General features: G+C 63.3%; 151 protein-coding genes, 2 tRNA genes, 2 pseudogenes, 2 CRISPR repeat arrays and 1 riboswitch. Of the genes and pseudogenes, 92 read left to right on the top strand and 63 right to left on the bottom strand.

Features of this window, described 5'->3' with window-relative positions:
- The 7 genes from THIDRDRAFT_RS26490 to THIDRDRAFT_RS05965 all read right to left on the bottom strand — a co-directional run.
- On the bottom strand, nucleotides 1-217 hold a 217-nt coding region (locus THIDRDRAFT_RS26490), incomplete at its 3' end, for a hypothetical protein (RefSeq protein WP_216725618.1).
- A 5-nt stretch (nucleotides 218-222) separates the two neighbouring features.
- Nucleotides 223-720: a hypothetical protein gene (locus THIDRDRAFT_RS26130; RefSeq protein WP_040844017.1), complete on the bottom strand. Its 498-nt coding sequence runs from the start codon at nucleotides 718-720 to the stop codon at nucleotides 223-225.
- A gap of 181 nt (nucleotides 721-901) precedes the next feature.
- Nucleotides 902-1222, bottom strand: a complete 321-nt coding sequence (locus THIDRDRAFT_RS05985; protein ID WP_007039914.1) for a hypothetical protein — start codon at nucleotides 1220-1222, stop codon at nucleotides 902-904.
- 134 nt (nucleotides 1223-1356) lie between these two features.
- The gene (locus THIDRDRAFT_RS05980) at nucleotides 1357-2196 is read right to left on the bottom strand and encodes a DUF7281 domain-containing protein (protein ID WP_173364679.1); all 840 of its coding nucleotides are present in this window, start codon (nucleotides 2194-2196) and stop codon (nucleotides 1357-1359) included.
- Entirely contained in the window at nucleotides 2184-3404 is a 1221-nt protein-coding gene (locus THIDRDRAFT_RS05975) for a hypothetical protein (protein WP_007039912.1), read from the bottom strand. Before THIDRDRAFT_RS05975 ends, THIDRDRAFT_RS05980 begins: the two co-directional genes overlap by 13 nt.
- On the bottom strand, nucleotides 3401-4042 hold the full coding sequence (locus tag THIDRDRAFT_RS05970) for a hypothetical protein (RefSeq protein ID WP_007039911.1): 642 nt from the start codon (nucleotides 4040-4042) through the stop codon (nucleotides 3401-3403). The genes THIDRDRAFT_RS05975 and THIDRDRAFT_RS05970 overlap by 4 nt, the downstream gene beginning before the upstream one ends.
- Nucleotides 4029-7727: an ATP-binding protein gene (locus THIDRDRAFT_RS05965; protein WP_007039910.1), complete on the bottom strand. Its 3699-nt coding sequence runs from the start codon at nucleotides 7725-7727 to the stop codon at nucleotides 4029-4031. The genes THIDRDRAFT_RS05970 and THIDRDRAFT_RS05965 overlap by 14 nt, the downstream gene beginning before the upstream one ends.
- A 184-nt stretch (nucleotides 7728-7911) precedes the next feature.
- Here THIDRDRAFT_RS05965 and THIDRDRAFT_RS05960 point away from each other — a divergent pair, with 184 nt between their 5' ends.
- Nucleotides 7912-9534: a sensor domain-containing diguanylate cyclase gene (locus THIDRDRAFT_RS05960; RefSeq protein ID WP_007039909.1), complete on the top strand. Its 1623-nt coding sequence runs from the start codon at nucleotides 7912-7914 to the stop codon at nucleotides 9532-9534.
- 55 nt (nucleotides 9535-9589) lie between these two features.
- On the opposite strand, the gene THIDRDRAFT_RS05955 is transcribed toward THIDRDRAFT_RS05960, so the two are convergent.
- Both THIDRDRAFT_RS05955 and THIDRDRAFT_RS05950 read right to left on the bottom strand, forming a co-directional pair.
- The gene (locus THIDRDRAFT_RS05955) at nucleotides 9590-10261 is read right to left on the bottom strand and encodes a MarC family protein (protein WP_007039908.1); all 672 of its coding nucleotides are present in this window, start codon (nucleotides 10259-10261) and stop codon (nucleotides 9590-9592) included.
- Between the two features lie 85 nt (nucleotides 10262-10346).
- The gene (locus THIDRDRAFT_RS05950) at nucleotides 10347-12245 is read right to left on the bottom strand and encodes a diguanylate cyclase (protein WP_050984652.1); all 1899 of its coding nucleotides are present in this window, start codon (nucleotides 12243-12245) and stop codon (nucleotides 10347-10349) included.
- A 422-nt stretch (nucleotides 12246-12667) separates the two neighbouring features.
- Between THIDRDRAFT_RS05950 and THIDRDRAFT_RS05945 the strand changes: the two genes are divergently transcribed.
- Nucleotides 12668-14752, top strand: coding sequence for a methyl-accepting chemotaxis protein (locus THIDRDRAFT_RS05945; protein ID WP_007039906.1), 2085 nt, complete (start codon nucleotides 12668-12670; stop codon nucleotides 14750-14752).
- An 80-nt stretch (nucleotides 14753-14832) separates the two neighbouring features.
- Nucleotides 14833-15651 carry a shikimate 5-dehydrogenase gene (locus THIDRDRAFT_RS05940; RefSeq protein WP_007039905.1) on the top strand — a complete coding sequence of 273 codons (819 nt, stop codon included), beginning with the start codon at nucleotides 14833-14835 and terminating at the stop codon, nucleotides 15649-15651.
- Nucleotides 15652-15832: 181 nt separating this feature from the next.
- Here THIDRDRAFT_RS05940 and zwf read toward each other — a convergent pair whose 3' ends face one another.
- Nucleotides 15833-17281: a glucose-6-phosphate dehydrogenase gene (gene zwf / locus THIDRDRAFT_RS05935; RefSeq protein ID WP_007039904.1), complete on the bottom strand. Its 1449-nt coding sequence runs from the start codon at nucleotides 17279-17281 to the stop codon at nucleotides 15833-15835.
- Between the two features lie 617 nt (nucleotides 17282-17898).
- Here zwf and THIDRDRAFT_RS05930 point away from each other — a divergent pair.
- Nucleotides 17899-19002: a tyrosine-type recombinase/integrase gene (locus THIDRDRAFT_RS05930; protein ID WP_007039902.1), complete on the top strand. Its 1104-nt coding sequence runs from the start codon at nucleotides 17899-17901 to the stop codon at nucleotides 19000-19002.
- A gap of 1148 nt (nucleotides 19003-20150) precedes the next feature.
- Here the strand turns inward: THIDRDRAFT_RS05930 and THIDRDRAFT_RS05920 are convergent.
- From THIDRDRAFT_RS05920 to THIDRDRAFT_RS05910, 3 genes are all read right to left on the bottom strand, one after another.
- Entirely contained in the window at nucleotides 20151-20852 is a 702-nt protein-coding gene (locus tag THIDRDRAFT_RS05920; RefSeq protein WP_007039900.1) for a class I SAM-dependent methyltransferase, read from the bottom strand.
- Nucleotides 20853-20963: 111 nt separating this feature from the next.
- On the bottom strand, nucleotides 20964-21293 hold the full coding sequence (locus THIDRDRAFT_RS27215; protein WP_007039899.1) for a WGR domain-containing protein: 330 nt from the start codon (nucleotides 21291-21293) through the stop codon (nucleotides 20964-20966).
- Between the two features lie 165 nt (nucleotides 21294-21458).
- The gene (locus THIDRDRAFT_RS05910; RefSeq protein WP_007039898.1) at nucleotides 21459-21755 is read right to left on the bottom strand and encodes a hypothetical protein; all 297 of its coding nucleotides are present in this window, start codon (nucleotides 21753-21755) and stop codon (nucleotides 21459-21461) included.
- A 141-nt stretch (nucleotides 21756-21896) separates the two neighbouring features.
- On the opposite strand from THIDRDRAFT_RS05910, the gene mobH reads away from it, so the two are divergent.
- The 28 genes from mobH to THIDRDRAFT_RS05765 all read left to right on the top strand — a co-directional run bounded on the left by mobH (nucleotide 21897) and on the right by THIDRDRAFT_RS05765 (nucleotide 54552).
- Nucleotides 21897-24050: a MobH family relaxase gene (gene mobH, locus THIDRDRAFT_RS05905; RefSeq protein ID WP_245535787.1), complete on the top strand. Its 2154-nt coding sequence runs from the start codon at nucleotides 21897-21899 to the stop codon at nucleotides 24048-24050.
- Nucleotides 24040-25872, top strand: a complete 1833-nt coding sequence (gene traD, locus THIDRDRAFT_RS05900) for a conjugative transfer system coupling protein TraD (RefSeq protein WP_040844014.1) — start codon at nucleotides 24040-24042, stop codon at nucleotides 25870-25872. Before mobH ends, traD begins: the two co-directional genes overlap by 11 nt.
- Nucleotide 25873: 1 nt before the next feature.
- Nucleotides 25874-26515, top strand: a complete 642-nt coding sequence (locus THIDRDRAFT_RS05895) for an IncC plasmid conjugative DNA transfer DtrJ family protein (RefSeq protein WP_040844012.1) — start codon at nucleotides 25874-25876, stop codon at nucleotides 26513-26515.
- Between the two features lie 173 nt (nucleotides 26516-26688).
- Complete coding sequence (gene traL, locus THIDRDRAFT_RS05890; protein ID WP_007039894.1) at nucleotides 26689-26970, top strand: type IV conjugative transfer system protein TraL; 282 nt, start codon at nucleotides 26689-26691, stop codon at nucleotides 26968-26970.
- Entirely contained in the window at nucleotides 26967-27647 is a 681-nt protein-coding gene (locus tag THIDRDRAFT_RS05885) for a TraE/TraK family type IV conjugative transfer system protein (protein ID WP_007039893.1), read from the top strand. The genes traL and THIDRDRAFT_RS05885 overlap by 4 nt, the downstream gene beginning before the upstream one ends.
- Before the next feature lie 41 nt (nucleotides 27648-27688).
- The gene (locus THIDRDRAFT_RS05880; protein WP_007039892.1) at nucleotides 27689-28681 is read left to right on the top strand and encodes a TraK domain-containing protein; all 993 of its coding nucleotides are present in this window, start codon (nucleotides 27689-27691) and stop codon (nucleotides 28679-28681) included.
- A complete protein-coding gene (locus THIDRDRAFT_RS05875) occupies nucleotides 28682-30001 on the top strand; it encodes a TraB/TrbI/VirB10 family type IV secretion system protein (RefSeq protein ID WP_007039891.1) in 1320 nt (439 codons plus the stop codon).
- 43 nt (nucleotides 30002-30044) lie between these two features.
- Nucleotides 30045-30818 carry a disulfide isomerase DsbC N-terminal domain-containing protein gene (locus THIDRDRAFT_RS05870; protein ID WP_007039890.1) on the top strand — a complete coding sequence of 258 codons (774 nt, stop codon included), beginning with the start codon at nucleotides 30045-30047 and terminating at the stop codon, nucleotides 30816-30818.
- A complete protein-coding gene (locus THIDRDRAFT_RS23625; protein ID WP_007039889.1) occupies nucleotides 30815-31483 on the top strand; it encodes a TraV family lipoprotein in 669 nt (222 codons plus the stop codon). Before THIDRDRAFT_RS05870 ends, THIDRDRAFT_RS23625 begins: the two co-directional genes overlap by 4 nt.
- On the top strand, nucleotides 31480-31806 hold the full coding sequence (gene traA, locus THIDRDRAFT_RS05860; protein WP_007039888.1) for a TraA family conjugative transfer protein: 327 nt from the start codon (nucleotides 31480-31482) through the stop codon (nucleotides 31804-31806). Before THIDRDRAFT_RS23625 ends, traA begins: the two co-directional genes overlap by 4 nt.
- A gap of 152 nt (nucleotides 31807-31958) precedes the next feature.
- Complete coding sequence (locus THIDRDRAFT_RS05855) at nucleotides 31959-32297, top strand: RRXRR domain-containing protein (protein WP_139058652.1); 339 nt, start codon at nucleotides 31959-31961, stop codon at nucleotides 32295-32297.
- Nucleotides 32294-34690 carry a type IV secretion system protein TraC gene (traC, locus tag THIDRDRAFT_RS05850; RefSeq protein WP_007039886.1) on the top strand — a complete coding sequence of 799 codons (2397 nt, stop codon included), beginning with the start codon at nucleotides 32294-32296 and terminating at the stop codon, nucleotides 34688-34690. The genes THIDRDRAFT_RS05855 and traC overlap by 4 nt, the downstream gene beginning before the upstream one ends.
- A complete protein-coding gene (locus THIDRDRAFT_RS05845) occupies nucleotides 34683-35030 on the top strand; it encodes a hypothetical protein (RefSeq protein ID WP_007039885.1) in 348 nt (115 codons plus the stop codon). Before traC ends, THIDRDRAFT_RS05845 begins: the two co-directional genes overlap by 8 nt.
- On the top strand, nucleotides 35017-35589 hold the full coding sequence (lepB, locus tag THIDRDRAFT_RS05840; RefSeq protein WP_007039884.1) for a signal peptidase I: 573 nt from the start codon (nucleotides 35017-35019) through the stop codon (nucleotides 35587-35589). The genes THIDRDRAFT_RS05845 and lepB overlap by 14 nt, the downstream gene beginning before the upstream one ends.
- A 7-nt stretch (nucleotides 35590-35596) precedes the next feature.
- Entirely contained in the window at nucleotides 35597-36784 is a 1188-nt protein-coding gene (locus THIDRDRAFT_RS05835) for a TrbC family F-type conjugative pilus assembly protein (protein WP_245535786.1), read from the top strand.
- 2 nt (nucleotides 36785-36786) lie between these two features.
- On the top strand, nucleotides 36787-37845 hold the full coding sequence (locus THIDRDRAFT_RS05830) for a TraU family protein (RefSeq protein ID WP_007039882.1): 1059 nt from the start codon (nucleotides 36787-36789) through the stop codon (nucleotides 37843-37845).
- 7 nt (nucleotides 37846-37852) lie between these two features.
- Nucleotides 37853-40198: a conjugal transfer protein TraN gene (gene traN / locus THIDRDRAFT_RS05825; RefSeq protein WP_007039881.1), complete on the top strand. Its 2346-nt coding sequence runs from the start codon at nucleotides 37853-37855 to the stop codon at nucleotides 40196-40198.
- Nucleotides 40199-40549: 351 nt separating this feature from the next.
- Nucleotides 40550-40924: a CRISPR direct-repeat array (repeat unit 37 nt; unit sequence GTTTCCAGCGTGTCTCTGCACGGCTGATTTCAATAGC).
- 179 nt (nucleotides 40925-41103) lie between these two features.
- Nucleotides 41104-41970 carry a reverse transcriptase domain-containing protein gene (locus THIDRDRAFT_RS05820; protein ID WP_007039880.1) on the top strand — a complete coding sequence of 289 codons (867 nt, stop codon included), beginning with the start codon at nucleotides 41104-41106 and terminating at the stop codon, nucleotides 41968-41970.
- Nucleotides 41967-42575 (top strand): CRISPR-associated endonuclease Cas2, encoded by a 609-nt coding sequence (locus THIDRDRAFT_RS05815; RefSeq protein ID WP_007039879.1) that lies wholly within the window; start codon nucleotides 41967-41969, stop codon nucleotides 42573-42575. The genes THIDRDRAFT_RS05820 and THIDRDRAFT_RS05815 overlap by 4 nt, the downstream gene beginning before the upstream one ends.
- Before the next feature lie 33 nt (nucleotides 42576-42608).
- Nucleotides 42609-43397 carry a CRISPR-associated endonuclease Cas1 gene (gene cas1, locus THIDRDRAFT_RS05810; RefSeq protein WP_139058648.1) on the top strand — a complete coding sequence of 263 codons (789 nt, stop codon included), beginning with the start codon at nucleotides 42609-42611 and terminating at the stop codon, nucleotides 43395-43397.
- A 142-nt stretch (nucleotides 43398-43539) separates the two neighbouring features.
- A complete protein-coding gene (locus THIDRDRAFT_RS05805; protein WP_007039876.1) occupies nucleotides 43540-44733 on the top strand; it encodes a DUF4407 domain-containing protein in 1194 nt (397 codons plus the stop codon).
- Nucleotides 44730-45380, top strand: a complete 651-nt coding sequence (locus THIDRDRAFT_RS05800; protein ID WP_007039875.1) for a hypothetical protein — start codon at nucleotides 44730-44732, stop codon at nucleotides 45378-45380. The genes THIDRDRAFT_RS05805 and THIDRDRAFT_RS05800 overlap by 4 nt, the downstream gene beginning before the upstream one ends.
- Nucleotides 45371-46018 (top strand): 4Fe-4S cluster-binding domain-containing protein, encoded by a 648-nt coding sequence (locus tag THIDRDRAFT_RS23620; protein WP_007039874.1) that lies wholly within the window; start codon nucleotides 45371-45373, stop codon nucleotides 46016-46018. The genes THIDRDRAFT_RS05800 and THIDRDRAFT_RS23620 overlap by 10 nt, the downstream gene beginning before the upstream one ends.
- Nucleotides 46015-47538 (top strand): protein kinase family protein, encoded by a 1524-nt coding sequence (locus THIDRDRAFT_RS05790; protein ID WP_007039873.1) that lies wholly within the window; start codon nucleotides 46015-46017, stop codon nucleotides 47536-47538. The genes THIDRDRAFT_RS23620 and THIDRDRAFT_RS05790 overlap by 4 nt, the downstream gene beginning before the upstream one ends.
- Nucleotides 47539-47635: 97 nt before the next feature.
- Entirely contained in the window at nucleotides 47636-49108 is a 1473-nt protein-coding gene (locus THIDRDRAFT_RS05785) for a hypothetical protein (protein WP_007039872.1), read from the top strand.
- Between the two features lie 14 nt (nucleotides 49109-49122).
- Nucleotides 49123-50958 (top strand): AAA family ATPase, encoded by a 1836-nt coding sequence (locus THIDRDRAFT_RS05780; RefSeq protein WP_007039871.1) that lies wholly within the window; start codon nucleotides 49123-49125, stop codon nucleotides 50956-50958.
- Between the two features lie 370 nt (nucleotides 50959-51328).
- A complete protein-coding gene (locus THIDRDRAFT_RS24415) occupies nucleotides 51329-53986 on the top strand; it encodes a WD40 repeat domain-containing protein (protein ID WP_007039869.1) in 2658 nt (885 codons plus the stop codon).
- A gap of 269 nt (nucleotides 53987-54255) precedes the next feature.
- Complete coding sequence (locus tag THIDRDRAFT_RS05765; protein WP_040844009.1) at nucleotides 54256-54552, top strand: hypothetical protein; 297 nt, start codon at nucleotides 54256-54258, stop codon at nucleotides 54550-54552.
- Nucleotides 54553-54623: 71 nt separating this feature from the next.
- Here the strand turns inward: THIDRDRAFT_RS05765 and THIDRDRAFT_RS05760 are convergent, their stop codons facing one another.
- The 9 genes from THIDRDRAFT_RS05760 to THIDRDRAFT_RS05720 are packed head-to-tail and all read right to left on the bottom strand — an operon-like array spanning nucleotide 54624 to nucleotide 69612.
- Nucleotides 54624-56828: a TIGR03986 family type III CRISPR-associated RAMP protein gene (locus THIDRDRAFT_RS05760; protein WP_007039868.1), complete on the bottom strand. Its 2205-nt coding sequence runs from the start codon at nucleotides 56826-56828 to the stop codon at nucleotides 54624-54626.
- Between the two features lies 1 nt (nucleotide 56829).
- Nucleotides 56830-57309 carry a hypothetical protein gene (locus tag THIDRDRAFT_RS05755; RefSeq protein WP_007039867.1) on the bottom strand — a complete coding sequence of 160 codons (480 nt, stop codon included), beginning with the start codon at nucleotides 57307-57309 and terminating at the stop codon, nucleotides 56830-56832.
- Nucleotides 57306-58673 carry an RAMP superfamily CRISPR-associated protein gene (locus tag THIDRDRAFT_RS05750; RefSeq protein WP_007039866.1) on the bottom strand — a complete coding sequence of 456 codons (1368 nt, stop codon included), beginning with the start codon at nucleotides 58671-58673 and terminating at the stop codon, nucleotides 57306-57308. The genes THIDRDRAFT_RS05755 and THIDRDRAFT_RS05750 overlap by 4 nt, the downstream gene beginning before the upstream one ends.
- The gene (locus THIDRDRAFT_RS05745; RefSeq protein ID WP_040844003.1) at nucleotides 58670-60673 is read right to left on the bottom strand and encodes an RAMP superfamily CRISPR-associated protein; all 2004 of its coding nucleotides are present in this window, start codon (nucleotides 60671-60673) and stop codon (nucleotides 58670-58672) included. Before THIDRDRAFT_RS05745 ends, THIDRDRAFT_RS05750 begins: the two co-directional genes overlap by 4 nt.
- Entirely contained in the window at nucleotides 60666-62261 is a 1596-nt protein-coding gene (locus THIDRDRAFT_RS26125; protein WP_007039864.1) for a Cas10/Cmr2 second palm domain-containing protein, read from the bottom strand. The genes THIDRDRAFT_RS05745 and THIDRDRAFT_RS26125 overlap by 8 nt, the downstream gene beginning before the upstream one ends.
- Before the next feature lie 6 nt (nucleotides 62262-62267).
- Entirely contained in the window at nucleotides 62268-63944 is a 1677-nt protein-coding gene (locus THIDRDRAFT_RS05735; RefSeq protein ID WP_007039863.1) for a hypothetical protein, read from the bottom strand.
- A gap of 26 nt (nucleotides 63945-63970) precedes the next feature.
- Nucleotides 63971-64867, bottom strand: a complete 897-nt coding sequence (locus THIDRDRAFT_RS05730; RefSeq protein ID WP_007039862.1) for a hypothetical protein — start codon at nucleotides 64865-64867, stop codon at nucleotides 63971-63973.
- Complete coding sequence (locus THIDRDRAFT_RS05725) at nucleotides 64857-66383, bottom strand: hypothetical protein (RefSeq protein ID WP_007039861.1); 1527 nt, start codon at nucleotides 66381-66383, stop codon at nucleotides 64857-64859. Before THIDRDRAFT_RS05725 ends, THIDRDRAFT_RS05730 begins: the two co-directional genes overlap by 11 nt.
- A 10-nt stretch (nucleotides 66384-66393) precedes the next feature.
- Nucleotides 66394-69612, bottom strand: coding sequence for a DNA-directed RNA polymerase (locus THIDRDRAFT_RS05720; RefSeq protein ID WP_007039860.1), 3219 nt, complete (start codon nucleotides 69610-69612; stop codon nucleotides 66394-66396).
- A gap of 479 nt (nucleotides 69613-70091) precedes the next feature.
- Between THIDRDRAFT_RS05720 and THIDRDRAFT_RS26120 the strand changes: the two genes are divergently transcribed.
- Together THIDRDRAFT_RS26120 and THIDRDRAFT_RS05715 are read left to right on the top strand one after the other, a co-directional pair.
- Entirely contained in the window at nucleotides 70092-70367 is a 276-nt protein-coding gene (locus THIDRDRAFT_RS26120) for a hypothetical protein (protein ID WP_007039859.1), read from the top strand.
- Nucleotides 70304-71305 carry an ISAzo13 family transposase gene (locus THIDRDRAFT_RS05715; RefSeq protein WP_083827436.1) on the top strand — a complete coding sequence of 334 codons (1002 nt, stop codon included), beginning with the start codon at nucleotides 70304-70306 and terminating at the stop codon, nucleotides 71303-71305. Before THIDRDRAFT_RS26120 ends, THIDRDRAFT_RS05715 begins: the two co-directional genes overlap by 64 nt.
- A 116-nt stretch (nucleotides 71306-71421) precedes the next feature.
- Here THIDRDRAFT_RS05715 and THIDRDRAFT_RS23610 read toward each other — a convergent pair whose 3' ends face one another.
- Nucleotides 71422-72324 carry a GGDEF domain-containing protein gene (locus THIDRDRAFT_RS23610; protein ID WP_007039857.1) on the bottom strand — a complete coding sequence of 301 codons (903 nt, stop codon included), beginning with the start codon at nucleotides 72322-72324 and terminating at the stop codon, nucleotides 71422-71424.
- Nucleotides 72325-72495: 171 nt separating this feature from the next.
- On the opposite strand from THIDRDRAFT_RS23610, the pseudogene THIDRDRAFT_RS27290 reads away from it, so the two are divergent.
- Nucleotides 72496-72883 (top strand): annotated as a pseudogene (locus THIDRDRAFT_RS27290) (IS1634 family transposase); the annotation flags it as partial.
- Here the strand turns inward: THIDRDRAFT_RS27290 and THIDRDRAFT_RS05700 are convergent.
- Nucleotides 72817-73200, bottom strand: coding sequence for a CIA30 family protein (locus THIDRDRAFT_RS05700; RefSeq protein WP_007039856.1), 384 nt, complete (start codon nucleotides 73198-73200; stop codon nucleotides 72817-72819). The pseudogene THIDRDRAFT_RS27290 and the gene THIDRDRAFT_RS05700 sit on opposite strands and share 67 nt — an antisense overlap.
- Before the next feature lie 290 nt (nucleotides 73201-73490).
- On the opposite strand from THIDRDRAFT_RS05700, the gene ssb reads away from it, so the two are divergent.
- The 6 genes from ssb (at nucleotide 73491) to THIDRDRAFT_RS05670 (ending at nucleotide 80425) form a co-directional block, all read left to right on the top strand.
- A complete protein-coding gene (ssb, locus tag THIDRDRAFT_RS05695; protein ID WP_007039855.1) occupies nucleotides 73491-73955 on the top strand; it encodes a single-stranded DNA-binding protein in 465 nt (154 codons plus the stop codon).
- Nucleotides 73956-74035: 80 nt separating this feature from the next.
- A complete protein-coding gene (gene bet / locus THIDRDRAFT_RS05690; RefSeq protein WP_007039854.1) occupies nucleotides 74036-74953 on the top strand; it encodes a phage recombination protein Bet in 918 nt (305 codons plus the stop codon).
- 87 nt (nucleotides 74954-75040) lie between these two features.
- Entirely contained in the window at nucleotides 75041-76153 is a 1113-nt protein-coding gene (locus THIDRDRAFT_RS05685) for a YqaJ viral recombinase family nuclease (RefSeq protein ID WP_007039853.1), read from the top strand.
- Nucleotides 76154-76412: 259 nt separating this feature from the next.
- The gene (locus THIDRDRAFT_RS05680; RefSeq protein ID WP_007039852.1) at nucleotides 76413-77366 is read left to right on the top strand and encodes an AAA family ATPase; all 954 of its coding nucleotides are present in this window, start codon (nucleotides 76413-76415) and stop codon (nucleotides 77364-77366) included.
- Between the two features lie 119 nt (nucleotides 77367-77485).
- Nucleotides 77486-78523 (top strand): DUF3150 domain-containing protein, encoded by a 1038-nt coding sequence (locus tag THIDRDRAFT_RS05675; RefSeq protein ID WP_007039851.1) that lies wholly within the window; start codon nucleotides 77486-77488, stop codon nucleotides 78521-78523.
- Between the two features lie 117 nt (nucleotides 78524-78640).
- Complete coding sequence (locus THIDRDRAFT_RS05670) at nucleotides 78641-80425, top strand: VWA domain-containing protein (protein ID WP_007039850.1); 1785 nt, start codon at nucleotides 78641-78643, stop codon at nucleotides 80423-80425.
- A 156-nt stretch (nucleotides 80426-80581) separates the two neighbouring features.
- On the opposite strand, the gene THIDRDRAFT_RS05665 is transcribed toward THIDRDRAFT_RS05670, so the two are convergent.
- From THIDRDRAFT_RS05665 to THIDRDRAFT_RS05655, 3 genes are read right to left on the bottom strand one after another with little or no spacing between them, the layout of a single operon-like run.
- On the bottom strand, nucleotides 80582-80845 hold the full coding sequence (locus THIDRDRAFT_RS05665; RefSeq protein WP_007039849.1) for a SemiSWEET transporter: 264 nt from the start codon (nucleotides 80843-80845) through the stop codon (nucleotides 80582-80584).
- Between the two features lie 47 nt (nucleotides 80846-80892).
- Entirely contained in the window at nucleotides 80893-81615 is a 723-nt protein-coding gene (locus tag THIDRDRAFT_RS05660) for a nucleotide-binding protein (RefSeq protein WP_007039848.1), read from the bottom strand.
- 50 nt (nucleotides 81616-81665) lie between these two features.
- The gene (locus THIDRDRAFT_RS05655; RefSeq protein ID WP_007039847.1) at nucleotides 81666-82037 is read right to left on the bottom strand and encodes a hypothetical protein; all 372 of its coding nucleotides are present in this window, start codon (nucleotides 82035-82037) and stop codon (nucleotides 81666-81668) included.
- A 712-nt stretch (nucleotides 82038-82749) separates the two neighbouring features.
- On the opposite strand from THIDRDRAFT_RS05655, the gene mobI reads away from it, so the two are divergent.
- The gene (gene mobI, locus THIDRDRAFT_RS05650; protein ID WP_007039846.1) at nucleotides 82750-83274 is read left to right on the top strand and encodes a conjugative transfer protein MobI(A/C); all 525 of its coding nucleotides are present in this window, start codon (nucleotides 82750-82752) and stop codon (nucleotides 83272-83274) included.
- A 266-nt stretch (nucleotides 83275-83540) separates the two neighbouring features.
- Nucleotides 83541-84575, top strand: a complete 1035-nt coding sequence (locus THIDRDRAFT_RS23605) for a nuclease-related domain-containing protein (RefSeq protein WP_007039845.1) — start codon at nucleotides 83541-83543, stop codon at nucleotides 84573-84575.
- 2 nt (nucleotides 84576-84577) lie between these two features.
- Here THIDRDRAFT_RS23605 and THIDRDRAFT_RS05640 read toward each other — a convergent pair whose 3' ends face one another.
- Nucleotides 84578-85648, bottom strand: a complete 1071-nt coding sequence (locus THIDRDRAFT_RS05640; protein ID WP_040843996.1) for a hypothetical protein — start codon at nucleotides 85646-85648, stop codon at nucleotides 84578-84580.
- 474 nt (nucleotides 85649-86122) lie between these two features.
- On the opposite strand from THIDRDRAFT_RS05640, the gene THIDRDRAFT_RS05635 reads away from it, so the two are divergent.
- The 14 genes from THIDRDRAFT_RS05635 to cmr6 all read left to right on the top strand — a co-directional run bounded on the left by THIDRDRAFT_RS05635 (nucleotide 86123) and on the right by cmr6 (nucleotide 104468).
- Nucleotides 86123-86818, top strand: a complete 696-nt coding sequence (locus THIDRDRAFT_RS05635; protein ID WP_245535785.1) for a DUF1845 domain-containing protein — start codon at nucleotides 86123-86125, stop codon at nucleotides 86816-86818.
- 171 nt (nucleotides 86819-86989) lie between these two features.
- Complete coding sequence (locus THIDRDRAFT_RS05630; RefSeq protein ID WP_007039842.1) at nucleotides 86990-87610, top strand: STY4526/YPO1902 family pathogenicity island replication protein; 621 nt, start codon at nucleotides 86990-86992, stop codon at nucleotides 87608-87610.
- A 130-nt stretch (nucleotides 87611-87740) separates the two neighbouring features.
- Complete coding sequence (locus THIDRDRAFT_RS05625) at nucleotides 87741-88763, top strand: conjugal transfer protein TraF (protein WP_007039841.1); 1023 nt, start codon at nucleotides 87741-87743, stop codon at nucleotides 88761-88763.
- Between the two features lie 8 nt (nucleotides 88764-88771).
- Nucleotides 88772-90220 (top strand): conjugal transfer protein TraH, encoded by a 1449-nt coding sequence (locus tag THIDRDRAFT_RS05620; RefSeq protein WP_007039840.1) that lies wholly within the window; start codon nucleotides 88772-88774, stop codon nucleotides 90218-90220.
- 96 nt (nucleotides 90221-90316) lie between these two features.
- Nucleotides 90317-94105, top strand: a complete 3789-nt coding sequence (locus THIDRDRAFT_RS05615; protein ID WP_007039839.1) for a conjugal transfer protein TraG N-terminal domain-containing protein — start codon at nucleotides 90317-90319, stop codon at nucleotides 94103-94105.
- Between the two features lie 110 nt (nucleotides 94106-94215).
- The gene (locus tag THIDRDRAFT_RS26485; RefSeq protein WP_007039838.1) at nucleotides 94216-94503 is read left to right on the top strand and encodes a hypothetical protein; all 288 of its coding nucleotides are present in this window, start codon (nucleotides 94216-94218) and stop codon (nucleotides 94501-94503) included.
- A 616-nt stretch (nucleotides 94504-95119) separates the two neighbouring features.
- Nucleotides 95120-96334 (top strand): CRISPR-associated ring nuclease Csm6, encoded by a 1215-nt coding sequence (gene csm6, locus THIDRDRAFT_RS05605; protein WP_342610817.1) that lies wholly within the window; start codon nucleotides 95120-95122, stop codon nucleotides 96332-96334.
- A gap of 12 nt (nucleotides 96335-96346) precedes the next feature.
- Complete coding sequence (csx2, locus tag THIDRDRAFT_RS05600) at nucleotides 96347-97564, top strand: TIGR02221 family CRISPR-associated protein (protein WP_007039836.1); 1218 nt, start codon at nucleotides 96347-96349, stop codon at nucleotides 97562-97564.
- 50 nt (nucleotides 97565-97614) lie between these two features.
- Nucleotides 97615-98805 (top strand): type III-B CRISPR module RAMP protein Cmr1, encoded by a 1191-nt coding sequence (gene cmr1, locus THIDRDRAFT_RS05595; RefSeq protein ID WP_007039835.1) that lies wholly within the window; start codon nucleotides 97615-97617, stop codon nucleotides 98803-98805.
- A complete protein-coding gene (cas10, locus tag THIDRDRAFT_RS05590) occupies nucleotides 98802-100748 on the top strand; it encodes a type III-B CRISPR-associated protein Cas10/Cmr2 (RefSeq protein ID WP_007039834.1) in 1947 nt (648 codons plus the stop codon). Before cmr1 ends, cas10 begins: the two co-directional genes overlap by 4 nt.
- Nucleotides 100745-101890 carry a type III-B CRISPR module-associated protein Cmr3 gene (gene cmr3, locus THIDRDRAFT_RS05585; protein ID WP_007039833.1) on the top strand — a complete coding sequence of 382 codons (1146 nt, stop codon included), beginning with the start codon at nucleotides 100745-100747 and terminating at the stop codon, nucleotides 101888-101890. The genes cas10 and cmr3 overlap by 4 nt, the downstream gene beginning before the upstream one ends.
- Entirely contained in the window at nucleotides 101887-102771 is an 885-nt protein-coding gene (gene cmr4, locus THIDRDRAFT_RS05580; RefSeq protein WP_007039832.1) for a type III-B CRISPR module RAMP protein Cmr4, read from the top strand. Before cmr3 ends, cmr4 begins: the two co-directional genes overlap by 4 nt.
- Nucleotides 102772-102774: 3 nt before the next feature.
- Nucleotides 102775-103317 carry a type III-B CRISPR module-associated protein Cmr5 gene (cmr5, locus tag THIDRDRAFT_RS05575; protein ID WP_007039831.1) on the top strand — a complete coding sequence of 181 codons (543 nt, stop codon included), beginning with the start codon at nucleotides 102775-102777 and terminating at the stop codon, nucleotides 103315-103317.
- On the top strand, nucleotides 103314-104468 hold the full coding sequence (gene cmr6 / locus THIDRDRAFT_RS05570; protein ID WP_007039830.1) for a type III-B CRISPR module RAMP protein Cmr6: 1155 nt from the start codon (nucleotides 103314-103316) through the stop codon (nucleotides 104466-104468). The genes cmr5 and cmr6 overlap by 4 nt, the downstream gene beginning before the upstream one ends.
- Nucleotides 104469-104524: 56 nt before the next feature.
- Here the strand turns inward: cmr6 and THIDRDRAFT_RS05565 are convergent, their stop codons facing one another.
- The 3 genes from THIDRDRAFT_RS05565 to THIDRDRAFT_RS26115 are packed head-to-tail and all read right to left on the bottom strand — an operon-like array spanning nucleotide 104525 to nucleotide 105439.
- Nucleotides 104525-104998 (bottom strand): GNAT family N-acetyltransferase, encoded by a 474-nt coding sequence (locus tag THIDRDRAFT_RS05565; RefSeq protein ID WP_007039829.1) that lies wholly within the window; start codon nucleotides 104996-104998, stop codon nucleotides 104525-104527.
- Entirely contained in the window at nucleotides 104967-105278 is a 312-nt protein-coding gene (locus THIDRDRAFT_RS05560) for a type II toxin-antitoxin system TacA family antitoxin (protein ID WP_007039828.1), read from the bottom strand. The genes THIDRDRAFT_RS05565 and THIDRDRAFT_RS05560 overlap by 32 nt, the downstream gene beginning before the upstream one ends.
- On the bottom strand, nucleotides 105275-105439 hold the full coding sequence (locus THIDRDRAFT_RS26115; protein WP_159105394.1) for a hypothetical protein: 165 nt from the start codon (nucleotides 105437-105439) through the stop codon (nucleotides 105275-105277). Before THIDRDRAFT_RS26115 ends, THIDRDRAFT_RS05560 begins: the two co-directional genes overlap by 4 nt.
- Before the next feature lie 69 nt (nucleotides 105440-105508).
- On the opposite strand from THIDRDRAFT_RS26115, the gene THIDRDRAFT_RS05555 reads away from it, so the two are divergent.
- From THIDRDRAFT_RS05555 to cas4, 10 genes are all read left to right on the top strand, one after another.
- Nucleotides 105509-105874 carry a hypothetical protein gene (locus THIDRDRAFT_RS05555; RefSeq protein WP_007039827.1) on the top strand — a complete coding sequence of 122 codons (366 nt, stop codon included), beginning with the start codon at nucleotides 105509-105511 and terminating at the stop codon, nucleotides 105872-105874.
- A complete protein-coding gene (csx16, locus tag THIDRDRAFT_RS05550; protein WP_007039826.1) occupies nucleotides 105871-106164 on the top strand; it encodes a CRISPR-associated protein Csx16 in 294 nt (97 codons plus the stop codon). The genes THIDRDRAFT_RS05555 and csx16 overlap by 4 nt, the downstream gene beginning before the upstream one ends.
- Nucleotides 106165-106242: 78 nt before the next feature.
- The gene (locus THIDRDRAFT_RS05545; protein WP_007039825.1) at nucleotides 106243-108024 is read left to right on the top strand and encodes a TM1802 family CRISPR-associated protein; all 1782 of its coding nucleotides are present in this window, start codon (nucleotides 106243-106245) and stop codon (nucleotides 108022-108024) included.
- A 96-nt stretch (nucleotides 108025-108120) separates the two neighbouring features.
- Nucleotides 108121-109107, top strand: a complete 987-nt coding sequence (gene cas7b / locus THIDRDRAFT_RS05540) for a type I-B CRISPR-associated protein Cas7/Csh2 (RefSeq protein WP_007039824.1) — start codon at nucleotides 108121-108123, stop codon at nucleotides 109105-109107.
- 2 nt (nucleotides 109108-109109) lie between these two features.
- Entirely contained in the window at nucleotides 109110-109826 is a 717-nt protein-coding gene (cas5b, locus tag THIDRDRAFT_RS05535) for a type I-B CRISPR-associated protein Cas5b (protein ID WP_007039823.1), read from the top strand.
- Nucleotides 109792-112257 (top strand): CRISPR-associated helicase/endonuclease Cas3, encoded by a 2466-nt coding sequence (locus tag THIDRDRAFT_RS05530; protein WP_007039822.1) that lies wholly within the window; start codon nucleotides 109792-109794, stop codon nucleotides 112255-112257. The genes cas5b and THIDRDRAFT_RS05530 overlap by 35 nt, the downstream gene beginning before the upstream one ends.
- Nucleotides 112245-112925 carry a CRISPR-associated endonuclease Cas6 gene (locus THIDRDRAFT_RS05525; RefSeq protein WP_007039821.1) on the top strand — a complete coding sequence of 227 codons (681 nt, stop codon included), beginning with the start codon at nucleotides 112245-112247 and terminating at the stop codon, nucleotides 112923-112925. The genes THIDRDRAFT_RS05530 and THIDRDRAFT_RS05525 overlap by 13 nt, the downstream gene beginning before the upstream one ends.
- A gap of 168 nt (nucleotides 112926-113093) precedes the next feature.
- Nucleotides 113094-114083 (top strand): CRISPR-associated endonuclease Cas1, encoded by a 990-nt coding sequence (gene cas1, locus THIDRDRAFT_RS05520; RefSeq protein ID WP_007039820.1) that lies wholly within the window; start codon nucleotides 113094-113096, stop codon nucleotides 114081-114083.
- Nucleotides 114070-114375: a CRISPR-associated endonuclease Cas2 gene (cas2, locus tag THIDRDRAFT_RS05515; protein ID WP_007039819.1), complete on the top strand. Its 306-nt coding sequence runs from the start codon at nucleotides 114070-114072 to the stop codon at nucleotides 114373-114375. The genes cas1 (THIDRDRAFT_RS05520) and cas2 overlap by 14 nt, the downstream gene beginning before the upstream one ends.
- Nucleotides 114372-114980 (top strand): CRISPR-associated protein Cas4, encoded by a 609-nt coding sequence (gene cas4 / locus THIDRDRAFT_RS05510; RefSeq protein WP_007039818.1) that lies wholly within the window; start codon nucleotides 114372-114374, stop codon nucleotides 114978-114980. The genes cas2 and cas4 overlap by 4 nt, the downstream gene beginning before the upstream one ends.
- 173 nt (nucleotides 114981-115153) lie before the next feature.
- Nucleotides 115154-121418: direct repeats of the CRISPR family, unit length 37 nt; unit sequence GCCGCAACGGCTAATCCAATAGAACAAGGATTGAAAC.
- 47 nt (nucleotides 121419-121465) lie between these two features.
- Here the strand turns inward: cas4 and THIDRDRAFT_RS27285 are convergent.
- The 9 genes from THIDRDRAFT_RS27285 to THIDRDRAFT_RS05470 form a co-directional block, all read right to left on the bottom strand.
- On the bottom strand, nucleotides 121466-121810 hold the full coding sequence (locus THIDRDRAFT_RS27285) for an ABC transporter permease (RefSeq protein ID WP_425358427.1): 345 nt from the start codon (nucleotides 121808-121810) through the stop codon (nucleotides 121466-121468).
- A 370-nt stretch (nucleotides 121811-122180) separates the two neighbouring features.
- Complete coding sequence (locus THIDRDRAFT_RS23600) at nucleotides 122181-124367, bottom strand: ATP-binding protein (protein WP_007039816.1); 2187 nt, start codon at nucleotides 124365-124367, stop codon at nucleotides 122181-122183.
- Between the two features lie 204 nt (nucleotides 124368-124571).
- The gene (locus tag THIDRDRAFT_RS05500; protein ID WP_007039815.1) at nucleotides 124572-124805 is read right to left on the bottom strand and encodes a hypothetical protein; all 234 of its coding nucleotides are present in this window, start codon (nucleotides 124803-124805) and stop codon (nucleotides 124572-124574) included.
- Nucleotides 124806-124920: 115 nt separating this feature from the next.
- Nucleotides 124921-125712, bottom strand: a complete 792-nt coding sequence (locus THIDRDRAFT_RS05495) for a hypothetical protein (RefSeq protein ID WP_007039814.1) — start codon at nucleotides 125710-125712, stop codon at nucleotides 124921-124923.
- 268 nt (nucleotides 125713-125980) lie between these two features.
- Nucleotides 125981-126056 (bottom strand) — tRNA-Phe (locus tag THIDRDRAFT_RS05490).
- Between the two features lie 104 nt (nucleotides 126057-126160).
- On the bottom strand, nucleotides 126161-126433 hold the full coding sequence (locus THIDRDRAFT_RS05485; RefSeq protein ID WP_007039813.1) for an oxidative damage protection protein: 273 nt from the start codon (nucleotides 126431-126433) through the stop codon (nucleotides 126161-126163).
- A 38-nt stretch (nucleotides 126434-126471) separates the two neighbouring features.
- Nucleotides 126472-127530 carry an A/G-specific adenine glycosylase gene (mutY, locus tag THIDRDRAFT_RS05480; protein WP_007039812.1) on the bottom strand — a complete coding sequence of 353 codons (1059 nt, stop codon included), beginning with the start codon at nucleotides 127528-127530 and terminating at the stop codon, nucleotides 126472-126474.
- Between the two features lie 50 nt (nucleotides 127531-127580).
- Nucleotides 127581-127654: transfer RNA gene (locus THIDRDRAFT_RS05475), tRNA-Gly, on the bottom strand.
- Between the two features lie 42 nt (nucleotides 127655-127696).
- Nucleotides 127697-129514 (bottom strand): AMP-dependent synthetase/ligase, encoded by a 1818-nt coding sequence (locus tag THIDRDRAFT_RS05470; protein ID WP_007039811.1) that lies wholly within the window; start codon nucleotides 129512-129514, stop codon nucleotides 127697-127699.
- Between the two features lie 264 nt (nucleotides 129515-129778).
- Between THIDRDRAFT_RS05470 and THIDRDRAFT_RS05465 the strand changes: the two genes are divergently transcribed.
- Nucleotides 129779-130879, top strand: a complete 1101-nt coding sequence (locus THIDRDRAFT_RS05465; RefSeq protein WP_007039810.1) for an efflux RND transporter periplasmic adaptor subunit — start codon at nucleotides 129779-129781, stop codon at nucleotides 130877-130879.
- On the top strand, nucleotides 130872-134105 hold the full coding sequence (locus THIDRDRAFT_RS05460; protein WP_007039809.1) for an efflux RND transporter permease subunit: 3234 nt from the start codon (nucleotides 130872-130874) through the stop codon (nucleotides 134103-134105). Before THIDRDRAFT_RS05465 ends, THIDRDRAFT_RS05460 begins: the two co-directional genes overlap by 8 nt.
- A 47-nt stretch (nucleotides 134106-134152) precedes the next feature.
- On the opposite strand, the gene THIDRDRAFT_RS25470 is transcribed toward THIDRDRAFT_RS05460, so the two are convergent.
- The 13 genes from THIDRDRAFT_RS25470 to THIDRDRAFT_RS05395 form a co-directional block, all read right to left on the bottom strand.
- Nucleotides 134153-134806 carry a hypothetical protein gene (locus tag THIDRDRAFT_RS25470; RefSeq protein WP_007039808.1) on the bottom strand — a complete coding sequence of 218 codons (654 nt, stop codon included), beginning with the start codon at nucleotides 134804-134806 and terminating at the stop codon, nucleotides 134153-134155.
- 98 nt (nucleotides 134807-134904) lie between these two features.
- A complete protein-coding gene (locus THIDRDRAFT_RS05450; RefSeq protein ID WP_007039807.1) occupies nucleotides 134905-135216 on the bottom strand; it encodes a type II toxin-antitoxin system RelE/ParE family toxin in 312 nt (103 codons plus the stop codon).
- A complete protein-coding gene (locus tag THIDRDRAFT_RS05445) occupies nucleotides 135201-135389 on the bottom strand; it encodes a hypothetical protein (protein WP_007039806.1) in 189 nt (62 codons plus the stop codon). Before THIDRDRAFT_RS05445 ends, THIDRDRAFT_RS05450 begins: the two co-directional genes overlap by 16 nt.
- Nucleotides 135390-135489: 100 nt before the next feature.
- On the bottom strand, nucleotides 135490-135744 hold the full coding sequence (moaD, locus tag THIDRDRAFT_RS05440) for a molybdopterin converting factor subunit 1 (RefSeq protein ID WP_007039805.1): 255 nt from the start codon (nucleotides 135742-135744) through the stop codon (nucleotides 135490-135492).
- A gap of 7 nt (nucleotides 135745-135751) precedes the next feature.
- Nucleotides 135752-137005 (bottom strand): molybdopterin molybdotransferase MoeA, encoded by a 1254-nt coding sequence (locus THIDRDRAFT_RS05435; RefSeq protein WP_007039804.1) that lies wholly within the window; start codon nucleotides 137003-137005, stop codon nucleotides 135752-135754.
- Nucleotides 137006-137015: 10 nt separating this feature from the next.
- The gene (gene moaB, locus THIDRDRAFT_RS05430) at nucleotides 137016-137546 is read right to left on the bottom strand and encodes a molybdenum cofactor biosynthesis protein B (protein ID WP_007039803.1); all 531 of its coding nucleotides are present in this window, start codon (nucleotides 137544-137546) and stop codon (nucleotides 137016-137018) included.
- 129 nt (nucleotides 137547-137675) lie between these two features.
- Nucleotides 137676-138047 (bottom strand): diacylglycerol kinase, encoded by a 372-nt coding sequence (locus tag THIDRDRAFT_RS05425; protein WP_007039802.1) that lies wholly within the window; start codon nucleotides 138045-138047, stop codon nucleotides 137676-137678.
- Nucleotides 138040-139509: an aminomethyl-transferring glycine dehydrogenase subunit GcvPB gene (gene gcvPB, locus THIDRDRAFT_RS05420; RefSeq protein ID WP_007039801.1), complete on the bottom strand. Its 1470-nt coding sequence runs from the start codon at nucleotides 139507-139509 to the stop codon at nucleotides 138040-138042. The genes THIDRDRAFT_RS05425 and gcvPB overlap by 8 nt, the downstream gene beginning before the upstream one ends.
- A 71-nt stretch (nucleotides 139510-139580) precedes the next feature.
- A complete protein-coding gene (gene tpx / locus THIDRDRAFT_RS05415) occupies nucleotides 139581-140078 on the bottom strand; it encodes a thiol peroxidase (protein ID WP_007039800.1) in 498 nt (165 codons plus the stop codon).
- Nucleotides 140079-140274: 196 nt separating this feature from the next.
- Nucleotides 140275-141642, bottom strand: a complete 1368-nt coding sequence (gcvPA, locus tag THIDRDRAFT_RS05410; protein WP_007039799.1) for an aminomethyl-transferring glycine dehydrogenase subunit GcvPA — start codon at nucleotides 141640-141642, stop codon at nucleotides 140275-140277.
- A 60-nt stretch (nucleotides 141643-141702) separates the two neighbouring features.
- Complete coding sequence (gcvH, locus tag THIDRDRAFT_RS05405; protein WP_007039798.1) at nucleotides 141703-142095, bottom strand: glycine cleavage system protein GcvH; 393 nt, start codon at nucleotides 142093-142095, stop codon at nucleotides 141703-141705.
- A gap of 87 nt (nucleotides 142096-142182) precedes the next feature.
- Complete coding sequence (gene gcvT, locus THIDRDRAFT_RS05400) at nucleotides 142183-143274, bottom strand: glycine cleavage system aminomethyltransferase GcvT (RefSeq protein ID WP_007039797.1); 1092 nt, start codon at nucleotides 143272-143274, stop codon at nucleotides 142183-142185.
- A gap of 201 nt (nucleotides 143275-143475) precedes the next feature.
- Nucleotides 143476-143567, bottom strand: a riboswitch (glycine riboswitch).
- Between the two features lie 61 nt (nucleotides 143568-143628).
- Nucleotides 143629-144192: a zinc ribbon-containing protein gene (locus THIDRDRAFT_RS05395; protein WP_007039796.1), complete on the bottom strand. Its 564-nt coding sequence runs from the start codon at nucleotides 144190-144192 to the stop codon at nucleotides 143629-143631.
- Between the two features lie 203 nt (nucleotides 144193-144395).
- Between THIDRDRAFT_RS05395 and leuS the strand changes: the two genes are divergently transcribed.
- From leuS to THIDRDRAFT_RS05355, 9 genes are all read left to right on the top strand, one after another.
- Complete coding sequence (gene leuS / locus THIDRDRAFT_RS05390; protein ID WP_007039795.1) at nucleotides 144396-146951, top strand: leucine--tRNA ligase; 2556 nt, start codon at nucleotides 144396-144398, stop codon at nucleotides 146949-146951.
- 15 nt (nucleotides 146952-146966) lie between these two features.
- Nucleotides 146967-147509 carry an LPS-assembly lipoprotein LptE gene (locus THIDRDRAFT_RS05385; RefSeq protein WP_007039794.1) on the top strand — a complete coding sequence of 181 codons (543 nt, stop codon included), beginning with the start codon at nucleotides 146967-146969 and terminating at the stop codon, nucleotides 147507-147509.
- Nucleotides 147510-147518: 9 nt separating this feature from the next.
- On the top strand, nucleotides 147519-148532 hold the full coding sequence (gene holA / locus THIDRDRAFT_RS05380; protein ID WP_007039793.1) for a DNA polymerase III subunit delta: 1014 nt from the start codon (nucleotides 147519-147521) through the stop codon (nucleotides 148530-148532).
- Between the two features lie 152 nt (nucleotides 148533-148684).
- Nucleotides 148685-149959, top strand: coding sequence for a glutamate-5-semialdehyde dehydrogenase (locus tag THIDRDRAFT_RS05375; RefSeq protein ID WP_040843988.1), 1275 nt, complete (start codon nucleotides 148685-148687; stop codon nucleotides 149957-149959).
- A 179-nt stretch (nucleotides 149960-150138) separates the two neighbouring features.
- The gene (locus THIDRDRAFT_RS05370) at nucleotides 150139-151596 is read left to right on the top strand and encodes an NAD(P)/FAD-dependent oxidoreductase (RefSeq protein WP_007039791.1); all 1458 of its coding nucleotides are present in this window, start codon (nucleotides 150139-150141) and stop codon (nucleotides 151594-151596) included.
- Between the two features lie 35 nt (nucleotides 151597-151631).
- Complete coding sequence (locus tag THIDRDRAFT_RS26355) at nucleotides 151632-151790, top strand: hypothetical protein (protein WP_007039790.1); 159 nt, start codon at nucleotides 151632-151634, stop codon at nucleotides 151788-151790.
- A gap of 332 nt (nucleotides 151791-152122) precedes the next feature.
- Complete coding sequence (nadD, locus tag THIDRDRAFT_RS05365; protein ID WP_007039789.1) at nucleotides 152123-152767, top strand: nicotinate-nucleotide adenylyltransferase; 645 nt, start codon at nucleotides 152123-152125, stop codon at nucleotides 152765-152767.
- A gap of 69 nt (nucleotides 152768-152836) precedes the next feature.
- Nucleotides 152837-153193: a ribosome silencing factor gene (gene rsfS / locus THIDRDRAFT_RS05360; protein ID WP_007039788.1), complete on the top strand. Its 357-nt coding sequence runs from the start codon at nucleotides 152837-152839 to the stop codon at nucleotides 153191-153193.
- Between the two features lie 4 nt (nucleotides 153194-153197).
- Nucleotides 153198-153755 carry a dihydrofolate reductase gene (locus THIDRDRAFT_RS05355; RefSeq protein ID WP_007039787.1) on the top strand — a complete coding sequence of 186 codons (558 nt, stop codon included), beginning with the start codon at nucleotides 153198-153200 and terminating at the stop codon, nucleotides 153753-153755.
- Between the two features lie 35 nt (nucleotides 153756-153790).
- Here THIDRDRAFT_RS05355 and THIDRDRAFT_RS05350 read toward each other — a convergent pair whose 3' ends face one another.
- Together THIDRDRAFT_RS05350 and apaG are read right to left on the bottom strand one after the other, a co-directional pair.
- Nucleotides 153791-154630: a symmetrical bis(5'-nucleosyl)-tetraphosphatase gene (locus THIDRDRAFT_RS05350; protein WP_007039786.1), complete on the bottom strand. Its 840-nt coding sequence runs from the start codon at nucleotides 154628-154630 to the stop codon at nucleotides 153791-153793.
- A gap of 74 nt (nucleotides 154631-154704) precedes the next feature.
- A complete protein-coding gene (gene apaG, locus THIDRDRAFT_RS05345; protein ID WP_007039785.1) occupies nucleotides 154705-155076 on the bottom strand; it encodes a Co2+/Mg2+ efflux protein ApaG in 372 nt (123 codons plus the stop codon).
- A gap of 414 nt (nucleotides 155077-155490) precedes the next feature.
- On the opposite strand from apaG, the gene THIDRDRAFT_RS05340 reads away from it, so the two are divergent.
- The 3 genes from THIDRDRAFT_RS05340 (at nucleotide 155491) to THIDRDRAFT_RS05330 (ending at nucleotide 164638) form a co-directional block, all read left to right on the top strand.
- Entirely contained in the window at nucleotides 155491-156468 is a 978-nt protein-coding gene (locus THIDRDRAFT_RS05340) for a Gfo/Idh/MocA family protein (RefSeq protein ID WP_007039784.1), read from the top strand.
- Nucleotides 156469-156719: 251 nt separating this feature from the next.
- Entirely contained in the window at nucleotides 156720-161084 is a 4365-nt protein-coding gene (locus tag THIDRDRAFT_RS05335; RefSeq protein WP_007039783.1) for a PAS domain S-box protein, read from the top strand.
- 131 nt (nucleotides 161085-161215) lie between these two features.
- On the top strand, nucleotides 161216-164638 hold the full coding sequence (locus THIDRDRAFT_RS05330) for a CHASE domain-containing protein (protein WP_007039782.1): 3423 nt from the start codon (nucleotides 161216-161218) through the stop codon (nucleotides 164636-164638).
- Between the two features lie 27 nt (nucleotides 164639-164665).
- Here the strand turns inward: THIDRDRAFT_RS05330 and THIDRDRAFT_RS23595 are convergent, their stop codons facing one another.
- From THIDRDRAFT_RS23595 to THIDRDRAFT_RS05310, 4 genes are all read right to left on the bottom strand, one after another.
- Nucleotides 164666-165391, bottom strand: a complete 726-nt coding sequence (locus THIDRDRAFT_RS23595) for a response regulator (RefSeq protein ID WP_007039781.1) — start codon at nucleotides 165389-165391, stop codon at nucleotides 164666-164668.
- 120 nt (nucleotides 165392-165511) lie between these two features.
- Complete coding sequence (pdxA, locus tag THIDRDRAFT_RS05320; protein ID WP_007039780.1) at nucleotides 165512-166504, bottom strand: 4-hydroxythreonine-4-phosphate dehydrogenase PdxA; 993 nt, start codon at nucleotides 166502-166504, stop codon at nucleotides 165512-165514.
- Nucleotides 166505-166524: 20 nt separating this feature from the next.
- Nucleotides 166525-167862, bottom strand: a complete 1338-nt coding sequence (locus THIDRDRAFT_RS05315) for a peptidylprolyl isomerase (protein WP_007039779.1) — start codon at nucleotides 167860-167862, stop codon at nucleotides 166525-166527.
- Nucleotides 167843-170497, bottom strand: coding sequence for an LPS-assembly protein LptD (locus THIDRDRAFT_RS05310; RefSeq protein ID WP_040843987.1), 2655 nt, complete (start codon nucleotides 170495-170497; stop codon nucleotides 167843-167845). The genes THIDRDRAFT_RS05315 and THIDRDRAFT_RS05310 overlap by 20 nt, the downstream gene beginning before the upstream one ends.
- A 206-nt stretch (nucleotides 170498-170703) precedes the next feature.
- Here THIDRDRAFT_RS05310 and THIDRDRAFT_RS05305 point away from each other — a divergent pair, with 206 nt between their 5' ends.
- The 6 genes from THIDRDRAFT_RS05305 to THIDRDRAFT_RS05280 all read left to right on the top strand — a co-directional run bounded on the left by THIDRDRAFT_RS05305 (nucleotide 170704) and on the right by THIDRDRAFT_RS05280 (nucleotide 178527).
- Nucleotides 170704-171681, top strand: a complete 978-nt coding sequence (locus THIDRDRAFT_RS05305; protein ID WP_007039777.1) for an aminoglycoside phosphotransferase family protein — start codon at nucleotides 170704-170706, stop codon at nucleotides 171679-171681.
- Nucleotides 171682-171884: 203 nt separating this feature from the next.
- Nucleotides 171885-174266, top strand: coding sequence for a DUF4214 domain-containing protein (locus THIDRDRAFT_RS23590; protein ID WP_007039776.1), 2382 nt, complete (start codon nucleotides 171885-171887; stop codon nucleotides 174264-174266).
- Between the two features lie 85 nt (nucleotides 174267-174351).
- Nucleotides 174352-175611: an ABC transporter substrate-binding protein gene (locus THIDRDRAFT_RS05295; protein ID WP_007039775.1), complete on the top strand. Its 1260-nt coding sequence runs from the start codon at nucleotides 174352-174354 to the stop codon at nucleotides 175609-175611.
- Nucleotides 175608-176489, top strand: a complete 882-nt coding sequence (locus tag THIDRDRAFT_RS05290; protein ID WP_007039774.1) for a carbohydrate ABC transporter permease — start codon at nucleotides 175608-175610, stop codon at nucleotides 176487-176489. The genes THIDRDRAFT_RS05295 and THIDRDRAFT_RS05290 overlap by 4 nt, the downstream gene beginning before the upstream one ends.
- A complete protein-coding gene (locus THIDRDRAFT_RS05285) occupies nucleotides 176486-177337 on the top strand; it encodes a carbohydrate ABC transporter permease (protein WP_007039773.1) in 852 nt (283 codons plus the stop codon). The genes THIDRDRAFT_RS05290 and THIDRDRAFT_RS05285 overlap by 4 nt, the downstream gene beginning before the upstream one ends.
- A gap of 41 nt (nucleotides 177338-177378) precedes the next feature.
- On the top strand, nucleotides 177379-178527 hold the full coding sequence (locus THIDRDRAFT_RS05280) for an ABC transporter ATP-binding protein (protein WP_007039772.1): 1149 nt from the start codon (nucleotides 177379-177381) through the stop codon (nucleotides 178525-178527).
- A gap of 58 nt (nucleotides 178528-178585) precedes the next feature.
- Here THIDRDRAFT_RS05280 and THIDRDRAFT_RS05275 read toward each other — a convergent pair whose 3' ends face one another.
- Nucleotides 178586-180568: a methyl-accepting chemotaxis protein gene (locus tag THIDRDRAFT_RS05275; protein WP_139058643.1), complete on the bottom strand. Its 1983-nt coding sequence runs from the start codon at nucleotides 180566-180568 to the stop codon at nucleotides 178586-178588.
- 439 nt (nucleotides 180569-181007) lie between these two features.
- Between THIDRDRAFT_RS05275 and THIDRDRAFT_RS23585 the strand changes: the two genes are divergently transcribed.
- Nucleotides 181008-181448 carry an ATP-binding cassette domain-containing protein gene (locus THIDRDRAFT_RS23585; protein WP_007039770.1) on the top strand — a complete coding sequence of 147 codons (441 nt, stop codon included), beginning with the start codon at nucleotides 181008-181010 and terminating at the stop codon, nucleotides 181446-181448.
- Nucleotides 181449-181470: 22 nt separating this feature from the next.
- Nucleotides 181471-182244, top strand: coding sequence for a sulfite exporter TauE/SafE family protein (locus tag THIDRDRAFT_RS05265; protein ID WP_007039769.1), 774 nt, complete (start codon nucleotides 181471-181473; stop codon nucleotides 182242-182244).
- A gap of 19 nt (nucleotides 182245-182263) precedes the next feature.
- On the opposite strand, the gene THIDRDRAFT_RS05260 is transcribed toward THIDRDRAFT_RS05265, so the two are convergent.
- The 3 genes from THIDRDRAFT_RS05260 to THIDRDRAFT_RS05250 are packed head-to-tail and all read right to left on the bottom strand — an operon-like array spanning nucleotide 182264 to nucleotide 185499.
- Nucleotides 182264-182464, bottom strand: coding sequence for a CopZ family metallochaperone (locus THIDRDRAFT_RS05260; protein WP_040843985.1), 201 nt, complete (start codon nucleotides 182462-182464; stop codon nucleotides 182264-182266).
- A gap of 54 nt (nucleotides 182465-182518) precedes the next feature.
- Nucleotides 182519-185092: a heavy metal translocating P-type ATPase gene (locus tag THIDRDRAFT_RS05255; RefSeq protein ID WP_007039767.1), complete on the bottom strand. Its 2574-nt coding sequence runs from the start codon at nucleotides 185090-185092 to the stop codon at nucleotides 182519-182521.
- Nucleotides 185089-185499 carry a heavy metal-responsive transcriptional regulator gene (locus THIDRDRAFT_RS05250; protein WP_007039766.1) on the bottom strand — a complete coding sequence of 137 codons (411 nt, stop codon included), beginning with the start codon at nucleotides 185497-185499 and terminating at the stop codon, nucleotides 185089-185091. The genes THIDRDRAFT_RS05255 and THIDRDRAFT_RS05250 overlap by 4 nt, the downstream gene beginning before the upstream one ends.
- A gap of 266 nt (nucleotides 185500-185765) precedes the next feature.
- Between THIDRDRAFT_RS05250 and THIDRDRAFT_RS05245 the strand changes: the two genes are divergently transcribed.
- From THIDRDRAFT_RS05245 to THIDRDRAFT_RS05230, 3 genes and pseudogenes are all read left to right on the top strand, one after another.
- Nucleotides 185766-186920 carry a cyclic nucleotide-binding domain-containing protein gene (locus THIDRDRAFT_RS05245; RefSeq protein ID WP_139058642.1) on the top strand — a complete coding sequence of 385 codons (1155 nt, stop codon included), beginning with the start codon at nucleotides 185766-185768 and terminating at the stop codon, nucleotides 186918-186920.
- A 50-nt stretch (nucleotides 186921-186970) separates the two neighbouring features.
- A pseudogene (locus THIDRDRAFT_RS24410) lies at nucleotides 186971-187547 on the top strand (IS5 family transposase); the annotation flags it as partial.
- A gap of 69 nt (nucleotides 187548-187616) precedes the next feature.
- Nucleotides 187617-187824: IS3 family transposase (locus THIDRDRAFT_RS05230; RefSeq protein ID WP_007039763.1), on the top strand; the 208-nt coding region annotated here is incomplete at its 3' end.

Genomic DNA, 187824 nt, shown 5'->3' with positions numbered 1-187824 from the left:
ATACGCTATCGCTATTCCGCCCTACGGTGCTCTTCGACCAGCGGCTGTTGGCCAGCCACGTCGCCGCGTAGGGCGCAATAGCGCAGCGTATTGCGCCGCATGCCTGCGCGACGAGATCGGTCAGATGCTCACCGATTGCGCCAGCCGTGCCTGCGACGATCAGTGTCGGGTGCTGGAGGTGCTCAGCGATCAGGGTCACTGCCGTCATCGCGAGCATTGAGTCTATGGCGTTCCGGTTTCCATTCGGCGGAATACGCTATCGCTATTCCACCCTACGGTGCTTTTCGACCAGCGGCGGCTGGCCAGCCGCGTCGCCGCGTAGGGCGCAATAGCGCAGCGTATTGCGCCGCATGCCTGCGCGACGAGATCGGTCAGATGCTCGCCGACTGCGCCAGCCGTGCCTGCGACGATCAGTGTCGGGTGCTGGAGGTGCTCAGCGACCACGGTCACTGCCGTCACTCGCGAGCATTGAGTCCATGGCGTTCCCGTCTCCATTCGGCGGAATACGCTATCGCTATTCCGCCCTACGGTGCTCTTCGACCAGCGGCTGTTGGCCAGCCACGTCGCCGCGTAGGGCGCAATAGCGCAGCGTATTGCGCCGCATGCCTGCGCGACGAGATCGGTCAGATGCTCGCCGACTGCGCCAGCCGTGCCTGCGACGATCAGTGTCGGGTGCTGGAGGTGCTCAGCGACCACGGTCACTGCCGTCATCGCGAGCATTGAGCCTATGGCGTTCCGGTTTCCATTCGGCGGAATACGCTATCGCTATTCCGCCCTACGGTGCTCTTCGACCAGCGGCAGCTGGCCAGCCGCGTCGCCGCGTAGGGCGCAATAGCGCAGCGTATTGCGCCGCATGCCTACCCGTTATGCCCGCGCGGTTTGGGTCGACCAGCGCGCGATATCACTCCACATCCAGATATTCACGCTCGATCGCGGTCTCGAATGCCTGTGTTGCCGAGACCAGTTCCTGATAGACCAGTCGCAAACCGGCGAGCCGTTTGATGTTTTCCGGGCTGGGGACTGCGTTGTCTGTGGATGCGCGGCCGATTTCATAAACGGCCCGCAGATAGTCGGCACGCGCCCGTGCCGTCATCTCCAGCATCGGCGTGAGGTCCGAAAGCCGAAGCTCCGGCAAGACCGGGTTGATGATCGCCCGGTTGACCTCCTTGATCTTCGCGTCGAGCGCCATGAGCAGGCGCCTGTTCTGAGTCTGATTGGTCATATCCGATTGCTCCTTTCCGGATGGTCGATGGTTGGTGAGGTGTTCTAATCCGTTCCTGTTCCGTGAAGGATTGAATGCGGGCGAGCGCCTTTTGGTCAATCGAATCTTTGGGCCTGGACGTGTCGGATTGTATTTCAACGTCGCATGTCGTTGCGCATCACGCGCCGCAACCGAGTCCCAAGCGCCAGCATGTGTTGCTGCTTGATGCTGAGCCCGTGGGTTTTCATGGTTTCCCAGAGGCTGCTCCAGTCACGCAGGTCGGCCCGATCGAGATGGGCCGTAGCTCGATGCTGGCGGTTGAAGTGCGCTCGGCTGCCCTTGTTCAGCAGTGCCTGGTCCAGATCGGGCACCAGTAGGGCATCGGCGCGGGGTAGGGTTTGGGCGATGAAGAGACCGGCTGGGTCCCAGTCGGGGAAGACGCTGATGGGGATGTGGGGCGATAGGCCGGCGAGCAGGCGGCGTGTGCCCCGCGCCAGTCCGCCATGTCCGCGATAGAGCACCAGTGCGTCGGCCAGTTCCGTCGGGCGCACGAAGGCATGCCAGTCGTCGAAGCTGTCGAGGTTTTCGATGACGAGTATCTGGGTGATGCCGTTGGGGTCGATGCTGTCCAGCGGGACGCGCAGACTCAATTCGGGCGCGAGTTCCGGCAGGGGCGGCGGCAGGCGTCCCTTGAGCAGGACGAATCTGGCGTCCGGACGCTCGGGGGCGATCTTTTCGTCGATGGCGCTGGCCGCGACCGTGCGTCGGTCCCCTTCGGGGATGCCCGCGAGTGGGTCGAAGCCCCAGGCGAGTTGCGCCTGTTCTCGCAGCAGGCGGCGTTGTTGGTCGTCGAAGCGCAGCTGCTTGCCATCGGGTTCGCCGAGCTCGAAGGCTTGGTGGATGCGTCTCCAGGTCGGCGACAGCGCTACAAAGTCGCGTCGGTCGCGCAGCAGATGATGGACCGCCAGCATGTGGGCGCGGCTCAGGTCAGCCATAGGTTCAGGTCGCGGATGATGAAGTTGCCGCTGTAGTGTGGATGGGGTTCGCCGATCAGGTCGAGCCTGAGCCGGTCCTTGTGCGACTGCGGTAGCCCTTCATAGTCGCCGATGACCTGATAGAGCCAGGACTCGGTGTCCCAGGGCAGGGACTCGCGTTGGTGGTATTCGAGCGCCGAGACTGGCTGGCCGCTGTCGATGATCGCGCAAAGATAGCTCGTGACCGCCTCGCGGATCGGGCTGGGACGGATCTCGATCGCCTCCGGTGTGCTCAGCGTCAGTGCTTCGGCGTCGGCGAGCGTCTGGGTGGGGCGTTCCGAGGGCTGGGCGGTTCGGACCCGTGCCAGGATTTCCAGCAGCTCGGGTTCCTGGGTGGCGTCGTGGACGTTCAGGGCGGCTGGTGCGAGCAGAGGGTCGGCGTGGTTGAAGAGCCTCGGGAGCTCCGATGCGCGGGTCTGGGGCTCGGCGCGGTAATCCGGGTACTGTTCCATGTGCAGCAGCCAGCCCTTGAGCAGGCGGGTGCGTCCCCGGATCTCGCGAAAGCGTCCGAGCAGTTCCAGCAGCCGGGCTTGGGCGATGCTCAATTCCTGGGTGCAGTCGCTGAGGGTGCGCTGCAGGTTGGTCACCAGGAGCTGGCGCAGCTCGCGCGACTCGCCGGCCAGTTCGGCCAGTTCCTCGAAGCGCACCAGTTCCAGTCCGTCGAGCAGGGCGCTCACCTGCGACTGGGCCAGCTCGTTCTCGCGGATCTTGGCGTTGAGTGTGCCGACGTAGCCGAATTCGTTGTTGATCCGGCCCCAGAGTACGCGGATGGCGTGCTGCAGGGTTTCGCCGAAGGCATAGAGATGGTCGCGCAGATCGGCGAGATAGACGTCGGCATCGGCATGACGGCCCTGGTGACGGGCCTCCTTGACGTGCTCGGCCAGCATGCGGAAGGTGGCCAGGGCGGAGGCGGTGTTGGCGTCGACCTGACGGTTGCGCGTATCGCGTAGGGCCTCCTCCAGGAGCGCACGCACGGCGCGGCGCAGATGCAAATCGGCGCCGGGCTCGGGGCGGTAGAGCACTCGGTCCTTGAGCAGGCGTTCGCGCACCGAGGCGTCCAGGAGATGCTCCGGCACCGAGCCTTGCAGATAGGCGTCCATGATGGTCTCGGCGTGGCGCCCGAGCCGTTTCAGAAAACGGATCCCGCTCTGGCGCAGCTCGTCGCTCACATCAGCTCTCCCTGGACGGCGCCTTCGGCGCGTTTTTCGAGCTCCAGTCCCTCGGCGGCATCGATGAAGCGGATGACCTCGTAGAGATAATCGATCTTGCCGGTGGCCAGATAGATCTGCTTGTCCGGGTTGGGCCGCACCAGATAGCCCAGCTCGGTCAGGCGTTTGAAGACCAGCTTGATCTGGGCGTCGACCGTCTCGCTCGCGGAGTTGAACAGCCGATAGCGGCTGATGCGTCCAAGCTGTTCGCGAAAGGCCGGGGTGTCCTCGATGAGGGTCTGCAATTCGCCGAGGCGCATGGGTGTGCCCTCGGTCGGCGGCGCATCCTGCCCGAGCGCCTCCTGCACCAGGATCAGCCAGTCGGCGAGCGGGGTCAGCGACTGGCAGATGTCGCGGAACTGCTGGCCGACCACGCGGCGTTCGTCTTCGCCCAGCTGGCAGTAGCCGCAGAAGAAGACCGCCTCCTCGCGCTCGCTGCCGAGCCCGACGACCAGCCGGTTGAGTTGTCCGAGATAGGCATCGACCTGTTCGCGGTTGCCCGCGACCTGGAGAAAACGCCAGCCGTCCTCGTCGGTGGTGCGGCAGATGAACGCACCGCGCAGCAGGCGCTCGATGACCTGGCCTTTAGTCGACAACATTGGCGCAAGCCTCCTGACCTTGATCCTGACGCTGCTGTAGCCGCGCGGCGATGGCGTCGATGCGGGGTTTGACGACCTGGAGCTGTCGCGTCTGTCGATCGACGATGTAACGGTTGGTGAAGAGTCCCAGCACCTCGGACTCGGGGTTGGGGAAGGCACCGAGGATGCGGATGGCGTTGGCGTCGCAGGCGTCGAAGATCTTCTTCACGTTCTGGTGGTGCAGGGTGCCCAGTTCGTCGATCGGCCAGTGGACGACCACCGACGCGTCGGCGCGCAGCAGCCGGGTGAAGGCGAGCAGGAACTTGCAGAGGATGAGATAGGCCATGCCGTGACTGGAGGACTCGTTGAGCTGGCGGTCGGTGCGGATCACCAGATCGCTGCGTCCTTCGCGCAGTCGCAGCTCGATTTCGAGCAGTCCGGCGACACCGCCGCTGGGGGCCGAGCGGCCGATGATCTCGAGCGCCTGGCGCATGCTGTTGACATAGTCCGCGTTCGGCAGGCCGTCGAAGCCGCTGTCGCGCCAGTCCTCGAAGGCGGTGATGAAGGCGCGCAGATCCGGCCAGAATTCGAGTTCGCTGATGCGCGAGCGGATCAGGACCGCCGAGTCTGAAACGCCGTCGAGCGAGAGATCCTCGGCCACTTCGCGCGTGATGCGCCTGCTTTGGTTCTCGATGCGCCGATCGATGTCGTCCAGCACCACGTAATAGTCCGCCAGATCCTTGCCGAAGATGCGTCCCTGTTCGCGCAGCCCTGTCAGTTTCTGCGGCACCAGTTCGTTGAGCAATTGGGCCAGCTGTTCGACCAGTCGGCGGTGATCCAGCGCCGGGGGCGACCCTGGCTCGCCGGGTAGACGGCAGTCGGCGCGGCTGCGTTCCCAGGTCTCGGCCAGGCTGGATCCGGCGTTGGCGGCGATTAGGCGATCGAAATGCTCGACCTGGTTTCGAACCTCGATGAGGAGCTGCTCGCGCCCTTGCAGCAGATCCTCGCCGAGACGCAGCCGTTCCCCCAGATCGCCGGCCGGTGGCGACTCCTCCGGCGGGAGCTTGAGCGCGTCGAGTCGGCGCCGCTGGCTTTTCAATCGGGTCAGACTCGCCTCGGTGGCCTCGGCCTGATCGTTGGCCCCTTTGAGCGCCGCTTGCAGCTCGGCGCGCGCGCGTTTAAAGGCCTCTTCCGCCGTGGCGAACTCCCGGTTGAGCCGGGCGGCGCGTCCGCGCTCCTCATCCAGCCGGGTCTGTAGCTCGGGTTTGCGACCCAGCCAAGTCCGTTGATACCAGTTGTCGTAATCCTGGATGTAGGCGCGGCGTCCCTCGGTGCGTTGGATGCGCTTTTCCAGGTCATCCATCTGCCGTTTGAGATCGGCGATCAGCGCATCGTCGACGCCTCGGGATTTCAGTTCGTTGCGATACCAGTGCTCGCAGGCGTCGAGTTCCTCCTTGGCCTTGCGCTTGCGTTCCTCGATCGCGCCCTGGTTTTGGGCGATTTCGGTATCGGTCCGGCCGATGACGTCCTGCCAGTGGGTCTTGAGCTCGCTCAGTGCCTCATGGTGACGGTCGCTCAGATCCGCCTCCCAGTGTTCTTGGTCCTTGGTCAGGCGTTGGAGGCGTGCGTCCAGGTCGCTCAGTGCCTTGCGGTCGTGAAGCTGGCGCTCGCGCAGCGCGGCCTCGAACCGGCCCTTGAGCGTGCGCCGTTCCTCTTTGAGCCGACTGAGGTCCTCGCGACGGGCGCGCCGCTCGCCTTGGGCCAGGGTCTGTTCGCGCTCGTGGGCGACGAGTGCCGTCTGGGTTTGGTCGAGTCGGGTTTCGGCCTCGCGCAGACGGTTGTCCACATCGTTCAGTGCGTCCTCGGCGTTCTGTAGATGCTGGCGTAGCGCCTGCTCCGAGACGGCGTGCGCCGGGGTGTCGATGGCCTTGAGGTCGAGCCGCAGTCCGCCGAAGCTGTCGGGATCGTCCTCGGTCGGCTGGGGTTTGAGGTCGGTGCGTTGCAGCAGGGCCGGGTCCAAGACCTTACCCAAGCAGGTTTCCCAGCCGGGGCGTTCGCGACGCAGGAATTCGAGCAGGCTGTGCTGGCCGGGATAGAGCAGACGCTGTGCGTCATCGACTGCGCCTTGGCGCTCCTCGCGCTGGCGTCGGATCTTGCGCAAGGCCGTGTCTGCGGCATCGCGCTGGCGCCGTTGCTCCTGATGCTGGGCGTCGAGCTGGGTCAGCCGGGTCTCGATCTCCTCGATCTCGGCGTCCGCCGTCTCCAGACGCTGGTCGAAGACGGCCAGCTCGTGGCGCTCCTCTTCGGTATGGGCGGCGTTTTCGAGGCGCGTCTTGAGGCGCTCGCGCTCTAGTTCGCAGTCGCTCTTGCGCTGGCGAAACTCGGCGAGCCCGACCTCCCGCTCGTTCCGCTGCTGTTCCCTCAGCGTATCGACCGCCGCGTTGTTCTGCTCCAATAGGCGCGCTTTTCCTTCCTTGAGGTCGTTGTCCCGTTGACGTAGCTCCTCAAGCTGGCGCTCGCGCCGCTGGCCGATTCGGTGTTGGCGCTCCAGATAGTCGCGCTCTACATCCTGGTGGGTATCGGTCAACAGGCGAAGACGTTCTTTGAGGCTTTCACGGTCCTCGCGCCAGTCGCCGAGCCGTTCCAGATCGGCCTTGATCTGTTCGATGTCGGCGTCGAGATAGGTCCGGTATTGCTGCTCGATCTGGTTCAGTTCCGTCTCGCAACGCTCGATCTCGCCCTTGCTGCTCGAACGCTCCCGATCGAATGCGTGGCTGTCGTTATCCCACGCCTGTTTCAGACGTTTCAGTGCCCGGTCGTTGTGCTCGACGCGGGCGCGGGCCTCCTCCAGGCGCTGCTGTTCGAGCGGCTCTTCGAGCCGATAGCTCTGTTTGAGTCCGCTCAGTCGCCGTTCGCGAACGAGCAGTTCCTGGTAGGCGCGTTCGAGCCGATCGAACTCCGGGCGCATGGCCTCGAAGCCTTGGATCAGGCGGCTTTCTCGAATCCAATCCTCCACCTGCTTGAGTTTGAGCTGGGAGGTGGGCGGACTGACGCCGTCCTCCTCCAGGATGGCGGCGATCATGGAGCGGACCGTCTCCATCTTGCCCTCGCGCGAATGTACCGCCCGCGCCAGTTTTTCGAGGTGTCGTAGCGACTGTCTAGGCTGGCACAGCGAATACTGGCGCCCGAGCGCGCGCAGCTCGCCGGCGTTGCTGCTTGTGGCGAACAGTGCGCGGTCGTTCTGTAGGATGGCGCGGTACTCGCGCGTGTTGAGCAGACGGGTCGTCGGGACACCGAGCTGACGCAGACGGAGACCCAGCTCTTTCATGCCGATGCAGGTCAGGCGATCGCCCTGTCGGGCGCGGCTGTAGTCGTCCAGGTCGAACGGGCGTTGTACCAAGCGGTAAACGACGCCCTTGCCGTCGGAGGCGGCGGCGAGCACCGCTTGGCAGATCTGCTCGTCCATGCGCTGGTATTCGTAGATGATGAAGCTCTGCTCGGTCGGCAGATACCAGCGCTCGAAGCTGTCGCGGGTGGCGGGCACGACGCGGCTTGGATACTCGCCGTAAAAGACCGGGACGAGCCGTTGCAATGTGGTCTTGCCGGAGGCGTTGGTGCCGCATATGTTGGTGTGGGCGTCGACCTTGAGTTCCACGACGCCTTGCAGGTGAGTATTGATGAGTAGGATACGATTCAGGCCGGGCATGCGGTTCCTTGCGCGAAGGGGAGGGATACGGACATCCAATTGTAACGGTTGGCGAGGTTCTGAGGGGGCGCGAGCCAAGGAGGCGCAGCGTGTGTTCTAGATATGTGTCGCTCGTGTCTGGGCGCCTTGATGTTCGGCTTCGAGCGCGACGTGCCATGCCGACGATTTCAGCGCGGGCAATGCAGTGAAACTCGATAATTTCAAGATCGTTCTCCGGTCGCTCAACCTCTTCTTTTTGATCTTTCTGATCATCGGCTCCGTGTTTTCCGGGCTTGGCGCGGCGTTTTATCGCGTCGAGGCGGAAACCTTTTTTACGTCAACGATCGCTCAGGAGCACTATCGCGTCGAGTTGATGAAAGGAATCACGGAGGGGGTGTTTGCCGAGGTGGTCAGCGATTTGTTTGTTCTGAGCAAACAGGACGAGCTCTCTCGCTATCTCAATCAGGGCGATCGCCAGGCGCTGTCGGTGCTCGCATCGGAATTTCTGGCGTTTGCGACATTGAAGGGCGTTTACGATCAGGTGCGTTTCCTGGACGCGACGGGTAAGGAGCTGGTGCGTGTCAATTTCAATGGGGGCGCAGCCGCTATCGTGCCGCCCGAGGAACTCCAAGACAAGGGCAAGCGCTACTACTTCACGGATACATTGGTGCTCAAGGCCGGCGAGGTGTTCGTGTCGCCGTTGGATCTCAACATCGAGCGAGGGGCGCTTGAGCGTCCATTGAAACCGATGATTCGGTTTGGTACCCCTATCGTCGATGCGTCGGGCGAGAAGCGAGGCATCGTCTTGCTCAACTATTTGGGCGACTTTTTGCTGGATCGATTGACGAGCGTGAGCGTTTCTGGGCTTGGTCGGGCCATGCTGTTGAATGCCGATGGCTATTGGCTGCTGAGTCCACGCAAGGAGGATGAATGGGGATTTATGATCGATGCCCGCGCCGAGCGCAGCTTCGCTCACGACTTCCCCGAGGAGTGGGCCGTCATACGCTCTCACGGTAAAGGGCAGCTGCAAACGGAGCACGGATTTTTCGCCTTCGAGACGATCGCTCCGCTTGCGCCGGAGTATCGTTCCAGTACCGGTGCGACAGTCGCGGAAAGCCCCAGCAAAGCACGGCTCGATCCGGAGGATTATGTGTGGTTCCTGATCTCCTACGTGCCGTCGGAGGTCGTGGAGGATCACGACCGACGTCTATTGATCCGCGTGTTTGTCTTCGGTTTCGGCCTGTTTGCAGTGATTTCGGTGGGGACTTGGTATCTGGCTGTGGCGGTCGTTCGGCGTCGAGTCTACGAGACGCAGTTACTGGAACTCGCCCATTACGATCGCTTGACCGGACTCCCTAACCGAACCCTGTTCTTCGATCGGATCGAGCAGATTCATGCCAACGCGGTTCGCTACGCGCGCAGCTATGGCCTGCTCTATCTCGACCTGGACGGGTTCAAGCAGGTCAACGACAGCCTGGGTCACCAGGCGGGCGATCGGCTGCTGGTACAGGTCTCCGAGCAGTTGCTGAAAGGGGTGCGCAAGGCGGATACGGTCTCGCGGCTTGGAGGGGACGAATTCGCGATCATCTTGTCCGATGTCTCCGATCCGCAGGGGGCGCGGCGCTTGGCCGAGAAGCTCCTGGGTTTGGTGTGCGAGATCCGGGAGCCGGCGCAAGCGGGTATTCCTTTCGGCATGAGCATCGGTATCGCCCTCTACCCGAACGACGCGACGTCCCCGCGCGAGTTGATCCTCCATGCCGATCAGGCGATGTATCGGGCCAAGAGACGCGGTAAGAATCAGTGCGAACTCTATAGCGAGCGAGTCTGACCGCGCGTTCGTCTCCGGATTGCGCCCTCGCTCCGTCCGGGCGACGGGATGCGCCTCAAGGCATCAGCGTTTTGGCCGCTCCGCCGAGTCCGTCGAGCAACATCTGGACGCCGATGACGGCGAGGATCAGCCCCATGATGCGGGTGACGACGTTGAGTCCGGCCTGGCCGAGGAAGCTGACGATGCGTTCGCCGAAGAGGAAGAAGAGCAGTGTGATGAAGCAGAGCAGGGCGAAGGCGAGGATGGTAACGATCATCTCGCCGAGGTTGCCGGTGGAGGCGAAGTTCATCGCGGTGGCGATGGTGCCGGGGCCGGCGAGGATGGGGATGGCGAGCGGTGAGATGGCGACGCTGAGCGCGGTCTCCAGGCTGTCGGCTTGGTCGGTCTCGGTCGGTTGATGCACGCTCGAGGGGGAGCCGTGCAGCATCTGGTAGCCGATGAGTGCGACCAGCACCCCGCCGGTGATGCGAAAGGCCGGCAATGTGATGCCGAAGAGCCCGAAGATGAGCTTGCCGAGCAGCACGAAGATCAAAATCAATAGGAAGGCGGCGAAGACGGATTTGATGGCGACGCGTCGGCGTACCTGCTTCGAGTCGTCGGCGGTGAGCCCGAGGAAGACCGCCGTGTTGGCGATGGGGTTCATGATGGCGAAGAAGGCCATGAACACCGAGGCCAGATGCCCCAGCATGTGGCGCAGCTCGGTGAGGTGTGGCGAGAGTGCATCCATTGTCGATCCCTTTCGTGGTTCGGCTGGACAGACATGATGCCATGCTCCGGGAGCGGGTGCTCGAACGCCGGCGGCTCGGCGCAGATCAGGCCGGCTTCTTCGACCGCTGGGCCTCATGACGCGGGCGATTGTCATTCGGTGAGGATGGGTGGCGCTCTGTCGCCTTCGAGTAGAGTTGGTAACCGCCGCCTCCGGCCCGCTTGGCGGAATACATCGACCAGTCCGCGTGTTGACGCAGCATCTTTGCGCTCTGTGCGTCCTCCGGGTAGAGCGCAATCCCGATGCTGGCCCCGACGGTAAGTTCCTGTTCTCCGATCTGGAAGGGGGCCGATAGGGCCGTTACCAGCTTTTCGGCGACCTGGATCGCACCCGCCGTGTCATACAGCCGTTCCAACAGCACCACGAACTCGTCCCCGCCGATGCGGGCGACCGTGTCGCAGGCCCTGATCGCGCCTTGGATGCGTCGCGCGACCTCCCGCAACACGGCGTCTCCGGCGGCATGGCCGTGCAGATCGTTGACCGGCTTGAAGCGGTCCAGGTCGATCAGCAGCAGGCCCACGCTCTGGCTGTCGCGCTGTGCGGCAGCCAGTGCATGCTCGGTTCGGTCGTCGAGGAGCAGTCGGTTGGCGAGCCCGGTCAGGGGATCCGAATGTGCCGCCTGGCGCAGCTGGCATTCGCTGTCACTCAGTCGCCGGTTGGCCTGGGCCAGTTCTTGGGTGCGTTCGGCAATGCGCTCCTCCAGTGTGCTCGCGGCCTGATCCAGGGTGTCGACCATCGCCTGGCGCGCGATCAGAGCCTCCATCTGCGCCTCCTCGCGCGCACGTCGTTCGCTATGGATGCGGTCGGCGAGGGCGAAGGACAGCAGCAGCATCTCCAGCGCCGACCCGATCTGTAGCATGTGGGCAGTGAAGGCGTTGGTCGGAACCCAGCCGAAATTGCGCATGGCGGCAAGCGCGGCCCCGAGCAAAAGGGCTGCCCAGGCCATGAGGAAAAAACGTGCGCCGCCGCGTCCCCGACGTAGTCCGATGACTCCGGCCGCGATGCCGATTAGACAGGCCGGCAGGCTGTTGATGGACAGGACCTTCGCGGCCAAGGCGGTTGGCGCTTCGTTGGTGAATAGGTCGTGGAAGACGATGTAGAGCAGATTGAAGGCGAATAGGGACAGGACGATAAGCAGTAGCCGATCCAGGCGCGGCATGATGCGTCTGGTGTCGAGAAAGCGGCGCACGAACCAGAGTCCGAAGAGTCCGGCGGCCGAGAAGCCGAAATCGGATGCGGCGATGTTCCAGTGTGCCCAACCGCTCCACAGGTACTGGCTGCCGATACCGGTGAGAGCGAGCTGGCCGCAGGCCATGCTGGCGACGAAGCACACATAGAGAAGATAGCTGGCCTCGTGCAGCGAGAGATAGAGCAGCAGGTTGTAGAGCAGCAGCGCGGCGAGCGCGCCGAAATAGAGCGATATGGCCCCGTAGCTGGAGGCCGTCTCAGCGGTGAAGGCCCTGGGCTGCCAGAGATGAAGCGGGATCGTGAGGCTGCCCGAGGAGCGGACTTGGAGATAGAAGTCGATGGGCTCCGCGCCGACCTCGATCGGCAGGACGAAGAAGCGGTGAGCGATTGGGCGTTGCTCGAAGGGATAGGCGTATCCCGTGATCGTTGGCGGACCTTCGGGACCGTAGAGTCGGATGTGGTTGAGCGAGAAATAGGCGATTTCGAGCCACCATTGCGCTGGCGTGCTGGAGGGGGACGCCAGTCTGAAGCGCAGCCAGTAGGTCGAATGCGAATAGCCGAAGTTGATTTCGCTACCACCGGGGACTGGGCGGAAAGCCGCCGCATGGGTGGCGTCTTGGACCTCTTCGAAGGTCAGGCGTCCGCTCGGATCCTCCAGATACTCGACGTGGGTCGCCAGATCGTAGCGCTCCTGGTGTGGGTCGAGCAGCAGCGTGGATTCGGATGGCCAGGCGCGCGCGCACGTCAGGCTCGTCAAGAGCCAGAGGAGCAGGAGTGTTGGGAGAGTCCAGTCGATGCGTGCGCGAGGTAGAGCAGGGGACCGGTTTCGGCTGTTCGGTGCCGAGTGATCTGGTATGACGAATTTCAGTGGAGCGTCTCTGTGTGAATCGTCGAGCGACATTGAAGCTGCGTCGACCTCTAATCTGGGTCCGATCGCGATCGGGTGAAATCCGAGTCGGACGGGGCGCACTGTTTATAGACCCTCTTCGCTGTCGGCGTCACCCTCTTATGCGCCGCACTTTGCCCGGTTGAGGCCGGATGTCGTCAAGCGGTTCCTCGTATGAACCCTGATGTGTTTAGAGGCAGGGCTTGATTGCAGGTTAAAAACCATCCACATCAGAGCTGGTTGAAATCATCCAGATCCCTCTGTCCGCGTCGATACCTCAGGAGTCCAGCCGTATGAATTTCAGGTCGATCCGTTTCAAAATCGCGCTCTGGTCTGGGCTTTCGTTGGCCGTGTTGAGCGCGGTACTGACGCTCAGTTCGGCCTGGTCCCTGAATCAGCAGGTCGAGCAAGAACGCCTAATCGCCTTCTCCAATGCCAAGGAACTGTTGTTGATTAGCGCTCAGGAGAAGGCGAAGGAGGTCGAGGAGGGGATTCGCCCGGCGTTTCAGACCGCGCGGGTCCTTGCTCAAACCCTGGCGACCCTGGTGGGCCAGCAAGGCGGTGCGCTCGACTCCACGGCGGCGGCGATCGATCGCGAGTCCGTTAACCGCATCCTCCAATCCATTCTGCGCGAGCATCCCGGTTTCCTCGCGCTCTACACTGCCTGGGAGCCCAACGCCTTCGACGGACGCGACGCAGAGTTCGTCGGCCAGACTGGCACCGATGCCAGTGGTCGGTTCATCCCTTATTGGAGTCTTGCCGCAGATGGGGCGCCCGTTCTTGAGCCGCTGGTGGACTATGAAACTCCGGGCGCTGGCGACTACTACCTGCTTCCTAAAAAGACCGGGGCGGAGCAGTTGATCAATCCCTACACCTATCCGGTTCAGGGGAAGGATATGCTGATTACCTCTCTGGTTGAACCGATCCTGATCGACGGGCGGTTTCAGGGTATCGCCGGCGTCGATCTGGCCCTTGGCCATTTGCAGCAGATGATCGACGAGGCCATCAGCAATTTTCGCGATGGCGTTGGCGGGCTTGCCATCATCGCGAACGACGGCACCATCGTTGCCGCCAGTGGTCGACCGCAGCTCATCGGCAAGCCGATCTCCGCGATGCATGAGGATTGGGAAGAGGACCTGAAGGCCATTCGGGATGCGAAGCCGGTCGTCGAGGAGGATGAGGGCAATCTCATGGCGGTGGTGCCGGTCCACTTCAGCGATTCCGCCCAGGTTTGGGGTGTCCAGCTCACGCTGCCGCTGAGTTGGGTTGAGGCTCAGGTGGACGAGGTGGCCGCTCAGGGGCGGCAGACCATTGCGTTGATGGTCGGTGTGGCTATCCTCGTTCTCGTCCTGGGCATGGGGCTCATGCTGGTTGTCGCAAGCTTCGTCGTACGCCCAATTCGCCGTCTCAGCCAGGCATTGCACGATATCTCCGAGGGAGAAGGCGATCTCACGCATGATCTCGATGATTCGGGTCGGGACGAGATTGCCGATCTGGCGCGTGCCTTCAACAGCTTCCAAGCCAAGTTGAGGGTACTGATTCGTCAACTCAGCGATGGTGGCGGGCAGGTTGCCGCGTCGGCCGACCAGCTCTCTGCGGCGAGCAACCGTGGCGCGGGGATCGTCAGCCGACAGCAGTTGGAGACGGATCAGGTGGCGACGGCCATGAACGAGATGACCGCGACCGTCGCGGAGGTCGCGCGTCATGCCGCCCAGGCGGCCGAGGCCACCCGTCAGGCCGATCAGCAGGCCGACTCGGGACGTGGCGCTGTCAGTCGCGCGGTGGAGACGATGCAGATGCTCTCTCAGCAAGTGCAGTCCGCGACCGACGCCATTGCTCGGGTGTCCGCTGATGCGGGTCAGATCACATCCATTCTCGACGTGATCGGTGGCATCGCCGATCAGACCAACCTTCTGGCCCTCAATGCGGCGATCGAGGCCGCGCGCGCCGGCGAGCAGGGACGGGGGTTTGCCGTCGTCGCCGACGAGGTTCGCACATTGGCGCAGCGCACGCAGAACTCGACGCGCGAGATCCAGGAGATGATCGATCGGCTTCAGGTCGGAACCCGGGGCGCGGTCGAGGTGATGGACGCCGGACGGGACAAGGCGCAAGGTGGCCTGAACGCCGTGGCCGAGGCTGCCGACGCGATCGAAACCATGGCCAGTTCGGTTGCCGCCATCAAGGACATGAACATCCAGATCGCCAGCGCCGCCGAGGAGCAGACCGCCGTTGCCGGAGAGATCGATCGTAACCTGAGTAACATCGCGCAGCTCGTCGACCAAGTCTCCTCCGATACCTCAGAGATCAGCGGTGCGGCCGAGATGCTCAAGCAACTCGCGAGCGATCAGAATGCCCGCGTCGGGCGCTTCAAGGTTTGACAGAGGCGCTTGCTCATTAGGCTCCTGCTTCGAGTCGATTTCGTCCTTGATTTACGCCGACCGAGAGGCTTGCCAAGACCATGTCGCAACAGATCAGCAAAGATACCCGCCTCTGTATCTCCCTGGCTGGGCGGCCGAGTAACATCGGAACCCGTTTCCACAATTTCCTCTACGAGGAACTGGGTCTCGACTTTGTCTACAAGGCCTTTACCACCAGCGATCTGGCTGCGGCCATTGCCGGTATCCGAGGGCTCGGTATCCGGGGCTGTGGGGTCTCGATGCCTTACAAGGAGGACTGCATCCCCTATCTGGATGTGTTGGATGCATCGGCAGAGACACTGCGTTCGGTCAATACCATCGTCAATGACGATGGTTGCCTGCGTGCTTACAACACCGATTACATCGCCGTCTCAACGCTGTTGGATCGGCACGGGGTGTCTCGCGATCTCTCGTTTGCCTTGCGCGGCAGTGGCGGGATGGCCAAGGCCGTGGCTGGCGCCTTGCACGACGGGGGCTTTCGTTCGGGCATCATCCTCGCCCGTAACGAGGTCACAGGCCGACAACTGGCGGAGACCTACGGATACGAGTGGCGGGCGCAGCTCGGCGAGATCCGGCCCGGCCTGCTGATCAATGTCACCCCCATCGGTATGGTCGGTGGTCCGGATGCGGAGACGCTTGCCTTCGATCCCGAGATCATCGACGGCGCGCAGACGGTCTTCGATGTGGTTGCCCTGCCGCCCGAGACCCCGCTGATCCGCTCCGCAAGGGAGCGGGCCAAGCCGGTCATCACGGGTGCCGAGGTGATCGCCCTGCAGGCCGCCGAGCAGTTCGCGCTCTATACCGGCGTGCGGCCGACCGAGGATCAGATCCGTCGGGCTTCGGAGTACGCGCGCGGCTGAAAGGCGAACGGGGCGTGTGGTCGGCGGAGTAGGGGCTCACGCTCTAATGCGTTTTTGCTTCGGCCGGCAACCGGAGTTCAGTCAATCGTCCCTGGAGCCGGGCTTGTGGCATCCCTGCCCATCTGGCAAGTCTGAATTCGCCAGCCGTTCCGGGAGTCCGCTCCGGGGACGGTGTCCAGCTTCAAGGTGAAGGCGCGTTCCCGCTTTTGGCATCCGCTGGACTGTTCGGCGCTTCGAGCGAGGGGTTATGCCAGCTCCCGTGTGTTCGGATCAGCTCGTCCGCCGCTGCCGGTCCCCATGTGCCGGGTTCGTAAGGCTGGGCCTTGGGGTGCATCTCCAGAACGGGATCGACCACACGCCAAGCAGCCTCGACCGCGTCCTCGCGCGTGAAGAGCGCGCCATTGCCGGCCATGGCGTCGCTGAGCAGACGTTCGTAGGGCATCTCCGCCCCGATCTGCTCCTCGGACAGATAGAGTTCGCGCTGGTCGCCGACAAACTCCTTGCCCGCGCGTTTGACGCGTGCCGCCAGCGCGACAGCAGAGTTGGGGGAGAGGCGGAAGCGCAGATAGTTGGCCCGGCCAGCTTCCGGCGCCGAGTCGTCGAAGAGGCGTTGCGGTGGCGGCTTCAGTTCCACCAGGATCTCGGCTGCCGTGGTGGCCAGACACTTGCCGGCGCGCAGATACCAGGGCACGCCCGCCCAGCGCCAGGAGTCGATGAACAACCGCAGGGCGCAGAAGGTCTCGACGTCCGAGTCGCTCGCCACGCAGGGTTCGTCCAGATAGCCGCGATATTGGCCGCGTACCATGTCGTTTGGATGCAGCGGGCGCATGGCCTGAAAGACCTTGGCCTTTTCGTTGTGGACGGCGCCGTATCCCTGATAGGCCGGTGGCTCCATCGCCAGCAGCGCGACGATCTGGAACAGATGATTTTGGATGACGTCGCGCAGGCAGCCGGCGCTTTCGTAAAAGGCGCCGCGACCCTTCACGCCGAAATCCTCCGACAGCGTGATCTGCACGCTGGAAATGCTGTTGCGATTCCAGATCGGTTCGAGAAAGGCGTTGGCAAAACGGAAATAGAGGATGTTCATGATCGCCTCTTTTCCGAGATAGTGGTCGATGCGAAAGATCGCATTTTCCGGGAACGCTGACAGGGCGATGCGGTTGAGTTCGCGCGCCGACGCCAGGTCGCGCCCGAACGGCTTCTCGACGATGAGTCGCGCCTGATCGGCCAGGCCCGTTTCGCCCAGTCCCTTGATGACCGTGCTGAAGAGCGCGGGCGGAATGGCCAGGTAATAGGCCGGATGCCGCGCCTCGCCGAGCGCCTGCTTGAGTTTCAGGAAGGTCTCTGGGTCGTGGTAATCACCGTCCACATAGCACAGCAGAGACAGCAGTTTGTCGAGGGCGGCGCGATCATCGGTCTTGCCGGCTTGCTCGATGCCATCCCTCGCATGCTCGCGCAGTTGGTCGAGGCCCCACCCAGAGGCGGCGACGCCGAGGACCGGTACATTGAGGGTGCCCCGGCTGGCCATGGCGTGAAGTGCCGGGAAAATCATCTTGTGCGCCAGGTCTCCGGTCGCCCCGAAGACAACCAGCGCATCCGCGTGCGCCGGGCGGTCATTGATCTCGTCCATTCAAATCTCCTCGTGGATGTCGGCGGGAAGAAAGGGGTCGATCTGCGGCAGATGGTTGGTTTGGATGCGAAGAGGGTGAGGTAAGTTCGTCTGGATGTATAGATGGAGTCGGCGATCCCGATCTCGATGCGCCATCCGTGCATATATCTGTTCGAAAAATAGCCCGGCCACGCTCTGCTTGACGTGAGGTCCACCGCGAGTCAGAGGTCCGTCGGATCGACGAGTAGGAGGCCCAATGATCATCGCATCGGTCGGGGGTGATCGATGGTATGGGCTGAGTGAGGTGCGCCAGGGACTGATCGAGGCGCTGCTGCGGAATACGAATGCGATGTCCAGACGCAAAAAGACGCGCTCAGAGGCGCGTCTTTTTGTTCGGTATTTGGTGCCCAGGGGCGGAATCGAACCACCGACACGCGGATTTTCAATCCGAAGGTCCCGTTTATAAAAGCTAGCTTAGAAAGACATTTTTACGCTTAGGGTACCAGCTAGGGTACCATTGCGTTGTCAGGCGCGATAACATTAAGCCATGCTCGACAGTGTCAGTTGACGCATAAATGAAACCCCGGAGGGCGGGCACCCAACGGGCTTCAGTTACCCACTGCTATTGGGGTAGCAGCATGGCAACGATCACCAAACTACAGCGTGCTTCCGGGACCGTCTACAAGGCCCGGGTCCGGCGCGCTGGCCAAAACGGCCAGATCTCCAAGACCTTTCCGACTCGCACAGCTGCTGAACGTTGGGCGCGTAAGATCGAGGGCGCAATCGTAGATGACAATGCTGGTTTGACCAGCGAGGGTCAGAAGCACACTCTGGGGGAGACCATCGCCCAGTACCGAGCAGACAAGCTGCCGAAGCTGCGTCCGTCGACTGCCCGCGCTTATGAGGACCACCTCGAATATTGGGAATCCAGCCTTGGGCATCTGCGCCTGAGCGAGATTACTCCGGCTAAGATCGCCGATCATCGGGACAAGCTTCAGGAGGGCAGGGCACCGGCGACGGTGTCACGCTATCTGGCCACCCTAGCTAGTGTTCTGACGTTTGCCAAGAAGAGTAAGCATTGGCTGAAGGACTCGCCGATGGATGCGGTTGAGAAGCCCATTGTTAGTAATGGGAAAACCCGTTTCCTGACGCAGGACGAGTTGAAGAGGCTTTTGGAGGCATGCAGGTCATCTGAGAGTCCGGATCTCTATTTGGCTGTCCTGATTTCGATCACTACGGGGGCGCGTCAGGGTGAGGTGTTCGGCCTTCGATGGTGCGATGTGGACCTTGTCAGCGGCGCGTTGTTCTTGCGCGTCGATAGTGAGACCCGCACCAAAGGGGGCGTTCGTCGTGTGGGGATCGCCTCGCAAGTGAGGCCGCTACTGGAGGAACGGCTGGAAGCTTTGAAGGCGAAGTGCAGGGGAGCAGATGGCGACGAGAAGGAGATGCCTGAGCGTGGTCTGGTTTTTCCGAGCCGGATAAGCACCAAGCAGCCCGTAGACCTCCGGACACCGTTTTGGACAGCGTTGAGGCGAGCCGGAATCGAGAATTTCAGATGGCATGATCTCAGGCATTCGGCTGCTTCCTTTATGGCTGCAAACGGTGCGAGCCTACTCGAAATCGGCACCGTCTTAGGGCACAAGTCCTCGAATACGACGAAGCGATATGCCCACCTCACCGAACAGGCGACAGACATCTTGGTTCAAAGTACTGCAGACAGAGTCCTCGGCGGCGCGTCGTAATCTTTATGCTGTGTTACCACAAACCAGTCCGCGGGCGAAAACCAGTTCAATCAAGATGGCGTTGCTGTGCTTGTTCTACCGGCATCGTTGAGCTCAGATCAGGGTCTTGAGTAGTCCCTCCGCGAACCTGAGCAGGCTTTCCTCAGATCGTCGAGATCCGTTGTTCGGCGTATGTTGGCATTGAGCGCATCCGAGCCGCAGGTGAACGAAACCACACGTTGCAGTGAGGTGAGTAGCAAGCAAGCCATTTGTGCGCTACCAATATCTATCGATTCGTGTGCGTGGCGGTGATGATTCCTGTGGGCAGCTGCCGAAGATGCCCTCGACCTCCTAATTTGCGCCGAAGATGCCTACCTCTCATAAGAGGGCATCTTCGGCGGTGAGGGCATCTTCGTGGGCGAAGGGGCATAGTCGTCTCGGCGTCAATAAGCCTAGGGAATACGAAACGTGCTCATGCGCACGATTACATGGCCAAGTTCGCATCACCTGATGGAGCAGATCTGGCTCTAACGGAGAGACCCGCTTTCAAGCTTCGATACCCGTGCTACGGTGCTCACAGATGGGCTGCCCAAGCGACTTCCGTGCGCGTCTGTCGCTTGCGGGGTCGGGCGTGAGCCGGAGACTTGTCGATCCAAGCACGGCCGTTACCAAATCCGCGCCTTCGAGATCGTGGACGCCTATGCATCCAGCCTCCGCGAGGAGCTCGGCGAGGCGGCGGTCTTCACCCGCCCGGCAACCCCCAGCGACTGGACTGTAGTGGTCAGGGGCTAGAGGGCGATCATGATCGCGCGCGCCGGCGTGGCACGCGTCAGGTCACCATGATCCAGGCCGAGCATCTGGCGGTGATCGGCGCCCTGCTGGGTTGTGTCGCACCTGCGCCCGAGATTTTGCGCCGCAATTTAGTGGTGTCCGGGATCAATCTGCTCGCACTCAAGGGCCGGCGCTTCCAGATCGGGGAGGCAGGCCGGCGAGGCTCGGTGACGCTTGCGTCCCATTATGTAGCGCTCTACATAATGGGACGACACGGACACAGCACGAGCCAACCCCCTGTCCGCTTTTCTGGGGCTGCGGGCTCATCGCCGAGGGTCGGTGGAAAGGTGCAAGGCTCGTCCCGTGTGGCTGGCGGGGCGCACTGGCGATGTCTCTGATCAGGGATGACGTTTGCGGAACCGGATGAAGAAGTTCTCGCGCAGCTCGAACGGCTCATCAATGAGGTCGAACCCGGCCTGCGTGACCTCGTTGATGACGGTGCGGCGATCAGCCCGGACATGTTCGAGGATCCAAGGCGCGCTGATGTCCGGTTCCCGTCGGTAGTCGATGATCGCGAGCACGCCTCCGGGTGCCAGTGCTTCGCGGATTGAGGCGAGCATTGCGTCTGGATACTCGAAGTGATGGTAGGTGTCGCACAGGAAGACCAGATCGACACTGGCGGGATCTAACGCGACGGTTGTCTGCTGGTTGACCACCGGCACCACATTCTCGAGTCCTTCGGCGCGTGCACGACGCCGAATCGAGTCGACGAAGGATTCCGAGACGTCCACCGCATAGACTCTTCCGCTCGGGCCCACCGCCTCGGCAAAGCGCAGTGTGAAGAGTCCAGTCCCGGCGCCGACATCGGCGATTCGCGTTCCGGGATGAATCTGAAGCGCCTGCAGGATCTCGCCGCGCCGGTCGAAGACCTCTCGACCGCTGCGCTCGAAGATGGATTCCCAGCGCTGGGGGTCGGCGCCATGGTAGTCAGCGTTGATCTCCGGTCCGACCGCCGGGGTCTCGGCGGCCAACAAGAGCGGAAGGACGAGCAGCAGAGCGACCGTCAGCGCTGGGCTGAGGATCAATCGGGCGATGGGCATCAGGCGTTCACCTCGTCTTCGGTCGACATCATCGAATGCTTGGCGTCGGTCAATCTCAGCGGTAGACCTCCGCGAGCAGCTCTGGGCAGAGCATCCAAACCAGCGTTTGCGTCACGCTCCAGGCCCGGCCTGTTTCAGAACATCGGTATCAGTGTGCCCCTGAGTGTTCAAGGGGCGGTCGGCATCGACCGCTTTAGAGGAGCCGTGATCGCCGCGCGTGGATTCCACCTGCCGTCGATAGCCGCGCTTTTGCCGCCGCCGGGCGATGTCCTCGACCTGCGCCAAGCCCTCCGCCTCGGACGCCACGCCGACCACCCGCAGGCGTCCGCGCCGTGAGCCGAGTGCGCCCCAGCAAAGCACCAGCGTCCAGTCACCGAGCAGGTCCTGAACCAGATCGACCAGGTAATAGCGATCCTTTTCCGCATGGATCCAGCGTTGCATGGCGTCCGCCCACCAGGAAACGATGGTCCAATGATGGCACAGGAACGGTTGATTGCAGGCTGGACCGTTTCAGGTTGAGGAGGACGTGTGTGCGGCGCAAAAAATCCCTGCCAGGGCGGCAGGGCAAGGACGGCCGAACAGGAACTGGAGCACGCGTCGTGGAGATCAGCCCGTGGGCGTGGGCAGCGGCCGGGATGGTGGCGTTGACTTAGCCATCGGACGTTGGCAGTGCACCTCACCGCCGTGTGTCAGACCGCAGACCTGCCCGTCGAGCGCTAGTGCATGTGTCCGACGCCCGGCGCGCCACGCGGCCCCGGCGAGCCTCGGCTCGGGTGCATGCGTGGCATACTGCGGCAACGGCATGCGGATCAGATGCGGGGTCGGTGGTGGCTGGATCGGCGGTGCGGCACAGCCGACCAGGCTGGCGAGCGCGGCGACGCTGAGCAAGGGATGCAGACGCATGGGGCAGGGACTCTGCGGATGACACTGTCTGCGATCCTAGTCCCCCGACCTCACCCGCAACAGTCGAAAACGGTCTCCCCGGCAAAGGACCGTTTCGACTGTCCTGGCGTGTGCACATCTGCTGTGATGCAGCCATCTCCGGTGACTGATCAACCGCTTCTCCCTACCGCAATGCCGACCTTGCTGACCCGCTGCCGTGCAGCCTGGAGCGCCTTTCGTGTCGGCGGATCTGCTATCGATCCGGAGGCGACTTCACCCGCGACAGCGCCGGTCCCCGAGTCCGATATCCCACGCTATCCGCCCTTTCTCCAGGGCCTGCCGGTGGCCAGCACCGCCCAGATCCTCGCCACCCAGTCCGAGCTGATCGCCAGTCTCCAGGAGGCGTTGGCGATGACCGATAGCGACTACCAGACGTTGGTACTGCCGCTCATCGAGCGCTATGCTGCCTTCGCCCATCTGCTCCCGGCTTCGGAAACCCATCACCATCGCGGCGCGGGCGGACTCTTCCGTCATGGTCTCGAAGTCGCCTTCCAGTGTGCCAGAGCGAGTCGGGGGCGCCTCTTCGCCGTCGACCGCCTGCCGCAGGAGCGGCGACGGCTCGAGCCGCGCTGGCAGCTCGCCGCCGCCGTCGTTGGACTGCTGCACGACGTTGGCAAGCCGGTCGCCGATCTCTTGGTGCTCGACCGTGAGGGCACGACCCGCTGGCAGCCGGTCGACGAGGCCATCCTCGACTGGGCGACCCAGCACGGCATCGACCGCTACTTCCTGCGCTGGAACGGCCAGCGGCTGCATCAGGGGCACGAGGTCTTCACCACCTCGGTGTTTCCGCAACTCATCACCCGCGAGCTGCGTCGCTGGTTAATGGATCCCGATCCCCTGGTCTGGTACAGCCTGGGCAGCGTGCTCGCGGGGCGTGACGACCAGGCGCTGCTCGCCCAGTTGATGCGCGAGGCCGATCGGATCAGCGTCGAGCAGGACCTGCGCGAGAACCGGCTCGACCCCGAAGCGCTCTCGCTCGGGGTGCCGATCGAGCGCTATCTGATCGACACCATGCGCGCTCTGCTGCGCGATGGAACCTGGGCAGTGAACAGTCCCGGCGCGCGGGTTTGGATCTTTCCTGACGGTGTCCACCTGGTCTGGCCCGAGAGTGCCCAGGACCTGGTGCAACGCTTGGCCGAGGCCCGGGTGCCCGGCATCCCACGCGATCCCGACACCCTGGCCGATCTGCTGCTGGAGCGGCAGCTCGCCATCCCCTGTCCGCTGGAGGGGAGCGAGCGTCCAGCGCGAACTTGGCGGCTCGCCCCGCAGGTTCTGACGCGTGATCAGCCTCAGTGGCTTAGCTTCCTGCGCCTGGCCGAGCCCGAGCTGCTGTTCTCGGGCGTGCTTCCACGCGCAACAGCGTTGATCGAGGAGTCCACCGCTTCAGCACCGGCAGCGCGCTCCGTACCGACCGAGCTGGTGACCGAGGAGGCGGAGGCGAGGGCGGTTGCGTCGCCAGTAGAGGCGGACGATACGGAGGCGATGCTCAAGGCGCCCCAGCCGCTGAAGGCGACGTCGAGCGCAGACATCGAGGCAGTGCCGGCGGCGGCGCCGGGGGGATCGTCGCGACCCGCTGCCGAGGCGGCGCGCGCCTGGCTCGAATCGCATCCGCCCGCTGGTTCCGCTCTGATCGCGCTCATGCGCCAGGTGGAGGAGGGGCGCCAACCACCCGAGGTACAGCCCCTCTGGATCGACGGACAGTGTTTTCTGCCCTATCCGCAGGCCTTCCTCGGGAGCGAGGACGATCCGGATCCGGAGCGGATCCTGGACGATCTCTGGGCGCGCGACTGGATCGCCCGCGATCCGCGTCGGCCGCTGGTGCGCGTGCGCGCCTTGGATGGCGTCAGCGGTGTCCTGCTCACCCCGGCCATCTCTGAACGGCTGCTGGCCTTGGGTGGCCCAATGATGTGCGTCTCCATGGCATCCAGTCGCCCAATGCCTGACCGCCAGGCAAGACCACCAGCGGCCAAGTCGACGGGGGTCGCGACGGTAAAGCCGCGCTCGCGTCCCAGTAAGCCACCGTCGAGCCGGAGCGGCGCGGCCGACTACGCCCTTACCCTGGAGCAGCGCCTTCTGGCCCGTGATCCCAGCCTCGGAGCGATCCAGGTGCACGAGAACGCCCTGTCGGTGGCGCTGCACGGTCCGGTTCTGGACGGCGCCAAGGCCGCCGGCATCGCCGAGGCGACGTTGCTCCGGGCGTTGCGTAAACGGCCTCGGGGACAGGTCGAGCAGGGACGTTTCATCCTTGGCCTATAGCCCACCCTGGCGACCCAACTTCGAGGGTGCGGCGTTGCTGACCTGGCTGGTGGTTGCGTTCGTCGCTGCTGTGCTCCAGAGCCGCTGGCCGCTGCATCAGTCACCCTTTCAGGCCCTCACGCTACTGGCCGTGGTCATGAGCCTGCGCTGGTTGCCCGCAGCACTGCGTCTGCGTCACAGCCATCGCCGGGCCAAGCTGGCGGGGCTGCCGCAACGCTTTCTCACCCCCGCCGAGCTGACCCGGCAGCGGCGCGCACGCCCCGGCGACCTCTGGCTCGGCTGGGGTTTCGACTGGAACAGTGAGCACGCCCAGCTCGCGCTCGATCTGATCCGTGCCGGTCCCCATCGACTGGTGCCGGGCGATGCGGAGACCCTCGGCGCCCACTGGCTCCACGGTCTGGCCGATCGGGAGACCCCGGTCTGGTTGCCGATCGCCCACAGCGCGGGCCACATGCTTATCGTCGGCACCACGGGCGCGGGCAAGACCCGCCTGCTCGATTTGCTCGTCACCCAGGCCGTGCGCCGGGGCGAGGCGGTTGTGATCCTCGATCCCAAGGGCGATCAAGAACTCCAGTCCTCGGCACGGCGCGCCTGTAGCGAGCAGCCGGGACGCTTTGTTAGCTTTCACCCCGCCTTTCCCGATCGCAGCCATCGCATCGATCCGCTCTACTCCTTCAACCGTGCGACCGAACTCGCGAGCCGCATCGCCGCCATCCTTCCCAGCGAGACCGGCAACGATCCCTTCAAGAACTTCTCCCAGATGGCCCTCTCGCACGTGATCGGCGGGGTGCTCGCTGCCGGGGAGCGACCGAGTCTCGTGATGCTGCGTCGCTATCTGGAGGGCGGGGTGGATGCCCTGGTCGAGCGTGTCTTGCGTGAATATCTGAAGACCCAGGTCCCGGGCTGGGATCCGGCGAGCAGCCGCTCGCTGACCAAGGCCAGCGACACCAATGCCCGGGCGCGCGCCCTGGTGCGGCTCTATCAGGAGCAGCTCCGGCCGACCAAACCCTCGACCGTCATCGACGGTTTGGTCTCGCTGTTCGAGCATGACAAGGTGCACTTCTCCAAGATGGTCGCGAGCCTCTTTCCGCTGCTCAACATGCTGACCGCCGGTGCCTTGGGTCCCTTGCTCTCGCCCGACAGTGACGACCCGAGCGATCCCCGTCCGATCACTGCCATGGCGCGGATCCTGGAACGCGGCCAGGTCGCCTACATCGGGCTGGATTCACTCTCCGACACCCTCGTCGGTTCGGCCATCGGCTCCATCCTCATCGCCGACCTCGCGGCCGTGGCCGGGGATCGCTACAACTACACCCCCAAACCGCCACCGGTGAACGTCTTCATCGACGAGGCCGCTGAGATCGTCAACGACCCACTGATCCAGCTCCTGAACAAAGGCCGGGGCGCGGGCCTGCGTCTCACCATCGCCACCCAGACCTTCGCCGACTTTTCGGCCCGCACCGGCAGCGAGGCCAAGGCCCGCCAACTGCTCGGCAACCTCAACACCCTGATCGCGCTGCGCGTGCTCGACGCCGAGACCCAGGAATACGTCACCGCGAGCCTGCCCAAGACCCGGCTCAAGACCCTGATGCGCACCCAGGCGACCTCGACCCAGCGTAACCCGCTGGAGCACGCCGGCAACGTCGGCGAGCGCCTGATGGAAGAGGAGGGTGAGCTGTTCCAGCCGGCGCTGCTGGGGATGCTGCCGAACCTGCACTACATCGCCCGTCTGGCCGGTGGGCGGATCGTCAAGGGGCGGCTGCCGATTCTGGGGGCACCGAACGCCCAGGGGCCAGCAGGCGCCACCCCGGGCCGCTCCTGAGATGTCCGAACCGTCCGACCAGGACGCCGCACCGATGCTCGCCCTCTTGCGATGGGTGCTGCTGCTCCTGGTGCTGGGAGCGCTCGGACTCGTCTGGCTCCCGCCCTCCTGGCCGGAGCGGGTCATGGCCGTCGAGCGTCACTGGTGCCTGAGCGGTCTCGGGGCGGTGACCGGCCCGGCGGTGCTCCAGCAGGCGGAGCGCTGGTCGGCTGAGTCAGACACTGACTACGCCAGCGAGACGACAGGATCTGCTTCGATAGACCTCGGATGGCTGATCGGTGTGGACGCTGCTTCCTGGGGCGCTGGCTGGGGCGCCGACCGTCTGGCGCTGCTCAGTGCGATGCGCGAGCTGCTCATCCTGCGCCTGGCCCTGCTCGCCGCCTGGGGGCCAGCCATGCTCATGCTCCTGGCCGCCGCCGTGTTCGACGGGCACTGGCGATGGCGCATCCGCCAGTGCGGCTTCGACTACCCGAGCCCCATCGGTCGGCGGGCGAGCGCGACCGGGGTGGTGCTGCTGATCCTCGTGCTGGTCCTAGAGCTTGTTCTTCCTGTCCCCTTGCATCCCGTTTTGTTGCCGATCGGTGTGGTGATGGCTGCCGCTCTCATTGCCACCGGCATCCAGCATCTGCCCAAGCAGCTATAGGGCCTGGATGGTCGATCAATAGGGTCTTGTCGTGTCGAGTGGTTCTTTCAAAAGCTGCTGATTCTCATCATAAACGGTCCTTGATCGGACGGACCGTAGTCGCCTGACAGCCCCCGACGATTCCGGCAAGGTAGCGCCATCCCACTCCGTTGATCCGTCTGTCAGGAGCCCCGATGGCTACGGTCGAGCTGCCGCGCCATGTCGACGATCCGCCCAATCTGCTGCTGTGGCGTATCGACGATCTGGTGCCCTTCTTCCTGATGCTGGTGATCGGCATCCTGGTCAATCAGACGACCCTCTTCATCCTGCTCGGTCTGCTGGTGACGCGCGGCTATGGCCGCTTCCGCGAGAGCCGTGCCGATGGTTTCGCGCTGCACGCCCTCTACTGGAGCGGGCTGATGCCGCTGCGTCATCGCACCACCCCCAATCCCTACATCCGCTGCTACCTGCCATGACCTTGGCCCGCTTTCGTCAGACCTGGCAGTGGCTGGTGGCGGAGAACCACTTCCATCGCGGCATCCTCATCGTCCTGCTGGGGACCAACCTGCTCACCCTGTTTGCACTCCTGCAGGCCGAGCGCACCGTGGTGCTGGTGCCGCCGATTCTGGAGCGCCAGGTCAATGTCGCCCGTGACAGTGCGAGCCAGGACGTGAAAGAGGCCTGGGCGCTGTTTGTCACGGAACTGCTTGGCAACGTCACGCCGAGCAATGCGCCCTATCTGCGCCAGACCCTGGAGCCCCTCTTGAGTCCCGCACTGCGCCGGGCCATCGCCGACAGCCTCGACGCCCAGGTCGAGGCCCTGCGCCGCGACCAGGTGAGCGTGCGCTTCGAGCCCAAGAGCATCCATTACGACGCCGTCCGCGATCGGGTCCTGATCAGCGGTAAGCAGATCAGCACCGGCCCGGCGGCAGCGCCGGTCACTCGCCCAAGGCTCTACGAGGTGCGGGTCACCTTCCGCAACTACCGCCCGACCATCACCCACCTTGATGCCTACCAGACGCTGCGCGAGCGTACGGCGGAGACGTCCGAGGGTGCGGTGTGGGAGGAGGGCGCCGCAGACCACACCGATTGGGTGCCGGACGCCACGCTGAGCAGTGCGTCGGCGTCATCCACCGCACCCGAAACCCCCTGACTCCAGGCCGCTCATCCGCCTGACTCACCGAGGATTGCCCGATGCATGGTCACTGTTTGCTTCGCCGTCGTCTGCATCCGCTCACCTGTGCGGTTGGCTTGATCCTGGCCGGGAGCGGATCCCTGGTCCTGGCCGACGAGGTTTCCGACCCGCTGTTAGCAGACGCCACCGAGGCCGTGATCGATGGAGGACAGGAGGCCGCGTCGTCCAGCGATGCGAGCCCGGACGCGACTGATCAGGATCCCGCAGCAGGGCGCAAAGAGGGTTCGCTCCTGACCCCACCAACCCACCTCGAAGTCGGCCCGGTGACCCTGAACGTCACCCCCGGTGTGAATGTCCTGGTCGAGATCGCCATCGATCAGCTCAACCGTATTCTCACCCCCTTTCCGAATCCGCAGGTGCGCACCGTCGCCGAGGCGAGCACCAGCGTCGACGGCTCGGCGGTCTATCTGGCGACGTCCAGCGAGGTGCCGATCACCCTCTTCATCAGCGATGCCTCGGATCCCAATCATGCCCTGTCGCTGACGCTCGCCCCACGGCGTATCCCACCACGCGAACTGCGCCTGGTGCTGTCCGATCCGTTGCCGCTTTCGGCGCAGATCTCGGCGCCAGTGACAACGCCAGAGGTGAGGACGAACGCCCCCGCCCCCGAATACGTGGAACGTCTCACCGAGGCCCTGCGCGCCCTGGCGCATGAGGAGCTTCCGGAGGGCTTTGGTCTGCGTCCGGCCCGTGCGGACGAATCGGTCGACTGTGGGCAAGCGGGGATCGTGACGCGTCCGGGGCAGGTCCTGGACGGTCAGGACCTACGGTTGGTCACGGTTTTGGCCAGCAACCACTCCGGCGCGCCTCTGGAGATCGAGGAGCGCGCCTGTCGTGCACTGAGCGGGTATGAGACCCTCGCGGTCGCCGCCTGGCCGTCGGTGTGGCTGGAGCCGGGCGAGACGGTCGAACTCTATCTGGTGGTGCGGATAACGCCGCCCGAGCGCGTCCATCCGCCGCGTCCGTCGTTGCTCGGCGCGGAGTCACGCTAGATGCCGCTCTCGATCGATTCTACCTGGGGGCGGCTGTCGCCCAATCTGCGCCGGGGTCTGGTGATCACCGGCGTGCTCGGGGGGATCGCCGCGATCCTGGTCCTGGCCTTCGGCCAACCCGAGCCGCGCGCGGTACGTGAGCAGCGGGCGCGTGAGCAGCTCACACGCACCCTATTGACCGATGTGGATCCACGCGCGCTCGGTATCGACGGCCTCGCGCGCCGGCTGGAACGGTTGGAGCAGCAACTCGCGGCCGCCACCGGGGCGATCGCCAGACAGGACGCCCGTGAGACGCATGCGGTCGATCGCGAGGTGGCCGCACTGCGCGAGGCCCAGGAGACACAGTTCCAGGATCTACAGCGACAGATTGCCGTGCTCAAGGCGGAAATGGCGGTCAGTCGGGCCGCATCCGCGACCAAGCCGCAGCGCCCTGAGCGAACCGAGACCGCCACCGAATCGCCGCCGTCGAGTCCGCCGGCTCTGGACGATCCGGCCCTCTTTGCCCCAGCGACCGATGGCACGGGTGGCCTGAAGGCGCTGACACCCAACCGTGCCTCCAGCCGGTCGCGGACGGCACCCCTGACGATCCGGGTCGTGGCTCAGGAGCCGCAAGCCAAGGATGAGACCGCTAAGGCTGCTATGGCGACGACGTCGGACCCCGCCACCGAGCAGGTCATGATCCCCGCCGGATCGATCCTGCGCGGCGTGCTGCTCTCCGGCATGGACGCCCCGACCGGGGTGCAGGCCCGGCGCGACCCCTATCCGGCCCTGGTGCGTCTCAAGCATGCGGCCATCCTGCCCAACCGCTTCCGCTCCGACGTGCGCGAGTGCTTCGTGCTGGTCGCCGGCTTCGGTGAACTCTCCAGCGAGCGCGCCTTCCTGCGCACCGAGACGGTGACCTGCGTGCGTCGCGACGGCGGCGTGATCGAGGTGCCGCTCGACGGCTATGCCGTCGGCGAAGACGGCAAGGTCGGGCTGCGCGGGCGTCTCGTGTCCAAGCAGGGTCAGGTCATCGCTCAGGCCCTGCAGGTCGCCTTCCTTGAGGGCGTGGCGCAGGTGTTCAACAAGACTCCGGTGTCGGTCCTCAGCACCCGCTCGGATGGACAGGTCCAGTACCAGGACCTGCTCTCCGGGGATTCGCTGCAGGCCGCCGCCGTCAGCGGCACCGGCAAGACCCTCGACCGGCTCGCCCAGTATTACCTCGACATGGCCGAGGAGATCTTTCCCGTGATCGAGATCGATGCCGGTCGACCCATCGAGCTGATCCTCAATCGCGGCGCAAGCCTGCAGCTGCGCGCCCCACGCGGCCGGCGGCGCTGATGCCGGTCACATCCCACCACGCCTGATTCAAGGAGCCGAAGCCATGTGTCTTCCCGATTCACCACCGACCACGACGCGGCGTCTGCTGCTGACCTTGACCCTGAGTCTGCCGCTGGGACCGGTTCTGGCCGAGTCCGCTCCAACCGATGCTCAACCCAGCGACCTCGCCAGCCTGATGCAGGGCATCGGCGGCATGCGTCGTCTGCCGGTGTCTGGGGTGCAGATGGTGCAGTCGGGCGAGCAGGTCTTCTTCGTCTCGGCCAACGGACGCTATGCCTTCCTCGGTCCCGGCTTCGATCTGTGGCACGGGATGCGCCTGACCTCGCTGGCCGAGGCCGAGCGGCTGATGCAGCGTATCGACCGCTCGCGTCTGAAGCTCGCCGGCGAGGATCTGGGTGCGCTCGACCTGGGAACGGGCGAGGCCGAGGTGCTGGTGTTCGTCGACCCGCGCTGTCCGCAGTGTGCGGCGCTGCTTGATCGTCTCAAGACAGTGCCGGAGGCCACCCTCAAGACCTATCGCTTCCGGCTCATCCCTCTGCCGGTGCTGAGCCAGGGTTCGCAACAGGAGGCGCTGGCACTCAACTGTCTGGCCGAGACCGATCGTCCTGGAGCATTGGCGGCGCTGCTGGAGCATCGCACCGATCGCCTACCAGCCGCGACTGGCAGCTGCGGCCAGGGGGCGATCCAGCGTGCCCTGGTGACGGCCCATCTGCTCGGCATCGAGCGCGTGCCATTCCTGATCGCCCCGGACGGACGGCTGCAGTCCGGGGCGCCAGCCGATCTGAGCGCCTGGCTTGCGGGGGAGGAGGGGGCATGAACAGGCGCTCTCTACTCCTACTGATCGGCGCGCTGCTCACCGCCAGCACGACCAGCGGCTGTGGCTCGCTCGCCTTGGGGAAAGGCCGCTTCAGCTGTCAGGGACACCCCAGTCATCCGATGTGCCTGCCGACCTCGTCGGTCTATGCGCTCACCGAATCGAGTGAGCCGATCCAGGGCTTGTCAGACGACGAGGGCAGGGAGACGGATTGGCAAGTACGATCCGACGCAAAGGCGGGTCGATCCGATCCCCTGGTGTCAGAACCCACCTCCCTCGACCGTTTCACCGGCGAGGCCGACTCCGAGCCCCGCGCGCGCTCCGACCACAAGGGTCAGACACCGCCCGATCTGGACCTGCCAGACCTGGATGCCCCTCCGCGTCTCGATGCCCCACTGGAGCCGCTGCCCTACCTCGCCGACGAGGACCTGCTGCTGCCGCGCTCCACCGATCCGCTCCCGTTGCGTCTGCCCGCTCAGGTGATGCGCATCTGGCTCGCGCCCTGGGAGGACGATCGCGGCGACCTGCACGCCAGCGGCTACGTCTACACCGAGATCGTGCCCCGCACCTGGACCCTGGCCGAGGGGCCGGCGCGCTTCTCCAACGCCCTGCTGCGTCCGCTGCAGAGCGCCGTTCGTTCCACCCCGACCCCACGGAGTCAACCATGAATCACATCACCAAAACCGCCGGCTGGATCCTGATCCTCGGCACTGCCTTCCTGCCACTGCTTGCGCTGGCTGGCACCGACAGCAGTCTCGACGGCAGCGAGTTCGAGGAGATCTACACCCTGCTGCAGGGCTGGATGACCGGCTTCCTCGGCAAGGTCATCGCCATCGCCTTCATCCTCGTCGGCCTGGTCGCCGGCGTCATGCGCCAGTCGATCATGGGCTTCGTGGTCGGCGTGGCCGCTGGGGTTGGCATGCTGGTCGCCCCCGGCGTGATCGACAACATGTACGGCGCGACCCTGCCGCTGGTGGTGGCCGTGCCTTGAGCCAGGTTTAGGCGTCGCACGCTCCTGTGACCATGCGTCACCGGCCTCCCAGGCCGAGACCGGGCCGGCAACGGCCCTCCCTCTTCGCGATGCCCGGTTGCCCGATCGGGCGTTGATAGCGAGTCGCGCTCATGCCGCATCGACACCACGTCATGCTCCGTCTTCGCCCCTTCACTGACCAGCGACACTATCTGTCGGTGCCGCGGGCGCTGTTCCAATCCTTCATCCGGTTGCCCGTCCAGGCCCGCGACCAGACGCTCGAGCGTGCGCTGGCCTCGGTTCAGGGACGTGCACGCGTGCTGGTGTGCGACGCCAACCGCGTCCTGCTCAATCCCTGCCATCCGGCGCGGGCGCGGCAGCTGATCCGCCGGGGTCAGGCGCATCTGGTGTCGGTTCAGCCGCCCGTACTCCAGCTCGTGCGGGCCGTCGCGTCCCCTCGGCCTGACGCTATGACGGATCCGGAAATGGATCGGGAGGACGCCGTCCAATGAAAGAACGTTACTTCCAGGGCGAGCGCGCCTCACAGCTCTTTTCGGTCCTGGCCTGTGAGCCCGAGCAGGGGATCTTTCTTCTGGACGATCAGAGCCTCGGCTTCGCCTGGCGCTGCGGGCCCATGGCCGGTGCCGACCCGGGCCAGGCCGACCGGCTCACCGCCTTCGTCAATCAGGAATGGCCCAAGGACACCCTGATCCAGGTGATGCTCTGGGCCTCGCCCGATATCGCCGGACCGCTGGCGGTGATGAATGCCTTGCGCACGGACCTGCGCCAACCCCTGCTGAGGCAAGCGACGGCCGAGCGCGCCGCCTTCTTGGAGACGGGCGTCACCACACCGCTGCTACGCCAGTCCGAGACCCGCGTGCGCGATGTTCAGGTGCTGGTGACCGTGAAGATCCCCCTGGCGGGTGCCTTGCCCACCACCCATGAGCATCAGGCGGCCGTCGATCTGCGCGCGAGCACCGAGCAGGTGCTGACGACCGTGGGGCTACAGCCGCGTGCGCTGAGTGCGGCCGATCATGTGCGGTTGATGAATACGCTGCTCAACTGGGGGCGCGAGGCGACCTGGCGCGAGCGGGTGCGCCCCGAGGTGGATCCGAGTCGGATCATTCGCGAGCAGTTCCTCGACAGCGATCAGGCGCTCACGGTCGACAGCCGGGGACTGACCCTTGGTGACTGCCGTATCCAGACCCTGTCGGTGAAGCGCTATCCGGACCGGCTGCCCTTTGGGCTGGCCGGAAGGTATCTCAGCGATCCCTTCTCCGGGACCCGCGGCATTCCCCACAACCTGCTGGTCTGTCTGAATCTGCACTTCCCCGAGCCCGAGGCAACCCGCGCGGTGCTGCAGGCGCAGAGCCAGTGGGCGACCAAGATGGCGGCGGGACCGGTCGCGATGTATCTGCCACGGCTCGGGGAGCGGGCACGGGGCTTTCGGGTGCTGTTCGAACGTCTTGATGCCGGGGACCGGCCGGTGCGCGCCTATCTGGGGTTGGTGTTGTTCTCCCATCGCGATGAGGCGACAGCCGCAGCCTCGAACCTGCGCACCTACTGGCGCGAGCTGGGCTTCCAGGTGGTGAGCGATCGCTTTTTCACCCTGCCGCTGTTCTTGAACTGTCTGCCCTTCGGCGTCGATCGCGGCGCCATTCGCGACATGCAGCGCTATCGCACCCTGTCCGCCACCCATGCGGTCAATCTAATGCCGGTGCATGGCGACTGGAAAGGGACCGGAACCCCGGTCTTCAACCTGATCAGTCGGGGCGGACAGCTGATGAATCTGTCGCTGTTCGACTCGGCCTCCAACTACAACGCCTGCATCGCCGCTCAGTCGGGCTCGGGCAAGTCGTTCCTGACCAACGAGCTGATCTCCACCACCCTGTCCGTCGGTGGGCGCTGCTGGGTGATCGACGTCGGACGCTCCTACGAGAAGCTGTGCGAGGCCCTCGAGGGTCAGTTCCTGGCCTTCACCCGGGATGCCTCGATCTGTCTCAATCCCTTCCAGCTGGTCCGGCACTGGGAGGAGGAGGCCGATATGATCGCCACCCTGCTGGCGACCATGCTCGCGCCCTCGGAGCCGCTGGGCGATTACCGGCTCTCCGGGCTCAAGCGCATCCTCAAGCAGGTCTGGGACGCGCGCGGGGACGAGATGACCATCGACGCGGTGGCCAAGGCCCTGTCCGCCGAGACGGACGATCGGGTCCGCGATCTGAGCACCCAGCTCTATCCCTTCACCAGCCAGGGCGAGTACGGACGCTTCTTCAACGGACCCAACAGCATCCAGTTCACCGCGCCCTTCGTCGTGCTCGAGCTCGAGGAGCTCAAGGGCCGCAAGCATCTCCAGCAGGTGGTGCTGCTGCAGCTGATCTATCAGATCCAGCAGGCCATGTATCTGGGCGAGCGCGAGCAGCCCAAGCTCGTCATCATCGACGAGGCATGGGATCTGCTCACGCAAGGCGATGTCGCCCGCTTCATCGAGACCGGCTACCGGCGCTTTCGCAAGTACCGTGGCGCGGCGGTGACCGTCACCCAGTCGCTTAACGACCTCTATGCCAATCCCACCGGACGGGCGATCGCCGAGAATTCGGCCCACACCTTCCTGCTCGCCCAGCCGGCGCAGGCGATCGATCAGCTGCGCGAGGCCAAGCGCCTGCCCTTGACCGAGGCGGGGGCGGAGCTTCTGAAGACCGTCCATACCCTGCCGGGCGCCTATTCCGAGATCATGGCGGTGTGCGACAGCGGAGCCGGGATCGGCCGGCTGGTGGTGGACCCCTTCCGCCAGTTGCTCTATTCGACCCATCCGCGCGACGTGGCGGCGCTCGATGTCTTGCGTCGTCAGGGGCTGTCGGTGAGCGAGGCGATTCTGCGGCTGCTGAAGGAGCGGGGGCATGGCTGAGATCCACGCTGCACCGCAGAGCATGTTCGAGCACCATGGCGGATCGTCGATCCTGCTCGCGCTTCTACTGTCGGCGGCTGTCACTGTTGCCGGGCTGGTTTGGATGCAGCGGCAGCTGGACATGACGCTCGCCGTGCGTCCGCCGATCGTGGTGCTCGACCTGACTGGTGCCGCGCGCGAATCCGATCCTGCACGGCTGAAGACACTCTTGGACGACTACCGCACGACCGCTGAGCGGCTGGCTGGTCAGGGGCTCCTGGTCCTGGACCGCCAGGCTGTCCTGGCAGCGCCGGCGGGTCTGATCCTGACGGAGCGGGAGGTGCGGCATGCGACGGATTGAGTCGCTCAATCGGAGACGGCGCGCACTCTTCGGGACGCGGGCCGCGCGTCTGCCGCTCCGGCGGCGCTCGCGGCGATTCCTCTGGCTGTGGTCTGTCCTGCTGCTCGTGCTCTTGGCCATCGCGTTCTACGGGAGTGCACGCTATCGCCTCGGCATCGACACCCAGGCACGGGTCAGTCTGGCCCCGTACCGGGTGTTCCTGGTCGATACCTGGCAGGGGCCGGAGGACATCGCTCAGGGCGATCTGGTGGCCTTTCGCGCCCAGGGTCTCGCGCCCTGGTTCCGGGACGGCCAACTGCTGATCAAACATGCGGCGGGAGTGCCGGGAGACTGGGTGACGGTCGATCCCGAGCACACCTGGATCAACGGGATGCGCATGGCTGACGGACTGGCCCTGGCGGCGACCCTGAAGCAGGACTCTGCCACCTTCATGCGCCACGAGCGGGTGCCGGTCGAGCATTTCTGGATGCTTGGCGAGACGGCGGACAGCTTTGACTCGCGTTATTGGGGCTTTCTGCCGCAGGCTCAGGTGGTGGGGAAGGCGTATGCGGTGTTCTGAATGCTTGATGACGGCATCGGTGCTGGGACTCGTCGTCGGCAGTGGGAGCGCGTTGGTTCTGGCGGACTCGGGCCTTCCAGAGCCCTCCCTGCGCGATGAGGCGGTGCGCGTCCAGGAGCAGGCGCTGAGGGCGCCGCGCCCGGCGTGGCTGACGGACCAGAAGGGGACGATCGCGGATTGGTCGCGACGGTTGGGCAACCTGGAGTCCGCCGCTCCGTCGTGGGTCATGCCTCTGGCTCCCGATGCATCGCCGACAGGGCAAAGCGACCGTGGGCTGACGCTCACCATTCTGGCCTCGCGTGCCTTGGGTGAGACTCAACTGCGCGAGCTGTTCGCGCAGGCGGCCGGACGGTCCGAGGTGCGGGTGGTCTTTCGGGGCGTGGCGCCCGGTGAATCGCTGGGTGCCTTCATTCGCCAGATCCATGGCCTTCTGCGTGAAGCGTGCAAGGACATCGACAGCGGATCCGTTCCGCGCGTGGAGATCGATCCGCGTCCTTTCCAGACTCCGCCGGTCGAATTGGCTCCAACGCTAATCGTGACCGATGGGGCGGGAGCAGAGGTCGCCCGCGTCAGCGGCATCAGTCGTCCGGACTGGATCCTTGAGCAGGTAGAGGAGGGCAGGCGCGGCGATTTGGGCGTGCGCGGACCCACCGTCGTCGTCAGCGAGCCGGATCTGATTGCTGAGCTGCAACGGCGTCTGTCCGGTATCGACTGGAGCGCCCAGCGCGAAGCAGCACTGGCGCGCTATTGGGAGCGGGCTGAGTTTGCCGAGCTACCGGTGGCGGATATGCCCCGTGAGCGACGTCTGAACCTGACCCTTGTCACTCAAGCCGATGTGACCCTCCCGGACGGGACCATCGCGATCCACGCAGGCGAGCGCGTCGATCCACTCGCCATCATGCCGTTCCGTCAGCGTCTCTTCATCTTTGATGCGACCGACCCACGTCAAGTGGCCGAGGTCGCGCGGCGTGGAGCGGCGAGTCGTGCCGATGGGCGGTTGCCGCTCTATCTGACGACCCGGCTGGATCGCGAGGCGGGGTGGGGTGGCTACCGTGACGTCCAGACGGCTTTGCAGGATCCGCTCTACCTTCTCACCCCGGATGTGCGGCGCCGCTTCCAGATCGAGCGAGTGCCCGCCGTGGTCGAGTCACGCGAGGGTGTCCTGGTGGTGTCGGAATGGCCGCCGGAGGGCTGAGGATGCGCAGAATGCTGCGCTGCCGCTTCCTTCAGGCCGCCGTGCTGGTTGGTTTACTGCTCGCGCTGGCCCTGACCGTGTGCGCCCAGGAGGAGGCCAGGCCGGGACTGAGCAACGCCGTCTGCCCCGATGCCGAGTTGCTCGGACCCAAGCTCATCACCGACATCTGCTGGAGCTGTCTCTTTCCGCTGCGCATCGCCGGGGTGCCGATCGGGGGAGGATCCGTGCCGAGCGGTGCCAGCGATCAAGCCCTCTGTGCCTGCACCGATCCGGCTGGGCTACCGAGTCCAGGTGTGGTGATCGGGATGTGGGAGCCGGCCCGCATTGTCGAGTTGGTCCGTGTACCGGGCTGCATGCCCTCGCTCGGCGGTGCCCGGCTCGATCTGGGCCGCTTTCGCACCCTGGGCACGCCTGGACAGGCCGAGTACGACGGCTCGGACAAGGCCTTCTACAACTATCACTACTACGCCTTCCCGGTCCTGGTGATCCTTGATCTGTTCTTCCCGGACCGCTGCAACGTCGATCACCTGACCGACTTCGACGTCCTCTATCTCTCCGAGCTGGATCCGACCTGGAACAACGACGAGTTGGCCTTCTTCACCAATCCCGAGGCCGCCTTCGTCGCCAATCCCATCGCCCAGGCCGCCTGTCTGGTCGATGCCGCCTCGGCGACCACGGTGCAGCAACCGCTCGACACCCTCTTCTGGTGTGCCGGTGCCTGGGGCGGGCTCTATCCCTTCACCGGACGCATTCCGACGCTCAACGGCCGTCCCTCTGAGATGAGCCTGGCGAGCGCGCGGGTGCTCGCGGCCCTGCACCGGCGTGGACTCGCCCGTCAGACGGTGGGCGATGCCGCCCTCTGTGAGGCCCCTTTCGCTCTCATGCTGCCCAAGACCCAGTACCGCCTCTCGCAGTTCTATCCGCTCCCCGAGGCCAACTCGAACCACGTCATCGGCGAGAGCGAGCTGCGCTGGGGCATGTGGCGCAACGTCCCTGGGGTCGGCGAGGACCACCTCTATCTGATCTGGCGCTGGCATGACTGTTGTCTCACCTGGCTCTGACCCTTCGATGCTGGGGCGGATTGGAGCTAGATCGCTCGTCTGGCTCCTGATCCTCTCGATCGCCTGGACCCCCTGGGCGCTGGTGTGGGGCGATGACCTGCGCCGGGCGCTCGACTTCGATCAGGCAGCCACCGATGGGCAGGATTTAGGAACCGCGCTCGGCAGCGATCCGAACCGCTTGGCTCCCTTCGATCAGCTTGCGGACTATCGGGTCTTCTTCCCAGGTGCCGAAGATGGCGACGTCAGCGACTGGAGCACGCTCTACGGCAATCCGGCAGCCTTGGAAGCAGCCGGTCTCCAGATCCAGCAGGACTTGGTCGACACGCACTATTTCGACTCATCCGCGACCGGTCAGGCGTACCAGACCCTCCTCGAACCGGTCGACCGCGACCGCAGCGACCTGAGCGCCGATCCGCTATGGGACTTCACCGACGCGACCGTCGGCACACTGGACGACTTCACCAAGACCTATGCCGACTGTACTTGGGACAATACCTTTCTCAGCCGTCCGCGCAGAGTGCATGTCCCCGAATACGAAGCCTGCCTGATCCCGGACAAGGATCAGCCAAAGCTCAGCTGCTCCGCCAGTCGGACGCTGGACGCGACGGTCTACTGGGACCCGGTGGAAGTCGGCATCGATCCCGAGACCGGCGAGCCGATCACTGAGCTGGTGCGTCGCGTCGAAAAGCGAGTGGATCTGTGGAGTTGGGAATCGGCCGCCTGCCTTGAAACGATCAGCGAACGGTTGATGGACGGCTTCTGCCGCAGTACCACGACCTGCAGCAGTAACCCGGATGCCGACTGCGTCCCGGTCTCCGGCGGTGAGCTATGCGGCGGCGAGCTGGTGTCACCACCCTATCTGGGCGAGACCGGCAACGAGCCCTGGGAGCAGTTCTCCGGCATCGGCGCCGCCTGCATGCAGGTCGGCGTCGCCCTCGACTGCACCAGCTTCAACGAAGGCCAGATGGATTGCTGGACCGATCCGGATGGGGTGCAGCACTGTCCCGAGAATCCTGGCGACCTGGACAACTGCGCGGTCCTCGACGTCAATCCCCAGTGCCGGCCGGTGAGCCGCCACTGTGCCGAGGAAGCCACTGGCCGATCCGGTGTCTGCTACGTCGACCAACTGGTCTACGACTGCGGCACCGATCAGGAGATCGCCGGCATCGAGCGCACCTCTGAGCTGGACTGCGGCGGTGAGATCCGCTGTCTGGGCGACGACTGTGTCGCGATCGAGCCTGAATCCTCGGACGACTTCGACGCGGCGGTGGCGGCGCTCAATGCCGCCGAGATGGTCTCGCTCGATGCCGACTGTACGACAGGAAGCTGCCAGGTTTTCAAGGGTGAGGCACTGGAGTGCAAGCGCGCGGTTGGCGGCATCGTCAACTGCTGCGAGCGCCCGAGCGGAATCTCCCTGGGACTCTATCTGCAGCTGATGTTCTCGGTGGCCAAGCTCGACAGCGTCACGATGTCGCTCATGAAAGCCGGCGTCTCCAATCCCGCCTTCGGCGCCTGGGAGACCCTGCGCTCCCCGCTGGTCGACACCTGTTCGGCGGTCAAGGACGCCTTCACCTCTGCCGTGAACAACATCACCGGCAATACCACCGCCGTGACCACGGAGGCCGCCAAGCAGGGGCTGATCGCGACCTTCAAGCAGCAGCTCCTCCAGCAGACGGTGCAGTGGACCGCCGAGGTCTTCGGCGCGCAGGCGGCCAATGCCCTCTTCGTCGATGCCGCGACCGGCGGGGCCGCCGTGGCGGCTGACGGCACGGTGGCCGCGAGCCTGGCACTCAATCCGGCGATCGCGGTCGTGCTCTACTGGGTGATGTGGGCCTATCTGATCTACACCATCGTGATGATCCTGATCCGCCTCATCTGGGAGTGCACCGAGGACGAGTTCACCCTCGGCGTGCAGCGCGAGCTGAGGTCTTGTCACCGGGTCGGCTCTTACTGCAAGAAGAATTTCTTCGGGGCCTGCATCGAGAGCCGCGACAGCTTCTGCTGCTTCAACTCACCGCTGTCGCGGATCTTGAATGAGCAGATCCGAGGCCAGGCCGGCATCGGCGGCTATGGGAGCGCCAAGCATCCCAACTGCACAGGGATTGCGGTCGAGACCCTGGCCCAGGTCGACTGGAGCCGGATCGATCTCTCCGAATGGCTGGCCATGCTGACCGCGTCGGATCTGATCTTGACCACCACCGGCCTCGACCTGGAGACGCTGACCGAAGGGCAGGGCAACCGCACCGCCGATCGGCTTGAGGATCTGCGCGAGGTTAAGACGGTGGGGGAGGCCAATCGCGAGGCTGAGGGGCAGGGGTGGGATGAGACGCTAATGGCGTTGCCGAGGCCGTAGACGTCACGGATGTTGCTCACCATGCGCATGGTTGGCAGGCAAGATGATTCGCACTATTTCGCGCGCGACCTCCAGATTGCGCCACAGGTTTTCCGCTTTGGCCAGTGCCCGCACGGTGTTGGTCGCCCCGCAGGAGAAAGCCGCCCCGCCTTTCGGTAAAGCGATAGATCAAATCTATCCCCTGGCCTGGCTCTAGGACCGTGGCTAGGGTGGAAATAGATGCGGGTTAGTTCATGGCCGATTTCCAGCTTCGGTAAGGGTGGTATCCATCGTGCGCGGCTGCGGCGGCGAGTTGGACGGCAAAGCGCAATTCGTGATGTTTCAATTTCGATTTTGGTGAATCCCGCCAAAGTTTCCAGCGTGTCTCTGCACGGCTGATTTCAATAGCTCTCAGAACTTTATTCTCTTGCCCCCGATCACGTTTCCAGCGTGTCTCTGCACGGCTGATTTCAATAGCGAGGTTGTGTTAATCCAAAAAGGATATCTTGTTTCCAGCGTGTCTCTGCACGGCTGATTTCAATAGCCGAGTCACCAGGTGGTGATTGCCACCTGGTGTTTCCAGCGTGTCTCTGCACGGCTGATTTCAATAGCAAGAATATATGTTAACGGTTCTGACACTGGCGTTTCCAGCGTGTCTCTGCACGGCTGATTTCAATAGCGAAATAAGAGAATTAAAAGGGAAATCCCTTGTTTCCAGCGTGTCTCTGCACGGCTGATTTCAATAGCCCCCTCGGCTCCGACAAAAACCTCTGTTCAAGCAACATCTTACTAACGTGCTGGCAGATCCGGGAACCACTGGAACATTGAGGCCAGCCACCCGCTCTACCAGTTTTCTGGTGAAAGTGGCTGGTTTTTGGTGAGTGACGAGGTGATATGCGGCTTGCGACATCAGTCAGGGGGCTCAAATGCTATCACTCCGCTCGACACTCTGCCAAAGCGACAATCTCGGCTTGGCCTTCGACCGTTACCGGCGCTATCGAGGTTTCTGGTCGCCAGGCGTGACCATGTATAGCGTCGCCAGGTCCCCCGTGGTCCCAATGCTGGAGCTGGCCGAGGAACTGCGCGCCGGCCGCTATCACCCGACTCCGCCTCAGGTGATCTCCATCGCCAAGGCGAACGGGGAGCGCCGCGAGCTGCGGGTGTTCGCGATTCGGGATCGCGTCGCTCAGCGTGCCCTGCTGCAGGTACTACAACGCCATACGGATCCGGCGATGTCGCCTTTCTCCTACGGCTACCGGCCTGGACGCAGTGTACAGGGTGCCCTGGCCCGGGTGCGTACTTTCCTGAGCAGCGGACTCTCCTGGGTGGTTGATGCCGACATCCAACGCTGTTTCGACTCCATTCCTCGACAACCCTTACTGGACGAGGTGATCCGACGGTGGGGGCGGACGGAGGCGGCCGACCTGGTCGCGGAATGGCTGGGCTGGGACACAGCAGCGCAGCGCGATGGGATCGGGATTCCCCAGGGTTCGGTGTTAGCACCCTGGCTGTGTAATGTCTATCTCTGGCGTCTCGACGACGCTATGCGCCAGGTGCATGGCGCCATGGTCCGCTTCGCCGATGATTTCGTGCTGCTGAGCACGAGCCGATCCGGGGCGGAAGCGCTACTCCGGCGCTGTGCCGCGGTGGTGGAGGGCATGCAGCTCCACCTTCATCCCCTGAAGACCTCCATCCTCGATGCGTCCAAACCGTTTCGGTTTTTGGGTCAATGGCTGAGCGTGCCGAGACTGTTGACTCAGGGAGCGGCGCAAGCCGGGGGGAGCCTACTATGAAATATGCCATCGTTGGGAGCCGGCCCGCCCGGCTCGTGGTGATCTCCTACGACATTACCATCCCAGGCCGCGCGCGCCGTGTCCGGGGTACGCTGGATTCGCTCCATCACGCGAAACAGTATTCCGTGTACGAGGCCATGCTGGGCGGCGGCGAGCAGCGCGGAGTGTTGGCGGAGATCGCGAGCTGCTGCGATTTCGCCTCGGATCTATTGGCCGCCTGGTGGCCGGTCGACGGGCTGCGCCTGGTCTGGCGCGAGGATCGGCTGCGGGTGGACGCGCGCGCTGGCGAGCCCTGCGGGGAGCCGGCTGTGCTGCGCTCGAACATCGGCAATTTCATGGTCTGCTACGACATGTCCGACGCCGATGCGTTGCGGGCGGTGGCCGGTATCGTGTCCGCCCGGACGGCCATGATCCAGCGGTCCGTTTACTGGCTGCGTGCTCCGGCGTCTGAGTTGACGTCGCTCCTCGCGCGCTGCGCGCCCTTGCTCGACCAGGACGACCGTCTGTGGGCCTATCCCCTGGGACGCAGCCGCGATCTGTGGCAAATCGGCGGCACGGGCAGTTCCCTGCTTCCGATCGCCAATCACCGATGGAGGTCATCATGAGCGCAAACCTGGCACTCGTCGTCGATCAGAGCGGTGCCACCCTCGAGAAGGGTACGCACGACACTTTGGTGCTGGTGCATGCCGACGGCCGGCGCGAACGCGTGCGGTCTGCCGCACCGGCATGTCGCCCTGCGCCATGAGCAGCATCTGACCTATGCCGACCCGCTGCGGCGGTTGGTGATGGCGCGCAGGGTGGTGTGGGCCAAGCTCGAGTCCATGGCGGAATTCGCACGGTCTCACGCCCCCGGCGCCGAATCCGAGTTCTACCAAGCCATGCAGTCAGCTGCGGAGGCCGGCGATGTGTCCACCTTGATGGGGGTGGAGGGGGCGGCCACCGTGAAGCACTTTGCGACGCTGGGATCGCTCTATGCCCGCACGTCCGGATTCGTCTTCGACAGACGCACGCGCCAGCCGCCGCTGGATGAGCCGAACGCCTTGATGTCGCTGGCCTATACGCTGGCGCAATCTCATGCGACCCAGCTCGCGCTGCGTGCGGGTCTCGATGTGCAGATCGGCTTCCTGCACGCGATTCAGAGGGACCGCGAGTCACTAGCCCTGGATCTCCTGGAGCCGGCGCGCGCGGAGCTGGACGCTTGGGTGCACGGCCTTCTGGCACGGCCGGCCAGGATCGAGCCGGCGATGTTCACACAGGGTCAGGACGGCTCGGTCACGCTGACGAAGGAGGGCCGAGGGCTCTTCTATCCCGCCTGGTACCGGGACGGCTATCGCATTGCGCTGCAGCCCATGCGCCAACTGCTGGCCGGGATGCTGGACGGCCTGCGCCGCGCCCGGTGCTCGGACGACGTGGTCGGATGCGACTGAGCGCGTCCATCCTCCAGCTAACCCCTACGAGCGTCTCGTCCGGACCCACACCGTTCACCGGATTTATGGTGAAAACCCACCTTTGTTCATCCGTGACCAGATGAACGACATCACATCAACCGACCGCTCAGGAGGCGTATCCATGATTACGAATGCCCGTGTGATCGAGACCCCGTGCACCGCCGCCGGCCTTGAGGGCCGGTCGCTCCTGGAGCGGCTCATGGCCGTCGGCACGATCGAGCGTGACATCATCGCTGGGAACCCCAAGCTGCGCCGCGAGATCGCTTTTCAGGCGTTGGCTCTCATTCTGTGCTCGATCTCACTGGGTTATGCCGTCTACAGGGTGGCGATCAGCCTGTTGGGGTTCCCGGTGTTCCATGCACTCCCTTTGGCCACGCTGGCCGCCATTGGCCTCTTCGCACTCGACCATCACTATCTCATCCAGGCCCGCGGGAACGGGGCGGATGACATCCGGCGGGCGATCTATCAGGTTCGCTTCGTCTCGATCGTCATCATCATGCTGAGCTTCAGCCTCATGACGACCGATACCTTCCATGCCGATATCGAGCGGATTCTCGCGGAGGCCAAGGAAGTGAGACGCGCCACGATGGAGCAATCGCCCCAGTACGCACTCGAACTCGGTGGTGCTCGGGAGGCCATGGTTCAGGCCACGGCGGCGATCGGCCGGGAAGAAGAGCTGCAGCTAAGGCTCCGAGCGTTGCAAGTGGAGCTTGGACGAGCCCTCCAGGACATGCAGGACGAGATCCAAGGCAATGAGACGGACGGCAAAATCCGCGTGGGAGGGTTCGGTCCAAGGGCGCGTGGGTTCAGGACAACGGCGGAACGGCTTGGACGCGAGATCGCGACCACCAAGGAGGAACTCGGCCGTATCGGTGATCCTCAAGACCGGTTGACCACAGCTAAACAGCGGCTCGCGACCGTCGAGCAGCGACTCCAGAACGAACTGAACATCGCCTATGGAGGCCGGTCACAGCGGCTGGAGGCAATGGGCATGCTGCTAAAGAGCAGTTCCAGTGCATGGATCGCTGTCACCTTCTGGATCCTGATCGGAACCCTGCCAGATCTGATGATGTTCGCTGCCCAGCGTCGGATGTTCAATCACGACCTCTTCGAGGCGATGCGCGCGGCCGAGCACGAGGATCTGCGGGCGGAAATCGACCGACTGCGGCGGATGCTCAGACAACGGCAAACTGACCGGCTCACGCCGATTGAGGTCAGCCTGACGGCCGCGCCGCTATCGGAGGCATCGGGCGATGCAGCCGAAACGCGTGCGCACAAGGCACAAGGTGCTGCACAGAATGGAGGCGCGACATGAGCGCGGACACAGGCAAACCGCAGCAGCCCGTCATCGAATATCTGCTGCAAGCGGCATACCGCGATCTCGAGACGCTCCGGGAGCGTCACCAGGCGCTCCTCCTCTGCGGAATCGGTGAGGAGCATCTGCCGGACGAGTTGAGCTTGATGGCGTTCGCGCTGCTCGGTGACTACGAGCGGGAGACGCTGCTCGCACCGCTGCGGGGCCACTGGACGGCACTCCAGTCGAAGGGGTTGGTTTCTGGTGCCATAGAGGCGGCCAGCACGGCCGAGCTGCGTCTATTCGCGCATGTCCGGGGGCACACCGAGCGGATCGGGCCGATCTGGCAGCAGCTCCGTGAGACCGAATCGGCGCCCGAGCCGCCGCTGGCGCTCTGGCGCTGCGTGCGCCGGGTTCGCGGACTTTGGGGTGAGCCGGCATGTCTGCACTTCTCGGCTAATGGCATGCGCCATCTTCTAATCGAACCGGATCCGGTTTTCGGTCTGCAGCCCGTCCTGATCGGTGCCGCCCCGGATGGCCGTCAAAGCGGCTCGCTTCAGTTTCCGATAGACCGGGGGGCGATCCAGATCTCGATGCTGCATCGCAGCGGAGCGGTCTATCGCCATCTGGTGGAAGCTATTGTCGAGGAGAGAATCCCATGCAACTGAGAGTGCATCAGGTCGCGTTCGGCCTCGGGAGCGGCGTGTTGGGTGCCAGTCCGAGGCGCATGGGTGTATGGACGCAGGGCTGCTCCTTGCGTAAGTGTCCAGGGTGCGCGTCCCGACAAACCTGGTCGTCCGAGGGAGGCAAGGCGCTCAGCGTCGAATCGCTGTTGCGTATGGCCCGCGCGCAGGGGCGCCCGCCGTCGGGACTGACGGTGAGCGGCGGCGAGCCGACTGATCAGGCGGCGGGTGTGACCGCACTGGTCGCGGGATTCCGCGCCGCCTTTCCGGGCAGTGAGGTGGTGCTCTATACCGGACTGCAGTGGCGGCCTCTGGTGGCGGGGTTCCCCATGCTTGTGGCGCTGCTCGATGTCGCGGTGGTTGGACCCTATGCCCGAACCCGCGAGGCGACGCCACTCGCCGGGTCGACCAATCAGGAGGTGCGGTTGCTGACGCCGCTCGCCCAACGGCTCTACCAAGGTTGGCGCGACTGGCCCCAGCACCGTGTGCAAGTCGGCCAGGTCGACTCGCAACGACTAGTGACCGTGGGCATTCCGCACACGCCGGATATGGCGCTGACCGCTCGCCGGCTCGGCGCGGTCGCAACGAGTTGGGATGACACTGAGGAGGGATATGGCTCATGAGCCAGCTACTGCGATGCCCGCTTTGCGGGTCAGGTTTCACCGATGAAGACTATTGCCCCCAACATGGCACACTGCTGGTCCCTGATCCGGATCACAGCGATGGCGATACGGCGATGGCGGGGGTGACCGCGACCGGGAAGACAACACCGGAGGAGGCACCGCGCGAGCGCACGCTCGCCGATTTCATGAGCCGGCTCGGATTACGTCGTATCTCCTACCAGACGGGGGCGGGTGACGCCGAACCCCATGAGCCGCAGGACGCGGTGGCCGAACTGCCAGACCCGCTGCCTGCAGCCATGCAGGAAGATGGCTGGCGGATCGACGGACCGGTGCGCAGTGGCGACGGCCTTGATGAGTGGACGGTCGCCAGGGACCAAGCGGACGGTCCGCCGCTGAGCGGTCACTACCGCCGATTCCGCACGGGCGCACTGACGCCGGATACGCTCTATCGTCGGCTTGCGGCCAATCCGGCGCCCCATCTGGCAAGGGTTTGGGGGTACGGCACGGTGGACGTGCGCGGAGCACGAGCAGACTTCGAGCTGACCGCTTTGCCCGGTGGAGGTCGTACACTGGTGCACTGGTGCGCGGATAGCACGGCTTCCGAGCAGCGTGCCTGGCATCTGTTGCCCCGGCTGGTCGAACTCCTGAGGGTGCTCGCGGGGGAGGGTCTCCAACCCCTAACGCTTGAACCGGCCCAACTGGTTCTGACCGATGACGACGACTTGTGGCTCTCGACCGCTGGGGCACTGGGGCAGGGCACAACGACGGCCGATTACCACCCGGAGTTCGAGCGCAGCGCCCTGCTGCCTCGGCGCTGGACGGCACCGGAGCTGGTGCAGCAGAACCTGCTCGGCACCAATGCTGCCATTTTCTCGCTCGGACAGATCCTGGCCCAGGCCGCGTGGGGCCAGCCGTGCGCGCACGCCGAGGTGCAGATCGGCGCAGTGCCGTTCCAGGCACTCTCCGATGCGCGTCTGGCCCATGTGCTGATGGGGTGCCTGTGGCCGCGCCCGGCCGAGCGCTGGGCGCTCCAGGATCTGATCCAGGCCGTCTGCGCCGACACCATCGCAGCGATGCCGGCGATTCCGCCCTGGGAGTCGCTCGCACCGGGCGCCTCGTCGACCGCGTTCAGTCTTGCCGGCACTGCGTTCTGGCGTCTGGAGAAACTGCTGGCAACCGCAGTGATGCCCAATCATTGGCGCGAGGCCACCACGCGGATCGGGGCGATTCTTGACTGGGCGGAGGGAACCGCCTGGGTCGGGCAGGCGCAACTGATGCGCTCCGCGCTCGCGCGAGGGTGCAGCACCGAATGGGTGCTGACCGCACTCGCGCAGACGGTTCTCCCCTCTGTGCCAACGACCTGGCGCGGACTCGACCTGTCCGACGCTGAAGCCTCACGCAGCCTGGCGGGCTTGGCCCAACGCGCACTGCGGAGGCATGAGGCCGACATGGAGACGATACGCGAGCTGTTCGAGGCGGACCTGCGCGGGGCTTTCGTCCCGGTGGCGCCGCCATCCTGATTTCCGGCCACGTATAGCCTTTTACCGCCCTTCCCCAATCCTCTGCCCCCTCAAGGGGGAGAGGGTCTCGCACCTATTGACCTTGCTGGAGACACCCATGTCGACGACCACAGTTTCTTTCCGTTCCACCACACGCGATGCGGATCTAGCGGCACTGCGCCGCCGCGAGGCGGAAGCGCGCCAGGCGGCACGCCAGGCACGCCGTCACGCACAGGAAGAGCGACGCCGTGAGGAGACGATGCGCCGTCGCATGGCTGCGGCAAGCCGGGCGATCAGCGAGCAGGAAACCCGTTTCCAGAACCTGGTCGAGAGGCTCGACGAGGCCGCGCACCGCCTGCCCGATCTGGCGCTCGCCACGCCGCGTCTGACGCCACTGAGCGATGCCACTGCACGGGATCCGGACCGGCTTGAGTCCTATGCGGACCGGTTGGCGACGGAGGTTGACGAGTGCGCGCAGGTGGTGGAGTCCGCCATCCGCGAGGCCGAGCGGCTGCTTGAACGCCGTCTGGAACGGGCTGCGGCGTGGCGGCGCGCCGCCGATCTGGAGCAGCAGATGGATCTGCTCCGGTCCCAGATCGAAGGGGCGGTCGCACGGATCCGGGTGGAGCCAGGACTGGCCGCGCCGCCGCAACGGCCACTCCCCGATGCAGAGTTGGAGACAGTACAGGCCTATGAGGCGACCCTGAAAGTCCTCCAAGATCAAGCTAGACGCCAGCTCGAACGCCTGCAAGCTCAGATTTCATCGCGTGAGACAGCCATTGTCCTGAGCGGCACGCCGACGCATGCGCGCACTGCGGAGCAGGCACTGACCGAGCACGCGGCCGAGGAGCACGCACGGACCGTTGCGGCGTTGCGCGCGCATCTGAATGCGGAGCTGGCGAGGGCCAGTCTGTCAGCACAGGACTTGCCTGACGCTATGCACGCGCAGCTCGATGCAGTGACCACGCAGACCTCCCACGTGGACTACCGCTCGAGCATCACGCGCTTGATCGCCCGCGAGCGTCAGCGCCGGGATGGGATCGCGCGGGCACTCGAGCTCATGCAGTCGGTTCCGGACCTGGCACACGACGACCCAGGACTCGGGCTACGCTGGACCAGCCTGGCGGCCCAGCTCCAGCGCATCGCGAGCGGATTGGAAGACTTCAGTCCCAGCGTCGAACGCGAGTCTGCGCAACTGCACGTGGACGCACGCCGGTTGGTCAACATGGCCTTCACCCGGACCGATTGGATCGAGGGGATGTGCGCGCAGGGCTTCGAAGTCTTGGAGCGCGAGGAAGGCGAAGGTCTCGTGGTGGTGGACCTCGACCATCCGGAGATCTGGCTGGAGGCGACCGAATACGAAACCGATCAAGGTGGATTCGCAGCCACGCTGGAGATCATGACTGATGCTGCGCCCAACTCTAGCGAGGACGGGGTCGTCACCAAAGATGTTTGCGCCCGGCTCGCACGCGCAGCCTCTTCCAAGACGCCGAACGTCGCCACCGAGTCCACGGTCATTGAGCGCGAGCGTCGCATTAAGCGAGCCCGACGCCCGGCCGTGGCCAGGAAGACCTTCACCCAATGCTCGTAAACAGGAGTGTCGTTATGTCGAATACCATGCAGCGACTCGATGAGGAACTCGGTGAGAACATTACCTTGGCTGCGCAGGTGGCGAGCTGCGTCGTGCTCGCGGGCCGCCGTCAGTTCGATCGCTTTCTGCTCTCGAATCCGGGCGGTGGGTCGCGCGTCCTGACCCTGGAGCGTCTCTGTCATGAGCAGACGGCGGCGTCGGCGACCTGGACCTATGATCCGGCGCGCAGGAGCGTGGCCCTGGCTCGGGCGAGTGCCGAGCTACACCAGGAATCGGCTTTACCAACGCGCGCCGGGCGAGACCAGACGCTTGGGGCAACCGAAGTGCTCGAATCCTTCGCCAGCCTGACGGCACCGGACCAGGGAGCACGTTTCGCCATGCTGGTCGACGCGGGACTCTTGCTCGAGGATGCGGCGACACCAAGGGACGGGGACTTCCGTCTCCTCCAGGCCATCGAGCGCTTTGCGCGCCTGACTGATCGGCAGCGGACCCTCTTCCTGCGGGTCGACCGCCCTACCGCCCTACCGAGTGCCGTTCTGGCGTCACCTCAGGTGCGGACAGTCCACATCCCCGCAGCCTCCCGCGACGTGCGTAACCTATATGCCCTGAAGCGCAGCCGGCCCTTGGCCGATCGTTGTGCCGTGAGCCCTGAGGCGGTTGCCCGCCTTCTCAGTGACGCGACGGAGGATTGGACCCTGGATCAGCTCGATGCCCTGGTGCAGACGGCCGAGCGTCAGGGGTGCGCGCGCATGCATGACATCGAGGAGCTGGCACGCGCGGTCCGCATCGGGACTACCCACAGCCCCTGGGCAGGGGAGCGCATTCACCATGCCGTCGCGCACGCCCGCGAGGACTTGACGCAACGGGTGCTGGGCCAGCCAAAGGCGGTCGAGACCGTAGTTTCGGCGCTGCGCAAGGCCGTAATCGGCCTGTCCGCTGCTCATCAGAGCGAAGGCTCACAGGCGCCGCGCGCGGTCTTCTTCTTCGCGGGACCGACGGGCACGGGTAAGACCGAGCTTGCGAAGGCGATCAGCGAGATCGTGTTCGGCCAGGAGCAGCTGCTGCGTTTTGACTGCGGCGAGCTACGTCAGGAGCATGCCGTGGCTCGGCTGATCGGCGCACCGCCAGGCTACGTGGGCTATGACCGCGGTGGTGAGCTCACCGAGGGGATCCGCGCCAAGCCGAACAGCGTGGTGCTCTTCGACGAGATCGAAAAGGCGCATCCACGGCTGCTCGACACCCTGCTCGGCGTCTTGGACGACGGCCGGCTCACCTCGGGGCAGGGCGAAACCAGCTACTTCGGCCAGGCTGTGCTCATCTTTACCTCGAACCTTGGCCTCTACGAGGAGATCGGCGACGGGAACGGCGGCTCGTCCCGCCGGGCGTGCTTCGACTACGAGACGCCGTTCGACACCATCGAGCACGGCGTGCGCGAGGCCATCCAGAGAACCTTCATCGCGGAGCTAGGCCGACCCGAGTTGCTGGGACGGCTCGGCGGCGCCGAGTCTATCGTCGTGTTTGACTATCTGCGTGACCTTGAGCGGGTGTGCCGCAAGTTCGTGGCCAATATCGCGAAAAGCTGCGAGCGCCTGCGGGACGTCGAGCTTGAGGTGGACGCTGAACTCATTACGCAGGTCGTACGTGCGACTCGTTCACGCCCCGAGGCACTGATTCTCGGTGGGCGTGGCCTGCGCCCAGAGCTCGATCGATGTCTGACCAATCCGCTCGCGGACTACCTCTTCGAGCACCCGCACACCCAGGGAAGCGTCCGCGTCTCGCTCGTGGCCGGCAAGCCGGTCTTCTCGGTCGGTGACGCAGCGTCCCACCAGGCCAAGTCCAAACACGACTGATCGAAAGGAGCCTGTATGACCGATGTCGATCTCGCTCAGGCGCTCGACCACGGCTTCGGCCCCCTCTGTCAGGATAGATGTCGCCCTGCACGAGTCCCGTCGGCGAGGGATCGACCCGACGGGTATCACGAGGGCAGACGCGACACTCCTTGTCTGGCCCTGGTGCGCCGCACCCTCTGGGCCGAAGACAATTACAGCGAGTCAATATCCGAGCCGGAAATGGTCCTAATTTCTGCCAAGCGTCTGGGTTGCTTGCTCGATCAACTCGCGGCGAGGGCCTAAATTGGCCAAAGTCGAGTTCTGTTTGAACTGCACGGATTTCCCTAAAGTGGACCCCATGTCCAGGAAACGACAAGAATGGGAGACTGAGATGAAAAAAGTGAGCGCTAATCTAATTGATGTCAACTGGAAGAGCTTGATGGGAAAGGCCCGCGACGACGCCCTGCGCTATCTCCCCAGCCATTTGCTCGCAGCCAAGCATTGGAATGTTCTGTTTGACCTACTCACCGATCCGAATTCTTATCTGCCAGCACGTATCGCACGCATCAAGAAGGGGGGCGATGCCAGCTGGCCATCGCTAATGGAGGATTATTGGCTGAGCCTCAATGGCTGGCCACTAGATCGAATCGAACAACGCCAAATGCTACAAGACGTGCATCGGGTGCTGTCGCGTGAAGAACATCGACTTATCGCTGGTGAGACATCGGTAAATCAAGTGCTCTATAATGGGCTGAGCGGCTTTTGGGATGAATATTCCGAACTTGGCAAAAAGCTGCGCCAAACAGCCGATGCCACAACCACGCCTTGGATTCGCCATCTCAAGCCGGTCACCGATCGTTCGCCACTTATTCGCACAATTAGTGGGTTGTTAGCTGATTTCAGCCCGGCAGCGGCGGATGGACGCTATTGGCTTGCGACAGGGAGTCGTGATGGAACGGCTTGCCTTTACAATCCAGATACTGGGGAATGCATCCATGTCTTAAAAGGGCATACTAATAAGATCACGAGCCTCGCATTTAGCTCCATGCATCCCTGGCTAGTCACTGGATCTACGGACGGCACCGCTCGCCTATGGAATACGGATTCCGGAGACTGCCTCCAGGTATTCACTGGCCATCATATGCAGGAGATTACAGCCATCGCCTTCTGTCCTGAATTGGACGCGGATAACCGCGCCTTGTTCGTCACAGGAGGGGGCGATGGTTGCGCCTGCCTTTGGGATCCGCAAAGAGGTTTGTTGCAGACTTTTACCAACCATGTTGAAAATGGGCGGGCGTACACAGCTGTAGCCCTGAGTCCGCCTGATTCCGAGGGTCGCTATTGGCTTGCGACTGGCGGGAAGGACAATACGACCTGCCTTTGGGATCTAGCCACAGGGCGTTGTCTACATGAATTTGCAGGCTATGGGCAAACCGTACATCTAGCCTTTAGCCCCAGAAACACCCAGGGCGATACCTGGCTCGCTGTTGGAGGTTATGGTGGCGTTCGCCTTTGGAATCCACGGACGGGGGATTTGATCAAAGATTTAGATTTTAAATTTTGTTTTGTAACGGGCCTCGCTTTCACACCGTTGGACGCGGATCAATGCACTTGGCTTATTACCGGAGATAGAGATGGCGGCATCCGACTCTGGAATCCACAAACAGGAGATTGTAAACAGGTAATCAGCAATTCCAGTCATGTCCAACCCTATACCGCCCCATCTTTCGCCTTCACAGCATTAGATGGGAAGAATGGCATTTGGCTCGCAGCGAAGATCAACGAAAATGCTTTCCTCTGGAATCTGCACACAGGAAATTGTTTATGTGAATTTCATGGACATGGTAATCAGATTACGAGTCTTAACTTCAGTCCGCCAGATGCCAAAAATCGCATTTTGATCGCCACGGCAAGCGAAGATCACACAGTCCGCATTTGGGATCCACACACTGAAATGTCCGCTCATAAAAGAGCGAATATGAGTCATGCCAGTGAAATCACGTCCTTTGTCTTCAGTCCACCGGACTCAGATGGATGCACATGGTTCTCGACGGGGAATCAGCTCTGGGATGCACGCACGGGAAAATGCGTTAAAAATTTGAGCAGTCATGAGCAGGCGATCACGGCTGTCGCCTTCAGCCCATCGGATGCAGAGGGAAAGATATGGCTTGCGACGGGCAGTGAAGATCGCACTACCAGGCTCTGGGATACACGCACGGGAGATTGTATCCAAACATTCAAGGGGCATAAGCAGGAGATCACGGCCGTCGCTTTCAGCCAACGGGATGCTAGTGGATCCTATTGGCTCGCGACTGCGAGTCGCGATGGCACTGCTCGACTCTGGGATCCTGTCTCCGGTGATTGCCTCCATATTTTCGGCGGGACAGAAAGCTCGGTCATTCCGATCACAACCCTTGCCTTTAGTCCACCTGACGCTGATGGAGGCTATTGGCTCGCAATTGGAGGTAAGGATGGTCGCTGCCCTTGGATCGGAGATCCTAGTACCGGAGAGTACCGGATGCTTGATCGCCATGACGGCGGCATCGATTGCCTCGTGTTCAGTAAAACTGATCGTGAAAGCCGTCTCTGGCTTGCGGCCTGGAGTGAAATAGGAACCGCCGGTCTTTGGGATATAAAAAGAGATAAATATGTAAATGTCTTCAGTGAAAGCGACGGTAAAATTCGGACCATTGCTTTCAGTCCACTGGATACAAAGGGAGAAACCTGGTTTGCTACGGGTAATTGGAATGGCATCGTTCGCATCTTTAATCTACGTATGTTGCGACAGAAGGCCGTCTTCGAAAATAGGCACGCTGAGTTCAGGTCGCTGCATTTTGACCCTAGCGGTCAAGTCCTCTGGCTGGTTTATACCGACGCCTTAGCGCGTTGGAATTGGCAGGCAAATGAACGTCCGTTGTTTATTGATCTTCCGAATCTACAGACAATCTGTCTGGATTCGGCGAACCCGAACGACATAATCGCAGCCTGTCTCGATCCAACTAACCATCGGCCGGTTTTTCATCCGTTACGCTTGGAGAACTTTCGATGAAGGCATATCCGTCCGCTCGATGGCATTACTCACATGGCAGCGAATTTATAAATTCATATATAACCGACTCTGGTTATTATGGGATTCTCCCAGTTAGCTAAGTGCTTGAATCTCGCTGGAGGTGGAAAATTATAGAGGGGCAGGACGCATGAACGTCAAAATTTAACCGCTAGCTAATTTTTTTGAGATTCGTAATTTTCTGGTCTTAAAAATTTCATGATCAGGAAAAATGGTCAAAGTCGAGCGAGGAAACACGCCGGCATCTTGGCGTGAAAACCCAGCGTCAATGGAACGACCTGGCCATTGCCCGGATCACGCCCGTGCTGCTGGCGCTGTTCTCGCTCGTGTCTGATGGTCTACCAGTGGCGCGAACGCTGGGACAGGCTGGCGCGCTCTCGCACCTGGTATCTCAAGCCGCATGCGACCTTCTCGGACTGCTAGGCCCTGGTGCGCCGCACTCTCTGGGCCTAAACAATTACAGCGAGTCAACATCCGAGCCGGAAATGGTCATAATTTCTGCCAAGCGCCTGGATCGCTTGTTCGATGAACTTGCGGCGACGGCCTAAATAGCCAAAGTCGAGGAAAAATGCACCCACACCTCATTTTAGTCGCATCCGTATCGAAACCCAGCGGACAGCTAGCGATTGATCTTGTTGGCTAATGCTGACCAATCAGGGGATTCCTGACGTCTCAGCTGACTGTATGCACGGCGCACAGCCGTATGCCAGGCATAGATCGTCTGCACCGTATTGCCATTCACTTTGGTCTTGTCAAGCGGATAGCCCAAACGTTGATCGGCGACCATCCGGTGCGCGTCAAGCCATTGCCGCACCAGATCATCGTCAAGTTTTCCCCTTAGCGCGCGGATCGCCTCGCTGAGAGTGTTGTCCAGGGCGGAATCGTCCAGAAACACGGTGTCTTTTTCTAAACGTACCCGCAGTGCCCGGCGGGTGATGCGCACACTGCCCATTCCCAGCGGTCGCCCCAGACCGAGCTTGTGGGCGTAGTCATCCGCCTTGCCCTCGGGCGCAAGCCTGTGAGGTTCCAGCACGGCGAACAGGGCGCCCAACTCCAAAGCTCGCAGCCGGGCGAAGCGAATGGTGAAGCGGAAGCTGGTTCCAGGCTGACAGATGAAGCGCGCAAGCGTGGCCTGATCGGAGTTGATGGTTTCGTCCGTATCGGCCTCGATGTCGGCTTTGTCCGTGCCTTTCTGATGCCGGTAGAATTTGCGTCCGGCCAGTTCGCCACCGGGATCACCTGGCAGATCGCCGTAAGTATTGAGCGGGTCCTTGGAATTCTTGGGCTGCTGAAGATAGAACTCCCAGGCCGATGGCTTGGGTTGGCCAAGGATCTTCAGCGGGATGCAATAGCCTTTTGCCGGATCCCCAAGAAAGCGAGGTTCGCTGTCGGTCACCGCATGATTGATGGCAATGCGTCCGGCTAGGCGCTCGAAGGCCCCTTGACCGATGCGGTTGGTCTTGTCATTGCGCGCATAACCGAACAGCAATCGCGCGCCAGTGAGACGCTGAGGCGCCACATCTATCGAACCTTTTGACTCAGGAGCTTGCTCCTCGGCGATCGGAGTCAGGCAAGCGCGAGGGTGGCCCTCTTGTAGGCGTATTGATGAAGTGTAGGCCCGGCGATAGCGGAAATGATGGCCGCAGGAAACAACCTGGGAATTCACGGAAACCTTCCCTTGTGAATCTGTTTTCAGCTCGACATAGATGAGCTGATCCGGCGAGAATTCGGCGTTGGCCTCGATACTGTTGGACACCTGTTTGGCATCGAATTTCAATGGATGACCGGCAAGATGGCCCTTTGTATGATCCGCAAGAACTTGTTTCTGGTCCCGCAGGTAGCACTGATACAGGTCTGCCTTGATTTCGATACGAAAATCCGCTTTGCGCGGAACCAAGGCTAGGCGATAGGTTCGCGTCGGCGGGGTGAAGGCATCCCCCAACAAACCCTGCCCGTCGATGCCACCCTTGTAATTCGCAAGGCGGTGATTGAACGAGTGCGAAGACATCATGTCAGGCATGATGCGATTTCTATCTTCTTTGATTCCGGACACTTCCCCCAAGACAACACCATCAACAGCGGCTTTACGAATCCGCTGTTCAGCATTCTGACGTACAAACAACGCCGCGCGCGCATTATCGAATATCTCGATTTCCCAACCGCCGTTTCGCTCAGCAATCACGAGCGCGGGCCGCACTACATAGCGCTCCTCGGTGCCATATTTATTGAAATCGAGATTCGGTCGATAGGTGAAATGACGCTCTCCAACCCTTTCCATCGGCGCAGAAGTCAAGGCGCCCAGACTCTGGCGAATCATGCCTTTCAGAGCTGTGCCCGCGATGACCACCCGTCCGTCGGTCAAGCGCAGCGGCTCCGCGATCTGCTTATCTTCTTTCAGTTCGTCAAATCCCCACTGCTGCAAGCGTTGCCGATCTGCTTGGCTGACCGCGTAACGCATATTGCCCGGCAGCAAGGGTGTCAGGGCTTCGAGTTCGCACAGAATCTCGCCGGACAGCAAATCACCGCCGCTAGAGCCGTCATGCAGGACCGGCGTATCGGCGACTGCCTGACGAGAATCAATAGGGATGAAACCATAGGGTAGCATGACGGCCTTCCGTCGGTTCAGCTCCACCTTGACGACACGCTCCCCGTCAACCTGGATACGCACAGCCAAGCCAATGGTCGGCTTGGAACCAATCCCCTTATGAACTAGATATTCCTGTGCAACCAGATTCTTCCCGTCTTGGCGTTTAGCAGAGAAAAAAAAGACTTTGCGTCCCTTCGCCGCGTTGGCAGTTCCTTCGATCTCGGTCTCGATCCACATCTCAAGCCACCCCAATCGTCAACCGCCACGCCACCAAACGTCCGCGCTCCCGGTATTCAATCGCGCGCAAGCCCTCGACTACCTCATGAGCAGAGAGTCCAAAACGCGCTAGATCACGACGGGTATGCACGGGGATTTCCGAGCGCATCGCCGGTAAGGTATCGTCATCTGCGGTGACTTCCTTGATGCACGTCCAGACACAGCCACCTTTCTCGCACGCGACGACATGCAGCACCGCCCTGGGCCAGAACAGCCGCGCCTCGACCAGCGGCAGATCCGCCGGCCAGGACGGCACGCCCTGAGCCAGTGGCACGAAATCACCATGCCGCCCGGTGCGGTTGACCAGATCGACATGCAGCGGATCCGGGTCGGCCCAGGCCAACAGCGGCGGCGCTTTGCCCGCCTGATCGGCGATGACCTCGGCAACGCTGCGCAAGTCTTTTTCGGTGTGCATGTGCAATGCACAGGTGTTGGCGATCATGCCACGCCCTCCTCGGCGTCGAAGCGGTCGATCTGCCACCGAAGCCAGCCATGCCCACGCCACTGGCCGCCGCCGATGCCAATCTGGCCATTCTGGGCCAGCTTGAACAGGCGCTTGACCGCCGCCAGCTCGTCTTGGCTCGCATCCTCGAGCACCATCTTCCAACGAAAACATCCCGTCATCACCGCCACGCGGTCGAACTTTCCCGAACCATATGTGCTGCCCGCGAACTCGTCCTCGGCATGATGCTGGAACCAGGCCAAGCGGAGTTCCTCGTCCAAATCGGGAAAGGCATCCCGAATCAGCAGTTTCGCGCTCTGCTTGGTGGTCCCGAACAGCGCACGAACCAGCGGTGGCCAGGTGTCCTCATCGATCTCACCCCTGGCACGCAGCAGCCGCGCCAGCGCGTGGCGCAACGACCCTCTCAGGCTGGAGCCTGGGATATAGGGCAACCGCTCAGCCGTATGCTCACCGCCCGATTGCTTGAAAGTGACAACCGTGAAATCGGGATCGAAAGCCCCGTCAGCGCCAGGATCAAGCATGCCGTCAGGTGCGAGAAAACGCTCGGTCCAAGACGCCGCCAGCTCATCACTGGCATGGCCGCCGATCGAAAGGCTATCCAGGCCCCATGCGCCACCAGTCTCGCCTTCTTTGCTCCAGGTAGGCTGGTACTCGCCGGCGCTCAGGGTGCCGCTGATTTCGCACCAGCGCGGAAATGGATCGCGTGTCGCCTCCACGGGTGACGCCAACGCCGAAAACTGTTCCTCGATATAGCGCGGATAACGATCGGCAGCACGCGCGCAGGGCCACTGCTCGGCCTGCTCGATGGTCAAGCGATATTCCTGGCACCCTTCCAGGCGCATCCAGCCCAGGCCGCGCGCCACCTCGCGTCCGAGCAGACAACGCCCGGCGGCCCAATGACTCAGCACCTGGCGTGCTAGATCGCCCGCACGCTCATCGCGATCCGTTTCCACTTCCAACAGAAATGGCCAGCGTGTACCGGGCGGCAGGGTCTCTAGGTCGAACAGCATGCCCGTCGCCGCCGCACCGGTACGAGCGTCGATGGCCACATGCTGACGAACGACGGGCGAAGGCGATGCGACCGGGTGACTGTTGAAACACCGCCAGACCGAAGGCTGACGCCCATTCTGGCTACCCGAAATGGTCGCGGGCACAGGCCGCATCCGGCGCAACGTAGCGATGAGCGCGCCCGCCAGCCCGGTGCCGCGTAATGTCGGACGGTTGCGCCCGTCCAGACAAAAGGGGCTATCCACGCTGGCCGTCGGATCATCGCTGCCGCCGATGCTCAGGAAGGATTCCTGCACCAGGGTACCGACGAAGAGGGTTCGATAGGGCTGGGTCATGACCGCGCCTCCTTCGCGTTCGGAACGCGCCATTGCACGAGATAGGCAATCAACTGGCGTTTTTCGTCCAGCGACCGACAGTCGCCCAGCGCCTCCCGCAGCGGCTGATGGGGAAAATTCTTCCAAGCCTTGCCACCTTGCGGACGGCGCTCAGATGCACGCGCGACCTCGCTCAACAGAAGCTCAAGCTGTGACTCCGTTTCCACCGCCGTGGCCTGCGAGCGCAGCCACTGCAACTGGCTCAGGCTCGGACCAGCCTTGTCGATCCGACTCGCCAGCTCCCGCGCCAGCGCCAGCAGCTCCTCGTTGGGACACGGCTCCGGCGCGTCCTTCTCGCCAGACGGCTTGCCCGACGTGTCTAACGCAATCGGCTGGAGTCCAATCCGAAAGCGCCCGTATCCCTCACCAACACGTTCGCCAAGGGAGCCGACCTCAAACAAGGCACGAGCCAATTCAGCGCTGTCGGTTCCGGTCATGCGCCAGCACGAACCGCGCCGCAGCGCTAAGGCCGGCGCGCGGGTCAAGCCGGTGACGGCGTTGAAGCCATGCACCGCTTCCGTCTCGACCACATCGGCATCAATCGTCCAGCCGCTCTTGCAATCGATCCCAACCAAGTGGCACAGATACTCCAAGCTGAGGTTGTCCAAAAACCCCAATCGATCTCCGCGCACGATGGCATCGCTCGTCAGGGTCAGGGTCCAGTCATCCCCAAGCCTTTGGGGTAAGGAGGACGGCGGCACGAGGCTCACTGACTCGACCCGCGCTGGCTGTCCGCCGCGCCCGATCGCCAGCCAATCTTCGCCGGAGATCAGTGGTGCGAAAGCAGCCAGAAAATCCTCCGCGACTTGCGCGTCGGCGCAGCGCAGCTCGGCCTGAAAACAGGTCTCCTCGGCGATCTCCTCCAGGCTGAAGAGCTGGGGATCCTTAGTCGAGCCCCGTTTCGGCGTGGCATTGCGCAACCGCACCTGCATTTGCGGCCTGTAGCGCTGCCAGTGCGCAACACCCACCGAGCGACATAGATACTCATGCGCGCCGGGGCGTTTGCGTTTTTCATCCGCTTCAGGCATTTCGCCTAGGGAATCGAACGCAGGCAATTCCGCCGTCTTAGCCCCCCACCACGGGACACCAGGATCACCTCCGTGCGGTTTATCGGTCAGAATCGACAACGGGATAGGGATCACCTGCTCGGCACCCTGGCAGCCCTCGGGCAAAGGCAGGGCATCGCCAACCGAAATCTGCTCGAACAAATGCACCCGATCCGCTCGGCCATGATGGATCGCCCAGGCCATGAGCGCGCCGCGCAAGGTCTGGCCGCGAACAAAGGAATGGCTGCGAATCAGGTTGCCCGGATGCCCGGTCGCCGGCAGGCAGAGCGGTTCCAGGTTCCACAGCACCAGTCGCAGACAGCGTCCGGCGTCAAGCCTTGGCGGCTGGCTCACCGCTGCCTTGCGAATTTGCCAATCGAGCTTCACCAGACCGCCGCCCCGATTGCGCTCGCCTCCGAAGCGATCGATCCGATTCAGGAGACGCTCCAGCAAGGGTACCAGCCCGGCATCCGCCAATCGCAACGTCGCCTCAAAGCGCGTTCCGGCCTTGACGTATTCAATGAAACGCAGCGTATCCGGCTTGGGGGCGCGGCCACCCTCGACACGCTGGGTCGACCCCCAAACCAGGGTCGCCTTGTCTTGCTCCGGAGATGCGAACAAGGAGGTCAAGCGCAGCGCACCCCGCCCACTTCCCTCGGTGCCGAGCAAGGCGCTCAGATCCTGCTGCGTCTGTTCATGTCCGGCATTCCTTTTCTCGTCGAGTTCGATGAGCGCCTCGCCCGCCTCACGCAGCAGCCCTTTGAGATGACTGGCACGAATCACCGGTTGGCGTCGGCGATCACGCTGCACCAAGGCATCGATATCACCGCCGCCGGTCCCCGAGCCAGTATGGAGATCTTCCAATGCCTCGACGCTGAGTTGGATAAACACTGGAGCGGTCGCGGTGTCACTCATGGTGTTGCTCCCCATCGTCCTTTCTCCCCAGATGACCGATCTCGCGCAGACCGATGATGTCGAGGGCGCGATTGAGATAGACGCGACTGCCATCGACGGGGACATCCGTCCACAGCTCATCCTTCTCCCAGCCCAGGCAAACGCGCGTCTCAGGTCGGAGCCGGGCAAAGGCCATCTCCGCCATCAAACGCCCCTGCTCGCAGGCAGCACGTAGTGCGCGCAACGGCGAGCGCGCCGCCTTGTCCTCGTCATTCGCGCCGTCGAGCGCTTGCGTGGCATCGAGCAATGCCTCCAGACCATTCGCGCCCAAGACGCGATAAGGCCGCCCCGTCAGCAATAAGGTCTCGGTCTGGCCACTGACCTGATACTGAATGCACTCGGTCTGGCGACGTGCCTCGGCAACCCCCTCGAACCAGGACTGAGTGACCACCTGCCAGTCGATGACCGAGGTTTTCTCGTGGTTCGGTAAGGCGCGATAGAGCCGCTTGGCGCTGGAGGCCAGGCTTTCGGCTAATTCGTGCAGCCGATGCAGCGGATAGCCTTTTTGCGCTATGGCAACGCCAATGGCCACGGTGAGCGGGTGTCCGTCGGCGAGTTCGTACCTGGATAGTTCCTCGGCATAGGCGCGGGCGAAATCGAGCGCCCGGTCGGCGCGACAGACCAGCAGCAGATCGTCGCCGCCGAGCATCAGGATCTCGTAGGGACGCACGCCGCCCGGCTGGGTGAAGGTCTTGCGCAGGGCATCAACAACGGCCCGTCGCACCGCGACGCGCATGCTATGGAAAAATGCCTCGCCATGAGCCTCGCGGGCCAGCAGATCATCGTCGGGCGCGTGTTTCTGTCGGTCCTTGTAGCGCTTGCCGATACCATTGCCGTCGGCATGAATCAGCGCTAGATAGCCGTCGGCGACGAGTTGCCCCAGGTCATCTGGATCTTGCCAATCCATCTCACGATCCGGGTAGAGAGCCGAGCGCAGAAGACCGATGATGTCGCGGGTTTGGCCATCGTAGAACTGCGTGCCCGCTTTCAATCGATACTGGACCGACCGCGCCTGCCAGCGCGTCTCGCCGTCGCGCGTTTCCTGGTCCGACGCCGGCCCCTGCCCGGTTTCCTGACACACCTGCAGCACAGGCAGATCCAAAAGCGCCGTTTCCTGCGGATCGCGCGACTGGCGCCGATGCTGACCCGGCTTGGGAAAGGGCTCGATTTGGGCGTCGTACGACACCCCTGGCAGCCGCTCGGCGAGCACCGCCTCGGCCTGCGCAAGGAAGCGCTCGGCCGCTGGCTCAGCGGCGAACAGCACGATGAAATGTCCGCCGTCGCGGGCCAGGATGCCCCGCCGATACAGCGCAGCGGGATCATCGTGGTCGTCGGGATCAATCACGTCACCATTCAATGGATCGTCACCGGAGTCAGGAACGATTCCCGTCGGCCAGGTGAGCTTGCATCCTTGCTCACCCAGCAGCGCCGGCAGTTCATGCCGCATGGCCTGCCCGATCAGGGCATTGGCGCCGAGCATAGCCTTGAGACGCGGCACCTCGAAGATGAAGGTCTGAACACGCTTGAGACTGATTTCGAGCTTGACCATTGGTCGCTATCCCTCGATGACCCGATTCAGGCTATCGTTCAGATAGCCATTCATGGCGACGCTCAGATCATCGGCGCCAAGCTTGGCAAAGAGCGCCTTGATCAAATCGGTGCCCAGAAAGTTCTCGCCGAAACGCCACCCGGGCGATGCAATCAAGCCACTGCTCTGCAGGCAGCCACCTATCTTGCTCACATCGATCGCCTGATCCGAGCCATGCGCCAGCAGATTTCGGTACTGTCGCGGATTGAGCCCCTCCCGCTCACGGTTGTAGGCAACACACACATCAATGAGCGCGAGCGCAGCGGATCGCTGCCCGCCTTCCGGTTCTACCAGCCACTTGGGCCACTCGAAAGTCAAGTTTCTCACCGAATACCGAGGATCGGATCCAAGACTCTTCTTGGGTATTTCAAGCAGCGGAGTTTGACGCGAAAACAACGCATGATCATTAGGGATCGCGCCTGTCAGGGATTCGTTCGCCCGATCCAGCGACACGCCAAGCGCCTGGATCCGCGCATCGCTGGCAATGAGGTTCCAGACAGCCGATTCGATGAAGGGACCAAGGCGCAGCAAGGCGCCGACGATATCGCCCATGCACAAGCGCATCTCGACCTGGCATGCGTGCAGGGCAAAAGGCGCAAGTGGCTGCCCCCCAAGACAGATCGCGCGGCCCGGAAACTCCAGCAAGGACCCCAAGCGCTCGCGGACCTCGGTCGCCCAAGGATGATCGCTCGACCGGCGCGCCAGCCCATAGGCGCCTGCATAGTCGCCTTGACGCAGAGCCTCGACGCAGTGGAAACGCAGGGTCTCGCGCTCGGCGACCCGCTCCGCATAGCTCAATGCCGAGGTGATGGCGTCGGCACCCCTTTCCGGCTGATCGAGCAGTTCGACGCTCCGATGACCGAAGCGAGTCGCGGGCACTCGCTCAATGAGCGGCTTGAGCAGCGGCATGCCGCCGCTGGTGGTCACGAGAATACGCGGCTCATCCCGCCCACCTCCGCTCCAGATGCGCAGCCCCTCGTTCAGGCGAGCGACAACTTGGCCCTGCGCCTCGGGATCCTCCATGGCCTCATGATCGACGAGAATGTCGATCCAGGTCGCGATGCCCGAGCCGAAAAACTCCGGGATCCGTCCCGTGCTGTCCAACCAGTTCAGCCCGAGACGTTCAGCCAGATAGCGCGAGACCAAAGGACCGGAGGCGATCGGCTCATCGCGCGACTCTCTGCCGAAATTCTCGACGCGCCGTGTGTTGAGCACCAACACCGAGACCGCGTGATCGGCGAAGATCTCGCGTGCCTTAGTCACCAGCGGCTCGATCTTCGGACAGTAAAGCGGCAGCGTCGAGGCTCGAGGGTTGGGGATCTCGTTGGTCTGCTCGTCGATGCGGAAGGCGTCGGGCCGATTAGCGCAGTGAACTGCGGCGGCAAAATCGCCAATCTCAGGCTTAACCATGAAGTCGAGGCGCAAATCACGCATCACCTCGCGACTGATCGGACGTGGCAATTCGGCATCGAAACGGATGCGCCCCTTGTCCAACAGGGCTAGCAGACCTTCATGTACCGTGCGGATGCCAGCACGCCCGCACTCGAAGCGATAGGGTCCGATCCAGCAACCGTATTTATCCTGAGTCCAAACTGGAAACTGCACATCGGTCACGCCAATCGAAATCAACCACAGCCAACGCATACCTGTCTCCAGCCACAACGGTTGATTCAATCCAACGGGGTCAGCTCGATAGCTCCAAACCCCTTGTCCGCGTTTTCACCGCCCCCGCCGAGCGCGATCAGACTCAGCCAGGGCAGCACGGCTGGCTTCACGCGCAGAATCGCGCGTCCGCTCCAGGTGAGCGCCGTAAAGCTCGCCCCGTTGCCCCGACTCGCCAATGTCAGCGGCTCAGGCTCGATCTCGGCGCTCTCGACGCTCAAGCCTCCTGACAGCAGCGCCTCGGCGACATGATGGGCCAGATGCGCGCTCAGACGCTGAACGCGCTCGTCATTGAGGCACAGAGGGGTCAGCTTGTGGGCGCGCAGGCGCATCGCCTTGCGCAACTCGTGGGCCAGGGTTTCGACATCCGGGGGAGCGTCGGCATCCGGCCGGCCCTTACCGACCAGCCAGGGCGTGACGAAGGTCAATTCCCAGCGGGTCGCATTCGTCAATTCCAGATCCGCCAGCGTCGCAACCGCCAACGGCACGGCTCCTTCCAAACTATGACGCTCACGCAGACAACGCGCCGCCCAGCCGATCGAGTCGCACGCCGCCGCGCCGAGCGCGATCAGATGCAGTTGCTCAAGTGCCGGGCGCCAACGCACGAAGAACGTGGCCATACGCCAGGACGGTGCGCCACCGCCGAGCTTCATCGGAAAAAGCGCATCGGCACGGCAGCGTCCGAGACGGGCACAGTCGCGCCCCTGCTCCGCGCAGCTCTCCAGCGTGGTCGCTGCGCAGTGCTCGCGCCAGGCGCGGGCGCGCAGGGTATCGCTGAGTGCGGCCAGTCCAACATGTGGTGGATAGGCCGTCACGGGATAGGCGAGCACCGCCGCCGGCAGGGCACGCCACAAGGCCGCCAAATCGCGCGCACCACGGATCTCTGGTGGGCGCTCAGTCGGCATGATCGGCGTCACGAAGACTGGGCCAGAGACGTGGATCCAATTCGATTTTGAGGAAATCCGACACGGTCGATTGACTGAGGCCGAGCAATTCCCCCACTTGTTTCTGACTGCGCCCTTCGGTCCGCGCTCGCCGCACAACCGCCGTGCGGATGGCATTGAGGACATCGTCGAGCCGATGCCCCTCCGGCCCGAAATCCATGCCGGCGGCCACCTGCCAGGCTTCATCGAGCAGACGCCGCGTATCGCGCAACTCGCGCGCTTGCAGATAGGCCTTGCGCTCGGGATGGGCGCTTGGACTGCGCGCGTTAGCGGTAGCCAGCAGTCCCTTGAGATCATGCAGATTGCGCGGGAAGACATCGGTCAAGAGATCATACTGAAGACGCTCCTTGAGCTTGCCGTCGAGGATGCCGAGTTGGCGCGCCAGCGACTCAGCCAACGCGACCACATCGGATCGCACGCTCAGCGCGGGCAAGTCAACAGACACGGCGCCGCGCAATCCATCACACGCCAGAGTGGCAAGCGCGCCAGCCGGCAAGCGGTCGGTACGCAGGGTCGCGGCGATCGCCAGATCGGAGCGTTCATCCGCCAGTTGGGCCAGCATTCGCAAGGCCGACTCCGGCCAGGCATCGAGCCAGCGGATCAGCAGGGTTGCCCCCTCCGGAAGTTCCGGGCAGTAGGCGAGATTGCTCCAGATCGCGAGCTGACTTGCTTTGTCCGCATGTTTCTCGGGATTGCTCACGCTGCCGGGAGTGCGCCACTCGGCAAACTGTTGACATGCGCGCCACTTGCCGCTGCCGGTCGGGCCGCAGATCAGCATCAGCACACGCTGAGGTTGCTTACGGTTGCTTGCGGCTTTGTACAGCGCGGCGTAGGCGCTTGCGGCCATTGTATCCTCCACCACGATCTCCTTGAGCAATCCCTTGCGCGCCGCATCAGACAGCGACCCCGGGCTTCGATACGCCACCCGCTCGCGCTCGCGTTTTCGGCGCAGCGCCAAGGCATAGGGCGGATGCAGCTCGCGCACACCCTGTTCGCGCGAGGTCTCGAACAGCCGTGCCTCGTCCAGGCGCAAACTTTGCGCGGCCAGCATCAGCGTCAAATGCATCGCCGGCGTCCCCGAGGTCACATGGAAGACGACTTCATCGGCGCAGTCCGGCTTCGAAGTCGGAATAGCCGCCCACACCTGTTCATAGAGCGCGGATAGATCGGTCGGACCTTTCAGGCTCACGGGATAGCGCTTCAATTCCATTCCGCTCAAACCAACTTCCGGCAACTGCTCGCGCAGTCGATCACAGAACTCGGCACGCTCATTGCATCCATCCGGATCGTCGTCGAACAGCACTAACACCGTGTTTTGCGCAGCAATGTGGCGTTTGCGCTGAAGTTCGGAATCGCGATCGAGCACCGCTTTCAACAGACGGCGGATCGGACTTAAATCGTCTCCTTTGGGCTGGAGAAAATCGAGGTCGGTCTTGCCGATGAAGGACAGGATCAACCGGGTCGGTTGGCGGGCCATGAGCGATCCATCAGGAGAAGAAATAGGGCGAGATGGCGCTTTCGCTCAAAGGCAGCGCAGCGGAAACGGGCGGCTCGGGCAGATCCGGCGACGGTGCGGGCGTTATCAAGGCCGTCGCCAGGTCCAGCAGCGACGCGAACAGGAAACGCTCAGACGACGGCAGGTCATCGCTGCGGATAGCGGCCAGCCATAAAAGCGCGTCCCGCGCTTCTTGCTTGCCTGAGTCTGCCTCATGCCTGAGATCGAGCTCGGTCTGTCCGCCCGGATATTTCAGCGCTGTGTTGACCTCGCCCCGACGCGGCAGCGTGCGCAACGCAACCGCCTTTTGCATCCAACTGTACCAGTCCGTCAGCGGCCCGGGCGGATCTCCGTTCTTATACGGCGCATAAAGCTCGGCAAAGGTTTGGCGCACCACCTGCGCCAGGGTCTCGGCCTGATTCGGATGGCACAGCAGACAGTCGTGAATACTGCCGATGTCATGCACCTCGCGCGCCTTGGCCTCCAGCAGCGTCAGCATCAGATGGGTCGCATCCAAACTGTGGATCAGATTGGGCAGCAGGGCGGCGCGTTGTTTTTGTGGATCGACCTCTTCGGTCAGACGCCGCACGTCGATCTTGACCGCCTGTCCGCCGATCCGGGCGCTGACGCTCGTTCTCGCGGATGCGAACTTGTTTTGAACCACCGGGAAACCGAGCGGCGTCAGCCAGATCAAAGGCAATCCCAGGCAGTCAGGCTTTTCTTCAAATTTTTCGGCCTCTTTTTTTTTGCACTGCGTCTTCGCGTCATCGATCTTTTTGCGCTGCTCCTTCGTCCATTGAGGAAACGAGACCGATTCGGCGACCTCTCCCAGCCAGTTGGAAAATTCGCCGATCCCGCGGTAGTTCCTATCGAGCGCGCCACGCAGCTGCTCGACCAAGACGCGCGCCACATAGGCGCCAAAGGTGCGCAGACGCTCCCACTCGGCGCGCTCCGGGGTCCAGGTTTCCTCGGTGTCCGGCTTGGCGCGCGTTTTCCTGGATCCCTTTCCCTTCCCCTTCGGTTCCGGCTTGCTGACACGAATCGAGATCGACGAGTGTTCGTCCTGCTTGGGAAACGCGGCCTGGCGTGCTTCGACGAATAAGCCCTTGGTACACTTTCGCACGAAATCCTTGCGCGCCGATGCGGCGTTTGTCCACTCAACCAACGCGGTGAGCTTGGATTCATCCGGTGGGCGCTCATCCCAAACCTCGATGAGCCTTTTCTCGATCGCCTCCAGCACCGCGCCCGCCTGGGCGCTGCGGCCGGCACCATAGGGGATGGTCATCACCACCCTTTTGGCTGTCTTGCGGTTGAGCCAGGCACCGGGGGCGGCGTCCGTCGCCAGCCAGGCATCGCCCCACTCCAGTCCATGACGATGGCGGGCCTGTCCCTTGGGGATGGGCAGGTGCCCCAGGGTCTTCAGTGCTGCCTCGGCCAATTCGCTGTAGATATCCGCCGGCAGATCATTGGCGCGCGGCAGCACGTTGACCGCCTCGGCGAGCTCCCGATTGCCGGTCAAGGCGGCGATGTGCTGGATGCCATTGCAGGTGCCGTCGATCTGCACCGGAAGATGGATGCGTGCGTCGGGATGCTGCTTCCATTGCCGGTAGGCCAGACAAAAGGCCAGAAACTGCATCGGCTTATCGGCCACGTCGCGCCAGAAGGGTTCGGCGAGCGGGTCGGCGGCGCTGGCGAGGATGGCGGCTTCATGGTCACGCGTCCAGCGTTCGCGCTCGTTCAGCGTCACAACCTGACGGTCGCTGATCCCGAGATCGGTCAGCAGGCGCGAACGCTCGACCAGATTGGCCCCGTGCCGACGCAGGGCATGCACGCCCGATTCATTGAGCACCTGACCCCGCGCAAACTCCAGTAAGCCCCGTTGCAGATCGCCGCCCTGCGGGGTGAGCCAAGAGGTCTGGGGATAGATCCGCCCACGATAGTCAGCCTTCCACGGCAGATAAAAGGTTGGTGGGTCGACCAGCGGATCGCTCGGACAGAGTTCGTCGAGCGCGCGGCTGGCGAGCGGATTGTCGAGAAACTCAGCGGGCCGCTCGAAGGTTTTGCGCGTGCCGTTGGCAGGGCGGGGGCGATAAAGATGGTCTTTGATCCAGTCCCGCAAGGATGCGTCATCGTCGTTCGCGGGGGGCGCGTTGACCAAGGCAATCAGCTGTTGCGTCCACTGCAACAGCGGGCGATTGATCCGCCAGTGAACGGCCTGCTGCACATTGATCGCCGCGACATAACGCTGAAAGTTCGGGGAGCGATGTTTCCGGCACTGGATGTCGCTATGGGCGTCGCGTAGAAATTTGTTGGTCTGACGATAGTCGATCAGATCGACACGGCTGCACAGGTCCGCTTCGTCGTCCGACGGACCCGGATCGTCGAGGTAGTAGGCTACTGGCTGCTTGAGCGGTTGCGGCGAGAAACTCAACGGCAGGGTTTTGAGCAGCCTCTCAATGCGTTTCGCGAATTCGGACTGGCTAATCTCGATGACTTTTAAGGTGTGGGGTTTGCCGCCGCTTTTGCGCGTTTCACCCGTGCTCACTTTGAACCAGTCGTCGAGGGTCGCCAGCAGCGTTTCGAGCAAAACGTGAGCAACGAGGCGCCAATCCACGTCCTCGGGGCGCTCGTCCTCCGACAGATCACGCTGCCACTTCCAGGTGACTTGACGCAGTTGATCGACCAGTGCGCCGACCGCCTGGGCGAATTCGACCGCCTGCGGTGCGGCAGAGGTCGCGGGAACGTCCGTCTCGTCGTCGTTACTTTCGTCATCGTCAGTCTCGCCCGAATCGGGATTCGGCTCATCGACCCATTGGCCGGCCAGGGTCGCGCACAGGGTATGCAGGGCGAAGCCGAAAAGTGCTTCGATACGCTCGGGAACTGGGGCTGGGGTATCCTGCGGTTCCGGTTCCAGGCCGCTATCGGGAGCCAGCTGTTCCGCGACCGCCGCCGGGGCGGTGGCTTCTTCTGGAAGCAACGCCTGCCACAGACGCTGCGCCGCCCGCCGCTCCTCGTTACTGATTGTAAATTCCGGTTTCAGCCTCGCGGCGAAGTCGGGCAACACACGCTCGTAAGCATCCTCGCCCTCGAACAAATGCCACTTGATGGCCTGCACCACGGCTCGCTGTAACGCACCTTGCCGCGCCTTCGACTCGCCAGGGTCCAGCGCACCGTACTGCAAGGCCGGCGAAATCCACACCGATAAAGCCACCTGCTTCCTCCCATTCCAAGACCATTGGCCGTGTTCCGTTCCAGAGCAGCGCCGAAGCGAGGCTAACACGCGGAATGGTATGGATCCATGGTCTTGATTTAAGGACGGAGAGAGGCGAGAACCTCGGGAAGGTTTTCAGCGTGTCTCTGCACGTAGGAATTGAATACCAAGTACTCTACTTTAAGGGCCTTGTTCCGTTTTCAGCGTGTCTCTGCACGTAGGAATTGAATACCACCACCAGTCGACAGACGAAAAACGCTTTCGTTGCTGTCGGTTGAAAGCGGCAGCCAGCTCGCCGGGGCGGAGCCCGCCCTATCGGCGAGCACCCACATTACCGAATTTCTGGTGAAAGGAGCCTATTTTCCGTTTTCCTGATTAAGATGGCTTGGCCTGCTTAGGAACTGTCCATCAATAGTTCCCCGATTTTTGCGTAGCCCGTATGCTTCGGAGCCAGTGACAAGCGGGCGGAGGAGATCTGGATGGCAGCGGTTGAGGTGGTGGTCGCGGAAGGGGTGGAAGGGCACGTCAAGTTGCTCTGCGAGCATCTCGACGAGAAACACCGGCGGTTGGTGGCCGGGTTGTTGTCCGAGGTCGTCGGTTATGGCGGCACCAAATGGGTGGCCACCGTCACCGGTTTGGATCCGAAGACTATCCGGCAGGGTCGTCTGGACTTGCAGCAGGGGCTGGCGGATTGCCCGCGCGGGCGGGTGCGCCGCGTCGGCGGCGGGCGTCGCCCCTTGAAAAAAGCGATCTGAGGCTGGAGTCCGACCTCCTCGCCCTGGTGGAAGCGGAGACGGGAGGGGATCCAGAGGGACGCGCCAAATACACCCGCAGCAGTCTGCGCACTCTCGCCAAACGGTTGGGTCGCGGGTGCGCCATGACCGTCGGGCGGTTGCTCGAAGCGCACGACTATTCCCTGAAAACCAACATCAAACGCCTGATTGGCAAGGTCCATCCGCAGCGGGATCGGCAGTATCGCTTCATCCAGCGCCTGAAGCGGCGGTTCGTGCGCCACGGGCAACCGGTCATCAGTGTGGATGCCAAGAAGTCCGAACTCATCGGGGACTTCAAGAACGCGGGAAGGCGCTACTGCCGCACAGCTGACGTGGTCAACACGTACGACTTCCCGAGCGAGGCCCAATGCCGGGCCACCCCCTACGGCGTCTACGACCAAGCGGCCAACCACGCCCTGGTCAGTGTCGGCACCCACGCCGTCACCGCCGAACTGGCCGTGAGCGCCATCCGCCGCTGGTGGGTGCAGGTCGGGCAGCGCCGTTACCCCCACGCCCACCATCTGCTGATCGAAGCCGATGCCGGTGGCTTTAATGGCTATCGCCCGCGCCTGTGGAAGCGCGCCTTACAGCAGTTGGCCAATGACACCGACCTGGCCATCACCGTCTGTCATTACCCCAGTGGGGCTTCCAAATGGAACCCGATCGAACATCGCTTGTTCAGCCAGATCAGTCGCAACTGGGCCGGGCATCCGCTGCGTACCCTGCCGATCATGCTGGGTTTCATCCGGGGAACGACCACGACCACGGGCTTGGCCGTCGAAGCCGTTCTCGACACGGCGGACTACCAAAAGGGCATCCAAGTGACGCCTCAGGAGATGGCGGCGCTGAACATCCGTCGGCGCCGTCTCTGCCCCGACCTGAACTACACCATCAGGCCCAACAAACCGGGAAATAGTTAGTGGACGGTTCCTTAGCTGGCAATCATTGTCGGTGCCCGCAAGCCTAAGGAGCTTGCCGGAGGACTGAGCTCGGATCCTGCGCTGTCGTACGAAGACCGGCCGACAGCGCCACCGACTCAAACCCTACCGAATCTCCTCCTGAGCCGGAGCCTGGGCCGGAGCCGGAGCCGGGGCCTGAGCCTGGGCCGGGCCGGAGCCGGAATCGACTCGGTGCGGTTCCTTCCCTCCGCTTTGGCTTTGTAGAGCGCCATATCGGCACTCTGAAGCAGCGCTGCGGGCTTGATGATCGCATTGGTGGGGCTCCAGGTGGTGGTGCCAATAGACAGCGTGATTTTCCCGTATGCGGACGGAGTACTCGCGATCTTTTCGCGGAGCTTCTCAGCGCAATCAAAACACTCATTATGTCCGGTCTGGGGCAACACCACAACGAACTCGTCGCCACCGTAGCGGCAGACCAGATCGCTCTGTCGGAAGGACTTCATGACAAGGTGTACCACGTGTAAAAGCACTGCATCTCCGGCAGCATGGCCATACGTATCATTGATTAGCTTGAACTTATCGAGATCGAAAAAGATAACAGAAAGCTGTTCGCCCTGCCGGGCCGCGCTCGCGACGAGACGCGAAAGGGCATCGTCAAGATAGCCTCGGTTTTTTAATCCGGTCAAGGCGTCGACGAAAGAGAGTGGGTATAGTGTGCGAACCTGCTGATGCAAGCTTTTTATCTGGGTATACTGATACACCGAGATGGCGACGGCCAACAAGATGGCGAGCGATCCGCAGTCGACCGACACCTCGAACCAAGGCAATAGGTTGTGCGCGTCCGCCATATCGACCAGCATCAGCAGCATCACCAGAGCGAAGCCTGCCAGGATCGCCTTCTGACCGCTGTTCGCGCGCGTCAGCGGATCGACAGCCAGGGCTGCGGACTGATGCACCGGTTTGGATGGGGTGGGCTCGGCATCGAACGCCCACATGCGACACCAGTAGGTGCTGAAAAAGTGTCTCAGTTCATCATTCATCGTCTGCTCCCTGTTTAGTAGGCCAGGCCACTTACCTGGATCACCTAGTCGCTGGTGAATTAACCGCCTCAGCTACCAAATTTTCGGTAGCAGCGGCTGGCGATGCCTGACCCGCCCCAGGGGCATGGGCGGTAGGGGTTTGGTGCGCCTTACTGCTAAAACGGCAATTGCGCGCGCAAGGAAGAAGGCATCAGCGCACACTTTGGCGAACGCTTCGAGGCTGGGCTGCAAGCGCTGGCTGACGGACTGAGTCGCCCCCGCACGACCAAAAAGATCGACACACTCCTGGGAGCGCATAGGGCGGCTGAAGGATAAAGATCCAGGGCGCGGGCCAGCACTATCACATTGGGATCGACCCCGATGCCAGTGGAGAGAAGGCGAAAGCTATCCGTTGGGAGCGTCGACCGATTGAGGGGACCATTGACACCCACCCCGGGGCCTACTGCCTATGCATCAATGGAATGACCTGGGACGGCGAGCAGCTGTGGGGACCTACATGATGCTCACTGACCTCGAGGCCGTGCTCCGCTCCTTCAAGTCAGCGCTGGGACTGCAGCCGGAAGGCGAGAGGGCTGAGCCTGCGTCCAGGTCCCGATACCAGCCCACTTCCGCGACGCAGACCTGTGCACGAAAGGCCCGTCCGATGGCGACCAGGCCGAGCTGCGTCAGCTGGTCCGTATCGAGCGGCGCGCTCAGTCGATTGGGGGTGAAGTGCTCGAAGGGTATCCGGATCTCCTGCCAGTCCGGACCAACGACGAAGGTCGCGCGATAGGCTTGCCAGGGCAGGGTGCAGTCCCGGCTCTTGAGATGCAGGTTGTAGTGCTCGCCATTGCCGCAGACGGGCGCTGTGCGCCCCTCCAAACCCAGAACGGTCACTGCTCGGAAGGACGGTTGATCGCTCGCCTGGGCGTCCTGCCTGTGCCAGAGTCACTCCAGGCGCGGTCTGTCCGTTGACGCTCGCCCATCGCGAGACCCACTGGCCAGACGGTCACACGCATTCTGACATGACCAACCTCACGGCTGGTCGTCCCATCGCTGGCGGAAGCGATCCACAAGACTCCGCGCATCACCGACCGGCCTTGTCCCGGTCATCCTCTACCGGGGAGCGGTCCGTTCCCCGTCCGGGGCCGGTCGTTTCTCCGTTCCATCGAACAGGAGCAGACGCCATGTCCCGAGGTATCAACAAGGTCCTGCTGATCGGCAACCTGGGTACGGACCCTGAGGTTCGAGTTCTGCCGAGCGGCGATTCCGTTGCCAACCTCTCGCTGGCCACCAGCGAGACCTGGACCGACAAGCCCTCCGGCGAGACCCGCGAGCGCACCGAATGGCATCGTATTGTCATCTTCGGCCGTCTGGCCGAGATCGCCGGACAGTACCTGCACAGCGGCTCCAGGGTCTATGTCGAAGGCAAGCTGCGCACGCGTCAATACCAGGCGCAGGACGGCAGCGAGCGCAGCACCACCGAGGTCGTCATCGATGCCGGCGGCACGCTGCTGATGCTCGACGGTCGGGCCGAATCCACGGCTCAGCCGACGCGTTCGTCACCTGCCAGCCGTCGTCGACAGACGCCACCGCGCGGTCGTGCCGGGCAGACACCCGCACCCGATATCGGCGACGCCATTGCGTTCTGAGGGTCGATCCCATCGATCCTTCACCCCACGGGGCATCCTTGCCCCCAGGGGCCTGGTACCCCCTTTGATTCGGAGGCACCATGAGCAAGTCCAATCCATCCCAGACCACCGTGCCCGCCTGCCGGCTGGCGATCCCCGCCCAGAGCCTCGCCGAGCTTGGCCTCGATCCCGCCACCTGGCAGGTCCTGGTCGAGTCCATCTTCCCCTCGGCCAAGACGGTCGAGGGCGTGCTGCTGGCGGTGCGCTACTGCCAGGCGCGCGGCCTGGACGTGATGAAACGCCCGGTCCATGTGGTCCCCATGTGGAATCGCACCCTCGCCCGCGAGGTCGAGACCGTCTGGCCCGGCATCGCCGAGGTCCAGACCACGGCGTCGCGCACCGGCCAATGGGCCGGCATGGATCCGGCGCGCTTCGGCCCCGAGGTCGAGCGCACCTTTGCCGGACGCGCCAAGAGCGACGAGGGCTGGCAGGAGCTGCAGGTTCAGGTCAGCTTTCCCGCCTGGTGCGAGGTCACCGTCTACCGCCTGGTGGGCGGTACGCGCTGTCCCTTTACCGAGACGGTGTTCTGGGAAGAGAGCTATGCCCGCATGGGCGGCGGCGAGGTACCCTCGGCCATGTGGGTCAAGCGCCCTCGCGGTCAGCTCTTGAAATGCGCCAAGGCGGCCAGCCTGCGCGCCGCCTTCCCCGAGGAAGCGGGCTACACCGCTGAGGAGATGGCCGGCAAGCCGATCGATGGCGACCTGGTCGTCATGGCAGAGACCGCGTCACCCACGGGGACGGCCACTTCGGATCGGGAGTCCGCTGCAGCGATCCCGACGCTCGATGAGGCGACCCAGACTCAGATCGAAGGGTTGATCCAGCGGGCCGCCAGGAGTCGCGCCTGGGCCTCGGCCCAGGATTACTTCAAGGGGCGCTTCCAGGGCGAGGTCCTCGCCTACGCCCTCGCTGAGCTCGACCGTGCCCAGCAGGAGACCCTGGCCCCGGCCGAGGCCGCCTGACCACCATCCGACCGGCATGTCCGGTCGACTTCCCCCCACGGGACACCGTTCCCGAGGGGGAGGGGTGTCCGCCCACCGGAGACTCCAATGCGCATCGTCGACCTCTCACAACGCAGCCCTGAGTGGCTCGCCTGGCGCGCCCAGGGTGTGACCGCCTCCGAGGCGGTCGTCATCCTGGGGCGTTCGCCCTACCAAACCCCGTGGCGTCTGTGGGCCGAGAAGACTGGGCTCTGTGCGCCTGCAGATCTGTCGCAGAACCCCTTCGTCCAGCGCGGCATCCAGTGCGAGGACAACGCCCGACGCGGCTTCGAGGAACGCCATCAGACCTGGCTGCTGCCAGTCTGCGCCGAGTCGGAGACCCATCCGCTCCTGCGCTGCTCCTTCGACGGGGTCACCGAGACCGGCGAACCGGTCGAACTCAAGGTTCCGGGCCAGAAGACCTGGGACGCGATCGCTCAACAGGGCACGGAGAGCCTGGCCTATGGGCTCTACTGGGTCCAGGTGCAGTTCCAGTGCTTTGTGGCCGAGGCCGAGCGCGGCTGGCTGGTGTTCGATCCGGTCAAGTCGAAGGTCAACCCGCTCGAATTCGAGATCCTCCGCGATACGGACTTCATCGAGCAGAAGCTGGTGCCGGTCTGTCTGCGCTTCGCCGAGATGATGGCAAGCGGACAGGCACCCACGCCCGATCCCGCGCGCGATTACTATGTCCCCCAAGGTGAGCAGCAAGCTGCCTGGCAACGCCATGCCCAAGCCTATCGCCGTGCTGAAGCCGAGGCGAGCCGGCTGGAACAGGCTCTCCAGGCGGTCAAGAGCCGACTGAGGGAGGCTCAGTCGGGCCTCGTCGACCTGATGGGCGACTACCTCCTGGCCGATCAGAATGGGGTGCAGGTGCTGCGCTACCGTCAACGCGGGAGCGTCGACTATGCCGCCCTCCTGACCGAGATCGCTCCCGACCTGGATGCCCAGGTCCTGGAGGTGCATCGACGTCCGAGCACGATGCGGGTCAAGGTGACTCTCAAGGACGATCCGGCCGCAGCGGAGGAGGGCGCCGACGCGGAACAGACGGTCGCAGTTGGGGAAGGCAATCCTTCGTCGCGAGCCAAGCGCCGGCGGCGTAAGGAACCCGAGCCAGCGGTTGACGCGGTTGATGCGACCGAGGGCAGCAGCGACGAGGGCGACATCATCTTCGGCTATTTCTGATGACCGACCTACCGAGTCGGGGATCCCCAGCGGGTCTCCGGCTCGTCGCTGTCCAGAAAGTCTGTCCCCTGACGTTCCACCGGGTCGTCACGGGAGAGACTTTCCGTGGTGACTCCTACAGAGCCACCACCCCATCGCCTGCGCGGGCGATCCATAAAAGCGCGCGCATCACCGCCCGGACCCGTTCCGGCTCACCACCACCCCGAGGGGAGATCCATCCCTCAGGGGGCGGCGTCTCTCCCTCATCCGGAGACGACGCATGACCAGCCAGCTGTTCAATGTCGCACAGGCCTTCGGCGTCAAGGCCCCCAAGGGGCTCAGCATCGAAGGCTTCGCGGATGCCAGCCATCCGCTCATCCCCCCGACGACGCCCTATGTGTTTCGTCAGGGGCTAGCCGGGATCATCGCCTTCCTGCGCGATCCTGCGGGCGATGCCTTTCTGCTCACCGGTCCCACCGGCAGCGGCAAGACATCGCTCGTCTGTCAGGTCGCCAACCGGCTCAACTGGCCGGTGCAATCCGTGACCTGTCATGGACGCATGGAGCTGGCCGACCTGGTCGGACAGTTCGTGCTCTGCGAGGGCTCGACCCGCTTCGTCCACGGCCCCCTGGCCGTGGCGCTGCGCGAGGGCCATCTGCTGCTCTTGAACGAGATCGACCTCATGGACCCGGCCGAACTCGCGGGGCTCAACGACGTGATCGAGGGCCATCCTCTGGTCATCCATCAGAACGGCGGTGAGGTTATCCGGCCGCACCCCAAGTTTCGGGTCTTCGCCACCGGCAACTCGGCCGGGGCGGGCGACACCACCGGACTTTACCAAGGGGTGTTGCGCCAGAACCTGGCCTTCCTCGATCGCTTCCGGGTGCTGCAAGTCGGCTACCTGGAGCCCGAGGTCGAGCTGGGTGTCTTGGAGCGCGCAGTGCCGAGTCTGCCCGCCGAGATCGGCGAGAAGCTGATCGCCGTGGCCAACGAGGTCCGTCGTTTGTTCATGGGCGAGGCCGACGCGGGAGCGGAACTGACGGTGACGCTCTCGACCCGCACCCTGGTGCGTTGGGCGCGGTTGGCGCTGACCTTCCGAGGTGCGCCCCAGCCGATTCGGTTCGCGCTGGAGCAGGCGCTCACCGCCCGGGCCGATCTCGAGCAACGCGAGGCCATCCATCGCATCGCCGCCGATGTGATGGGGGATCTGTGGAGCGGAGGCACTCCGGCATGAGCGGGACCTTCCGCAGGCGCTGATCCGCCTCTTCATTTCCTTAAATCAACACAGACCGCTGGGCGCCTGTCACTGCCCAGCCGGGTGGTGCGGGCGTTCTTGTGGTCCGGAGACGCCACATGACGACCGACACCAACCCCGTCATCACCCTCACCGAGGCCATGACGTTCATCTCGCTCTCGATCCCGATCTGGGGCGGGCGCAAGACGCTCCGGCCCGAGGACCTCGGGCTCGCCGATCAGGACATCCCCTCCGAGGAACTGGTCCACTGGGGCTCCAAGCGCATCTGTAATCCCGAGGCGCTGCGCGTGTTCCAGACCCTCAAGGGGCAGGCCGAGCGGGCCTGCCTCAAGGTCGGCACCCGCTTCCTCGGGGGCTTTCTGGTCCCCAACGATCAGGTCGCGGGCGTGAGTGTCGAACTGGATCGACTCAAGACGACCTTCGAGCAGGAGGTCCAGACCTTCCTCGCGGGTTACGACCACGAGATCGCCGACTGGATCGCTCGCCACCCGCACTGGGAGCGCCAACTGCGTGAGGCGGTGGAACCCGCAACCCGGGTCGCCACCCGCTTTGCCTTTCGCTACCGCCCGTTGGTCATCCGCCCGGCAGAGGCGCATCCAGGCACCCTGGCCGAGGACGCCGCCGAGCTTGGCGGATCAATCTTCCACGAGATCGCGCAGATCGCGCGGGATCTGGAGAAGAGCCTGGTCGGCCAGACGCAGATGAGCCAGCGCGCGCTGGGCACCTTTCGCCGGGTGCGCGACAAGCTCGCGGTGCTGTCCTTCGTGGACCCGCGCATCCCGCCGATGCTTGAGCCCCTGGAGGGGTATCTGCGCCGGGTGCCGCGCTCGGGTCCCATCACCGGGGCCTTGTTCCGTGAGGGTTTTGGGCTCTGGCTGCTGCTGCGCGATGAAGATCGCCTGGCGCGGCATGGGGCCGGGATCCTCGCGGGCGAGGCGGAAGACCTTCCGACTGAGCCGGCAGACGTCGAGCTGGCGGAGGTCGGTTCCGAGAGTCCGTCGTTGATCACGGTGCCGACACCGGAGGCGCGACCTTTGGCCAAATCACGCCAATCAGCCGATGCACACGCGGGCGCAACGCGCGCGGATGAGCCCACCGAATCCTCGGAGCTATTCGAGGAGGACTGCTTCTTCTAATCCATCAAACAGTCCTTCGGGCCATCCACCAACGGCCGGTCCTCGGATCGGCCTTTTCCCCACCGGGCTCGCCTTGCCCCAGTGGGGCAGGTGCGCCTCCCAGCATGGAGTCACACCATGACCACCAAGACTCTCAAGCACGCTATGCCGATCGTCGCGACCGCTCTGGGTCGCAAGTTCGGCGTCCAGGTCCAGGTCGGCGGCCAGCAGGCCGCGACCGATGGACAGACCATCTGGCTGCCGGATCTGCCGGCGGATTCCCGCCTGCGACCGGTCGCCTGGGGGCTGCTGGCCCACGAGGCGAGCCATGTCCGCCATACCGACATGGCGGTCTATCAAACGGCCGCGCGGCACTCACCGTTACGCCGTACGCTGCTGAACCTGCTGGAAGACATCCGCATCGAGCGGGCCATCCGTCGGGACTATCCCGGCACCGAGGCCACCCTGGCGCAGGTGATCGACTGGATGCTCGCGCAGGGTTATCTGGATCCACCACACCCCAACGAACATCCGGCCCAGATCCTCACGGCCGCGCTGCTGCTGATCCTGCGTCATCGGGTGCTGGGCCAGCAGGCGCTCACCCAACCGGCCCAGGAGGCCGAACGGGTGCTGCGCCAGACCTTTCCGCCCGCGCTGGTGCATCGGCTGTTCGGACTGATGACCGAGGTGCGGGCATTGGGCTCCACCGCCGAGGCCGTGGCTCTGGCCGAACGGATCCAACGGTTGTTGGACGAGGAGGCGCAGGCATCTCAGCCCGAGGCGACATCCGCATCAGACGCACCCGAGGAGACAGAGCACTGTGAGGATGAAGACGGCTCCGACACGTCAGCGGGTGAGGCGGATCCGGCCTCAGCAAACGAACAGACGGACGAAACCGACGGGCCGGACGCTGCCCACGAGGGGACCGATCAACCGGCTTCCGAGATCGGTGATGGCAGCGCTGAGCCTGAAGCGACGTCGGAATTGGATGGTCAAGCGGCCGATGCGCTGTCTGATGGTCAGGATCCAGCCTCGGACGATCTGCTCCAGCGTGTCCTCGCCGCTGGCGAGGGCGACCTGGGCGCTGATCTGTTCGCCAGCGTGCGTCAGGTGCTGACCACTCAGTCGGGAGATGGCGACTTCGGTCTGCCCACACTCCCGGTCCCTGAGGATCCGCCCTGTCATCCGCCGTTCGGCGAGGTGCTGCACCGTCAGGTGGAGGCCACTTCGAGGGCGCTGATCGCCCGGCTTCAAGGATTGGTGCAGTCGAGCCAGATGGATCGCCCCCACGCGGTCTGTCGCGGTCGCACGCTGGTTCCGACACGGCTGCATCGGGCTGGGGTCGGGGATGCCCGGCTCTTCGCCCGGCGACGCCCGCGCATCGCGCCCAATACGGCCTTCCATGTATTGGTGGACCTGTCGGGTTCGATGAACAACCAGACCTGCTCTGGACAGCGGGCCTTCCGGGTCGCACTGGAATCGGCCCTGGCTGTTGCTCTGGCTTTGGAGCGCATCCCCGGTGTCTCGGTGGCGGTCAGCGCCTTTCCGGGACTCGGGGGCGAGGACGCACGGATCACCCGGCTGGTCCAGCATGGACAGTCGATCCGTCAGCGCGCCGGGGCCTTCCAGCAAGGGCCACGCGGCGGCACACCACTCGCCCAGGCGCTCTGGTATGCCGCGACGGATCTGACCCTGCGCCCCGAGACCCGGCGCGTCATCCTGGTGATGACCGACGGGGTGCCCAACGACTGGGCGGCCACCGTCGAGATCCTCGGCCTCTGTGAGGCCAATGGCATCGAGCCGGTCGGCATCGGCATCGCCTGCGATGTCTCGGCGCTGTTCCGCGTTGGAACCCGTGTCGAGGAGGCCGGGGATCTGAAGCAGGCGCTGTTTGGTCTGGCCGAGCGGCTGCTGGTTGCCTGAGCTGTGTGCTGCCCGACGTCTGGCCGCCTCTTTGGTTGGTCGTTGGGCGGCCTGTTTTTAACACCCTTTTCGACTCACCGGCCGCCCGTTCCAGTTGCCTGGAGCGGGCGGTTTTTGTTTTGGGTAGAGCCAAGTCTCAGCGGTTGTCGGCGAGCCTCACGCGCGCCTGGATTCAGTGAGCTTGTAGGCCAGCACGACCAGGGCCAGCAGGAGCGTCACCCCGTTGGCAAGAATGATCGGCCAGGCGGTGAGTAGGAGGCCATAGAGCGCCCACATAGCCACACCCGCGCAGAAGAGCAGATACATCCCGAGCGAGATCGCCCGGGTGTCGCGGGTGCGCAGGATCTGCACGACCTGCGGCACAAACGCAGCGGTGGTGAGGAAGGTGGCCGCATAACCGAGCAGGTCGGGTGGTGACATCCGGGTGACCCTGGGGTGGAAAGGCGGGATTCTCGATGATCGATGGCTCAGGCGGTGGCAAAGATTGCGACCAACTGCGACCACAGCTCCTGCTTGACCTTCCGAAGCCGCATTCGCGGCATCAGTCCCAGCTGCGCGATGGCCTCCTCGAAGGTCCAGCGTTGCTTGAGCATCTGCTCGATGTCCTGGCCGAAGGTGTGGCTGGTGTAGCGGTGCAGGGTGATCCAGCCGATCACGCGCGCGGCGTGTAGCTCGAACAGCCCGAGTTCATGAATCGGCCGCTGGTGATGCTCCAAGGCGCCCAGATGGCCATTGAGCCAGACCAGGGTTGGCACCCGCGTTTCCTCAAGGATCAGCTTGGTGCTGCGAAGGGTCTCCAGGGTATCGGCGCCGCCGGCGATCACCGAGTTGATGACCACCCGTACACCCAGTCCCTCCAGCACCGCGAAGAGATCGTTTTCGACCGCATAGGCCATCAAGGGCTGAAAGCCATTGCTGCCGACGTCGACGACGAAGGGTGTGTCGGCTTGTGCCGAAGACACGCGTTCGACCAGTTGATCGAAGGCGCGTGGATTGACCACGTGCTCCTCGGCGAGTTGCAGATAGTCGCAGTGCAGCGGTTCATAGCGCAGCAGGGTCGGATTGGTGGCATCGGTGTCGATGCACTGTACCGGCTGGCCCGACTCCAGGAGGTACTGGGCCAGGATCGAGGACACATAGCTCTTGCCGACGCCGCCCTTGGCCTGCAGGGTGATGTAGAGAATGGACATAGTGAGTTTCCTTGACGCGAGAGATTGAAGAAGCGGCGTTGGCGCCGGGCCTAATGGATGTCTTCGTCATCCGCGAGCGGGTCCCAGCGCAAGGTGGGTGGCGGTGACGCCGGGTGTGCCGGTGTCGGCTGTCGCGCGCGAGCGGCGGGATCGGGTCCAGCTGTCAACGCTGACGGCGCTGTCCCGGGCTCCTGCGCGCGCAGTCGTGCCAGATAGCGACGGAACTGGCGCAGACTCATGGGCGGCGGATGACCGGCCGCCGCGAAGGCCCGGTAGAGATCGATTCCCGTATGTCCTGCGTTCAATGCCGCCAGAATCGCCGCAGCGTTGGCCTGGATGAAGGTTCGCGGGCGGGTCGGTCGACCGGCGGTCATCGCGGTGAGCTGCTTCAGGAGCTGCTCAGGGTTGGCAGAATCGGGCATGGCACTGTCTCGCGTGTCGCGTGCTGTCAGTGGTTGTCCCCCCTTGCTTCCTTGGCGACGGCAGGGTGTCTCCGGATGGACCGAACGGGGGCACCTCCGGTCCCCTGGGTGTCATAGCTCGTCTGTCGCTGACGGCGGCTGTCCCTCCCGCTCACTCTATGACACCGCTGGTCGCACGCGGGATGAGTCCCGATCTTAGGGGACCGTGCAACCCGCTGTCTGGCCGAAACGGTCCCTGCGCAGAGGCACCGTTAGGGCATGACAGAGGCTGGGTCGCTGGTTAGGCTGATGCACTCGATCAGCGGGGGATCCGCAGCGTGACAGGGGTGAAACCGCAGCCCAGCGCGGCAGGGGTGAAGCTGGGTGCGCGCCTGGTATGGCCAAGTTGCTGTTCGGATAGGCCTTTCTGGTGAGTGAAACCGCGTTGTCTCGCACAGTGGGTGAAACCACCCTGTCAGCTGTAAAGCAGCGTCGTGCTCATCAAGGATGCCAATGGGCGAAACAGCCGTCTCCAGCGGTCAGGGGTGAAACAGCAATGTTCGGGTTTTCCAGTAAATCGTTGTTGATAAAAGCGAAAATCGGAAGTGAAACCGAGCATGTGCAGTGGCCGAGGTGAAACCCGGTCACCCGCTGAAATGTGGCAAGGGGGTGAAACGAGGCCCGAGTTTCACCCAGGTAGGTGGGTGAAAACCGGGCTTGAGAGGCGAGGCTCATGTTCGAGCGCACGACAGACGAGACGTTCGACTGGGATCTGGATGACGGCGCCCAGCCGGAAGGTGGCAATCCCTTGGCGGCGGTCGAGTCGGCCTGCCTGGTGATCCTTGACCCGCTGCACGCCGAGGCGGTTCAGCTCGCGACCGGCTTCATGGAGGCCATGCTGCGGGCACGCGAGGCGCATCCCTATCGCGAGCGCGGCTCGATCGGGGTGCGGGTGCGCCGCTCACCCTCACCGCGCTCGGCGCCGGGCGTCTTCCTGATCGAATGGTTTCGGGTCCGAGGCCGGCACCGCACTGACTACATCGCCCGTGGGGCAGGGCACCGCTATACGCTGCGCGCCTTCGGGCGGATCGAGCCCTGGGAGCGGGAATTGATCGAGATCTACGAGCCGCGCTTCGCCGAGATTCGCGCCCTGCTGTACCAGATCGGGATCCTGCGACGGCAGGCACGACAATTGGCTGGGGCATTGGAGTGCTGGCAAGGTGCCGCCGGTGCGCCGAGTCTGACGGGCGGAGCGTGACGGCACGGCAGGCGGTCGTTCAACGCGACCGCGTCACGGTGGCCATATGCGTCACCGCCTCGCCGGTCGTCGAGTCCGCGCCCGTGTTGAGGGGCGCTCCCTCATGGCCACGGCGAATTGGAAAGACCAGGTGATTCCACCTCAGGGCGGCGGAGTGATGAAGGTCTCACTTCGGGTGCTGGTCCCTTTGCTAGGATCATCGGTCGGTCACGACCGGGCGTCGTGGAATCGCTCTCACGGTCCCTTCAAGAAGGAGCTCGCGCGTCATGGATGCTCAAAGTCTGTTCTCCCTGATCACGCTTGCGGCGGTTCGGCCGCTGGTGTGGCTGCTGCCAGTGGTGTTGGCCGTCCTGGCGCTGAAGCGCCTCATTCCCAGGATGCGGGGTGCGGCTGGCGAGGCGCGCATCGGACGGACATTGGGTCAGCTTTTTCCCGCCGTCCGGCATGATGTGATCCTGCCGGATGGGCGTGAAGGTTGGACGCAGATCGACCATCTGGCCCTAACGCCAGCAGGGCTGCTGGTGGTGGAATCGAAGAACTATCGGGGGCTGATCTTTGGGCGGAAGGGTGAGGCGACTTGGACGCAGGTCCTGGGGCGTCGGCGCCATCCGTTTCAGAATCCATTGCGCCAGAACTATGCTCACGTCCAGGCTGTCAATGCGCTCGGGCTGGGCGTCCCTGTGCTCGAGCGCGTGGTCTTTACGGATGCGGCGCGCTTCCCCAAGGGATTGCCGGAGGGCGTCTCACGCCTGGCCACCCTCGCCGAGGATCTCGAGCCCTGTCGTGAGGGTGTCGTGTCCGATGCCCTGCACCAGGCGTGGCAGCAGCTGGATGGGGCTATCCGCACCGACCGCGCCGCGCGGCGTGCGCACCGAGCGGGGCTGGAGCGGCGCTTCGGCGCGGACGACCGCCTATCTCCTGTGCTCTTGCTGTTGGCGGCCGCCGGAGTTCTGGTGGGTGGTCTATGGCTGACGGCGGGTCAGCTCGGACCGGAGGTTTCGGCCCTGCGTAGCCAGCCGCCGCTGATGCCTGCCCCGGCTTCGTCTGCATCGCGCCCGGCATCTGCCCTCTCCCCAACGAATGTTTCCCCGCCGCAGCTGAGTTCTCGGCCTCAGCAGCGCGGATCGACCGCACCCGTGGCCGCCACCGAGTCGCGGATCAGCCTCCAATGGACGGAGCGCGACGGGGGCTCGCGCGAGAGCGAGGACTGCAAGCTTGCGATCGCCGCTGTGCTGATGGCGAATACCCCCGAGCACCGCCATCGGCGGACACAGGCCTGCGGCAAGTCCGCGATGCCCTGAGTTCAGCGCAGAAATCGACCTTGACCCGTGCCGTGATCGAACGACCAGACGTGCTCGTTGGGCACATTCATGCAGCGGCCAACGATCCGACCCCAGAACTCGAGTCGCCCCGAGGCCAGACGGACCGCGCTGCGTCCCGGACCCTTCGCCCCACACAGCGGACAATCCGCCACATAACGCACCAGATGCAGCCGCGATGCGGTGAGCCCGGTCGGATCGAAGCGCCGCTCGATCACGGTGTCGCCGAACTCGCTGAGGGATTGCCACCAGATCGGCGCGCGTGCCAGATTGTTTTGCGCCAGGTCCAACCACCACCCCAGACTCAGGCGCAGGACCCCGAGCAGAAAGAGCGCCCGCAGCAGCGCCTGAACCGCGGCGCCGGCCGAGTCGCTGTGCAGCCCAAAATAGAAGGTCAGCAAGGCCAAGAGGACGACCAGCACCCCGATCCCGGTCAGCAGGGTGGCGATCACGCCTCCCAGTGGGCTGCGGGAGCGCAGTCCTGTCTCCGGGATCCAGCGCAGCAGGCGAGGCACCTGAAGCTCGACTGGGTAATACTGGATGCTGGATGCGTGCGAGACGGGATTGGCGTGAGCGGTCAATGCTTCGACGACACTCGGCGCCGGTCCCTCCATTGGCTCGAAGCGCAGGAAGTAGCGGATCGTGTTGCCCCGTCCTCCGCCCGCGCCGCTCTTGGCGATCTGTGGCCGCAGCCCGAGCGATTCATGGGCAAAGCGCCGTCGGACATGCTCCTGCCGTGGCTGCCAATAGCCCTCCTGCAAGGTGCGCCAATGGCTGTTGAGGCGTTGCCGTACATCGGCCTCGTCCAGATTGTTCCAGGGCGCCCCGAGCCTCTGCATCATGGCCGCAATCTTCATGACGCCCCAACCGTCCGACACCTGCTCCGGCGTGTCGCCTGTCAGGCGGCACAAGGCCCGTAGCAACAGGATGGGCAGCCGCGGCGAGCGCCCCTCCGGCCAGTCCTCCACCACGATCCGCTCCAGCACCTCGGCGGCGCGCGCCACCCGCGCTTGATCCGCCGCCGAATCGGTCTGTGTTTGATCAACCCATTTCAAAGGGTTCTCCTGCTGTTTCGCGTGCCTGTTTGGCCATGACAGTGGCGGGTGCCGCGACACGCCGGCCAAGGCGATGAAGGAACGCATTCTAAATCCGCCATCGCGCCTGGCCGAGCAGTCCGTCGGTCTTTACCGCACGAAAGGCGTGCCAGGTGCTGGCTTTCATTGGTATTGACGCATCAAGGTTCGGTCTTTCGTAGGAAGAAAACGGTCTATTCACGAATAACCGTTTTATGAAAAAAACGGTATCGAACGGATTAACCGTATTGACTTGAGCCGCAATGCGTTCGCGCTGCACCATGCGGCTCAGCGTGTGCGATGGCTCTCAATTCAGACGCTTGCTAAAGATGCGCAGGTTCTGTGACTGCAGTGAGCCAGGCTGCACTTGATTGGTCTGACTTAGCCGATCGCGACGTTCTTTTCGAATGAAACGACGAAGGCTCTATTCGAGCACGCAGCATGGGGATTCAATCCATGACAGAGGCGTTGACAGCCCCGACCGATTCCAACCCGACGGCGCCACCGGCGAGGACGCGTCCGTCACGGCCGCGCCAACCCTATCGCCACAGCCGCCCGGTCTTTGATCTGACCCTGCGGATTCAGAGCGAGTACGCCCGACGGCTGCTGCGCGATCGCGAATTCCGCCCGGCGATGCATGCCCTCTATGGCATCGAGGTGATCCTGCACCTGGTCGGCGACGATGACGATGCCGAGCAGGTTGAGGCACTGATCCGCGCGCGTCTCGAAGGCCTCGCCGACGAGTTGCAGCGCGAGATCGCCCGTCTGCAGGTCCTGCTCGCCGATCGCGGTCTGGACAAGACCCGCCCGCGCTATACCCATCCGATCACCGCGACCGTCCATATCGCCTCACCGGCGATTGCGCTCTACGCCAACCTCATCCAGGAGCTCGATCGCCTTTTGATGGGCCTCGACACCCTGTGGCTGTCCGGCCTGCTGCCGAGCAAGGAGCGCCTGGCCGTGGCCATCCGCTGGCGCAACCGCATCGGCGGGGCTGGGCAGGAATTCATCGGGCTGCATCGGCGTGCCTATGCCGCCGCCGAGCGGCGCGGCCAGCGCGCGGCGGTCGATGAGGCGGCGCGCGAGGTGGTGTCGGTCCCCGAGGATGCGTCGTCCGAGGAGGAGCCAGCCTCCCGCGACGCACAGGATTGAACGATGGGATGTCCCATCTGGCGCACGCGTGAAAGGTCCCCGGCACGTGCGCGTCGCCCACCGCTCTTCTGCGCATCGCCGGAGGAGAGACAGCGGGTGCTTGGGGGCGATTGCAGTCTGTTACGGCGTTGGCCGTGACGACGTCATGGAGCGAATGGAGTTCAGGTACCTATGAACACGCCGTGTCCCGCAGATGTGATTCTGCAGTTCGCCGTCGAACAGATCCACGAAGGGCATTTCGAGCGCGTGCTCGCGCTGGGGTTCAGCTGGGAGCTGATCCGCTTCCTCGAATCGCTCTCCGGACGGGATCTGCACGACCTCTTCAACGTCGCGGAGCATTTCATCGCGCTGCGCATCGACTTCGATCAGGCGCAGTCGCAGATCGCGATCCGGCGCGTGAGCGAGCAGCGGCGGCTGCGCCAGACCCAACAGGCGCTGCTGCGGGCCGGCGCACCGCGTCAGCTGATGATCGAGATCTATGGTTGGACCGCGACCTATTACTGTGAGCAGCGCAAATTCCTGGGCCTGGAGGACGATCTGCCGAAGGGCGGACGTCCGCGAACGCCAACCTCGGAGGAAGAGGATCAGATCCTGCTCTGCTGGGATCAGTACGCCGATCGGCCCTTGGGGGAGCGTTATCTGGAAACCGCGCAGGCGGTGCGGGTGAGCGTGCGACAGATCCGCAGGACGATCGAGCAGCGCGAGCGCCAGGCGGATGGGGCCGCGTCGCATCACCCACCGAAACAGGAGACGGTTCGGGTGTCTCGGCCGCAGGCGCGTGCGGCGCGGTAGTCGGGCGTGCCCTCCAGTGTCGCGACCGGTCGTTGGTTGGCCCTGGCGAGTCTCCTGCTTGGGGGATCGGTTCTCGACCATGGTGAGGGGCGGGTGACGGCGAAGGCTTCTCGCATGGGGTGGGGCGACCATGCGTCGAGGTGAGCGCGCCATCGGCGCTGTCTTGGTCTTGCTCATCGTCAGCGGTGCAGGACCGACACCCGCAGCCGAGGTGATCCGCTTCTACGAGCGGGGCGCCGAGGGCTGGTTCTGGTATGCCCCGGAGCCGCCGGTGACGCCGGAACCCGAGATGCAACCTGAGACAGAGCCGCCGCCGTCTGCGCCGGTGATGACCAATATTCCGCAGCCGGCGGAGAAGGACACCGCTTCGGAAACAGCGCCAACCGAGCCCGCGCCACTCTCCGCCGCTTGGTTGCGCGCCAATCTGGAGCACTATCAGCGCCAGGCGATCGACGACCCGACCCCGACCAAGGTCGCGCTCTATCTCTATCTGCAGCGCATCGCCCTCGACAAGGCGTCGCGCTTCACTGACGTCTATCAGCGCGTCGTCCAGAGTGATCCCTATCTCGACGAAACGACACGTCACCCGGTGGGCAACTACGCCAATCTGCTGAATCGCATCGCGGGCCAGCAGCGCGCAGCGGTGTTGAAGGACCTCGCGGGCGAGGCGGGGATCTGGTTCTTCTACCGCTCGGACTGTCCCTATTGCGCGGCCCAGGCACCGGTGCTGCACCTTCTCAGCGAGCAGACCGGCATTCGGGTGCAGGCGATCGCCCTCGACGGTCGGGCGCTTCCGAACGGGCGCTTTCCCCAGTTTGGCCGCGATACGGGACAGGCTGTCCGACTTGGCGTCATCTCCACACCGGCCTTGTTCCTGGTCCGTCCGCCCGACGGAATCGTGCCGATCGCCCAGGGGCTGCTGTCGCTGAGCGATCTGGAGCAGCGTCTGCTGCTCGCTGCCCGCGAGGCTGGTTGGATCGATGAGGCCGCCTATGCCCACACCAAGCCCCTGGTCGCTGACTTGAGTCTGGACTGGGGGCCGGAGACACCGCTCAGCGTCCCCGAGAATCCGGACGCCTTTCTTGAGCTGCTGCGCTCCCGCGTGGCGGGTGATGGGCTAATCGCCGCTCCCGAATTGCCCCCGACCGACTGAGGTTCGCCATGCCTGTCCGCTTGATCTGCCACCGTTGCTTGCTCTTCGTCGTGACGCTTGCGTTGGTTGTCAGCACCGCCGTCCAAGCCGACCTCGACGCCGAAATGGAGGCGATGTTCGGCACCCTGGTCAACGTGACCGATCCGACGGCGCACATGGGGCAACGGCGCGGTGTGCTCTCGGCCGGATCGGTGGTCGCGCGCAACCGCATCGTCGACACCAACCTGGTCTCCTTCGTCCCGCCCTCGTTTGAGGCTGGCTGCGGCGGCATCGATCTCTTCGGCGGCTCTTTCTCCTTCATCAACGTTGAGCAGTTCACCAACCTGCTGCGCGCGATTGCCTCCAATGCTGCGGGCTATGCCTTCCAGCTCGCGTTGACCACCATGGCCCCCTCCGCCGCCGAGATCATTGAGCAGCTGCAGAAGAAGGTGCAGCAGATGAACCAGCTCTTCGGCAGTTCCTGCCAACTCGCCCAAGGCATCGTCAACGACACCGCCTCGGCGCTCACCGGCAAGCGGGTGGGGGAGGCGAGTCTGATGGCCGATCTCTATGAGCTGGGGGACGTCTTCGAGAACCGCTCGACCGTCACTGGCAAGGGACCGCTCGAGACCGTCTATGAGCAAGTCCCGGCCGCAGCCGCCAAACAGTTCGAGGGAAACCTGGTCTGGAAGGCGCTCACCGACGCTGAGGTCGAGGGCTGGTATAGCCACGGTGACCAGGCGTTGCTCGAAGCGCTCATGAGTCTCACCGGTAGCCTCATCGTTGGCTCGGCGGACGGCGGGCTGAAGGACGCGCCCGGTGGTGGTGTGAACCTGCCGACCACCTTCCTGCCGCCGACCCTGACGGTGAGCGATCTCCTGTACGGCAGCGGGGAAGGGGAGACTCAACGGGTCGTGGTCTGGCGCTGTGCCTCGCTCTCCGAATGCCGCGATCCGACCAAGGCTGAGATCGCGCTAGAAGGGCTGGTCCCCCGCGTGCGTGCCCTTTTGGTTGGGGATGCCTCACGCGTCGGTCTGATCGACAAGTTCCGCCTCGGTGTCGAGGAGTTGAGCGCCGAGGAGAAGGGCTTCATGGAGCACGCGCCGCTTGGACTGGGCGGCGGGATCCGCACCCTGGCGCGTCTGGAGCCTGGCATGGCCCAGGGCTTCGCCGACCGTGCCGCGCCCATGCTCGCGGTCGAGATGCTCCAGACCCTGGTGCGCGACCTGCTGACCAGCGTGCGTCTGGCGACCGGCAGCCTGCAGCACACCCACACCACCCAACTGCTCCAGCACCTCGACGCCGTGCGCGCCGACATCTGGACCGAGTACAGCACGCTTTCCCAGCGCTACGGCAATCCCAACGAGCTGCTGGAGACCTACCGCAATCTGCTCGCTCAGTACAAGGCGCCGAGCTATCTGGATCTGATGCAGGCGGCGCCGGGTGAGACGTCGGCTGGGGCCGACGCCTCGCCCTGATCCCTCGCGGCCTGCACGCATCGAGCCCTCTTCTTTCCTCTCGTATGCCTGCGTCATCCCAACCCTGTCCACCTCAATCGTCTGGAGGCGCCTCGCATGTGGACCATCTATTCCATCGGTGATCCGGCGTTCCTGGAGCAGGTGCTCAATGCGGTGGCCATGCTATTCGGCGCCGACAGTTTCGTGCGCTTCGTCGGGATCGGCTTTCTGCTCGGGACCCTGATCATCGCCTTCCAGGGACTGCTGCAGGGCGCGCAGAGCATCCGCTTCCAGGGACTGCTGGTGTCCTTCGTGCTCTATTCGCTGCTGTTCGTGCCCAAGGTGTCGGTGACGATCGAGGGCGCCTATTCGGGCTCGGCGCGGGTGGTCGACAATGTCCCGCTGGGACCGGCGGTGGTGGGCTCGGCCGTGTCCAATCTGGGCTATGGGCTCACCCGGCTGTTCGAGCAGGCGTTCGCGACACCCTCCATGACCGAGCACGGCTTCGCCGATGCGCTGCAGGTGATGGCGACGGTGCGCAAGACGGCCTTGTCTCGCCTGACCACGGGAGAGGCCAACAGCCCGACGACGGGAGCGGATGTCGAACAGTCCTGGCTCAACTATGTGGCCGACTGCGTGCTCTATGCGGTCGACCGAAAGATCAATGGCACGACCATGGATACGGTGCTCCAGGCGACCACGCTGGACGAAGCCTTCCAGACGCCGATCGTGACCGGAACCACCAAGCTGATCCTCGGCGAGACACCCGAAGAGCTGACCTGTGTCGCTGCCTACGGGCGGCTCTCGGCCTATACCACGGCATCATTCCTGCCCAAGTTCAAGCAGGCGGTGGCCGCCAAGCTCGGAATCGACAGCGGCTCGGTCGATAGCCGGGTGCGCGCGGCGCTGACGACGCTGGCCCAGGACACGGTCGATGCCCAGCAGTACATGGTGATGACCGCGATCCTGCCGATGCTCGAGCGTGGGGTGATCCAGCACTACACCGACATCGGCCAATGGAATGCCGCCTTGCAGACCAGCCAGGCGATCCAGCAGCGCAACAGCCAGTGGGCGACCGAGCCCTCGCTGTTCGTGCGCATCATGCGCCCCATGATGACCTTCTTCGAGGGCTTCATCTTCGCCATTGGCCCCTTCATGGCCTTTGCCGTGGCGCTGGGACCCATCGGCATCGCCATGGTCGGGCGTTATCTGATTTTCGGGCTCTGGATCCAACTGTGGCTGCCGATCCTGGCGATCACCAACCTCTATCTGATCCTCGCCGCACAGCGGGCTTTCGAGGCCCTGTCGGATCAGGCCGGGGTGACCCTGCCGTCCTTCCGCGCGCTCTACGAGAGCGATCTGCTGCTGCAGGACTATCTGGCCACCGGCGGGATGCTGGTCGCTTCGACCCCGGCGATCAGCCTGATGCTGATCTACGGCAGCGCAATCACGGCGACCCACCTGGCGGGACGGCTGCAGAGCGGCGATCACGTCAACGAGAAGCTGACTTCGCCCGATGTCCTCCAGCCGCAGGCGGCCGGGACCGTTGGACCACTGCTCCAGCGCACCGCGCTCGGCGGCACCGTGGCCCCAGGCGCGGCGGGGCTGCTGTGGTCGTTCAACCTCGGACACTCGGCGCAGGCGACGCTGCGCTCGGCCGAGCAGAGCGCCGAGCAGGCGCAGGAGAGCTTTAGCTACTCGCTCAGTCAGTCGCTGGCGAGCTCGGCGGCGGCCAATCACCAGACCAGTTTGCAGTATGCGCTGGGGCAGCGGCTTAATGCTTCTTACAGTCGGGCGGATGCGGCTGTGTTGGCGGCGAGTGAAGATTTGACGGAGCGGTTCAGGAATTCGCATCTGTCGCACAATCAGATGGGAACGGTTCTCAGAGCAGCAATTGCGGTACCGAAGACGGCGAAAGGAATCGACCGCTTGGCGGGCGAGCTATCGACGCAGTACGGCCTCGACAGAGGCTTGGCCCAGGAGATGGCCCAGGCCGCTGTTCAAAAGGCTTCGACGGATCAACAGCTCCAGGCGCGTTTTGCGGAGGGACTCGCCTATGACATCCAACGGGGGCAGTCAGACAGCTACACCGAAGGGCTGAACCGTACTGAGTCGGCTCAGCTCGCGCAACAGGCTCAGGATTTGCTCACGACGTCCCGCTCCGTCGAGCGGGCCTCCCAATTCGCGCAGCAGTATGGGACCAGCGGAAGCTTCGGGGCGGTGGAGACCTCGGGTCTGCTTCTGGCACACCCAGCGCGCTATGAGCGCTTGGAACAGACTCTCGATCGCTTCGGGCTGGCGGGCGATACGGCCCACCAGGCTGACGCCCTCATGGCCAGTGGTGTCGTTGGCGACCGTCAGCAGGCTCGAGCCATTGCGGGTATGGGGCTGCTGCTCGGCTTCTATGGCGGAGCACGCGCCGATGCGATGACCACCGACGAGAAACGGCAGGCCGAGGCCACGGCCCAGTCGATCTACGCCGGACTGGTGGGTGTGCGCCGGCCTGAGGCCATTGACCCCGAGGGATCGGTTGGGCTCACGATGCAAGGACCCGTATTCGGTGGAGCGCAGGCCCGCGTCGCTGCTGTCGGAGTGCAGGATCCTGGGCAGGAGGTCATGAGCGGACTCACCACGCAGCGGGTCGCGGCCGATGGAACCATCAGGATGCTTGGGGAGGCGCCGGCCGCAGTTAAGCAATTCGCCAGTGGCGGCGCGGCGGCCGTCGCGCAGCAGCACCTTGCCAACATGAGCGCGATTCGCGCTGATGCGCATCAGCAGCTCGGGGAGGAGATCGCTTATCGGGTGTTCCTGCCGCGACCGGCGGCCGAGACCGTTCAGCGGGAGATGGGTGGGCTGTGGATCCGGGCGGCTGAGACGGGTGCTCTGGCGGTCGCGGGCGCCGAGGGAGTAGGCCAGCAGATCGCCGGCGCGGTTGGGGCCTTCGGGCAGACCCTGTCGAATGGGGGGAGCGTTGCCGAGGCGGTTGAGTCCGGTCGCGTCGCTGCGGGCAGTGCGGCGGGATGGAGCGCCGCGCGGGCGGCGATGATCGATACGCGCATGGCGCAGATCGAGGGCTATGGTCTGACGCCTGCCCAGGTCGCGTTCTATCGCGAGGCATCAGAGTCCAGCCTCTTTGCCTTCCCACCGGGCACCGAGCAGTTGGCCGAGCGTCAAGCCGTGATCGCCGAATCCGGCGCGTCGGGGGAGGCCATTGCAACCCTGATCGAGCGTGCCGTGGTCGGACGGGACGACACGGATTTGCGCCTCATTGGTCAGTACAATCAAAGCATGCCGATTGCCACAGTGGGTGAGTCTGCCGCGATCGGGACGCTCAGTCCGTCAAGTGCGCCTGGCCCTCTGCTGCACTCGAGTGTAACGGAGGGGCATCTGGGGCAACTGCTCGATCTGATCGCCGTCCCGGAGTCGCACGGCAACTACAACGCCTGGTACGACCACGTCGATCAGAATCAGGTCGATCTATCGACCCTGACCCTAAACGAGGTTCGCACGTTTCAACAGCAACTGCTCGATGCAGGGAACGGCGGGTCAGCGATCGGGCGTTATCAGTTCATCCCGTCGACACTCGAGGGTCTGACCGACCGGCTTGAGCTAACGGGGTCCGAGCAGTTCACGCCAGCCTTGCAAGATCGACTGGCGCTGGTGCTGGCCCGGGATGCCGGTGTCAATGACTGGATCGGTGGCGAGATGCCGACCGACACCTTTGCCTACAACCTGTCACGGATCTGGGCGGGTTTGCCGAAGGATGCGTCGAATCAGAGCTATCACCAGGGTACGGGTGACAATGCCGCGCGGATCGACTACACGACCGTTGTCCACCGTTTGGCCGCGATTCAGGGAGGTGAGTCGGCGGCCACCGCCGCCTCAGCACCGACGAGCGCGCCGTGAGTCGCGATGCTGGCTGGGCTTGTCCCAGGGTGCGTCGTGGCACGCCATTCTCGTTCGGGACTAGACTGCTTTCAGGCGCTGGATCGGATGCCTGTTTTGGAGGTAAAGCGATGTTTTCGATTCGTCATTGGAAGTGGTGGAATTGGCTGTTGGCGGCCATTCTGATGCCGCTGCTAGCCGGTGGGCTCGGGCTGACTATTTTCGTCGGACTTGCGGTCATTGCGCTGATCGCCCGGCTGCTTTTCGGTCCGGCGCCGCCGTGGGACCCGGAACTCGATGCGCCGCTGATCTCCCTTTCTGACAAAGAGCCTGATGATTACGAGTGGCACGAGTGGTATTGGATCAGCTCGAAGCGGATGCGTGGCTCGGTAGGGGCTGATTTCATCGACCATTTGTAGACGGGTTTTCAGTAGGCGAGTGCGTGATCCTGCATTGATGCTCCACCGACTCTACTCTGAGCGTGAGATCCATGTGGTCGAAGGCTTCCGTCACCGTATTCAAGTAGCTTGCGAGAAGTGCTGAAACGGGGTCCATGGGGTCAGTCTATCCTGATCTGCGCCGGGCGAGGTCTCTCGGCCCTAGCATGCCACAATGGCTAAACCTGTTGGTCAGTTCACAGAGCGAACGCGGCGCCAATGCGCGCGTCCGGCATGGCGAGTAGGGTCTTTGCATGTGTCTGCGGTCGGTCGCTCGCGTTGTCCAAGCGACCCACGGAGCCGAGGAGGGCGCTGATTGCCGCATGCCTGTTCTCAAGGGTGCTTGAGCGCCTACGCCCTGCCATTTAGGAGTGAAGGGGCCGTCACAGTGACCCGCAACGAGAGGCCCTATGTCTTCGACCAAGGGGTTGACCAAGTCGCCATGCGGCAAGATGCATGGATCTTCGTCACAAGCTTGTGATGACGGCGGTGGTCTGAAGCCTGTGCGAGGATACCGACACGCCGGCAACCAGATCGATCGGGACGCCATGAAGGATAAGGATGGCTCGACGCATAGAAGAAGCGCTCGAGATGCCAGATGCAAGGACATGACATGATGCAAGAACAGATTGAGCACAGAGCATCCGCAAACGAATCGTATTGTTACCCCCGTCGCATCTTGCTAGCCGTGACCGGTCTGTCGCCGCAAATCGTGACCGAGACCTTGTATGCCTTATGGCGCTCGAATCCCGGAACGCTGCCGACAGAGGTCCATTTGATCACAACGGCTACCGGTGCAGACCACGCCCGCCTGAATCTGCTATCTCCAGCCATCGGTTGGCTGGAAAGGTTGCGTCGTGAATATGACCTGCCGCCGATTCGCTTTGCCCCAAGTCACATTCATGTGATCCCTGGCCGCGATGGTGAACGGCTCGACGACATCCGCACTCCCGACGAAAATGTTTGCGCAGCCGACTTCATCACCGATCTGGTGCGGCGCTTGACGGCGCAAGAGGACAGTGCTCTGCATGTCTCGATCGCCGGCGGACGCAAGAGCATGGGCTATTTCGTTGGGTATGCGCTTTCGCTGTTCGGTCGTCCCCAGGACCGGCTTTCGCATGTACTGGTCTCAGCGCCCTTTGAGAGCCATCCTGAGTTCTATTACCCGACCCTAACGGAGCATCCGATCCATGTCGGGCCGGAAGGCAAGAAGATCGCCTACGACTGCCGGACGGCCAAGGTTGATCTGGCCTGGATCCCTTTTGTGCGACTGCGCTCAGCGCATCACCGCCCCCTCGTGGAGGGCAACGCACGCTTTTCAGACTGCGTGAGCGCGGTCCAGGAGGCGCTCGCCGAGCACGAACTGATCCTCGATCTGCAAGGCAAACGCATTTGCGCCGGAGGTCAGATCATCCGGCTTCCCCCAACCGAACTGGCCTTTCTCTCATGGTTTGCCCGACGCGCCCAGGCCGGTCTTCCACCGCTGCCCGGAATCACCTTCAAGGATCCGGAGGGACGTGGCGCTGACTATCGTGCCCAGTTCATCGCCGAGCTGGAACGTATCGATCCATTGCTCGACGAGGACAGTCGCACGCTCAGGGCCGCCGGATTACGCGACGGGATGCTGCCTGACTATTTCAACACCAAGAACAGCACGCTCAACCGAATGCTGAGGGACAAGGTGGGTGCGCTCGCGGCACGACCGTATCTCGTGCTCCAGGAGCCGGACGGGAGCGGCTACGCGTTAGCGTTGCCGCCCGAGGCGATTCGGTACGCACCATTGCCAACAGCAAAGCCACAGAGATCCCGATAGAGAGGACGCGCTATGACGAACAAGGCATTGATGACCTTGGTGAGTTTTCTCGGACGTGCTCGACAGGATTCCAAGACGGGTTATCGGACTGCCAATTACCGTTTTGCCAATGGAGCCATCCATTCGACACCTTTCTTTGGTCTGGCGTTACGCGAGGTGATTGCTCCGGCTCGGTTGGTGTTGCTGGGGACTGCGGGAAGCATGTGGGACGTTCTGATCGAGCAGTTCGCCACCGAGGGTGAAGATGAGGAGTTGAGGCTGAAATTGATCGAGGCCGCAACCGAGAACGCTGTCGATGGTTCGCTGCTCGATGCGGTCACACCCTTGGTCGAGCGTGCGCTGGGCGTTCCCTGTCTGCTGCGGCTCATCGATTACGGCCGCGATGCCGAAGGACAGGCGCGCATCCTCGACAGCATCGCCGAATCGGTTTCGGAAGGGCACGTCTCCATCGATCTGACGCATGGTTTCCGACATCTGGCAGCCATCGGCGCGCTGTCGGCGTTCTTTCTGGAGCGGGTGCGCGGTCTGACCATCGAGGGCATCTACTACGGTGCGCTCGACATGACCGAAAACGGAGAAACGCCGGTCTTGCGCCTTGATGGATTGCTGAACATCGAGCGTTGGCTTGATGCCCTGAGCCGCTTCGATCAGAACGGTGATTACGGTTTGTTCGCGCCGTTGCTGTGTGCCGACGGGGTCGCGCCCGACAAGGTGCAATGCCTGCTCGATGCAGCCTTCTTCGAGCGCACCCTCAATCTGAGCGACGCCCGCCGCCGCATTCTGACCTTCCTGCCAGTTCTTGGCGAACCGCTCACGGGCGTGTCGGCGCTGTTTCGATCTGCGCTCGCTAAACGCTTGGAATGGGTACGTGGCGCCGGACTCATGGCCTACCAGCGACGGCTCGCTGGCTTCTATCTACACCAAGGCGATTACGTGCGCGCCGCCATTCTAGGGTTCGAGGCCGTCATCACCCGTGAGTGCGACCGTCGCAAATATGGCACTCAGGATCATCGGAACGATCGCAAGCCCGCCGAAGAGGCTTTCGAGGCGGAGATACGGACTGGCGATCAGCCGCGCGCGGTGGGCGACGCCTATTGGATGCTCAAGAATCTGCGCAATGCCCTTGCGCACGGCAATCCATCGGCACTGGAGAAGGTGCGCCAAATCATCGCGAGCCCTGAGCGGCTGCCGGCGGAGCTGCAACGGGCGATGGATCGCGTCCTGAATTGACAATGCCTGGAAGGAGCCCTTCCTGTAACTGACGACATGGAGTATCCAACGTGCCTGAGACCCTGGAAGCAACCTACCGCATCGTCACCCCGATGTTCATCGGCGGAGCGGATCAGACGCCGAGCGATGGCATCCGTCCACCCGCGCTCAAGGGGGCGTTGCGGTTCTGGTGGCGGGCGTTGAATTGGGGGCGCTGTCTGCGCGAGGCGCGTGATGAGGCTGCTGCGTTGCGATTGCTCCATCAGGGCGAGGCGCGGCTGTTTGGTCTCGCCGCCGACGGTGAGGCAAGTGGACAGGGCTGCTGTCTGCTACGGGTCGATACCGAGGCGCGCACACTTAAAAAGGCAAGCCTGCCAAGCGCAAGCGCGGGCCATCAATACCTGCTCGGCCTGGGGCTGTATCACTTCAGGGACCAATATCTGCGTGAGGCCATTGCCCCCGGCGAGGTGCGCGTGACGCTGCGCTTTCGCCCTGGCACGACGACGGATCAGCGCCTGTCGGTCGCACAGGCGCTGATGGCGCTTGGATTGCTTGGGGGGCTTGGCAGTCGCGCCCGCAAAGGGTTTGGTGCGCTAGCGATTCAGACGCTCGCGGGCACTGAACTCGCCGTCCCGGCAACGGCCGACGAGCTGGCCGGGGCACTGGCCGATCTGAGCGCGGACCGGCTCGATTCACTCCCCCCATTTACGGCCTTTTCCCGGCACAGCCGGATCGATCTGCTGCCCGTCGCGCATCGAGATCCTTGGCGTTTACTTGGTGACATCGGCAACGAGATGCAGCGCTACCGCAGTTTTGGGCAGAACGGCAAAGTGGCTGGCCAACCTGCGGAGCGCAACTTTCCCGACGATCACGATCTTGCCTTGGCGGTCACGAATGGCGATCAGGTCGATTGTCACCCACGCCGGGCGGTGTTCGGTCTGCCGCACAACTATTTCTTCAGTTCCAGCAAGCAGAAAGCAGAGTTCAATGCGGTTGCCCCGAAACCCGGCGGCGGTTGGAGCGATCTGGGGTCACACAGGCGTGCCTCGCCCCTGTTCCTGCATCCGCATCAATTTCCGGACGGCTCGGTTGCCGGGCTGGTGACCCTGTTGCCAGCGCAATTTCTGCCCGAAGATTGGTCGATTGGCTTGAAAGCCAAGGGGCCGATGCGCCGTGTCGAAGCTGACCCCGACTGGGGTGTCTTGCATGCGTTCATGGATCGCTTTCGCGAGCGGCGCAACCTTCTGGAGGCTCGCTCATGAGCGACCAAACCTTCCACTTCACCCTTGGTCCCGTGCAGGGATTCGTGGCTCAAGCGCGGCGCACGCGCGATTTCTGGGCCGGTTCCTTTCTACTGTCCTGGCTGGCTGGAGCGGCCATGCTGGCAGTGAAACAACAAGGGGGCACCATTGACTTTCCGAGTCCAGATGACGGCTATCTCGGCTGGCTGACAGGCAAAGGATCGGGCGACACCCCACGCCAGGGCTGCATCCCCAACCGCTTCAAGGCGATTCAGTGCAAGGTTCCGGGTGATTTCGATCCTGTGCATATTGAGCAAAGCGTTCGCGACGCCTGGCGAGCGCTGGCCGAGTCGGTCTGGACACGAGATCTGCGGCCGCATGACCCTAGCGCGGACACGCGCGCGATCTGGGAGCGTCAGATCGACGGCTTTTGGGAGATCAGTTGGGCTTTGGGCGAGGACAACAGCCTGCTCGATCGGCGCAAGAATTGGCGCACGCACCTGCCGCCCGTTGAGGGTGGCGTGAAGTGCTCGATGATGGCCGGCTGGCAAGAGCTGTCTGGCGCCGTCGCTCCTGGCGATGCCTGTCTGAAGGACTTCTGGGAGGGACAGCGCAAACAATTTCCACGTGATTTCGATGAAGGCGAGCATCTTTGCGCCATCGCCTTCATCAAGCGCCGGTTCGTGGGGGCTTTCGCCAAGCTGAGCGCCACAATGCCCGACGGCTGGACCTTGCATGGCTGGCAACTCGATGGCCAGATGCCTTCAACGCTCGATTTGGCCGCCGCGCACTGGGTGGCCGGGCTGGATGGCGCCCGCTCCGAGGATCTGGAGACCCTGCGCGCGGCGACCGAAAACCTGCTCGATGGGTCCGATGGCGGCCTTCGCCTGCTGCGCTGCGTGCGCGAGACCCGAAGCGAGGTACTCACCCGGCTGCATTCCAGCGCGCTCTTCCCCCATGTGCTGGAGAACCGGGCACTCTGCCAGAATCGCGATAAGGTCAAAGAAGTACGCAAGGCGCTCAAGATCCTGGATTGTAAGACCCCACCCGCGCCCTTCTACGCCATCTTGCTGATGGACGGCGACAGCCTGGGCCAACTGCTGCAAACGGATCTGCAGGCGCCGCCCAAGATTTCGCGGGCGCTCAACGCCTTCACATCGGCGGTTCCCGAGCTGGTCGATCAGCACAACGGCTTTCTCATCTACGCCGGTGGTGACGACGTGCTGGCCCTGCTGCCGCTGGAGGATGCACTCGGCTGTGCCACAGCCATTCGCGCGGTCTACCTCGCGGCCTTCAAGGAAGCGTTTGGCAAGGAGGGCTGCTCGACCATCTCCGCCGCCGTCACCTTCGCTCACGTCAAGATCCCGCTGACGCGGCTACTGCGCGACAGCCATCATCTGCTCGACGACATCGCCAAGGACGCCACCGGTCGCGATGCCCTGGCGGTACGCGTGGTCAAGTCTAGCGGCGAGGCGCTGCAATGGGCGCGGCCTTGGCTCTGTGCGCTGAGCGTCGAGGCACCCGAGCAACTCACCATCACGCGCTTGGCCGAAAGGTTCGCGGCGGATGAGTCCGGTGAGGCGGCGGATTTCAGCAGCAAATTCTTCTATCGGATCCGCGAACGCTTCGCCTTTCTCAATCCGCCCAAGGGCCAACCGGATGCCGAAGCCATCTTCGACCTGGAGCAGGCTACGTCGCTGTTGGCCGTCGATTATCTGGCATCCGGTGTCAATCGAGGGCTCACTCTGAAGATCCAGGAGGCCGAAGCCTTGATCCGTCCCTTGCTGAAGCAGTGTTCCCCGGTCAGACGCTACACGTCAGATGAGGACAAACCACGGCGGGCTACGCAGGTCATGCCGATGGTTCCGCAAGCAGGCATCGAGTTCTACCAACAGCCACGCTTGGAGGCCGACGCCGCGCTGCTGGTGCGCTTCCTGGCGCAGAAAGGAAGGGAACGGTCATGACAGAGACGCTCTACTGGCGGTTCGACCCACTCGACACCTGGTTCTTCCGCGAGGCGCGTGGTTTCGAGACCAGCGGCCACAACGAGCTGAGCAGTCTGTTCCCGCCTCCGGCGCGCACGGTGGCCGGCGCCCTCCGGACCCTGATTGGCGAGCAGCAGCAGGTGGACTGGTCGCGTTTTCCCGAGGCAGACGCGTACGCCGAGCTGCGGGCTCTGATCGGGGATGGTGACAGCCTGGGCCAGCTCGAACTGACTGGCCCTTATCCCCTGTGGAATGGCGCACGGCTCTATCCCGTTCCCCAGCATCTGCTCGGCAAGGACGGCAAGTATCGCTTCTTGGAGCCCGGCGAGCCTGTGACCTGCGACCTAGGGCGGGTGACTCTGCCGCAGATTCGCGCCACGGCGGACGGGCCGCTCCTCGGTGCCAAGCCCCTGGAAGGTGGCTGGCTGGAGCGCGCGGACCTGCAACGGGTTCTTGCGGGCAAGGTGCCCGCGCGCGTGCTCTTCAATGACGACCTCTTCGACGAGGAACCTCGCTTGGGTATTGCCCGCGACAACGCGCGACGCACCGGTCGGGACGGTCTGCTGTATCAGACCCGCCATTTGCGCCCGCGAGCGGGGCTGGCCATCGGCGTCGGGTCACGCGGTCTGAGCGCCGACATGCTGTCCACGTCGGACGTGATCCGCTTCGGCGGCGAGGCGCGTCCCAGCGCGGTACGCCTGGTGGCGGAGCAACCGGTGGGGCCGGAGCCGCCGGTGGCACAAGGGAACCAGCTGGCGTTGATGCTGCTGACGCCCGCTGATTTCGACCGTGAGTGGCTGCCGCCCGGATTCATCCCGAGCGAGCGTGATGGATTAGGTGTCTGGCAGGGCAAAATTCGGGGTGTCTCCCTGACCTTGCGCTGTGCCGTCATCGGCAAAACCGCCCGTGAGGGGGGCTGGGATTTGGCCAACCAGCGCCCGCGTCCGGTGCGTAGTCTGGTTCCGGCCGGAAGCATCTATTTCTGCACCCTCGATGACGGGGTGGATGCCCGAGCTGCGGTCGAGGCGCTGCACGGACAGCATATCGGTCGCGATTCCGCCCTCGGGCGTGGGGAACTGGCCGTCGGACTCTGGCCAATCGAAGGAGACGAAAACGCATGAACACTTCAGCCCTACTCGGCCTGCTGGCCGAGACGTCCATTCACGCCGGCGCCGGACAGAGCGGCGGAGTCGTCGACCTGCCGATTCAGCGCGAGGCGCATACCGGTTGGCCCGTGGTCTACGGCTCGGCGGTCAAGGGCGCGCTGCGTGCCCTGGCCGAAGAGAACACAGAAAAGAACGCGCCATGGTTGACTGCCGTTTTCGGCCCCGAGACCAATAACGCCTCCGATCATGCCGGCGCCCTGCTTGTCGGTGACGCCCGCCTCTTGCTGCTGCCGGTGCGCTCACTGACCGGACACTTCAAATGGGTGACCTGTCCGGCGTTGCTGCGCCGCTTCGCCGCCGATGCCGCGCGGCTGGGATTGACTGCCTTCGATCTGCCGGCAGCGTTCGCGCGTCTCGACCGCCAAACCGTTCTGCTCCCCGAGCCGACGGGCGAATCGCTCTATCTGGAGGAATTTCGACTGCGTACCGAGCAAGCCGACTTCGAGACCATCATCCCTGTGTTGGCGAGCCTGATGGATCGCTTCGATGCCGAGACCGCCCTGCGCAAGCAACTGGCCCTGGTCGATGACGACCGCTTCAGCCATCTGGCCCAATTCGCCACGCCGGTCAATGCGCATGTCTGTATCGACAACAGGACCAAGACCGTCAAGCCCGGCGCGCTCTGGTACGAGGAGAGCCTGCCGCCCGACACCTTGCTCTATGTCGCCCTGCATGCCCAGGCGGCACGCCGGAAGGAAGCCGACAAGAGCGCCGCCGAGGTGCTCGCCCACGTGACCGGCGACCTGTTCGGCCAGCGGCCCTATCTACAGCTCGGCGGCAACGAGACCGTTGGCATGGGCTGGTGCAAGGTTAGTGTTCAGCACGGGGAGGGTTGAGGCATGGCCAAGAAGCACAAACCGGCAGGTCCACCCAAATACCGCAAGGACGCGCCCGCGACGCAGCCACCTGCGGCGGTCAGTGTCTCGCGTGATTTGCCCCCATCACCCTCGGCTCGCGAGGAGCCCCGCGATAGGGGAACGCCCGAGCAACAACGCGCGCGCTTCGCCTTGGACCGCATCAAGGCACTCGCCGAGGAATGGCGCAACGATCTCAAGACACAGAAGGAATTCAATAGCCACGCCAGCGCGATGCCCTTCATGATCCGCGCCAACGGATTGGGGCAGACTGCTGCTTTCTACCGGCGCAAAGGCACCGACCATGTCTATTACCGACTCTATGCGCTACTCGGTGACTGGTTGGCGCAAGCTGAGCGCCCCTTCGACGGTAAGCCCGATCTGCTCGCCGCCATCACCCAATCCGAACAGGACGCCTATCTGGCTGCTCAGATCGAGTCGCTGCTGTTTCTCGACTGGGTGAAGAAGCTGGCGAGTGCCTTCCTGGCGCGTGAGGATGAGGCCGATGAGGGGGGCGTTGCATCATGACCTTGCCACTCTATCTCGATAATCATCCAGCACCGAACGCCATGCCCGATGGTGGACATCGTGGACTCTGGTATGAACGTTTCTTCAATGCCTATGACGATCAGTGGCAGGTTCCAGCCGAGGGCAAGGCCCAATGGGTCAAGAGCAACGCCAAGCGTGCCGGGGACGGGCCGTCACTGGAAGAGGCCGTCCAACGTCAACTCGAACTCGTGACTACGCTCGGTGGTCGCGGCGCGGTCTTTGCCGCCGACTGGCACTTCGCCACCGGACTCGGTCTGCCTCATCCGGTCGAGAACGGCCTGGCCTGGCATCACACCCTCGGGGTGCCCTACCTGGCTGGCAGCGCGGTCAAGGGATTGGTGCGCGCCTGGGTTGAAGTCTGGGACGACTCACTCGACGACGAGCAGCGTCAGCAACGGCTCGCAACCTGGTTCGGCAGTCTCGATCAGGCCGGCGCCTTCCTCTTCTTCGATGCCTTGCCAATCGCACCGGTCAACCTGCGCGCCGATGTGATGACACCACACATGGGCAAGTGGTACGAACAGGGCGGTGAGATCCAGGACTGGCGCCATGAGCCGGACAAGGTTCCCGCCGACTGGCATGCCCCGGTGCCGGTGCCCTTCCTGGTCGCCAGCAAGCCTCAACTGCTGTTCGGCATTGCCCCACGTCATCCCGACTTGGCCAGTGAATTGGACGCCGTGTTCAAGGCGTTGAAACAGGCGCTGGACTGGCTCGGTGCTGGAGCCAAAACGGCGGTCGGCTATGGACAGATGCAAGAGAATGAGTCCGGTACTCGCCAGTTGTACAAGGATCAAGAACAGCGCGAGCAGAAGACAAGGGAGGCCGCTGAGACCAGGCGTCGAGAGGCTGAACGCCTGGCCGAGCGTGAACGTTTGGACCCTTTTGAGCGCACTTTGCTCGATCTGATCGACGCGCGCCCGGACAAGAACCAGAGCGAGATCGTCTATCTGATCGGCCAAGTGAAGAGTGGTCGCTGGCAGGGCGAAGAGCGGCAGCGTGTCGCACACTGGCTGGAAGCACGGATGAAGGCAACGAAAGGACAATGGAAACCGCAATCACAGGCCAAGAAGCCCGACAAGGATCGCGACTACCAGAACACCTTGCTCGTGCTGCAGTGGCTCAAGGGTTGATGAAAGCTTGCGTGCGTCCCTCCAGACGCAGCGAAACCAGAAACCCAGGGCTGTGCTCAACCGACCGGCAGGAACAATTTCAAGGGATCATCGAGAAATGGGAGGGCGCCATAGCGCCGATAGAACCCGACAGCCTGGTCATCGATGGCATCGATGAAGAGTCCGACCACGCCTGCATGAGCGCGAATGGCATGGACGCGCTCGATCGCGTTCATCAACAACAGCTCGCCGAGACCCTTGGCCTGATGCTGGTGACCTACGGCCAAACGCCCGAGCCGGACGCCCGGAATGATGCGAGGCAACCGTTTGGAATGGCTTTCAGGCAAGACAGCGGTATCGACTTCGGTGAGCGTCAGGGCGTAATAGCCCAGGATCGCCGAGGGGGCCTGCTCCTGAACGGCCACAAAGGTCTTGGACAAGCCCTTGTTCTGATGTTGGCGCGCAACCTTGGCCAGCCAGTCATTGAGTTCGACCCGCCCGCAGTCGAAGCCGCGCCGATCATGGCTGCCAGTCAAAGGCTGAATCAGCATCACGTTTCAGTCCTTGATAACGCGTCTGAGCGTCGGTGAGCGCCTGATTGGGTGGCGGTGGATTTTCCAGCAGTTCCAGCAAACGCTCGGCATCGCGGCGGGACAGTTGCAGCCGTTGCTCGCGCTCGATGACGGACCGGGCCTCTTTGAGCGCGGCCTGCACGAGGAATTGATTGAGCGTTGCTCCGGTGAGATCGGCCGCCTGATGCAGTGTGCGCAAAACCTCGGGCGGCACGCGCGCGCCAATGCGCGATTGTCGGTTTGGCTCGTGGGAAATCATGGGGAAGGACCCTGTTTGACCAGTATGGAGAGAACAATAGCACTGGCGCCAAAATGGCGCCACGAATCAGGCAAACCTGTGAAGCCGATCGGTGCCTCGAAGCTCGCAAGCTTGCGAATCCTGACCGCAAAGCCAATCGCCTGTTCAATACGTCCAGCCAACAGGTTCTCCCAGGCCCCGGCCTCTGACGAGACCGGCCGCCCATCACTCGATTGCAAGGAGACGCATCCATGTTGAACGTGCGCGATGTCATCAACGAGCACAACTGTCTGACCTCCGTGTCTGCCGCCTACAACCTGATGCAGGGACAGCTCCCGCATCCCTACCTCGTCAAGGGGCAATACTTCGACGTCTCGCTCAACGGCAAGTCCAACGACAAGCACCACCTCTCGTTCGAACAGTTCGTCGAGTTGCTGGCGAATCCGTCGCTCCATCCTTCGGCGCGCGTGCGCTGCAAGCCCAACCGCTCGGGCACTTCGCCCAACGGGCGGCGCAAGCTCTCCGAGCTCGACTGGTCGGTGCTACGCGCGCGCCTGATCGAGGCGGGCGTGCTCAGCGTGAGTGGTTTGCTTCGCGCGTCGCTCACGTCGGCATGAGCCTCTACTTCGTCACCCGCCACCCCGGCGCCCGCGACTGGGCCGCCGAGGAAGGGCTGGCGGTCGACCGCATCCTCGATCATCTCGACCCGGCGATCATCCAGCCGGGCGACATCCTGGTCGGCTCGTTGCCGGTGAACCTGGCCGCGACGGTCTGCGCGCGCGGCGGTCGCTATCTGCATCTCTCGCTCGACCTGCCGCCCGAATTGCGCGGGTTGGAGCTGAGCGCTGGGCAGATGCGTGACTGCGGGGCTCGGGTTGAGGAATACCAGGTGCGACGCATCGGGTGATCGCAAGCTTGCGAACGGAGACCCGAGCGCGCGAGGCGAGGATCATTGTCGCGGACCGATTGAAGGAGTCGAAGACGCATGTTTCAACGTTTACACGAGCTCAGCCAATGCCTGCCGGAGCGGGAGGCTTGGGAACGGCTGAACGAGGGAATGCCCGCCAACTATGACCGCGGCCTGGCACTCTGTTTCGCTGCTGGCGGCGAATGGTGCGGTGTGCGCACCTACAACGGCAATCAAGGGGTGCTCTATCGCTCGGGACCGCCCAATGGCACGGATTTCACGCCCTGCTGCAAGTTCTCCGGTCCGGATTCGGTCAAGACCCTGGCGCGGCTATCGCGCGCGGTCATGCAGCTCGCTGCGGCCGAGGAGATCGACGCCCAGCGGCGTGATTGGCTCGCGGCGACGCTCGCGACGTTCGAGCGCGAGCAGGAGACGATCCTCGATGCCGTCCGCCAGGCCCGGGTGGCCGCTGGTGTCGATGACAAGGAGCACCGCGCCTACGTTTACTGGGCCGACGAGCAGATGCAGCCCGTGCATGGCTGGCCAGCGATCCGTGACCTGTTGGTACATCAAGTGGTCGAAAGATTTGCCGACAAGGGCGGCTCGCGCGAGGCGGGAGCTTGCGCCGTCTGCGGACGCGAGGACACGGCAGTCTACGGCAACTACGCGGTGCTTGCCTGCTACAACCTCAACAACCCCGGCAGCATCGCCGGCGGCTTCCGAGCCAACGCCGCGCATCGCAATTTCCCGGTCTGCGGCGACTGCGCCCTGGCCATTGCCGACACCTTCACCTTTGCCGAGACCTATCTCACCAGCAGCATGGCCGGACAGACCTATCTGGTCCTGCCCTACAGCAATGCACCCGAGGTGCGCGAGGAGCTGCGCGAGCGGCTCGGCCGGCGCCCGCAGCGTTACAGCCTAGGCAAGGCGCGTGACCTGATCGCCGACGAATTGGCGCTGACCGACGAATTCGCCGGCTACGGCGACCAGCTTGCCCTGGCCCTGGTCTTCTTCAAGCAACAGAACGCCGCCTGGCGTGTGCAAGCCGAGGTCCAGCAGTTGCTTCCGAGCCGCCTGCAGGTGCTCCATGCGGCTGGCCAAGACATCGCCCGCGCGCCCGATCTCATCAGCCTGAGCAGGGGCGAGGATCAGCCGGTGCGCATCACGGCCATGACATTCAAGCAGTTCAGCAGCGCGAGCGACAAGCCGAGCGAGGAGACCCTACGCGATTGGCTGACGGCGCTGTTCGCCGGCAAGCCAATCGACCAGCGCCATTTCCTGCATGCCCTGGTCGCCAAGCTGATCGCGACCGGCCGCAGCAATGCCAACCTGCTGCACTGGACGACACGCCAGGCGTGGGGATTCTATCGCTATGCCAGCCGTGTCCGGCTCATCGTTCCCGACCCCATGGAGGAGCACGCTCTCATGTCCGACACCATTCCGGAGAGTCCATATGGACGCTATGTGCGCGAGCACGCCGATTTCTTCCGCCGCCCCGAGCTGGTGGTTGCCTTTTTGACCGGCTGTTATGCCGCGACGGTGGCCTCGGTGCAGTACAAAGAGCGTCAGGCTGCACCCTTCGCCAAGAAGTTCATCGGCCGTCTGCTCACTCGTCAGCATCTGCAGCGGCTCTATCGCGAGGGTCACGGCAAGCTCGCCCAGTACGGCAAGCTTGGCTATGTGATCACCGGGCTCGATCCCGATCTGGCCAACGCCTGGGTGGTCTGTGCCGATGACTGGGCCGTCAGCGACGAGGAGGCCACCTTCGCGTTCACCATCGGCTACAGCCTCGCCTATCGGATCGGTCAGTTGGAGCGGGTAGTTGACGGCGAGACCGAAATCGAGACGTTGGATGGTTAAGGCGTTGGTGTGAGGGCACACACCTCGCCACAACCAACAGCGCCAAGCTTTGCCGACCCCATCAACTATTCCATCTGGTCAAGGAGACCAAAGACTATGTCCGTGATCACCAACCGTTACGAAATCCTCTTCCTCTACGAGGCCAAGGACTGCAACCCCAATGGCGATCCGCTCGATGAGAATCGGCCCCGCACCGATCCCGAGACCGGCGAGGCGACGGTCAGCGACGTGCGCATCAAGCGCACCGTGCGTGACTATTTCCTGAGCCTGGAGCCGGATGTCGAGAAACGTCTGGCCGCCGGGCGCGAGGTACTGATCCGCGATACGCTCAAGGCCGATGGCCACCTGGCCGAGGGAAAGGACCGCGCGGAGCAGTTCCTGGGCGAGGCAGCGAAGGGCAAGAAAGGCGAGGCCAAGCGCCAGGCCCTGCAGGACGCCGCCCTTGGCGGCTGCATCGACGCGCGCCTGTTCGGCGCGACCCTGCCGCTCGGTCCGAAGGAGCCCTCGCTGCAGCTGACCGGCCCGGCTCAGTTCTCGGCCTTCAACCGCTCGCTGCACCGTGTCAGCCCGACCCTGGTCCAGCAGACCGCCGCCTATGCCGGCAGCGCCTCGGCCAATCAGAAGTCCTTCGCCGAGCGTTGGCTGCTCCCCTACGCCTTGATCGCCGCCTACGGCGTCGTCAACGAGACCGCCGCGCGCACCACCGGCCTAACCGAGACCGACCTCAACCTCCTGCTCGAAGGGCTGTGGCGCGGAACCGCCGCGCTCAACACGCACTCCAAGCTCGGCCATGACCCGCTGCTGCTGGTGGCGGCCCAGTATCAGCCCGGCTACCGTCTGGGTGCCCTGCCGCGGCGCCTCGCCCTGAGCGAAAAGACCGGCGAGGACACCGCGCTGCGCTCAACCCGCGACTTCCAGTTGGACGTCGGCGAGCTGCTCGCCGCCTGGTGCGACTATCCGGCGCTGACCGAGCTGCGGGTGATGCAGGACCCGCGTCTGCGCTGCCGGTCCGGCGCCCAGAGCGGCCTGCTCGCTGAGCTGGCCGGGCAAGCGGGGCTCAAGGTCACGGCGCTGGATCTCTAACCATGCGCACCCTGGTCTTCGACATCTGCGGCGAGTACGGGCTGTTCAAGAAGCCCTATTCGCCCATGAGTCCGGTGAGCTACCCACTGCCGCCGCCACCGGCGGTGCTGGGGATGCTCGGCGCGGTGCTCGGGCTAGACAAGGCGGACTATCACAACCGGCTCGGCTGGGACCGGGTGCGTATCGGGGTCGGCCTGCGTGCCCCCGTGCGGGTCTTCCGGGCCGCCCTCAACCTGCTCCAGACCAAGGACGGCACCGACGCCTTCTTCCGCCCACGCGCCGGACAGAACATCCATACCCAGGTGCCCTGCGAGCTGTTGCGCGCGCCCGGCTTCCGCATCCATGTCGCCGGTCTCGACGTGGCGCTCGCCGACGAGCTAGCCGCACGGCTGCGCGCCGGGCGCACCGCCTATACGGTCACGCTCGGTCTGGCCTCTTGTCTGGCCGATCTCCATTGGGTCGGCGAATGGGACGCCGAGCCCATCACGGGAGAGGCGTGGCAGGCGAGCACGGCGGTTCCGCTCGGCGCGGGTCTCCAGGTCCATTACGAGGAGTCGCGCCGCTATCACCGTCTGCGCATTCCGGCCGTCATGGATGCCGAGCGAACCGTGCATCGCTATCAGGAAATCGTGCTGACCGAGGACGGGCAACCGATCCGTGGTCAGGGTGGAACAGGAGTCTTGCATGCCATCGGCCCCGACATCATTGCCTTTCTCTGAGACCTTCGCGCATCCCGGCGACCCCTTGCCGGCGCACCTGGAGCGGGTCGCGCAACGCGCCGAGGCGAGCATCGCGCCCACCGCGCGCGCCGAGGCCCGCGCCATCGCCTTCGTCGCCGGTCTGTTTCACGACCTCGGCAAGGCCACGCCCTGGTTTCAGGCGTATCTGCTGCACGCGGGACGGCGCTCGGCACTCACCCATCATGCCGAGCTCGGGGCGCTGCTGCTGTGGTGGTACACCGCCGCGCTTGACTGGCCGCTGTGGCAGCGCCTGGCGGCCTTCATCGCCGTGCGTCGCCATCATGGCGCACTGACGTTTCAGGACTGGCCGGCGCTCTTCGAGCAGACACGCGCCGAATGGCAGGATCCCGAGAGCCCCCTGCATCGGCAACTGGCGGTCTTGGACGTGGCGGGGATTCACGCCTGGCTCACGGATCTTGGCGTGCGCTATCCAGGGTTGAGCCAAGCGCCCGAGCCGCTGACCCTGGAGCACGTCGAGGCCCGTCTGCGCGACCGCCAGGCCGGTGGCTCCAAACTGCGTCGCGCCTTTGGCTCCCTGGACGAGGCGCTCGCCATGCTGGCGGGATTCGGGGCCTTGCTCGCGGTCGACAAGACCGATGCCGCTTTGCAGGGGGGACGCATCGCGCGGCAGGTGCTGCCGGCCGAGGCCGTGATGCGGTACAAGGAGCGCTATCTGGTGCCTGCCGCAGTGTCTCACCCTCACCCCAACCCCTCTCCCTCAAGGGAGAGGGGCTCTCTAACACCCCTCGCCCCAGCGGGGAGAGGGGCCGGGGGTGAGGGGAGAGCCATCCCACTCAACCACCGCCGCGAGCACATCGCCAGCAACGTCACCCAAACCTGGCTCGCCAATCTGGACCATCCGTTGCTGACGCTCACCGCCCCCACCGGCGCCGGGAAAACCCTCACCGTGCTCCATGCCGCGCTCCAGGCGCGGGCCGCACTCGAGGCGCGTGACGCCGAGGCGCCGCGCATCATCTACTGTCTACCCTTTACCTCGGTCATCGACCAGAACCACGCCGTCTTCCGCGCCGTGCTGCGCGCCAACCAGATCGCCGACCGCGAAGACCTGCTGCTCAAGCACCACCATCTGGCCGAGACCCGGTTCCGCACCGAGGACGCCGAGTACCAGCCCGACGGCGCCGATCAGCTCCTCACCGAGACTTGGCAGAGCGAGCTGGTCGTGACCACTTTCCATCAGCTCCTGCATTCACTGCTCAGTCCGCGCAACGCCAATCTCAAGCGCGCCGGACAGCTCACCGGCGCCATCGTGCTGCTCGACGAGGTCCAGGCACTCCCCTTGCGCTATTGGGAAGCCTTGCGTCAATTGCTTATGGCCTCTGCCAGAACCCTCGGGACGCGCTTCGTGCTCTTGACCGCCACGCGTCCGCTCATCTTTCAGCCCGGCGATGCCGTCGAGCTGTTGCCGGATCACGACAGCCATTTTCGCGCCATGACTCGCACCCGGCTGCATGCGCATCAGCGCGACCCGTTGACCCTGGACGACTTCGCCGAGCGACTGACCGCCGATCTGAGACAGGACGCGCGTCCCACCCTCATCATCCTCAATCGCCGCCGCGCCGTGAGGCGGCTCTTTGAGGCCCTGCGCGACACGCTGCCCGAACGTCCCCTGGTCGCGCTGTCGACCGACCTGACACCACTGGACCGCCGCGCGCGTATTCGGCTCATCCAGCGGTTGCTGCGGCAAGGCGAACCCGTCATCGCCGTGACTACTCAACTCGTCGAGGCCGGAGTGGACTTCAGCTTTCCCGTGGTCCATCGTGACCTGGCGCCGCTCGACGCCGTCATCCAGGCGGCCGGGCGCTGCAACCGCCACGGCGAGAACGGCGCACAACCGGGCGAGGTGCATCTCTGGCAGTTACAGGACGCCAAGTCCGATGGGCAAACGGGTGAATCGCTCTGGCGTCGCGTCTATGACGCCGCCTTAATCGAGGTGACATCGCACACCCTGGCAACCGCGCAGAGCTGGGATGAATGCGATTTCCTGGAGCTCACTCAGCGCTATTTCCTCGGCTGCCGGGCACGGCAGGATCAGCAGCGCGTCGACGAGCAACTGGCGCAAGGCGATCTGATCGGCGTCGAGGGCGCGTTTCAATTGATTGAGGAACAGCTCAGGGTGTCCCTGTTCGTGGCGCGCAAGCCCGCTGACCATCGGATCTGGGAGCAATACCGACGATTGCGTGACGACCCCCGGTTGTCGCCCGCCGAGCAAGAGGCCGGGTTTCGACCCTTCAAGTGTGCCTTCTACGAACGTGTCATCCAGGTCCACGCGCGCGCGGCGCTTGGCCTGGAGCGCGACCTGCTTCACCGGCTCGATGCCAGCGAAGAGACCTATGACCGCGAGGCGGGCTTCATCGGCCTGCCAGGAGACGAGCCGACATGCATTCTCTAGCCAAAATCCCCTGCGCCCAGGTTGAGCTGAGCTGGGACCGTGATCTGCCTGGTAAGCCGGCGCAGCGCGCGAGCCAGTTGCGTGGCGCCCTGGCCACGGCCTTTCGCGATGATCCGTTGTTTCATCAGCACGACCCAACGACGGGTAAGGCGCTGTATCGCTACCCTCGGGTGCAGTATCGCTGGGACGCAGGCCGTGGATTGGTCATCGGCTGGGCCGAGGCGGCCAGTCGTCTGCTCGACCGGCCCTGGCTCGATCTGAGTCTGCGGCTTGGCGAGGAGTCCGTGAGCATTGGCGATGCGGCACTGACCCTGAGGCATAGCGAGTTCGCAGTCAGTCAGCGGCTTGAACATTACCGACTGCACACGCCTGCGCTGCTTTTCAATCAGGACAACTATCGCCGCTACCAGCAGATGAGCGAGCAGGAGCAGCGTCTGGAGCGTGACCGGCTGTTGGTCTCCAACCTGTTAATCGCAATGCGCGGGCTGGAGGTGACATTTCCCGAGCGACTCTATGCTGCCTTCGTGCAGGTTCATCGCCAGCCTTGTTACTATAAGGAGCAGAATCTACACGGATTGATCGGTGAATTCGTTGCGAATGTCATTCTGCCGGATGGTTTCGCCTTTGGTCGCACGGTCAGTCACGGGTACGGTTGGCTGAGTCGCTGACGCGTCGGTTGGTTCTTTAACAATTCGGATGCACCAAGACCCTCTCCCCGTTGGGGAGGGGGAGGGGAGAGCACGTGTCAGTTCAGCGGATCGCAAGCTTGCGGATCCGGACAACCGCTGATGGTCGGTGTCGAATGACGCCCATCGAACCGATCGAGACGTCACGACATGGACCTGATTCTGACCACCTTCGGCACCTACCTCCACCGCCAGGGCGAGATGTTCGTCGTCAAGGTGAAGGACCAAAAGCAGGATGTTTCCGCGCGCAAGGTGCGCTCCATCCTCATCACCACCGGCGCCAGTCTGTCCACCGACGCCATTCAACTGGCGGTCGAAAAGAACATCGACATCGTCTTTCTCGACCAGGTCGGTCAGCCCTACGGACGGGTCTGGCATGGGCGGCCGGGCTCGACGACTGAAATTCGCCGCGAGCAGTTGCGTCTGGCCGATACCGACAAGGGACTGAGCCTGGCCTTGGGTTGGATGCTGCGCAAGCTCGACAACCAGGTCGATTTCCTACGCGGGGCGCGCCAACGGCGCACGCGTCTGTCCGCCCAGTTGACGGAGAAGGTGGTGGCCATGGAGACACTGCGTGCCTCGCTCGCGGACGTCAGCGGCGAGCTCGACGAGGTTCGCGGAACCATCATGGGCCTGGAGGGGCGCGCAGGTCGGACCTACTGGGAGGCGGTGAATCTGCTGTTGCCGGACAAATTCCAGTTCAAGGCGCGCTCGCGAAACCCCGCCAAAGACGAATTCAACTGCCTGCTCAATTATGCCTACGGCGTCCTCTACGGCACTGTCGAGCGCGCTTGCGTTCTCGCCGGACTCGACCCCTATGTCGGTTTCATTCACACCGATCACTACCAAAAGAAGTCGCTGGTCTTCGATCTCATCGAGTGCTACCGCATTTGGGCGGACGAGACGGTGGTCGGCCTATTCGCTGCGCGCAAGGTCAATCAGGAGATGTTCGACGCCCTGAAAAACGGTTTCACCCTGAACAAGCAGGGCAAGGCGGTCCTGATGGAGCGCTTCGGCGCGCATCTCGACGAGTCGATCCGTTACCGCAACCGAAACATCAAACGGCGCGATACGGTGCAGCTCGATTGTCATCGGATGGCGAACGACTGGATCGGGAGGGCGGGTAGTGAAAACGACTGAGACGCTGGTCTGGATCATCTACGACATCGTCGCCGACAAGCCGCGTACCAAGATCGCCAAGCGGTGCAAGGAGGCGGGGCTCTACCGGGTCCAGAAATCGGTCTTTCTCGGCACCATCGAGCGCAATCGGCTCGATGAGCTGCGGTTGCAGATCGAGGATCTGACCGACGAGGAGGCCGACTCCGTCTACATCTTTCCGATGTGCGAGGCGGATTTCCGCAAGGTGATGCTGCTTGGGCAAGCCTTCGACAAGAAAATGGTCACCGACGAAATACAGGCGCTGTTCCTATGAGCGATCCGACCCTGGATACTGAGCGCACCCCGATGATTACGCCCTCGGAGGTGCTGGAACATGTCTTCTGTCCGCGCTTCACCTGGTTCATGAATGTCCAGCATATCGAGCAGCATGAAGACAAACGCTTCAAGGTTCTGAAGGGACGCGAGGTCCATCGTCGCCGAGCGACTGAGAACCGCGACTATTTACGGCGCAAGATCGGCGCGGTCAAGCGCGAGATCGAGGTCTACCTGGCCTCTCCGGGCTTGCGACTGAGGGGGATCGTCGACGAGGTGCTGTGGCTGAAGGACGGCACCATGGCGCCACTAGATTACAAGTTCACGGAGGCGCGCGACGCTGCCTTCAAGACCCACGAGACCCAGCTCGTCCTCTACGCGATGTTGATTCGTGAGATCTACGGACAACCGGTTGAGCGCGGCTTTGTCGCCTATGTGCGCGGTGGCAGCCGGCTTTTGGAAATCCCCATTACGGCCGAAGCCATTGCCCAAGTAACCTCGCTAATCGACCAGATTTTCGATATTATTCAGACGGGTAAGCTTCCTCGGCGCACGCCATCACGGATTCGCTGCGAGGACTGTTGCTACAAAAATATTTGCGTCTAACCCTAGTCAGTACGCAACAAACTGATTCGATGGAATAATCCCCTGATTTTTTGATGCTCTGTCCGCTACGATCGTGCCAGAAACGACCATGAAGACTCTCGAAAAGGCACCGTATCCGTATAGCCCGAAAAGGGCTAAAGCTCTTGCTGCAAAGGGTTTTTCCGAAGAATGCTGCCGCAACGGCTAATCCAATAGAACAAGGATTGAAACATGGATACCACTCGCGAGGGACACACGTCATCATCCTGCCGCAACGGCTAATCCAATAGAACAAGGATTGAAACTAGGTCAGGAGACCTGCCATGACCAGCGCACTCGCGCCGCAACGGCTAATCCAATAGAACAAGGATTGAAACTTTACACTGCTCGGATGATAAGCGCCCCGTGGATGAAGCCGCAACGGCTAATCCAATAGAACAAGGATTGAAACACCATTCGCCGCTTTTATGCAGCATTTGAAACTGGCGGCCGCAACGGCTAATCCAATAGAACAAGGATTGAAACATCGCAACACCGGGAACACGATTAGCCATCTTTTTAGCCGCAACGGCTAATCCAATAGAACAAGGATTGAAACCTGGGGGGTGTGTGGCGGGATCGGGCGGAATATGTTGGCCGCAACGGCTAATCCAATAGAACAAGGATTGAAACCTGGCACCCCTGGCGTGTTCGACCTTCAGAATGACGCGCCGCAACGGCTAATCCAATAGAACAAGGATTGAAACATCACCGGATCCCCGCCAGAGTCCAGCCAGAGTCCAGGCCGCAACGGCTAATCCAATAGAACAAGGATTGAAACTTGGTGAAGTCATACCGGGCGTTCGAGTCGGAAAACCAGCCGCAACGGCTAATCCAATAGAACAAGGATTGAAACCCTTCCTAGGCAGTCGGGAAGCGAGCGTCTTCGAGCGCCGCAACGGCTAATCCAATAGAACAAGGATTGAAACAGCTCCGCGTAAATCTGCTTCAGGGTGCTGGCGTTGAGCCGCAACGGCTAATCCAATAGAACAAGGATTGAAACGTTACTCAGAGCCGATGATGTATCGCTCGTCAAGTGGCCGCAACGGCTAATCCAATAGAACAAGGATTGAAACTGCAACTCGAAGGACCACCAGGTGCCGCGCAGTCCAGGCCGCAACGGCTAATCCAATAGAACAAGGATTGAAACGCCAACTCCGGGTCGTCGTCCGCCTTGGCCTTCTCGTGCCGCAACGGCTAATCCAATAGAACAAGGATTGAAACTATCCTGCGAGATCCGGGTCTCCAGTGCGCTCGGCGCCGCAACGGCTAATCCAATAGAACAAGGATTGAAACAAAAGCCCGCCGAGTGGCGGGCCGAGGTCAGTCCTTGCCGCAACGGCTAATCCAATAGAACAAGGATTGAAACCTGGTACCCGTGCTCACAGGCTTCCTCAAGATCGTAGAGCCGCAACGGCTAATCCAATAGAACAAGGATTGAAACGAGCCATAGCTCCACGCCGCGCCGGCGAGGGGGAAGCCGCAACGGCTAATCCAATAGAACAAGGATTGAAACGCCAGCTACATGACGCAGTGACCCTGAGCCGCGCGCGCCGCAACGGCTAATCCAATAGAACAAGGATTGAAACCCGATCTGCGCGAGTACCTGGGCGACACCATTATGCGCCGCAACGGCTAATCCAATAGAACAAGGATTGAAACGATCCCAAGCTGCTCAAACAGTTCTGTTTCAGGATAGGCCGCAACGGCTAATCCAATAGAACAAGGATTGAAACCTCGGTAATAACGGCTTTGCAGGCATCCATTGCTTGCCGCAACGGCTAATCCAATAGAACAAGGATTGAAACATGGAGCAACAACTATAACTGAGTCATGAAAACACGGCCGCAACGGCTAATCCAATAGAACAAGGATTGAAACTTCCATCGGGGGACAGACACCCGGCCAATGGAGATGCCGCAACGGCTAATCCAATAGAACAAGGATTGAAACGATCCCAAGCTGCCCAAACAGTTCTGTTTCAGGATAGGCCGCAACGGCTAATCCAATAGAACAAGGATTGAAACCTCGGTAATAACGGCTTTGCAGGCATCCATTGCTTGCCGCAACGGCTAATCCAATAGAACAAGGATTGAAACCCTGCTCCTCGGCCGGGACGCGATGCAGCCCAGCGAGGCCGCAACGGCTAATCCAATAGAACAAGGATTGAAACACGGCCCATCGATGTCGATCCGCTCGCCATGGTACCGGCCGCAACGGCTAATCCAATAGAACAAGGATTGAAACCGGAGGGGCACGCCCACGAAGGCATCGGTCCCCACCTGGCCGCAACGGCTAATCCAATAGAACAAGGATTGAAACGCTGGCATGAGTTCCTGATCGACGCAACCCGCCTTACGCCGCAACGGCTAATCCAATAGAACAAGGATTGAAACATGGTGGGCGGATCCTGCGGCAGATAGACCAGGCGCGCCGCAACGGCTAATCCAATAGAACAAGGATTGAAACGAGCCATAGCTCCACGCCGCGCCGGCGAGGGGGAAGCCGCAACGGCTAATCCAATAGAACAAGGATTGAAACGCCAGCTACATGACGCAGTGACCCTGAGGCGCGCGCGCCGCAACGGCTAATCCAATAGAACAAGGATTGAAACCCCATCCCCATTCCAGCCCACACGGCACATCGGGGCTTGCCGCAACGGCTAATCCAATAGAACAAGGATTGAAACCTCCAGCACGTCAGGACTTCAACCCCGTGGCTCTGCGCCGCAACGGCTAATCCAATAGAACAAGGATTGAAACCCGAACGTAGCCATGCCGTTCCCAGCGCTGCCGCACGCCGCAACGGCTAATCCAATAGAACAAGGATTGAAACACGCCCAGCATGGTTTCGTCGAGTTCAAGCGAGAAGGGCCGCAACGGCTAATCCAATAGAACAAGGATTGAAACGTGGAAACCCACCGGAGATGGAGCCCATCCCCGCTAGGGCCGCAACGGCTAATCCAATAGAACAAGGATTGAAACCTGTATTCGAGCCGGGTGGTGCGCCGTTCGGTCCGGGCCGCAACGGCTAATCCAATAGAACAAGGATTGAAACATTCGGTAAAGCATACTGTTGTACTGCCAACTCAGTGCCGCAACGGCTAATCCAATAGAACAAGGATTGAAACTCGAAAGCGCAGATCGCATCCCCTTTCAACAGCACCGCCGCAACGGCTAATCCAATAGAACAAGGATTGAAACACGGTCCCGAAAAAGAGGCACCGACGCGCAAACGTCGTGCCGCAACGGCTAATCCAATAGAACAAGGATTGAAACCGCTGCTCCCGCAGTCGCGCGGCGTCGCGCAGGGCGGCCGCAACGGCTAATCCAATAGAACAAGGATTGAAACCGCCGAGATCCGACAGGCCCATGTCTGGCGCTGGAGGCCGCAACGGCTAATCCAATAGAACAAGGATTGAAACCCGAAACCTTCCCACCGGCTTTCCAGGTCTTCGAGAGCCGCAACGGCTAATCCAATAGAACAAGGATTGAAACGCTCGGCAACCGTGGCGTTAAATTGAACGGCGTTCAGCCGCAACGGCTAATCCAATAGAACAAGGATTGAAACCTGTTCCAGGCCACCTCGACCACCTCGGTGGTCTCTGCCGCAACGGCTAATCCAATAGAACAAGGATTGAAACTCCATAAGGAGGTCGACGGTTTCAGAAACGAAACCCCGCCGCAACGGCTAATCCAATAGAACAAGGATTGAAACATGGCCGCGAAATCCCGAACGTCCGGGCGATAGAGCGCCGCAACGGCTAATCCAATAGAACAAGGATTGAAACGCGATATCGGGGCCATCGCAAAAGCCGCATGGGCGGGCCGCAACGGCTAATCCAATAGAACAAGGATTGAAACGTACTTCGGCCCGCGGTGTGGTGTGTCCGCGCTCAGGCCGCAACGGCTAATCCAATAGAACAAGGATTGAAACACAATCGTCTCGACGCTGTCCGGCGTGCCGTCGTACGCCGCAACGGCTAATCCAATAGAACAAGGATTGAAACAAATAAGACAGACGTTTACCGATTCCTATTCGGCTCTGGCCGCAACGGCTAATCCAATAGAACAAGGATTGAAACTACCCACTCCCCCCGTGCCGTGTTGTACTGCTCCATCAAGCCGCAACGGCTAATCCAATAGAACAAGGATTGAAACAAAAATGGGGGCGGTCCCCCATGCCAGATTAACCATGCCGCAACGGCTAATCCAATAGAACAAGGATTGAAACCAGCCTTCCGTGGCGCACCGGGCATAGGGGTTGGCCGCAACGGCTAATCCAATAGAACAAGGATTGAAACATCGATGAGTCAGCACGGCCGCCGATGCCCCGGTAGCCGCAACGGCTAATCCAATAGAACAAGGATTGAAACCGACATCTTCGCCGGGACCGGCGAGTGAAAGGTGGCGCCGCAACGGCTAATCCAATAGAACAAGGATTGAAACAGCACGGCAGTCAGCTCCTGACGACTGGAGATAGCGCCGCAACGGCTAATCCAATAGAACAAGGATTGAAACACGTTGTTCGCGCCGCCACAACGCGGCGATCAGTGCGCCGCAACGGCTAATCCAATAGAACAAGGATTGAAACACAAAACAAAACCCCCTGGTGAGAACTAGGGGGTTTGCCGCAACGGCTAATCCAATAGAACAAGGATTGAAACTAGACTTCAACAACAGTTCCAGTGAACGTGGCGGTGGGCCGCAACGGCTAATCCAATAGAACAAGGATTGAAACAATAAGGCTCAATCTGACGACTTGATTGCTGTGCTGAGCCGCAACGGCTAATCCAATAGAACAAGGATTGAAACACTCAATTGGCAATAATGCACCCCTGGAATGGAAACGGCCGCAACGGCTAATCCAATAGAACAAGGATTGAAACCGACCTCGGTCGCGATCCAGTTCATGCTTTTCAGATCGCCGCAACGGCTAATCCAATAGAACAAGGATTGAAACCAGTATTTGGAACTGGCGACCGGCAATCACCTCCTGCCGCAACGGCTAATCCAATAGAACAAGGATTGAAACTATAATGCACTCACCCCGCTGGGTTTATCTGATGCGCCGCAACGGCTAATCCAATAGAACAAGGATTGAAACTCGCCGGTCTCTCCGCACTGCGTGACATACAAAGGAGCCGCAACGGCTAATCCAATAGAACAAGGATTGAAACTGATCTCTCGCAGCAGGGGTGACCCAGCCGGCAAGGCCGCAACGGCTAATCCAATAGAACAAGGATTGAAACGCCAACGTGCGGATGCCGCCCGGACCCTCGGTGGTGCGCCGCAACGGCTAATCCAATAGAACAAGGATTGAAACCCGGATAAATGTTGGCGGAACCATCAATTCACTCGAGCCGCAACGGCTAATCCAATAGAACAAGGATTGAAACGGAATGTAGGGATTGGTGCCGCCGTACTCGGTGATGCCGCAACGGCTAATCCAATAGAACAAGGATTGAAACTTCTCAGCCTGGCGTGCGAGGCTGGCTTGGATTCGGGCCGCAACGGCTAATCCAATAGAACAAGGATTGAAACAATGATTCTAAGTTGCACGTAGAGTGAGACGTATAAGCCGCAACGGCTAATCCAATAGAACAAGGATTGAAACACCAGCACCCCGACCGACCCGAGGCCGCAGCAGTAGGCCGCAACGGCTAATCCAATAGAACAAGGATTGAAACGCGACAGCGAAGGCGTGGAACTCAAGGGCGCTGAAGCCGCAACGGCTAATCCAATAGAACAAGGATTGAAACCTGCGCGATGCTCCTGAGCGGTGCAGTTCGCCAGCGAGGCCGCAACGGCTAATCCAATAGAACAAGGATTGAAACAACCTGTAACCGAAGTCATCAGTGTCTACTTGCATGCCGCAACGGCTAATCCAATAGAAAAAAGATTGAAACTCAAAGCGCTCAGGATCTTTCCGGCGCATCTCATCTAGCCGCAACGGCTAATCCAATAGAACAAGGATTGAAACAACAGCGCGATGCCGCTCCACGCGCCCTGCGGCCGGGCCGCAACGGCTAATCCAATAGAACAAGGATTGAAAGGGTATCGGTGCGGGCGAGGTCGGCGAGGGTGATGCGCCGCAACGGCTAATCCAATAGAACAAGGATTGAAACTTCTCAATCCGGATCATCAGACGTCTCCTTGGTCTTGCCGCAACGGCTAATCCAATAGAACAAGGATTGAAACATGAGTTCGACGGTCATGGCGGCCACCTCTCGGTGGCGCCGCAACGGCTAATCCAATAGAACAAGGATTGAAACCCGAATTTCACCACCTTGGCGCCGCGCTTGGGGATAGGCCGCAACGGCTAATCCAATAGAACAAGGATTGAAACGTCTGGATCAGCAGCGGATGCTGGGCGTGGTCGACGCCGCAACGGCTAATCCAATAGAACAAGGATTGAAACAAACCCGGACTCCTCGACCAGCACGCGCGCCACCGTGGTCGCAACGGCTAGGGATCGGTCAATCTGGGCGGGTCGCGAGCGTACGACGACTGCGACATAGACGGTGCTGAAGGTGATGGTGGTGAATCCGCGCCGTCGGGCCAGCCGATGGTGTGCTGCATGGCGACGAACAGCAGCAATAACGAGAGTCCGATGATGACGTCTGGTATCACCAGGGGGGCGGCCAGGAGCAGCTCGCATCCGGCGCGCGCCCGGATGCGGCCTTGTCTGACCAGTGCATTGGCGGCGAGCGTGCCAAGCACGATGGCGACCGAGGCGTTGGCTGCGGCGACGCGAACGCTGAACCAGGCCGCACGAGCAACTGATGGTTGTGCAGCAGCTCGCCGTACCACTTGAAAGAGAATCTGGACCAGACGGTGACGAGTCGCCGTAATTCCGGGGGCAGTATACGGAACTCGTGGGAAGGGGCGAGTGGCCTTTGTCCTTTCGACTGCGGACTCCGACGGCCAAAGCCACGCTGTCCGGAACTTGCTGGTTGATGTCGACGTGACGCGTGGGCGAGCAGCGCCGGCTTGTAGGCCCGCAGCCGCTCGTTCACGCGGCTCTTAGGAGATACGATAACGTGTTAACCCACCCGGAAGAGGTCTAGCCGTACTGGGTGAGATCGCCGAGGAACGCAGCGGTCTCCTCAAATGATCTCGTCGTCCGCGCTGGGGTGAAGCGCGTTTCGAATCGGGCGCGATTCGTGTTTTATGCGTCGCCCTAATGTCCGTGAGCGCTCCTATCCTTTGCCCGAAGATGCCCTCCATCCGCGAAGATGCCCTCCTCAGGCGGGTGGGCAACTTGCCCACTGACAAGGGCATCTTGGGCATCTTCGCGGTGCAGCTCCCAGCGCCATCCCTGCGAGAATCCACTTTTCGTGGGTTTGACGCCCAGTCGTTCCCTCGCGCTGCGGAGCGCCTTCTCGCTGATTCCGGCCTCGCGCGCCTCCCGCTGCACGTCCTTCGCCTTGGCTGGTCCGGGGCGAAGGTAGTCAGCGAGCCAATCCATGGCTTCGCGGGTGGCCGTCTGCTCCTCGGGCAGTTCGGTCAGCTCCGAGCGGCCGAGCAGATCGCGGGCGCTGCCTTCCAGGATCTGGCCCCAGAGGACTCGCGTCGTCTCGATCCCCCCATTGACATCACAAACCTCAAGGTCATAAGCAAATCCGCCGGTGTCGGGGCCGATATTGGATTTTCCGCGGGCGATCAGCCGTCCACCGCCCTCGCTCTCAGTCTGGCGCGCCGTGACCAGGACGATCCGGGCCAAGGCTCCGAAGGCGAGGGAGCCGGTGACGCGCTCCACAGGCTCACGACCGGCCGAACCCTTGCTGAAATGCGAGATCCCCATCACTGCACAGCCGCGTAGCATCGCCAGATCGACCAAGGGCTGCAGTCCCCGCCGGACCTCGGCATTCTTGTGCGAGTCTCCGCCCACGGCCGAGACGATCGGGTCCAGGATCAGCAGGGCCGGGGGTGTGTCCAGGGTGGCGATGTGCTCATCAAGGGCGAGCGTATCGCGAGCCGGATCGAAGGTGCGCGTGCCTTGCGTATCGACATAGCCGGTAATGAGATCGATGCGGCTGAGGTTGGCGCCGGCCGCCACCAGGCGCGGCACCAGGGTGTCCTTAGGGTCGTCCTCGCCCGACCAGATCATGACGTTTCCCGCAGGGGCACGCTCGCCATCAGGCCAGCGTCCGCCCAGGCTCAGGGTGGCGGCCAGCGCCATGGCGACCGTCGTCTTGCCTGTTCCGGGCGCGCCGGCGAGCACGTGGATCTTGCCCGCTGCGAGCCAGCCGGGCCACAACCAGCGGATGGGCGCGATCGGGATGCGCGCGGCATTGATGAGACTGACCTCTCCCAAGACGTTCAAGGGTGCTGAGCCCCAGGCGTTGGGGGGTAGGCTCCGGGCAGTGTCGGACGGCTTCGCCTCGCGACTGGCGACCGTCGGAGCCTCTCGACGTTGAAGGTCTTGGCTCCGATCACGCCGTCCGCGCTCGAACCCATCCTGAAGCGTGCGTCGCTCGGCGACGATGTTGATGGGGGCCACCTCACCTTGGGTATTCGTCGGGCGCATGCGCCGAGCGAACTCATCAAGCAGGACGTCCAATGCCTCGAGCGGTAATCCATCGCGCGCGGCGTAGGCGCCGAGTCGGAACAGCTCGGCATGGCGACCCCGGGCTGGATCATCCAGGGTCCGTCGCGCCGCGTCCCAAGCCAGTTTGCAGGCCTGTTGGATCCAGGTCGCCGTGTTTGGCTGACATCCGGAGGACTCGCCATCGAGAATCCAGGTGCGGCTCAGTCCGAGCGCCTGGATCAGTCTGTCCAAGCTGATGCTGACATCGGGCTCGAACCGTTGCAGGCGGTGCGGGTGGGGAGGTCGGTATTTCGTGTTGCAGCCGACTGGCAGACGGACATAGCGCACCGGATTGTTGCCGTTGCGATCGGCTCTGAGGTTTCCGGCCTCCGCCAACGCCTGGTGCAGGCGCTGCGCGCTCGCCAGATCCTCCAAGGGTTCATGCAGGCGATAGCCCACCTGGAGCTTGGGCTGTCCGTCGGGTGCCGAGGTCTCGAGGACCCAGGTTGGTGTGATCCCGGCGACTGGCTCGGCATCGTCGAGCACGACTACGAACAATCGGGAGAAGGTCTCCTTTCGGCGATGTTGCTGACCCTTGGCTGTAGGTTTGAGTGCCGCGACGCAGAAATAGGTGTTGCGGCTCGGGTGATCGAGTACCGGGACCCGTGCCGGGTAACCGTTCCATTGGGCGGCCCTGGCCCGATTGGGATCGGTCTTGAAGCTGGCGCACCAGAGGTATTCCTCGGGGCGGAGTTCTGGGAAGACAGCCTTGAGGAAGGCGGCATTGGTGATGGGCTGGGATGAGCCCGATGGACTGGGTGGACTGTCATGCCCCATGAGACTGGCTCCTGCTCACCCCACCCAGAGCTTGCTGGACCGGGTCGGCATGGATGGTTGGTCGGTGCCCGTCCGTGACCGCAGTCGCTGGAAGCAGCGATCCGGTGTGGAACAGTCGCGGGCTGTGTGACGATCCTTGTGGGAGGCCAATGCGCGCCGGCTGAGGGAAACAAGCCAGGTCGGCGCACCGGTACTCACCAGGGGTCAATCATCGCTGGGCGCCCGACTCAGCCAGTCGTAGAAACCGGATTCCGAGATGAGGATCTTGCGTCCGAGCTTGCGGACATGCGGGCCGAGCCCATTGGTGTTGGCATGCCGGACGTAATGGCGCAGGGCATGCTCGCTGAGGGTGGTCTTCTTGGCGCCGGCATTGACGATTTCGGCAAGGGCGGCAATCGAGCGCCAGTCATGGCGGGCGGGATTAGAATGGGTCGTCATCAGGTTACCTCTATCGCATGAAGTCGTGAGCGTCGCGTCAGGAATGCGCGATGCGCGGGAGGTAGCCTAGAGTGGCGGGGGAGGGCTGTGTCCCTATAGGGACGGTTGACGATCCCTATAGGGGCGTCGAGGGGGCATTGGTCGTGGGCGTTGGAGGGGGCGGGATCACTTCCGGCAGAGCCTTGAGCTTCTCCGCGATGGTATCCGTTTTGAGCGTGATCCCCAGCGTTTCGAGCTTGACGCGGATGACCTCGGCGCTCTTGTAGGGCTGCTCCAGATCGAGCTGGGCCAGGTCGCACAGCGCGGCGATGAGGCGCAGCAGGGTCTTGCGCTCGCGCGGATCGAGTGGCTTCTCGCGTTGCTCTGGCGTGCCGCGAAGGCCCCCCAGCTCCGAAGCGCGGTAGAGCGTACGCCCCCATTGCGCGATCGCGAAGTCCTGCAGCTCTTGGGGGAACAACCGCCAGGTCAGGTCCGGGATCTCGCTTTCGGGTGGATGGTCGCTGTAGCGAATCAGGGTGCGCGGATGACGGGGGTCGATGGCCTTGCGTCGAATCTGTGTCGCGAAGAACTCGGCCGCGCGACCGTTCAAGGCGGAGGGCGTGTCCAATAGCCTTCGTCCGATCATCAGCGCCGCTTCGTACAAGGAGATCGGGGACGCGGTGTCTCCCGATGCCTCGGTGAATAATTGGTCGATGGCTTGGACGTCTGGGTATCGGGACCAAGCTTCGAGCGCTGCGTTTGCGCCGAGCCTCTGCCGCAACTGATCGAAGGTCGGTGACTCGGCTGTTCGAGGAAGGGCTGCGCCAATGCCTTTCAGCGGGTAGAAGGGAAAGAACCGCCGCTCGGCCATAAGTGCCTTCCAGGACTGCGCGCAGACGTGCTCAACCTGAGCCTCCCAATCGCTCATGTGTCATCTCCCAGCTGCTTGTTTCTCAGCTATGCCTCCACCGAAAGCATGGCGTTGGTGCGGTGTCTTTTGTGCGTGCCGGCCGGGTAAAGTCAGGCCTGACGTTAATGCTGCGGTGCCGAACCCCGGTGAACGACTGCACACCATCATAAAGGCACGGATTGGGAAGGGTACCGGCAGGTACCAATAGAGGTACCACCGCAGGATGCGAATCAGGCGTCCAGACGCAAAAAGACGCGCTCAGAGGCGCGTCTAAATGCTTGATAGTTGGTGCCCAGGGGCGGAATCGAACCACCGACACGCGGATTTTCAATCCGCTGCTCTACCAACTGAGCTACCTAGGCTTAGGTATTCTTACCCGGCGTTCCGTACCGGATGAGCTGTCTATTTAAGCAGCAGATTAGCCTTTCGTCAAGGGTATGTCCCGTCTTTTTTTGAGGTTGGTCGGTCAGGCGGCCGGCGGGGTGTATCCGGACGGGGCTTCGGCGCCGTCGCCGAAGAAGTAGTTTTCCATCTGGGTTTCGAGAAATTGACGCGCCTTGGGGTCCATGGGGCTGAGGCGGTTCTCGTTGATGAGCATGGTCTGGTGACGCAGCCATTCCTGCCAGGCCTGTTTGGAGACCTGTTCGAAGATGCGTTTTCCCAGTTCGCCGGGGTAGGGCGGTCGGTCGAGTCCTTCCGCTTCCTGGTCGAGCTTGATGCAGTGGACGGTGTGGGTCATGACAGCTCCTGTGGCCGATCCTTCTGTGATCGATGGGGTTAGGCGCTCAGTTCGTCCAGGATCCGTTTGATCGGTGCGGGGAGACCGAGGCGTTGGGCCTCGCTCGGGGTGGTCCAGCATGAGCCATTGTCTTCCGCGATACGGTCGATGGGCTCCGCGAGCCGGATCAGTCTGACCTGGATGTCGAGCCGGTAATGACTGAAGGTGTGACGGCAGGACGGTCGCATTTCAAGCTGAGCGGGGCGTCGGCCGAGCCGGGTCAGGCTCCAATCGTTGGGGTCCGCGTTTTCAGGGATTTCCGGCAGACTCCAGAGCCCGCCCCAGATGCCGGTCGGTGGGCGGCGTTCGAGCAGGATCTCTCCGGCCGGGTTCATAGCGATCAGCATTTGGGTGGTGCGCTCGGGGATGTCCTTGGCGGGACGCGGTGCGGGGAGCTCACGCTGGCGGTTCTGTGCCTTGGCGATGCAATGCCTGGCGACTGGGCAGCGCTCGCACTCGGGCCGGGCGCGGGTGCAGAGTGTGGCGCCCAGATCCATCATCCCCTGGTTGTAGGGTCCTGCGTCGTTGTCCGGGGTGCAACGCTCGGCGAGCGTCCAGAGTGTGCCGAGGACCTGGCTGCGGCCGGGCCAGCCTTCGATACCGTAGCAGCGGGCCAGGACGCGCTTGACGTTGCCATCCAGGATCGGATGGCGCTGTCCCAGTGAGAGCGAGAGGATGGCGCCTGCGGTCGAGCGGCCGATGCCGGGCAGATCGACGACCTGATCGATATCCGTGGGGAATCGCCCCTGATGTCGGTCGCGGATGTGCTGAGCGGCTTTATGCAGGTTGCGCGCTCGGGCGTAGTAGCCGAGGCCGGACCAGAGCGCGAGTACGGCATCGACCGGTGCGTCGGCGAGCGCGCCGATGTCTGGGAAGCGTTCCATGAAACGCTCGAAATAGGGGATGACGACGGCGACCTGGGTCTGTTGCAGCATGATCTCTGAGACCCAGACCCGGTAGGGCGTGGGTTCGCGCTGCCAGGGCAGATCCTTGCGGCCGAACGCGGCGTACCAATCGAGCACGGCGCTCGCGAATGACTCGGGCGTCAGATCGGTCAAGGGACATTTCTCGGGGGCGATTGGCCAGGTCGAGGGCCGAGGCGGGAATATGGAGCGGGTGATGGGAATCGAACCCACGTTAGAAGCTTGGGAAGCTCCTGTTCTACCATTGAACTACACCCGCAGCAGACGACTAGTTTATGCACTTAGCGCTCGCGAGGCAAGCTCAACTGTCCATGCTGTACATGGCTTCGATGGCGTCGCGATAGCGTTCGACGACCTTGTTGCGTTTGATTTTGAGCGTGGGGGTCAGCAGCCCGTTGTCGATCGACCAGGGTTCGAGCGTGAGGGTGACGCGTCGGATCTTGGTGTAGCCAGGGAAGTCGCGCAGGGCGAAACGGATGCGCTTGAGGATGCCCTTGTGCAGTTGCGGGTCGTCGAGGCTTTCGACGCTTTCCGGGTTGAGACCGTATTCTCGGGCGAGTCCGCTCCATAGGTCCGCGTTCAGGACCAGCAGCGCGGTGAGATAGGAATGGCCCTCGCCGAGGACGACCGTCTGGTCGAACAGCGGGTCCAGGCTGATGGCCAGTTCGAGATCTCCGGGCGGAACCTTCTCGCCGTTGGAGAGCACCAAGATGTCCTTGAGTCGACCGGTGATGTAGACGCGCCCGTTCTCGATGCGCGCCTGATCTCCCGTGTGGAACCAGCCGTCCTGCGACAGCACCTTGGCGGTCGCGGCGTGGTTGTTCCAATACCCCATCATGACGCAGTGCCCCTTGATCTGAAGCTCGTCGTCGGCACCGATGCGGACCTTGATGCCTCGGATGGGGGGGCCGACGCTGTCGGGGATATTCGCTTGCAGCGGATTGACGCTCACCACCGGGCTGGTCTCGGTCAGTCCGTAGCCTTGGATAAGCGGTAGGCCCAGTCCAATGAAGGTGCGGGCGACGCTGTTCGGCAGGGCGGCGCCGCCACTGACGGCGGCGCGTATGCGTCCGCCGAGCCGCTCCAAGACCGGAGCGCCCACCTTGTGCCGCAGGAACGGCCAGAGCAGCAGCGTCGGGTGCCAGCCGGCACGTCCCTGTGTGCGCTGGAAGGAGCGCCAGCCGACCTTCACCGCCGTGTTGAACAACCAGCGGACTGCGGCCGGTTTGGTCTCCAACTGGTCGGCGATACGCTGGTAGATGCGCTCAAAGACGCGCGGGACGGCGATGATGACCGTCGGGCGGATGGTCTGCATGTCCTCTGCGAGCTGGGCGATGGATCGTGCGTAGGCCACGGTCGCGCCCGCCATCAGTGGCAGGTAGTAGCCGCCGGTGCGCTCCAGCATGTGCGAGAGCGGTAGGAAGGAAAGGAAGACATCCTCGCGGTAGACATTGATGAGCGTGATAACGCCGTGCGCGTTGGCGAGCATGTTGTGGTGACTGAGCATCACCCCCTTGGGACGTCCGGTCGTGCCGGAGGTGTAGACGATGGTGGCCAGGCTATTGGGATCGCCCATGCGTGGCTGTAGTGCCGGGGCGGATTCGGGCAGCCAGCGCTCGGCGACCACCACGCGCGGATCTTCCTCGGCCAGTTCGTAGGCGGCTGGGCTGGGTTCGAGAATGACGACCCGCAGCGGCCAGGTGGCGTCGCCGACCACCTCGGCGAGCCGGCGCCAGCGTCCGGCGTCCTGGATCAGCAGGGTCTTGACCGCCGCGTCCTGCAGGATATAGGCGGCGTTGTCGGCGCGGTCGTCGGTATAGAGCGGGACCGTGACCAGGCCAAGCGAGAAGGCGGCCTGATCGAACATGATCCAGTCTGGACAGTTGCGCAGCAGGATGGCGACGCGGTCTCCCGGCATCAGGTTCTCGGCCGAAAGCGCCTGGCGCCAACGGGCAACCCAGGTGCTCATTTCGCGCCAGGTGAGCTCCTTCCAGCCGTTGCCGCGCTCATGGTAGCGGTAGGCGACGCGCTCGGGCGATCGGATAGTCCGCTGCAGAAAGAGTCCGTCCAGGGTTCTGGCGCGCTCGATCGCAATCAAATCCTCGGACCATGGGTTCACTGGGCTATCCTCATGTGGTTATGGGCCATACCTCGACGGGCTCCATACTCATGGGCGTCAGGGGTCCTGCCGTATCGGTTCAAGCGGGCTGGAATGGCGAGGTCCAGCAAGCGGATGCCAAGTGTAAAAGGCCGTCATGGTTTTGCAATGCTTGCAGGTCAACGCGATAGCGGAGGGGTGCTTGGGCTTGAAATGCCGTCGGTTCATGCGATATTAGAGGTATCTAATTTAAGAGACGGCTAATGTATTAAGGAAGCCATCTATATGCGTTCAATCACATCTCTTGCGGCACTGGCTGCATTGCTGACGTTCGGTGTTCATCCGTTTGCCGCCGAGCCACTGGAAACCGCACTCGCCAGCTATCACACGCTGCCTCGTGAATACCGCCTCGACGGGGTCGTCGAGGCGGTCAATCGCACGACGGTTTCGGCCCAAACTCAAGGCCAAGTGCAGGAAATCTTTTACGATGTCGACGACTTCGTGGAGAAGGATGCCTTGCTTGCCCGCCTCAAGGACACGGAGCACCGCGCCCGTGTCAATCAGGCGGAGGCGGATCTCAAATCGGCAACGGCGCGTTTGCAACAGGCCAAGGATGAGCACGAGCGGGTCGCGGGCCTCTATCGCAAGAAGAACGTTTCGGATTCGGCCATGGACAAGGCGACCGCTGATCTGGCCAGCGCCCAGGCAGCGCTCGATGCCGCTACGGCGCGTTTGGAGCAGGCACGCGAGCAATTGGCCTACACCGAGATCCGCGCGCCCTACTCGGGAATCGTCACCCACCGTCATGTCGAACTCGGCGAGATCGCGAGTCCTGGCACGCCCATCATGAGCGGGATCTCGCTCGATGAGTTGCGGGTCACGGTCGATGTGCCCCAGAGCATCATCCCGGCGATTCGGCGGTCTCACTCGGATGCCGAGCAGAAGCCGCTTGCGCGGGTCTATCTTTCCGGGGGCGAGATGATCGAGACCAGCAAGATCACGGTCTTTCCCTATGCCGATCTGGGATCCAACACCTTCAAGGTACGCATCGATCTGCCCACCCAGCCGGGAGACAGGCTGCGTGCGCTCTTTCCGGGTATGTTCGTCAAGACCAGCTTCATCGTGGGCGAGAAATCCGAGCTGACCGTGCCGCGCAAGGCCGTCGTCCATCGCTCCGAGGTGACCGGCGTCTATGTGGTCGGCACGGATGGAGGGGTGCACTTTCGTCAGGTCCGTCTGGGTCGGGCGTTGCCGGACGCCTATGTGGTCCTGGCCGGTCTAACGGCGGATGAGCGCGTGGCGCTGGACCCGATCGCGGCCGGGGTGCTGCTGAAGGAGCAGGTGCAGACGCGGATCGATGCGGCGGGGGAGAACGGTCATGACTGAGCGGCTCGGTATCGCCGGCCGGATCGCCAGTCGTTTTCAGGCCACCGAAATCACCCCCTTGCTGGCCCTGGTGGGTCTGCTGCTGGGGCTCTTCGCGGTGATGGTGACACCGCGCGAGGAGGAGCCGCAGATCGATGTCACCTTCGCCGACGTTTTCATTCCCTTGCCGGGAGCCTCGGCCTCCGAGATCGAAAATCTGGTCGCTGGCCCGGCCGAGCAGGTGCTTTCCGAGATCAAGGGCATCGAGCACGTCTATTCGGTGTCTCGACCCGGCATGGCGGTCCTTACCATTCAGTACAGGGTCGGCGAAGACAACACGGACGCCGTGGTGCGTCTGTTCAGCAAGGTTTTCTCGAATCAAGACTGGTTGCCCGCCAATCTGGGCGCCGGCACGCCCATCGTCAAACCCAAGGGGATCGACGACGTCCCCATTTTGACCGCTACGCTCTGGTCGAAAGACGATCAGGTCGGCGCCTTCGAGCTTGGGCAGGTCGCGCACGCCATCGAGCAGGAACTCAAGCGTGTTCCGGGCACCCGCGATGTCTATACCCTCGGCATGCCGGAACAGGTGGTTCGGGTGCTGTTGCAGCCCGAGACCCTGGCCGGCCACGGCATCGATCTGGACGGTCTGCGCAACGCGCTCCAAGCGGGGAACCTGACCCGCGACGATCTGGCGGTGACCTCGGACAATCAGGAGATCCTGGTCCAGGCGGGGACCTTCCTATCCAGCCCAGAGCAGATCGGCGATCTGGTGGTGGGTCTGCATGGCGGACGCCCCGTCTTCCTGCGCGACGTCGCGACCATCGAGCGCGGCCCTGAGCAGCCCGAGACCTATGTGCGCATGGGCGCCGGACCGGCCGGCACTCTGGCGGGTGTGGATCTGGCCGGCTCCACCCCGGCCGTGACCATTGCGGTGGCCAAGCAGGCCGGCGTCAACGCGGTCGAGGTGGCTCAGGATCTGATCGAGCGCTTCGAGCAGCTGAAGGGCATCGTCATTCCCGAGAATGTCGAGGTGACGGTGACCCGCAACTATGGCGCGACCGCCGACGCCAAGGCCAAGAAACTGATCAGTAAGCTGACCTTCGCGACCGCCTCCGTGGTGCTGCTGGTGCTCTTCGCCATCGGCTGGCGCGAGGCGATCATCGTCGGCGCCGCGGTCATCGTCACGCTGGCCCTGACGCTCTTCGCCTCCTGGGCCTATGGCTTCACCCTCAACCGGGTGTCGCTGTTCGCGCTCATCTTCTCGATCGGCATCCTGGTCGATGACGCCATCGTGGTGGTGGAGAACATCCATCGGCACATGGCGATGGGCAAGGGGCGGCTGCTCGAGCTGATGCCGCGCGCGGTCGATGAGGTCGGCGGTCCGACGATTCTGGCGACCTTCACCGTCATCGCCGCCCTGCTGCCCATGGCCTTCGTCAGCGGTCTCATGGGGCCCTACATGAGCCCCATCCCCATCAACGCCTCCATGGGCATGCTGATCTCGCTCATGGTCGCCTTTGTCTTCACGCCCTGGATGACCAACTTTATGCTGGGGCGCGTCTCGCTGGCGCATGCGCACGCCGGTCATGAGGTGGCGGATGCCGAACGGAGCTGGCTGGACCGGGTCTTCTCCGGGCTCATGACCCCCTTTCTCGTCGGACGGCGAGGCATCATCAACCGCTGGCTGCTGCTCGCCAGCATGCTGCTGCTGATCGCGGGATCCATCTGGCTCGCGGTCAACCGCACCGTGGTGCTCAAGATGCTGCCGTTCGACAACAAGAGCGAGTTCCAGGTCGTGCTCGACATGCCCGAGGGGACCAGTCTGGAGCAGACGGCACGGGTGCTCGCCGAGATGGGCGACTATCTGTCGGGCGTGCCCGAGGTCACCGATTACCAGACCTATGCCGGCACGGCGGCGCCCATCAACTTCAATGGCCTGGTGCGTCAGTACTATCTGCGCGAGGGCGCCAATGTGGGCGATCTGCAGGTGAATCTGATCGACCAGCATCACCGCGACAAGAAGAGCCACACCATTGCCGAGGGGCTGCGTGGGCCGTTGCAGGAGATCGCCAGACGCTACGATGGCAATGCCAAGATCGTCGAGATTCCGCCTGGGCCGCCGGTGCTTTCGCCGCTGGTCGCCGAGGTCTATGGACTGGACTATGCGGGTCAGATTCGGGTCGCAAAGCAGGTGCGCGATGTCTTCGAATCGACGCCCGACATCGTCGATGTCGACGACTCGGTCGAGTTCCCTTCACGCAAGCTGACCCTGGTGGTGGATCGTGCCAAGGCGGCACGTCTCGGGGTCGAGCAGGCGAGTGTCGCGACCGCGCTGTCGACCGTGTTGAACGGCGAGGACGTGAGCTATCTGCACGGTGCCAACGTCAAATACGCGGTGCCGATCCGGGTCGGCTACAGCGAGGCCGACAAGGCCGATCTGGAGCAGGTGTTGGCGCTACGGGTGCGTGCGTCCTCCGATCGGTTGGTTCCGCTGTCGGAGATCCTCTCGATCGTCGACGGGACCCGCGAGCACAGCATCCATCATAAGGATCTGCTGCCCGTGGTCTATGTGACCGGAGACATGGCGGGGCCGATCGACAGTCCGCTCTATGGCATGTTCGAGATGGCCAGCACCTTGAGCCAGGAGATGGGGTTGCAGCAATGGTACCGTCAGGCGCCGACCAACCCCTATGAGTACAGCCTCAAATGGGACGGCGAGTGGCAGATTACCTACGAGACCTTCCGCGACATGGGCATTGCCTATGGCGTTGGGCTGATCCTCATCTATCTGCTGGTGGTCGCCCAGTTCCGCAGCTATCTGGTGCCGCTGATCATCATGGCGCCGATCCCGCTGACCCTGATCGGCATCCTTCCGGGGCACGCGCTCCTCGGTGCCCAGTTCACCGCGACCTCCATGATCGGCATGATCGCCCTGGCCGGCATCATCGTGCGCAACTCCATTCTGCTGGTCGACTTTATCAATCAGCAGGTCCGCGAGGGCCAGTCGTTCGAGGAGGCCGTGATCAGCTCAGCCGAGGTGCGCGCCAAGCCGATCGCCCTGACTGCCGTCGCCGCCATGGCCGGGGCCGTCTTCATTCTTGACGATCCCATCTTTTCCGGATTGGCCGTCTCGCTGCTGTTCGGGCTCTTCGTCTCGACCCTGCTGACCCTGATCGTCATCCCGGTGGTCTACTACGGTGTCATGCGCAAGCGGGTGGACTGGATCCGTACCTCCACCGCCTGATGTCGTGTCGCGTCGTCCGGGTGCAGCGCAGCTGAACCCGGACGACGTCATTGGCGTCGAGCGTTAGCATTGCCTTTGTAGATCCGCCGTCCTGTCGGTTTTGCGGTTGCGTTCCGTGAGGGTCTGTAGCCGCGCCGGCTCGGTGGGGTGTCGTTGGAGCGATAGGAGCGGTCGTGGTTTCGTGGGCGCTCGGCTGGTGTCGGGCGTGGTTTCCGATCGCCGCCGTTGTTGTGGGGCGGTCGACGGTTCGGGTCGCGTGGGCGTTGATCCGGTGGTCGGTGCCGATTGCGGTCCCGGTGGCGCCGGTCGGTCGGGTATCTCGGTTTGTGGCCCCAACGATGGTAGTCCCGGTCGCGCCAATACCGGTGGCGGTTTATCCGATAGTTACGATATCTCGGGTAATACCAGGGTGAGGTGTAATACCAGGGTGTGGGGGCGTAGTAAAAAGGCGAGTCGTACAGGAACATCGGCCCGTAGCCGAAGTAGAGGTGCGTGCTGACGCGGGGCGAATCGTCAGGATAGTAGGCTTCGTCCCGATCGCTTTCATCCGGGGCCGTGGTGCCGTCGACCAGATAGGCGTCGTATCCATTCGGCCAGGTCTGCTCGACGACGGGCGGGGCGGCGACACAGCCGGCAAGCCCGCCGATGATGACCAGGAGCGTCAGCCGTGTTCCGAGTGTTCGGAGGATATGCATCTGCATGGATGAGGCCTCGCGTGGAGGTGGTCTTGCGTCGTTTGCGATGCCATTGGGACAGCGGTGCCTGGTTGGAAGATCCAGGGGTATTCGCGTGCGGTAGGCTAAGGCGTCAGGTTTGAGACGCTCATCGGGGTGTTCCAGGAATGGAAGGGAACGACCGCGAGCAGGTGCAGGTCGTTGCCCTGATGTTCGCCGAGGATGCGAAAGCTGTAGAGACCGTACTCCATGATGCCCTCCCGTCTCGATTCGGGCGGTAGGGATCCCAGCGCGGGCTGAACCAGAAGACGCTCGCAGGTGTCGACCAGCTTCTCGACGAAGCGTCTGGCCTGGACCTGGGAGTCGCGGGCGATGAAGGCGACGATCGCCTCGGAATCATCCAGGGCGGTGCGCGACCAGATCAGCTCTCCAGCCATCGATCCAACCGCTGTTTGGCCTCGGAGTTGAGATAGCCGCGTCCGAGGGCGATGTCCTCACGGCCCTTGCGCAGCTTTTCCATGACGTAGAGATGGTACTGGATATCCTCCAGCGTGCAGTCGTCCGGCAGGCGACGCAGCAATTCGGTCACTTCCTGTTTCGCGCTCAACATGCCTCTGACCCTCTCGACGCAGATCGATCGTCAACTGAATTTCGAACGCGCATAGCCTGCCTGATCGGCCCGGTCGGGGCAATGGCGCCGAGCGGCGATCTTAGCCGCCGGTCACCGGCGGGAGGAAGGCGACCTCGTCATCGTCGCCGAGTTTGGCATCCGGTCGAACGAGTTCCTGGTTGACCGCGTAAAGCAAGGACGCCTCCGAACCGAGCGTCTCGGACCAGACGCCGCCGCGATTGTGTAGATGGTCGCGCAATTGCTCGACCGTGAAGACCGAGTCGGGCCGTACGAGCGACTCCCCCTCGGTCTGAAGGCGCTCGCGCAGACTGGCGAAATAGAAGATGCGTAACATAGCGGGTTCAGTGCAGTAGGTCGCTGAAGGAAAGAAAGTCGACCAGATCGCCGCGTTGGAAGGTCCGTCCGGGCGGGATCTCGACGAAACCATCGGCCCAGGCGACCGAGGAGAGCACGGCCGATGAGCGGGTGGGGTAGACCGCCAACTCGGGTTCGCCGTCGGCGCCGGTCTCGATGCGGGCGCGATGGAACTCGGTGCGCTTGTCCGGCTTCGGCCAGTCGAATCCGGCGCGGATCTTGATCGTCCGAGGTGCCGCATCGCCGGTCAGTCCCTGCAGACGACGCACGATGGGGCGGCCGAAGAGGCAGAAGGTGACGAACAGCGAAACCGGATTGCCGGGGCTGCCGAAGAAGGGCGTGCCCGCGACGCGGCCGAAGACGACCGGCTTGCCGGGTCGGATGGCGATGTTCCAGAGTTCCAGGGTGCCGAGCGCCTCGACGGCGGGTCGGATGTGATCCTCTTCGCCCACCGAAACCCCACCGCTGGCGACGATGAGGTCCGCCGACGCGGCACCTCGGCGCAGTGCGTCTTTCGTTGCTTCGAGCGTGTCGGCGACGATGCCCAGATCCAGGACCTCGCAACCCAGTGACTGAAGCAGGCCGATGAGCGCGAATCGGTTTGAGTTGTAGATCTGGCCGGGTCCCAGGGGCGTGCCGGGCATGACCAACTCGTCGCCGCTCGCCAACACGGCGACCCGCAGACGACGATAGACCCGCAACTCGGCGACGCCGACCGAGGCCGCGAGCCCCAGATGCTGCGGGGCCAGCCGGGTTCCGGCGGCGATCACCGCCGATCCGCTCTCGATGTCTTCGCCGGCGCGGCGAATGTTGCCGCCGGCCTTGATGTCGGTCGGGATGATGACATGGTCGCCATCGCGTTCGCAGACCTCTTGGACCACAACCGTGTCGGTGCCGTCGGGGACCGGCGCACCGGTGAAGATACGCGCGGCCGTGCCGGGCGCGAGTGGCGCGCCGGCGGTGCCGGCCGGAATGCGCTGTGCGACCGGCAAGCGGCCATCGTGCTCGGCGAGGTCGGCATGGCGGATGGCATAACCGTCCATGGCGCTGTTGTCCCAGCCGGGGACCTGGATGGCGCTGACGACCGGTGCCGATAGCACGCGTCCCAGCGCGGCTTCGGTCGCGAGTGTTTCGGTGTCGGCGATCGGCTCGACGCGGGAGGCCAGAAAGTCGATGGCCTCCTGCTTGGTGAGCGTGCGTTTTGCTCCAGACAGGGGTGCGCAGTCGTTACGGTTGCTCATGGGCGTCGTCTCAATGCTCGCGCAGGCGCGGGATCAGCTGGGCGAAGTTGCAGGGGCGGGTACGGATGTCCAGCTGAGGGAGCAGGATCTGGTCCCAGGCGGTGCGGCAGGCGCCGGTCGATCCGGGCAGACAGAAGATGAAGGTGCCGTTGGCCAGTCCGGCGAAGGCGCGCGACTGGAGCGTGGAGGCCCCGATCTCCTGGAAGGAGATCTGGCGGAACAGTTCGCCAAAGCCCTCGACCTCCTTGTCCAGCAAGGGGTGCAGCGCCTCGGGCGTGCTGTCGCGCCCGGTGACGCCCGTGCCTCCGGTGCTGAGGACGACGTTCACCTCCGGATCGGCGATCCAGCGCGAGACGACTGCGCGCAGCTTGTAGAGATCATCCGGCACGATCTCTTTGGCGACGACTGTATGACCAGCCGCCTCGGCCTGTTCCTTGAGCAGCTTGCCCGAGGTGTCCTGGTCTTCGCTCCGGCTGTCGGAGACGGTCAGAACGGCGATCTTGAGAGGCAGGAAATCCTGCTCGACGAAATGTCCGCCCATGGTCCTCCACCTTCTTCTTTATGTTGTTGTGTCTCAGCGGTCAGCGACCGGCATTCTAGGGGTGCTTGGTTCTGCTGCCGTGCGTAAGTGCGAATATAACCGCATCGGCATCAAGTGTGCTCGACAGGCTCAGAGCCATTTGGGCACCAGGATGAGTGCCCACATGAGCATGCACAGGGCGATGCTGGTGAAGACGGCGGCGGAGGCGATGTCCTTGGCGCGACCGGAGAGCTCGTGGCGCTCCAGTCCGACCCGATCGACGTTGGCCTCGATCGCCGAGTTCAGCAGTTCTACGATGGGAACCATCAGCAGGCTGCCCGTCAGTATCGCGCGCTCGACCGGTGTCTCGCCCAGCCAGAGCGCCAGAGGCAGCAGCGGGATGAGCACGAAGACCTCTTGCCGGAAGGCTTCTTCCAGCTCGAAGCAGGCCTTGAATCCCTTCATCGAGTAACCGAAGGCATAGACGACGCGGCGCCATCCCTTGGCGTTCTGATTAGCCATTGATGTCCTCGCTTGTACCGGGGCGCCAGGCCAGATCCAGTTGACGGGCGGCGCGGACGTCGTCGAGACGGCGTACCGGCATGCTGTGAGGTGCGCCCTTCACCAGATCGGGAGTCTCCTGGGCCTCGCGGCGGATGGCGATCATGGCCTCGACAAAGCCGTCCAGGTCTTCCTTGCTCTCGGTCTCGGTCGGCTCGATCAGCAGACATTCGGGGACCAGGAGCGGGAAATAGGTGGTCGGGGCGTGATAGCCATAGTCCAGCAACCGCTTGGCGAAGTCCATGGCGTTCACGCCGAATTGTCGCGACTCGGGCTTGAGCGTGACGATGAACTCGTGGCTGGCGCGACGCTCCGGGTAGGCGGCCTCGAATCCGGCCTCTCTGAGGCGTGCCATCAGATAGTTGGCGTTCAGTGTGGCGAAGTCGGCGACCCGCCCCATGCCCTCGCGCCCGAGCATGCGGGCATAGACATAGGCCCGCAGCAGGATGCCCATATTGCCGCCGAAGGCGGTGAGCCAGCCGATACTGTCCGGACGCTCGCGCTCGGTCTGCCAGTGGTAGGCGTCGCCGTCGAAGGTGACCAGCGGAACCGGGAGGAAGGGCTCCAGGCGCGGCGAGACGCCCACCGGACCTGCGCCTGGTCCGCCGCCGCCATGCGGGGTGGAGAAGGTCTTGTGCAGGTTCATGTGGATGACGTCGAAGCCCATGTCGCCAGGTCGGACCTTGCCGAGGATGGCGTTGAGGTTGGCGCCGTCGTAATAGAGGAGTCCGCCGGCGTCGTGCACGGTGCGGGCGATGGCCTGGATGTTGCGATCGAAGACGCCGACCGTGCTCGGGTTGGTGAGCATGATGCCGGCGGTCTGGGGACCGACGGCGGCCTTGAGCGCATCCAGGTCGACATCGCCGTCGCTGCCGGTCGGGATCTCGCGCGCCTTGAAGCCGCACATGACCGCCGAGGCGGGGTTGGTGCCGTGGGCCGCGTCCGGGACCAGGATCTCGGTACGGGCATGATCGCCGCGTGCCTTGTGGTAGGCGCGGATCATGGCCACGCCCGCGAACTCGCCCTGAGCGCCAGCCGATGGAGCCAGGGAGACGGCATGCATGCCGGTGACGGCCTTGAGGATCTCCTGCAGGTCGTGGAGACAGGCCATCACGCCCTGGCCGTGGGTGTCTGGCGCCAGCGGATGGCGGCCGAGAAAGCCGGGCAGCATGGCCAGACTGTTACAGGCCCTCGGGTTGTACTTCATGGTACAGGAGCCGAGCGGGTAGAAATGGGTGTCGATCGAGAAGTTCTTCTGCGACAGCCGGGTGTAGTGACGCACCGCCTGCATCTCCGAGACCTCGGGCAGGGCGGGTCGGGAGCGTCGACGCAGTCCGGCCGGGATTTCCGTGATCTCGGGTTGGGTGAGCGGTGCCTGGGCGCTGGCCCGGCGGCCCGGTCGGGATTGATCGTAAATCAGCATGGCGGTTTGGCGGTCGGTGAGGGAAATGAGGGCGGCGGGCGTGGCATCGGCCAGCGTCCGCCGACTGTTTATCAGAGTGCGGCCAGGGCGGCCTCGTAGTCCGGTTCCTGAGTGATCTCGGGCACCAACTGGGTGTAGACGACCCTGTCGTCGGCATCCAGGACCACGACGGCGCGGGCGGTGATGCCGGCCAGCGGACCGTCCTCGATCAGCACGCCGTAGTCCTTGGCGAAGTTGCGCGAGCGCATCATGGATAGACCGATCACGTTGTCGATGCCCTCGGCGCCGCAGAAACGGCCCATGGCGAAGGGCAGGTCGGCCGAGACGACCAGTGCGACAGCATCGCTCTTGGCGGCCATGGCCTCGTTGAACGTCTTGGTCGAAGTGGCGCACACTGGGGTGTCGAGGCTGGGCACGATGTTCAGCAGCTTCTTCTTGCCGGCGAAGTCGGCCAGCGACTTGTCGCCCAGGTCCTTGTCGACCAGCTTGAAGTCAGGCGCCTTGTCGCCGACGGCGGGCAGATCGCCGCTGAGGCTGACGGGGTTTCCTTGCAGTGCGGTTTGAGCCATGGGAGTCTCCGAGTCGAGTCTAGTTCTGGCGAGCCAGTGTCCGACGGGCGTCGCGGCGTTGTGTCCGGTCATCCATAGTGGTGTCGGATTCGGCCAAACAAATGTCCCGAAACCAGATGAAGGGCGTCTGCGACCGTTGCGCGGTCGATCAGAATAGCCCGCCCCCATCGTTCGTCAACTATTCGGCCGCCAGCCTTCAGCGCGTGGCGAGGATCTGTGCCAGGGTGTCGGCATAGCGGCGCATCTCGTCCTGGGTTCGGGTCTCGGTCGCACAGACCAGAATCGCCGACCCGAGTTCGGGATAGTCCGCGTTCAGGTCGAGTCCACCGAGCAGGTCGTGCTCGGCCAGCGAGCGGAGCAGATCGGCGGCGGGCGCCGGCAGACGCAGCACGCGTTCATGGAAGACCGCACCCTCGAACAGGGGTTCGACGCCGGGGATCTCGCACAGCATCTCGACCAGCGTGCGCGTATTGGCGTGGCAGTTGGCCGCGACGCGCTCCAATCCCTCGGCGCCGAGCAGGGTCATATGAATGGTCGCTGCGGTGACCAGCAATCCCTGGTTGGTGCAGATGTTGGACGTCGCCTTGGCGCGCCGGATGTGCTGCTCGCGCGCCTGGAGCGTGAGGGTGAAGCCGGGCTTACCGTCCAGGTCGAGCGTGCGTCCGGCGATGCGTCCGGGCAGCTGGCGCACATGCTCCTGGCGGCAGCAGAGAAAACCGGCATAGGGTCCGCCGGACGACAGTGGCATGCCGAGCGGCTGCGCCTCGCCGCAGGCGATATCGGCGCCCTTGGCGCCCCAGTCTCCGGGTGGCGACAGCAGGGCCAGAGCGATCGGGTTGACCACGCCGATGACCAGCGCGTTGCGGGCATGCGCCCAGTCGGTCAGTGCGTCGACGTCCTCGAAGGCACCGAAGAAGTTGGGTTGGGCCACGACCAGCGCGGCAAGGTCGGCGTCGCCGACGGCGGCCTCAATGCATGCGATCGGGGTCTGTCCGCTCTTGGGGTCGAAGTCGACTTCGATCAGTTCGATGTCCTGGTTCTCGACGATCGATCGCACGGTACGCCGGTAGGCGGGGTGCAACGCCTTCGGCATCAGAATGCGGGTCGACTTGTTCTTACGGTTGGCCCGCACCGCCATCAGTACCGCCTCGGCGAGCGCGGAGGCGCCGTCGTAGAGCGATGCGTTGGAGGCGTCCAGCCCGGTGAGCGCACTCATCATCGACTGGAATTCGTAGAGCACCTGCAAGGTGCCCTGACTGGCCTCGGCCTGATAGGGGGTATAGGCGCTGTAGAACTCGCCGCGCGTGGCGATCTGCCACACGGCGGCGGGGATGTGATGGTCGTAGGCGCCGGCGCCAATGAAGCAGATCGGCTGGCCGTCGGCGCGCGCGCGCGACTGCATCAGGGCGGCGATCTCCATCTCGGACATCCCTGTGGGGATGTCCGCCAGCTCGCCAACCTGCAATTCGGCGGGGATCTCGTTGAAGAGCGCCTCGATCGAATCGGCACCGATCGCCTCCAGCATGGAGGCGATGTCTTCGCTGGTATGGGGTACGAAAGGCATAGATGAATTCCAGGGTCCGCGTGGCGGACCCGTCAAAAAAGTGCGCGGCGCGCGGTTCGGTCAGGCCTCGTCTTCGACGACCTTTTCATAGGCGGCTGCATCGAGCAGGGCGTCGAGCGCGCTCATGTCGGCGGGCGCGATGCGGAAAATCCAGCCGTCTCCATAGGGGCTGGTGTTGATGGCGTCCGGGGTGTCGGTCAGTGTGGCGTTGGCCTCGATCACCTCGCCCGCCAGCGGGCTGTAGATGTCGGAGGCGGCCTTGACCGATTCGACCACGGCGCAGGCTTCCTCGGCGTCCAGGGCTCGACCGGCCTCGGGTGCTTCGACGAAGACGATGTCGCCGAGCGCCTCCTGGGCATGATCGGTGATGCCGACGGTCAGGGTGCCGTCGCCGTTGTCCTTCACCCACTCGTGGGTCTTGGTGTAGCGCAGTTCGCTTGGCAGGTCGCTCATGTCGTTCTCCAGTATGGTCCGGTCGGGACCCGTCGATAGTTCAATAGGGCGGCGTGGCGCTTGGAATTGGGGCCAATGCCGTGGTCGTTACAGATCGATGCGGATCTTGCCGTTGCGCACGAAGGGCGGCTTGACCAGGCGCGCCGCGACGGGCTTGCCCCGGATCTCGACCTCGCAAGTGTCGCCGATCCCCGGTGCAACCCGTGCCAGGGCAATGGAACGCTCCAGCGTGGGCGAGAATCCGCCTGAGGTGATCTCGCCGACCTCGCGACCCTCGACCAGGACCTTCTGGTGGTTGCGGATGACGCCGCGTCCGGTGAGCAGCAGGCCGACGAAGACGCGCCGTTCCGGGTCCTGACGCAGCTTGGTCAGTGCCTCGCGTCCGATGAAATCGCGATCGGCGGGTTCCCAGGCGAGGGTCCAGGCCAGGCCGGATTCGAGCGGGCCGATCTCGTCGTCCATGTCTTGTCCGTAGAGGTTCATGCCGGCCTCCAGACGCAGCGTGTCGCGCGCACCGAGTCCGCACGGCTGGACGCCGGCATCGATCAGGGCCTGCCACAGCTCCGGGGCCTGTTCGGCTGGAAGCATGATCTCGAATCCATCCTCGCCGGTATAGCCGGTGCGCCCGACGAACCAATGCGCGCCCTCGGCGCCGAAGAATGGCTGGAGCTGCATGGCGGCGGCGCGTAGGTCCTCGGGCAGGAGCGGCTCGGTCCGGGCGCGGGCCTCGGGACCCTGGACGGCGATCATCGCCAGGTCGTCACGGGGACGGATGTCGAGCGCGGCCCCTTGGGCGTGCTCGCGCATCCAGGCGATGTCCTTGTCTGCCGTGCCGGCATTGACGACGAGGCGATAGCGGTTCGGGCCGCGCGCGTAGACGATAAGGTCGTCGACGACCCCGCCGGCCGGGTTCAACATACAGCTGTAGAGCGCCTTGCCGGGGGACTGGAGCTTGGCGACATCGTTGGCGAGCAGGCGTCTCAGGAAGGATTGGGCATCCTCGCCCTCAATGTCGACGGGGCGCATGTGAGAGACATCGAACATGCCCGCCGCGCGGCGCACGGCATGATGCTCCTCGATCTGGGAGCCGTAGTGCAGCGGCATATCCCAGCCGCCGAAGGGAACAATGCGGGCGCCGAGGCGCGCATGTTGGGAATAGAGGGGGGTATGTCGTCCCATCCGACTCTCCAAGTGGACCTGGTCAGGGGTCGTCGGCCCACTGGGCGGCGACGACAGCACGAGGCCGAGGTCCGTTGACCCCGACATCGCCCCTCTGTCCTAAACCTGAGAGTTTGCGGCCGGCATGCGATGTGCTCGGCTGCTGCCCCGTCGGTGGATGGCGACCGATACGTTCGTCGCCACCGCTCTCCAGAGTCGGTCGTTATCCCCGCAGTCCTTCTGCCTGAGCGATTCCGGGCGGTGTTGCGCCTTCGGCGCCGGCCGTACGGGCCGGTCTCTCCTGCGGGACATGACACGAAACTGCATAGTAAGCGCGGATCGGCCGGATTTCCAGCCGATCCGCCGGCTGTTTGTTTAGCCCTTGGCGTCTTCGCCGGTGCCGGATTGGTCGTTATCTCCCTCGGCGCGGCGATGGAACAGGGTGCCGCCGCAGTCCGCGCAGTCCGGAATGCGTCCGGCCTTCACAAAGTTGGTCTCGGCGCCGCAGCGGTCGCAGACCAATGTGCCCGGCCCCGTGATCTCGCCGGCCCGATAGAGGCTCATTTGACGCGCGGTCTCGGCCCATTGCGCCAGTTGTAGGCTGGTCTGGTCGGCGACCATCTTGAACATGTCCATCATCCGTTTTTCCATCAACTCCAGGTCGAAGCGCCACCAGTCGCGGATGTCCTGGCCGGTCTCGGCGATGTAGTTGGCGGCGTCCTCGATGTCGCGGCGGATGAATTCGGAGACCTTCTGCGCCTCCTCGCGGCTCAGTTCGCCGAGTTCGACCATGTTGTCGCGGGTCTTTTCGAGGACTTCACGGAATTTGGGCACGGATTCCGTCTGGGCCTTCTCGATGGTCTCGTGCGTTTGCTTGAGCATCTGCTCGTAAGCCTGCACCAGTTTGTCGACCGTCTCGTTCTTTTGATCTTGGGTCATGCGCGCTATCTCCAGGTGCTCCAGTGATGGATCGACGGCCCGTCGGGCGTCGGGATTAGGATAGCAAAAGCCTTGCCGTGTCTCGGTGTCATTCGGGCCTTGCGTATCGTGCGGGCGTTTCCGTGGCGGTCGCGGTGTCCCGTGGCTCTGAGGTATCCTTACTCAGATCGACTCCAACCCTCGTTGTCAAAGACTTGAATTCCATGCAGACCGATTACGATCCGTGCGCCATCGAAGCGGCGGCCCAGCGCTATTGGGAAGAACAGCAATCCTTCAAGGCGGTCGAAGACCCGTCCCGTGAGAAGTACTACTGCCTTTCTATGTTCCCCTATCCCTCGGGACGGTTGCACATGGGGCATGTGCGCAACTACACCATCGGGGACGTGATCGCCCGCTACCAGCGCATGCTCGGTAAGAATGTGCTCCAGCCGATGGGCTGGGACGCCTTCGGTCTGCCAGCCGAGAACGCGGCCATCCAGCACGGCATTCCGCCCTCGCAGTGGACCAAGTCGAACATCGCCTATATGAAGGACCAGCTCAAGCAGCTCGGTTTCGGCTACGACTGGGACCGCGAGCTGGCGACTTGCGATGCCGACTATTACCGCTGGGAGCAGTGGCTCTTCACCCGCCTGGTCGAAAAGGGGCTGGCCTATCGTTCGACGGCGACGGTCAACTGGGACCCCATCGATCAAACGGTGCTGGCCAACGAACAGGTCATCGACGGCAAGGGTTGGCGCTCGGGCGCACCGGTCGAGAAGCGCGAGATCGAACAATGGTTCGTGCGTATCACCGACTATGCACAGGAGTTGCTGGACGCGCTCGACGGGCTGGATGGCTGGCCCGAGCGCGTGCGCACCATGCAGCGCAACTGGATCGGGCGCTCCGAGGGCGTGGCCATGGACTTCGGGATCGAGGGCGCGGGCGAGGTGCTGGGCATCTACACCACGCGTCCGGATACCCTGATGGGCGTGACCTACGTCGCTGTCGCCGCCGAGCATCCGTTGGCGCACCGCGCCGCCGAGAGCAATCCCGAAATCGCTGCCTTCATCGAGGAGTGTCGCCAGGGCGGCACCTCGGAGGCCGAGATCGAGACCATGGAGAAAAAGGGCTTTCCGCTCGGGATCAACGCCGTCCATCCCATCACCGGTGCCTTGGTGCCCATCTATGCCGCCAACTTCGTGCTCATGGGCTACGGTACCGGCGCGGTCATGGCGGTGCCGGCGCACGATCAGCGCGACTGGGAATTCGCCGAGCGTTACGGTATCCCCAAGAAGGCGGTCATCCGTTCGGCCGACTGCAGCCCCTGCGGGATCGAGGAGGGGGCCTATACCGAGAAGGGCGTGCTCTTCGACTCGGGCGAGTTCGATGGCCTGACCTCCGCCGATGCCGTCGATGCGATCGCCGCCTGGCTGTACGAGCGCGGCAAGGGCAGCAAGACGGTCAATTTCCGTTTGCGCGACTGGGGCGTTTCGCGCCAGCGCTATTGGGGCTGTCCGATCCCAGTCGTTCGCACCGCCGATGGCGATCCGCGCCCCGAGACCGACCTGCCGGTGCGTCTGCCCGAGGATGTGGTGGTCGACGGATCCGGTTCGCCGCTCAAGCAGATGCCGTCCTTCTCCGACATCGGCAACGGCGAGACCCGGGAGACGGACACCTTCGATACCTTCTTCGAGTCGAGCTGGTACTACGCTCGCTATTGCTCGGCCGATTGCGATACCGCCATGCTCGACGAGCGTGCCAAATACTGGCTGCCGGTCGATCAGTATGTCGGCGGCATTGAGCACGCCGTGCTGCATCTGCTGTATGCGCGCTTCTTCCACAAACTGATGCGCGACGAGGGTCTGGTCGACTGCGACGAGCCCTTCGCCAACCTGCTGACCCAGGGTATGGTGATCGCCGAGACCTGGTATCGGGAGGGCGCCGACGGACGCAAGGAGTGGTTCAATCCGGCCGACGTCGAGGTCGAGCGCGACGACAAGGGCAAGGTGATCGGCGCCAGGCTTGCGTCGGACGGCGAGCCGGTGATCTTCGGCGGCATCGAGAAGATGTCCAAGTCCAAGAACAACGGCGTGGATCCTCAGGTGCTGACCGAGCGCTACGGCGCCGACACGGTGCGGCTCTACACCATGTTCACCTCGCCGCCCGACCAGTCGCTCGAATGGAACGACGAGGGCGTCGAGGGCGCCTTCCGCTTCATTCGACGTCTCTGGTCGCTCGCCGTCGGCGAGGCCGAGGCCATCCGTGCCGCCGGTGCCCCGGCCGATCTCGACGAGCCGGCCCAGGAGGCGCGCCGCGAGATCCATACCGCGCTCAAGAAGGCGCTCTACGACTACGAGCGCCAACAGTTCAATACGGTCGTCTCGGGCTGCATGACCATGGTCAACGCCCTCTACCGTCTGGAGGCGTCTCCCGCGCGCGCCGCGCTGATCCGCGAGGGCGTTGGCATCGTGCTGCGTCTGCTGGCGCCCATCGCGCCGCATGTGACGCATCACCTCTGGCGAGAGTTGGGTCTGGGCGACGATATCCTGAACGCCGACTGGCCCAAGGTCGACGAGGAGGCGCTCAAGCAGGACTGCATCGACTACGTGCTGCAGGTCAACGGCAAGATGCGCGGTAGCGTCAAGGTGTCGGCGGATGCCGATAAGGCGGCCGTCGAGGCGGCGGCCCTGGCCAGCGAGCCGGTGCAGAAGTTCATCGGCGACAAACCGGTGCGCAAGGTGATCGTGGTGCCCAACAAGCTCGTCAACATCGTGGCCTGAGGGAGATTCAGCCCTATGTTCAGCCGCCGTTTCGAGACCGCTCGGTCCGGACGCCCTGTTTCGGCGCGGGTTGGGACCTGGCTGTTGGTCTCCCTGCTCGTCGCCGTGCTGGTCTCGGGATGTGGATTTCAGCTGCGTGGCGAGGTCGAGATCCCGCAGGACCTCACGCCGATCTATGTCGACTCGAGTCCCGGCTCGCCGGTGCGCAGCGCGATCAGGGATCTGCTGACCGGTAGCCAGGTGCATCTGACCGAGAACCCTGCCGAGGCCAATCTGCGGCTGCGGATTCTGTCCGAGGGCCGCTCCTCGCGCGTGGCGGCCGTGAACGCCAACGGCAAGACGCTGGCCTACGAGCTCCACTATGTCGTCCGCTTCGATGCCGTCTCTCCGGATGGAGCCCAGAAGGTGCCGACACAGACCATGGATCTGGTCCGCAACTTCGATAACCCAGACGTCGAGGTGCTCGGCAAGCAGCTCGAAGAGGATCTCATCTACGAAGACTTCGCGACCGATGCGGCCGATCGCATTCTGATGCGGTTACGTGCGGTGTTGAATTAGGCGATTGCGGTGCAGGTCAGATTCAATCAGCTCCAGACGCATCTGAAGTCGGGGCTCGCACCGGTCTATCTGGTCTGCGGTGACGAGCCTTATCAGTTCGGCGAGTCCGCCCGTCTCATCCGCGAGGCGGCGAGGCGCAAGGGGTTCGATGAGCGCGAGGTGCTGGATGCCGAGGCGGGTTTCGATTGGCGCGCCCTCGCCGCCGCCTCGGCCTCCATGTCGCTCTTTTCGGCGCGTAAGCTGATCGAGTTGCGCGCGCCGGGCGGGAAGCTCGGCAAGGAGGGCGGGGCGGCGATCCGCGAGTATTGCGCGCATCCCTGCTCGGACAATGTGCTCCTGCTTCTGGCGTTGGGGTTGGAGCGAAAGGATCTACAGACGCAATGGGCCAAGGCGCTCGACTCCGTCGGTGCGGTGATCCAGGTCTGGCCGCTCAAGGAGCAGGAGCTGGAGTCCTGGATTGGGCAGCGTCTACAGGCGGTTGGCTTTCAGCCCGCGTCCGGAGTATCGGCCCTTCTGGCCGAGCGCTCCGAAGGCAATCTGCTGGCCGCCGTTCAGGAGATCGAGAAGCTGCGGCTTCTCCATGAGGGAGGCCCGCTGGTCCTGGACGATCTGCTCGGTAATCTGGCTGATAGCGCACGCTTCGATCTCTTCGCCCTGACCGATGCCGCGCTGAATGGCGAACGCGCCCGTGTGCAACGTATCCTGTCCGTTCTCCGCGCGGAGGGAACCGCCGACGTTCTGGTGCTCTGGGTCATGGCGCGCGAGCTGCGCATGCTGGCCGAGGCCGCCGGTGCCATCGCGCGCGGGGACTCCCCGTCCAGCGTCTTCGCCCAGCATCGCGTGCCTCGGCAGCGTCTGTCGGCGCTCGAACGTGCGCTTCGGCGACTGCCGCTGGCGTTGCTGCATAGTCTGTTGCAGCAGTGCGCCGAGGTCGATCGTATCATCAAGGGCTATGCCCAAAGCGATTCATGGCGGCGTCTGGCGATCATCGCCGATAGGCTGGCTACTGGGCGTCAGTCCTGAACGGGGTTGGCCGGCGGTGTCTCGATCCCTTCCGGATGGCAATTCAGGCTCGTCTATAATCGAACATCTCTCGCGTCTTTCCATCGGTTTGCGATGCCTGTGCGGACAGGGTCTTGCGGTGGGCGCGCATCTTTATCGAACGGGTTTTACCGATGACTGCAGAACAGATCGACGACGTCGTTGGCTACATGAACGAGGTCGGGCAACGCGCCCGAGTCGCGGCGCGCGCCATGGCGCGTGCCGGAACGGGCCAGAAGAACGCGGCATTGATCGCGATCGCGGACCTTTTGGATCACCAGCGCGCCGCCATCGCCTCGGCCAATCGACAGGACATGGAGGCTGGCGCGGCCAAGGGGCTGGACGCGGCGCTGCTGGACCGGCTCGAACTGACGCCCGCACGGATCGATTCCATGATCGAGGGTCTCCGGCAGGTTGCGACCTTACCGGATCCGATCGGCGCCATCACGGATCTCGACTATCGCCCGTCCGGGATCCAGGTCGGGCGGATGCGGGTGCCGCTCGGTGTGGTGGGCATCATCTACGAATCGCGTCCGAACGTGACCGCCGATGCTGCGGCGCTCTGTCTGAAGTCGGGCAACGCGACCGTGCTGCGTGGCGGCTCCGAGGCCTTTGCCTCGAATCAGGCGATCGCGGACTGCATTCAGCGGGGATTGGTCGAGGCAGGGCTTCCTGCCGAGGGCGTGCAGGTGGTGGCGACCACCGATCGCGCTGCGGTCGGCGCCATGATCGCCATGCCCGAGTGTATCGACGTCATCATTCCCCGTGGCGGCAAGGGCTTAATCGAGCGCATCAGTCGCGACGCCAGGGTGCCCGTCATCAAGCATCTGGACGGTATCTGTCACGTCTACATCGACGCCCAGGCGGATCTCGACAAGGCGTTCTCCATCGCCCTGAACGCCAAGACTCAACGTTATGGCACCTGCAATACCATGGAGACCCTGCTGGTCGACGCAGCGGTGGCGGACGCCATCCTGCCCAGATTGGCGGCGGCCTATGCGGAGAAGGGGGTCGAGCTGCGGGGCTGCGTCCGTACCCGCGATCTGATTCCGGATGCCAGTCCGGCGACGGAGGCCGATTGGGATACCGAGTATCTGGCGCCGATCCTTTCGATCCGCGTGGTCGATGGGTTGGACGAGGCCATGGATCACATCGCACGTCATAGCTCGGCCCATACCGAGTCGATCGTCACCGAGGACTATTCGCGCGCTCGACGCTTTTTGCGCGAGGTCGATTCGAGTTCCGTCATGGTGAATGCCTCGACGCGCTTCGCCGATGGCTTCGAGTATGGGCTGGGCGCGGAGATCGGCATCAGCACGGACAAGTTCCATGCACGTGGTCCAGTCGGGCTGGAAGGATTGACCTCGCTCAAATTTGTGGTGCTGGGCAACGGAGAGATTCGCGTCTGAGGGAACCCTAGGGTTGGATTCGGGTCTCTTGGATCGAAAAAACCTTAGTTCGTCCTCGACAATTATCAATTCAATTGTTAAGAATGCTGCAGTAGCCCCGGTCGGGGCGGCTGTCAGGGCTCAAATCGAAGTCAAACAGGTTTCCGTCTCCAACTACAAAGATAGGGAGGAGTGTCTCTATGGCACGTGTCGTGATTCTCGGAGCAGGCATCTCGGGTCATACGGCCGCTAGATACTTGGGTAAATGGATCGGCAAGAAGCACGAGGTGATCGTGGTTTCGCCCAAGCCGAAATGGAACTGGATTCCCTCGAACATTTGGGTCGCAGTGGGTGAAATGACGGAAGCCCAGGTCACCTTCGATCTGGCCCCCATCTACAAGAAGGTCAATGTCGCCTTCCATCAGGCGAAGGCGCTCTCCATCAACCCGGAGGGCAGCGCTACGCGCGATAAGCCGTTCGTGAGCGTGGAGTACACCGAATCCGGCCGCGAGGGCGAGTTGGGCGAGATTGAGTACGATTATCTCATCAACGCGACTGGACCCAAGCTCAACTTTGGTGCCACCCCAGGTCTAGGTCCCGATGGGGGCCATTCGTTGTCGGTGTGCACGTCCGAGCATGCCTTGGAGACCAATGCGGCGCTTCAGGAATGCATCAAGGCCATGAAGGGCGGCGCGACCAAAACCTTTGTCATCGGAACGGGGCATGGCATGTGCACCTGCCAGGGCGCCGCCTTCGAGTACATCTATAACGTCGATCACACACTGCGCGGGGCGGGTGTGCGCGATCGTGGCCGCATCATCTGGATCAGCAACGAGTACGAGCTGGGTGATTTCGGGATGGGCGGGGTTCATATCACCCGTGGTGGTTACCTAACCAACGGTAAGGTCTTTGCCGAGTCGCTGATGGTCGAGCGCGAAGTCGAATGGATCACTCGCGCGGCTGTGACCAAGGTCGAGCCCGGTAAGCTCCACTACGAACAGCTCGATGGAAGCACGCATGAGCTGGAGTTCGATTTCGCCATGCTGATTCCGCCCTTCGCCGGTGTGGGAATCAAGGCGTTCGACAAGTCCGGTGGCGACATCACCAGCGAGGTCTTCGCGCCCAATGGCTTCATGAAGGTCGATGCGGATTACACTCCCAAGGCCTATGAGGATTGGAGCAAGAACGATTGGCCGAAGACCTATCAGAACCCAAAGTACAAGAACATGTTCGCCGTCGGTATCGCCTTTGCGCCGCCGCATCCGATCAGTAAGGTCATGAAGAGCCCTAGCGGCACCCAGATCAGCCCGACTCCTCCGCGGACCGGCATGCCCTCGGCGACGATGGGACTGGCGGTCGCCGGCAGCATCCGCGACATGATCAATGGCGCCTCGGGTCCGACCCATACCGCCTCTATGGCCGAAACGGGAGCGGCTTGCGTGGCCTCGACCGGCATGGATTTGTTCAAGGGATCGGCGGCGACCATGACGGTCTTTCCGGTCGTGCCGGACTACGAGACCTATCCGGAATACGGTCGTGATATGAACCTCACCTTCGGTGAGATCGGTCTTGCTGGGCACTGGATGAAGTACCTGTTGCATCACGTTTTCATCTATCAGGCCAAGTTGCGTCCAGGCTGGTCGATTCTTCCGGATTGATCCGAACGAAAATCGAGGCGAAGAGGTAACCAATCATGGCAGTCAAGAACAAAGAACCCTATCAGCAGGCCTACTATCCGCCAGTTCCGACCGGTTTCACTAAATACATGCGAACCTCGGCCGTCTGGCAGTTCTATCGTTTCTGGGTCATCAATCTGAAGATCCTGAAACTGATGCTCAAGTCGCATAACTGATGCCGGTTTAGCGATCGATGCCCAGAACTGCCGCGACGGGTTCGCGGCAGTTCTTTTTTGGAGCGGAGTCTTCGGCGTTCATGGCGCAGGACAATCCGAGCGGATTCTGCTAACGTGCGCCCCATCCGCTAATCACCACCTTACGTGGGCAAGGGGATCTTGCTTCAAGTTCGGCTTGTCATCTCAATGACCTCCAGCGCCTCAAAAGGGGCGGCCGGCTCCTGTCGATCCGTCGGGGTCGTTCGGACACCCGGTGACTTCGAGTTGCAAACCCCCGTTTCAAAACTGGTCGCCATGCATGCGAATGCTGTCGTCCGGGTTGCGCGTGACGCATGATCGGCATCTTCGGCGGTACCTTCGACCCAGTGCATCACGGACATCTTCGGCCTGCCTTGGACTGTCTCCAGGGGCTCGGGCTGGAGCGTCTGTCGTTTGTTCCGCTGAAGGTCGCGGTGCACCGCGAACAGCCGCGCGCCGATGCCCAGGCGCGGTTCGCCATGCTGGAGGCGGCGATTCAGAGCGAGCCCGGTTTTGCGGTGGATCCGCGCGAACTTCTGCGTGAAACGCCTTCCTATACCTATGAGACCCTCATGTCGTTGCGCGACGAACTGGGGCCTCGGAGGTCGCTCTGTCTTTTGATCGGTGCCGACGCCTTCGCGGGCTTTCTGCGCTGGTATCGGCCGATGGAGATTCTGGAGATGGCGCACCTGGTGGTGATGCGTCGTCCGGGACACGATCCGGCCGAGGAGCCGGCGCTGCGCGATCTCTATCGGGCACGGGGTTGCGAGGATGCGGCGGCGCTGGCCGCCTTGCCCTCAGGGCGGATTCAATTTCAGGATGTGACCCAACTGGGGATCTCGTCCACGCGGATTCGTCAGCTGATCGCGCAGGGCAAGCGTCCGCGCTATCTACTGCCCGATCCGGTGCTCGACTACATCGAGCGCACCGGGCTATATCGGACCGGATCCGATGGATGACGCCCGACGGGCATTTCGTTTTTTAGACTGGTGCAATGGCACCCCCTGACCTTCCGCAGAGGAGATCGCATGCAGCTTGAACAACTCCGGCAACTCGTTCTGGATACCCTGGCCGATATGAAGGCCAAGGATGTTTCCGTCATGGATGTGCGTGGCAAGACGTCGGTGACGGATTTCATGGTGGTCGCCTCCGGAAACTCCGACAGGCATGTGAAGGCGATCGCCGAGACGATTGCCTTTCGTTCCAAGGAGGCCGGCGAGACGCCGCTCGGTACCGAGGGGCTCGCGGAGGGCGAGTGGGCGCTGGTCGACCTCAATGGGGTCGTGGTCCATGTGATGCAGTCCAAGGTGCGTGATTTCTATAATCTGGAGCGGCTCTGGTCGGCCCCGGCCGAGGTCCCCTCGATCGCGGCCTCGGCTCACTGAATCCATGGCGTCCGATCTCTCGCGGCCGGCCGGAGCGCCAACCGGTCGGCCTTTGTTGTCTTTGGTGGCGGCCGTTGCCGAAAATCGGGTGATCGGGCGGGATAACGATCTACCCTGGCGGCTTCCGGCGGATCTCGCCCATTTCAAGCAGTTGACGCTGGACAAGAGCATCGTCATGGGGCGGCGGACCTGGGAGTCCCTGCCGGGTGTGCTGCCGCGCAGACGTCATATCGTGCTCTCGCGGGATCCGGGATTCGCGCCCGAGGGCTGCGACGTGGTGAGCAGCCTGGACGCTGCGATCGCCCTGGCCGAGGGCGAGTCGGATCTGATGGTCGTGGGTGGCGCCGCGCTCTATGCCGAGGCCATGCCGCGCGCGGATGCGCTGCTCCTCACGCTGGTTCATACGCGAGCTCAGGGCGATGTCTTCTTTCCGGACTGGGATCCGCATGACTGGCGCGAGGTTGGCCGGGTCGAGCGATCTGCCGATGAGCGCAATGCATTCGCCATGACCTTTATCGAATGGCAGAGGGTCAGCAGCCCCGCAGCGACCCTATTGGGCTGATCGTGTCACGCGTCCCGGGTGATCCGAGCGACGCATCAGTCGATGCGATCCGGTCTGAGGTGCCCATGGCAGTCGAGCTGAACGGTCTCCATGGGCATGCGATCGATCCGCAGCGCGGTCAGGGATCCGCCCCAGAGGCAACCACTGTCGATCGCCCAGACGTTGTCTCCATTCCAGTAACCCAGCGTCGACCAGTGTCCGAAGATGATACGGTCGTTCTGCGTGCGTCTTCCGGGCGCCTGGAACCAGGGCACCAGGCCGGATGCCTGTGAGCCGATGTCGCCCTTTTCCTTGAGCGCGAGCGTGCCGTTGGGTGAGCAGAAACGCAGTCGGGTCAGGCAGTTGGTGATGAGTCTGAGCCGGTCCATCCCGGTGAGATCAGGGGACCATCGGGCCGGTTTGTCGCCATACATGGCGGCGAGGAAGTTCCTGTAATCGTCGCCCCGAAGGACGTCCTCGAGTTCGCGGGCGTAGATTTGGGCCTCGGTCAGATCCCACTGGGGCGGAAGTCCCGCATGGATCAGTGTCAGGCCGCGCTCCCTGTCGTGATGGAGCATCGGTCGGTGGCGCAGCCAGTCGAGCAGTTCATCTCGGTCTGGCGCCTTGAGCACCGGGTCCAGTGTGCTTTTCTTGGCGTGCTTGCTGTTGCCGTTGGCCAGCGCGAGCAGGTGCAGGTCGTGGTTTCCGAGCACGCAGACGGCCGTTTCGCCGAGGTCGCGCACGAAGCGGAGTACGGCGAGCGAATCTGGACCTCGGTTGACCAGATCCCCGACGAACCACAGCCGATCATTAGCCGGGTCGAAGTTGAGGCGGTCGAGCAGTCGACGCAACTCCGAATAGCATCCTTGGATATCGCCGATGGCGTAAATTGGCATGCGAAGAGCTTCTCCAAGAGGCTGCGAGCCCCCAGCAAGCTGGGGGCATCGCGGGAGCGTCTTTCTAGCGTCTTTTAGTGAAGACTGGTCGATGCGAGCGAGAAGGCGGGGATGCGAGCTTCGAATCGCGTTCCGTCTTCGGCGAGCATGCCGTAGCTTCCGTGCATGCTTCCCAGCGGGGTTGCGAGGATGGCGCCGCTGGTGTACTCGTAGGAGGTCCCGGGCGCGATGCTCGGTTGCTCTCCGATGACGCCTTGGCCGCGTACCTCCTGCACCTGCCCATCCGAATCCGTGATGATCCAGTGCCGATCCAGGAGTCTGGCCGGGGCCTCGCCCTGGTTCTCGATGACGATGGTGTAGGCGAACACATATCGCCCCTCTTCGGGCGATGAACGGTCGGGTTGATACTGGCTCTGTGCCGATATCTTGATAGGGTAGTCTTTCACCTGGGTCTCCACGGCAGACAATGGCTTCAGAAGTCGTGATAATACGTGCGAGAGGTCAACCCGGGGCGCGGAAAGGGGGTGGACTTATGGGGTTTCTCCATAATAATGAGACCGAACATTAGACAATTGTTGACAGTTTACGCGAAGCGATCTCAGCCATGTTGATAATGACGAAACGCAGTCACCGGAAGACCGATCCGTTTTTGTTGCTTGTACTCTTCGTTGCGATCAGCATGTTTGCGACCCTGGCCTATCAGGTCTCCGTCTACTCTGGAGGCGACAGACCGCCGCTCGCGGTGGAGTCCTCCGGCCCGCCGTCACAAATCGGCGGTTGATGGCCGGTACCTGCATCGGCGAGGGGCATTCCACAGCCTCGCCCGCTTTCTTCTCATCCAATCTCGCTGGTTTTTCCGAATGTCAGATCAATCCCCGCTCGACAAGCTTCGTGTTGCCGTCATCGGCGTCGGCTATCTCGGTCGTTTCCATGCGCTCATCTACTCGCGCATGCCGGACGTCGAGTTGGTCGGCGTCTTCGATACGGATGCCGAGCGGGCGAGGACCATTGCAGAGGAGGCCGGTTGCGCTCCGTTCTCCGCGATTGATGATCTGATCGACCGTGTCGACGCCGTGAGCGTGGTGGTGCCGACCTCGGCCCATCTACAGGCCGCCAAGCCCTTTTTGTCGCGCGGCATCCATGTCCTTCTGGAGAAACCGATCGCCGTGACCCATGAGGAGGGCGCCGAGATCGTACGGCTCGCTAGGGAGAATGGCTCCATGCTCCAGATCGGTCACGTCGAGCGCTTCAACGCCGGCGTCATGGCCCTGGCCGAGCGTATCCGCTCGCCGCTCTATATCGAGGCACAGCGCATGGGCGGCTTCGTCGAGCGTGCCACCGACGTGGACGTGGTCTCCGATCTCATGATCCACGATATCGACATCATCCTGTCCCTCGTCGATGCCGAGATCCGCAACATCTCCGCCGTGGGGGCCTCGGTGCTGACCGAGCATGTCGATATCGCCAACGCCCGTTTGGAATTCGACAACGGAACCGTGGCCAACGTGGTGGCAAGCCGGGTGTCGGAAAAGACGACCCGGCGCATCCGGGTGTTCCAGTCGCGTACCTATCTCTCGCTCGACTTCGTCGGTCAGACCATCGATGTGGCCGAAACCCAATCCGTCGAGGGCGAGTCCAGGCCGGCGATCGTGCGCGATCGCATCCATGTCGAGCCCATCAAGCCGCTCGACCGCGAGATCGCCGAGTTCGTGCGCGGTGTCCGTGAAGGAACCTCTCCTCTCGTCAATGGCCGGGTCGGTCTCAAGGCGTTGGATGTGGCGCTGGAGGTGCGTGCCCGTATTGCGGCGGCGGGGGAGCTGCAGAAGCGCTCTGGATGATGCCGTTACGGCCTCTCCTCGGGATTTGGCGCTCATTGAGGATCTCGCGAGCGCTGCCTGATGTTCTCTCCCAGTAGCTGCTGGTTGAGCCGAGACGGTTCCTGGTTGTCCTGCAACGCTGGCTTCTGCGATACGCTTCGACGGAGGCTCGCAAACAAGGATCGTGTGCGCATCCCTGTGACGTTGATGGCGATGTCCCTCTAATGCTCTGTTCTGCATAGAACAATCCCCTCTGTTGGGAGTGACCGCAGATGCCGAGATCCACCCCCTTAAGGAAGACGCTGGGTCGGGTTTTGAGCAGTCTCGGGCTCACTCAGGCTGTCGTGCTTTTTGCTGCCCTGTCTGCCATTCTGGTGGGCTCCACGAGCGTCACTGCACTGATCGAACAGCGTTTTCGAGAGACCGCTGGGAATGCACTGGAGACCGTGCTCGAAGGCACCGATCGTGCAATCCGGGTCTGGGCCAGGGATCAGCGTCGGGCCGCGCTCGCTTTCGCCCAGTCCACGAACGTAACTACTGCCGTCGGCTCACTGCTCGCAGCGGATCCCGATCGGGCCTCGCTGCTCGCCTCCGATGGCCTGAGACGGTTGCGCGAGCAGTTCAATGTCCACCTCGAGACCGGGCAGTACAGCGGCTTTTTCATCATCGGCCCGGACAACCTGAGCCTGGCCTCGTCCAGGGATGACAATGTCGGATCGACGAATCTCCTGATCGAGCAGCCTGATGTGCTGGAGAAGCTTTGGGCCGGTGAGACGGCGCTGAGCCGAATTCAAGCGACCGACATCCCGTTGCGCGGCGCTGTTCCGCTGTACCGCCAAGAGACCATGTTCGTCGGTGCCCCGGTTCGGGATGCGCGGGGCCAGATCGTTGCCCTCCTGACGCTGCGCATCGACCCTCATGAAGTCTTGTTTCCATTGCTGAATCAAGGCCGTATCGGCGATACCGGCACAACCTATGCTTTCGACCGACAGGGCTACCTGCTGTCCTGGACCCGGCTCGAGCCCAGGCTGCGTGCCTTGGGTCTGCTCGGCTCGGCACAGGCCGGTCTGGGCGATGATTCGCAGCAGACACGTTTGAAGCCACCCCGAGTGCGGATTACCGACCCGGGTGTCGACCTGAGAACGCGTAAAGAGGCCGCCGTCCGTCCCCAGGACCGCCCCCTGACTCGAATGGCTGCAAGCGCCATTCGCGGTCGACGGGGCATCGATATGGACGGTTACCGAGACTACCGGGGCGTCCCCGTCGTCGGTGTCTGGCTGTGGGATGAGGCGCTCGATATCGGTCTAGCCACCGAGCAGGACGTGGCCGAGACCTATGGCCTTTTCTCCTTCGTGCGTCTGCTCATCTATGGGGGAGTAGGCGTCACGGCGCTCATTGTCATAGCCCTGGCCACCGTCTTTGTCTGGGGACGCCGTCAGGTCCAGGAGACCCGCAACCGCCTCAAGGCGGTGTTCGATTCGGCAGTCGATGGCATCCTGATCATTGATCGCAACGGGTGCATCGAGGACGTGAACCCGGCCATTGAGACGATGTTCGGCTATCCGGCTGCGGTCATGAGGGGCCGCAACGTCAAGATGCTGATGACGGAGATGGATGCCTGGGGGCACGACGGTTATCTGGAACGCTACCGCAAGACCGGCGAGGCGCGTGTCATTGGGACCGGCCGCGAAGGCGAGGGAAGGCGGGCCGACGGCAGCCTCTTTCCCATCGAGCTGAGCGTCAACCGACTGGAGCTGGAGAGTGGACTGCGCTTCGCCGGCGTCATCCGCGACGTCAGCGAGCGCAAGCAGGCGCAGCGCCTACTGCAGGAGGCCGAGGAGCGCGGACGGTTGATTTTGGAGTCCGCAGGTGAAGGGATCTACGGCCTGGACGCTCGGGGGATCACCTCCTTCATCAATCCCGCCGCCGGACAGATACTGGGCTACGTGCCCGACGAGCTGATCGGCCGGTCCATGCATGCCGCTGTGCATAATGTACGTCCAGACGGTTCGCCTTACCCGCTTGAAGAATGCCCCATGTATGAGGCCTTTACTCATGGCAAGGCGCACTGGTCGGCGACCGAGGTGTTGTGGCACAAGGACGGACGCCCCGTTCCCATCGAATACACCACGACGCCAATCAAAAAGGATGGCCGGCTGGCGGGCGCCGTGGTTACCTTTCGCGACATCACCGAGCGCAAGCTTCTGGAAGAGCAGTTGGAGACGGCGCTCGCGACTGCGGAGCGGGAACGGGACGCGGCGACCGAGGCCAACCGCGTCATGGCCCTGACCAGGGCCGCGCTCGACCGCACCGGGATCGCCGAGTTCTGGGTTGGTGCCGGGGATGGCCGGGTGACACTGGTCTCGGACCGCGCCTGCGATCATCTGGGCTACGGTCGGGAGGAGCTGCTCGGCATGCGGGTGGCCGACTTCGACCCGAGCCTCTCGGGAGATCGCTTCGTGCAGCGGATGCAGCCGATCAGGGAGCGCGGCTGGGGCCGTTTGGAGACGATCCACCAGACCCGCGATGGGCGTCGGCTGCCGGTGGAGATCACCGCCATGTACAAGCCAGCGGAGCGGGACGGCGAGGATATCTTCATCGCCTTCGTGACCGACATCACCCAGCGCAAGGAGGCCGAGGTGCAATTGATCCAGGCCCGCGAGGAGGCCGAGGAGGCGAACCGGGCCAAATCCACCTTCCTTGCCACCATGAGTCACGAGATCCGCACGCCCCTCAACGGTGTGGTGGGCACGCTCGACATGCTGGAGCACACCAATCTGCAACCCGACCAGCAGGACCTGGCGTCGACTGCCAAGGAGTCGGCGCGCATGCTCCAGGATGTGATCGACGATGTGCTGGACTTCTCGAAGATCGAGGCGGGTCGGCTTGAGCTGGAGAGCGTCCCTCTGTCCATGGAGACGCTTCTGGAAACGCTGGGCCAGAATCTGAGCCATCTGGCGGCGAAGCAGGACGTCGAGCTGCTCATCTATTGCGATCCCCGGCTGCCGCAGGTCAAGGGCGATCCGGTCCGTCTCAACCAGATCCTGCTCAACCTGGCCGGCAACGCCATCAAATTTACCAGCGATCTGTCGGGGCGCTCAGGCAGGGTGCTGGTGTGCGTTGAGATGCTGCAGCAGATGAACGGTCGGGTAGGGATCGCGCTAAGGGTCGAAGACAACGGTATCGGAATGAGCGAAGCGGTGCGCGAGCGTCTGTTCCAGCCCTTCGTGCAGGGCGAGGGAGAGACGACCCGCCGTTTCGGCGGCACCGGACTCGGTCTGGTGATCACCCAGCGCCTGGTGGAGCTGATGGGCGGGCGCGTCGAGGTGCGCAGCGAACTCGGTCAGGGCTCTACCTTTGCGGTACGCCTGGCCCTGGACTCGGTGCAGGGACCTTCCGAAGAGAGGCGCAGCGCTCTCGCCGGAATCCGGGTCCTGTTGATCGAGGACGAGAGCGAGTCCACGCGGATATTGGAGGACTATCTGCAGCACGCGGGCGCCGAGGTGACGTCGGTTCAACCGAGCCGGGCGCTGGCGGCGTGCCGGGAATTGTGCAGCACGACGGCAGAGGCCCTGGTGGTCATCGACAATCACGGCGACACGAGCGTCTCCACGCCGGTGCGCGAGCTGCTGCGCATCGCGGCCGGCGATCCCCATTCGCATTTTGTGCTGATCGAGCGCGGTCGGCGTCGCGATCCTCTCACCGATAAGGAGGACCGCGTCTCGCTGGACCTCAACGCCATGCGTCGCAGGACATTGATCAACGCGGTGGCTGTCGCGGCCGGGCGCGAATCGCCCGAGCGGTCCGGCGTATCCGACTTTGAATTCACTCTCTCCGAGCCGGTTTCTGTCGACGAGGTCAGGGCCTCGGGCCGTTTGATTCTGTTGGCGGACGACAACGAAACCAATCGCAAGGTGATCGGACAGCAGTTGCGCATGCTGGGCTATGGCGTGGTGTTCGCGGAAGACGGCAGGCAGGCCCTCGCCAAATGGCGGGCGGATGACTTCAACCTGTTGCTGACCGATTGCCATATGCCGTTGATGGATGGATATCAGCTGTCACGACGTATCCGCGAGCTGGAAAAGGACGGCGAGCGTGCACCCATCGTCGCCATTAGCGCCGATGCCATGAAGGGAACGGCGCAGAAATGTTTTGCGGCCGGTATGGACGACTATGTCACCAAGCCGATCCAGCTGCACGAGCTTCAGTCCGTTCTGGAGAAATGGCTGAAAGCAGGAGTGCGCGCTGACGTGGCGAAGGTCCCAGTGGAGGAGGCGGTTCCCGCTCCGGCAGAGGCGTTGGACCCCAAGGTACTGGGAGAGCTTCTGGGGACTCAGGATCCTGAGGTGCTAGCCGATTTTTACGACGATTTTCTGAGAACCGGCTCACAGACCGCAGGACTGATCCAAGCGGCGTATTCTGGCTCGGACATCGCCGAGCTGGGACGTCTGGCGCACCAGCTGAAGTCATCGGCCAGAACGGTGGGCGCGAACGGCTTGGCAGATTCCTGTCAGCGTCTCGAAGAGGCGGCCAAGGGCGGCGATTCCGCATGCGTCGCACAGGAGATGGACCGCTTTTCGAGCCTTTTCCAGCAGGTTGGGCAATGGATCGAGCACAATCAGATGCAGGCCGAGTGACCAGATGCAGGGTTGATTCTGCGCCCGGGCGTCAGGCCGGGAGATGGGATAACCGGCTGGCTGGCGTCCTAGCCTGCATATAGTCGGGACCCTTGAGTCTGAACGGGATCATTTGGGTGTTCAGAGATCGGATGCAAGAGAGAAACCGAACCCCTCTGTCGAGCTTTGCTCGGTCTGCCCGAGCCAGGGGCGCCAACCTACGCAGCGTTCTCTCGTGGGTCGTGCTGCTGGTCGCCCTGTTGCCGGTCCTGCTGGCCTGGATGGGGCTGCGCGATCACGGGCGACAGATCGCGACGCGGCAGTTCGAGCTGCTCAGCCGCGAGATCCACGAGGGGATCGAGCAGCGGCTGCGCGACCACGAGCAGATCCTGCTCGGCGGCGCCGGGCTCTTCGACGCCAGCGAGACGGTCTCCCGCCAGGAATGGCACGACTATATCGTGCGGTTGCGTCTGGCGAAGAACTATCCCGGCATCCTGGGCGTCGGCTACAGTCAAGTCATCCAGCCCGATCAGCTGGCGGCGCACATCGCCTCAGTGCGCGCACAGGGCTTCCCCGACTATCAGGTCAAGCCGCCCGGCGAGCGTCCGCTCTATACCTCCATCGTCTATCTGGAGCCCTTCTCCGGGCGCAACCTCGCTGCGTTCGGCTACGACATGTTCTCGCAGGAGATCCGGCGCGCGGCCATGCAGTCGGCCGTGGACACCAACGCCACGACCATCTCGGGCAAGGTCCGGCTGGTGCAGGAGACCCACGGCAAGGAGCAGGCCGGATTCCTCATGTACGTGCCCATCTATCGGCCAGATCTGCCGTTGGGGACGGCGGAGGCGCGCTGGAAGGCGCTCCGGGGCTTCGTCTACAGTCCCTATCGGGTCGACGACCTCATGGCCGGTATCCTCGGCAAGCGGAGCCTGGTGATCGAGTTTCGAATCTACGACGGCGAGAGGGTCGATTCAGACGCCCTCATGTACGACTCCGCCGTGCAGCACGAGCCGGAGCCGAATCCGAACCCGGGCCACACCGGCCTGCAGCGGATCCAGGCCTACGGGCGTACCTGGACCCTGAGCTTCCACAGCCGGCCGGCATTCGATGCCGAGACCCGCTCGGCGACCACCTGGCTGGTGCTCGGGCTGGGTATCGGCATCAGCCTCGCCCTCTTTGCCGTGACCCGGCTCTTGCTCGATCTCAAGGAGGCGGAGCAGAAGAGCCGGAGGATCCTGGAGTCTGCGGGCGAGGGCATCTACGGCCTGGACGATCGCGGCCTCACCACCTTCATCAATCCCTCCGCCGCACGCATGCTGGGCTATGCGCCGGAGGAGCTGATCGGTCGATCCATGCATGCCGCAGTGCATTACGCGCGGGAGGACGGTTCTGACTACCCGGTGGACGAATGTCCCATGTATTCCGCCTTCACCCATGGGACAGTGCACCACTGCTCGAGCGAGGTACTGTGGCGCAAGGACGGCAGCAGCCTGCCCATCGAATACACCACGACCCCGATCAGAAAGGACGGCCGGCTGGCGGGGGCCGTGGTCACCTTTCGCGACATCACCGAGCGCCGACGGGCTGAATCCCAATTGATTCAGGCTCGTCAGGGGGCCGAGGCGGCGAATCGCGCCAAGTCCACTTTCCTCGCCACCATGAGCCACGAGATCCGCACGCCGCTGAACGGGGTCGTCGGCACCATCGACATGCTGGCGCACACCAAACTGCTGTCCGAGCAGCAGGATCTGGTACGGACCGCCAAGGATTCGGCGCGCATGCTCCAGGAGGTGATCGACGACGTGCTGGATTTCTCCAAGATCGAGTCGGGCCGGCTGGAGCTGGAGAATATCCCCATGTCGCTGGAGACCATTCTGGAGACCCTTGGAGGCAATCTCGCCCACCTGGCCGCGAAGCAGGGGGTCGAGCTGCTGATCTACTGCGATCCTGGGCTGCCGACCGTCGAGGGGGATCCGGTCCGGCTCAATCAGATCCTGTTCAATCTGACCGGCAATGCGATCAAATTCAGCAAGGACCTGCCGGACCGCTCGGGCTGTGTGATGGTCTCGATCATGATGCGGGATTTCAGATCCGACCACCTGGATCTCCTGCTGCGGATCGAGGACAACGGCATCGGGATGAGCGCGGAGGTGCGCGAGCGTCTGTTCCAGCCCTTTGTGCAGGGAGAAGGGGAAACGACCCGTCGTTTCGGCGGCACCGGGTTGGGGTTGGTGATCTCGCGGCGCCTGCTGGAGCTGATGGGCGGGCATATTGAGGTGCAGAGCGAACCGAATCAGGGTGCTACCTTCTCGGTGTTTCTGTCTCTGAAGAAAGCGGCGACGTCTATTCAAGAACCTGGGCCAGGAATACTGCAGGGGGTCCGCGTCCTTCTGATTGGGAGCGAGGAGGTGTCGACCAGGATCTTGGACACTTATCTGCGGCATGCGGACGCCGAGGTGATTCTGGTGTCGTCACAGGATGCCGTGGCGAAATGTCGGGAATTGTGCGATGGAAGGAGCAGCACCGTGGTGGTCATCGACAATCATGGCGATCAACGGATCCCCACATCCATGCACGAGCTTATGCGTCGTGCGGCGGAGTCGCGCGATCTGCGCTTCGTGCTGGTGGAGCGCGGTCGGCGCGTTCAATCCCGCTTCGATCGGGAAGACTGCATCTCTTTGGACCTCAACAGCATGCGTCGCAGCTCGCTGATCAATGCGGTTGCGGTCGCTGCTGGCCGGGAATCCTTGGATCTTGCAGCCGAACCCGAGTCCGGCATCCCGTTCTCCGATCCGGTTGGCGTCGACGCGGCCAGGGCTGCGGGGCGTTTGATCCTTCTAGCGGACGACAACGAAACCAATCGAAAGGTGATCGGCCAGCAGTTGAGCATGTTGGGCTATGGCGTGGAGTTTGCCGAGGATGGTCGGCAGGCCTTGGAAAAATTTCAGGCCGAGCATTTCAATCTGCTTCTGACCGACTGCCATATGCCGGTGATGGATGGTTATCAGCTATCCCGCCGAATCCGTGAATTGGAAGATGGAGCCGAACACACCCCGATAATCGCCATCAGTGCCGACGCACTCAAGGGAACCGCGCGTAAATGCTTCGATGCCGGAATGGACGATTACGTCACCAAGCCGATCCAACTGCACGAGTTGCGTGCCCTGATGGATAAATGGCTCGGATCGAACATGCAGACCGGCGACGCCCAGACCCGGTCGGAGCCATCCCAGTCTAGTCAGCCTCAGACGGTCGATCCCGCTGCATTGGGCGAGCTGTTGGGAACGGAGGATCCGGCGATATTGCGCGATTTTTACGGCCATTTTCTGCAAACCAATGCACCGATCGCGGACCAGATGCATGAGGCAGACGTCATCTCCGACATCGCCGAGTTGGGGCACCTGGCGCATAAGCTGAAGTCGTCGGCCAGAACGCTTGGAGCGAACGGTTTGGCGGACTCATGCCAGATCATCGAAGAGGCGGCAAAGGCGGGTGACGCGGAAGGCGCGGCACACGAGATGGGGCATTTCTCGACCCTGTTTCGGCAGGTCAGGGAATGGATCGAATCCAATTGAATCCCGCGTGGGCGGTCGCGAAACTCCTTAACTCTGTGACGATGCGATGGGTATCTGGTCGCTATCCAGCGCTTCGGCCAATTCTCTGATTCGGTTGATGAGCCCCTCGTTCAAGGCTTGGCCCGCAGACATCAGCTTCATCCCTGATTTGGAGTAAAGGTCATCCGCCAGGCACATCCCTGGCTGCAATTGGCTCAATTGAACCTGTGTTCCGGCGGGCTTGCGTCTGTGGGGATCGTTCTCGCCGCGCAGAATCGAGGCTTCGACGATGGACGTCCTGTCGGCCGCGATCTGGGCAATGCTATCCAGATCCGTATTAACCGAACGATAGTGGTCCAGGCCCCGAAGGACCATCTTTTCCTGCATGGCGACGCTGATCTTCTTGGCCGCGCTTCCCAGGGTGATCGGCTTGACCAGGAATCCATTCGCATCCAGGGCCAGACTGGCGGCCACCACCTCCATGGTTGAGAAGGAGGTCACCACGATCGCCGGCATATCCGGTCTTCTCGGGCTGTTGCCGAGACGAATCTGCTTGATCAGCTCCAGACCGTTCATCTTGGGCATTTGGATGTCGGTTATCAGCAGGTCCACCTCATGGTTGCTCAAGAAGGTCAATGCCTCTTGGCCATTTTCAGCGATTGCGATCTGCTTGAGCTTGAGACCCGACAGCACCTGACTGACGACGCGGCGAAGGAAGGCGTCGTCGTCTACCAGCAAGACCCGGAGATCAGTCAGCGACAAATTGGTTGGCATGCGCAAAACCTCTGAAATGGCGGGCAAAGGTCGCCGTGATTCTCTGGTTCCATGAATCCTTCGAGGTATACATGTACCACTGTCTTTGCGCGTTGTCGCGGATGCAGTGTCCCGTCGGTCTTATCGATTCCGTCTCGTCCGAGCCATTTCGATCCCGATGCCGAGAGCCGTTTCCAGGCTGCCGAGATCGGCTCGGTCGGTTCCTGCAAGATCCAACGCGGTTCCGTGGTCGACCGAGGTGCGGATGATGGGCAGTCCCAAGGTGATGTTCGCGGCTTGGCCGAACCCCAGATGCTTGAGGACCGGCAATCCCTGGTCGTGATACATGGCGAGAACGGCATCGGCCTCGGTCAGACGTTTCGGCACGAAGGCGGTGTCGGCGGGCAGGGGGCCGATCAGGTTCATGCCCCGGTCTCGAAGGTCGGCGAGCACCGGCTCGATCACCTCGATCTCCTCGCGTCCCAGATGTCCCCCCTCGCCGGCGTGAGGATTGAGCCCGCAGACCAGAATGCGCGGTCGCGCGATGCCGAAGCGCTGTCTGAGATCGCGGTTCAGGATCTCGATGACCTCGACCAGATGGGGGCGTGTGATGGCCGCGCTGACCTGGCTCAGTGGCAGGTGGGTGGTGACCAGCGCGACCCTCAGTCCAGGGGTCGCCAGCATCATGACAGGCTCGCTGCCGCAGCGCTCGGCGAGAAACTCGGTGTGTCCGGTGAAGTGGACGCCGGCCTCGTTGATGACGGCCTTGTGCACGGGCGCCGTGACCAGTGCGTCGAATCGACCCTCTAGACAGCCGTCGCAGGCCTGGGTCAGCGTTTCCAGAACATAGCCCGCATTGCGCGGATCCAGTGTGCCGGGATGAACGGGGGCCGCGAGCGAAACGGCCTGCACCTTGAGTTCACCGGGGCGGGACGCGGCCGACGGGGCGTCCGGATCGAACGGCGACAGCGCGAGTTCGAGTCCGAGCGCCTGGGCGCGTGCGGCGAGCAGCTCGGGGGCGGCAATGGCGACCAGTTCGGCTGCCTGGGCCTGCTGGGCGAGACGCACGACGAGATCGGGACCCACGCCCGCAGGTTCGCCCGGTGTGAGCGCGAGACGCAATGGAGATGGCATGGTTGTTGGCGCTTGCTCGGTCAGGAATTGTCGTCGAGTCGGATTTCGACGTAGGCTTCGTCGCGCAGCTGTCTCAGCCATTCCTCCGTGGCCTCTTCGGCCTTGCGGCGTTGCAATGCCTCGCGTGCCTTGATGCGCATGATGTCGCCGCTGGTGTCCTGGCTGCGTCGTTCCTCGACCTGAAGGATGTGCCAGCCGAATGGACTCTTGAAGGGTTGGCTGATCTCGTTGACTCCCAGTCCTTGCATGGTCTCCTCGAACTCGGGGACGGTATCGCCTGGGTTGACCCAGCCGAGCTCTCCGCCCTTGAGTGCGGAGCCGGTGTCGTCCGAATGGGCGCGTGCCAGCATGCCGAAGTCGTCCCCGCCTTGGATGCGGGTGCGCAGTTGCGACAGTCGGCGCTTGGCGTCTGCGTCCGAGACGATCTCGTTGGTGCGGATCAGAATGTGGCGGGCCTTGGTCTGAGTGACGCTCTTGGGCGCGGCGGCCTTGATGTCGGTCAGCTTGATGATGTGGAAACCGCTCGGGCTGCGCAGCGGATCGCTGATCTCGTCCTTGGCCAGCGAATAGGCGAGGTCGGACACCAGGCTCGGCACTGCACCCATCTCGAACCAGCCGAGGTCGCCGCCCTCAAGCGCGTTGCGACCGTCCGAGTCGCGTGCCGCGAGGGTGGCGAAGTCGGCGCCTCCACGCAGTTTGGTCACCAGTCGCTTGGCCTTGGTTTCGGCAGCCTTGACCTGCTGCGGTGTGGGATTGTCGGGCAGCGCGATCAGGATGTGCTGCAATCGCACCTGCTCGCGTTCCACCAGCCGGCTCGATTCCTTGGCGAGAAAGCGGTCGATCTCCTGATCGGTGACCTGGATCTTTTTGACGACCTCTTGGCTTTGGAGGCGGCTGGTGAGGATCTGGGATCGCGTGTCCTTGCTGAAGTCGTCGAAATCGATACCGCCCGCTTCCAGCGTGGCCTGGAGTTCGGGCAGGGTGAGGCCGTTGCGGTTGGCGATGTTGTTCAGCGCCTCGTTCACCATGGCATCGCTAACCTTGATGCCCAGCTCTTTGGCCCGTTGTTGCTGCAGATGCTTGAGGATGAGGCGGTCGAGCACCTGTTTGCGCAACTGGGGTTCGGGCGGCAGGGGCGTTCCACGTTGTTTCATCTGGGGGATGACCAGCTGGATCTCTTTATCGAGTTCGCTGCTGACAACGACGTCGTTGTTGACGACGGCAACGATGGCGTCCAGCTCTTCCGTCGCCGCCTGGGTGCTGAGCGTCCCCAAGAGCGAGAGCAAGAGTAGGGCGCCGACGCTGCAGGCGAGACGCGCGTACCGCGAGAGACGGCGGTTAGTCGCTGTGATAACCATAGATTCCTCGTTCCAGGAGCTTGTCGATCTGATTGCCGAAGGACCCCAGTCCGGCAAGCTCCAGTTGTAGCATGACGCTCGTGCTTCCGCTGCTGTCGGCACTGCGTTTCAGGTGTTGCCCCAGGATGCGCAGACGCCAGCAGCAGCGGCCGAATTCGATGCCCGCGAATGCCTCGACGGTTTCGTCGTTCCGCATCGAATAGAGCCAGCGACCCACGACCCTGACCTTGGATCCGAGTGGCATCTGGAAGGACAGGTCGGCGTCCTCGTATTCCTCGGTTTCGTTATCGCCCTGATTGTAGCGATAGGCCAGATTCAGCAGACGCGCATCGTCCGGGGCGTAACGGATTTGGAAGACCTGCTTTTCCCAGGGTTGTTCCGTCTGGTTCGGATTCCATTGCAGGCTGGCCAAAGCGGACCAGTCCTTGTGAAGGTGGGCTGAGAACTCTCCGGCGACCGAGGAGGAGACGTCATTTTCGGCCTCGTTGCTGGTGAGTTGCACCTTGCGTTTATCGAAGTAATAGATCTGTCCGAGGCTGGCGCGGAGCAGTTCCTGACCCGATGTGTTGGCGATGGTACGGGAGGTCAGGCCGACCGTGAGGCGGTTCTCGTCGCCGATGCGGTCGTAACCGGTGAAGCGATTGGAACGGAAAAGGCTTGCGAAGCTGAAATCCAGTGCCGTGGTATCGAAGAGCGGCAGATCGGATTGGTCTTCATAGGGGGTCAGAACATAGTAGAGACGGGGTTCGAGCGTTTGCATGGCGCTATGACCGAACCAGTCCGTTTCGCGCTCGAAGACGAGCTTTCCATCCAGGTCCAGACTCGGGATCAGGTCGCTCGGTCGTTGCGGCAGCCCGGCATCCTGCTCGACCAGGTCGTAGCGCTTGTAGAAAACCCGGGCACGTGGAATGAGATAACCGAATCCGCGTCGGATGGGCAGGCGCAGCGAGGGGGTGGCGACCAGACGGCTGCCGTGAACCGCCGCGCTATGTTCGAAATAGTCGTACTGGGTGTCGAGTCCGTATTCCAATCCATGCCAGCTCTCGGGCGCGACCTTGAACTCGATATGCGGCAGCTGGCTATAAGGACGGTCCGCTGGGGCGATGCTGGAGTCGACCGTTTGGAAATCCTGGATACGGGTGAGTAGGCTCCAACCGTTGCCGGCATAGTGTAGATCGGCGCGCTGGGTGAGGTTTCTGATACTGGTGACGTCGAGTCGATTGCCGAAGTCCTCCATGTAGGCGTCATCCGAGACGGAGGCGTAGTCGATGCTCGTCGACCAGCGTCCACCGAAGCGACCCTGTTGGGTGACGCGCAGCGCACCGCGCGAGCCCTCGTCCGGCATCTTATCGTCCCGGGGAAGCACTTCACCGTCGACCTCCAACTCCTGGAAGCTGGCAAGATGGCGGACCTGTGCGCCGAGCATGAGTCCGCGCAGGCTCATGAATCGCGGGGTGATGGTTGCGTCCAGATTGGGGGCGATATTCCAGTAATAGGGAATGCTGAGATCGGTTCCTGTCTCCTCCGACGACCCGATGGTCGGTATGAGCAGGCCGCTGCGGCGGCGGCTGTCGATCGGAAACCGGAGGTAAGGCGTATAGAGCACCGGGATGTTGGCGATGCGGATGCGCGCGTGTCGGGCCGTGCCCATGCCCTGGGCCTGATCGAGTTCCAGATCGCTGGCCAGCAGCGACCAATCCGATTGGCCTGGAGGGCAGGTCGTGTAGAGGATGTTGTGATAGCGCGTGACCTGATCCGACAGCATCCAGGCCTGATCCGCACGCCCGCGTAGATTGGCGTTGCCCGACATGCGGTAGTGGGTGTTCTCGATGGTTCCCTTCTTGGTTTCGAGATTGTATCGGGTGCTATCTCCGGTGAGACGGACACCTGGATAATCGAGAAAGACGTGCCCGGAGGCGTCGACCTCGCCGGTGCGGTGATCGTAGTTGGATCGGTCGGCCTCCAGACGCCGATCGCCCTGCTGGTACTCGATGCCGCCCTCAAGATGGATCAGGTCCTTATCCTGATCGTAATCGACGCGATCGGCCGTGATATCGATCGGAATCGGGTCGTTGCTTGGTGCCAGAGGACCCAGGCGCGTCATGCCTGGACGGGGGCCGCAGAACTCCCAGCTCAACCCATCGTGCAAACGCTTCTCCGCCTGCTGGTCGTCGAACCCCATGGATTGGGTCGCCGAGCTGGATTTGGACGCAGGCGTTTGCTGCTTCCTCGGAGGTAGGGCCTGGTCGGCATCCGCTGCGCGCCTCTGCGGTGGAAGTCCGTCTAGGCCCGTTGGGATGTGCGTGGGTTTGTCCGTGCGTAGCGGCGGCAATGTCGGACGTGTCGCGTCGAGTTGGGTCGGCGCGAAGATCTCGTTGCGGCGCTGTTGGGCCGCTGGATCCTGTACGTCCGGTTGCGGCTCCGCGTTCAAGTCGGGCGTCGGCGATGGTTCATCCGGCTTCGCGGTCGAGGGACCGGCCGAGCAGTCGGTCGTCTGGCCGTTCTCCAGATGCGGACAATCCTCTCGACCGGCGGGGGCAGTGAGATTGTCCGGCCAGACCGGAGGGGCGAAGAGGATGATCTGAAACAGGGCGCCGAGGCAGGCGCTACGTTTGAGGTCGGCCGTGGTCGGCATGCGTCTGGCGGACTCGTCGCTGAGTGAGTGGACGGGTTGGGTTGAACCTGTAACCATGTCATATCCCGGCCGGAGCGGCAATCGCAAAGATGTGTGGCCTCGCGCCCCGGCCGCTCCGATCCTTGAATCCTAATCCACCATCGAGTTTGCCCGAATCCCGATAGGGCTTGGGCTGTGCGGGTGTCTTTGTGTCCGAACGCTATCAGATGTTGCAGCAATGGCTGGCCGACGTGCTGGCCACCGATTCATTCGAGCTGACCCCAGCCTCGTCCGATGCCAGCTTCCGGCGCTACTGGCGGCTCGCCCGGGAGGGGACGACCCTGATCGCCATGGACGCCCCGCCGGCCCACGAGGACTGCGGGCGTTTCGCGGATCTGTCGCGTCGCTTCCGCCAGATCGGCGTCAACACGCCCGAGATCCATGCCGAGAACCGTGAGCAGGGATTCCTGCTCCTGTCCGATCTGGGAAACCGCGTCTATCTGGGCGAGCTGGATGACGACACCGCCGGCCGGCTCTACGCTGATGCCCTGAGTACCCTGGCCACCATCCAGGCCCGCGCGCCCGTCGAGGGGCTGCCAGTCTACGACGCACCCTTTTTCCAGCGTGAGATGGATCTCTTTGGCGAATGGCTGCTCGGCCGTCATCTGGGCATCGTACTCGACGCTGGCGAGCAGACCATGTTCGATCGCGCTCACGCCAGTCTGATCGACAGCGCCCTGGATCAGCCCCGGGTCTGCGTCCATCGCGATTTCCACTCGCGCAACCTGATGCTGACCGAGACGGCCAACCCCGGCGTGCTTGACTTCCAGGATGCGGTGCTGGGACCTCTGACCTACGATCTGGCCTCGCTCCTGCGTGACTGCTACATCGCCTGGCCGGAGGAGCGGGTGCGCGACTGGGCGCTGGGCTATCTGGATCTGGCGATCCGGTCGGAGATCCTCGAACCGGTCCCGGCCGAGCGTTTTCTGCGCTGGTTCGACCTCATGGGCATGCAGCGTCACCTCAAGGCCTGCGGCATCTTCGCCCGTCTGAATCATCGCGACGGCAAGCCGCATTATCTCGCGGACGTGCCGCGCACGCTCGGTTATGTCATTGAGGTGGCCGGGCGTTATCCGGAGTTTGGTGATTTGGCCGATTTCCTGCGTCGGTGCGTGATGCCCGGTCTCTCGTCGGTATCGCCCTGAAGGGCATGGTCGCCGACTGGGTCTATCCTTGCGTCGCGGGTAAGGCTCTATGGGGTGTGTTAAGTCTCTCCGGACGCGGTGCGCATTGACTGAGGTTGTCAAAGTACACATCTTTCGGATATCGGTCCTGCTTCTCGATCGTTTCGAGGGCGCAAGGCCGCGATCGTTTGCATCTCGCCAATCACAGTGGAGCTGAGGCAGCCATGTTGAACTGGACGTCCGGATGTCGGTCGTGTCTCGCGGTCGGACTCTGCAGTCTCTTGAATCTCTCCTTCGCTGCGGCCGCTCCCCGGCTTCCTGTCTCGCCGCCGGCCGCCTGGCTTGGTGCCGAGGTTTCGGCGTATGCAGCGGCGACCGGCGCCTTTGAAATAGATCCAGCAGACCGGGAGACCGCACGTCTCTTCTATCGGACGGTGTTCGCGGCATCCGAGACGGTTGCGGCCGATTGGAATGGCGACCTCGCGAACTGCATCCCAGGAAGTGTCTCCGATGCCTATCAGCAGGCAACCATCCGACGCGTGAATTGGTTTCGGGCAATGGCCGGCGTGCCAGCGGATATCGCCCTCGACGCGGCCTTCAGCGTTAAGGCCCAGCAAGCGGCGCTGATGATGTCGTCCAATGAACAGCTGAGCCACGATCCGCCCGGTTCATGGTCATGCTATAGCCCTGACGGTGCCGAGGCGGCTGGGAATTCGAATCTCTCGCTCGGAAATGCGGGGCCCGATGCGGTCTTCAGTCAGTTCCGAGACACTGGCGCCTCGAACGCTCGTGTGGGGCATCGTCGCTGGATCCTCTATCCCCAGACTCAGCGCATGGGCGCAGGCAGCGTGCCGGGCGCGGACGGTCAGTGGGCGGCCAATGCGCTTTGGGTCTTCGACGAGCATGCCTGGGATGCGCGACCACCAGTTCGAGATGGTTTGATCGCCTGGCCGCCACCTGGATACGTCCCCTATCAGACTCTGTTTCCACGATGGTCGCTGTCTTATGACGATGCCGACTTCTCCTCGGCGAGCGTGACCATGACGCATGAAGGGGTGCCGGTCGCGGTTCAGGTCGAGCCCTATTTCGAGGGTTACGGGGAAAATACCCTGGTCTGGATGCCCGAACCTTATCAGGATGGCGAAACCTGGAGTCGCCCTGATGCCGACGAGCAGTATCAGGTGACGGTCAGCGACGTGATCGTCGACGGGGCGAGTCGCGATTTCGTCTATGAAGTGACGGTTTTCGACCCTGACGTGAAGGGGGCGGATTATCGGCCACAAACGATCACGGGGCCGAGCAATCTGCAGCTGGGTTCTGCGGCGGAGTTCGACTTTAGCAGCGTCGCTGGCGCGACCGGTTATCAGTGGCGTCTGGCAGGCGCGAGCCTCTACAGGGCCTACCACGACGCCGAGTCGGGCCTCGGCGACCTGGAGGCTGACGACTCCTCGGGCTATGCGGTCGTCACTCAGGAGCGTGCGGCGAGCGGTGCAGCGTCCTTTCATTTTGCTCATCCGCGACCGCCTGGCGATGCGGTTCTGACATTCGCCCCGACCTTTGTGCCCAGGCCCGGAGCGCAGCTGGTGTTTTCGAGCTGGCTCGGCTGGGCCACGGAGAACCAGGTCGCCACCCTGGAGGTCTCGGAAGATGATGGTCTGTCGTGGAGCCCACTGTGGGAGTTGCCCGGCAATGACAGCGCTCAGGCGGGAGGTTTTGCTCAAACGACCGTTTCGCTGGACGATTATGCGGGTCGCGCGATCCGTTTGCGTTTCGACTACCGTTATCTTGGCGGTATCTACTATTTCCAGACGCATGCGAATGCCGGCTGGTTCATCGACGATATCGAGCTGGTCGAGGTGGATGCGCTTTCGGCTGGCGATCCCCAGTCGACCGATACGGACTCCAGTTTCACGTTCGTCCCCGCGAAAGCCGGATCACTGCTCGTCCAGGTACGTCCGCTGCTCTTCGGGGACTATCCAGGCGAATGGAGCCCCGTCGAGACCCTTGTGGTGAGCGGCGATACGACGACCGATCGCGATTCGACCGACTGGAGGGTGGCCGAGATCTACGTGGCCACGCTCGGTTATGCGCCCGATCACCAGGGTCTGCAATACTGGGTCGACAACATCGAGACCCTGCCGAAGTGGACCCCCGAAACGGTTGCACAGAGCTTTTTCGATCAGCCGCTGGTTCAAGCGCAATATCCTGCGGAAGCCGGTGACGAGGCTTTGATCGAGGCGCTCTATCGCAACCTTTTCGGTCGCGAGGTCGACTCCGAAGGTCTAGCCTATTGGCTTGATGAGCTCGGTCAGGGGCGTATGGCGCGCAACCAGATGATCATCGCTTTGATCAATGGAGGTTGGGCCAACACCAGTCCCGAGGCACAGTTGGATATGCTGCGTTTCGGTAACCGCATTCGGGTCGCGCTGGCCTTCGCCCAATATCAGGCGGACCATGGGATCCTGTACGCCGAGCTCAGCGCCGCCGATCGGGAGTCCCTGCGTCAGGCCGGTCGCGACATCCTTCTCGGCGTGACTTCGGAGGCCGATACGCGCGAGGCGGCCATCGCCGAGATTCCCTCGCGGTTGGCCGCTCTTGTTGACTGATTCGTCTGATTGACTCAAGACCCTTGGCGCAGAAGCGATGTCTGGACATGGTGGGGCGCGTTTGAGCAGGTCTTCATCATCGCTCATGAGTCGGGATGTCGGGCGGTTTCGCATCCTTCTCGCCGTCATCTTACCGTTTCTTTCTCTGACGGGCTGCGAGCGTGGGTCCGATGAGGATGCAACCACCACCTTGCGCTGGTACGTCTTCAAGGAGCAGTCCGGCGCCTTCGAGCAGGCGGCCGGGCGTTGCTCGAAGGCGTCCGGTGGACGCTACCGCCTGAAACTGGAATACCTGCCCACGGACGCCGATCTGCAGCGCGAGCTGCTGGTGCGGCGTCTTGCGGCGGGCGACCGGGACATCGACCTCATCGGCATGGACGTCATCTGGACCGCCGAATTCGCCGAGGCGGGCTGGATCCTGCCATGGCCCGATGACCGGGCGAACCGGGTGCGAGCGGGGTGCATCGCCGGTCCGCTCGCCAGTGGTTCCTACCAAGGCCGTCTCTGGGCCGCCCCATTTACCACCAATACCCAGCTGCTCTGGTACCGCACCGACCGGGTGTCCGAGGCGCCGCCGACCTGGGACGCCATGATCGACGCGGCCGAGTCGATCGGCCCGGGCGGTCTGATCCAGGCCCAGGGCGAGCGCTACGAGGGGCTGACCGTCTTCTTCGTCTCGCTGCTCGTCTCGGCCGGCGGCTCCGTGCTGGACGAGAGCGGCCGCCGGGTCTCGCTGGAGACGGGGCCGACACGCCGGGCGCTGGAGGTGATGCGGCGTCTGGCACGATCGCCCGCCTCGGATCCGTCTCTGGCCAGCCGTCGCGAGGACCAGTGCCGTCTGGCCTTCGAGAGTGGTGACTCGGCCTTCATGTTCAACTACACCTATGTCTGGCCGAGCGCTCGGGCCAATGCGCCCGAGGTCGCCGAGCACATGGGCTGGGCGCGCTGGCCCGCCGTGGATCCGAGTCGTGCGAGCCGGGTGAGCGTCGGTGGAATCAACCTCGGCGTTGGGGCCCACGGCCGGCATCCGGACCTGGCCTTCGAGGCCGCCGAGTGTCTGGCCTCGGAGCAGAACCAGCGCCTGGCCGCCCGGCTGGGCGGTCTGCCGCCGACCCTGTCCAAGCTCTATGACGACCCCGAGGTTCGGGACGTCTTTCCCTTCGCCGAGGTGCTGCGCGCGACCCTGGCGGACGCGGTCCAGCGGCCGCGCACCCCGCTCTACAGCGACATCTCCATCGCCATCTCCCGCACCCTGCATCCCTTGAGCGAGATCGATCCCGAGCGCGACGTCGAGCGGCTGCGCCAGGCGGTGCGGCGCGCGCTGAATTCGGAGGGTCTGCTGTGAGCCGATTCGGCCTGGACGAACGCCGGCTCGGCTGGCTGCTGTGCGCGCCGGCGGTGCTGGCGATGCTGCTGGTGACGGCCTATCCCATCGGCTATGCGGTCTGGCTGTCGCTGCATCGCTACGATCTGCGCTTTCCGGACCGCCAGTCCTTCGTCGGGCTGGCCAACTATGCGAGCGTCCTGACCTCGGAGGTCTGGTGGCGCTCGGTCTTCAATACCCTCTTGGTCACGGCCGGCTCGGTCGCCGTCGAGCTGCTGCTCGGGTTCGCCCTGGCCCTGGTGATGCATCGGGCACTGGTCGGACGCATCGCGGTGCGGACCGCCTCCCTGGTGCCCTATGCCATCATCACGGTCGTGGCGGCACTGGGCTGGCGCTTCGCCTTCGATCCCACCACCGGGTTCGTCAATGCCCTGCTGGGGATCGACCAGGCCTGGCTCTCCGAGCGCTGGTCGGCCTTCTTCGTCATCATCGCCACCGAGATCTGGAAGACGACCCCCTTCGTCGCCCTGCTGCTCCTGGCCGGGCTGACCCTGGTGCCGCCGGATCTCATCCGCGCCGCCCGGGTCGACGGGGCGACGGCCTGGCAGCGGCTCCGCTACATCACCTTGCCGCTGATGAAACCGGCCATCCTGGTCGCGCTGCTGTTCCGCACCCTGGACGCCTTTCGCATTTTCGACACCATCTACGTTCAGACGCGCGGCGCCCAGGATACCGAGTCGGTTTCCATCCTGGCCTATCAGGCGCTGATCGCACGGCTCAACCTGGGGCTGGGCTCGGCGGTTTCGGTGCTCATCTTCATCGGCACACTCCTGATCGCGCTCTTCTATGTGCGTCTGTTCGGCTCCGACGTGCTGGGACGGGCAGGGGAGAGGCGATGAGCGGGAAGTCAGTCGAGACCCAGGGCTCGCTGTCCGAGCGTCTCTTCTGGCGCTTCACCGTGCTGGTGCTCGTCCTCTATGCCCTGCTGCCGGTCGCCTGGCTGACATCGCTCTCGCTCAAGCCGGCCGGCGACCTGACCGACCGGCGCTTCTTTCCGCGCACGATCAGCCTGGAGCACTATGCCGCCGTCCTGACCGATCCCCAGTTTCCGGCGGCACTGGGCAACTCGCTGGGGATCGGGCTCATCGCCACCGGGATTTCGGTCGCGCTCGCCACCCTGGCGGCCTATGCCATCGTCCGGCTGCGTTTTCCCGGACGCCGGGCGGTGCTGATCGGTGCGTTGGCGGTCGCCATGTTCCCGCCCATCGCCGTCATCGGCCCGCTGTTCGACCTCTGGCGGCTGCTCGGCCTGTTCGATACCTGGCTTGGTCTTATCCTGCCCTATATCAGCCTGACCCTGCCGCTCGCCATCTGGACCATCGCCGCCTTCTTTCGCGAGATCCCCTGGGAGCTGGAGCAGGCCGCCCGCGTCGACGGCGCGACCCGGATGCAGGCCTTCCGGCTCGTCATCCTGCCCCTGGTCGCGCCCGGCGTCTTCGCCTCCGCCATCCTGGTCTTCATCTTCGCCTGGAACGACTTCCTCTTCGCCGCGGCCCTGACCTCGACCACCGATTCGCGTACCGTTCCCGTCGCCATCGCCTTCTTCACCGGCAGCTCGCGCTTCGATCAACCGACCGGCTCCATCGCCGCCGCCTCGGTGCTGGTGACCCTTCCGGTGGTGGCGCTCGTCCTGGTGTTCCAGCGCCGCATCGTCGCTGGACTGACGGCTGGGGCGGTGAAGGGGTAGTTGCGTGCGGGGCACAGACACCTGTCCGAAACGGAGACATCATGGCTGAGATCATCCTTGAGGGCGTCACCAAGCGGTTCGCCGACGGCACCGTCGCCGTGCGTGACGCGACCTTCACCGTTCGCGATGGCGAACTCTTCATCCTGGTCGGCCCCTCGGGGTGCGGCAAGTCGACCCTGCTCAACATGATCGTGGGCCTGGAGGAGATGAGCGGCGGCGATCTGCGCGTCGACGGTCGCTCCATGCGCGGCGTGGATCCCAAGGACCGCGACATGGCGATGGTCTTCCAGAGCTATGCCATCTATCCGCACATGAGCGTGCGCGAGAACATCGCCTTTCCGCTCAAGCTGGCGAAGGTGTCGGCGGAGGAGACCGCGTTGCGGGTGAGCCAGGTTGCCGAGATGCTGGGACTCTCCCTGCTCCTGGACCGCAAGCCGGAGACGCTCTCCGGCGGACAGCGTCAGCGCGTCGCCATGGGGCGGGCCATGGTGCGGCGCCCCAAGGTCTTCCTGCTCGATGAGCCACTGTCCAACCTGGACGCCCAGTTCCGAGGCCAGATGCGCGCCGAGCTGGCACGTCTTCAGCGCCGGCTCGGCGTGACCACGGTCTACGTGACGCACGATCAGACCGAGGCCATGACCCTCGGCGACCGCGTGGCCATCCTGCGCGCCGGGGAGGTCCAGCAGGTGGCGACGCCACGCGAGCTCTATTCGGCTCCGGCCAACCTCTTCGTCGCCGGCTTCATCGGCACGCCGCCCATGAATCTGCTGCCGGCGAGGATCGGGGACGATCGATTGTCTTTTGCCACGGCCGAAATATCGCTGACGCTCGATGAGCGGGCTGCGATCGATCTGCCGAATGGCCCCCTGATCGTGGGGATCCGTCCCGAGTCCCTGGTGCCGGTAGATGACGCGGAAGCGACGTCCTCGTTGCGCGGCACGGTCGATCTGGTGGAGTGGCTGGGCTCGGAGCTCTTTGTCCACCTGGATCTGGGAACGGCTGGGCTCGAGTCGCCAGCAGCCCTGGCTGCTGCGGGCGTGACTTCCTCGGCGGGTGTGCAACGATTGATCGCGCGCCTGGATCCGGATGCCTCGTTCGAGAGAGGTCAGACGCTCGGGCTAGGCGTTTCTCTAGCCAGCCTGCATCTCTTCCACCCCGAGACAGGTGACCAGGTACGCGCGACGGTCTGATCGATCGCGCTCGATACCCGGATAGACTCCTCGTGAGCGCCTTCCCCGAGTCGTCCGATCAGTGGGCGAACCGGCTCACCACGCCAGACATGGACGCGTGGGAGGATTCGAGTTCGCGGATCAGCGAACCTAGATCGACCATGGCGCCGGCGATCTCGGTCGATTCCTTCTTTACCTCCTGGACGTCCTCGGAGATCGTCATGGAGGTTGCATTCTGTTGTTCCGCCGAGCTCGATATCAGCGCCATCTGTCCGCGGATCGCCTGGATCTGCTCGTGGAGGCTCTCGATATTGCGTAGCGATCGCTCGCTGTTCGACGAGGTTTGCTGGCCCGTCTCCCGGATGCTTTCCATGACCCCTTGTAGCTGCTCCGCCTCGCTCTTGATGCCGGCGAGGACCTGTCCGATCTCACCTGTCGCCTCCTTGCTGCGGATCGCCAGCTGTCTGACCTCGTCGGCCACGACCGCGAATCCGCGTCCACTCTCCCCGGCGCGCGCGGCCTCGATCGCGGCATTGAGCGCGAGCAGGTTCGTTTGCTCCGAGATGGCGTTGACGCTGTCCAGGATCTGAACGATGGACTGTGTCTTGACGTTGAGGCTTTCGGTCGCGGCGAAGGCGCGGTCGTTGATCTTCACCAGATCCTCGATCGATTGCTGGGCGCCCTGGTTCATCGCGCGCGCCTGCCCCGAAAGCTCGCTGAATTCCTGTGCGCTTTCAAGGGATTCGTTCGCGGCCTGGCGGATCTGCTGCGCCTTGTCGGTCAGGTCTTGAGTCGCCTCGGCGATCTCCTGCAGTGCGCTGTCCGACTGCTTGACCACCTCATCGACTTGATTGGAGACCTTTTCGAGCCGAAGGATACCGCCGCTCATGAACTGGACGCCCTGAACCAGATGCTCGACGACGGATGCGAGATTCGAGGCCATGCGGTCGATCGCGCGCGAGATGGAGCCCAGCTCGTCTCTCGAGGTGTCGTCGATACTGACCGTGAAATCGCGGGTTTCGGTGATGCGGTCCAGGGTGGATCTGATGCGCTCGATCTTGCGCGTGAGCTTGAGCGTGACGGCCACTGAGATCCCGACGATAAGGGCCAGCAGGATCACGGCGACCAGGCCGGTCGTGATCACCGCCAGCTTCGCCCCGGAGCGGTGCTGTTCCATCTCGGCGACGATGATCGTCTTGACCTCGTCCATGACCGATTTGACCTTTCCGATCTGGCCGGTTGCGGTCTTGAACCAATCGGCCGGGGCCGGGTAGTCGGAGGGATTCAGGTGGCCGTTATCATCGAGCAGACGTTTCAGCACCTGCTTCATCCTGGTCCCCGTATCCGATTCCAGGATGGTGGCGAAGGGCTCAGCGAATTCGGGCGTCGCCACCGTTCCGAACAGGCTCTCGGCGCGGTGCAGGTCGGAGACATAGATCCGTAACGCCTGCTTGGCGGCCGGGTCGATCTCCTGAGCCGCCAGGATTCCGTTCACCTTGCCGCGGATCTGCCCCAGCTTCTCCTTGACCTCGGAAAGGTGCAGCGACATCAGCAGCTGTCGACGCGCCAGCGGGTTGTCGACGTTGACAATGAAGCGCACGAAGAGATCGGCGGCATGGGCGTTGACGTCGGAATAATATTGGAAGGCACCTGTGCCATTGCGTGCATCGACCTGGGTGCGAATGATTTCCTGTTTCTTGACCAGAGCGAGGAGCTGGTCCACCCCCTTGGCCAGATCCGGGTAGGGCAGTCCGCGAGCGTCGACCAGAGCGCGGATACGATCGATGGCCGCATTCGCCTTCTTTCTCTGTGCGAGGATCCGTTGGTGCAGTGTCGTGGATCCCGACCCGATGTAGCCTGCCGAGAGACCCCGCTCGACCGCGAGATGATGCGCGATGTCATCGATCCCATAGGCGTAATCGACGAGTCGCTCATTGATTTCGGCCTTTGCATAGCGATCGAAATCTTGAGTGATCAGGGTTCCCGAGAGCGCCATCAGCGAAACGAAGGCGATCGAAAGGATGGTGATCAGCGTGGCCTTCAGGCTCAGATGATTGAACATGGACATCTCGAATTCCTGGGTCTACTTCGTGGTCGAAATCAGCGCGGCGTATGCGTTTTGTTGAATGCATCGGGCCGGAAGATACGCGCGGAACCCAATGTCTCCAGTCGCCTGTCGGATCTGTTCGTGAATCCGTTATGGGGAGAAAAAACGGATCTTTTTTTCTAGGCCGTTGAATGGGAGTGTTTTTACCTGGCGCTACGATGCTCGAGTTGCCACGAATCGGATCGTCCGGCGAGTTCCTCTCGCTCGGTTCATGGATTGGCGATGTGGTTTATTGTGGTCTTTTTGTGTTCGTTCAATGACCCGGAGGCATTCGCCGTGACTGGCGGTCTGCCGACGGCATCACCGCCGTGCGGGACGCGACCGTCACCGTTCGCGACGGCGAGCTCTTCGTCCTGGTTGGGTTTCGGGGTGCGGCAAGTCGACCCTGCTCAAGATGATCGTGGGTCTGGAGGGGATGAGTGGTGGCGATCTGCGGGTCGACGGTCGGTTCATGCGCGGCGTGGATCCCAGGGACCGCGGCATGGCGATGGTCTTCCAGAGCTATGCCATCTACCCGCACATGAGCGTGCGTGAGAATATCGCCTTTTCGCTCAAGCTGGCGAAGGTGCCGGCCGAGGAGACCGAGTCGCGCGTGAGTCAGATCGCCGAGATGCAGGGACTCTCCGTACTCCTGGACCTGGGAAGGGTTCGGATCGAGTCTCCACCAGCCCTCGTCACTGTCGGGCTGAACGTCTCGGCGGGTGCCTCACGGCTGATCGTGCGCCTGGATCCGAACGACCCGATTCAGACAGGCCAAACCCTGGGGTTGGGTGTCGATCTATCCGGCCTGCATCTCTTCCACCCCGGGACCGGCGTCAATCTGCGCACGGCCTGATCGCGTGGCACTACGGAGCTCCATGTCTTTCGATGTCTTTTTCCTACTCGGCGCCGGCTTCCTCGGTGGTGTCCTCAACTCGATCGCGGGAGGAGGCAGCTTCATCACCTTTCCCGCGCTCCTCTGGGCCGGCGTACCGCCCATCAGCGCCAATGCCACCAATACCTTTGCATCCTGTGCCGGCTACCTGAGCGGTACGCTCGCCTTCCGCGAGGATCTCCGAGCGGAAAAGGCGGCCCTCGCGGGGCTGTTGGTCATGAGCCTCGCCGGAGGAATCCTCGGCGCCTGGCTACTGATGCAGACGCCGGAAGCACGCTTCCGCGAGGCGATCCCCTGGCTCATGCTCATCGCGACCTTACTGTTCGCCTTCGGCGGCAGGCTCAACGGCGTCTTCAAGGCGGTCGCCGCTCGTCACCGCCATGCCTCAAGCCTTGGCCGTATCCTTCAGCAGTTCATGCTGCTCGCGGTCTGCATCTACGGCGGATTCTTCAACGCTGGCCTGGGCATCATTATCCTCAGCTACCTTGTCCTGGCCGGACACACCAACATCAACACCATGAACGGCCTCAAACTCTTGGCCTCATCCGCCGTCTCAATCATCGCCATCGCGCTCTTCGTCTGGGAAGGCGCGATCGCGTGGCGGGAAGGGGTCCTTGTTTTGCTCGGCACGCTCGCGGGTGGCTACGCCGCAGCCCATCTATCGCGCAAACTCCCGCAGGCACAGGTGAGGACCTTCGTCCTCGTGGCGAGCGTAGCGATCACCGGCTATTTCTTCTTCGAGACGTATGGAGCTTGATGCGACCTGTGTACGCGCGTTAGATCACTTCCGCTGCAAAGCCTTCCTCCTTGATGGCGGCGATCAGCGCCTCGGGATCGGCTCTGCCGGTGACGATGGCCTGCTTGTCCTCGAGGCTGACCTCGGCCTGGTCCACGCCGGGCACCTGCTGCAGCGCCTTGGTCACGGCGCCGACGCAGTGCATGCAGCTCATTCCTGTGACTTGGATCGTCGTTTTCATGGCATGTCTCTCTATGGTTCGTGTGGAATATCAGATTTTTGACGGCACCGCCGGTCAGGAGGCGGACGGGATCATCGGGTCTGCGAGCGTCTCGTCTGGCCCCGACTCGGCCCGCTCCGCCAGCGCGACCGGCCTCAACCGACGCAGCCGCAAGCTGTTGGAGACGACGAAGAGGCTGGAGAACCCCATCGCCACCCCGGCGATCATGGGGTGGAGGTGCAGCCCGAGCGCCGGGTAGAAGACGCCGGCGGCGAGCGGGATGAGCAGGATGTTGTAGAAGAAGGCCCAGAAGAGGTTGCCGCGAATGGTGCGCAGCGTGCGGCGCGCCACGTCGAGCGCGGTGACCACGCCGCCGAGGTCGTTGCGGGTCAGGGTGACGTCCGCCGCCTCGATGGCGATGTCGGTGCCGCTGCCGACGGCGATGCCGACCTCGGCCTGGGCGAGCGCGGGCGCATCGTTGATGCCGTCGCCGACGAAGGCTACGCGCCGTCCGGCGCGCTGCAGTTCCTGCACGGCCGCCGCCTTGCCGTCCGGCAGCACCTGGGCCTTGATCTCCTCGATGCCCGCCTGGCGCGCGATCGCCTCGGCCGTGCGCTGCGCGTCGCCGGTGATCATCGCCACCCGCAGACCGCGCTTGCGCAATGCCTGGATCAGCGCGGGCGCCTGGGCTTTCAGCGGATCCGCAACCGCGAGCAGCGCCCGTGCCTCGCCGTCGACGGCGAGATAGATCGGGGTGCGCCCGGCGGCGGCCAGACGCTCGGCCTGTCGCTCCAGCGCCTCGGTGGGGATCTGCTCGCGCCGCAGCAGACGCTCGGCGCCGAGTTGAACGCTCCGGCCATTCACGCGGCCCTGCACCCCGTAGCCGGGCAGGGCCTGGAAGTCCTCGACGTCCGCCAGCTCGAGTCCCTGCTCCTTCGCGGCCGCGACGATGGCGGCACCGAGCGGATGCTCGCTGTGCGTCTCCAGCGCGGCGGCGAGCGCCAGGGCGGAGGCGGTATCGCCGTCGACGGCCTCGAGGTCGGTCAGGCGCGGGCGGCCCTCGGTCAGGGTGCCGGTCTTGTCGAAGACGACCGTATCCACATGGGAGAGCGTCTCCAGGGCTTCGCCCTTGCGGTAGAGCACGCCCAGCTCGGCGGCGCGTCCGGAGCCGACCATAATGGCGGCCGGTGTGGCGAGTCCCATGGCGCAGGGGCAGGCGACCACGAGGACGGAGACGGCGCTGACCAGTGCCAGCGTGATCGCCGGCGGCGGGCCGAGGGTCAGCCAGACGAGGAAGGTGATGGTCGCGGTCAGCAGGACCAGCGGCGTGAAGACGCGCACCACGCGGTCCGCCAGCCCCTGGATCGGCAGCTTGGACCCCTGGGCGCGCTCGACCAGACGGACGATCTGGGCCAGCACGGTGTCGCGGCCGACCTGGGTTGCCGTGATCCGCAGCGCCCCGTGCTGGTTGATGGTCGCGCCGACGACCCTGTCACCGGCGTGCTTGGCCACCGGCAGCGGCTCGCCGGTCAGCATGGATTCGTCGACGTGGCTGCTGCCCTCGCGGACCTCGCCGTCGACCGGGATGCGCTCGCCGGGCCGCACGACCAAGAGCTCGCCGGCATGTACTTGCGCGACCGGCACCTCGACCTCGGTGCCGTCGCGCAGCACGCGCGCGGTCTTGGCCTGCAGCCCGATGAGCTTCTTGATCGCGCTCGAGGTGCGGCCCTTCGCCAGTTCCTCGAGGTACTTGCCGAAGAGGATGACCGTGATGATGACGGCCGCCGAGTCGAAATAGACATTGCGCGCCTCGGGCGGGAAGAGGGACGGCGCGAGCACCACGGCGAGGCTGTAGGCCCAGGCGGCGCTGGTGCCGGTCATCACCAGGCTGTTCATGTCCGGCGACAGGTGCCGGAAGGCGATCAGACCGGGGCGGAAGAAACGGCGGCCGGGGCCGAGCAGCACGGCCGTGGTGAGTAGCGCCTGCACCCCATTCCAGACCGTCATCGGAGCGATCGCGCCCAGTCGTTGGGCGAGGCCCGGGATCATGTCCGCACCCATCGAGAGCACCAGGACCGGCAGGGTCAGAGCGACGGCCAGCCAGAGGTCGCGGCGCATCGCGCGGCGCTGGTCCTGATGGGCGTCCTCGGCCTCCGCGCCAACGCCTTCATCGTTCAGCGGACGGGGCTCGTAACCGGCCTCGGCGATCGTCTGCGCGATCCCGGCCGGGCTCAGCATTTCCCGCAGATAGCGCACCGTGGCGCGCTCGGTCGCGAGATTGACGCTGGCTTGCACGACGCCCGGCAGTTTCCCCAAGGCGCGCTCGACCCGCGCGGAGCATGCCGCGCAGGTCATGCCGCCGACGCCGATCTCGTGTTCCTCGATGACCGGCGTATAGCCGGCCTCGGTGATGGTCTGGACGATGGTTTCGGGCTGGAGCGCGGCCGGATCGAAGCGCAGACTCGCCCGCTCGGTCGCCAGATTGACGCTCGCCTCGGAGACCCCGGGCAGCTTCCCCAGGACGCGTTCGACGCGCGACGAGCAGGACGCGCAGGTCATGCCCTGGACGCTGAGTTCGAGCGGCTTCAGCTGGGCCTGTTTGGAGGTCTCGGTGCCGGCTGCGGCCGGCGGGGCCGTATTGGTGGTCATTGATCCTCTCCGTTCAGGGCGCCGAGAATCGGGCAGTCAACCGTCGTCGCACGGTGGCCGGGGCAGTGCTCGGCGAGCCCGGCCAGGGCCTCGCGCATGCGTTCGAGGTCGCGGATGCGCTGCTCGATATCTGCGATCTTGGCCTGCGTCAGCGCCTTGACCTCGCCGGCGCTCGCGGCCGGGTCGCCGCTGAGCGCCAACAGCTCCGCGATCTCGCCGAGCGAGAAGCCGAGCGCCTGGGCGCGGCGGATGAAGCGCAGCCGCCGCACGATGCCCGGTTCATAGAGCCGATAGCCGGCCTCGCTGCGCTGTTGCGGCGCGATGAGTCCAAGCCGCTCGTAGTAGCGCAGCGTCTCCACGCTCAGGTCGGCCTGCTTGGCGAGCTTGCCGATGGTCAGTGGATGCATCGTCGATACCTCGTGATTGCGCTGGCTCGGCGCGGAGGGCCATGAGTGTGTCGCGAAAAGTCTAGACCCTGTAGTCGACTACAGGGTCAAGTGGTTCCTCGGTAGGGGGCAAGGTTTGGTGAGCCGAAATCCCCGCAGCGACACATCGGCATCGCTGTCCCCGACCGCCGTAGTGAGGCGGCTACCCTCATCCCCGGCCAAGACCTAAAGGTGTCGACGCAGATCGGTCCGTTTTGGCGACGGCGGGAGCTTAAATCGGACGCGTTTTGAGCCGATACGTCAGCGATTTTCCTTCCTCGGCCCGCGCTCTGGAGTGGCGGGTGCTGCTGTGGCTGCGGCGCTCCCGCACCCGCATCGACGGCATCTTGGCGCTCCTGGTCATCGCTTGCACGCTGTCCTTCGACTTGATCATCGGTGTCGGCGCCGGTGCGCTTGGGGCGGTGCTGCTCTTTCTTCGCGATCAGATTCGTGCCCAAACCATCCACAGCCGCAGCACAGGGCGCGCGGTGCGCTCGATGGGCTTGCGCAGCGAGGAGGACCTCGCACTGCTCGACGAGCACGGCGATCGTATCGTCTACATCGAGCTGCGCGGGCACTTGTTCTTCGGCACGGTCGATCGTCTCTTCACCGAGCTTGCCACGCTGCTGGAGCGCCCCGTCTGGATCGTCGTCAATATGCGCCGCGTGCAATCCATCGACCTGACAGCGCTTGATCTTTTTCGCCAGATGAAGCTACGCCTGCGCAGTTACGGCGGGTACATGTTATTCGCGAACATTCACCGTGGCGCGGCGCATGCACGCAAGATGGACAAGCTCCTGCGCTCCTTCGCTCCTGGCTACGTCCAGGCCGAGATCAAGACCAGCTTCAAGAGCACGGACAAGGCGTTGGAAGCCGCGGAGGATATGCTCTTGACCGAGCTGGGCAGGCCGCCAGCGCCGATCGATGCGTGCGTCGCGATCGAAGACAACGCGCTCTTTTGCGGGATCGATGCCACTGTGCTGGAGACGCTGCGACCCTTGATGCAAGAATTGCAACTGCCGCGCAAGGCCAGGCCGTTTCGGGTGGGAGATTCCGGCGATGCCATCTATTTCGTCATTCGCGGTGTTGTGGACTTGCGTCTGCCGAGTGGTGTCTACCATTACAAGCGGTTGAGCAGCATCGGCCCTGGCGGCTATTTCGGTGAGACGGCCTTCGTCGATCCGGGGCCGCGCTCGGCCGATGCCGTCGTCACGCGCGATGCCACACTGCTCATGCTGAGCCGCGCCAAGATTGGGGATCTCGCCGACCGCACGACGGATGCTGCCGCGGTCGTCTTGCTGTTGCGGCTCGCGTGCTCCCTGCCCATCATCTGCGCCGATCCCGAGCCGAGATTCGTCGCCTCGAGCATTGGTGAGTGTCGCATCGGAATTGGCTTGGGATAGATCTAGGGCGTGTCATCAATTCCTCGATCGTGCCATGATTCTCGTCCATCATGATCGAAACATTGAGGAGAGCCGAGATCGCACAACGCCGCCATGCCCTGCGCGATGACCAATGGGAGCGCATCAAAGACCTGTTGCCAGGGCGCCCTGGCCACGTTGGTGTCACCGCCCGCGATAATCGCTTGTTTGTCGAGGCGGTTATTTACCGCTATCGCACGGGCATTCCGTGGCGCGATCTGCCGGCACGGTTTGGTGATTTTCGCGTCGTGCACACCCGTTTCTCGCGCTGGGCACGGCGTGGTGTCTGGCAGCACGTGTTCGAGATTCTGGGCGCAGATGCAGACAACGAATACGCCATGCTCGACAGCACCATCGTGCGCGCTCATCAACACAGTGCAGGAGCTCCCAAAAAAAGGAGAGCAAGCCATCGGGCGCAGCAAAGGCGGATTGAGCACGAAGATTCATGCTCGAACCGATGCCTTAGGTAATCCGACGGGTTTTTATCTAACGGGAGGACAGGCCTCGGATTTGGTCGGTGCCGATCACTTGCTGGTCGATCTGGAGGTCGAAGCACTGCTCGCGGACAAGGCCTATGATGCGAATGAGCGGGTGCTTGATGTGTTGGAAGCGTAAAGTGGACCCTAAAAATCGGACAGTCATTTAAGTTGTCAGGCCGGCACGAAAGGGTTGATCACAATGGGTGAAGCAAAGCGCAAAACCTACGCCGCCGCGTTCAAAGCCAAAGTGGCCTTGGAGGCCATCCGTGGGGTGAAAACCGTCAACGAGATTGGCCAGGAGCACGGTGTGCACCCGGTTCAAGTTGGGCAATGGAAGAAGGAGATCTTGGAGCACGCCGGCACGCTGTTCGAGACCAAACGGGGGCGCAAACCTGCGGATGATCAGA

Origin of the sequence: Thiorhodococcus drewsii AZ1 (genome assembly GCF_000224065.1) — a bacterium.
In the GTDB taxonomy this organism is placed as follows: domain Bacteria; phylum Pseudomonadota; class Gammaproteobacteria; order Chromatiales; family Chromatiaceae; genus Imhoffiella; species Imhoffiella drewsii.
Note: the sequence above shows the minus strand (reverse complement) of the source record. Positions and strands in the feature narration are given on the sequence as shown.

Bases quoted from the DNA above. Each gene is read 5' to 3' on its own strand.
- THIDRDRAFT_RS05855 (WP_139058652.1), top strand. From the start codon at position 31,959: ATGCTCCGTCTTCGCCCCTTCACTGACCAGCGACACTATCTGTCGGTG.
- THIDRDRAFT_RS05980 (WP_173364679.1), bottom strand. From the start codon at position 2,196: ATGGCTGACCTGAGCCGCGCCCACATGCTGGCGGTCCATCATCTGCTG.
- THIDRDRAFT_RS05485 (WP_007039813.1), bottom strand. From the start codon at position 126,433: ATGACCCACACCGTCCACTGCATCAAGCTCGACCAGGAAGCGGAAGGA.
- THIDRDRAFT_RS05620 (WP_007039840.1), top strand. From the start codon at position 88,772: ATGCCTGTCCGCTTGATCTGCCACCGTTGCTTGCTCTTCGTCGTGACG.
- THIDRDRAFT_RS05880 (WP_007039892.1), top strand. From the start codon at position 27,689: ATGCATGGTCACTGTTTGCTTCGCCGTCGTCTGCATCCGCTCACCTGT.
- THIDRDRAFT_RS05310 (WP_040843987.1), bottom strand. From the start codon at position 170,497: ATGCCGACCACGGCCGACCTCAAACGTAGCGCCTGCCTCGGCGCCCTG.
- THIDRDRAFT_RS05940 (WP_007039905.1), top strand. From the start codon at position 14,833: ATGTCGCAACAGATCAGCAAAGATACCCGCCTCTGTATCTCCCTGGCT.
- THIDRDRAFT_RS05635 (WP_245535785.1), top strand. From the start codon at position 86,123: ATGACAGAGGCGTTGACAGCCCCGACCGATTCCAACCCGACGGCGCCA.
- THIDRDRAFT_RS05460 (WP_007039809.1), top strand. From the start codon at position 130,872: ATGACTGAGCGGCTCGGTATCGCCGGCCGGATCGCCAGTCGTTTTCAG.
- THIDRDRAFT_RS05800 (WP_007039875.1), top strand. From the start codon at position 44,730: ATGAGCGCGGACACAGGCAAACCGCAGCAGCCCGTCATCGAATATCTG.
- THIDRDRAFT_RS05755 (WP_007039867.1), bottom strand. From the start codon at position 57,309: ATGATCGCCAACACCTGTGCATTGCACATGCACACCGAAAAAGACTTG.
- moaD (WP_007039805.1), bottom strand. From the start codon at position 135,744: ATGTTACGCATCTTCTATTTCGCCAGTCTGCGCGAGCGCCTTCAGACC.
- bet (WP_007039854.1), top strand. From the start codon at position 74,036: ATGAGCAAGTCCAATCCATCCCAGACCACCGTGCCCGCCTGCCGGCTG.
- THIDRDRAFT_RS05295 (WP_007039775.1), top strand. From the start codon at position 174,352: ATGAGTCGGGATGTCGGGCGGTTTCGCATCCTTCTCGCCGTCATCTTA.
- THIDRDRAFT_RS05265 (WP_007039769.1), top strand. From the start codon at position 181,471: ATGTCTTTCGATGTCTTTTTCCTACTCGGCGCCGGCTTCCTCGGTGGT.
- cas4 (WP_007039818.1), top strand. From the start codon at position 114,372: ATGAGCGATCCGACCCTGGATACTGAGCGCACCCCGATGATTACGCCC.
- THIDRDRAFT_RS05875 (WP_007039891.1), top strand. From the start codon at position 28,682: ATGCCGCTCTCGATCGATTCTACCTGGGGGCGGCTGTCGCCCAATCTG.
- THIDRDRAFT_RS05955 (WP_007039908.1), bottom strand. From the start codon at position 10,261: ATGGATGCACTCTCGCCACACCTCACCGAGCTGCGCCACATGCTGGGG.
- THIDRDRAFT_RS23595 (WP_007039781.1), bottom strand. From the start codon at position 165,391: ATGCCAACCAATTTGTCGCTGACTGATCTCCGGGTCTTGCTGGTAGAC.
- THIDRDRAFT_RS05785 (WP_007039872.1), top strand. From the start codon at position 47,636: ATGTCGACGACCACAGTTTCTTTCCGTTCCACCACACGCGATGCGGAT.
- THIDRDRAFT_RS05965 (WP_007039910.1), bottom strand. From the start codon at position 7,727: ATGCCCGGCCTGAATCGTATCCTACTCATCAATACTCACCTGCAAGGC.
- THIDRDRAFT_RS05250 (WP_007039766.1), bottom strand. From the start codon at position 185,499: ATGCATCCACTGACCATCGGCAAGCTCGCCAAGCAGGCCGACCTGAGC.
- THIDRDRAFT_RS05805 (WP_007039876.1), top strand. From the start codon at position 43,540: ATGATTACGAATGCCCGTGTGATCGAGACCCCGTGCACCGCCGCCGGC.
- gcvT (WP_007039797.1), bottom strand. From the start codon at position 143,274: ATGGGACGACATACCCCCCTCTATTCCCAACATGCGCGCCTCGGCGCC.
- nadD (WP_007039789.1), top strand. From the start codon at position 152,123: ATGATCGGCATCTTCGGCGGTACCTTCGACCCAGTGCATCACGGACAT.
- traL (WP_007039894.1), top strand. From the start codon at position 26,689: ATGGCTACGGTCGAGCTGCCGCGCCATGTCGACGATCCGCCCAATCTG.
- cmr6 (WP_007039830.1), top strand. From the start codon at position 103,314: ATGACCTTGCCACTCTATCTCGATAATCATCCAGCACCGAACGCCATG.
- THIDRDRAFT_RS05820 (WP_007039880.1), top strand. From the start codon at position 41,104: ATGCTATCACTCCGCTCGACACTCTGCCAAAGCGACAATCTCGGCTTG.
- THIDRDRAFT_RS05930 (WP_007039902.1), top strand. From the start codon at position 17,899: ATGGCAACGATCACCAAACTACAGCGTGCTTCCGGGACCGTCTACAAG.
- THIDRDRAFT_RS05350 (WP_007039786.1), bottom strand. From the start codon at position 154,630: ATGCCAATTTACGCCATCGGCGATATCCAAGGATGCTATTCGGAGTTG.
- THIDRDRAFT_RS05630 (WP_007039842.1), top strand. From the start codon at position 86,990: ATGAACACGCCGTGTCCCGCAGATGTGATTCTGCAGTTCGCCGTCGAA.
- THIDRDRAFT_RS23605 (WP_007039845.1), top strand. From the start codon at position 83,541: ATGGATGCTCAAAGTCTGTTCTCCCTGATCACGCTTGCGGCGGTTCGG.
- THIDRDRAFT_RS05305 (WP_007039777.1), top strand. From the start codon at position 170,704: ATGTTGCAGCAATGGCTGGCCGACGTGCTGGCCACCGATTCATTCGAG.
- THIDRDRAFT_RS05275 (WP_139058643.1), bottom strand. From the start codon at position 180,568: ATGTTCAATCATCTGAGCCTGAAGGCCACGCTGATCACCATCCTTTCG.
- THIDRDRAFT_RS05260 (WP_040843985.1), bottom strand. From the start codon at position 182,464: ATGAAAACGACGATCCAAGTCACAGGAATGAGCTGCATGCACTGCGTC.
- THIDRDRAFT_RS26125 (WP_007039864.1), bottom strand. From the start codon at position 62,261: ATGGTCAAGCTCGAAATCAGTCTCAAGCGTGTTCAGACCTTCATCTTC.
- THIDRDRAFT_RS05815 (WP_007039879.1), top strand. From the start codon at position 41,967: ATGAAATATGCCATCGTTGGGAGCCGGCCCGCCCGGCTCGTGGTGATC.
- THIDRDRAFT_RS05675 (WP_007039851.1), top strand. From the start codon at position 77,486: ATGACGACCGACACCAACCCCGTCATCACCCTCACCGAGGCCATGACG.
- THIDRDRAFT_RS23585 (WP_007039770.1), top strand. From the start codon at position 181,008: ATGATCGTGGGTCTGGAGGGGATGAGTGGTGGCGATCTGCGGGTCGAC.
- csx16 (WP_007039826.1), top strand. From the start codon at position 105,871: ATGAGCCTCTACTTCGTCACCCGCCACCCCGGCGCCCGCGACTGGGCC.
- cmr4 (WP_007039832.1), top strand. From the start codon at position 101,887: ATGAACACTTCAGCCCTACTCGGCCTGCTGGCCGAGACGTCCATTCAC.
- THIDRDRAFT_RS05385 (WP_007039794.1), top strand. From the start codon at position 146,967: ATGTTCAGCCGCCGTTTCGAGACCGCTCGGTCCGGACGCCCTGTTTCG.
- THIDRDRAFT_RS05280 (WP_007039772.1), top strand. From the start codon at position 177,379: ATGGCTGAGATCATCCTTGAGGGCGTCACCAAGCGGTTCGCCGACGGC.
- THIDRDRAFT_RS25470 (WP_007039808.1), bottom strand. From the start codon at position 134,806: ATGCAGATGCATATCCTCCGAACACTCGGAACACGGCTGACGCTCCTG.
- traA (WP_007039888.1), top strand. From the start codon at position 31,480: ATGAATCACATCACCAAAACCGCCGGCTGGATCCTGATCCTCGGCACT.
- csm6 (WP_342610817.1), top strand. From the start codon at position 95,120: ATGCAAGGACATGACATGATGCAAGAACAGATTGAGCACAGAGCATCC.
- cas5b (WP_007039823.1), top strand. From the start codon at position 109,110: ATGCGCACCCTGGTCTTCGACATCTGCGGCGAGTACGGGCTGTTCAAG.
- THIDRDRAFT_RS26130 (WP_040844017.1), bottom strand. From the start codon at position 720: ATGCTCGCGATGACGGCAGTGACCGTGGTCGCTGAGCACCTCCAGCAC.
- THIDRDRAFT_RS05985 (WP_007039914.1), bottom strand. From the start codon at position 1,222: ATGACCAATCAGACTCAGAACAGGCGCCTGCTCATGGCGCTCGACGCG.
- THIDRDRAFT_RS05685 (WP_007039853.1), top strand. From the start codon at position 75,041: ATGCGCATCGTCGACCTCTCACAACGCAGCCCTGAGTGGCTCGCCTGG.
- THIDRDRAFT_RS05355 (WP_007039787.1), top strand. From the start codon at position 153,198: ATGGCGTCCGATCTCTCGCGGCCGGCCGGAGCGCCAACCGGTCGGCCT.
- THIDRDRAFT_RS05845 (WP_007039885.1), top strand. From the start codon at position 34,683: ATGGCTGAGATCCACGCTGCACCGCAGAGCATGTTCGAGCACCATGGC.
- THIDRDRAFT_RS05790 (WP_007039873.1), top strand. From the start codon at position 46,015: ATGAGCCAGCTACTGCGATGCCCGCTTTGCGGGTCAGGTTTCACCGAT.
- moaB (WP_007039803.1), bottom strand. From the start codon at position 137,546: ATGGGCGGACATTTCGTCGAGCAGGATTTCCTGCCTCTCAAGATCGCC.
- THIDRDRAFT_RS05500 (WP_007039815.1), bottom strand. From the start codon at position 124,805: ATGACGACCCATTCTAATCCCGCCCGCCATGACTGGCGCTCGATTGCC.
- THIDRDRAFT_RS05465 (WP_007039810.1), top strand. From the start codon at position 129,779: ATGCGTTCAATCACATCTCTTGCGGCACTGGCTGCATTGCTGACGTTC.
- THIDRDRAFT_RS05830 (WP_007039882.1), top strand. From the start codon at position 36,787: ATGCGCAGAATGCTGCGCTGCCGCTTCCTTCAGGCCGCCGTGCTGGTT.
- THIDRDRAFT_RS05655 (WP_007039847.1), bottom strand. From the start codon at position 82,037: ATGCCCGATTCTGCCAACCCTGAGCAGCTCCTGAAGCAGCTCACCGCG.
- THIDRDRAFT_RS05910 (WP_007039898.1), bottom strand. From the start codon at position 21,755: ATGCGTCTGCATCCCTTGCTCAGCGTCGCCGCGCTCGCCAGCCTGGTC.
- THIDRDRAFT_RS05945 (WP_007039906.1), top strand. From the start codon at position 12,668: ATGAATTTCAGGTCGATCCGTTTCAAAATCGCGCTCTGGTCTGGGCTT.
- mobI (WP_007039846.1), top strand. From the start codon at position 82,750: ATGTTCGAGCGCACGACAGACGAGACGTTCGACTGGGATCTGGATGAC.
- rsfS (WP_007039788.1), top strand. From the start codon at position 152,837: ATGCAGCTTGAACAACTCCGGCAACTCGTTCTGGATACCCTGGCCGAT.
- THIDRDRAFT_RS05870 (WP_007039890.1), top strand. From the start codon at position 30,045: ATGTGTCTTCCCGATTCACCACCGACCACGACGCGGCGTCTGCTGCTG.
- gcvPA (WP_007039799.1), bottom strand. From the start codon at position 141,642: ATGCCTTTCGTACCCCATACCAGCGAAGACATCGCCTCCATGCTGGAG.
- THIDRDRAFT_RS05370 (WP_007039791.1), top strand. From the start codon at position 150,139: ATGGCACGTGTCGTGATTCTCGGAGCAGGCATCTCGGGTCATACGGCC.
- gcvH (WP_007039798.1), bottom strand. From the start codon at position 142,095: ATGAGCGACCTGCCAAGCGAACTGCGCTACACCAAGACCCACGAGTGG.
- THIDRDRAFT_RS05395 (WP_007039796.1), bottom strand. From the start codon at position 144,192: ATGACCCAAGATCAAAAGAACGAGACGGTCGACAAACTGGTGCAGGCT.
- THIDRDRAFT_RS05835 (WP_245535786.1), top strand. From the start codon at position 35,597: ATGACGGCATCGGTGCTGGGACTCGTCGTCGGCAGTGGGAGCGCGTTG.
- THIDRDRAFT_RS23610 (WP_007039857.1), bottom strand. From the start codon at position 72,324: ATGAATGATGAACTGAGACACTTTTTCAGCACCTACTGGTGTCGCATG.
- THIDRDRAFT_RS05735 (WP_007039863.1), bottom strand. From the start codon at position 63,944: ATGCGTTGGCTGTGGTTGATTTCGATTGGCGTGACCGATGTGCAGTTT.
- THIDRDRAFT_RS05445 (WP_007039806.1), bottom strand. From the start codon at position 135,389: ATGTTGAGCGCGAAACAGGAAGTGACCGAATTGCTGCGTCGCCTGCCG.
- THIDRDRAFT_RS23600 (WP_007039816.1), bottom strand. From the start codon at position 124,367: ATGGGGCATGACAGTCCACCCAGTCCATCGGGCTCATCCCAGCCCATC.
- THIDRDRAFT_RS05625 (WP_007039841.1), top strand. From the start codon at position 87,741: ATGCGTCGAGGTGAGCGCGCCATCGGCGCTGTCTTGGTCTTGCTCATC.
- THIDRDRAFT_RS05525 (WP_007039821.1), top strand. From the start codon at position 112,245: ATGCATTCTCTAGCCAAAATCCCCTGCGCCCAGGTTGAGCTGAGCTGG.
- THIDRDRAFT_RS05330 (WP_007039782.1), top strand. From the start codon at position 161,216: ATGCAAGAGAGAAACCGAACCCCTCTGTCGAGCTTTGCTCGGTCTGCC.
- THIDRDRAFT_RS05530 (WP_007039822.1), top strand. From the start codon at position 109,792: ATGCCATCGGCCCCGACATCATTGCCTTTCTCTGAGACCTTCGCGCAT.
- csx2 (WP_007039836.1), top strand. From the start codon at position 96,347: ATGACGAACAAGGCATTGATGACCTTGGTGAGTTTTCTCGGACGTGCT.
- ssb (WP_007039855.1), top strand. From the start codon at position 73,491: ATGTCCCGAGGTATCAACAAGGTCCTGCTGATCGGCAACCTGGGTACG.
- THIDRDRAFT_RS05970 (WP_007039911.1), bottom strand. From the start codon at position 4,042: ATGTTGTCGACTAAAGGCCAGGTCATCGAGCGCCTGCTGCGCGGTGCG.
- THIDRDRAFT_RS26355 (WP_007039790.1), top strand. From the start codon at position 151,632: ATGGCAGTCAAGAACAAAGAACCCTATCAGCAGGCCTACTATCCGCCA.
- THIDRDRAFT_RS26485 (WP_007039838.1), top strand. From the start codon at position 94,216: ATGTTTTCGATTCGTCATTGGAAGTGGTGGAATTGGCTGTTGGCGGCC.
- THIDRDRAFT_RS05285 (WP_007039773.1), top strand. From the start codon at position 176,486: ATGAGCGGGAAGTCAGTCGAGACCCAGGGCTCGCTGTCCGAGCGTCTC.
- lepB (WP_007039884.1), top strand. From the start codon at position 35,017: ATGCGACGGATTGAGTCGCTCAATCGGAGACGGCGCGCACTCTTCGGG.
- THIDRDRAFT_RS05725 (WP_007039861.1), bottom strand. From the start codon at position 66,383: ATGGCCCGCCAACCGACCCGGTTGATCCTGTCCTTCATCGGCAAGACC.
- THIDRDRAFT_RS23590 (WP_007039776.1), top strand. From the start codon at position 171,885: ATGTTGAACTGGACGTCCGGATGTCGGTCGTGTCTCGCGGTCGGACTC.
- THIDRDRAFT_RS05565 (WP_007039829.1), bottom strand. From the start codon at position 104,998: ATGCTGATTCAGCCTTTGACTGGCAGCCATGATCGGCGCGGCTTCGAC.
- cmr3 (WP_007039833.1), top strand. From the start codon at position 100,745: ATGACAGAGACGCTCTACTGGCGGTTCGACCCACTCGACACCTGGTTC.
- THIDRDRAFT_RS05335 (WP_007039783.1), top strand. From the start codon at position 156,720: ATGCCGAGATCCACCCCCTTAAGGAAGACGCTGGGTCGGGTTTTGAGC.
- cas10 (WP_007039834.1), top strand. From the start codon at position 98,802: ATGAGCGACCAAACCTTCCACTTCACCCTTGGTCCCGTGCAGGGATTC.
- THIDRDRAFT_RS05425 (WP_007039802.1), bottom strand. From the start codon at position 138,047: ATGGCTAATCAGAACGCCAAGGGATGGCGCCGCGTCGTCTATGCCTTC.
- THIDRDRAFT_RS05545 (WP_007039825.1), top strand. From the start codon at position 106,243: ATGTTTCAACGTTTACACGAGCTCAGCCAATGCCTGCCGGAGCGGGAG.
- THIDRDRAFT_RS23620 (WP_007039874.1), top strand. From the start codon at position 45,371: ATGCAACTGAGAGTGCATCAGGTCGCGTTCGGCCTCGGGAGCGGCGTG.
- cmr5 (WP_007039831.1), top strand. From the start codon at position 102,775: ATGGCCAAGAAGCACAAACCGGCAGGTCCACCCAAATACCGCAAGGAC.
- pdxA (WP_007039780.1), bottom strand. From the start codon at position 166,504: ATGCCATCTCCATTGCGTCTCGCGCTCACACCGGGCGAACCTGCGGGC.
- THIDRDRAFT_RS27215 (WP_007039899.1), bottom strand. From the start codon at position 21,293: ATGCAACGCTGGATCCATGCGGAAAAGGATCGCTATTACCTGGTCGAT.
- THIDRDRAFT_RS05680 (WP_007039852.1), top strand. From the start codon at position 76,413: ATGACCAGCCAGCTGTTCAATGTCGCACAGGCCTTCGGCGTCAAGGCC.
- cas1 (WP_007039820.1), top strand. From the start codon at position 113,094: ATGGACCTGATTCTGACCACCTTCGGCACCTACCTCCACCGCCAGGGC.
- gcvPB (WP_007039801.1), bottom strand. From the start codon at position 139,509: ATGCTGATTTACGATCAATCCCGACCGGGCCGCCGGGCCAGCGCCCAG.
- THIDRDRAFT_RS05450 (WP_007039807.1), bottom strand. From the start codon at position 135,216: ATGGCTGGAGAGCTGATCTGGTCGCGCACCGCCCTGGATGATTCCGAG.
- leuS (WP_007039795.1), top strand. From the start codon at position 144,396: ATGCAGACCGATTACGATCCGTGCGCCATCGAAGCGGCGGCCCAGCGC.
- THIDRDRAFT_RS05555 (WP_007039827.1), top strand. From the start codon at position 105,509: ATGTTGAACGTGCGCGATGTCATCAACGAGCACAACTGTCTGACCTCC.
- THIDRDRAFT_RS05920 (WP_007039900.1), bottom strand. From the start codon at position 20,852: ATGCCCATCGCCCGATTGATCCTCAGCCCAGCGCTGACGGTCGCTCTG.
- THIDRDRAFT_RS05750 (WP_007039866.1), bottom strand. From the start codon at position 58,673: ATGACCCAGCCCTATCGAACCCTCTTCGTCGGTACCCTGGTGCAGGAA.
- THIDRDRAFT_RS05780 (WP_007039871.1), top strand. From the start codon at position 49,123: ATGTCGAATACCATGCAGCGACTCGATGAGGAACTCGGTGAGAACATT.
- THIDRDRAFT_RS26120 (WP_007039859.1), top strand. From the start codon at position 70,092: ATGGCAGCGGTTGAGGTGGTGGTCGCGGAAGGGGTGGAAGGGCACGTC.
- THIDRDRAFT_RS05730 (WP_007039862.1), bottom strand. From the start codon at position 64,867: ATGCCGACTGAGCGCCCACCAGAGATCCGTGGTGCGCGCGATTTGGCG.
- THIDRDRAFT_RS05670 (WP_007039850.1), top strand. From the start codon at position 78,641: ATGACCACCAAGACTCTCAAGCACGCTATGCCGATCGTCGCGACCGCT.
- THIDRDRAFT_RS05495 (WP_007039814.1), bottom strand. From the start codon at position 125,712: ATGAGCGATTGGGAGGCTCAGGTTGAGCACGTCTGCGCGCAGTCCTGG.
- THIDRDRAFT_RS05615 (WP_007039839.1), top strand. From the start codon at position 90,317: ATGTGGACCATCTATTCCATCGGTGATCCGGCGTTCCTGGAGCAGGTG.
- THIDRDRAFT_RS24415 (WP_007039869.1), top strand. From the start codon at position 51,329: ATGAAAAAAGTGAGCGCTAATCTAATTGATGTCAACTGGAAGAGCTTG.
- cas7b (WP_007039824.1), top strand. From the start codon at position 108,121: ATGTCCGTGATCACCAACCGTTACGAAATCCTCTTCCTCTACGAGGCC.
- THIDRDRAFT_RS05895 (WP_040844012.1), top strand. From the start codon at position 25,874: ATGTCCGAACCGTCCGACCAGGACGCCGCACCGATGCTCGCCCTCTTG.
- zwf (WP_007039904.1), bottom strand. From the start codon at position 17,281: ATGGACGAGATCAATGACCGCCCGGCGCACGCGGATGCGCTGGTTGTC.
- traN (WP_007039881.1), top strand. From the start codon at position 37,853: ATGCTGGGGCGGATTGGAGCTAGATCGCTCGTCTGGCTCCTGATCCTC.
- tpx (WP_007039800.1), bottom strand. From the start codon at position 140,078: ATGGCTCAAACCGCACTGCAAGGAAACCCCGTCAGCCTCAGCGGCGAT.
- THIDRDRAFT_RS05665 (WP_007039849.1), bottom strand. From the start codon at position 80,845: ATGTCACCACCCGACCTGCTCGGTTATGCGGCCACCTTCCTCACCACC.
- THIDRDRAFT_RS05435 (WP_007039804.1), bottom strand. From the start codon at position 137,005: ATGAGCAACCGTAACGACTGCGCACCCCTGTCTGGAGCAAAACGCACG.
- THIDRDRAFT_RS05885 (WP_007039893.1), top strand. From the start codon at position 26,967: ATGACCTTGGCCCGCTTTCGTCAGACCTGGCAGTGGCTGGTGGCGGAG.
- THIDRDRAFT_RS05560 (WP_007039828.1), bottom strand. From the start codon at position 105,278: ATGATTTCCCACGAGCCAAACCGACAATCGCGCATTGGCGCGCGCGTG.
- THIDRDRAFT_RS05315 (WP_007039779.1), bottom strand. From the start codon at position 167,862: ATGGTTATCACAGCGACTAACCGCCGTCTCTCGCGGTACGCGCGTCTC.
- traC (WP_007039886.1), top strand. From the start codon at position 32,294: ATGAAAGAACGTTACTTCCAGGGCGAGCGCGCCTCACAGCTCTTTTCG.
- THIDRDRAFT_RS05745 (WP_040844003.1), bottom strand. From the start codon at position 60,673: ATGAGTGACACCGCGACCGCTCCAGTGTTTATCCAACTCAGCGTCGAG.
- THIDRDRAFT_RS05255 (WP_007039767.1), bottom strand. From the start codon at position 185,092: ATGACCACCAATACGGCCCCGCCGGCCGCAGCCGGCACCGAGACCTCC.
- THIDRDRAFT_RS05760 (WP_007039868.1), bottom strand. From the start codon at position 56,828: ATGTGGATCGAGACCGAGATCGAAGGAACTGCCAACGCGGCGAAGGGA.
- THIDRDRAFT_RS23625 (WP_007039889.1), top strand. From the start codon at position 30,815: ATGAACAGGCGCTCTCTACTCCTACTGATCGGCGCGCTGCTCACCGCC.
- THIDRDRAFT_RS05375 (WP_040843988.1), top strand. From the start codon at position 148,685: ATGACTGCAGAACAGATCGACGACGTCGTTGGCTACATGAACGAGGTC.
- THIDRDRAFT_RS05660 (WP_007039848.1), bottom strand. From the start codon at position 81,615: ATGTCCATTCTCTACATCACCCTGCAGGCCAAGGGCGGCGTCGGCAAG.
- THIDRDRAFT_RS05340 (WP_007039784.1), top strand. From the start codon at position 155,491: ATGTCAGATCAATCCCCGCTCGACAAGCTTCGTGTTGCCGTCATCGGC.